Annotated in this window: 191 protein-coding genes, 2 tRNA genes, 1 rRNA gene, 3 pseudogenes and 1 riboswitch; of the genes and pseudogenes, 126 read left to right on the forward strand and 71 right to left on the reverse strand. The window is 67.0% G+C overall.

What is annotated here, in order from left to right; all coding sequences use genetic code 11:
- Positions 1-87 (reverse strand): annotated as a pseudogene (locus tag AB0L82_RS34170) (50S ribosomal protein L10); the annotation flags it as partial.
- A 26-nt stretch (positions 88-113) separates the two neighbouring features.
- Between AB0L82_RS34170 and AB0L82_RS34175 the strand changes: the two are divergent.
- The 5 genes from AB0L82_RS34175 (at position 114) to AB0L82_RS34195 (ending at position 5,033) form a co-directional block, all read left to right on the forward strand.
- Positions 114-848, forward strand: a complete 735-nt coding sequence (locus tag AB0L82_RS34175) for a hypothetical protein (RefSeq protein WP_364645995.1) — start codon at positions 114-116, stop codon at positions 846-848.
- A gap of 64 nt (positions 849-912) precedes the next feature.
- A complete protein-coding gene (locus AB0L82_RS34180; protein ID WP_364645998.1) occupies positions 913-2,541 on the forward strand; it encodes a DNA polymerase Y family protein in 1,629 nt (542 codons plus the stop codon).
- Between the two features lie 130 nt (positions 2,542-2,671).
- Positions 2,672-3,433, forward strand: a complete 762-nt coding sequence (locus tag AB0L82_RS34185) for an alpha/beta hydrolase (protein ID WP_364646510.1) — start codon at positions 2,672-2,674, stop codon at positions 3,431-3,433.
- 71 nt (positions 3,434-3,504) lie between these two features.
- Complete coding sequence (locus AB0L82_RS34190; RefSeq protein ID WP_364646001.1) at positions 3,505-4,065, forward strand: YdeI/OmpD-associated family protein; 561 nt, start codon at positions 3,505-3,507, stop codon at positions 4,063-4,065.
- An 11-nt stretch (positions 4,066-4,076) separates the two neighbouring features.
- Positions 4,077-5,033, forward strand: a complete 957-nt coding sequence (locus tag AB0L82_RS34195) for a sucrase ferredoxin (RefSeq protein ID WP_364646004.1) — start codon at positions 4,077-4,079, stop codon at positions 5,031-5,033.
- 9 nt (positions 5,034-5,042) lie between these two features.
- Here the strand turns inward: AB0L82_RS34195 and AB0L82_RS34200 are convergent, their stop codons facing one another.
- On the reverse strand, positions 5,043-6,572 hold the full coding sequence (locus AB0L82_RS34200) for an FAD-dependent monooxygenase (protein ID WP_364646007.1): 1,530 nt from the start codon (positions 6,570-6,572) through the stop codon (positions 5,043-5,045).
- A 141-nt stretch (positions 6,573-6,713) separates the two neighbouring features.
- Between AB0L82_RS34200 and AB0L82_RS34205 the strand changes: the two genes are divergently transcribed.
- The gene (locus AB0L82_RS34205; protein ID WP_364646010.1) at positions 6,714-8,750 is read left to right on the forward strand and encodes a CocE/NonD family hydrolase; all 2,037 of its coding nucleotides are present in this window, start codon (positions 6,714-6,716) and stop codon (positions 8,748-8,750) included.
- On the opposite strand, the gene AB0L82_RS34210 is transcribed toward AB0L82_RS34205, so the two are convergent.
- Complete coding sequence (locus tag AB0L82_RS34210) at positions 8,751-9,122, reverse strand: DUF4267 domain-containing protein (RefSeq protein ID WP_364646013.1); 372 nt, start codon at positions 9,120-9,122, stop codon at positions 8,751-8,753.
- A gap of 149 nt (positions 9,123-9,271) precedes the next feature.
- On the opposite strand from AB0L82_RS34210, the gene AB0L82_RS34215 reads away from it, so the two are divergent.
- Positions 9,272-10,201 carry a LysR substrate-binding domain-containing protein gene (locus AB0L82_RS34215; protein WP_364646016.1) on the forward strand — a complete coding sequence of 310 codons (930 nt, stop codon included), beginning with the start codon at positions 9,272-9,274 and terminating at the stop codon, positions 10,199-10,201.
- 43 nt (positions 10,202-10,244) lie between these two features.
- On the opposite strand, the gene AB0L82_RS34220 is transcribed toward AB0L82_RS34215, so the two are convergent.
- Positions 10,245-11,216: an SDR family NAD(P)-dependent oxidoreductase gene (locus tag AB0L82_RS34220; protein ID WP_364646018.1), complete on the reverse strand. Its 972-nt coding sequence runs from the start codon at positions 11,214-11,216 to the stop codon at positions 10,245-10,247.
- 192 nt (positions 11,217-11,408) lie between these two features.
- Here AB0L82_RS34220 and AB0L82_RS34225 point away from each other — a divergent pair, with 192 nt between their 5' ends.
- Together AB0L82_RS34225 and AB0L82_RS34230 are read left to right on the forward strand one after the other, a co-directional pair.
- Complete coding sequence (locus tag AB0L82_RS34225) at positions 11,409-14,855, forward strand: error-prone DNA polymerase (protein WP_364646020.1); 3,447 nt, start codon at positions 11,409-11,411, stop codon at positions 14,853-14,855.
- A gap of 190 nt (positions 14,856-15,045) precedes the next feature.
- A complete protein-coding gene (locus AB0L82_RS34230) occupies positions 15,046-15,276 on the forward strand; it encodes a DUF167 domain-containing protein (protein ID WP_364646021.1) in 231 nt (76 codons plus the stop codon).
- A gap of 37 nt (positions 15,277-15,313) precedes the next feature.
- Here AB0L82_RS34230 and AB0L82_RS34235 read toward each other — a convergent pair whose 3' ends face one another.
- Positions 15,314-15,778: a tRNA (cytidine(34)-2'-O)-methyltransferase gene (locus AB0L82_RS34235; protein WP_364646024.1), complete on the reverse strand. Its 465-nt coding sequence runs from the start codon at positions 15,776-15,778 to the stop codon at positions 15,314-15,316.
- 147 nt (positions 15,779-15,925) lie between these two features.
- Between AB0L82_RS34235 and AB0L82_RS34240 the strand changes: the two genes are divergently transcribed.
- Positions 15,926-16,171 carry a DUF3017 domain-containing protein gene (locus tag AB0L82_RS34240; protein WP_364646513.1) on the forward strand — a complete coding sequence of 82 codons (246 nt, stop codon included), beginning with the start codon at positions 15,926-15,928 and terminating at the stop codon, positions 16,169-16,171.
- A gap of 75 nt (positions 16,172-16,246) precedes the next feature.
- Here the strand turns inward: AB0L82_RS34240 and AB0L82_RS34245 are convergent, their stop codons facing one another.
- The 4 genes from AB0L82_RS34245 to AB0L82_RS34260 form a co-directional block, all read right to left on the reverse strand.
- Positions 16,247-16,408 (reverse strand): hypothetical protein, encoded by a 162-nt coding sequence (locus AB0L82_RS34245; protein WP_364646027.1) that lies wholly within the window; start codon positions 16,406-16,408, stop codon positions 16,247-16,249.
- A 189-nt stretch (positions 16,409-16,597) separates the two neighbouring features.
- Positions 16,598-17,752, reverse strand: a complete 1,155-nt coding sequence (locus tag AB0L82_RS34250; protein WP_364646030.1) for a homoserine O-acetyltransferase — start codon at positions 17,750-17,752, stop codon at positions 16,598-16,600.
- Positions 17,749-19,098 (reverse strand): bifunctional o-acetylhomoserine/o-acetylserine sulfhydrylase, encoded by a 1,350-nt coding sequence (locus tag AB0L82_RS34255; protein ID WP_364646033.1) that lies wholly within the window; start codon positions 19,096-19,098, stop codon positions 17,749-17,751. Before AB0L82_RS34255 ends, AB0L82_RS34250 begins: the two co-directional genes overlap by 4 nt.
- A gap of 95 nt (positions 19,099-19,193) precedes the next feature.
- A riboswitch (SAM riboswitch) is annotated at positions 19,194-19,304 on the reverse strand.
- Positions 19,305-19,316: 12 nt separating this feature from the next.
- Complete coding sequence (locus AB0L82_RS34260) at positions 19,317-20,036, reverse strand: helix-turn-helix domain-containing protein (protein WP_364646036.1); 720 nt, start codon at positions 20,034-20,036, stop codon at positions 19,317-19,319.
- 137 nt (positions 20,037-20,173) lie between these two features.
- On the opposite strand from AB0L82_RS34260, the gene AB0L82_RS34265 reads away from it, so the two are divergent.
- The 15 genes from AB0L82_RS34265 (at position 20,174) to AB0L82_RS34335 (ending at position 37,845) form a co-directional block, all read left to right on the forward strand.
- Positions 20,174-21,667, forward strand: a complete 1,494-nt coding sequence (locus tag AB0L82_RS34265) for an MFS transporter (protein ID WP_364646039.1) — start codon at positions 20,174-20,176, stop codon at positions 21,665-21,667.
- A 308-nt stretch (positions 21,668-21,975) separates the two neighbouring features.
- Complete coding sequence (locus AB0L82_RS34270; protein ID WP_364646042.1) at positions 21,976-23,193, forward strand: NADP-dependent isocitrate dehydrogenase; 1,218 nt, start codon at positions 21,976-21,978, stop codon at positions 23,191-23,193.
- A 293-nt stretch (positions 23,194-23,486) separates the two neighbouring features.
- Complete coding sequence (locus AB0L82_RS34275) at positions 23,487-24,860, forward strand: FAD-binding protein (protein WP_364646045.1); 1,374 nt, start codon at positions 23,487-23,489, stop codon at positions 24,858-24,860.
- 136 nt (positions 24,861-24,996) lie between these two features.
- A complete protein-coding gene (locus AB0L82_RS34280; RefSeq protein ID WP_364646516.1) occupies positions 24,997-26,199 on the forward strand; it encodes an MFS transporter in 1,203 nt (400 codons plus the stop codon).
- A 36-nt stretch (positions 26,200-26,235) separates the two neighbouring features.
- Positions 26,236-26,880: a TetR/AcrR family transcriptional regulator gene (locus AB0L82_RS34285; RefSeq protein WP_364646048.1), complete on the forward strand. Its 645-nt coding sequence runs from the start codon at positions 26,236-26,238 to the stop codon at positions 26,878-26,880.
- Between the two features lie 178 nt (positions 26,881-27,058).
- A complete protein-coding gene (locus tag AB0L82_RS34290; protein WP_364646051.1) occupies positions 27,059-28,264 on the forward strand; it encodes a lipid-transfer protein in 1,206 nt (401 codons plus the stop codon).
- Between the two features lie 54 nt (positions 28,265-28,318).
- A complete protein-coding gene (locus AB0L82_RS34295) occupies positions 28,319-28,756 on the forward strand; it encodes an SRPBCC family protein (protein WP_364646054.1) in 438 nt (145 codons plus the stop codon).
- Position 28,757: 1 nt separating this feature from the next.
- On the forward strand, positions 28,758-29,621 hold the full coding sequence (locus AB0L82_RS34300) for a MaoC/PaaZ C-terminal domain-containing protein (protein WP_364646057.1): 864 nt from the start codon (positions 28,758-28,760) through the stop codon (positions 29,619-29,621).
- A gap of 41 nt (positions 29,622-29,662) precedes the next feature.
- On the forward strand, positions 29,663-30,541 hold the full coding sequence (locus AB0L82_RS34305) for an SDR family oxidoreductase (protein WP_364646060.1): 879 nt from the start codon (positions 29,663-29,665) through the stop codon (positions 30,539-30,541).
- A 19-nt stretch (positions 30,542-30,560) separates the two neighbouring features.
- A complete protein-coding gene (locus AB0L82_RS34310) occupies positions 30,561-31,826 on the forward strand; it encodes an acyl-CoA dehydrogenase family protein (protein WP_364646063.1) in 1,266 nt (421 codons plus the stop codon).
- On the forward strand, positions 31,823-32,701 hold the full coding sequence (locus AB0L82_RS34315) for an alpha/beta hydrolase (RefSeq protein ID WP_364646065.1): 879 nt from the start codon (positions 31,823-31,825) through the stop codon (positions 32,699-32,701). Before AB0L82_RS34310 ends, AB0L82_RS34315 begins: the two co-directional genes overlap by 4 nt.
- Positions 32,702-32,732: 31 nt before the next feature.
- Entirely contained in the window at positions 32,733-33,572 is an 840-nt protein-coding gene (locus tag AB0L82_RS34320; protein WP_364646068.1) for an SDR family oxidoreductase, read from the forward strand.
- A gap of 35 nt (positions 33,573-33,607) precedes the next feature.
- Entirely contained in the window at positions 33,608-35,374 is a 1,767-nt protein-coding gene (locus tag AB0L82_RS34325; RefSeq protein WP_364646071.1) for a long-chain fatty acid--CoA ligase, read from the forward strand.
- Between the two features lie 59 nt (positions 35,375-35,433).
- Positions 35,434-36,282, forward strand: a complete 849-nt coding sequence (locus tag AB0L82_RS34330; protein ID WP_364646074.1) for a PTS sugar transporter subunit IIA — start codon at positions 35,434-35,436, stop codon at positions 36,280-36,282.
- Between the two features lie 15 nt (positions 36,283-36,297).
- Entirely contained in the window at positions 36,298-37,845 is a 1,548-nt protein-coding gene (locus AB0L82_RS34335; protein WP_364646077.1) for a PTS ascorbate transporter subunit IIC, read from the forward strand.
- A 4-nt stretch (positions 37,846-37,849) separates the two neighbouring features.
- Here AB0L82_RS34335 and AB0L82_RS34340 read toward each other — a convergent pair whose 3' ends face one another.
- Together AB0L82_RS34340 and AB0L82_RS34345 are read right to left on the reverse strand one after the other, a co-directional pair.
- Positions 37,850-38,668 (reverse strand): SAM-dependent methyltransferase, encoded by an 819-nt coding sequence (locus tag AB0L82_RS34340; protein ID WP_364646080.1) that lies wholly within the window; start codon positions 38,666-38,668, stop codon positions 37,850-37,852.
- A gap of 82 nt (positions 38,669-38,750) precedes the next feature.
- Entirely contained in the window at positions 38,751-39,611 is an 861-nt protein-coding gene (locus AB0L82_RS34345) for an alpha/beta hydrolase (RefSeq protein ID WP_364646083.1), read from the reverse strand.
- A gap of 62 nt (positions 39,612-39,673) precedes the next feature.
- Between AB0L82_RS34345 and AB0L82_RS34350 the strand changes: the two genes are divergently transcribed.
- The 3 genes from AB0L82_RS34350 to AB0L82_RS34360 all read left to right on the forward strand — a co-directional run bounded on the left by AB0L82_RS34350 (position 39,674) and on the right by AB0L82_RS34360 (position 41,621).
- Complete coding sequence (locus AB0L82_RS34350; protein WP_364646086.1) at positions 39,674-40,480, forward strand: exodeoxyribonuclease III; 807 nt, start codon at positions 39,674-39,676, stop codon at positions 40,478-40,480.
- A gap of 131 nt (positions 40,481-40,611) precedes the next feature.
- Positions 40,612-41,115 carry a ribonuclease domain-containing protein gene (locus AB0L82_RS34355; RefSeq protein ID WP_364646089.1) on the forward strand — a complete coding sequence of 168 codons (504 nt, stop codon included), beginning with the start codon at positions 40,612-40,614 and terminating at the stop codon, positions 41,113-41,115.
- Complete coding sequence (locus tag AB0L82_RS34360) at positions 41,115-41,621, forward strand: barstar family protein (RefSeq protein WP_364646092.1); 507 nt, start codon at positions 41,115-41,117, stop codon at positions 41,619-41,621. The genes AB0L82_RS34355 and AB0L82_RS34360 overlap by 1 nt, the downstream gene beginning before the upstream one ends.
- Before the next feature lie 12 nt (positions 41,622-41,633).
- Here AB0L82_RS34360 and AB0L82_RS34365 read toward each other — a convergent pair whose 3' ends face one another.
- The gene (locus AB0L82_RS34365; protein ID WP_364646094.1) at positions 41,634-42,275 is read right to left on the reverse strand and encodes a TetR/AcrR family transcriptional regulator; all 642 of its coding nucleotides are present in this window, start codon (positions 42,273-42,275) and stop codon (positions 41,634-41,636) included.
- 114 nt (positions 42,276-42,389) lie between these two features.
- Here AB0L82_RS34365 and AB0L82_RS34370 point away from each other — a divergent pair, with 114 nt between their 5' ends.
- The 3 genes from AB0L82_RS34370 to yhjD all read left to right on the forward strand — a co-directional run bounded on the left by AB0L82_RS34370 (position 42,390) and on the right by yhjD (position 45,638).
- A complete protein-coding gene (locus tag AB0L82_RS34370) occupies positions 42,390-43,322 on the forward strand; it encodes an oxygenase MpaB family protein (RefSeq protein ID WP_364646097.1) in 933 nt (310 codons plus the stop codon).
- 56 nt (positions 43,323-43,378) lie between these two features.
- Complete coding sequence (gene trpS / locus AB0L82_RS34375; protein ID WP_364646100.1) at positions 43,379-44,407, forward strand: tryptophan--tRNA ligase; 1,029 nt, start codon at positions 43,379-43,381, stop codon at positions 44,405-44,407.
- A gap of 217 nt (positions 44,408-44,624) precedes the next feature.
- Entirely contained in the window at positions 44,625-45,638 is a 1,014-nt protein-coding gene (gene yhjD / locus AB0L82_RS34380) for an inner membrane protein YhjD (RefSeq protein WP_364646103.1), read from the forward strand.
- 2 nt (positions 45,639-45,640) lie between these two features.
- Here yhjD and AB0L82_RS34385 read toward each other — a convergent pair whose 3' ends face one another.
- Positions 45,641-46,870 (reverse strand): serine hydrolase, encoded by a 1,230-nt coding sequence (locus tag AB0L82_RS34385; protein WP_364646519.1) that lies wholly within the window; start codon positions 46,868-46,870, stop codon positions 45,641-45,643.
- Between the two features lie 209 nt (positions 46,871-47,079).
- On the opposite strand from AB0L82_RS34385, the gene AB0L82_RS34390 reads away from it, so the two are divergent.
- Together AB0L82_RS34390 and AB0L82_RS34395 are read left to right on the forward strand one after the other, a co-directional pair.
- Positions 47,080-48,594, forward strand: a complete 1,515-nt coding sequence (locus tag AB0L82_RS34390; protein WP_364646106.1) for an MFS transporter — start codon at positions 47,080-47,082, stop codon at positions 48,592-48,594.
- Positions 48,584-49,201, forward strand: coding sequence for a TetR family transcriptional regulator (locus AB0L82_RS34395; protein ID WP_364646109.1), 618 nt, complete (start codon positions 48,584-48,586; stop codon positions 49,199-49,201). Before AB0L82_RS34390 ends, AB0L82_RS34395 begins: the two co-directional genes overlap by 11 nt.
- On the opposite strand, the gene AB0L82_RS34400 is transcribed toward AB0L82_RS34395, so the two are convergent.
- Together AB0L82_RS34400 and AB0L82_RS34405 are read right to left on the reverse strand one after the other, a co-directional pair.
- Positions 49,198-50,085, reverse strand: a complete 888-nt coding sequence (locus AB0L82_RS34400) for a phenylalanine 4-monooxygenase (RefSeq protein WP_364646112.1) — start codon at positions 50,083-50,085, stop codon at positions 49,198-49,200. The two genes, AB0L82_RS34395 and AB0L82_RS34400, sit on opposite strands and share 4 nt — an antisense overlap.
- 204 nt (positions 50,086-50,289) lie before the next feature.
- The gene (locus AB0L82_RS34405; protein ID WP_364646115.1) at positions 50,290-50,745 is read right to left on the reverse strand and encodes a hypothetical protein; all 456 of its coding nucleotides are present in this window, start codon (positions 50,743-50,745) and stop codon (positions 50,290-50,292) included.
- Positions 50,746-50,870: 125 nt separating this feature from the next.
- Here AB0L82_RS34405 and AB0L82_RS34410 point away from each other — a divergent pair, with 125 nt between their 5' ends.
- Together AB0L82_RS34410 and AB0L82_RS34415 are read left to right on the forward strand one after the other, a co-directional pair.
- Positions 50,871-51,473: a PadR family transcriptional regulator gene (locus AB0L82_RS34410; protein ID WP_364646118.1), complete on the forward strand. Its 603-nt coding sequence runs from the start codon at positions 50,871-50,873 to the stop codon at positions 51,471-51,473.
- Between the two features lie 112 nt (positions 51,474-51,585).
- Entirely contained in the window at positions 51,586-51,816 is a 231-nt protein-coding gene (locus AB0L82_RS34415; protein WP_364646121.1) for a hypothetical protein, read from the forward strand.
- A gap of 119 nt (positions 51,817-51,935) precedes the next feature.
- Here the strand turns inward: AB0L82_RS34415 and AB0L82_RS34420 are convergent, their stop codons facing one another.
- The 4 genes from AB0L82_RS34420 to sdhC are packed head-to-tail and all read right to left on the reverse strand — an operon-like array spanning position 51,936 to position 55,311.
- The gene (locus tag AB0L82_RS34420) at positions 51,936-52,703 is read right to left on the reverse strand and encodes a succinate dehydrogenase iron-sulfur subunit (RefSeq protein ID WP_364646124.1); all 768 of its coding nucleotides are present in this window, start codon (positions 52,701-52,703) and stop codon (positions 51,936-51,938) included.
- A complete protein-coding gene (sdhA, locus tag AB0L82_RS34425; RefSeq protein ID WP_364646127.1) occupies positions 52,703-54,460 on the reverse strand; it encodes a succinate dehydrogenase flavoprotein subunit in 1,758 nt (585 codons plus the stop codon). Before sdhA ends, AB0L82_RS34420 begins: the two co-directional genes overlap by 1 nt.
- A gap of 16 nt (positions 54,461-54,476) precedes the next feature.
- Entirely contained in the window at positions 54,477-54,908 is a 432-nt protein-coding gene (locus AB0L82_RS34430) for a succinate dehydrogenase hydrophobic membrane anchor subunit (RefSeq protein ID WP_364646130.1), read from the reverse strand.
- 10 nt (positions 54,909-54,918) lie between these two features.
- The gene (gene sdhC / locus AB0L82_RS34435; protein WP_364646132.1) at positions 54,919-55,311 is read right to left on the reverse strand and encodes a succinate dehydrogenase, cytochrome b556 subunit; all 393 of its coding nucleotides are present in this window, start codon (positions 55,309-55,311) and stop codon (positions 54,919-54,921) included.
- Positions 55,312-55,611: 300 nt separating this feature from the next.
- Here sdhC and AB0L82_RS34440 point away from each other — a divergent pair, with 300 nt between their 5' ends.
- The 4 genes from AB0L82_RS34440 (at position 55,612) to AB0L82_RS34455 (ending at position 58,939) form a co-directional block, all read left to right on the forward strand.
- Positions 55,612-56,013 (forward strand): cytidine deaminase, encoded by a 402-nt coding sequence (locus tag AB0L82_RS34440; RefSeq protein WP_364646522.1) that lies wholly within the window; start codon positions 55,612-55,614, stop codon positions 56,011-56,013.
- 43 nt (positions 56,014-56,056) lie between these two features.
- Positions 56,057-57,343 (forward strand): thymidine phosphorylase, encoded by a 1,287-nt coding sequence (locus AB0L82_RS34445; RefSeq protein WP_364646525.1) that lies wholly within the window; start codon positions 56,057-56,059, stop codon positions 57,341-57,343.
- A 64-nt stretch (positions 57,344-57,407) separates the two neighbouring features.
- Positions 57,408-57,671 carry an excalibur calcium-binding domain-containing protein gene (locus AB0L82_RS34450; RefSeq protein WP_364646135.1) on the forward strand — a complete coding sequence of 88 codons (264 nt, stop codon included), beginning with the start codon at positions 57,408-57,410 and terminating at the stop codon, positions 57,669-57,671.
- A gap of 176 nt (positions 57,672-57,847) precedes the next feature.
- The gene (locus tag AB0L82_RS34455; RefSeq protein WP_364646138.1) at positions 57,848-58,939 is read left to right on the forward strand and encodes an adenosine deaminase; all 1,092 of its coding nucleotides are present in this window, start codon (positions 57,848-57,850) and stop codon (positions 58,937-58,939) included.
- Between the two features lie 54 nt (positions 58,940-58,993).
- Here the strand turns inward: AB0L82_RS34455 and AB0L82_RS34460 are convergent, their stop codons facing one another.
- From AB0L82_RS34460 to AB0L82_RS34480, 5 genes are read right to left on the reverse strand one after another with little or no spacing between them, the layout of a single operon-like run.
- A complete protein-coding gene (locus AB0L82_RS34460) occupies positions 58,994-60,238 on the reverse strand; it encodes a primosomal protein (protein WP_364646141.1) in 1,245 nt (414 codons plus the stop codon).
- Between the two features lie 14 nt (positions 60,239-60,252).
- A complete protein-coding gene (locus AB0L82_RS34465; RefSeq protein WP_364646144.1) occupies positions 60,253-60,594 on the reverse strand; it encodes a YbaB/EbfC family nucleoid-associated protein in 342 nt (113 codons plus the stop codon).
- Positions 60,591-60,926, reverse strand: coding sequence for a hypothetical protein (locus AB0L82_RS34470; protein ID WP_364646147.1), 336 nt, complete (start codon positions 60,924-60,926; stop codon positions 60,591-60,593). The genes AB0L82_RS34465 and AB0L82_RS34470 overlap by 4 nt, the downstream gene beginning before the upstream one ends.
- Positions 60,923-62,092 carry an NlpC/P60 family protein gene (locus tag AB0L82_RS34475; RefSeq protein WP_364646150.1) on the reverse strand — a complete coding sequence of 390 codons (1,170 nt, stop codon included), beginning with the start codon at positions 62,090-62,092 and terminating at the stop codon, positions 60,923-60,925. Before AB0L82_RS34475 ends, AB0L82_RS34470 begins: the two co-directional genes overlap by 4 nt.
- 52 nt (positions 62,093-62,144) lie before the next feature.
- On the reverse strand, positions 62,145-62,468 hold the full coding sequence (locus AB0L82_RS34480; protein ID WP_364646153.1) for a type VII secretion target: 324 nt from the start codon (positions 62,466-62,468) through the stop codon (positions 62,145-62,147).
- 138 nt (positions 62,469-62,606) lie between these two features.
- Here AB0L82_RS34480 and upp point away from each other — a divergent pair, with 138 nt between their 5' ends.
- Positions 62,607-63,230 carry a uracil phosphoribosyltransferase gene (upp, locus tag AB0L82_RS34485; protein ID WP_364646156.1) on the forward strand — a complete coding sequence of 208 codons (624 nt, stop codon included), beginning with the start codon at positions 62,607-62,609 and terminating at the stop codon, positions 63,228-63,230.
- A gap of 43 nt (positions 63,231-63,273) precedes the next feature.
- Here the strand turns inward: upp and AB0L82_RS34490 are convergent, their stop codons facing one another.
- From AB0L82_RS34490 to AB0L82_RS34500, 3 genes are all read right to left on the reverse strand, one after another.
- A complete protein-coding gene (locus AB0L82_RS34490; RefSeq protein WP_364646158.1) occupies positions 63,274-63,627 on the reverse strand; it encodes a hypothetical protein in 354 nt (117 codons plus the stop codon).
- Between the two features lie 193 nt (positions 63,628-63,820).
- Positions 63,821-65,446 carry a phospho-sugar mutase gene (locus AB0L82_RS34495; protein WP_364646161.1) on the reverse strand — a complete coding sequence of 542 codons (1,626 nt, stop codon included), beginning with the start codon at positions 65,444-65,446 and terminating at the stop codon, positions 63,821-63,823.
- Positions 65,447-65,530: 84 nt separating this feature from the next.
- Positions 65,531-66,310, reverse strand: coding sequence for a purine-nucleoside phosphorylase (locus AB0L82_RS34500; RefSeq protein WP_364646163.1), 780 nt, complete (start codon positions 66,308-66,310; stop codon positions 65,531-65,533).
- Between the two features lie 161 nt (positions 66,311-66,471).
- On the opposite strand from AB0L82_RS34500, the gene AB0L82_RS34505 reads away from it, so the two are divergent.
- From AB0L82_RS34505 to AB0L82_RS34515, 3 genes are all read left to right on the forward strand, one after another.
- Positions 66,472-67,179, forward strand: a complete 708-nt coding sequence (locus AB0L82_RS34505; protein ID WP_364646165.1) for an enoyl-CoA hydratase/isomerase family protein — start codon at positions 66,472-66,474, stop codon at positions 67,177-67,179.
- Between the two features lie 219 nt (positions 67,180-67,398).
- Positions 67,399-68,619 carry a M20 family metallopeptidase gene (locus AB0L82_RS34510; protein WP_364646168.1) on the forward strand — a complete coding sequence of 407 codons (1,221 nt, stop codon included), beginning with the start codon at positions 67,399-67,401 and terminating at the stop codon, positions 68,617-68,619.
- A 191-nt stretch (positions 68,620-68,810) separates the two neighbouring features.
- On the forward strand, positions 68,811-69,971 hold the full coding sequence (locus AB0L82_RS34515) for a M20 family metallopeptidase (protein ID WP_364646527.1): 1,161 nt from the start codon (positions 68,811-68,813) through the stop codon (positions 69,969-69,971).
- A 181-nt stretch (positions 69,972-70,152) separates the two neighbouring features.
- On the opposite strand, the gene AB0L82_RS34520 is transcribed toward AB0L82_RS34515, so the two are convergent.
- The gene (locus AB0L82_RS34520; protein ID WP_364646172.1) at positions 70,153-70,632 is read right to left on the reverse strand and encodes a gamma-glutamylcyclotransferase; all 480 of its coding nucleotides are present in this window, start codon (positions 70,630-70,632) and stop codon (positions 70,153-70,155) included.
- Between the two features lie 226 nt (positions 70,633-70,858).
- Between AB0L82_RS34520 and AB0L82_RS34525 the strand changes: the two genes are divergently transcribed.
- From AB0L82_RS34525 to AB0L82_RS34540, 4 genes are all read left to right on the forward strand, one after another.
- On the forward strand, positions 70,859-72,262 hold the full coding sequence (locus AB0L82_RS34525; RefSeq protein ID WP_364646174.1) for an NAD(P)H-quinone dehydrogenase: 1,404 nt from the start codon (positions 70,859-70,861) through the stop codon (positions 72,260-72,262).
- A gap of 199 nt (positions 72,263-72,461) precedes the next feature.
- Positions 72,462-73,574 carry a hypothetical protein gene (locus AB0L82_RS34530; protein ID WP_364646177.1) on the forward strand — a complete coding sequence of 371 codons (1,113 nt, stop codon included), beginning with the start codon at positions 72,462-72,464 and terminating at the stop codon, positions 73,572-73,574.
- 96 nt (positions 73,575-73,670) lie between these two features.
- Positions 73,671-75,056, forward strand: a complete 1,386-nt coding sequence (locus AB0L82_RS34535) for a hypothetical protein (RefSeq protein ID WP_364646179.1) — start codon at positions 73,671-73,673, stop codon at positions 75,054-75,056.
- A gap of 114 nt (positions 75,057-75,170) precedes the next feature.
- Positions 75,171-76,352 (forward strand): PLP-dependent aminotransferase family protein, encoded by a 1,182-nt coding sequence (locus AB0L82_RS34540; protein ID WP_364646182.1) that lies wholly within the window; start codon positions 75,171-75,173, stop codon positions 76,350-76,352.
- Positions 76,353-76,400: 48 nt separating this feature from the next.
- Here AB0L82_RS34540 and glpK read toward each other — a convergent pair whose 3' ends face one another.
- Entirely contained in the window at positions 76,401-77,897 is a 1,497-nt protein-coding gene (gene glpK, locus AB0L82_RS34545; protein ID WP_364646185.1) for a glycerol kinase GlpK, read from the reverse strand.
- 185 nt (positions 77,898-78,082) lie between these two features.
- On the opposite strand from glpK, the gene glpD reads away from it, so the two are divergent.
- Positions 78,083-79,819 (forward strand): glycerol-3-phosphate dehydrogenase, encoded by a 1,737-nt coding sequence (gene glpD, locus AB0L82_RS34550; RefSeq protein ID WP_364646188.1) that lies wholly within the window; start codon positions 78,083-78,085, stop codon positions 79,817-79,819.
- A 232-nt stretch (positions 79,820-80,051) separates the two neighbouring features.
- On the opposite strand, the gene AB0L82_RS34555 is transcribed toward glpD, so the two are convergent.
- Both AB0L82_RS34555 and AB0L82_RS34560 read right to left on the reverse strand, forming a co-directional pair.
- Positions 80,052-80,825 (reverse strand): DNA-formamidopyrimidine glycosylase family protein, encoded by a 774-nt coding sequence (locus AB0L82_RS34555; RefSeq protein WP_364646191.1) that lies wholly within the window; start codon positions 80,823-80,825, stop codon positions 80,052-80,054.
- Between the two features lie 1,494 nt (positions 80,826-82,319).
- Positions 82,320-86,048 (reverse strand): annotated as a pseudogene (locus tag AB0L82_RS34560) (ATP-dependent helicase); the annotation flags it as partial.
- Positions 86,049-86,230: 182 nt separating this feature from the next.
- Between AB0L82_RS34560 and AB0L82_RS34565 the strand changes: the two are divergent.
- On the forward strand, positions 86,231-86,776 hold the full coding sequence (locus tag AB0L82_RS34565; RefSeq protein WP_364646194.1) for a histidine phosphatase family protein: 546 nt from the start codon (positions 86,231-86,233) through the stop codon (positions 86,774-86,776).
- A gap of 9 nt (positions 86,777-86,785) precedes the next feature.
- On the opposite strand, the gene AB0L82_RS34570 is transcribed toward AB0L82_RS34565, so the two are convergent.
- Entirely contained in the window at positions 86,786-87,385 is a 600-nt protein-coding gene (locus AB0L82_RS34570) for a TetR/AcrR family transcriptional regulator (RefSeq protein WP_364646197.1), read from the reverse strand.
- Positions 87,386-87,453: 68 nt separating this feature from the next.
- Between AB0L82_RS34570 and AB0L82_RS34575 the strand changes: the two genes are divergently transcribed.
- Both AB0L82_RS34575 and AB0L82_RS34580 read left to right on the forward strand, forming a co-directional pair.
- Positions 87,454-88,413, forward strand: a complete 960-nt coding sequence (locus tag AB0L82_RS34575; protein ID WP_364646200.1) for a patatin-like phospholipase family protein — start codon at positions 87,454-87,456, stop codon at positions 88,411-88,413.
- Complete coding sequence (locus AB0L82_RS34580; protein ID WP_364646203.1) at positions 88,410-89,261, forward strand: SDR family oxidoreductase; 852 nt, start codon at positions 88,410-88,412, stop codon at positions 89,259-89,261. Before AB0L82_RS34575 ends, AB0L82_RS34580 begins: the two co-directional genes overlap by 4 nt.
- A 66-nt stretch (positions 89,262-89,327) precedes the next feature.
- Here AB0L82_RS34580 and AB0L82_RS34585 read toward each other — a convergent pair whose 3' ends face one another.
- Positions 89,328-90,857, reverse strand: coding sequence for an aldehyde dehydrogenase family protein (locus AB0L82_RS34585; RefSeq protein WP_364646206.1), 1,530 nt, complete (start codon positions 90,855-90,857; stop codon positions 89,328-89,330).
- A 58-nt stretch (positions 90,858-90,915) separates the two neighbouring features.
- Here AB0L82_RS34585 and AB0L82_RS34590 point away from each other — a divergent pair, with 58 nt between their 5' ends.
- From AB0L82_RS34590 to AB0L82_RS34615, 6 genes are all read left to right on the forward strand, one after another.
- Positions 90,916-91,368, forward strand: a complete 453-nt coding sequence (locus AB0L82_RS34590; protein ID WP_067562135.1) for an Lrp/AsnC family transcriptional regulator — start codon at positions 90,916-90,918, stop codon at positions 91,366-91,368.
- Positions 91,369-91,432: 64 nt separating this feature from the next.
- On the forward strand, positions 91,433-92,773 hold the full coding sequence (gene lat / locus AB0L82_RS34595) for an L-lysine 6-transaminase (RefSeq protein WP_364646210.1): 1,341 nt from the start codon (positions 91,433-91,435) through the stop codon (positions 92,771-92,773).
- A gap of 162 nt (positions 92,774-92,935) precedes the next feature.
- A complete protein-coding gene (locus tag AB0L82_RS34600; RefSeq protein WP_364646213.1) occupies positions 92,936-94,147 on the forward strand; it encodes a beta-propeller fold lactonase family protein in 1,212 nt (403 codons plus the stop codon).
- Positions 94,148-94,307: 160 nt separating this feature from the next.
- A complete protein-coding gene (locus AB0L82_RS34605; protein WP_364646216.1) occupies positions 94,308-95,948 on the forward strand; it encodes an acyl-CoA carboxylase subunit beta in 1,641 nt (546 codons plus the stop codon).
- Between the two features lie 226 nt (positions 95,949-96,174).
- Positions 96,175-96,486: an acyl-CoA carboxylase epsilon subunit gene (locus AB0L82_RS34610; protein ID WP_364646529.1), complete on the forward strand. Its 312-nt coding sequence runs from the start codon at positions 96,175-96,177 to the stop codon at positions 96,484-96,486.
- Positions 96,487-96,570: 84 nt separating this feature from the next.
- Positions 96,571-97,260 (forward strand): nucleoside triphosphate pyrophosphatase, encoded by a 690-nt coding sequence (locus AB0L82_RS34615; protein WP_364646219.1) that lies wholly within the window; start codon positions 96,571-96,573, stop codon positions 97,258-97,260.
- On the opposite strand, the gene AB0L82_RS34620 is transcribed toward AB0L82_RS34615, so the two are convergent.
- The gene (locus AB0L82_RS34620) at positions 97,186-97,959 is read right to left on the reverse strand and encodes a transcriptional regulator (RefSeq protein ID WP_364646222.1); all 774 of its coding nucleotides are present in this window, start codon (positions 97,957-97,959) and stop codon (positions 97,186-97,188) included. The two genes, AB0L82_RS34615 and AB0L82_RS34620, sit on opposite strands and share 75 nt — an antisense overlap.
- Before the next feature lie 165 nt (positions 97,960-98,124).
- Here AB0L82_RS34620 and AB0L82_RS34625 point away from each other — a divergent pair, with 165 nt between their 5' ends.
- The 4 genes from AB0L82_RS34625 to AB0L82_RS34640 all read left to right on the forward strand — a co-directional run bounded on the left by AB0L82_RS34625 (position 98,125) and on the right by AB0L82_RS34640 (position 101,976).
- The gene (locus AB0L82_RS34625) at positions 98,125-99,024 is read left to right on the forward strand and encodes a sulfurtransferase (protein WP_364646225.1); all 900 of its coding nucleotides are present in this window, start codon (positions 98,125-98,127) and stop codon (positions 99,022-99,024) included.
- A gap of 309 nt (positions 99,025-99,333) precedes the next feature.
- Entirely contained in the window at positions 99,334-101,127 is a 1,794-nt protein-coding gene (locus AB0L82_RS34630; RefSeq protein WP_364646228.1) for a biotin carboxylase N-terminal domain-containing protein, read from the forward strand.
- A gap of 103 nt (positions 101,128-101,230) precedes the next feature.
- Positions 101,231-101,629: a DUF1707 domain-containing protein gene (locus AB0L82_RS34635; protein WP_364646231.1), complete on the forward strand. Its 399-nt coding sequence runs from the start codon at positions 101,231-101,233 to the stop codon at positions 101,627-101,629.
- Positions 101,629-101,976, forward strand: coding sequence for a hypothetical protein (locus AB0L82_RS34640; RefSeq protein ID WP_364646234.1), 348 nt, complete (start codon positions 101,629-101,631; stop codon positions 101,974-101,976). The genes AB0L82_RS34635 and AB0L82_RS34640 overlap by 1 nt, the downstream gene beginning before the upstream one ends.
- Before the next feature lie 189 nt (positions 101,977-102,165).
- Here the strand turns inward: AB0L82_RS34640 and AB0L82_RS34645 are convergent, their stop codons facing one another.
- Positions 102,166-102,315 (reverse strand): hypothetical protein, encoded by a 150-nt coding sequence (locus AB0L82_RS34645; RefSeq protein WP_364646237.1) that lies wholly within the window; start codon positions 102,313-102,315, stop codon positions 102,166-102,168.
- Positions 102,316-102,413: 98 nt separating this feature from the next.
- On the opposite strand from AB0L82_RS34645, the gene AB0L82_RS34650 reads away from it, so the two are divergent.
- On the forward strand, positions 102,414-103,214 hold the full coding sequence (locus AB0L82_RS34650; protein ID WP_364646240.1) for a biotin--[acetyl-CoA-carboxylase] ligase: 801 nt from the start codon (positions 102,414-102,416) through the stop codon (positions 103,212-103,214).
- Positions 103,215-103,287: 73 nt separating this feature from the next.
- On the opposite strand, the gene AB0L82_RS34655 is transcribed toward AB0L82_RS34650, so the two are convergent.
- The gene (locus AB0L82_RS34655; RefSeq protein ID WP_364646243.1) at positions 103,288-104,241 is read right to left on the reverse strand and encodes an acyl-ACP desaturase; all 954 of its coding nucleotides are present in this window, start codon (positions 104,239-104,241) and stop codon (positions 103,288-103,290) included.
- A 174-nt stretch (positions 104,242-104,415) separates the two neighbouring features.
- On the opposite strand from AB0L82_RS34655, the gene AB0L82_RS34660 reads away from it, so the two are divergent.
- The 6 genes from AB0L82_RS34660 to AB0L82_RS34685 all read left to right on the forward strand — a co-directional run bounded on the left by AB0L82_RS34660 (position 104,416) and on the right by AB0L82_RS34685 (position 110,027).
- On the forward strand, positions 104,416-104,952 hold the full coding sequence (locus AB0L82_RS34660; RefSeq protein ID WP_364646246.1) for a PH domain-containing protein: 537 nt from the start codon (positions 104,416-104,418) through the stop codon (positions 104,950-104,952).
- A 9-nt stretch (positions 104,953-104,961) separates the two neighbouring features.
- A complete protein-coding gene (locus AB0L82_RS34665; RefSeq protein ID WP_364646249.1) occupies positions 104,962-105,639 on the forward strand; it encodes a response regulator transcription factor in 678 nt (225 codons plus the stop codon).
- 153 nt (positions 105,640-105,792) lie between these two features.
- Entirely contained in the window at positions 105,793-107,112 is a 1,320-nt protein-coding gene (locus tag AB0L82_RS34670; protein WP_364646252.1) for a HAMP domain-containing sensor histidine kinase, read from the forward strand.
- Positions 107,113-107,303: 191 nt separating this feature from the next.
- The gene (locus AB0L82_RS34675) at positions 107,304-107,690 is read left to right on the forward strand and encodes a hypothetical protein (RefSeq protein WP_364646256.1); all 387 of its coding nucleotides are present in this window, start codon (positions 107,304-107,306) and stop codon (positions 107,688-107,690) included.
- A 239-nt stretch (positions 107,691-107,929) separates the two neighbouring features.
- Positions 107,930-108,619: a response regulator transcription factor gene (locus AB0L82_RS34680; RefSeq protein ID WP_364646259.1), complete on the forward strand. Its 690-nt coding sequence runs from the start codon at positions 107,930-107,932 to the stop codon at positions 108,617-108,619.
- Positions 108,620-108,713: 94 nt separating this feature from the next.
- On the forward strand, positions 108,714-110,027 hold the full coding sequence (locus AB0L82_RS34685) for a HAMP domain-containing sensor histidine kinase (protein WP_364646262.1): 1,314 nt from the start codon (positions 108,714-108,716) through the stop codon (positions 110,025-110,027).
- Positions 110,028-110,126: 99 nt separating this feature from the next.
- Here the strand turns inward: AB0L82_RS34685 and AB0L82_RS34690 are convergent, their stop codons facing one another.
- Positions 110,127-110,669 carry a GtrA family protein gene (locus AB0L82_RS34690; protein ID WP_364646265.1) on the reverse strand — a complete coding sequence of 181 codons (543 nt, stop codon included), beginning with the start codon at positions 110,667-110,669 and terminating at the stop codon, positions 110,127-110,129.
- 111 nt (positions 110,670-110,780) lie between these two features.
- On the opposite strand from AB0L82_RS34690, the gene AB0L82_RS34695 reads away from it, so the two are divergent.
- The 5 genes from AB0L82_RS34695 to AB0L82_RS34715 all read left to right on the forward strand — a co-directional run bounded on the left by AB0L82_RS34695 (position 110,781) and on the right by AB0L82_RS34715 (position 115,200).
- Positions 110,781-111,956 (forward strand): 5-(carboxyamino)imidazole ribonucleotide synthase, encoded by a 1,176-nt coding sequence (locus tag AB0L82_RS34695; RefSeq protein WP_364646531.1) that lies wholly within the window; start codon positions 110,781-110,783, stop codon positions 111,954-111,956.
- Entirely contained in the window at positions 111,949-112,452 is a 504-nt protein-coding gene (gene purE, locus AB0L82_RS34700) for a 5-(carboxyamino)imidazole ribonucleotide mutase (protein WP_364646268.1), read from the forward strand. Before AB0L82_RS34695 ends, purE begins: the two co-directional genes overlap by 8 nt.
- Positions 112,453-112,487: 35 nt before the next feature.
- Positions 112,488-113,156 carry a TetR family transcriptional regulator gene (locus AB0L82_RS34705; RefSeq protein ID WP_364646271.1) on the forward strand — a complete coding sequence of 223 codons (669 nt, stop codon included), beginning with the start codon at positions 112,488-112,490 and terminating at the stop codon, positions 113,154-113,156.
- Positions 113,157-113,328: 172 nt separating this feature from the next.
- On the forward strand, positions 113,329-114,486 hold the full coding sequence (locus tag AB0L82_RS34710) for an acyl-CoA dehydrogenase (RefSeq protein ID WP_364646274.1): 1,158 nt from the start codon (positions 113,329-113,331) through the stop codon (positions 114,484-114,486).
- Positions 114,487-114,870: 384 nt separating this feature from the next.
- A complete protein-coding gene (locus tag AB0L82_RS34715; RefSeq protein WP_364646277.1) occupies positions 114,871-115,200 on the forward strand; it encodes a hypothetical protein in 330 nt (109 codons plus the stop codon).
- Here the strand turns inward: AB0L82_RS34715 and AB0L82_RS34720 are convergent.
- Together AB0L82_RS34720 and AB0L82_RS34725 are read right to left on the reverse strand one after the other, a co-directional pair.
- Positions 115,197-115,487 (reverse strand): GNAT family N-acetyltransferase, encoded by a 291-nt coding sequence (locus tag AB0L82_RS34720; RefSeq protein ID WP_364646280.1) that lies wholly within the window; start codon positions 115,485-115,487, stop codon positions 115,197-115,199. The genes AB0L82_RS34715 and AB0L82_RS34720 overlap by 4 nt on opposite strands.
- A 46-nt stretch (positions 115,488-115,533) precedes the next feature.
- On the reverse strand, positions 115,534-116,853 hold the full coding sequence (locus tag AB0L82_RS34725) for an FAD-linked oxidase C-terminal domain-containing protein (protein WP_364646534.1): 1,320 nt from the start codon (positions 116,851-116,853) through the stop codon (positions 115,534-115,536).
- Positions 116,854-117,045: 192 nt separating this feature from the next.
- Here AB0L82_RS34725 and AB0L82_RS34730 point away from each other — a divergent pair, with 192 nt between their 5' ends.
- On the forward strand, positions 117,046-118,749 hold the full coding sequence (locus AB0L82_RS34730; RefSeq protein ID WP_364646283.1) for a metallophosphoesterase: 1,704 nt from the start codon (positions 117,046-117,048) through the stop codon (positions 118,747-118,749).
- 72 nt (positions 118,750-118,821) lie between these two features.
- Here AB0L82_RS34730 and AB0L82_RS34735 read toward each other — a convergent pair whose 3' ends face one another.
- The gene (locus AB0L82_RS34735; protein ID WP_364646287.1) at positions 118,822-120,273 is read right to left on the reverse strand and encodes an MFS transporter; all 1,452 of its coding nucleotides are present in this window, start codon (positions 120,271-120,273) and stop codon (positions 118,822-118,824) included.
- A 111-nt stretch (positions 120,274-120,384) separates the two neighbouring features.
- Here AB0L82_RS34735 and AB0L82_RS34740 point away from each other — a divergent pair, with 111 nt between their 5' ends.
- A complete protein-coding gene (locus AB0L82_RS34740; protein WP_364646290.1) occupies positions 120,385-120,996 on the forward strand; it encodes a TetR/AcrR family transcriptional regulator in 612 nt (203 codons plus the stop codon).
- Between the two features lie 45 nt (positions 120,997-121,041).
- Entirely contained in the window at positions 121,042-121,362 is a 321-nt protein-coding gene (locus tag AB0L82_RS34745) for a co-chaperone GroES (RefSeq protein ID WP_364646293.1), read from the forward strand.
- A 61-nt stretch (positions 121,363-121,423) separates the two neighbouring features.
- Here the strand turns inward: AB0L82_RS34745 and AB0L82_RS34750 are convergent, their stop codons facing one another.
- The 5 genes from AB0L82_RS34750 to AB0L82_RS34770 form a co-directional block, all read right to left on the reverse strand.
- Positions 121,424-122,212, reverse strand: a complete 789-nt coding sequence (locus tag AB0L82_RS34750; RefSeq protein ID WP_364646296.1) for an SDR family oxidoreductase — start codon at positions 122,210-122,212, stop codon at positions 121,424-121,426.
- Between the two features lie 80 nt (positions 122,213-122,292).
- Complete coding sequence (locus AB0L82_RS34755) at positions 122,293-122,868, reverse strand: TetR/AcrR family transcriptional regulator (RefSeq protein WP_364646299.1); 576 nt, start codon at positions 122,866-122,868, stop codon at positions 122,293-122,295.
- A 60-nt stretch (positions 122,869-122,928) separates the two neighbouring features.
- Positions 122,929-124,350: an NAD(P)(+) transhydrogenase (Re/Si-specific) subunit beta gene (locus tag AB0L82_RS34760; protein WP_364646302.1), complete on the reverse strand. Its 1,422-nt coding sequence runs from the start codon at positions 124,348-124,350 to the stop codon at positions 122,929-122,931.
- Positions 124,351-124,352: 2 nt separating this feature from the next.
- Positions 124,353-124,694 (reverse strand): NAD(P) transhydrogenase subunit alpha, encoded by a 342-nt coding sequence (locus AB0L82_RS34765; protein WP_364646305.1) that lies wholly within the window; start codon positions 124,692-124,694, stop codon positions 124,353-124,355.
- Positions 124,694-125,758 (reverse strand): Re/Si-specific NAD(P)(+) transhydrogenase subunit alpha, encoded by a 1,065-nt coding sequence (locus AB0L82_RS34770; RefSeq protein WP_364646537.1) that lies wholly within the window; start codon positions 125,756-125,758, stop codon positions 124,694-124,696. Before AB0L82_RS34770 ends, AB0L82_RS34765 begins: the two co-directional genes overlap by 1 nt.
- A 406-nt stretch (positions 125,759-126,164) precedes the next feature.
- Between AB0L82_RS34770 and AB0L82_RS34775 the strand changes: the two genes are divergently transcribed.
- The 3 genes from AB0L82_RS34775 to AB0L82_RS34785 are packed head-to-tail and all read left to right on the forward strand — an operon-like array spanning position 126,165 to position 128,074.
- A complete protein-coding gene (locus AB0L82_RS34775; protein WP_364646307.1) occupies positions 126,165-126,614 on the forward strand; it encodes an HIT family protein in 450 nt (149 codons plus the stop codon).
- Positions 126,611-127,429: a maleylpyruvate isomerase family mycothiol-dependent enzyme gene (locus AB0L82_RS34780; RefSeq protein ID WP_364646310.1), complete on the forward strand. Its 819-nt coding sequence runs from the start codon at positions 126,611-126,613 to the stop codon at positions 127,427-127,429. The genes AB0L82_RS34775 and AB0L82_RS34780 overlap by 4 nt, the downstream gene beginning before the upstream one ends.
- Before the next feature lie 6 nt (positions 127,430-127,435).
- Entirely contained in the window at positions 127,436-128,074 is a 639-nt protein-coding gene (locus AB0L82_RS34785; protein ID WP_364646313.1) for a Type 1 glutamine amidotransferase-like domain-containing protein, read from the forward strand.
- 63 nt (positions 128,075-128,137) lie between these two features.
- Here AB0L82_RS34785 and AB0L82_RS34790 read toward each other — a convergent pair whose 3' ends face one another.
- Positions 128,138-129,571: an MFS transporter gene (locus AB0L82_RS34790; RefSeq protein ID WP_364646316.1), complete on the reverse strand. Its 1,434-nt coding sequence runs from the start codon at positions 129,569-129,571 to the stop codon at positions 128,138-128,140.
- A 110-nt stretch (positions 129,572-129,681) separates the two neighbouring features.
- Here AB0L82_RS34790 and AB0L82_RS34795 point away from each other — a divergent pair, with 110 nt between their 5' ends.
- Positions 129,682-130,170 (forward strand): MarR family transcriptional regulator, encoded by a 489-nt coding sequence (locus tag AB0L82_RS34795; RefSeq protein ID WP_364646320.1) that lies wholly within the window; start codon positions 129,682-129,684, stop codon positions 130,168-130,170.
- Here the strand turns inward: AB0L82_RS34795 and AB0L82_RS34800 are convergent.
- Both AB0L82_RS34800 and AB0L82_RS34805 read right to left on the reverse strand, forming a co-directional pair.
- Positions 130,167-131,348, reverse strand: a complete 1,182-nt coding sequence (locus tag AB0L82_RS34800; protein ID WP_364646323.1) for an MFS transporter — start codon at positions 131,346-131,348, stop codon at positions 130,167-130,169. The two genes, AB0L82_RS34795 and AB0L82_RS34800, sit on opposite strands and share 4 nt — an antisense overlap.
- A 136-nt stretch (positions 131,349-131,484) precedes the next feature.
- Positions 131,485-132,342 (reverse strand): NAD(P)H-binding protein, encoded by an 858-nt coding sequence (locus AB0L82_RS34805; RefSeq protein WP_364646326.1) that lies wholly within the window; start codon positions 132,340-132,342, stop codon positions 131,485-131,487.
- 74 nt (positions 132,343-132,416) lie between these two features.
- On the opposite strand from AB0L82_RS34805, the gene AB0L82_RS34810 reads away from it, so the two are divergent.
- Positions 132,417-133,373 (forward strand): AraC family transcriptional regulator, encoded by a 957-nt coding sequence (locus AB0L82_RS34810; protein WP_364646329.1) that lies wholly within the window; start codon positions 132,417-132,419, stop codon positions 133,371-133,373.
- Between the two features lie 51 nt (positions 133,374-133,424).
- Positions 133,425-133,862 (forward strand): thioesterase family protein, encoded by a 438-nt coding sequence (locus tag AB0L82_RS34815; RefSeq protein WP_364646332.1) that lies wholly within the window; start codon positions 133,425-133,427, stop codon positions 133,860-133,862.
- A gap of 8 nt (positions 133,863-133,870) precedes the next feature.
- Here AB0L82_RS34815 and AB0L82_RS34820 read toward each other — a convergent pair whose 3' ends face one another.
- The 3 genes from AB0L82_RS34820 to pdhA are packed head-to-tail and all read right to left on the reverse strand — an operon-like array spanning position 133,871 to position 137,393.
- Positions 133,871-135,286 (reverse strand): dihydrolipoamide acetyltransferase family protein, encoded by a 1,416-nt coding sequence (locus tag AB0L82_RS34820; protein ID WP_364646335.1) that lies wholly within the window; start codon positions 135,284-135,286, stop codon positions 133,871-133,873.
- A gap of 47 nt (positions 135,287-135,333) precedes the next feature.
- Entirely contained in the window at positions 135,334-136,317 is a 984-nt protein-coding gene (locus AB0L82_RS34825; protein WP_364646338.1) for an alpha-ketoacid dehydrogenase subunit beta, read from the reverse strand.
- Positions 136,314-137,393, reverse strand: a complete 1,080-nt coding sequence (pdhA, locus tag AB0L82_RS34830) for a pyruvate dehydrogenase (acetyl-transferring) E1 component subunit alpha (RefSeq protein WP_364646341.1) — start codon at positions 137,391-137,393, stop codon at positions 136,314-136,316. The genes AB0L82_RS34825 and pdhA overlap by 4 nt, the downstream gene beginning before the upstream one ends.
- Before the next feature lie 180 nt (positions 137,394-137,573).
- On the opposite strand from pdhA, the gene AB0L82_RS34835 reads away from it, so the two are divergent.
- The 3 genes from AB0L82_RS34835 to AB0L82_RS34845 all read left to right on the forward strand — a co-directional run bounded on the left by AB0L82_RS34835 (position 137,574) and on the right by AB0L82_RS34845 (position 140,297).
- Positions 137,574-138,140 (forward strand): Lrp/AsnC family transcriptional regulator, encoded by a 567-nt coding sequence (locus tag AB0L82_RS34835; protein WP_364646344.1) that lies wholly within the window; start codon positions 137,574-137,576, stop codon positions 138,138-138,140.
- Between the two features lie 70 nt (positions 138,141-138,210).
- Entirely contained in the window at positions 138,211-139,425 is a 1,215-nt protein-coding gene (locus tag AB0L82_RS34840; RefSeq protein ID WP_364646347.1) for a benzoate/H(+) symporter BenE family transporter, read from the forward strand.
- Positions 139,426-139,484: 59 nt separating this feature from the next.
- A complete protein-coding gene (locus tag AB0L82_RS34845; RefSeq protein WP_364646539.1) occupies positions 139,485-140,297 on the forward strand; it encodes a sulfurtransferase in 813 nt (270 codons plus the stop codon).
- A gap of 118 nt (positions 140,298-140,415) precedes the next feature.
- Here AB0L82_RS34845 and AB0L82_RS34850 read toward each other — a convergent pair whose 3' ends face one another.
- Both AB0L82_RS34850 and AB0L82_RS34855 read right to left on the reverse strand, forming a co-directional pair.
- A complete protein-coding gene (locus tag AB0L82_RS34850; protein WP_364646541.1) occupies positions 140,416-141,081 on the reverse strand; it encodes an HNH endonuclease family protein in 666 nt (221 codons plus the stop codon).
- 132 nt (positions 141,082-141,213) lie between these two features.
- Entirely contained in the window at positions 141,214-141,576 is a 363-nt protein-coding gene (locus AB0L82_RS34855; RefSeq protein ID WP_364646350.1) for a hypothetical protein, read from the reverse strand.
- 308 nt (positions 141,577-141,884) lie between these two features.
- On the opposite strand from AB0L82_RS34855, the gene AB0L82_RS34860 reads away from it, so the two are divergent.
- Both AB0L82_RS34860 and AB0L82_RS34865 read left to right on the forward strand, forming a co-directional pair.
- A complete protein-coding gene (locus AB0L82_RS34860) occupies positions 141,885-144,869 on the forward strand; it encodes a DEAD/DEAH box helicase (protein ID WP_364646353.1) in 2,985 nt (994 codons plus the stop codon).
- Positions 144,866-145,636, forward strand: coding sequence for an SWIM zinc finger family protein (locus AB0L82_RS34865; RefSeq protein ID WP_364646356.1), 771 nt, complete (start codon positions 144,866-144,868; stop codon positions 145,634-145,636). The genes AB0L82_RS34860 and AB0L82_RS34865 overlap by 4 nt, the downstream gene beginning before the upstream one ends.
- 1 nt (position 145,637) lies before the next feature.
- On the opposite strand, the gene AB0L82_RS34870 is transcribed toward AB0L82_RS34865, so the two are convergent.
- From AB0L82_RS34870 to AB0L82_RS34885, 4 genes are read right to left on the reverse strand one after another with little or no spacing between them, the layout of a single operon-like run.
- On the reverse strand, positions 145,638-147,176 hold the full coding sequence (locus tag AB0L82_RS34870) for an NAD(P)/FAD-dependent oxidoreductase (RefSeq protein ID WP_364646359.1): 1,539 nt from the start codon (positions 147,174-147,176) through the stop codon (positions 145,638-145,640).
- Positions 147,173-147,811 (reverse strand): hypothetical protein, encoded by a 639-nt coding sequence (locus tag AB0L82_RS34875; protein ID WP_364646362.1) that lies wholly within the window; start codon positions 147,809-147,811, stop codon positions 147,173-147,175. Before AB0L82_RS34875 ends, AB0L82_RS34870 begins: the two co-directional genes overlap by 4 nt.
- On the reverse strand, positions 147,808-148,731 hold the full coding sequence (locus AB0L82_RS34880; protein WP_364646364.1) for a ferritin-like domain-containing protein: 924 nt from the start codon (positions 148,729-148,731) through the stop codon (positions 147,808-147,810). Before AB0L82_RS34880 ends, AB0L82_RS34875 begins: the two co-directional genes overlap by 4 nt.
- 31 nt (positions 148,732-148,762) lie before the next feature.
- Entirely contained in the window at positions 148,763-149,599 is an 837-nt protein-coding gene (locus AB0L82_RS34885; protein ID WP_364646367.1) for an SDR family NAD(P)-dependent oxidoreductase, read from the reverse strand.
- A 104-nt stretch (positions 149,600-149,703) separates the two neighbouring features.
- On the opposite strand from AB0L82_RS34885, the gene AB0L82_RS34890 reads away from it, so the two are divergent.
- A complete protein-coding gene (locus tag AB0L82_RS34890; RefSeq protein ID WP_364646370.1) occupies positions 149,704-150,339 on the forward strand; it encodes a TetR/AcrR family transcriptional regulator in 636 nt (211 codons plus the stop codon).
- 15 nt (positions 150,340-150,354) lie between these two features.
- Here AB0L82_RS34890 and AB0L82_RS34895 read toward each other — a convergent pair whose 3' ends face one another.
- Together AB0L82_RS34895 and AB0L82_RS34900 are read right to left on the reverse strand one after the other, a co-directional pair.
- The gene (locus AB0L82_RS34895) at positions 150,355-151,416 is read right to left on the reverse strand and encodes an amidohydrolase family protein (protein ID WP_364646373.1); all 1,062 of its coding nucleotides are present in this window, start codon (positions 151,414-151,416) and stop codon (positions 150,355-150,357) included.
- A 130-nt stretch (positions 151,417-151,546) separates the two neighbouring features.
- Positions 151,547-152,833 carry a Dyp-type peroxidase gene (locus AB0L82_RS34900; protein ID WP_364646376.1) on the reverse strand — a complete coding sequence of 429 codons (1,287 nt, stop codon included), beginning with the start codon at positions 152,831-152,833 and terminating at the stop codon, positions 151,547-151,549.
- 145 nt (positions 152,834-152,978) lie between these two features.
- Here AB0L82_RS34900 and AB0L82_RS34905 point away from each other — a divergent pair, with 145 nt between their 5' ends.
- On the forward strand, positions 152,979-153,422 hold the full coding sequence (locus tag AB0L82_RS34905; RefSeq protein ID WP_364646379.1) for a MarR family winged helix-turn-helix transcriptional regulator: 444 nt from the start codon (positions 152,979-152,981) through the stop codon (positions 153,420-153,422).
- A 10-nt stretch (positions 153,423-153,432) separates the two neighbouring features.
- Here AB0L82_RS34905 and AB0L82_RS34910 read toward each other — a convergent pair whose 3' ends face one another.
- Together AB0L82_RS34910 and icmF are read right to left on the reverse strand one after the other, a co-directional pair.
- A complete protein-coding gene (locus AB0L82_RS34910) occupies positions 153,433-153,840 on the reverse strand; it encodes a DUF3224 domain-containing protein (protein WP_364646382.1) in 408 nt (135 codons plus the stop codon).
- 66 nt (positions 153,841-153,906) lie between these two features.
- On the reverse strand, positions 153,907-157,116 hold the full coding sequence (gene icmF, locus AB0L82_RS34915) for a fused isobutyryl-CoA mutase/GTPase IcmF (RefSeq protein WP_364646385.1): 3,210 nt from the start codon (positions 157,114-157,116) through the stop codon (positions 153,907-153,909).
- 169 nt (positions 157,117-157,285) lie between these two features.
- On the opposite strand from icmF, the gene AB0L82_RS34920 reads away from it, so the two are divergent.
- From AB0L82_RS34920 to AB0L82_RS34940, 5 genes are read left to right on the forward strand one after another with little or no spacing between them, the layout of a single operon-like run.
- A complete protein-coding gene (locus AB0L82_RS34920) occupies positions 157,286-158,785 on the forward strand; it encodes a CoA-acylating methylmalonate-semialdehyde dehydrogenase (protein WP_364646388.1) in 1,500 nt (499 codons plus the stop codon).
- Positions 158,786-158,787: 2 nt separating this feature from the next.
- Positions 158,788-159,927: an acyl-CoA dehydrogenase family protein gene (locus tag AB0L82_RS34925; protein WP_364646391.1), complete on the forward strand. Its 1,140-nt coding sequence runs from the start codon at positions 158,788-158,790 to the stop codon at positions 159,925-159,927.
- The gene (locus tag AB0L82_RS34930) at positions 159,924-161,018 is read left to right on the forward strand and encodes an enoyl-CoA hydratase/isomerase family protein (protein WP_364646393.1); all 1,095 of its coding nucleotides are present in this window, start codon (positions 159,924-159,926) and stop codon (positions 161,016-161,018) included. The genes AB0L82_RS34925 and AB0L82_RS34930 overlap by 4 nt, the downstream gene beginning before the upstream one ends.
- Positions 161,018-161,926 (forward strand): 3-hydroxyisobutyrate dehydrogenase, encoded by a 909-nt coding sequence (gene mmsB, locus AB0L82_RS34935; protein ID WP_364646396.1) that lies wholly within the window; start codon positions 161,018-161,020, stop codon positions 161,924-161,926. Before AB0L82_RS34930 ends, mmsB begins: the two co-directional genes overlap by 1 nt.
- Positions 161,923-162,699, forward strand: a complete 777-nt coding sequence (locus AB0L82_RS34940; protein ID WP_364646399.1) for an enoyl-CoA hydratase — start codon at positions 161,923-161,925, stop codon at positions 162,697-162,699. The genes mmsB and AB0L82_RS34940 overlap by 4 nt, the downstream gene beginning before the upstream one ends.
- A gap of 92 nt (positions 162,700-162,791) precedes the next feature.
- Here the strand turns inward: AB0L82_RS34940 and AB0L82_RS34945 are convergent, their stop codons facing one another.
- Together AB0L82_RS34945 and AB0L82_RS34950 are read right to left on the reverse strand one after the other, a co-directional pair.
- A complete protein-coding gene (locus tag AB0L82_RS34945) occupies positions 162,792-163,829 on the reverse strand; it encodes a hypothetical protein (protein WP_364646402.1) in 1,038 nt (345 codons plus the stop codon).
- Positions 163,830-163,905: 76 nt separating this feature from the next.
- Positions 163,906-164,448, reverse strand: a complete 543-nt coding sequence (locus tag AB0L82_RS34950) for a MarR family transcriptional regulator (protein WP_364646404.1) — start codon at positions 164,446-164,448, stop codon at positions 163,906-163,908.
- An 89-nt stretch (positions 164,449-164,537) separates the two neighbouring features.
- On the opposite strand from AB0L82_RS34950, the gene AB0L82_RS34955 reads away from it, so the two are divergent.
- Both AB0L82_RS34955 and AB0L82_RS34960 read left to right on the forward strand, forming a co-directional pair.
- A complete protein-coding gene (locus tag AB0L82_RS34955; RefSeq protein WP_364646407.1) occupies positions 164,538-165,377 on the forward strand; it encodes a DUF3105 domain-containing protein in 840 nt (279 codons plus the stop codon).
- Positions 165,378-165,440: 63 nt separating this feature from the next.
- Positions 165,441-165,514 (forward strand) — tRNA-Cys (locus AB0L82_RS34960).
- A gap of 56 nt (positions 165,515-165,570) precedes the next feature.
- Here AB0L82_RS34960 and AB0L82_RS34965 read toward each other — a convergent pair.
- The 4 genes from AB0L82_RS34965 to AB0L82_RS34980 all read right to left on the reverse strand — a co-directional run bounded on the left by AB0L82_RS34965 (position 165,571) and on the right by AB0L82_RS34980 (position 169,859).
- Positions 165,571-165,930: a hypothetical protein gene (locus AB0L82_RS34965; protein WP_364646409.1), complete on the reverse strand. Its 360-nt coding sequence runs from the start codon at positions 165,928-165,930 to the stop codon at positions 165,571-165,573.
- A gap of 237 nt (positions 165,931-166,167) precedes the next feature.
- Positions 166,168-167,289 carry an ABC transporter ATP-binding protein gene (locus AB0L82_RS34970; protein WP_364646412.1) on the reverse strand — a complete coding sequence of 374 codons (1,122 nt, stop codon included), beginning with the start codon at positions 167,287-167,289 and terminating at the stop codon, positions 166,168-166,170.
- The gene (locus AB0L82_RS34975; protein WP_364646415.1) at positions 167,286-168,836 is read right to left on the reverse strand and encodes an iron ABC transporter permease; all 1,551 of its coding nucleotides are present in this window, start codon (positions 168,834-168,836) and stop codon (positions 167,286-167,288) included. The genes AB0L82_RS34970 and AB0L82_RS34975 overlap by 4 nt, the downstream gene beginning before the upstream one ends.
- Before the next feature lie 3 nt (positions 168,837-168,839).
- Entirely contained in the window at positions 168,840-169,859 is a 1,020-nt protein-coding gene (locus AB0L82_RS34980) for an iron ABC transporter substrate-binding protein (protein WP_364646418.1), read from the reverse strand.
- Between the two features lie 190 nt (positions 169,860-170,049).
- On the opposite strand from AB0L82_RS34980, the gene AB0L82_RS34985 reads away from it, so the two are divergent.
- From AB0L82_RS34985 to AB0L82_RS34995, 3 genes are all read left to right on the forward strand, one after another.
- Complete coding sequence (locus tag AB0L82_RS34985) at positions 170,050-170,517, forward strand: hypothetical protein (protein ID WP_364646421.1); 468 nt, start codon at positions 170,050-170,052, stop codon at positions 170,515-170,517.
- Between the two features lie 7 nt (positions 170,518-170,524).
- Entirely contained in the window at positions 170,525-171,931 is a 1,407-nt protein-coding gene (locus tag AB0L82_RS34990; RefSeq protein WP_364646424.1) for a metallophosphoesterase, read from the forward strand.
- Between the two features lie 202 nt (positions 171,932-172,133).
- Complete coding sequence (locus tag AB0L82_RS34995) at positions 172,134-173,465, forward strand: hypothetical protein (RefSeq protein ID WP_364646427.1); 1,332 nt, start codon at positions 172,134-172,136, stop codon at positions 173,463-173,465.
- Here the strand turns inward: AB0L82_RS34995 and AB0L82_RS35000 are convergent.
- The gene (locus AB0L82_RS35000) at positions 173,420-174,712 is read right to left on the reverse strand and encodes a lipase family protein (RefSeq protein ID WP_364646430.1); all 1,293 of its coding nucleotides are present in this window, start codon (positions 174,710-174,712) and stop codon (positions 173,420-173,422) included. The genes AB0L82_RS34995 and AB0L82_RS35000 overlap by 46 nt on opposite strands.
- Positions 174,713-174,907: 195 nt before the next feature.
- Here AB0L82_RS35000 and AB0L82_RS35005 point away from each other — a divergent pair.
- A pseudogene (locus tag AB0L82_RS35005) lies at positions 174,908-175,287 on the forward strand (carbonic anhydrase); the annotation flags it as partial.
- 68 nt (positions 175,288-175,355) lie between these two features.
- On the opposite strand, the gene AB0L82_RS35010 reads toward AB0L82_RS35005, so the two are convergent.
- The 3 genes from AB0L82_RS35010 to AB0L82_RS35020 form a co-directional block, all read right to left on the reverse strand.
- Positions 175,356-175,428: transfer RNA gene (locus AB0L82_RS35010), tRNA-Arg, on the reverse strand.
- Between the two features lie 119 nt (positions 175,429-175,547).
- Positions 175,548-176,264 (reverse strand): DUF305 domain-containing protein, encoded by a 717-nt coding sequence (locus tag AB0L82_RS35015; protein WP_364646434.1) that lies wholly within the window; start codon positions 176,262-176,264, stop codon positions 175,548-175,550.
- Positions 176,264-177,238: a DUF3105 domain-containing protein gene (locus AB0L82_RS35020; RefSeq protein ID WP_364646437.1), complete on the reverse strand. Its 975-nt coding sequence runs from the start codon at positions 177,236-177,238 to the stop codon at positions 176,264-176,266. The genes AB0L82_RS35015 and AB0L82_RS35020 overlap by 1 nt, the downstream gene beginning before the upstream one ends.
- A gap of 125 nt (positions 177,239-177,363) precedes the next feature.
- Between AB0L82_RS35020 and argS the strand changes: the two genes are divergently transcribed.
- From argS to AB0L82_RS35150, 26 genes are all read left to right on the forward strand, one after another.
- Positions 177,364-179,022 carry an arginine--tRNA ligase gene (argS, locus tag AB0L82_RS35025; RefSeq protein ID WP_364646440.1) on the forward strand — a complete coding sequence of 553 codons (1,659 nt, stop codon included), beginning with the start codon at positions 177,364-177,366 and terminating at the stop codon, positions 179,020-179,022.
- The gene (gene lysA / locus AB0L82_RS35030) at positions 179,023-180,444 is read left to right on the forward strand and encodes a diaminopimelate decarboxylase (RefSeq protein ID WP_364646443.1); all 1,422 of its coding nucleotides are present in this window, start codon (positions 179,023-179,025) and stop codon (positions 180,442-180,444) included.
- Positions 180,441-181,796 (forward strand): homoserine dehydrogenase, encoded by a 1,356-nt coding sequence (locus AB0L82_RS35035; RefSeq protein ID WP_364646446.1) that lies wholly within the window; start codon positions 180,441-180,443, stop codon positions 181,794-181,796. Before lysA ends, AB0L82_RS35035 begins: the two co-directional genes overlap by 4 nt.
- Entirely contained in the window at positions 181,793-182,878 is a 1,086-nt protein-coding gene (gene thrC / locus AB0L82_RS35040) for a threonine synthase (RefSeq protein ID WP_364646449.1), read from the forward strand. The genes AB0L82_RS35035 and thrC overlap by 4 nt, the downstream gene beginning before the upstream one ends.
- A gap of 26 nt (positions 182,879-182,904) precedes the next feature.
- On the forward strand, positions 182,905-183,855 hold the full coding sequence (gene thrB / locus AB0L82_RS35045) for a homoserine kinase (RefSeq protein WP_364646452.1): 951 nt from the start codon (positions 182,905-182,907) through the stop codon (positions 183,853-183,855).
- A gap of 325 nt (positions 183,856-184,180) precedes the next feature.
- Positions 184,181-186,235, forward strand: a complete 2,055-nt coding sequence (gene rho / locus AB0L82_RS35050; RefSeq protein WP_364646455.1) for a transcription termination factor Rho — start codon at positions 184,181-184,183, stop codon at positions 186,233-186,235.
- A 674-nt stretch (positions 186,236-186,909) separates the two neighbouring features.
- On the forward strand, positions 186,910-187,137 hold the full coding sequence (gene rpmE / locus AB0L82_RS35055; RefSeq protein ID WP_364646458.1) for a 50S ribosomal protein L31: 228 nt from the start codon (positions 186,910-186,912) through the stop codon (positions 187,135-187,137).
- A gap of 130 nt (positions 187,138-187,267) precedes the next feature.
- Positions 187,268-188,347 carry a peptide chain release factor 1 gene (gene prfA, locus AB0L82_RS35060; protein ID WP_364646461.1) on the forward strand — a complete coding sequence of 360 codons (1,080 nt, stop codon included), beginning with the start codon at positions 187,268-187,270 and terminating at the stop codon, positions 188,345-188,347.
- Between the two features lie 93 nt (positions 188,348-188,440).
- Positions 188,441-189,316, forward strand: coding sequence for a peptide chain release factor N(5)-glutamine methyltransferase (gene prmC / locus AB0L82_RS35065; protein ID WP_364646464.1), 876 nt, complete (start codon positions 188,441-188,443; stop codon positions 189,314-189,316).
- Positions 189,317-189,437: 121 nt separating this feature from the next.
- Positions 189,438-190,103: an L-threonylcarbamoyladenylate synthase gene (locus tag AB0L82_RS35070; RefSeq protein ID WP_364646466.1), complete on the forward strand. Its 666-nt coding sequence runs from the start codon at positions 189,438-189,440 to the stop codon at positions 190,101-190,103.
- Positions 190,104-190,114: 11 nt separating this feature from the next.
- Complete coding sequence (locus AB0L82_RS35075) at positions 190,115-191,308, forward strand: MraY family glycosyltransferase (RefSeq protein ID WP_364646470.1); 1,194 nt, start codon at positions 190,115-190,117, stop codon at positions 191,306-191,308.
- Between the two features lie 11 nt (positions 191,309-191,319).
- Positions 191,320-191,748 (forward strand): hypothetical protein, encoded by a 429-nt coding sequence (locus AB0L82_RS35080; protein ID WP_364646473.1) that lies wholly within the window; start codon positions 191,320-191,322, stop codon positions 191,746-191,748.
- A gap of 269 nt (positions 191,749-192,017) precedes the next feature.
- On the forward strand, positions 192,018-192,866 hold the full coding sequence (gene atpB / locus AB0L82_RS35085) for a F0F1 ATP synthase subunit A (RefSeq protein WP_364646476.1): 849 nt from the start codon (positions 192,018-192,020) through the stop codon (positions 192,864-192,866).
- 71 nt (positions 192,867-192,937) lie between these two features.
- Positions 192,938-193,183: an ATP synthase F0 subunit C gene (locus AB0L82_RS35090; RefSeq protein WP_067562316.1), complete on the forward strand. Its 246-nt coding sequence runs from the start codon at positions 192,938-192,940 to the stop codon at positions 193,181-193,183.
- Positions 193,184-193,209: 26 nt separating this feature from the next.
- Positions 193,210-193,761 carry a F0F1 ATP synthase subunit B gene (locus AB0L82_RS35095; protein WP_364646480.1) on the forward strand — a complete coding sequence of 184 codons (552 nt, stop codon included), beginning with the start codon at positions 193,210-193,212 and terminating at the stop codon, positions 193,759-193,761.
- 19 nt (positions 193,762-193,780) lie between these two features.
- Entirely contained in the window at positions 193,781-194,593 is an 813-nt protein-coding gene (locus tag AB0L82_RS35100; protein ID WP_364646483.1) for a F0F1 ATP synthase subunit delta, read from the forward strand.
- A gap of 88 nt (positions 194,594-194,681) precedes the next feature.
- The gene (gene atpA / locus AB0L82_RS35105) at positions 194,682-196,322 is read left to right on the forward strand and encodes a F0F1 ATP synthase subunit alpha (protein WP_364646486.1); all 1,641 of its coding nucleotides are present in this window, start codon (positions 194,682-194,684) and stop codon (positions 196,320-196,322) included.
- A gap of 58 nt (positions 196,323-196,380) precedes the next feature.
- Positions 196,381-197,349 carry a F0F1 ATP synthase subunit gamma gene (locus AB0L82_RS35110; RefSeq protein ID WP_364646489.1) on the forward strand — a complete coding sequence of 323 codons (969 nt, stop codon included), beginning with the start codon at positions 196,381-196,383 and terminating at the stop codon, positions 197,347-197,349.
- Between the two features lie 16 nt (positions 197,350-197,365).
- Positions 197,366-198,808: a F0F1 ATP synthase subunit beta gene (atpD, locus tag AB0L82_RS35115; RefSeq protein WP_067702204.1), complete on the forward strand. Its 1,443-nt coding sequence runs from the start codon at positions 197,366-197,368 to the stop codon at positions 198,806-198,808.
- 6 nt (positions 198,809-198,814) lie between these two features.
- On the forward strand, positions 198,815-199,192 hold the full coding sequence (locus AB0L82_RS35120) for a F0F1 ATP synthase subunit epsilon (RefSeq protein WP_364646492.1): 378 nt from the start codon (positions 198,815-198,817) through the stop codon (positions 199,190-199,192).
- Positions 199,193-199,450: 258 nt separating this feature from the next.
- Entirely contained in the window at positions 199,451-200,056 is a 606-nt protein-coding gene (locus tag AB0L82_RS35125) for an MspA family porin (RefSeq protein ID WP_364646495.1), read from the forward strand.
- 29 nt (positions 200,057-200,085) lie between these two features.
- Positions 200,086-200,778, forward strand: coding sequence for an MspA family porin (locus tag AB0L82_RS35130; protein WP_364646498.1), 693 nt, complete (start codon positions 200,086-200,088; stop codon positions 200,776-200,778).
- A 164-nt stretch (positions 200,779-200,942) separates the two neighbouring features.
- Positions 200,943-201,362, forward strand: coding sequence for a DUF2550 domain-containing protein (locus AB0L82_RS35135; RefSeq protein WP_364646501.1), 420 nt, complete (start codon positions 200,943-200,945; stop codon positions 201,360-201,362).
- A gap of 12 nt (positions 201,363-201,374) precedes the next feature.
- Complete coding sequence (locus AB0L82_RS35140; RefSeq protein WP_364646504.1) at positions 201,375-201,968, forward strand: cob(I)yrinic acid a,c-diamide adenosyltransferase; 594 nt, start codon at positions 201,375-201,377, stop codon at positions 201,966-201,968.
- A gap of 10 nt (positions 201,969-201,978) precedes the next feature.
- The gene (gene murA / locus AB0L82_RS35145) at positions 201,979-203,241 is read left to right on the forward strand and encodes a UDP-N-acetylglucosamine 1-carboxyvinyltransferase (protein ID WP_364646507.1); all 1,263 of its coding nucleotides are present in this window, start codon (positions 201,979-201,981) and stop codon (positions 203,239-203,241) included.
- Positions 203,242-203,706: 465 nt separating this feature from the next.
- Positions 203,707-203,790 (forward strand): 16S ribosomal RNA (locus tag AB0L82_RS35150); the annotation flags it as partial.

A 203,790-nucleotide genomic window follows, 5' to 3' on the forward strand; every position in this document is an offset into this window, starting at 1 on the left:
CATGGACGGCGTCGCGCTGTCCATGTAGCCGCCCTTGATGATCAGCGCCTTGTTGTCCTTGGCGAAGGCCTTGAGCGCCTTCGCTGCGGCCCGTCGGCGCTGATAGCGGGGTTGTGACCGGCGTATCGCCGATCACGCCGGAGCTCCCGGAGGCGAGTGCTCCGCCCGCGCGGGTGAGCCCGCAGGTGGCCGAGGAGAGGGGTGCGCGGGCCCTGGCCGAATCGCTGCGGCGGGATGCGCTGCCGGTGCCCGCGGCGCTCGAAAGCCTTTTGCCCGAGGGCGGTTTGGCCAAGGGATCGGTGGTGCGATACAGCGGCGGCAATGCGCTGCTGTCCGGTTTGCTGGCCGCGGTGACCGGTTCCGGCGGGCATGCCGCGGTGATCGGGCTGCCGCGTTTCGGCTTGCTGGCGGCGGCCGAAATGGGTGCGCGGCTGGATCGTTTGGCCGTTGTCGCGGATCCGGGCTCGGATCCGCTGGAGGTCGCCTCGGTGTTGCTGGACGGCCTGGATTTGGTGGTTCTGGGCTTGAACGGCGCTCGGGTGCCCATATCCCGCACCCGGGTGCTCACCGCGCGGGCGCGCAATCGGGGGTCGACGCTGGTGGTGACCGGTGGTTCCTGGGCGGGTTCGGTGCTGTGCATCGACACCCGGGTCGCCGCGTACTCCGGTCTCGGGCGCGGGCGCGGCCGGTTGCGCACTCTGCGGCTGGACGTCTCGGTGCAGGGGCGATCCGCCCAGCCCCGGACCGGGAATCTCGCGCTCTGCCCGAATAACGGCCGGGTCGAATGGGTGGATACGAATCATGTTGTGGCCGAACCGCTCACCGCCGTGCACCATGCCGTCTCCTGACCGCGATCGGCCCGGGCGTCATGCCGTGCTGTAGCGCTTTCGGCGCGTTCTCGCCGAGGCCGATGTGAAGGCGCGGCGGGTGGTGGCGCTGTGGTGCCTGGACTGGCCCGCCGTCGCGGCCGCCGCCGAGGCGGGCGCCGCGGTGACGCGGCCGGTGGCGGTGCTGTCGGCGAATCGGGTGATCGCGTGTTCGGCGACCGCGCGGGCGGCGGGGGTACGGCGCGGGCTGCGCAAACGCGACGCGCAGGGCCGCTGTCCGGAATTGCTGGTGGCGCAGGATGATCCGGATCGGGACGCGCGACTGTTCGAGCCGGTGGTGGCGGCGGTCGATGCGACGGTGCCCGGGGTGGAGGTGCTGCGGCCCGGACTGCTGGTGCTGTCGGCGCGCGGTGCGGCGCGGTTCTTCGGATCGGAGGAGATCGCGGCGGAACGACTGGTGGACGCGGTGGCGGCGGTCGGGGTGGAATGCCAGATCGGTATCGCCGACGAGATGTCCACGGCCGTGCTGGCGGCGCGCCGCGCGACCATCGTCGAGACCGGTAAGGGCGCGGAATTCCTTGCGCCGCTGCCGGTCTCCGAACTGTCGGCGGAACCGGCGCTGGCCGCCCCGGAGCGCGCCGACCTGGTGGATCTGCTGCACCGCCTGGGTTTGCGCCGCATCGGGGATTTCGCGGCCCTGACCCCGGCCGAGGTGTCCTCCCGTTTCGGCTCCGATGCCATTGCCGCGCACCGGTGTTCCCGTGCCGAACCCGAACGCCCGCCGTCGGCGCAGACTCCCGCCCCCGACCTCACCGTCGAATACCGTTGCGACCCACCGATAGACCGGGTGGACGCCGCCGCCTTCGCCGGTCGCCTGCTCGCCACCCGGCTGCACGAATCGCTCGCCGCCGCCGCGGTGGCCTGCACCCGCCTGGCCATTCACGCGGAAACCGAATCCGGCGAACAGTTCTCCCGCATCTGGCGCTGCGCCGAACCCCTCACCCCCGACAGCACCGCCGACCGCGTCCGCTGGCAACTCGACGGCTGGCTCACCCGCCGCTCCCTCGACCGCGCCCGACGCGCGCGCAGACCCGCTGGGACACACGAGGATTCGATACCGGAGTGGGATGACGCTCCGGCTGATCCGATCACCCTGCTGCGTTTGGAACCGATCGAGGTGGTCTCGGCGGGGGCGCTGCAATTGGGGTTGTGGGGTGGGGTCGGTGAGGACGAGGAGCGGGCGCGGCGGGCGTTGATCCGGGTGCAGGGGCTGCTCGGGGGTGATGCCGTGCGGTTGGGGGTGCTCAGTGGCGGGCGCGGTCCGGCTGAGCGGGTCACCCTGGTTCCGCTCGGTGAGGAGCCGGTTCCGGCGGCCGATCCGGCCCAGCCCTGGCCTGGCCGCCTGCCTGAACCCGCTCCCACCGTGGTGTGGGCGACCCGGCCCGAGGTGCGGCTGGAAGCCGCCGACGGCAGCCCGATCTGGGTCACCGACCGTGGCCTTTTCACCGCGGATCCGGCACAACTGCACTGGGGTAGTCGTTCCTGGAAGCTGACCGGCTGGGCTGGGCCCTGGCCGCTGGACGACCGCTGGTGGGTCCATGGGATCCAGCACGGGGTGGCGGCTCGCGCCCAGGTCCAGTTGGATTCCGACAATCGCGTCCTACTGTTGCTCGGCTACGACCGCACCTGGCACGTCGAGGGCCTCTACGAGTGAACACCGACCGGGCGATCCGCACGATCTTCCAACCGGCGGCCGTGTTGACACTTATGGCGGCCGTGACGATTCATCGGCTATGGCGATGCGCACAACCGGCGGCGGGCTTCAAGCCGGATCCGTAGGCTTGATGATCGTGGAGTTGACGGTTGCGCGCGAGGCGTTCGGGGACGTGCTGATCGCCTATCGGGATTCCGGTCCGGGGGATGCGGCCGAGCCGCCGATCATGCTGGTGCACGGTATGGGCGGGGATGGGCATACCTGGGATCGGTTCGCGGCGCGGCTGGTGCGGCAGGGCCGCCGGGTGATCATTCCGGATCTGCGCGGGCACGGCCGCAGCGCGCATACCGATTCCTATCTCTTCCCGGAGTTCGGGGCGGATGTGCTGGCGTTGTGCGAGCGGCTCGGGCTGGATCGGGTCGATCTGGTCGGGCATTCGCTGGGCGGGTACGCGGTGTCGTGGGTGGCCATGCGGCGACCGGAATTGGTGCGCCGCCTGGTGATCGAGGAGCAGCCGCTGCCATTGCGCTCGGGCGATGAGCAGGTGACGTTCACGCGCCGACTGCCATCGGTGCCGGAGCTGTGGCATGCCACCACCAGTGTGCTGCGGCATCCGCGGGCGGTGCTGGCGTTCGATCGGTCCATGACCGGGACCGCGCTGGAGCAGTTTCGCAAACCGTATCCGGAGTGGTGGGAGGGGCTGGGCGAGATCACCGCGCCGACTCTGTTCCTGCGCGGCGGGCCGGGCGGCATGGTGGATCCGGTGAAGCTGGAGTCGATGCGCGCCGCGGTGCCCGATTTCGCGGTGCGGGTGTTCGGTTCCGGGCACAGTATTCACCGCGATCGGTATCAGGAATTCGAGGCCGCGGTGCTGCCGTTCCTGCACCCCTGATCGGCAATCGGGCATATTGCGTTTTCCGGGCACCGAACACCGGCGGTTCGGGCGGAATCTACAGTTAGCGGGTGTCCGCACTCGAGCGTCCCACCCTGTTCTTCGCCGATGAGCAGTCGTTTCGGGAATGGCTGTCGGCCAATCACGCCGCGGTGGACGGCATTTGGATGAAACTCGCCAAAAAGGGCTCCGGCCACATCTCGCTCGAGCATGCCGCCGCCCTGCGCCAGGCGCTGTGCTTCGGCTGGATCGACGGTCAGGCCAAACCGGTGGACGAGGAGTTCTATCTCGTCGGCTTCACCCCGCGCCGCCGCCGCAGTCCCTGGTCGCAGCGCAATACCGAACTGGTGGCGGAACTGATCGAACAGGGGCTCATGCATCCCGCCGGACAGGCCGAGATCGATCGCGCCAAGGAAGACGGCCGCTGGGACAACGCCTCGGCCGATGATCTGCCGGAGGATTTCCTGGCGGCGCTGGCTCGGCATCCCGAGGCCGCGGCCTTCTTCGAAACCCTGCCCGTGCAATCCCGCATCGCCGTGGACTATCACCTGGGCAGTGCCGTGCGCCCGGAGGCGCGGGCACGCCGCCTCGAACAGCTCATTCGCAAACTGTCCGACGGGCAACCGCTATGACATTCGACGGTATGCCGTGCTCCGCTGCCGCACTGGAGATTCCGCTCCCCGGCAGCGCGACCCGCATCACCGGCTGGCTGTGTATCGAACAACCCGGGGCCTGGGGCCGCGATGTGATCGGCGATGAGGTGCTCGGACCGGAGATCACCGCGGATCTGGCCGCCCGCACCAAGGCCGCCCATGTGCGCCCGACCCTCATCCGCCGTCCCGGGCGCAATGAATTCACCGGTGTGCGAACGGTTCTCATCGCCAGTTCGCGCCCGCGGGGATCCTGGTGCGAGCGGTTCGAGATCACCGATCTGAAGGAACTGCTGGATCTGGACCTGCATCTGCTGAACGGCCCGGCTCCGGGCATCGGGGTATCCGTGCCGGAGCCGCCGATCCTGGTCTGCGCGCACGGTAAACGCGATCAGTGTTGCGCACGGCTCGGGCGCCCGATCGCCGCGAGTCTGATCGAGGAGTATCCCGCTCGGGTGTGGGAGTGCTCGCATACCGGCGGTCACCGCTTCGCCCCCGCGGTGATCCAGCTCCCCTCGGGCCTGACCTACGGTCGCCTGGACGCGGATTCGGCGCGCGCCATGGTCGCCGCCGCCGATCGCGGTGAGGTCAGCCTGACCGGTTTCCGCGGCCGCAGCTGCTACACCCCGGTCGAGCAGGTCGCGGAAGTCGCTGTGCGCCAACTGATCAGCGATGAGAGCTATACCTCCGGCGCGGGGCAGCCCGCCGCCGGGGATGCCGATGCCGGGGCGCTGATCGACGATCTGGTCGTGACGGCCACCGATATCGACAGCGCCACCGCGCGCGATCCGGCCACCTGTGCGGGCGCGGCCACCGTGACGCATCGGGACGGCCGCCGCTGGCTGGTCACCGCCCGCACCGTCGCCTACGCTCCGCGCCAGGCCAGTTGCGGGGCCGGGCCCAAACCCGCGACCGCGGTGGTGGCGGATCGGATTCGATTGCTGCCCTGAGGTATTCGCCTAGTGTGTGACGGCGGAGAGTGCCTCGCGCAGATCCGCGTCACCGCGCGGGCCCGCATCCCAGCGGGCGGCGATATGGCCGTCGGGGCGGACGAGCAGGGCTCCGTCCGCGCCGAGTCCGCAGCAGTAGGCGTGCTCGCGCAGGATGGGTTCCAGGCGCAGCGGCCAGCGGCCGGTGCGCTGTCCCCAGCGGGCCGGGTTCGAGGTGAACAGGGTGAACCATTCGCCGAGCGCGTCGAGGGTGGAGCGTTCGGGGGTGAGCCACAGATGTGGCATGCGATGTCCGGGCAGCGGTGTCGGCACGTAATCGGTTCCGGTGCTTATCGATGCACTGCCGCCCAGGACGGCGTTCGAATGGTAGGCGGCACCGAGCACCAGCCCCAGTTGTGCGAAATACTGTTCCGACCAAGGTAGTTCGATTTCGGCCGATCCGATGCCGCCGTGTGAGACCTGCTCCTGCCGTCGGCGCTGCACCTGGAGGGTGAGCTGGGCATTGGCCACCGCCTGCCCCAGGGTGCGCTGCGCGACGGGTTGTCGTTCCGCCGCATAGCTTTCCAGCAGTCCCGGTCCGGCCCAGCCGTGCAGTAGTCCGGCCAGTTTCCAGCAGAGGTTGTGCACATCGGCGATACCGGTATTCATACCGAGCCCGCCGACGATGGGCAGGGCGTGCGCGGCATCACCGGCCAGCAGTACGCGACCTCGCTGAAAGTGTTCGGCCACAATGGCATTCATCGACCAGCGCTGGACCCGCACCACCTCGATGGGAACATCGCGGTCCGGTCCGAGCGCCAGCGCGACGAGTTCATGCCAATCGGAACGGTATTCGGGGGTGCGTGCGAACCAGGCCCAGCCGCCCTCGGGATAGAGCGGCGCGAACAATCCGTCCATGGTGAAGTACACCCCGGCGGGCCGGTCCGCACACCAGCGCCGCAGGTCGGCGTCGAAGACCACCGTGGTGAAATCCGCCATCACCCCCGGCCCGGTGACGCCGATGCCGAGCCCCTGTCGCACGGTGGAATTCGCGCCGTCGGCGGCGATCACGTAGTGCGCGCGCACCCGCTGCGCCACACCGTGATCATCGAGCACCGCTTCGACGCCGTCGCCGTGCTCGCGCAGTTCGACGAGTTCGGCCCCGAACCACAGCGGTGTGCGCGCCGCCGCGAGCAGGGTGGGTTCGAGCCGGTCCTGGGAGGTGACGATGCCGATCTCCGGACTCTGCGCGATCGGCGCGTCGACCCCGACCATGGCGGCGCTGGCGAAATCCGGGTGTTGCAGATTGTCCCGGAATCGAATGCGCCCGTATTTCGCCGCGAAGGCGCGGGCGGTCATGGCCGCGCTCAGTCCGAGTCCGCGGAAGATCTCCATGGATCGCACATTCACCAGCCGGGAGCGCGGGAACGGGGAAAGTTCCCGGCGCTTCTCGATGAGCAGCGCTCGAACGCCCCAGCGTTGCAGCAGTGCTCGCGCGGTGAGCCCGACCGGCCCACCTCCCACGATCAGTACATCCACCTCGGTATCCGCCCCCGGCATTTCCCCAGTGTGGCACCGGCGGGGTGGGGTGGATACGGCATCGGGGAATGTGGCGTGCGGCATCATTGCGCCCGAGCGTGTCGCTGGTTACAGTCACGACCCGTTGGGTACGTAAATGTTTCTCAGAGTTCGCGGGGATGAATGAAACTCAGAAAGCTCGGGGGACGTGCCATCGGTGTTCTCGCGCTACTCACCGCGGCGGTCACCGTCGGCGCGCTCGCCACACCGGTCGCCGCCACCGCGCCGGATGGCGGGGAGCTCGGCGTCGCGTGGACCGCCGCGCAGGACGCGCCGCCGTATCCGAATGTGCACATCGACTGGGATGTGCCGATCACCATGAGTGACGGAACGGTGTTGAAGGCCAATGTCTATCGGCCGATGGACGCGCAGGGCCGGATCGTGGACACCCCGCTGCCCACCATCGTGAACCTCACCCCGTACACGAAACTCGTGTCCAACATCGTGGATTCGGCGCTGTCGATTCCGGTGCTGCCGGATATCCTCACCAATTTCCTTGCCGGGTTCGATCTTTCGAGTGCGGGCCTGGGCGGGCTCACCGAACTCACCAAGGTCCTCCCCGGTGGCGGGGCGCGGTTGTTCGCCGCCGATCGCAAACTGGTGCAGAGCGGATACACCCAGGTCGTCGCCGATGTGCGCGGCACCGGTTTCTCCGAGGGCGTCTGGCAGGTCTTCCAGGAGCGCGAACAGCTCGACAGCGTCGAGGTGATCGATTGGGCGAGTAGGCAATCCTGGTCGGACGGCAAGGTCGGGATGAGCGGCATCTCGTACTCCGCCATCAATCAGGTGCATGCCGCCGAACACCATCCCGACGCGCTGAAGGCGATCTTCCCGGTGGAACCGGGTAGTGATCTGGTGCGCGATGTGCTGGCCACCGGCGGCGCGCTCGGCTTCGGTTTCATTCCGCCGTGGTTGCTGGGCGTGAACTTCCTCAAACTCATGCCGGATCTGACCGCGTTGTTCAGCGGGAACTTCGACTGGAAGTGGCTGGCGGATCGTTCGCAGAGCCCGATGACGTTCTTCGACTACATCATTCAGGCGTTGACGGTGCAGAGCGTCCCGGAGATCCCGGACAATCTGAAGAGCCTGCTGGAGACGAACAGCTCACTGCGTCAGGGCTGGCTGGGGCATCCGGATCAGGTGCGGGTGCCGACCATGATCTACGGCGGCTGGCATGACATCTTCACCTATTCCGAACCGCGCATCTACAACGCGATTCCCTTGCCGCCCGGGCAGAAACAGCTCGTCATGGGCGACACCTACCATGCGAACCCGGGTAGCGGTTTCGGTGCGCCGGGCGCACCGCCGCGCCTGGATGTGTTGCAGCGCACCTGGTTCGACAAGTGGCTCAAGGGCATCGACAACGGCATCGACGGCTACGGCCCGGTGACGCTGTTCCAGCAGGGCGGCTCCTGGACCACCGCGGGCGAATTCCCGCGCCCCGAAGCCGATTACCGCCGCCTGTATCTCTCGGGCGCGCCCAGCGGCACCACCAACGCCAGCCTGCACGACGGCAGCCTCACCACCGAACCCGGTGCGGCCCAGCGGCTTACCGTCGGCCCGGGCCTGATGAGCCTGTGCTCCCGCGATTCCGCGCAGAGCACCGCCGGTATCACCGCCATCCTCGATATCTGCGCCAAGGACGCGCGCCCGATGGAGCTCAACGGGCTGACCTTCACCAGTCCGCCGGTGGCGGAGCCGACCATCGTCTCCGGTCCGGTGAGCGTGCACCTGAACACGGTGCTGGACGCCACCGACGGCTACTGGTCCGCGACGCTCAACGATGTCGGCCCGGACGGCAGCTCGAAGGTGCTGACCTCCGGCCAGCTCACCGCCTCGCTGCGAAAAGTGGATGACACCAGGTCCTCCCGCTCGGCCAACGGCGACTACACCGACCCGTATCCCTATCTGACCCTGGACACGCGCGAACCGCTCGTCCCCGGCCAGCCCACCCAGCTCGATCTGGGCCTGACCGCGACCGATGCCGTCCTGCAACCGGGCCACCGCCTGCGCGTGGACGTCTTCGCCTTCAACTTCCCGCGTGGTCTCCCGCTGCGTCCACTGCTCAACGAGAGCCAGCTCCGCCCGCAGCACATCGAACTCGACCCGGCCAACCCCAGCTGGGTCAATGTCCCGATCGGCGGCCGGCCGGGCTGGTGATCAGGCGGCGAAAAGCAGTGCGGCGCTGATGAGTACGACGACAGCGGTGGCGAAATGGATGCCGAAGGCGGCGGCCTTGGTGCCGCCGTTGCGCAGCACGATGGCGCAGTCGCCGAACGGGGTCAGCGCGACGGCCAGCATGAACCAGGCTTCGGCCGAAGCGCCCGCGAAGGCGAGGATCGCCAAACCGATTACGCCCGAGGTGATGTCGCGCAGACCCTTGACGGTCAGATAGGGGCCCGCGTCACCGTCGGCGCGCGCCGGAACGCCGAAGGCCGTCGCCGCCGTCTCGGGGATGAGCAGGAACCGCACCCCGATGAAGATGATCGTCAGATCGAGCACGATGGCCAACCCGTAGGCGAGGACTGTCACTGTTTTCTCCCGGTTCCGCGGTCGTGCGACCGCGCCTCCAAGGATTCGGAAAGCGGGTTCCGGGAACAATGGCGGGTTGATCAATCATCAATTAGCCACGCTGAACGATCGACCGGAACAAAACCCGTGCCCACGGCGTAGTCACTGCGATGGAACGGTACGAGATAGAAGCCTTTCTGGCGTTGGCCGATGAGCTGCACTTCGGCAGAACCGCACAGCGGCTGCGGGTTTCGACCGGCCGGGTCAGTCAGACGATTCAGGCGCTGGAACGACGGTTCGGCGCACCGCTTTTCGAGCGCACCAGTCGCCGGGTGGCGCTGACCCCGGTCGGGAAACAGCTACTGGACGACCTGCGCCCGGGGCACGATCTGATCCAGCGCGCCATCGAACGCGCGACCACGGCGGGCCGGGGTATGCCCGGTGTGGTCGAGGTCGGCTTCGGCAGCGCGGGCGCGGGCGTCTTCCTGATGGAGGCCGCGGACCGGCTCACCGCCGCGAATCCGGGTGTGCAGGTTCGGATTCGGGAATTGCCGCTCTACGGGGGAGCGGCGGCACTGCACGACGATCTGGTCGAGATGGTGCTGGCCTGCCATCCCATGGTGGAGCCGGGGCTCGTCGCCGGGCCGGTATTGCGGACCCTGCCCCGGCTGCTCGCACTGCCGCGCGCGCATCCGCTGGCCGCGCGTGATTCGGTTTCGCTGAACGATCTGGCCGATATCCCGTTGATCGGCGTACCCGATTCGACGCCGTCGGAGGTCGCCGCCGATCGGACGCCGACCCGCACCCCCGATGGCAGGCCGATCCGGCATGTCATGTCCGCCAGCACATTTCAGGAGGCGATCAGCCTGGTCGGCGGTGGTGCGGGGGCATTCGTGCTGGGCGACGAGGGTTCCTGCTACCGTGCCTACCCCCGCGTCACCTACCTGCCCATCGATGACGCGCCACCCCTGCAGGGCCGTCTGGTCTGGCGTGAATCCCGGGAGAACGCCCGCATCCGGGCGTTCAACGAGGCGGCGCTGGCCACCAGCCGGGGCGATTGCCGCCGACCGCGGGGGACGGACATGGTCACCGCCTGCTGATATTCCCGCGGATATCGACGCCGTCGGCGCGAAGGGCCACCGCTCACCAGTGCGTGCCGGGCACCAATCGCGCGGCTCGGCGCAGGGCCGTTCCGGTGACCCGGATGGCGGGCGGCACCGTGCGACGGCGACGCTGCGGCACCACGATCTCCACCTCGGTGGTCTCCGGTTCGACGACCGTTTCGCCCTTGGCCGCGGGGGAATCCGGGATGGCGCGGTAGTACCGGTGCAGGGCCCGCTCCTTGATCGCGGGCGCGACCAGATTGCCGTATTCGGCGAGTGTTCCCAGCGGGACGTCGATGCGCCGCGGCCGTTCGCTGAGCGCGCGCACGATGGTCGCCGCGGCCCACTCGGGTGACTGGGTGGAGGTGCCCTGATCGCCGCTCGGGGTGATCATCGGGGTGCGCACCAGCGGCATGTGGATGGTGGTGAAAGTGATGTTGTCGGCGAGCATTTCGGCCGCGGTCACCTCCGCGAACTTGTCCAGTGCCGCCTTGCTGGCGAGGTAGGCGGCGAAGCGCGGTGTCGCCACCTGCACGCCCGCGCTGGAGATATTCACGATGTGCCCGAACTTGCGCTCGCGCATCTGCGGCAGCAGCGCCAGGGTCATGCGCACCGCGCCGAAGTAGTTGACCGCCATGGTCCGTTCGAAATCGTGCATGCGATCGGTGGACCGGTGCACGGCGCGCCGGATGGACCGGCCCGCATTGTTGACCAGCATGTCGACGTGACCGTGCTGGGCCAGGATGAGCGTGATCGCGGCATCCACCGAATCGGCGTCGGTGACATCGCACTGATAGCCGTGTGCCTCACCGCCGTTCGCCTTGATCTCGTCGACCAGGGTGGCGAGTTCATCGCCGCGCCGGGCCAAGAGCAGGACGACCGCGCCCTTCTCGGCGACGGCCAGGGCCGCCGAGCGGCCGATTCCGGAGGACGCGCCGGTAATGACAATGTGCTTGCCGGTCAGGTCGCGGCGGGCGCGCCGACGGGCCAGGTAACCCGAGGTATCGGTCATCACTGCTCCCTTGCAGATCGAATTGCCTAGAACTTACTCCAAAGTAAGTTCCGGTGCCAGAAGAAGGCGGCGGGTGTCTCGGACACGCCGTAGCGGGCGCTATATAGACCGTTCGGTCGGGTCTCCTATACTGCCTGAATGGATCGAATGTATGTTCGATCAACACTGGTGATCAAGTGGTGAGGAGGGGCCGTGGGCTGGCATAACGGTCCGCCTACCTGGGCGGAACTGGAGCGCGTGCTCTCCGGCCGCCCCGATCCGGCCCGCCGCGTCGAAGGCGACGGCGGCGACAGCCCGGCCTGGTCCCGCAAACGCGAGAAATACGAAGCCGGAACCCTGGCCCGCACCGCCGGACCCACCGTCCCGTACGCCGAACTGCACACCCACTCCGCCTACAGCTTCCTCGATGGCGCCTGCCCGCCCGAGGAACTCGTGGAGGAGGCGGTACGGCTCGGCCTGGAAGCGCTCGCCCTCACCGATCACGACGGCTTCTACGGCGTGGTGCGCTTCGCCGAAGCGGCCCGCGAATGGGGTATGCCCACCGTCTTCGGTGCGGAACTCTCGCTCGGCACCGCCGCCCGTGCCGGAGCGCATCTGGCTCCGCGGGGGCGGCGTGCGCGGGGCGCGGCCGCCAACCCCGAAGCTGTGAGCGGCGATGGCGCACCGGTCAAGCGCGGTCCGGGGCGTGCGGGCCGCAGCCGCGAAAGTGGCGGAGGCGCAGGGGAATCCGTATGGGCCGATTCCGCGCCGCGCACCGGTGCGCCCGATCCGGTCGGACCGCATCTGCTGATCCTGGCGCGCGGGCAGGAGGGGTATCGGCGCTTGTCACGGGAGATGGCGGCGGCGCATATGGCGGCGGGGGAGAAGGGCATGCTGCGGTACGACCTGGACCGGCTCACCGAGGCGGCGGGCGGGCACTGGCATGTGCTCACCGGCTGCCGCAAAGGGACTGTGCGACAGGCACTCACGCAGAGCGATGCCGCCGCCGAGGGCGCGCTGCGGGAACTGATCGAGCGATTCGGGGCCGAACATGTGAGCGTGGAGCTCACCCACCACGGGATTCCGGAGGACGATGAGCGCAATGCCCGGCTCATCGCGCTCGCGGATCGGCTCGGGCTGCCCGTATTGGCAACCACCGGAGCGCATTTCGCCGCACCGCCGCAGCGCCGCCGAGCCATGGCGCTGGCCGCCATTCGCGCCCGCTCCTCGCTGGACGAGATGGCGGGCTGGCTGCCGCCCACCGGCGGCGCGCACCTGCGCTCCGGGGCGGAGATGGCGCGCCTGTTCGCCGACCATCCGCGCGCGATCGCCAATGCCGTTGCGCTGGCCCGGGAATGCGCCTTCGATCTGCGTTTGATCGCACCGCAGCTGCCGCCGTTCGACGTACCCGAGGGGCACGATGAGGACTCCTGGCTGCGCGAGCTCACCATGCGGGGCGCGGGGCGCCGCTATGGGCCGCGCGCGAGCAATCCGAAGGCGTATCAGCAGCTCGACCATGAGCTGGAAGTGATCGCGCGGCTGAAGTTTCCGGGCTACTTCCTGGTGGTGCACGATATCGTCGACTTCTGCCACACCAATGACATCCTCTGTCAGGGGCGGGGATCGGCCGCGAATTCCGCCGTCTGCTACGCCATCGGCATCACCAATGTGGATCCGGTCGCCAATAAGCTGCTGTTCGAACGCTTCCTGGCGCCGGAGCGGGACGGGCCGCCCGATATCGACGTCGATATCGAATCGGATCGGCGCGAGGAGGCGATCCAGCACGTTTACGCCAAATACGGGCGTGAGTACGCGGCGCAGGTCGCCAATGTGATCACCTATCGCGGCCGCTCCGCCGTGCGCGATGCCGCGCGCGCACTGGGTTTCGCGCCCGGACAGCAGGACGCCTGGAGCAAACAGGTGAGCCGCTGGACCGGCGTCGCCAAGGAGGAGCACACCGACATACCGCCGGACGTGCTCGGGCTGGCCGGTGAATTGGAGGGTCTGCCAAGGCATTTGGGCATTCACTCGGGCGGTATGGTGATCTGCGATCGCCCCATCGCCGATGTCTGCCCGACCGAATGGGCGCGCATGCCCGGACGCAGCGTGCTGCAATGGGATAAAGACGATTGCGCCGCAGCGGGTTTGGTGAAATTCGATCTGCTCGGGCTCGGCATGCTCTCGGCGCTGCACTACATGATCGACCTGGTGCGCGAGCACAAGGGCGAGAGCGTGGAACTGCATCGCCTGGATCTGACCGAGGCCGCGGTGTACGACATGCTGTGCCGCGCCGACTCGGTCGGCGTCTTTCAGGTGGAATCCCGCGCGCAGATGGCGACGCTGCCGCGCTTGAAACCGCGCAACTTCTACGACCTGGTGGTGGAGGTGGCGCTGATCCGGCCCGGGCCCATTCAGGGCGGTTCGGTGCACCCGTACATCCGCCGCCGCAACGGCCGCGAAGCGGTCGTCTATGACCATCCGGCACTGGAGAATTCGCTCGAACGCACGCTCGGCATCCCGCTGTTCCAGGAACAGCTCATGCAGATGGCCGTGGACATCGCCGGTTTCACCGCCGCCGAGGCCGATCAGCTGCGTCGCGCCATGGGCTCCAAACGCTCACCGGAGAAGATGGAACGCCTGCGCGAACGCTTCTACGCCGGTATGCGCGAGTTGCACGGCATCACCGGGGAGAAGGCCGACCGCATCTACGAGAAGGTGTACGCCTTCGCGAATTTCGGCTTCCCGGAAAGCCATTCGCAGAGTTTCGCCTCCCTGGTCTTCTACTCCTCCTGGTTCAAACTGCATCATCCGGCGGCGTTCTGCGCAGGTCTGCTGCGCGCCCAGCCGATGGGTTTCTACTCACCGCAATCGCTGGTGGCCGATGCTCGGCGGCACGGGGTGGTGGTGCACGGCCCGGATATCAACCACTCTCTGGCCGAGGCGACCCTGGAGGAACGGGGTATGCGGATCCGGCTCGGGCTGGCATCGGTGCGCGGTATCGGCACGGAATTGGCGGAACAGATCGTGGCGGCCCGCGAGACCGGTCCGTACGCGTCCTTCCTGGATCTCACCGGCCGGGTGGAATTGACTGTGCCGCAGGCGGAATCGCTGGCGACGGCGGGTGCGCTGGACAGTCTCGGCGGCACCCGGCGCGAGGCGCTCTGGGCGGCGGGGGCCGCGGCGGGTGAGCGACCCGACCGTCTGCCGGGTATGGGCGCGGCCGTCGACGCTCCAGCCCTGCCCGGTATGAGTGCCCTGGAGCTGGCCGCCGCCGACGTCTGGGCCACCGGGGTCTCCCCGGGCAGCTATCCGACCGAATTCCTGCGCTCCCAGCTCGATGCGCTGGGAGTCATCCCCGCCGATCAACTGCTCGGAATCCGCGACGGCACAAGGGTTCTGGTCGGCGGCGCGGTCACCCACCGCCAACGCCCCGCCACCGCCGCGGGCGTCACCTTCATCAACCTGGAAGACGAGACCGGCATGGTCAACGTCGTCTGCTCGGTCGGCCTATGGGCCCGCTACCGCCGCCTGGCCCAATCCGCCCCCGCCCTGCTGATCCGCGGCCGCGTCCAGAACGCCGAGGGCGCGGTCACCGTCGTGGCGGATCACCTCCAGCGCATGAACCTGCGCATCGAGGGCCGCTCCCGCGATTTCCGCTGACGGCGAACGCTGCCCAACTCCGCACCCACATCGTCGACCACAACCTGGATAAACTGGCCATCCTGGGCAAGAAGATCGCCGAACTCCGGGGTGATCGCCCACCCGCCCAAACCCTCACCGGCGTAGCCTCGCTGGCCCTGCCGGGCATGCTCTTCGAGGTCGACGCCATAGCCGTCCAGTAAGGAGCGTCATGCCCACGGTGGTCCGGGCGACAATCAAACCGAACAGCAAGAAGGGCCCCCTCGTGGAAACCCTCGACGACGGCACCCTCCAGCTCTACGTCCGAGCCCCCGCCGTCGAGGGCAAAGCGAACAAAGCCGCCATCGCCCTCCTCGCCACCCACTACGGCGTCCCCAAATCCGCCGTAACCCTCACCGCCGGAACAACTTCCCGCTTCAAACGCTTCGAAATAGCCGATTGACCGCCTCGGAATGGTCGCGTGTCCCGGCGGTATGGCACTACACCGCGCCCGGGAAGCCCTGTTGGCGCCAGGCTTCGTAGACCGCGACGGCGGCGGCGTTGGAGAGGTTCATGGAGCGGCGGCCGGGGAGCATCGGGATGCGGAGTTGCTCGGTGACCTTGGGGTCGGTGAGCACTTCTTCCGGGAGACCGGTGGGTTCGGGGCCGAAGAGCAGGACATCGCCGTCGCGATAGGCGATATCGGTATTGCGGGTGGTGGCGGCCGCGGTGAAGGCGAAGACGCGTTCGGGTTTGATGGATTCCCATGCGGCACTGAGATTCTGATGCACGGTCACCGAGGCGAGGTCGTGATAGTCCAACCCCGCCCGGCGTAGCTTGGGCTCCGATAGGTCGAACCCCAGCGGCTCGATCAGGTGCAGCTCACACCCCGTCCCCGCGGCCAGCCGAATGGCATTGCCGGTATTGGGCGGGATGCGCGGTTCGAAGAACACCAAATGAAACACGCCCACCAGCATCCCAGAGCCCGACAACCGCACTGTTCGCAGCCCGTTCGGCGCGGGCTGGTTAAGCTCTGACGCGTGAGTCCAGCCCATGCCGCTCCCTCAGGTCCCAGCAGCCGATTCGGTCAGGCCGTGCGTGATCATCTGCCGATGGTGGTGATCGGGGCGGTGCTGGTGGTGGCGGTGGTGTTTCTGGCGTGGGATCGGTGGCGCAGGGGGACGTTCTTCTTCGGTGGGGCGGCGTTGCTGGCGGCGGGGTTTCGGTTGATGCTGCCTACCGAGCGGGTGGGGGTGTTGGCGGTGCGGAGTAAGCCGTTCGATGTGGCGTGGCTGACGGTGATGGGGAGTGTGATCATCGTGTTGGCGGCGACGATCAACAGTCTCGGGGTCACCTAGGCCGTGACGAAAGATTCCCCGGCAGCGGCGAACGCTCCGGGGAATTGCGGTGTACGGGGGAACGTCGTAGGAGCGTCAGGCGGGGGTGAGGCGGCGGCCGAGTTCGCGGCGCAGGATTTCCTGGTCCGGTAAACGGTGTAATACGCGCAGCACGGCGGGACGTAACTCGTGCTGTTCCTCGTCGGAGAGCAACGCGACCAGATCGCGCAGATCCATGTCATCGAAGGCTGCTGTCATGTTGCATACCTTACGACGACGCACCGATTCAGTCACGAAATCGGCGTGTCGGTTACCGAGGTGTCATCGGTGCGAAACCGACAGTGCGTCAAGATAATTCAGACGAAACAGGTATGACTCATGGGAGAACCCGCGGTCATTGCACCGCGGGAATTCCGTAAAGACCCGTCAGCCCCGTGCGTCACACCGTCAGCCGCGCGCCGCGCGGGCCAGCTCCATGGTCTCCGCCATGAGCTTGCTGACCGCCTCGGTCTCGGTCAGGAAGCCGTCGTGCCCATCGCGCGAATGCACGATCTCCAGGCCCTTGCAGCCCGGCAGCAGATCCGCCAGCTCCTGCTGATTGCGCAGCGGGTACAGCCGATCCGAATCCACGCCGCCGACCACGACCGGCACCGGCGTACTCTGCAACGCCGCCTCGACGCCGCCGCGCCCGCGACCCACGTCATATCGGTTCAGCGCCTCGGTGAGATAGACGTAGGTTGCCGGATCGAAGCGCGAGATGAGCTTGTCCGACTGGTACTCCAGATAACTCTGCACCGCGTAACGCCCACCCTCCCAAGGGTTTTCATCACCCTGGGCATGGTTCTCGAAACGGTGGTCGAGTTCGGCCTCGGCCCGGTAGGTCAGATGCGCCATGCGCCGGGCCAGACCCATACCGGTCATCGGGGCGCGCCCGGTGCCGTAGTAGTTACCGCCCTGCCAGTCCGGATCGGCCTTGATGATGGCGATCTGCGTGGTCTGCTGTCCCAGCTGATCCGCGGTGGCGCGGGCGCTGGCCGCGAGCACCAGCGCCGCCCCGACCCGTTCCGGATAGCCGATCATCCACTCCAGCACCCGCATACCGCCCATGGATCCGCCGACCACGGCGGCCAATCGGTCGATGCCGATCAGATCGAAGAACTGTGCTTCGGCGGTCACCTGATCGCGAATGGTGTACTCGGGAAACCTTCCGCCCCAAGCCTTTCCATCCGGCGCGAGCGAGGATGGCCCGGTGCTGCCCTTACAGCCGCCGAGCACGTTGATCGCGATGACACACCATTCCCGGGTGTCGACGGACTTGCCGGGACCGATGGTCCCGTCCCACCAACCGGGGGAGTCGTGATGCACATCCGCCGGGCCGATCACATGCGAGTCGCCGGTCAGCGCGTGCTCGACGAGCACCACGTTATCGGCGGTCGGGGATAGTTCGCCCCAGCGTTGCACGGCAAGCGTCACATCGGGAATGACCGCGCCGCTCTCCAGTGCGACATCCCCGATGGAGAAGCTGCCGAGCGTCCCGTCCGGCGGCGGTAGTAGGGCCGCCGCGGTCGGGACGGTGGTCTTCGAATCCGTATCGGCGGTCAACTCGCGGCCGCCGTCAGTCCGTTGCGCAGATCCGCCAGAATGTCGTCGATTCCCTCGATGCCCACGGCCAACCGCACCAGACCTGGGGTGACGCCGGAAGCGAGCTGCTCCTCGGGTGTCAGCTGGGAGTGAGTGGTGGAGGCGGGGTGGATCACGAGCGAACGCACATCCCCGATGTTAGCGACATGGCTGTGCAGCACCAGAGCGTCCACGAACTTCTTGCCCGCATCGATTCCGCCGGCCAGCTCGAACGACACGATCGCACCGACGCCCTTGGGTGCCAGTTGTTTGCCACGCTCGAACCAGGGTGAGTCGGAAAGCCCCGCGTAGTAGACCTTCTCGACGCCCGGCTGCTGCGTCAGGAACTCCGCGACCGCCTGCGCGTTGGACACGTGCCGCTCCACCCGCAGGCTCAGCGTCTCGATGCCCTGGGCGATCAGGAACGCGTTGAACGGCGCCACGGCCGCACCCAGATCGCGCAGCAGCTGTACACGCGCCTTGAGCGCGTACGCCGGTGCGCCCAGATCCGCGAAGACCACACCGTGGTAGCTGGGATCGGCGGTGGTGAAGCCCGGGAAACGCGGGTTGCCGTCGGCGTCGGTGACGGTCCAGTCGAAGGTGCCGCCGTCCACGATCACGCCCGCGACGGCCGAACCGTGCCCGCCCAGGTACTTGGTCGCCGAATGCACCACGATGTCCGCGCCGTGTGCGAGCGGCTGGATCAGGTACGGCGTGGCGACCGTGTTGTCCACGATCAGCGGCACACCGGCGGCGTGCGCGACGCCCGCGATGCCCGGGATATCCAGGATCGAGCTGCTCGGGTTCGCGACGGTCTCGCCGTAGAACGCCTTGGTATTGGGCCGCACGGCCGCTTCCCACTGCGCCAGATCATCGGGATCGTCCACGAAGCTGACCTCGATGCCCAGCTTGGGCAGCGAGTAGTGGAAGAGGTTGTAGGTGCCGCCGTACAGGTGCGGGCTGGACACGATGTGATCGCCCGCCTGCGCGAGGTTCAGGATCGCGTAGGTCTCCGCGGCCTGTCCGGAGGCCAGCAGCAGGGCCGCCACACCGCCCTCCAGCGCCGCGATGCGCTGCTCCACCACGTCCTGGGTGGGGTTCATGATGCGGGTGTAGATATTGCCCGGTTCGGCGAGCCCGAACAGCGCGGCGGCGTGATCGGTATCGCGGAACGCGTACGAGGTGGTCTGGTAGATCGGCAGGGCGCGCGCGCCGGTGGCGGCGTCGGGGGCTTGGCCGGAATGGACCTGCCTGGTCTCGAAGGACCAGTTGCTGGGATCCGTATCGCCGTTCGCGGGGGAGGCGGAGGGCGCGGTCGAGTCACTCATGTCGTGCTCCAGGTGGAAAAGTCGCCGGAATCGGCGGAGGCGGACGTTATCGGAAGGCGAATTGGCTTCGACAACAACACATCTCGGGTCCTCCTACAGTGCGCTTGCGCTCGGCCTTCGAGCGCCTGGTCTTCACCCGGAGCACCCCGCCGCTGCTGGAGGGTTGCCGATCAGCGAGCCGGGGCTTGGCGCTGATGCTCTTGACCTTGGCGCAGATTCTAACGGGGCGGCGCAATAGCCTCGGCGACGGGGAGGGCGCAGCTGCGAATGAACTCGTTGTAGGCGGCCATCACATTGGTGATGAGGTCGCGGGCCGACGCGGGGGTGGAGCAGTCCGGGAAATTCGAGTCCGCGTCGAATTCGCATTCCATGCCCACGCGCACGATGCCGTGCCAGGTGGTCGAAATGAGCCGCACCGGCATGGAATTGGGGTCCAGGCGCAGGCGTTCGGCCAGCACCGTGGTCATGGACAGGGTTTTGGTGTCGGCGGCGGCCAGGCTCTCGGCGCGGACGGTGGCATTGCTCAGTGAGATGCGCTGCATCTGCTGGAACCAGCGGAAGGGTGCGGGATTATCGCCCTCGATGACCTGCTCGACGGTGGCCCGGAAGGCGTTGAGCAGGGCTTGCAGTTCATTGCCGGTGATCGGCTGCGCGCGTAGTTGTTCGGCCAGGGCCTTGCCCATGTCCTCGACGGGGGCGATGACGATCGCCTCTTTGCTGTCGAAGTAGCGGTTGATGGTGCGCGGTGAGACATCGGCCTCATCGGCGATCTGTTCCACGGTCGTCGCGTCGAACCCCTGTGTATCGCACAGCCGCAGTGCCACATCGATGATCCGCGTCCGGGTCTGCTGCTTCTTGCGCTCGCGCAGGCCCGGGCGATGCCGCTCCAGGGTGTGCTGCTGCTGCGGGGAATCAGCGATCGTCGACGACTCGGCCATGCCGTCATTGTATAGCCGTCCGGTGTGATTGTGACGTTAACGGCCAACTGTCTGATTGCGACACTTTTCTCTTGACGCCAAATGTCGGCCGGTGCCACGATGGAGCGAGCTGTTCGAACCACTCCCGAGGAGACGGCATGACCACTGGGACCGCGATCGACGCGCCCAACGAAACATCAAGTCAGGCAGGCGCTTCCAAGCGCTGGCTGGCGCTGGGCGTGATCGCCATGGCCCAGCTGATGGTGGTGCTGGACGCGACCATCGTCACCATCTCCCTGCCCTTCGCCCAGCAGGACCTGGGCATCAGCGATGGCAACCGGCAGTGGGTGCTCACCGCGTACACCCTGATCTTCGGCGGCCTGCTGCTGCTCGGCGGCCGGCTCGCGGATTACCTCGGCCGCCGCCGCATCTTCCTGATCGGCCTGATCGGCTTCGCCGCGGCCTCCGCGCTGGCCGGTCTGGCGCAGAACACCGCGGAGCTGTTCGCGGGACGCGGTTTGCAGGGCGCGTTCGGCGCGCTGCTGGCCCCGGCGGCGCTGTCGCTGGTGTCGGTGACCTTCACCGAAGCCAAGGAGCGTGCGCGCGCGTTCGGCGTGTTCGCGGGCGTGTCGGCGGGTGGCGCGGCCATCGGCCTGATCGTCGGCGGTGCGCTCACCGAATACGCCAGCTGGCGCTGGTGCCTGCTGGTGAACACCCCCATCGCGCTGCTGGCGTTCGCCGGCGCCATCGCGTTCGTCATCAAGGACGTTCCGGCCCCGCGCACCGGCGGCTACGACCTGCCCGGCGCGATCACCGCGACGCTCGGCCTGGTCTCGGTGGTCTACGGTTTCAGCCGCGCGGCCGATGACGGCTGGGGCGCGGCCAGCACCCTGTCACTGCTGGGCGTGGGTGTGGCGCTGCTGATCGCATTCGTCGCCATCGAGCGGCGTACCGCGAATCCGCTGCTGCCGCTTCGTATTCCGGGTGAGATCAATCGCGGCGGATCGTTCCTGGTCGCGCTCATCACCCCGATCGCCATGTTCGCCATGTTCCTGAACCTGAGCTTCTACCTGCAGATCACCCTCGGGTACTCCGCGCTCAAGGCGGGTGCGGCGTTCCTGCCCTTCCCGCTCGGCATCGTCATCTCGGCCGGTATCGCCAGCGCGGTGCTGCCGAAGCTCGGACCGCGGCCGGTGATGCTGGTCGGTGCGCTGTTCGGCACCGCCGGGCTGCTGTACCTCGCGCAGCTCGAGCTCGGGGATAGCTATGCCACGCATGTGCTGCCCGCGATCCTGTTGATCGCGCTCGGTATGGGCGGATTGTTCGTGGCCATGCAGACCACCGCGCTGCATCAGGTCGATGACAAGGATTCCGGTGTGGCCTCGGCGCTGCTGAACGCGGCGCAGCAGGTCGGCGGTTCCATCGGCACCGCGCTGTTGATGACGCTGTCGGTGCAGGCGACCGAACGGTATGCCCGCAATCACCCGACCATCGACAATGTGGTGGCACGCGCCTCGATCCACGGTTACGACATCGCGTTCTACGCGGGTGCGGGCTTCTTCCTGCTGACCATTCCGATCATCGCGTTCATGATTCGGGATAAGCCGGAGAATCTGCTCGAAGGTTCCGAGCACGTGCACGTCGGAGTCTGATCCGCCCGAATTCGCACCCCCGTCGAGCTATGCGCGGCGGGGGTGTTTCGTGCCCTGGGTCACGCGGTACCTACCTGTGAGTAACTCGGTGTGCGGTCCCGCACAGCGGGGGCTGCCCGCGCGGTGAGGTCGGCACCAGCAGTACGCTCGTCTTGTTTGGCGCGCACCGCGCGGACCTGGTACCAGAGGTCCCGAGGAAAACGCCGGGCATATACGTTGTTTGTTGAACAGCCGGGGTTCCCGCTCACAAGCGTGCTCACCTGGCCGTGCAATGGGAGCACCACCTTCCTAGGAGGACACGAAGTCCAATGTCCAAGATTAAGGTTGAAGGGACCGTCGTCGAACTCGATGGCGACGAGATGACCCGGATCATCTGGCAGTTCATCAAGGACAAGCTGATCAACCCGTACCTCGATGTGAACCTCGAGTACTACGACCTCGGCATCGAATACCGCGACAAGACCGATGATCAGGTCACCGTCGACGCGGCCAACGCCATCAAGAAGCACGGCGTCGGCGTCAAGTGCGCGACCATCACTCCGGACGAGGCCCGGGTGAAGGAATTCGATCTCAAGAAGATGTGGCGGTCGCCGAACGGCACCATCCGCAATATCTTGGGCGGCACCATTTTCCGCGCGCCGATCATCATCTCGAATGTGCCGCGTCTGGTTCCGGGTTGGACCAAGCCGATCATCATCGGCCGCCATGCCTTCGGTGATCAGTACCGCGCCACCGATTTCAAGGTGCATCAGGCGGGCACGGTCACCCTGACCTTCACGCCGGAGGACGGCTCCGAGCCGATCCAGCACGAGGTCGTGCGCATGCCGGAAGACGGCGGCGTGATCATGGGCATGTACAACTTCCAGGAGTCCATCCGCGATTTCGCGCGTGCCTCGCTGAATTACGGCCTGCAGCAGAACTACCCGGTGTACCTCTCCACGAAGAACACCATTCTCAAGGCCTACGACGGCATGTTCAAGGACACCTTCGAAGAGGTGTACCAGACCGAATTCAAGAAGGAATTCGACGCCGCCGGCCTGACCTATGAGCACCGCCTCATCGATGACATGGTCGCCTCCGCGCTCAAGTGGGAGGGCGGCTACGTCTGGGCCTGCAAGAACTACGACGGCGACGTCCAGTCCGACACCGTCGCACAGGGTTTCGGCTCGCTCGGCCTGATGACCTCGGTCCTGCTCACCCCGGACGGCCGCACCTGTGAGGCCGAGGCCGCGCACGGCACGGTCACCCGGCACTACCGCCAGTACCAGCAGGGCAAGCCCACCTCCACCAACCCGATCGCCTCGATCTTCGCGTGGACCCGTGGCCTGGCGCATCGCGGCAAGCTGGACAACACCCCCGAGGTGATCGGCTTCGCGCAGACCCTCGAAGAGGTGGTCATCAAGACCGTCGAGGACGGCCAGATGACCAAGGACCTCGCCCTGCTCGTGGGCGGCGACCAGGGTTACCTCACCACCGAGGAATTCCTCGGCGTGCTCGACGCCAACCTGGCGCGCACACTGCGTTGATTCAACTCTCGGAGTCTCACCTTCGAGAGCACAGGACGTTTCGGCGTCCGAACTTCGCGCTGATGCAACGTGAACAGCGCCGCAGCGGCGAACCGATGGCGGCCGGGACCGATCGTCCCGGCCGAGCCCATCCCTTCGCCCCCTACGCATTCCGGGCACCTGTCCCGCCATTCGGCGGCGCGGGTGCCCGAACTGTTTTCCGGGGCATTCTCCCGACCACTCCTTTTGGGGTCATGAAACTCTCATGAATGGCGGGGGAGGATGGGGCGGTTGGCGGGCGAGTAGGAGTTGTGGTGGGTATCGGGAACGATTTGCGGCGGGTGGTGCGCGGGCGGGTGCTCGTGGCGGGGGACGAGGGGTTCGACGGGGCGCGGACGCCGTGGAATGTGGCTGTGGAGCAGCGGGTTTCGGCGGTGGTCGAGGTCGTGGACGCCGCGGACGTGGCGGCCGTGGTGGAGTACGCGGCCAAGTTCGGGGTGGCGGTCAGCGTGCAGGGGACGGGGCATGGGGCCTCGGCGGCGGCGGATGGGACGGTGCTGGTGCGGACCGGCGGACTCGCCGATATCGCGGTCGATGCCGGGGCTCGGACGGCTCGGGTGGGGGCCGGGGTGCAGTGGGGTGCGCTGTCGGAGCGGACCGCGCCGTACGGGCTGGCGGGTGCGGTGGGAAGCTCGCCGGTGGTGGGGGTTACCGGGTACACGCTCGGGGGCGGGCTCGGATGGTTCGCGCGCAGTAGGGGATTCGCGGCGAACGCGGTGCGCGCGGCGGAGGTCGTGCTGGCGGACGGCACCCGGATGCGGGTGACCGCCGAATCGGATCCGGAGCTGTTCTGGGCGCTGCGCGGTGGCGGTGGGGACTTCGCGGTGGTGACGGGGCTGGAGTTCGAGCTCTTCGAGACCGGGCCGCTGTACGGCGGGCGCATGCTGTGGGATGCCGAGCGGGCAGCGGAGGTGTTCGCGGCGTTTCGCGAAGCGACGGCGGAAGCCGATGAGCGACTGAGCATCTGGGTGACGCTGGTGCGCTTCCCGCCCTTCCCCCAGGTGCCCGAACCGCTGCGGGGCCGGATCATGATCGCGGTGGATGTGGTTGGTGTGGAAGGGATTACCGGACCGCTACACCGGTTCGAGGCGATTCCCGGTGCGGTGCTGGACAATCGGCGACCCCTGGAGGTGACCGAGCTGGGCGGTATCTGCATGGAGCCGACCGCGCCGAGTCCGGCCCGGGTGCGCGCGGAACTGCTCACCGATTTCTCCCCGCATGTCACCGATGTGCTGCTCGGCACGGCCATGGCGGGTGCGGCGGACGCGCCCGGCCCGGAACGCTCGATCGCGCCGCTCGCACTCGTGCAGGTCCGCCAGCTGGGTGGTGCGCTGTATCGCCCGCGTGCCGATGCGGGTGCCGCCGGTGGGATTCGCGAACCTTATCTGCTGTCCATGCTCGGCCCGGCCCCGACGCCCGACCATGCGGCCGCGGTCGCCGAACGGCAGCGGTCGATAACCGCGGCGCTGCATTCGCACGTCTCGGGTCGTAAGCCGCTGACCTATCTGGACGCGGGTGATTCGGCGGCGCAGGCCTTTTCCCCGGACACCCTGACCCGCCTGCGGTCGATCAAGCGCCGCTACAACGAGCAGGGCACCGTGCGGAGCAGCTTCCCCTTCGCGATCTGACCCCGATATTCCGCCTCGGAGGTGGGTGAGGGGAGTCACCGTGAAATGGGGATGGGGTATGCCCCGCCCGGTGTTGCGCAATTTCATGGCGAATTCTGTACCCGGCGTGGACACGACCGTCGAGGCACCCGCAACGGTGGGCTCGGTGGTCGCGCAGCGGCGCTGGCCGGTGGCGGCGATACTGGCGCTGGCGCTGGGCGGATTCGGTATCGGCACCACCGAATTCGTGACCATGGGTTTGCTGCCCAATATCGCGGACGATATGAGCGTCTCGGAACCCACTGCGGGACATATTGTTTCGGCGTACGCGCTGGGCGTGGTGGTGGGTGCGCCGGTGATCGCGGCCATGGCGGCGCGGGTCGGCCGCAAGAAGTTGCTGATCGCGCTGATGGTGGCGTTCAGCGTGGGTAACGCGGCGAGCGTGATCGCGCCGACCTTCGCGACGCTGACCGCGGCGCGCTTCGTCTCCGGTCTGCCGCACGGTGCGTATTTCGGTGTCGCCTCGCTGGCGGCGGCCTCGCTGGCTCCGGTGGGTCAGCGGGCCAAGGCGGTTGCCGCGGTTATGCTGGGATTGAGCGCCGCCAATGTCGTCGGCGTTCCCGCAGCCACCTGGCTGGGCCAGCATCTGGGCTGGCGGGACGCCTTCGTGGTGGTGACGATTATCGGATTGGCCACCATCGCCGCGATTTTCAAGTTCGTGCCGGAGTTGCACGGAATTCGCCTCACCGATCCCCGGACCGAGCTCGGCGCGCTACGCCGCTCGCAGGTACTGCTGACGCTGGTCGTCGGCGCGGTCGGCTTCGGCGGCATGTTCGCCGTCTACACCTACATCACCACCACCCTCACCGATGTCGCCGGAATGCAGGTGGGCTTCGTCCCGATCGTGCTGATGCTCTTCGGCCTCGGCATGGTGGCGGGCAATATCCTCGGCGGCATCCTCGCCGACCGCGGCGTGGACCGCTCGATCTTCCTGGCCCTGCTGTCCATGGTCGTCATCCTCGCGGCCTTCGTCGCAGCCGCGCACAATCCGTTCACCGCCGCCATCGGAGCCTTCTTCATCGGCGCGTCGGGTGCGGCCCTGGGCCCGGGCCTGCAGACCCGCCTGATGGACGTCGCCCACGACGCCCAAACTCTGGCCGCCGCACTGAATCACGCGGCCCTGAATATCGCCAATGCCGCGGGTGCCTGGCTCGGCGGCCTGGTCATCGCCGCGGGTCTCGGCTATACCGCGCCCGCCGTGGTGGGCGCGGGGCTCGCGGTGCTGGGCACGCTACTGTTCACCGCGACGGTCGCGATCGCGCGCAGGTCCGGATCCAGGGCCGCCGCAATCGGGCAGTGAACATACACGGATGTATGTAAGTGTAATATCCGTGGTATGACCAGGTCCGATGTCTCGAAGCCGCCGCGCCGCACGCAGGAGCAGCGGAGCACCGAGACGCGGGTGCGGTTGCTGGACGCCACCATCGAATGCCTCGTCGAATTCGGTTATGCCGGAACCACGACGCCGCGGGTGGCCGAGCGGGCGGGCGTGACCCGGGGTGCGCAGGTGCATCATTTCGGGTCGAAGACCGATCTGGTGGTGGCGGCCATCAGTCATCTGGCGCAGCGCCGGACCGAGGCCGCCATGCAGGAGATCGGGCGGGTGCGGGCGGGCGGGGATCCGCTGGGTACGGCGCTCGAGTTCATGTGGGAGCTGCATCAGGGGCCGCTGTTCATCGCCGCCATCGAATTGTGGGTGGCCAGCCGCACCGATCCGGTGCTGGCGGTGGAGATGGAGAAGGTCGAGCCGTACGTCAACAACGCGGTGCTGCTGGCGGTGGCACAGCTGGTGCCGAATGAGATGCACCGCAAGAGCGTTCGCGATTTCGCGTACACGGCCATGGACACCCTGCGCGGGATCCTGGTCACGAACTTCATCTCCCCGGATCCGGCCCGCGCGCATCGGCGCTGGCTGCGCGCGTCGGCGCAGCTGCACCTGGTAGCCAAGTCCGTCATGCCGGACCTGTATATCGCCGACTGATCCCTCCGGATTCAGCGGCTTTTCACCATCTCACCTGTATGTTCCGCGCCATGCGCGTGAACTGGTGATCTTGTGCGCACATCTGTCGATTCGCCATGCCCTCTTGCCTACTTACATACAGCTTTGTATGTTTGTTTCTAACCGGCCCGATGGCGGGCGGCCTGATGTGAGGAGTTCGATGGCGAACAAGGTCTACGTCGTCGGCGTCGGCATGACGAAGTTCGAGAAGCCGGGGCGACGCAAGAACGAGGACGGCAGCAGCTGGGATTACCCGGATATGGCTCGCGAGTCCGGCACCAAGGCGCTGGCGGACGCGGGCATCGACTACCGGGAGATCGAGCAGGCGTACGTCGGATACGTGTACGGCGAATCCACCTCGGGCCAGCGCGCGGTCTACGAACTCGGCATGACCGGCATCCCGGTGGTGAACGTCAACAACAACTGCTCCACCGGTTCCACCGCGCTTTACCTTGCCGCACAGGCGATTCGGGGCGGGCTTGCGGACTGCACGCTGGCGCTGGGCTTCGAGAAGATGCAGCCGGGCTCACTGGGCTCCAGCTATGACGACCGCGAACAGCCGATGGCCAAGCATGTGATGGCGCTCGCGGAGATCTCCGAGGTGCTGTTCCCGGTGGCCCCGTGGATGTTCGGCGCGGCCGGCCGCGAGCATATGGAGAAGTACGGCACCACGCTCGAGCATTTCGCCAAGATCGGCTACAAGAACCACAAGCATTCGGTGAACAACCCGTACGCGCAGTTCCAGGAGGAGTACTCGCTCGAGGACATCCTGAACTCGCGGATGATCTACAACCCGCTCACCAAACTGCAGTGCTCGCCCACCTCGGACGGTTCCGGCGCGGCCATCCTGGCCAGCGAGGAATTCGTGGAGCGGCACGATCTGGCGGGGCAGGCGGTGGAGATCGTCGGGCAGACCATGACCACCGATTTCCAGTCCACCTTCGACGGCAGCGCCAAGAACCTCATCGGCTACGACATGAATGTGCAAGCGGCCGAGAAGGTTTACGCGCAGGCGGGCCTGGGCCCGGAGGACTTCCAGGTCATCGAGCTGCACGACTGCTTCTCCGCCAATGAACTGCTGCTGTACGAGGCCCTGGGCCTGGCCAAGGAGGGCGAGGCCGGTCAGCTCATCGACGCGGGTCAGACCACCTACGGCGGCAAGTGGGTGGTGAACCCGTCCGGCGGGCTCATCTCCAAGGGACATCCTTTGGGCGCAACGGGTTTGGCGCAGTGCAGTGAACTCACCTGGCAACTGCGCGGCACCGCCGACAAGCGGCAGGTGGACAACGTCACCGCCGCCCTCCAGCACAACATCGGCCTGGGCGGCGCGGCGGTCATCACCGCCTACCAGCGCGCCGACCGCTGAATCACGCAGTACCCGAACAGCTTTCATCACAAGACTCGACGAGGAGCACCTCTCATGGGACATATCGAAGCCAGCAAGGACCTGACCGCCTCCCCGGACGCCCTGTGGGCCGTCGTCTCCGATCCGCAGACCTGGGACAAGTGGTTCTCCATTCACGAGCGCTGGCTGGAGGAGCCCCCGGCCGTGCTGGCCCCCGGCTCCAAACTGGTCGCCAAGATCCTCATGCTGGGCATGGCGAACAAGATCGAATGGGTGGTGGAGAGCGTCGACACCCCGAATCGCCTGGTACTCAGCGGAACCGGCATGGCGGGTGTGAAGGTGCAGTTCGCCTTCGACATCACCCCCGAGGGCACCGGCAGCAAATTCTCCGTCTCCGGTGACTTCGAGGGCGCGCTCATCAAGGGCGCACTCGGCAAGGCGGTCGAGAAGGACGGCCTGAACCAGCTCGACAAGACGCTGACCGCGCTCGACGCGCTGGCGACGGCGGCCTGAGATGGGCGGCAGCGCAGTCGAATTCAACGCATCCGGGCTCAATGTCTGGAGCGATGAGGAACCCTTCGAGGTCACCGGCGAGCGCATCGCCGAATACGCGGCCGCCACCAACGATCCCATCGAAGCGCACCTCAAAGGCGCTGTCGCACCGCCGATCTTCGGCATCGTCCCGGTCTTCGAGGCCATGATGATGCCGGTGCTCGAGGTGGTGCCGATGGATATCTTCGGCCGGGTCGTGCACGGCGAGCAGGACTTCCACTTCCACCGGCCGATCCGCCCCGGCGATCAGTTGGTATCGCGGGCCAAGGCCATCGGCTACGAGGGGAAGGACAATGGCTCGACCATCACCATCCTCATCGAATGCCGGGCGCAGGACGGTGAACTCGTCAACGAGCAGTATCTGACGGCGTTCTTCCGCAATGTGAACGCGGGCCCCAAGGTCGGTGACGGCGCGCCCTCGCACCGCTTCGACGCGGCACTGGCCGAACAGCCCGCGCTGTTCACCGTGCCCGCGCACGTGGATCTGGATCAGACGTACCGGTATTCGCCCGCCTCGGGCGATCCGGTGCCGCTGCACCTGGACGAGCAGGTCGCCAAGGACGCGGGCCTGCCCGGCATCATCGCGCACGGCCTGTGCACCATGGCCATGTCCTCCTGGGCGGTGCTCACCGAAACGGCGGGCTTCGATGTCGGCCGCCTGCGCCGCTTCGCGGTGCGCTTCTCCAAGATGGTCTTCCCCGGTGACGACCTGGAGACCCGCATCTGGCGCAAGGGCGCCGAGAACGGGGAAACCACCTACGCCTTCGAAACCGGCCGCGGTGCAGACCTGGTATTGACCGACGGCCTCGCCGTCATCGCCGACTGAGTTCGGGCACAAGACTTTTCGAATCCGTAAGGGAGCAGGACATGGGAGCACTGGAAGGACGGGTCGCCGTCATCACCGGCGCGGGCCGCGGTATCGGCCGCGAGCACGCGCTGCTGTTCGCGCGGGAGGGCGCGGCCGTCGTGGTGAACGATCTGGGCGGCAGCAATTCCGGTGAGGGCGCGGATGCCGGGCCCGCGCAGGAGGTGGTGAACGAGATCGTCGCCGCAGGGGGGCGCGCGATCGCGAACACCAGTAGTGTGGCGGACTGGGCGGGTGCGAAAGAGCTTGTCGAGCAGGCCATCTCGGAATTCGGGCGGCTCGACGTGGTGGTCAACAACGCGGGCATCCTGCGCGACGCCTTCCTCGCGGGTATGGATGAGTCGCAGTGGGATTCGGTGGTCGCGGTGCATCTGAAGGGGCATGCGGCGGTACTGCATCACGCCGCCGCGTACTGGAAGGATCAGTCCAAGGCGGGCAATCAGCCCAATGCCGCGGTCATCAATACCGCCTCGGCCTCGGGCACCACGGTGCCCAATGCCGGACAGGCCAATTACGGTGCGGCCAAGGCCGGTATCGCCGCGCTCACCCTGGTGGCCGCCGATGAGCTGGCCCGCTACGGCGTGCGCGTGAATGCCATTGCGCCCATTGCCCGTACGCGGCTCACCCTGGCCACCCCGGGTATGGGCGCGATGATGGCCGCCGAGGCCGAAGCCGTGGAAGAAGGCGATTTCGACGCCTTCAGCCCGGCCAATATCTCCCCGCTGGTGGCGTACCTGGCCACCGAGAAGTGCCCGATCAACGGCAAGGTGTTCGCCGTGCAGGGCGGTGCGATCTCCGAACTCGCGGGCTGGCATGACGTGAAGACCATCGAAACCGAAGGGCCGTGGCTGGTCGACGATATCGCCGCCCGCCTGCCCTGAGACCAATTGGAGAACAACGATGTTCGAATGGTCCGAGACCGATGAACTGATCCGCTCGGCGGTGCGCGGTTTCATCGACAAGGAGATCCGCCCGCAGCTGGACGGTCTGGACAGCGGTGAGGTGTCGCCGTACCCGATCATCCGGAAATTGTTCAGCGAGTTCGGAATCGACGTATTGGGTGCGGAGTCGATCGAGAAACTGCTGGCCAAGCAGCGTAAGCGGGAGGAAGCGCTCGCCGCGGGAGAACCGCTGCCGGAGAAGAAGGAACGCAAGTCCGGCGACGGCGGCCCGTTCGCCGGGCAGGAATCGATGATGGCGGTGCTGATCGCCGAACTCTCCGGCGTCTGCATGGGTTTGGTCACCGCCATGGGTGTCAGCATCGGTCTCGGCGCGACCACCATCATGTCGCGCGGCACGCTGGCTCAGAAGGAACGCTGGCTCGGCGATATCGTGACCATGAAAAAGGTTGCGGCATGGGCGATCACGGAACCGGATTCGGGCTCGGACGCCTTCGGCGGTATGAAGACCTACGTCCGCCGCGACGGTGAGGACTACATCCTCAACGGCCAGAAGACCTTCATCACCAATGGCCCGTTCGCCGATGTGGTGGTCGTCTACGCCAAGCTCGACGAGGGCGACGGTGCGGACAAGCGCGATCGCAAGGTGCTGACCTTCGTACTCGACAAGGGTATGGAGGGTTTCGCGCAGGGCAAGCCGTTCAAGAAGATGGGGCTGCACGCCTCGCCGACCGGTGAGCTCTTCTTCGACAATGTGCGGCTGTCCAAGGATCGCCTGCTCGGCGAGACCGAGGAGCACAAGGGCGGTGACGGACGCGACAGCGCCCGAACGAGTTTCACCGCCGAGCGCGTCGGCGTCGCCTTCATGGCGCTGGGCATCGTGAACGAATGCCACCGGCTCTGTCTGGATTACGCCAAGAATCGCAAGCTGTGGGGCCAGGAGATCGGGCGTTTCCAGCTGGTGCAGTTGAAGCTGGCGAAGATGGAGATCGCCCGCATCAATATCCAGAACATGGTGTTCAGCGTGCTGGAACGCGGTCGCGCGGGTAAGCAGCCCTCGCTCGCGGAGGCCTCGGCCATGAAGCTGTACTGCTCGGAGACCGCCACCGAGGTCGCCATGGAGGCGGTGCAGCTCTTCGGCGGCAACGGCTACATGTCCGAGTATCACGTGGAGCAGCTGGCGCGCGACGCCAAATCGCTCATGATCTACGCGGGCAGCAATGAAATCCAGGTCACCCATGTGGCGAAGGGATTACTCGGGCGATGACCGGCTCCGATCACAGCGTGGTGATCGAGGCCGCGCGGGAGTACGCCGGGGTGCGGACGCGGGAACTGTCGGTCGCGGGGACGGGACCGACAGTTGTTCTCCTGCACGGATATTGCGATAGCGCCGACACCTGGCGCGGTGTGCTGACCCGGCTGGCGGCGGCCGGGCGGCGCGCCGTCGCCGTGGATCTGCCGGGCTTCGGCCTGGCCGATGCGCGGCGGCCCGGGGCGCTGACGCCGCAGTTCGACGGCTTCGCGGACGCGCTCATCGCGGCGCACGGACCCGTTGTGCTGGTGGGCAATTCGCTGGGAGCCGCCACCGCGCTGCATGCGGCGGCGCGCGATCGGGAGGGGCGCGTACGCGGGCTCGTCACCCTGGACGAACCGCTGCTGGCGCGACATCTGCCCGCGCGGGTGGTGCGGCTCGGTGAGTTCCGGCGGCTGTTCGACCTCGCCGGTCGGCTGCCGGTGCCGGATCGCCTGGTGCACTGGACGGTTCGACACGGCGTGCAGCGGTTCGTCTACGGCCCGGGATATCGTGCCGATCCCGAATTCGTCGCCACCGCGCTGCGGTCGGTGCCGAATATGGCGGCGGCGGCCGAACGCGGGCGGGACGCTGTCCGATACGCCCGCGAACATCCGAGCGGGCACGGTGCTCGCACCGTCTCCTGTCCGGTGTCGGTGGTGCACGGCGCGAAGGATCGCATCATCCCGGTGCGGGCGAGCCGCGAACTGCACGCCCTGCTGCCGGGCAGTGAGCTCACGGTGCTACCGAAAGCCGGGCACTGCCCACAGCTGGACGAGCCGGAAAACGTGACCGCACTCGTGCTCGGCATTCTGGCCCGCGCGGACGGGCATCGGGAGCACGCTGGATGACATATCCCCGCTCCGGCATCGAGGAGACGAAATGACGCTGGCAACTGTGATTTCCGGAAAAGTAGTGGTCATCACCGGCGGCGCGCGCGGTATCGGTTTCGCGACCGCCCGCCGCCTGCGCGACCTCGGCGCGCAGGTCGCCATCGGCGATGTCGACGAGGCCAAGGTCAAGGAGTCCGGCGCGGATCTCGGGCTGGAGGTGTACGGGAAACTCGACGTCACCGATCCGGACGGATTCTCCGCCTTCCTCGATGAGGTGGAGCGGCGGCTGGGGCCGGTCGACGTGCTGGTCAACAATGCCGGGATCATGCCGGTCGGGGCCTTCGATCAGGAGCCGGAGCGGGTCACCCGGCGCATTCTGGATATCAATGTCTACGGGGTGGCGGTGGGCAGCAAGCTGGCCGCGCAGCGAATGTTGCCGCGCGGCAGGGGAACCGTCATCAATATCGCCTCGCTGGCGGGGGAGGCGACCACGCCCGGGCTGGCCACCTACTGCGCGAGCAAGGCGGCGGTGCTGGCGCTCACCGATACGCTGCGGCTCGAATATCACGAGTCCGGGGTGAATTTCTGTTCGGTGCTGCCGACCTTCACCAATACCGAACTCATCGCGGGTACGCAGGGGGCCAAGGGCCTCAAGAACGCCGAACCGGGGGATATCGCCGAGGCGGTCGCCAAACTCATCGCGCAGCCGCGGCGGCGGGTGGCGGTCACCCGGCTCGCCGGACTGCTGGTGGCCTCGCAGCACTACATGCCGCGCCGGGCGAGTGAGGCGCTGGGCCGGGCCTTCGGCCTCGAACACGTCTTTCTCGACGAAGTCGATCAGGACGCGCGCCGCGCCTACGAACAGCGCGCTCGGGGCCTGGACGACTGAATCACGTTGTCGAAAAACCTGAATGGGGATCCACGTTGACCGAAAAGCCAATCAGCCTGTGCGCGGCTTTTCAAGCCACCGCCGCCCGCCATCCGGATCGGGTGGCGCTGCGCGGTCCGGGCGGGACGCCGAGCTATACCTGGCGCGAGTATGCCGACAGAGTGCGCGAACTGGCGACCGGACTGACCGCGCTCGGCGTGCGGGCCGGGGACACGGTGGCGATCATGCTCACCAATGTGCCGGAATTCCATCTGGCCGATACGGCCGTACTGCACACCGGCGCGACGCCGTTCTCCATCTACAACACCTTTACGGCGGAACAGGTTTCGCATCTGTTCGGCAATGCGGGCAACAAGGTGGTGGTGACCGAGTCCCAGTTCGTGGATAAGCTGCGGGCCGCGAATATCGACGGGCGGGTGCGGCATTTCATCTGTGTCGACGGGCCGGTCGAGGGTGGGTACACGCTCGACGAGGTGGCCGGGCTGTCCGCGCCCGACTTCGATTTCGACGCGGCTTGGCGTGCGGTGCGGGCGGATTCGCTGCTGACGCTGGTCTACACCTCCGGCACCACCGGGCCGCCCAAGGGCGTCGAGCTGACGCACGCCAATATGCTGGCCGAATTCTCCGCCGTCGACGGGGTTTTCGACGTGCGTCCGCAGGATCGGGTGATCTCGTATCTGCCCGACGCGCATTTGGCGAACCGTGCCTTCTGCCATTACAACAATCTCATCGAGGGCGTGCAGGTCACCACGGTGGCCGATCCCAAACAGCTGGTCGCCACGCTTGCGGAGGTGCGGCCGACGCTGTTCCTCGCGGTGCCCGCCATTTGGTACCGGCTCAAGGCCGGTATCGAAAACATCGTGGCGCAGGAGAGTTCGGTCAAGCGCGCGCTGGTCGGCTGGGCCATCGGAGTGGGAATCGAAGTGGCGCGGCGCGATTCGGATAGGCGGCCGATTCCGCTCACACTGCGCTGGCAGCACGAGGCGGCGGAACGGCTCGTATTGCGCACGCTGCGCGCGAAAATGGGCTTGGATCAGGTGCGCGCCGCCGTCACCGGAGCCTCGCCCATCGCACCGGACGCCATGGCTTTCATTCTGGGACTCGGCATTCCGGTGTACGAGGGCTGGGGAATGACCGAGACCTCGGCCGCCGCCACCCTGAATCGGCCCGGCGGCATTCGGATCGGCACCGTGGGCCCGGCGCTGCCCGGTACCGAGGTCACCGTCGCCGACGACGGGGAACTGCTGGTGCGCGGACCGCTCATCATGCGCGGGTACCGGCATGATCCGGAGCAGACCGCCGCGGCCATCGACGCCGACGGCTGGATGCACACCGGCGATATCGGGACCATCGACGCGGACGGCTATATCCGCATCGTCGATCGCAAGAAGGAACTCATCATCAACGCGGCGGGCAAGAATATGTCGCCGTCGAATATCGAAGGGGCGGTGAAGGTCAGCTGTGCGCTGGTGGGCGCGGCCATCGCCATCGGCGACAATCGCAAGTTCGTGACCGCGCTGTTCACCCTCGATCCGGACGCCTGTGCCGCCTATGCCGCACAGCACGGGCTGTCCGACGTGTCGCCCGCGGTGCTCGCCGCCGATCCGGGCGTGCTGGCGGTCATCGAAGCGGGGGTCCGAGCCGCCAATGAGCGGCTCGCGCGCGTCGAGCAGATCAAGAAGTACACGGTGCTCCCCGTGACATGGGAGCCGGGCGGTGATGAGCTGACCCCGAAGATGTCACTCAAGCGCAAGCCGATCGCCGCGAAGTACGCCGCCGAGATCGAGGCGCTGTACGAGTGATTCCGGCCGTACGGTGTGCCAAAAGATAACTGACGGTCGGTTCGTGCGACTATCGCGGCATGACATCGCTGTCGGATCTGCTCCCCGAAGACGCGATCGAACTGGATGTGCCCGCCGAGGACTGGCGTTCGGCCATTGCCGCCGCCGGTAGCCTGCTGACCGCCACGGGCGTGGCCACGGCCGACTACACCGACGAGATGATCCGCAATGTCGAGGACAACGGGCCGTACATCGTCATCGCCCCCGGGTTCGCGTTCGCGCACGCCCGGCCCTCACCGGCGGTGCAGCGCACCGGAATGTCGTGGGTGCGATTGCGCGAGCCGGTCGCGTTCGGGAGCCCGAATGATCCGGTGGATCTGGTGGTCGCGCTGGCGGCCACCGACTCCGGGGTGCACACCGATGCCATGGCCGCGCTGGCCCGGCTGCTGCTGGAAGCGGGTGCGGATGAACGCTTGCGGGCGGTGGCGACACCGCGCGAACTGCGGGCGCTGATCGCGGGGGAGGATGCGGCGGAAGGGACCATGCCGTCCGTCGTGGCCACCCCCGTCGCGGAGCCCGAGCCCGAGCCGGTTACTGAAACCGATACGGCGGCAACGACTTCCCGAGCAGCGCGCGGCAGCGGACCGGTCACCATCCTCACCGTGTGCGGGAACGGCGTCGGCACCAGCCTGTTCCTCAAGAGCACCCTGGAGAAGGTGCTGACCCGCTGGAAATGGTCGCCGTACGTGAATGTCGAAGCCACCGACACCATTTCGGCCAAGGGCAAGGCGAGCGAGGCGGTCGCCATCCTCACCTCGGGGGAGATCGCGAAAACACTGGGGGATGTCGGTATTCCGGTGGAGGTCGTGGAGAACTTCACCAGCACAGCCGAAGTCGACCGCAGGCTGCGCGAACTCTTCGACGTGTAGGAAGGCGAGCCCGCAGTGAACGTCGTACTGGCCATTGCCAAGTTCATCGTCAACGAGATCCTCAGCCAGCCCGCCTATCTCATCGGCATCATCACCGCGGTCGGGCTGATCGCGCTGCGCAAATCCGCCGGGCAGGTGGTCGGCGGGGCGATCAAGGCGACGCTGGGATTCCTGCTCATCGGTGCGGGCGCGGGACTGGTGGTGCTGTCGCTGAAACCACTCGGCATCATGATCCAGGGGGCGCTGGGCGCGCACGGGGTCATCCCCACCAATGAGGCGATCGTGGCCATCGCGCAGGCCGAATACGGTGCGCAGGTCACCTGGTTGATGATTCTCGGCTTCGCCATCAGCCTCGCGCTGGCGCGGTTCACACCGCTGCACTATGTCTTCCTCACCGGGCATCACATGCTGTTCATGGCGACCATGCTGACCATGGTGCTCGCGGTGGCGGGGTTCTCCACACCGGTGGTCGTGGTCATCGGCGGCGTTCTGCTCGGCATTGTGATGGTCTCGTTGCCCGCACTGTCGCAGGCGTATACGCGGCGGGTGACCGGCGGTGACGATGTGGCGATCGGGCATTTCGGCACCGCCGGATATATCGCGGCGGGCGCGACCGGGCAGCTGGTCGGCAAGCGCAGTCGCAGCACCGAGGAGATGAATCTGCCGGAAGGGCTGCGCTTCCTGCGGGATTCGATGGTCGCGACCGCGCTGTCCATGGTGATCCTGTATTTGACGCTGGCGATCGTCTACCTGGTGCGGGTGGGTGAGGACACCGCGTTCCAGGCGTTCGAGACCGGGGCGACCGATGTCGGCAACTACCTCATGAAAGCGGTGAGCCAGGGTCTGCAATTCGGAATCGCCGTCGCCGTCATCCTTTTCGGTGTGCGCACCATTCTGGGTGAGCTGGTTCCGGCGTTCCAGGGCATCGCCGCGCGCGTGGTGCCCGGTGCGATTCCCGCGCTGGACGCGCCGATCGTGTTCCCGTACGCGCAGAACGCGGTGCTGCTCGGCTTCATCAGCAGTTTCGTCGGCGGTCTCGTCATGCTTGGCGTGCTGACCTGGATTCTCAATCCCGCGTTCGGGCTGGCGCTGGTGCTGCCCGGACTGGTGCCGCACTTCTTCACCGGCGGTGCGGCGGGGGTGTACGGCAACGCCACCGGCGGTCGTCGCGGCGCGGTGCTGGGCGCTTTCGTGAACGGCCTGCTCATCACCATTCTGCCCGCGCTGCTGTTGAAAGTGCTGGGGCCCTTCGGCGATGAGAACACCACCTTCGGTGACGCCGACTTCGGCTGGTTCGGCACGGCCATCGGCACCGCCGCCAAACTGGGCGGCTGGGGCGCGATCGCGCTGTCGCTGCTCATCGGCGTGGTGATTCTGCTGGCCGCCATGCTGGTGCAGGTGAAAGTCGTTGCCACCGGCTGGGATCCGGGTGCGCGGCGCGATGCCATCCTCGGAATCATCCCGCCCGCGGCGCATTACGAGGTGCCGCCGGAGGTGGGTGTGCGGCGGTACGCGAAGATACCGCCGCCGCAGGGCGCACCCGTGCCGCCCCCGCCGGAATGACCGGCTACCGCTTGCGCGCCATACCGCAGGCGATGAGTTGCTCCCAGACGGTCAACTCCATTGGGCCGGAACCGATTCGCGGCACATCGGCGGTGTCGGTACCGGTCTTCCAGCGGGCGCACGGCACCAGGCCGGGTTCGAGCACCTCGAGTTCGCCGAACAGGTCCTCGATCTCCTCCTCGGTGCGCCAGCGGCCGCGCCCGAAGGTGGCCTGCAGCATCTGCTCGGCCGCCTGGGTCTCCGCATTGTGGCCGGAACGGAAATGCGAGATGTAGAACAGGCTGTCCGGCACCGCCTGCTCGGCCCAGAAGCGCACCACCTCTGCGGGTTTCTCCTCATCCTGCAGGTGATGCAGTGTGGCGCTGAAGATCACGCCGATCGGCCGGTCGAAATCGATGAGCCGCTTGACCTCCCGATGCTGCCGGATATCCGCCGGATCATGCAGATCGGCCTGGATGACCTGGGTGCTGGCATCGGTGGCCAGCAGTGCCCGGCCGTGCGTCAGCACGATCGGATCGTTGTCCACATAGACCACCCGGGCATCGGGGACCAGCCGTTTGGCCACCTGATGCACATTGTCGGCGGTCGGCAGCCCACTGCCCATATCCAGGAACTGGGTGATCCCCAGCCTGGTCATCTCGTGCACGGCGCGAATCAGCGCCTGCCGGTTGGAGAACGCTATCGCGACCGAGCCCGGCAGATCGTTCTTGAAATAGTCGCCGACCGCCCGATCGGCGGCATAGTTGTCCTTGCCACCGAGCAGGTAGTCGTAGACCCGCGCGATACTCGGCTTGGACTGGTCCACCGGTATGCCATCAGCCATCTGAACACTCCCCTCTCAGGGCCCCCTTCACCCCGACAATCGTAGTCGAGTGTCCGAGTGTTCCGTTCCGGCCGAATCGATTTCAGACCGCGCGCAGGCGGGTGCGGCTGGCGTAGACGTGCTCGGCGATGAGGGTGGCGATGCGGTCCGGCGCCTCCAGCATGGGCACGTGGCCCACATCGTGCATGACGATGCGATCCGCCGACTCGGGGAGTTCGCGCAGGAATCGTTTGGCGTACGCGCGGTACGGGATGATCCGGTCGTTCTCGCACATGAGCAGGCGGACAGGGGTTTTCAGCGTGGACATATCCTCCAGATCCGGTGCGCGCAGCGCGCCCGCGATCATCGGCAGCATGGCTCGGCAGTGCAGGGCCGAGGTGATGGCCGCCTCGATGGCGCGGCGCGGGGCCGCGGCGGTGTTCTTGCTCAACACCATCGCCACCGCCTGCCGCACCGGCGCGCTGAACGCGATCGCGTCCGGCAGATGTTTGCCGATCTCCACCACCGGCACCAGCGACAGGAACTTCAAACCCACCCGAACCTGCAGCGCGGACGGGGTTTGCCAGCCGCCCGCCGGGGCGATAGCGGTGAGGGTGCGGGCCCGGCCGCGGCGCGCCAATTCGAAACCCACCCAGCCGCCGAGCGAATTGCCCGCGATATGGCAGGTGCGCCAGCCCAATTCGTCCAGCTGGTTCTCCACCCGATCGGCAAGGGCACTGACATCGAGGTACCAGCCCTCGAGATCCGGTCCGCCCCAATGCCCGGTGAAGGCCGGAGCGAACACCTCGCAATGACTGGCCATCCGGTTCGCCACCTGCTCCCAGCAGTGCGGCGACATCATGAATCCGTGCAACAGCAGCAGCGGGTCCCCCGAGCCCGTATGGATGGCGCGCATGGGAGCGAGCGGGGCGGTGGGCTTGGCGGTGCCTGACGTCATCGTCATCACCCCTTCCTGGACCTCGATGTCCATGGAGAAGGTTCGGTATCGGCATTGTACGTTTGGGGGTGCCCAAAATCCTCAGCACGGTAAACGTCAATGGAGTGCGCGCCGCTGCCCCCAAGGGACTGCTCGCCTGGCTAGCGGTCACCGAGGCCGACATCATCTGCCTCCAGGAGACCCGAGCCACCGACGAGCAAACCCGTAGCGTGCTGGCTCCCGCGCTGGATGCGGGCTGGTTCCTGTCCCATGCCGAACCCGGCGTGAAAGGCCGTGCGGGCGTAGCCATCCTCTCCCGCCGCGCTCCCGACGCCGTCCGCATCGGCGTCGGTGCGTTCGAGGGCGAAACCTGGACTCCGGTGAGCGAATTCGCCGCGCTCGGCCGCTATATCGAAGCCGACTTCGACGACCTCACCGTGGCTTCGGTCTACGTCCATACCGGCGAGGCCGATACCCCCATGCAGGACGAGAAGTACCGCTTCCTCGATGCCATCGGCGCTCGCATGACCACCATCGACCGCGATTTCGTCATCAGCGGCGACTGGAATATCGGCCACACCGAACTCGACATCAAGAACTGGAAGGGCAATATCAAGAACTCCGGCTTCCTCCCCGAGGAACGAGCCTGGGTCTCCTCCATGCTCGCCGCCGGCTACCGCGACGTAGTCCGGGATTTGAACCCCGGCGTCCCCGGCCCCTACAGCTGGCACTCCTACCGAGGCCGCGCCTTCGACAACGACGCAGGCTGGCGCATCGACTACCAGTTGGCCCGAGGCGATATCGCCACGCGCGCCAAGCAGGCGGTAGTGGAAAAGGCGGCCACCTACGCCGAACGCTGGTCCGACCACGCCCCCGTGACGGTCCAATACCGCTGACCGTTTTCTCCGCGCCCGTCTCGGCTTCGATCCGGACCGGGCGCGGATCTGTCGGCGGATAGCGGGGATGTGGGTGACGTAGATTCCTCAGTTATGACTGACGGCCGCGTGATCAGTGGGGTGCAGTGCCGGTGAATATCTCGTCCAAGACGCGTGCGTGGCTGGTGCTCGGCGGGGCGCTGGTGATGGTGCTGGTGGCCGTCCTGGTGTCGCGCGGTGGCGGTCATGACACCAATACCGGGAGCAAGACCTCGGTTACCGCGAGTGTGGCCGCAAAGACGACCACCGCGCCCAAACCCGGGCCGCGCACCACTGTGCCTGGGGCGGCGGAGGTTACGGGCACCCGCGCGCCGGGTGTGCCGGATCGCGCGTACGCCACATTGGTGGAGATCGATGCGGGGCGGTGGCCGGGGTCGGCCAATGCGCCGGGGACGCACGGCGGGGATACCTGGATGAATCGGGGCGGGGATTTGCCCGCCAAGGATTCCGGGGGGAAGAAGATCACGTATCAGGAATGGGATGTGAATCCCAAGAAGGCGGGACAGGGGCGCGATGCCGAGCGGATCGTCACCGGGAGTGACGGTTCGGCCTATTACACCGGGGACCACTACAACACTTTCACGAGGATGCGCTGATGACCGAGGCGATATCGCTTTCGCAGTTCCTCTCCACCGCACCGGTTTCCGGTGCGAGCGCGAGTGTGGCGACTCCGGTGCTGGGGGTGCTGCCGGTCGGTGCGGCCGAGTTCTCCGGTGTGCGAAGCCAATTGCCGGACAGCTATATCGCGCGGGAGCTGCGGGCTCGCAAGATGCGGACTGTCGCTGAGGTTTTCGATGAGTTCGCGGCCGCGTTCCAGTTCCCCTATTACTTCGGGCAGAACAAGGACGCGTTCGATGAATGCCTGCGTGACCTCGATGAATTCGTCGGCCCGGCACAGGGATACGTCGTGGTCGTCCGCAATGCGGCGCTGCTGTTGGCCGATCAGCCCGCCGAACGGGAGTGGTTCGCCGAGGCCATGACCGATGCCGCCGCCGTCTGGTCGGCCAAGGGTGTGGCGCTGCGGGTGGTGCTTCAGGACGCCGTTCCCGGGGGTATCGACGCGGTGCCGCTGACCTGGTCGGAGAACGCCACGCGCGGTTGAGGTCTCCCGGAGCTACTCGGCGCGGAGCCGGGTGGCCAGATCCTCGCCGAGTAGGACGAACACGTCGGTGGTGTGCTCGATGAGTTCGGCTCGGGTGAGCGGGAGGTCGCCGTGCAGCCAGGAGGTGAGGGTCTGGATGAGGCCGCCCACCAGATACGTTGCGCGGAAGGTGATTACGGGGTCGGGGTCGGCTTCGGTGAGGCCGTAGAAGTCGATGCCCTCCGCCGCTACGAGGTTGGCGAACACCTTGGTGGTGTGGATGGTGCGGGTGCGGAGTTCGGGGGTGGCTGAGCTGACTATCAAGGCCACGTGGGCTTTTCGAGGGTCCTCGGTGAGGAGTTCGATCCCGGCGGTGATGGCGGCGTGGGCTTTGGCGCGGGGCGCGGCGGGGGCCGTGTGCACCGCCGTGATCAGCGCCGTCGCCAGCTCTTCGGCGATGGTGTCGAACAGCGCGGACAGGACCGCTTCGCGGCTGTCGAAATTCTCGTAGTAGTAGCGCTCGTTCAGGCCCGCGGCGGAGCAGAGCGCGGAGACGGTGAGCTTGTCCAGGCCCTGGGTGCCGAGGATATCGAGGGCGGCGTCGAGCAGGGCGGCGCGGCGCTGGGTGCGGCGTTCCGCCGCCGATATGCCGCCGTAGGTCCGTTGCCCGGTCACGGGTTGATTCTGGCATGGCCGCGATTCTGGTAGTAGGTCTTGCCAGAATTGTGATTCTGGGGGACTCTATTTCCAGATGGCGTGGCCTGCGCCACAGCGCACCAGGAGGCAACGATGCCTGCACAGACCGGGTACTTCTCCGATGACTCGATGATCAGGCGGGTCATGCGCAAGCGCGCGGTGGGGCTCACCTACGGGCAGCGCGCACTGGTCATCGGGGCGGTGCACCCGCTGCTCTACGTCGGCACCGCGGAGAACACCCAGCATCGGACCACGCCGTACACGCGACTCGCCTTGACCGGCAAGCTCTTCGAGGCCGTCTCCCTCGGCACCCGCGAGGAAGCCGATCGGGCCCGCGCCTTCACCCGCAAGCGGCACAGCACCGTCAGCGGCGCACTGCCCGAGGACGCGGGGGAGCGCAATCCGGCGGGCACCCGGTACTCCGCGCACGATCCACAGCTCATGTTCATGACCATGGCCTTCACCTTCGACTCCGCCGAGGTCATGCACGATCTGCTGGTCCGCAAACTCACCCCGAACGAGCGCGAGGGTCTCTATCAGGACTATTGCCGCTGGGGTGAACTCTTCGGCATGCCGCGTGAGGCCGCGCCCGCGACCTACGCCGACTTCCGCCGCGTCTACGACGGCTACCTGGCCTCGGACGAGGTCTTCCTCACCGACGAAGCCAAACTGGTCGGCTCCTATCTGATGGGCCAGCGCGTCGCCTACCCCATGCCGATGCCGGTGCAGCAGGCCCTCGGCGGCTTCAACCTGCTCGTCCAGGGCAGCCTCCCGCCGCGCATTCGCGATATGTACGAGCTGAACTGGGGCATTCGCGAGGAAGTCGCCTGCCGCACCCTCGCCCAGGCCCTCCGCACCGCGCACTACTCACCGCCCCTGGCCCCCAAATTGCTGCGCGCCCAACTCACCGGCCCCAGCTACCCCCTCTACCGTCTCGCGACACGCCGAGAACAGCGACTCGTCGCCTCGGGGCGTCCGAGCATGCCGGGCGTGGATCCGCTATCGCTGGCGGCCAGAGCGGGCTGAGAACGCCCGTTGGCACCGCGCGGAATTCGGCTCGACCGGCGTGCGAAGATCTGAACATGTCGAGTCCTGCACCTTCCGCCGAACGCAAGCAGCGGGTCCTGTCCGGGATCCAGCCGACCAGCGATTCCTTCCACTTGGGGAACTACCTTGGCGCGCTGCAGTATTGGGTGCCGCTGCAGGACGAATTCGATGCCTTCTACTTCATTCCGGACCTGCACGCCATCACGGTGAATCCGCCGGACCCCAAGGTGCTGCGCCACCGCACCAAGGTCGCGGCCGCCCAGCTGCTGGCCCTGGGCGTCGACCCCAAACGGGCGACCATGTTCGTGCAGAGCCAGGTACCCGAGCACGCCGAACTGACCTGGGTGCTGAGCTGCATCACCGGTTTCGGCGAGGCCAGCCGGATGACCCAGTTCAAGGACAAGTCGGTCAAACAGGGTTCGGAGAACGCGACCGTCGGCCTGTTCACCTACCCGATCCTGATGGCCGCCGACATCCTGCTGTACCGCCCGCACCTGGTGCCGGTCGGCGAGGATCAGCGCCAGCATATGGAGCTGACCCGAAACCTGGCGCAGCGCTTCAACACTCGCTACAAGAAGACCTTCGTGGTGCCCGAGGGACATATCGTCACCGGCACCGCCAAGATCTACGACCTGCAGGATCCCACCGCCAAGATGAGCAAATCGGCCCAGACCGATGCGGGCCTGCTCAATCTGCTGGACGATCCCAAGGTCTCGGCCAAGAAGATCCGCTCCGCTGTCACCGATACCGAACGCGAGATCCGCTACGACCCGGAGACCAAGCCGGGCGTCAGCAATCTGCTGGTCATCCTGAGCTCGCTCAGCGGCACCCCGATCGTCACGCTGGAGGAGAACTACCAGGGCAAGGGGTACGGCGACCTCAAATCCGATACCGCCGACGCCCTGGTCGAATTCGTCACCCCGCTGCGCGCGAAGGTCGACGAATACATGTCCGATCAGACCGAACTGGACCGCATCCTCATCGAGGGCTCACAGCGCGCCCGCGAGGTCGCCGGCCAGACCCTGGCCCAGGTGTACGAGCGGGTCGGCTTCCTGCCGCGCTGAGCGATAGCTGTGGCGAAGGTCGCGATTCGGCCGACGCGCACCGCATTTGCCCCGCTCATCCGCCGGGAGATGGAAGAGTAGAGGCCTGACCAGGGCGAACATGTTTACCTCCGTGTGAAAGAGGTAGTTCGCCGGTAGAACTCACGCGCGGGTGCCCGACCGACGGCCAGTGGCCTTCCGGTCCGGCACCGTGCGCCGGGGCATTGCGGAGGTGGCGGTGTTCGGCAAGATACAGGCCAGAATCGAGCGCGAGATCCAGCGCAGGCATTGGCTGGATCATCTGGTGCGCGCCGGTGGCCGCTATCAGCGCCAGCGCGGCGACTACTACGCCGCGGGCATCACGTATTTCACCGTGCTGTCGCTGTTTCCGCTGCTCATGGTCGGATTCGCGGTCGCGGGTTTCGTACTGTCCCGAAATCCGGAGTGGCTGAAGGAAATTCAGGACAAGATCGTCGAGAACATTCCGGGCGCGGCGGGCGACCAGATCAATGACCTGATCACCCAGGCGGTGCGCTCGCGCGCGGGCGTCGGCGTGATCGGCCTGGCCACCGGTGCGTACGCCGGGCTCGGCTGGATCGCGAACCTGCGGGCGGCGCTCACCGAGCAGTGGGACCAGCCCAGCAAGGATCGCAATTGGGCGGTCACCAAGCTCTCGGATCTGCTCGCGCTCATCGGATTGTTCCTGGCCATCGGGATATCCCTGGGCCTGTCGATATTGGCGTCGAGTGGATTGATCAGCAAACTGCTGGAGCGCTGGCATATCAGCGAATCGGCCTGGATCACAGTGCTGCTGACCGTGCTGTCGCTACTGCTCGCCGTCCTCGCGAACTGGGCCGTATTCGTCTGGGTCATCGCGCGCATGCCCCGGCATCCGGTGACCTTCCGCAGCGCCGCCCGGGCCGCGCTGATCGCGGCGGTGGTATTCGAGGCGTTCAAACAGCTCGCCTCGATCATCCTGCGCTCGGTGGTGAACGGCCCGGCCGGTGTGGCCTTCGGACCCATTATCGGCCTGATGGTGTTCAGCTACTTCACCGCGCGCATCATCCTGTTCGCCACCGCCTGGGCGGCCACCGCGACGGAAAACGAAGTCCCGGCGGATATTCCGGCGCCCGCCCCGGCCGTCATCGAACCCCGGATCGCGGGTCCGGGGCTCACGGCCGGAACGGGCGCGGCGCTGTTCGGTGCGGGAGCGCTTGCCGGAGCGGCGATTTCAGCCCTGCGCAGGCGTTGAGGTCAGCGCCGGGGGCGGTTCATCCGGCGCGCACCGGCCAGTAAAACCAGCACCAGGATGACGCCGCCGACAATGAGCGTATTGCGCAGCCCGCGATGGTCGGACGCGGTGTCATCGGCGGGCTCGGTGGACGCGATCACCGGCGGACTCGCCACCACCACGGTCGAATCCGTGGATTTGGCAGAGGCATTCGGCAACTGACCCACACTCGCGCCGGACGGCAGCGCGAACGCGTAATCCAGCAGTTTCGCCGCCTGCTCCCACGGGCGGAACGGCAGCACATCCGCCTTCAACAGCGTCACCGCGAGCCGATGCCCATTGCGCTGCGCGCCCGCCACGAAGGTCTGCCGGGCGTCATCGGTGTATCCGGTCTTACCGCCGAGCGCACCGTCGTATTCGAACAGCAGGTGATTGTCGTTGCCGATCGGATAGCCCGGATGATCCTTGTCATCGGTGTTCTTCGGATCGGCCGGATAGCCGGGGAAATCCACCTGTTCGGTGTGAATCAACTCCGCGAACAGCGGCAGCGTCATGGCATCGCGGAACAGCAGCGACAGATCGTAGGCCGAGGTGCTCATCCCCGGACCGTCCAGCCCGGACGGCGTGGCCGCGCGAGTGTCCTTGGCCTGCAACCGATCCGCCATGCTGTTCATCTTCGCGACGGTCGCCTCGTCGCCGCCCAGCTGGGCCGAGATGGCATGCGCCGCATCATTACCCGATGCCATGATGAGCGCCTGGAACAGCTGCCGATTGGTGTATCGCCCACCCGGTCCGATACCCACCCGGGTGCCGTCGGCGTTGGCGTCCTCCTGGGTGCCGATCACCACCTTGTTCAAATCCAGTACGCGCAGCGCCACATCCGCCAGCAGCACCTTGATGGTGGAGGCGGGCCGGTAGCGCCCGTGCGGATCCTTGGCCACCAGCACCTTGCCGGTATCGAGGTCCGACACCACGAACGCCGTCGCGGAAATACCCTCCGGCAGCCCGGGCGCGCCCGAGGGCAGCACCACACCGCAGCCGCCGAGCCGGTCCCCGCCGATGGGCGGATTCGGAATCGGCAGCGGTTTGGGTGCGCTCTCACCGGGTGCGGGCACCTCGGAGGTGTCGATGGGCGGCGGCGGAGTGGTCTTGTTCGGGCAATTGTCGGTATTCGGCGTGGTGAACGGGGTCGGCGAAGTGGTCGGCGGTTGTGCCGTGGCCAGGGGTAGGGGCGCGTAGGTCACGCCCGTCATCGCGGTCAGTCCGGCCGCCAATGCGGCTGCGGCCATGAGGGATACGCGTCGCCGGGGTGTTCCGGCGGAACTGGGGTCTCGGCGCGAATGCCTGCGGATGATCATCGCCACCGAGCTTAGAGGCGAGCATGACACGACAAGTTTTGACAGACACTAGCAAATGAGAGACGCTCTCATTATCTAGTTGGCATCAAATGATTGGAACTGTCATGAAAGAGCCAGGAGTGCGCCGCTGGCTGGCCCTGGGCGCCCTAGCGGTCGCCATGCTGACCATCGGCCTCGACGTCACCGTGTTGACCGTCGCGCTGCCCACCCTGTCCGTCGACCTGCACGCCGACACCGGCGCGCTGCAGTGGTTCAGCAGCGCGTACACCCTCGCCCTCGCCGCCGTCATGCTCCCCGCGGGCGCGCTCGGCGACCGCTACGGCCGCAAGAAGCTACTGCTCGCCGCCCTACTGCTGTTCGGCGCGGCCTCCATCGCCTGCGCCTTCGCGGCATCCTCCGGACAACTCATCGCCGCCCGTGTGGTGCTCGGCGTGGCCGCGGCCGCCATGATGCCGCTGTCCATGGCGGTGCTGCCCGGACTGTTCCCCGATCCGACGGAACGGCAACGCGCACTGACCATCTGGATCACCTCCACCGCCATCGGGCTCCCGCTCGGCCCCATCCTCGGCGGCTGGCTGCTGCAGCACTTCTGGTGGGGATCGGTCTTCCTGATCAATGTGCCGCTGGTCATCGTCGGCGCCACCGCCGTCGCCCTGCTGGTTCCGGAATCCAAGAGCGGCAGCGTCTTCCGCATCGATCTGCCCGGCATCGCACTGTCCGTGGCCGGAATGCTCGGGCTCACCTACGGTTTCATCCGACTCGGGCAGGAAGGATGGAGCAACGGTCCGGGCTGGGCGGCAGTGGCCGCCGGAACCCTGCTGCTCGGCGCGTTCGTACTGTGGCAGCGGCGCACCGAACATCCGCTGATCGACCTCGGACTCTTCGCCGCACCCGGATTCCGCTGGGGCACCGTCTATATGGTCATCGTCAACTTCGCCATGTTCGGCCTGTTCTTCACCATGCCGCAGTACTTCCAGTCCGTACTCGGCACCGACACCCTCGGCAGCGGCGTGCGCCTGCTCCCGCTCATCGGCGGCCTGCTGGTCGGCAGCCGGACCGTGGACAAACTGCTGCCCAGGATCGGCCTGCGTATGGTGCTCTCGCTCGGATTCGCCTTCCTCACAGTGGGACTCGGCGCCGCCGCCCGCATCACCATCGACAGCGGATACGGGCTCGCGGCGGGCGCGCTGGCCCTGGTCGGCCTCGGTATGGGCTTCATCATGCCCGCCTCCATGGGCCTGGCCATGAGCGATCTCAGCGCCGAACGCGCGGGGTCCGGCTCCGCACTGTTGCAGGCGCTGCGCCAGGCGGCGGGCACCATCGGCGTCGCCATCCTCGGCACGGTGCTCGCCACGCAGTACCGATCCAGCCTGGGCGAATTGAATCGCGATCCCATCTCCGACGGCGTCAACGCCGGTGTCGGCGTGGCTCGCAAACTCGGCGATCCGGCCGTGCTCACCCACGTCCAGACCGCGTTCGTCGACGGTATGAGCGTCATGCTGTGGGTGTGCGCCGGGATCACCCTGGCGGCCACCGCACTCGCCCTGTTGCTCACCCGGTCCCAGCCGGTCGCACCGGAGCCCGAGAACGATGCGGCACAATCGGTTCATGCCGGCTGAGTCCACCCACGCACTGATCTCCGAGGAACCCGCGAGTCGGCCCCGGCCGACCCTGCGGGAACGGAAGAAGGAACGCACTCGGCGCACCATTCGCTCCGAGGCGTTCCGGCTTTTCCGGGAACAGGGCTACACCGAGACCACCATCGAGCAGATCGCCGAAGCCGCCGACGTCTCGCCGAGCACCTTCTTCCGGTACTTCCCGTCCAAAGAGCAATTGGTGCTGGCCGACGACCTGGACCCGGTGATGATCGAGGCCATCGACCGGCAGCCCAAGGACAAACCGATCCTGGCCGCCATCCGCGACGCCACCATCGACGCGTTCGGCGCGATGGACCCGGAGATCTTCGAATTCGAGAAGAACCGGGTGGCGCTGGTGTACTCGGTACCGGAGTTACGCGGTGCGGTGGCACGGGAATTCGAGCGCAATATCACCCTCATGTCCGGCATCGTGGCGCGGCGGTTGGGGCGACCCGATACCGATTTCGAGGTGCGGGCGCTGGTCGGCGCGCTCACCGGGGCCATGTTCGCGCTGGTCGGGGACGAACCGTTCAGTCAGGAACAGATCATCCGGGTGATCACCTTCCTGGAGTCGGGGATGCGCATCTAGACCGGTTGCCGGGTCAGCGCCGCCACCGCCTCGTCATCGACGGTGGCGAAGAAGCCGCCCACCACATCCTCGAGCTCGGTGATCGATCGCGCGCAGTACAGGATCGGCTGATAGTGCGTGATGTCGTAGACGGCGGTGCCCATCTCGGCAATGTTCAACGGCCGCAGCCGCGCACCGCGGAACTCCTCGATCTCACCGAACGAGGACAGCAGACCCGCTCCGTAACAACGGACTTCGTTGTCCTCCCGGACGACGCCGAATTCCAGCGAGAACCAGAACACATCCGCCAGGAACTTGAGCGCGCGCTCGGTTTCGAGCCGCTGCACCGCCGCGCCCACCGTTTCGTACAGCGCGGCGAAGCGCGGACTCGCCAATTGATTGGCATGGCCGAGGATTTCGTGCACGGCATCCGGTTCCGGGGTGTACAGCGGCGCGGAATGATGCCGAATGTACTGGGTGGAGTGGAAGATCCGATCCGCGAAGGAACCGAAGAACTCCCGCAGCGGCACCAGCCCGGCGGCGGGCGCGTAACGGAATCCGGTGCGCGGGAACAGTTTCGCGGACACCTCGTCCAGCTGCGGAATGTGATCGGTGGGCAGATTCAGCCGATCGGCCGCCTCCACCACCTCGGTGCAGGCGTACTTCGCGCGCTTGAACGCCAATTCGGCGGAGACGATCCGCCACACCCGCTGTTCTTCCTCGGTGTACTGGACCTGCGGCACCGGCTCGCCCGCCCGGTAATTCAACGCCATCGCGGCGATCGCATTGCGGCGCGCGCGGTACTCGGGATCGTGCACGCCGGGATGCTCATCGCTCAGATGCACCAGCACATTGCCGTCATCGCCCTGCGTGACCGGCGAGTACAGCTGACCCTCGGTGAACATATCCTGATGCAATCACCACCGTGTGATTCAGACAACAAATGCCCGCTCAGCTGAGCAAATTGCCAAGCTGAACGGGCCGCGTGGGTGAGTCGACGGCTGCCTTACCGCTGGCCGGTGTGCAGCGCGCCCAATGGCCCGAATTGCACCCGGCACGGCGAAGGCCGCCCGCATTGCAGTGCGGGCGGCCTTCGATCGGGTTATCGCTCAGCGGGGCGCGTTGGCCGGATCGACCAGGGTCGGGGTGCGGCCCTCGCGATTGGCCTTGCGGGCGTCCTCGATGAACTCGCGGCTGAACAGTGCCGACAGCACGGCGATACCGCCGCGATGCACGCGGAACTCACCGCTGCGGACCGCACCGGTCAGCCGGATGACGCGGCCGGAAGCGGTTGCGGGACGGGTGAAGTCCTTGACCCGGCCGCGACCGGTCCACTCCAGTTCGGACTGGTCGATGACCGCGTCGTCCGGAACCAGCAGCTTGACCATGGCGTGGTCCAGATCGGCGTGCACCACGATCTCGTCCTCGCCCTCGATGAGCGGCGAGCGCAGATCGATCACGACGCTGCCGTAGCGGGCCTTGACCTCGAAATGCTTCTCGGCGGTCCAATCGCCGAGGCGCTTGGTGGTGCCGTGATCGGTGTGGATGCGGGTGGTGGTGTTCATTGCGCTGCCTTTCGGGGCGGTGGAGCGGGTCGGGTTCGCCTGCTCCTCGATAGTTGCACAGACACTAGTTGCTTGGCAACTAGTAGTTGGAAATCTAGTTGTCCGGAACCCAGTAGGATGCGGGTATGACAGCATCGCCGCAGTTCAAACGCTCGCCCCTGGCGCTGGCGCTGCTCGGCATCCTGCATATGGAGCCGATGCACCCCTATGCCATCCAGCGCCGCATCAAGGAGTGGGGCAAGGACAAGGTCGTGAACGTGGGACAGCGGGCGGGGCTGTACAAGACCATCGCGCGATTGCAGGACGCCGGACTGGTGGCGGTGCGCGAGACCGGGCGCGACCAGCAGTATCCCGAGCGCACCGTCTACGAGATCACCGACGCGGGCCGCGAGGCGTTCATGACCTGGTTGACCGAGATGGTCGCGCAACCGCGCAATGAATTCCCGGAATTCCCCGCGGCACTGTCGTTCCTGATGCTCATGGGGCCGGAGCAGGCTCAGGTCGAACTGTCGAACCGGGCCGCCGCGATTCGCACCCGGATCGCCGAAATCGATTCCGACGCAGCACAATCCGCACAGTTCGGGCTACCCCGCATCGTCACCCTGGAAGACGAATACCAGCGCGCCATCGCGGACGCCGAACTCCGTTGGCTGGAAGGCGTTATCGCGGATCTGGCGGCGGGCACGCTCACCTGGTCGTGGGAATCGCTGGCGGCGTTCCAGACGTAACAGCCGGGGCCACATCGTCTTTAAGAATTTACCCCGATGGCCGTTAAGGTCCGCCGGTGATGATCTTTTCAACGAACTCCCAAGGGGGAGTGGGAATGAAAGGTTATCCACCATGACGATCTCGGTGCGTCGCGCAGGTCTGTTCATCGTCGGTGCGGCTGCGGTCGCCATGCTCTCGCCCATCGGCGCGGGTTCCGCCATGGCCGAAGGCATTCCGCTGGATCAGCCCACCCAGGTCGCGCAGACCGATGACACCCAGTCGGTCGCCCCCACCGCCACCGCCGACGAGATCTGCCTGCTGCACTGCCGCCCCACCGGCTCGGGCTACGCCCGCTGCCACTGAGCGACACCCGGGGGATAAACGAAGAACGCCCGCATCCAATGATGCGGGCGTTCTTCATGTTTCGAGCGTCCACGGGGTTTCAGGGGTTTACCCCTGAGGGCCCCGGGAGTGGGCTACTCCTAGCGCGCGAAGAGCAACGCGCGCTTGACTTCCTGGATCGCCTTGGTGACCTCGATGCCACGGGGGCACGCGTCGGTGCAGTTGAAGGTGGTGCGGCAGCGCCACACACCCTCGACATCGTTCAGGATGTCCAGACGCTCACGAGCGCCCTCGTCCCGGCTGTCGAAGATGAAGCGGTGCGCGTTCACGATCGCGGCCGGACCGAAGTAGCTGCCGTCACTCCAGTACACGGGGCACGAGGTGGTGCAGCAGGCGCACAGGATGCACTTGGTGGTGTCATCGAAGCGAGCCCGGTCGTGCTGGGACTGGATGCGCTCGTAGGTGGGCTCGTTACCCGAGGTGATCAGGTACGGCTTCACCGCCTTGAACGCGTCGAAGAACGGCTCCATGTTCACCACGAGATCCTTCTCCACGGGCAGGCCGCGGATGGGTTCGACGGTGACGGTGATGTCCTTGCCGTTCTTGGGCAGCATGTCCTTCATGAGGATCTTGCACGCCAGGCGGTTGACGCCGTTGATGCGCATGGCATCGGAGCCACACACGCCGTGCGCGCAGGAGCGCCGGAAGGTGAGTGTGCCGTCCAGGTAGGACTTGATGTAGATGAGCACGTTCAGGAACCGGTCGGTGGGGAGCACCGGCACCTTGAACTCGTCCCAGTGCTGGCCCTGACCGTCCTCGGGGTTGAACCGCGCGACCTTGACATTGATCAGCACGGAGCCTTCCGGCACCGGAGCGGCCTTCTGCGGCGTTTCAGCGACAGCAGTCATCAGTACTTACGCTCCATCGGCTCGTAACGGGTCTGCACCACCGGCTTGTAGTCCAGCCGGATGTCCGAGATCAGCTCCGGGCCGGTCTTGTAGGCCATGGTGTGGCGCATGTAGTTGGTGTCGTCGCGGTCCGGGTAGTCGTCGCGGGCGTGGCCGCCGCGCGATTCCTTGCGGTTGAGCGCGCCGACGACCGTGACCTCGGCAAGCTCCAGCAGGAAGCCGAGCTCGACGGCCTCGAGCAGATCGCTGTTGTAGCGCTTGCCCTTGTCCTGCACGGTGATTCGGGTGTACCGCTCCTTGAGCGCGTGAATATCGGTCAGCGCCTGCTTGAGGGTGTCCTCGGTGCGGAACACGGCGGCGTTCATATCCATCGTGTACTGCAGTTCGGTGCGGATATCGGCCACGCGCTCATTGCCGTGGTCGGACAGGATCAGCGCCAGCCAGTCCTGCACCATCTGCGCCGGGCTCTCCGGGAGCTCGACGAATTCGGTGCGGGCGGCGTACTCGGCGGCGGCGATGCCCGCGCGGCGGCCGAACACGTTGATGTCGAGCAGCGAGTTGGTGCCCAGACGGTTCGAGCCGTGCACGGACACGCACGCGCACTCACCGGCGGCGTACAGGCCGGGGACCACGTCGGTGTTGTTGCGCAGCACCTCACCGCGAATGCGGGTCGGGATGCCGCCCATGACGTAGTGGCAGGTCGGCATGACGGGGACCAGTTCGGTCACCGGGTCCACACCCAGGTAGGTGCGCGCGAATTCGGTGATGTCGGGGAGCTTCTCCTCGAGCACGTCCTCGCCGAGGTGGGTCACGTCGATGTAGACGTAATCCTTGTTCGGCCCGGCGCCGCGGCCTTCCAGCACCTCGAGCACCATCGAGCGCGCGACGATGTCACGCGGTGCGAGGTCCTTGATGGTGGGGGCGTAGCGCTCCATGAACCGCTCACCCGACGCGTTGCGCAGGATGCCGCCCTCGCCACGGACCGCCTCGGAGATGAGGATGCCCAGACCCGCGAGACCTGTCGGATGGAACTGGTGGAACTCCATGTCCTCCAGCGGGAGTCCCTTGCGGAACACAATCGCCATACCGTCACCGGTGAGGGTGTGGGCATTGGAGGTGGTCTTGTACATGCGGCCCGAACCACCGGTGGCGAAGATGATCGACTTCGCGTGGAAGACGTGGATCTCGCCGGTGGCCAGCTCGTAGGCGACCACGCCGGTCGCGACGGTGCCGGACATGATCAGGTCGAGCACGTAGAACTCGTTGTAGAACTCCACGTCGTGCTTGACGCAGTTCTGGTACAGCGTCTGCAGGATCATGTGACCGGTGCGGTCGGCGGCGTAGCAGGCCCGGCGCACGGGCGCCTTGCCGTGGTCACGGGTGTGACCGCCGAAGCGACGCTGATCGATCTTGCCCTCGGGCGTGCGGTTGAACGGCAGGCCCATCTTCTCCAGGTCGAGCACGGCGTCGATGGCTTCCTTGGCCATGATCTCCGCGGCGTCCTGGTCGACCAGGTAGTCACCACCCTTGACGGTATCGAAGGTGTGCCACTCCCAGTTGTCCTCTTCCACGTTCGCGAGGGCGGCGCACATACCGCCCTGCGCCGCGCCGGTGTGGCTGCGGGTCGGGTAGAGCTTGGTCAGGACAGCGGTCCGGACGCGGGGCCCGGCCTCGATGGCCGCGCGCATGCCCGCGCCACCGGCACCGACGATCACGACGTCGTAGCGGTGCTCCTGAATCGGTCGAGATTCACTCATCGGAGGCTGCCTGTTCCTAACTGATGTTGGGGTCGAAGGTGAAGATCACGTACGTGCCGGTCACCACGACGAGAATCATGGAGATGACCAGCGCGGTCTTCAGCCAGAAGCGGGTGGAGTCCTTGCGCGCGTAATCGTCGATGACGGTGCGCAGGCCGTTGCCGCCGTGCAGCTGCGCGAGCCACAGCATGGTCAGATCCCAGACCTGCCAGAACGGCGAGGCCCAGCGGCCGGCGACGAACGCGAAGTTGAGCCGGTGCACGCCGCCGTCCAGCATCAGCATGATCGTCATATGGCCGATGACCAGGATGATGAGCAGCAGGCCGGAGAAGCGCATGAACAGCCACGCGTACTTCTCGAAGTTATTGCCACCGGCGCGGCGCGGGGCGCGCGGGGCGTCCAGGCTGGCGGGGCGGTCGTAGGACTTACCGAGAACAGGTGCGGTCATGGTCAGTGGCTCAATTCGTCAGCAGGTAGAAGAGCTGGCGGCCGATCCCGGCGCCCGCGACGAGGATCCAGATCGCGAGCACGATCCAGAGCATCTGGCGCTGGTAGCGGGGGCCCTTCGACCAGAAGTCGACAAGGATGACCCGGACGCCGTTGAACGCGTGGAACAGCACGCAGACAACGAGGCCCATCTCCATGAGGGCGACGACGGGGTTCTTGTAGGTCTCGATCGCCTGGTCGTAGGTGTCCGGGCTGACGCGCACCAGGGCGGTATCGAGCACGTGGACGAACAGGAAGAAGAAGATGGTTACGCCGGTGATGCGGTGCAGAGCCCAGGACCACATGCCGGGGTCGCCTCGGTACAGGGTCCGCTTCGGCTTGGCCGGAGCTTCTAGCGTGGTCATAGAGTGCGGTGCCTCCAACGTCGTTGATGGACCCGGTCAGATCCGGCGCGGAGCCATTGGACTGTCGAATAACACCAGCTCACGGCCGGAAGGACGTCCGGTGGCAGTGCTGCAGGCCCGCAGTCGGGAACCTGAACCGATCTGTTCTGAACTCTAATCCCAGCCATCTTCCGGAACTAATTCGGCGTGCCGCTCGTTGGCCTTGAAATTGCTGAGTTAGGTTTGCCTTTCCTGATTTTCGGGGTGTCGTCCGGGGCGTTTCAGGCGGGCTCCCGCACGGGCATGGAAGGATGGTCCGATATGTCGGATATTGACTGGAACGCCTTGCGCCGCAACGCATTCGAAGTAATGCAGAACGCCTATGCGCCCTACTCCAGATTCCCCGTCGGCGCCGCTGCTCTCACCGTTGACGGGCGCGTGGTGAGCGGCTGCAATGTGGAAAATATCTCATACGGTTTGGGCCTCTGCGCCGAATGTGTACTGGTCGGTAACTTGATTTCGTCCGGTGGCGGACGCCTCGCGGCGGTCTCGGTCTGCGATTCCAGGGGCGAAATCCTGATGCCCTGCGGACGCTGCCGGCAGCTGCTGTTCGAGCACGGCGGCGGCGAAGTCGTCATCGATCATCGCGGCGCACCGGTACCGCTGAGCAACCTGCTGCCCGATGCCTTCGGCCCCGACGACCTGGAAGCCGGACAGCAATAACGCGCCGCGCGCCGATCGCCATGGAAGATTTGACGCCATGAGTGTGCACTCGGCGGTAGCGGTGATCCGGACCAAGCGCGACGGCGGCGAACTCGGCGACGCGCAAATCGATTGGGTGGTGGACGCGTTCACCCGCGGCGAGATCGCGGACGAACAGATGTCCGCGCTGGCCATGGCGATCGTGTGGCGCGGCATGAACCGCCGCGAGACCGCGCGCTGGACCGCCGCCATGATCGACTCCGGAAAACGCCTGGACTTCAGCGATCTGGCGCGGCCCACCGTGGACAAGCACTCCACCGGCGGGGTGGGGGACAAGATCACCCTGCCGCTGTCGCCACTGGTCGCGGCCTGCGGTGCGGCCGTACCGCAGCTGTCCGGGCGTGGATTGGGCCACACCGGCGGCACTTTGGACAAGCTCGAGGCCATTCCCGGCTGGCGCGCCGATATCTCGGTGGAGCGAATGCGGGAGATGCTGGCAGACCCGGCCATCGGAGCGGTGGTCTGCGCGGCGGGCGCGGATCTCGCTCCGGCCGACAAACGGCTCTACGCACTGCGCGATGTCACCGGGACCGTCGAATCCATTCCGCTGATCGCCAGCTCCATCATGAGCAAGAAGATCGCCGAGGGCACCGGTGCGCTGGTGCTCGATGTGAAGGTCGGGCGCGGGGCGTTCCTGAAGGAGCTCGATCAGGCGCGCGAATTGGCCACCGCCATGGTCGAACTCGGCACCGATGCGGGTGTGCGCACGGTGGCATTGCTCACGGCCATGGACACCCCGCTCGGGCGTACCGCCGGAAACGCCCTGGAAGTGGCCGAATCCCTCGAGGTACTGGCCGGTGGCGGGCCCGCCGACGTGGTCGAACTCACGCTCGTGCTGGCCCGGGAAATGCTGGCGCAGGCCGGAATCGACGGCATCGACCCGGCCGACGCGCTCGCGGACGGTCGCGCCATGGATCACTGGCGCGCCATGATCGCGGCCCAGGGCGGCGATCCGGACGCACCCCTGCCCACCGCCGAGCACACCGAAATCCTGCGAGCCCCGGTGTCCGGCACCCTGATTCGGCTCGACGCCCTCGACGTCGGCATCGCCGCCTGGCAACTCGGCGCGGGCCGAGCCCGCCAGGGCGATGCGGTGCAGCCCGGCGCGGGCATCGAAATGCACGCCAAAGAAGGTGATCCCGTCACCGCGGGCGCACCCCTGCTCACCCTGCACACCGACACCCCGGAAGCGATCCCGGTCGCCCTGGAGACCCTGCGCGACGCCTACGACATCGGCGAGACCGACGAACCCTTCGGCCCCCTCGTACTGGGCCGCATCACCGCGTCGTGAGATCGGTAGTGGGCGCTTGACCTGGAACGCGGCGGGTGCCGGAAGATCGGCCTAGCCTGGGATCGTGAAGCATAGAAGCGATTTCCGATTACGCGTTTCGATGGCTTGTCTGGGGGCGATCGCCTGCACCGCGGTGCTGCCCGCGGTCGCCTCCGCCGAACCTCGGATCAACAACACCCCACCGTCCTCCGCACCGGCCGCGCCGTACCCGTACTACGTGAACTGTGAACAGGTGCGGGCGCAGGGCAAGGCCCCGCTGCTGGCCGGACAACCCGGGTATACGCGTCAGCTCGATCCGGACGGGAACGGCGTCGCCTGCGGGTACTGATCCGCCCCGCCGCTCGCCGTCGCGCAATCACGCGGGGCGGTGCGGACATTCGCGTGCGTCTCCCGGGTGAAGATCGCCACCGCACCTAGCAACGGGTGGGCAACGACACGCCTACGAGAGGGTGCACACAGGCGAACTACCATGCCGCAGAACGGGAATGCGGCTACCGTTTCTACATGACTGGACCGACGCCCCTCACCCTCGCTTCCATCCGCCAGGCGCCGAAGGCGGTCCTGCACGATCACCTCGACGGCGGGCTGCGTCCCGCGACCGTGCTCGAGCTCGCCCGCGACTGCGGATACGACCAGCTACCGGCTGGTGACGCCGAAACGCTCGGCAATTGGTTCCGCGACGCCGCCAACAGCGGCTCGCTGGAACGCTATCTGGAAACCTTCGCGCACACCGTCGCCGTCATGCAGACGCCCGAGGGTCTGCGCCGCGTCGCCCGCGAATGCGCCGTGGACCTCGCCGCGGACGGGGTGGTGTACGCCGAATCGCGATTCGCGCCCGAACAGCATCTGGAGAACGGGCTCACCCTCGACGAGGTGGTGCAGTACACCATCGAGGGCTTCCGGGAAGGCGAGGCTTTGGCCGCGGCCGCCGGAACACCGATTCGGGTGGTCTGTCTGCTCACCGCCATGCGCCATGCCGCGCGCTCCCGCGAGATCGCCGAACTGACCGTGCGCTGGCGCGATCGCGGCGTCGGCGGCTTCGATATCGCGGGCGCGGAAGCCGGGTACCCTCCCACCCGGCACCTGGACGCGTTCGAATACATGCGAGCCAATAGCGCGCACTTCACCATTCACGCGGGTGAGGCGTTCGGGCTGCCGAGTATCCATGAGGCGCTTGCCTTTTGCGGATGCGATCGGCTCGGGCACGGGGTGCGCATCACCGATGACATCACCGATTCACCCGAAGGCCCGAAACTCGGGCTGGTCGCGAATTATGTGCGGGACATGCGAATTCCGCTCGAACTGTGCCCGTCCTCGAATGTGCAGACCGGCGCGGTGCCCTCGCTCGACAAGCATCCGTTCGATCTGCTTGCGCGCCTGCGCTTCCGGGTCACCGTCAACACCGACAACCGATTGATGAGCGACACCAGCATGAGCGAGGAGATGCACAAGCTGGTGCAGACCTTCGGCTACGGCTGGAGCGATCTGGAGCGGTTCACCATCAATGCCATGAAGTCCGCGTTCATCCCGTTCCCCGAGCGGCTGCGCATCATCGACGAGGTCATCAAGCCGGGCTACGCCGTACTGCTCGGCTGAAAACGGCCGCAGGCCCCTCCTATGCGGAAGGGCCTGCGGTCGTTGGTCTTTCGATCAAGCCTTGCTGAGGCGGTTCTCGAAGGCCTCTTCGAGCGCGCGCCAGGCATCGGCCTCGGCCTTGAACGGCGGGTTCGGGGCCATCCGGCTCGGGTCCGGGTTCAGCAGGTAGGACACGTACCAGCCGAGCGGCGAGGACACCGCGAGCGCGGTTTCGACATTGTTCTCATCGGCGTAATCGGCTGCGTCGGTGAACAATTCGACCGCGAGATCGAGCTGATCGGTATCCACCGCCTGCGGGCCCTCGGCCAGATCGTCGGCCAGGCCGGGCAGCACGTAGACGTTCTCCTCGTCGACCTCGACCTCGAGGCCGCCGTCGACCGCCGCGGTCTGGATATCGCCGTAGGTGCTCACCCGCACCAGATCGTGCTCATGATCGTCGGCGAGGTAGCGGGCCAGCGCGCGCTCGGAACCGAACACCGTGATGGACCCGTCCTTACCGAGGAAGATCGGCTCATCGTCCACATAGCATCGCAGCGTGAACCAGGTGCCCTCGGAGGTGACGATCTTGACCGGGTCGATGCCGACCTCATGCCAGAACGAGAGCTCCTCGTCCTCGTCCTCATCCTCTTCGTCCAGATCGACCGGCTCGATATCCTCATCGGTATCGGCGGCGTCCTCGGCATCGACGATGTTCTCTTCCGCCGCAAGCAGTTCCGCCTCCGCGACGGCCACCGCGTCCGCGTCCACGTCCGGGATCTCCACCACCGAGTCGATGGCGTCCAGCACCGCGTCCCAGTCCTTGTTGATCGCCGAGCCGATGGAATCCCACAGCTCCTCGCCTTCCTTACCGGCGAAGGTGCCCACGCCGGTGGCGAGCGCGCCCAGCACCGGATGCGAACCGAAGAACTTGTTGACCACGTCGAGTTCGCAGACGTCGCCGATATTGCGGACCATCTCGAGGGTCTCCTCGAGCTCGGACAGGATCTCCGGATCCGGATCGTCGGCGGCCAGTTCGGGCACGCCGACCAGATCGAAGACGTACTGCTCCTCCGGCTCCAATTCGGCGGCCGACAGACCGGCGATGATCTTCCACGCGGGATGGTCGACGAGATCGTTCTCGGCATTGGTCCGGATGAACGCGGCCAGCTCCGCTACGGAGTCGAAACCGTAGAGATCCTCCTCGTGGCCGAGGAATGCCTGCCACTCATCGTCGCCGTCTCGCCAGCGCGGTGCCCACAGGGTGACGAGATCGCCTTTGGTCAGGCCGAGCGCGATCGGGACGATGTCTCCAGAAGCCATGACCGGAAGCCTATCTAGTGGTCGCTCTTGGCACTATCCGGGTCGCCCCCAACATTTCCCGGGGCGAGAGACCGGTTCAGTCCGGCGAGGATTTCGGCGCGTTGTTCGGTCGCGAGAGCGGCGGCCCGGCGGCTCGCCCACAGCACCAATCGGGACACTTCCGCGGGTGGGCGAGAGGTCACCGATTCGGCCAGCCAGAGGCCCGTCAGTGCGCCGTCACCGTCCACTTCGGCGGTGACCGAACGGTCCTCGCTGGTGAATTCGGCGCGTACGCCGCGCAATCCGGCGAGTGCGGATTCGAGCGCTTCGAGCTGGTTGGTGACGCCGTTGACCAGCGCGTCCATCTCGGCGCTCATGAGTTCCGCAGCCAGTTCGCGGGGCCGGTATCGGCATCGTCGAGCCGGTCCAGCGCGTCGACGGCGGCCTGCCGGGTGGGCAGGCCGAGCCGGTCCAATGTCTCGGCCGGGAGTCCGGCCTCGGCGAGTAGTTCGCGGCGGCGGGATTTGGCGGCGATGGCCGAGCGCTTGGTCAGGCGCAGGATCTCGTCCGCCAGAGCCTGTGCGCCGTAACGGTATTCACTCCGCTCGAAGCGGATCTCCACCGGCAGGCCCTGATCGGTGGCGTGCACGGTGACGGTGCCCGCCCGATTGGCGCTGGCCGCCACGGTGACCTTCGGAATCTCGCTCATGCGGTGGGCCTGTAGAAGCCGAGGAAATTCATTCCGCTGTTCTCCGTTCGAATCGGACCCGTCTGCACCGGGTCACCCGCCTCCACCAATTGACCGTTGCCGATCACCATCGCCACATGTCCGTCCCATACCGCCAGATCGCCGGGCATCAAGTCCCCTGGACCGATCTGGGTGTGGCCGTAACCCTGTTCCTGCGCCAAGCGCGGCAGCGGAACCCCGGCTTGCGCGTACGCCCATTGCGTCAAACCACTGCAATCCAGACCCGAACCGGGCGTGGTGCCGCCCCATACGTAGGGCGTCCCGACCGCGCTCAGCGCATTGCGCACCGCGTCGGCGGCCTGCTGGTTCGGGGCCTCCACGGTACTGCCGTCGGGGAGGGTGAGCTTCACCCCGGTCCCGGTGGGCCGGATATCGGGGGTGGGGCGCCGGGTGCGATTCGAGCTGGTCGGCGGTGAATCACCCACGGACGCGGCGGTTGTGGACAGGCCGCTGAGCATCGAGGCCCCGGACTCGATTGTCTTCCCGCCCGAGGACAGCACCGCCGACCCGATCTGCCCGCCGCCGACCGCCGACTCCGTGCTCGCGGGCACGACCGTCGCGGCGGGAGAGATCTGCGGCGGATCGGTCTTCTCGGGCGCGATCACCGCCGGGGCCGGAGTCTTTGGCGGCGTGACCAATTCGCGCATGGCGGCGTCATCGGCCTCGAGTTCGGCCCGCACCCGCTCCACCACGCGAAGCGCCTGCCCGACATGATCGATGGCCGCGCCGACGAGCACGGCCAGCGCCGTGGGACTGAATCCGGCCGCCGATACCGCGTCGACCTTCGCGAGGAACGACCGCAGAATCTCCGCGACCTCGCGCCGCCCCGACGCCACCTCCGTCTCCGCCCGATCCAGTACGGTCGCCATCTGCTCGCCGCGATCGGAGACGGTCGCGACGCCCGTCTGCACCTGGAGCGCCTTGTCCATCGCCGCGTCCCCGCCGCGGCCGTTCCAGCTCGGGTACATCGTGTTGATCGCGGTGCGTCCCGTCGCATGGGTCTCGTCCGCGGTCCCCGAGGCTTCGCGCAGTGCCGCGCCCGCGGAGGTTGCTTCACCGGATCCGAAACCGGCCAGCAACTCCACGATCGGCTGCGCCAGCCCCGATACGTCCGGCCCGGGGCTCATGACCTCGGCCCTGTTCGGACCGCGCCGGTCGGCCGTGCGGAGGCTGCGGCGATCATGCGTCCACCTCTCGGCTGTTCGCGCGCAGCGCTGTCGCGTAGGCGGTGTCGGTCGCCGAGTACGCGGTCTCCGCGCCGATCGTCGCCGCGCCGAGGCTCGCCAGGACGGTGGTGAGATCCGCCAGCGCGGTCAGGTGCGTGGCGTGCGCGGCCCGATATGTGGTGAGGAAATCCGCCCCGATGGGACCGAGGGCGGGGGCGAGTAGGAGGGGGTCGGCGGCGGTGGCGCGCAGGGTCGCGCCGGCGAGGGTCGCGGCCATGGCGGCGGCCGTCGTCGCGTACTCGGTGAGACCTGCTGGATCGATCGTGATCCGGTGCATGGATACCCCCATCGTGCCGGTCGCTGGCTGATTACGTCCTGCATGAGATTGGACGGGGCCGGGGCGAATTCGGTTCCGCCGAGGACCGAAATCGGGCGGCCGTATCCTCGAATCGCCGCACTGACCTATCGTTTTCCTATGCGCACTGACATCGTGGATCACCCGCTCGCTGCCGCATTGCTGACCACCATGCGCGATGCGCGCACCACCAACCCCACCTTCCGAGCGGCACTGCGCGACCTGACGGGTCTGCTGGTCTACGAGGCCATGCGCGACGCCCCCATCACCCGCTTCCCCATCGCGACCCCGGTCGCCGCCGCCGAGGGCACCTGCCTGGCCTCCCCGCCCCTGCTCGTCCCGGTTCTGCGCGCCGGGCTGGGCATGGTCGAAACCGCCGAGAACCTCATCCCCGACGCCCGCATCGGCTTCGTCGGCGTGGCCCGCGATGAGGAGACCCACCAGCCCACCCCGTATATGGAATCGCTGCCCGAGGACTTATCCACCACCCCGGTGATCGTGCTCGATCCCATGCTCGCCACCGGCGGCTCCATGGTCTTCACCCTGGACCTGCTCGCCACCCGCAATGCCCGCGATATCACCGTCATCTGCGTCGTCGCGGCTCCCGAAGGCATTGCCGCCCTGGAGAAGTCGGGTCACCCGGTGCGCCTGGTCACCGCGTCGATCGACCGCGGCCTCAACTCCGACGCCTATATCGTCCCCGGTCTGGGCGATGCGGGGGACCGCCAATTCGGCCCCCGCTGAACCCGATTCGGCCGCACCGAATCGAGCGTCCCGCCCGTCGAACTCAGAATCCGAGCGATCCGGTTCCGGGTCCGGTGGGCTGACGCGAACCGCCCTCGATCTGCCAGGTCCCGCAGTGCGAGGTGGCGAATGTGGTGTCGGTGGCCGGAACACGCACCGTCACCGTGCCGTTCCCGCCATCACCGCGTTCGATGATGACCCCGTCCACCCCGAGCCGCGCCCACTGGCAGTCCGGCGCGGCATTGTGCGTCGTGTAGTACCCCGCCGAGATATCGGTGTTCACCGCGTACGGCCCATCCTGTTCGATGACGGACGCCGCGGCCGAGGCCACCCCCGAACTGCCGATCGCCGCCACCGCCGCGATCCCGAATCCGGTGAGCCACAGGGAATTACGCATGCGCAAAAAATCCTTTCGTAAGGCTAACAATCACACCTCACGCTAGCGCCGAACCCGCGACCTGAAAACCCCCGAACCCCACCGGCCCCGGAAATCACCGGTGCACAGCACCTCGGTTCCAGATCCGCACTGCCGCAGTGTGTTCAGCGCGGATCTCGGCTCAGGTGAGGTGCTTCTTCGGGGAGACCCGCGCTCACAGCTTCTCGCAGAAGGCGCGGATCTCGGAGAGTTGCTGTGCGGCGGCGGCTTTCGCGGTGGGCAGATCCTCCGGGGTGGGGACCGGGTGGACCACTTCGGCGTAGCACTTGAGTTTCGGCTCGGTGCCGGAGGGGCGGATCACCACGCGGAGCGAGTCGCCTTCGAAAACGAGTGCGTCGGTGCGCATTTGGCCGCGGAGTTGGGACATGTCCGTGCAGGTCACCTTTTCGCCCGCGATTTCGGCGGGTGGTGTTTCGCGCAGGCGTTCCACCACCTTGGCGGCTTCGGCGGCGTCGGCCAGGCGCAGTGAGATCTGGTCGCCCGCGTGGACGCCGAATTCGATCGCGAGGTCGTCGAGGGCGTCATCGACGGTGCGGCCCTGGGCTTTCAGCTGGGCGACCAGGTCCGCGGCCAGGACCGCCGCCGAGATGCCGTCCTTGTCCCGGACGGTCGACGGGTCGACGCAGTGGCCGATGGCTTCCTCGTAGGCGTAGACCAGGCCGTCACCCGCGCGCGCCAGCCATTTGAAGCCGGTGAGGGTTTCGGCATAGCGGGCTCCGCGCGCCGGGGCCAGCTTGCTCAGCAGGCGTGAGGACACGATCGTGGTGGCCACCAGGGATTCCGGTGCGGCGGTGCGCAATACGAAATCGCCGAGCAGGACGCCGGTCTCATCGCCGCGCAGCATGCGCCAGCCGTTCGCACCGCGCACGCCCACCGCGCAGCGATCGGCGTCCGGGTCCAATGCGATGGCGATATCCACGTCGAGTCGTTCGGCCAAGTCCAGCAACCGATCCGAGGCCCCCGGCTCCTCCGGATTCGGGAACGACACGGTGGGGAAGTCGGGGTCGGGCGCGAATTGCTCGGCTACGACGAACACCGCACCGAACCCGGCCGCTCGCAGCGCCGCTGCCGCGAGCTCGCCACCGACCCCGTGCATGGCGGTCAGCGCGATGCGAATATCCGCGCGCGGCACCGGGACTCGCTCCGCATCGGCAGCGGTGGCGGTAGACGCCGCCGTGTCCTCGGGGCCGACGGGTTGCGCGGACTCACGCGGCCCGCCGATGCGGTCCGGGAGTTCGGCGACGCGGGCGAGGTAGCGGTGGACGATTTCCTCGCCCATGGCGGTGATGGTCGCCGCGGCCGGGAGGTCGAGGATCGACGGGTCCGGGGCGGTGGCGGCGGCGTCCTTGCGGGGGATGGCGCCCGTGACCGCGTCTATGCGGGCTTCGATTTCGGCGTCGGCGGGCGGGACGAGCTGCGAGCCGCCGTCGAGGTAGAGCTTGTAGCCGTTATCGGTGGCCGGGTTGTGCGAGGCGGTGATCTGTACACCCGCGACGGCTTTCAGGGCGCGCACGGCGTAGGCGACCACGGGGGTGGGGAGCGGGCGGGGGAGTTCGAGCACCGTGAATCCGGCGGCCGCGAAGACCTCGGCCGTGACGAGCGCGAATTCGGCGGAGCCGTGCCGGGCGTCGCGGCCGACGATCACCAATCCGCCACCGAGGCAGCGGTTTCGAAGCCAGTCGGCGATGCCCGCGGTGGCCAGCGCCACGGTGTCGGCGTTCATGCCGTCGGGTCCGTCTTGCAGTGGGCCGCGTAGTCCAGCGGTACCGAATCGCAGCATGTGCGCCTCCCGATATCGTTCCGGCGCTCGGCCCGGCGGATATCACCGGGCCATTCGCTCGCTTACAGGCGTCCGGTTACCCGGTTACAGGCGTTCCAGTACTCCGCGCAGCAGTTTGCCCAGTCGCGGTGCGGCGGCATGGCCTTCGGCGAGCACCTCGGCGTGCGAGAGGTGCGCTCCGGTGACGCCCGCGGCCAGATTGGTGACCAGGGAGATGCCCAGCACCTTGGCCCCGCCCTCGCGGGCGGCGATGGCCTCCAGCACCGTGGACATGCCGACCAGATCCGCGCCGATGGTGCGCAGCCAGCGGATCTCGGCGGGCGTCTCGTACTGCGGACCGGTCAGGCCCGCGTACACGCCCTCGGTCAGGCTGGGGTCGACTTCCCTTGCGAGGGCGCGCAATTCGGGATCCCAGGCATCGACCAGATCGACGAAGTTGGCCCCGGCGATGGGGGTGCGCATGGTGAGGTTGATGTGATCGCTGATCAGCACCGGTTCCCCGACGTGCAGATCGTCGCGGATGCCACCGGCGGCATTGGTGAGCAGCACGGTCTCCGCGCCCGCCGCCAGCGCGGTGCGGACGTTGTGCACCACCTGCGCGGGCTCATGGCCCTCGTAGAGATGCTGGCGGCCCATGAGCAGCAGCACCGGCGAATCGTTCACCGGGACCGAGTGAATGGTCCCCTGATGACCCTGCGCGGTGGGTGATCCGAAGCCCGGCACCTCACCCATGGGGATGGTGCTCGCCGGTTCACCGATTTCGAGGGCGGCTTCCTGCCAGCCCGATCCGAGAATCACCGCGACCCGGTGACGCTCGATACCCGTTCGTTCCGCAATGGCCTGAGCGGCCTGCTCGGCTAGCATGTCTGCCACCCTAGTCCCAGGCGATCACGGATGCTCGGTCACGCCGCCCACCTGCCGTATTCGCCCCAATTTCGCAGACCCCGCCGGGCTTCGCACGGTATGCGAACGACACTTGCTACCCGTCAGTAGGAGCCCGTGCGTGCCCCCGCTAATCTGCACCCATGCCGTATTTGAAGCGTGACGGGGACGTGTTCGTGCTGTACCTCGGAGCCGAGGGACAGAACATCGACAGCGAGAACCGCTTCCACCCGGACTGGATCACCGAGGTGCACGCCCTGCTCGACGAGGTCGAGGCGTCCGAGGGCCCGGCCGCGCTGGTGGTCACCGCGAACGGCAAGTTCTTCAGCAATGGCCTCGACACCGATTGGCTGTTCGGCAATTTCGATCAGAACTGCTGGTATCTGGACCGCGTGCATTCGCTGTACACCCGCCTGCTGGCCTTCCAGATGCCGACCATCGCCGCGGTGAACGGTCACGCCTTCGGCGCCGGCGCCATGCTCGCCACCTCCTGCGATTTCCGCCTGATGCGCGCGGATCGCGGTTTCTGGTGCCTGCCCGAGGTGCACCTGGGCATGCCGTTCACGGTCGCGATGAACGCGCTCGTCACCGGCCGCCTCACCAATCAGGTCGCCGTCGAGGCCATGACCACCGGTCGCCGCTACGGCGCGGATGACGCCATCGCCGCGGGCATCGTGGACGGCAAACTGGCCGCCGAGGCATTGCTGGCCGGCGCGGTCGCCCAGGCCGACGCCCTCAAGGGCAACCGCAAGCCGAACCTGCCGGTCATCAAGCGCGCCCTGCACCAGCACATCCTGGCGGGCCTGGCCGTCGAGACCACCCCGGAGAACCTGGGCTTCAGCCCCAGCTGAGCCGTATCGAGAATGTGCGACCGCCCCGCTTACCAGACCGGATAAGCGGGGCGGTCGGTTTTTATCGGCGGCACGCTGTCCGCTGGTCCAGAGGTTGCGGAGTGGCGGAAGAGTGTAAGACTGTGGTTTATGCCACCATCGCGCAACGGCGATGACCGGAATTCCTTTCCCCCGATAAGTCGGTACGGTTCGCCCCTGCCGTCATGGCATGCTGCGTCGATGAACGCGTCCGTGGCACCCGGGGATCCGTCGCTGTTCGCCACCGCCGACTCGGCCATAGCGAACGCGCGGGAAGAGTTGCTGGCGCTGTCGCATTCGATTCACGCCGAGCCCGAGTTGGCTTTCGAGGAATTTCGCAGCGTCGCCAAGACGATCGAGCCGTTGCGCGAGCGCGGTTTTCATATCGAGTCCGGTATCGCCGATCTGCCGACGGCCTTTTCCGCGACCTACGGCCATGGCGACCTGGTGGTCGGTATTTGCGCGGAGTACGACGCGCTCCCGGAAATCGGACATGCCTGCGGCCACAACATCATTGCCGCGTCCGCGGTCGGCGCGGCGCTGGGTCTGGCCGCGGTCGCGGACGCCTGCGGTATCACCGTGAAACTGCTCGGCACCCCGGCCGAGGAGAGCGGCGGCGGCAAAGTCCTCATGCTCGAGCGCGGCGCTTTCGACGGAATCGCCATGGCGCTCATGGTGCATCCGGGCCCGGACGATATCTCCGGTGCGCATTCCCTGGCACTCGCGGATTTGTCGGTGACCTATCTGGGCCGGGAATCGCATGCCAGCGCCGCGCCGCAATACGGGCGAAACGCCCTGGACGCGGTCACCGTCGCCCAAGTTGCCCTGGGTTTGCTCCGCCAACATCTCCTCCCCGGGCAACAGCTGCACGGTATAGTCGGCTCGGGCGGTGTGGCCCCGAATATCGTGCCCGGACACGCGGAACTGCTGTATTACCTACGCGCAGTCGACTCCGCGACCCTCGATGATCTGATGCAACGCGCATCGGCCTGTTTCGAGGCAGGCGCCCTGGCAACCGGATGTACCCATGAAATCCGGAAGCTCGCGCCGACATATACCGAGCTGACTCCCGACAGCGCACTACTGTGTGCCTATCGCGAGCAGATCCGCGATCTCGGACGCGAGCCGATAGCCCCGGAACTCGAGGCCGCACGCCCACTGGGCAGCACGGATATGGGCAACATCACCAATGTCATCCCCGGCATCCACCCGGTCATCGGGATCGATGCGGGAGGCGCGGTGACGCATCAGCCCGCGTTCGCTGCTGCCGCGGTGAACGCCTCCGCCGACCGGGCTGTGATCGACGGGGCAACGGCTTTGGCCCGCACCGCGATACAACTCGCAGGCGACAAATTTCATAGGGACAGGTTGTCGGAACGAGTCATGCAACGGCAGTTTCTTCGACAGGAGGACATTCGGTGAGCACAACCGGCCGGTCCACGGGCCACGCGAGCGCAGCGTTCGACACTGCGCGGGCCACGGGGCATTCGGCTGCTACGCGTGCGACGCAGGCTGCGAGCATCGCGGCAGGCGGCTCGGTGGGGGTCGATATGGGCTTGGAAATGGGCACGGTGGGTGTTGACATGGATATGGCTGGATTACCGGACGACATCATGCGCGGCCGGGACGTGGTGGACGCGTGGCTCGCCGAGCACGCCGACGACCTGGTGTCCTGGCGACGGCACATCCACGCCAATCCGGAGCTCTCCCGTACCGAGTTCGGCACCACCGAATTCATCGAATCCTGGCTGGTGAAGGCCGGTCTGGAACCGCGCAAACTACCCGGCGGCACCGGACTGATCTGCGATATCGGCCCGGACACCCCGCGCATCGGATTGCGCGCGGATATGGACGCCCTGCCGCTGCAGGAGTACACGGGCCTGCCGTTCGCCTCCACGGTTCCCGGTGTGTCGCACGCCTGCGGGCATGACGCGCACACCACGATCCTGCTCGGCACCGCGCTCGCGCTCGCCGAGGTTCCGGACCTGCCGGTCGGTGTGCGGCTGGTGTTCCAGCCCGCCGAGGAGGTCATGCCCGGCGGCGCCATCGATATGGTCGCCGCGGGCGCCATGGAGGACGTGTCGCGCATGTTCGCGCTGCACTGCGATCCGCGCCTGGAGGTCGGCCGCGTCGGAATTCGCGTGGGGGCCATCACCTCCGCCGCGGACACCGTCGAACTGGTGCTGGACTCGCCCGGCGGGCACACCTCGCGCCCGCATCTCACCAGTGATCTGGTGTACGCCATCGGCACCGTCATCACCGGTCTGCCGGGTCTGCTGAGCCGTCGCATCGATCCGCGCACCAGCACCGTCATGGTGTGGGGTGCGGTGTCGGCGGGCAAGGCGCCCAACGCGATTCCGCAGACCGGCATGCTCACCGGCACCGTCCGCACCGGCGATCACGCCACCTGGTCGCTGCTCGAGCCCATGGTGCGCGAGATCGTCGAGGGTTTGCTCGCGCCGACCGGCGTGCGCTGGCAACTCAACTACAAGCGCGGTGTGCCGCCGGTCGTGAATGACGAACTGGCCGTGCGCATGTTCGAGGACGCCATCCGCGAGGTCGGTCCGGACGCGCTGGCCGATACCCAGCAGTCCGGCGGCGGTGAGGACTTCTCCTGGTACCTGGAAGAGGTTCCGGGCGCGATGGCGCGCCTGGGCGTCTGGTCCGGTCAGGGCGAACAGCTCGACCTGCACCAGCCCACCTTCGATATCGACGAGCGCGCGCTCGAGGTCGGCGTCCGAGTCATGACGAATATCGTCCTGAACGGCTACTGACCGGCGGTTGCCGCCGAGAACCGAACGCCGGGCCGCACCTTCGGGGTGCGGCCCGGCGGCATATCTCGGCCGGGGTGGTGGCTCGGCCCACGCGGGCGCACCTGGTCCGGCAAGGGGATCACATGGCGAAGGCCCGCACTGCGTGTGCGGGCCTTCGGGAATGGTCGGGTGGGGCGGCGGCTCAGAGGCCGAAGGTGCCCGGGCCTACGTTCTTGCTGTTGCGGGTGCGTAGGGCGTGCACGTATTCGCTTGGGGCGCCTGCTTTTTCGGCCCCTTCGGCGATGACGCCGATGTAGCGGGCCGAGGGTAGGCCACCCTCGTAGGCGTCCAGCACGTAGAGCCAGGCCAGGACGGGCTGGGTGGCGGCGCCCTGGTTCAGGGTGACGCGGAGGCGGATCTTCTTGTGAATGCCGAAGTCCGAGCCCTCCCAGCGGTCCAGGCTCGCTTCGTCCTCACCCGGGACGTCGTAGAGGACGACGAAAACCCGGGATCCGGGCTCCTCGACCACGGTCGCGAGCGGTCCCTCCCAGCCGATGTCGTCCCCGGCGAAGGTCAGGCGCCAACCCTCCAGCCAGCCGGTTCCGTACACGGGGGAGTGCGGACAGCGCTTGAGCATCTGCTCGGGATCCATGTTGGATCCGTAGGCGGCGTAAATCGGCACCGTTAGAGCGTATCGAACAATCCCGAGCAACCGCCCCTGATCCCGATCCTCAGCGGTTCGTGTGCAACCCGACCGGTCACCCCGGAGCAGCCCTTATCTCATTTACGGCACTCGCCAATTGTGACGAAGCTGTCTTCAGACGCGGTCGGAGCTGTGGGGATACCGCCCGTTAGGGTTTTAGTGCGGCGCCGGAGATCCCGGTTGCCCACCAGAAGCGAGGGAAACAATGACCCGCATTGCGATCATCGGAGGCGGACCCGCCGGATACGAAGCGGCGCTGGTGGCCGCACAGCACGGCGCGCCCGTCACGCTGATCGACAGCGATGGGATCGGCGGCGCCTGCGTGCTCTGGGACTGCGTGCCCTCCAAGACCTTCATCGCCTCCACCGGCGTGCGCACCGATCTGCGCCGCGCCCGCGATCTCGGCATCACCGTGCATCCCTCGCAGGCGCAGGTGCGCCTGGCCGAGGTGAACTCGCGGGTGAAGGCCCTCGCGCAGGCGCAGTCCGCCGATATCAAGGTGAAGTTGCAGACCGCCGGGGTGACGGTGCTGTCCGGATACGGCGAACTGATCGATCAGGCCCCCGGTCTGGCCACGCACCTGGTGAAGGCGACCCTCGCCGATGGTCAGCAGCAGGTGATCGAGGCCGAGGTGGTGCTCATCGCCACCGGTGCGAGCCCGCGCGTGCTCGAGGGCGCGGAGCCCGACGGTGAGCGAATCCTGAACTGGCGTCAGCTGTATGACCTCAAGGAGCTGCCCGAAACCCTGGTGGTGGTCGGTTCCGGTGTCACCGGTGCGGAATTCGTCTCGGCCTACACCGAGATGGGTGTGAAGGTGAAGCTGGTCTCCAGCCGTGACCGCGTACTGCCCGGTGAGGACGCCGACGCCGCGCTGGTACTGGAGGACGCGCTCGCCGAACGCGGTGTGGAACTGGTCAAGCACGCCCGCGCCGATGCGGTGGAGCGCACCGCCGACGGCATCGTGGTGAAGCTGTCCGACGGTCGCACCGTGACCGGTTCGCACGCGCTCATGACGGTCGGCTCCATCCCCAATACCCAGAACCTGGGTCTGGCCCGGCTGGGCATCGAACTCGACAAGGGCGGTTACCTTCGCGTCGACCGGGTCTCGCGCACCACCGCCACCGGTGTCTACGCGGCGGGCGACTGCACCGGACTGCTGCCTTTGGCCTCTGTGGCGGCCATGCAGGGCCGAATCGCCATGTACCACGCACTGGGTGAGGGTGTGCAGCCGATTCGCCTGAAAACCGTTGCCTCGGCGGTGTTCACGCGTCCGGAGATCGCGACCGTCGGTGTCAGCCAGACCGCGATCGACAATGGCGAGGTGCCCGCCCGCACGGTCATGCTGCCGTTGAACACCAATCCGCGGGCCAAGATGTCGGGCCTGCGACGGGGTTTCGTGAAGATCTTCTGCCGTCCCGCCACCGGTGTGGTGATCGGCGGTGTCGTGGTCGCGCCGATCGCCTCGGAGCTGATTCTGCCTATCGCCCTTGCGGTGCAGAACAATCTGACGGTGAACGATCTCGCGCAGACGTTCTCGGTGTACCCGTCGCTGACCGGTTCGGTCACCGAGGCGGCGCGTCAGCTGATGCGGCACGACGACCTGGACTGACGGGTTAACTTCCGGTGTAATGACACTCGCCGCCTTGCCTGGAATACGCTGGTGTGATTCACTTCGCGACGGGAAGCGATCGGCAGGGCGGTCGCGAGAACGCCGGGGGGTCAACCCTTTCCGAGGCGGCCGCTGTGCAGCTCGTACTCGCCCCGCTTGCTCGATCGCGGCGATGAGGTACGAACGAATAGGGCGAAAAGTGAAGCACCGCAAGCCGAATCGGATAAAGGCCAGTACCTCCCTGTCGCTGGCCGGCGCGGTCGCCGTGGTCAGCCTGCTGGGCGCACCCGCGAACGCGGCCCCCAATGACCCGGGCGCGGTCCCGGCGCAGCCCGGCCAACAGCCGGGCGATACCCAGCAGCCGCCGACCACCGATCCCACCCCTGAAAACCCGCAGGCCGCAGTCGTTCCCGCGCCCAAGCCGGAGAATGTGCAGCCGGGCACCACCAAACCGCAGCAGAGCCAGCCGGGTGTCACCACGCCGGGCTCGCCCAAGCCCGACACCACCCAGCCCGGCACCACGGTGCCCTCGGGTGAGACCCCCAAGGCCGATGACACCACCCCGGCCCAGCCCGCCGGTGTGGCCCCGCAGGCGAATCCGAAGGATTCCAAGCCGACCCAGCCCGGTGTGACCGTGCCGCGCGTCGCACCGCTGCCGGTGCCCGGTCAGACCGCGCCCGCCATCCCCGTGCAGAACCCGCCCGCGGGCACCCAGACCAAGCCCGATACCCAGGCGACCAATCCGGGTACGGTGCAGCCCGCCGTCACCACCGATCAGGATCAGCCGGACACCACGCTGAACACCCTGACCGGTGAGCAGACCAAGCCGAAGCCGCAGTGGCAGGCCCCGGCCGTGGAGACCGCCCCCGCGGCTCCCGTGGTCGCCATGCAGGGTCCGCACACCGAGATCGGCGCGAATATCGACGGCGGCGCGGCGCTACCCGGTTTCGCCGCGAACACGCACCACTTCAGCAACCTGGACGGTTACGTCGGCACCATCGGCTACACCACCCCGGGCGGCACCGGTGAGGCCGGTATGTCGCTGGACTTCACCCAGGTCAATCAGATCAAGGTGACGGCCTTCGCGAGCGCCGGTCCGGGCGATGATCGCAAGCTGGAGTTCGTGCTCGATTCCACCGTGGCCAATCAGGCCAAGGCGGACACCGAGAATTTCATTCGCCTGCTCCCCGGTGGCGGCACCATCCTGGACGCGGCCGCTCAGATTGGTAAGCTCCCGCAGGGCGATATCCCCGGGCAGACCACCGACCTCGGCGGCGTGACCACGCAGGTGGGCGGTTCGGTCCAGTACTGAGAACTGCGGGCGCCCGGGAGGCGCCCGGCAAGCACTGAGTTGTCGCGTGGGGCGGTCGTGAGACCGCCCCACGCGTGTGTGGCGAAAGGACGTGTGATGGATTCCGGCAAGGACACCTCGGCCGACCGCCCCGCATCGGGTGCCGGCGCCGGAGCGCCGGATCCGGGGACCGAGCACGACGCGCTCACCGAAGCGCACCGGCGGCCCCCCGCGGAGCAGCCGGATGACGATTCCGGGTTCGGGCCGCCGGTGTCGGAGTTCGGGCCGTCGCTCAATGACTTCGGACCGCCGATCTCCGTATTCGGTTCCGCCGGTGAGGGTTTCGGTGCGCCGAGTACCGAATTCGGGGCGCCTGCGGCGGATTTCGGTGCGGGTGATTTCGGTCCACCGACCGGTGAGTACCCGGTGGCGCCCGACGCGGCCGCGTCCGGTTGGACGCCCGCACCGGCACCGGCCAGTCCCGAATTGGCCTGGCGGCCCGCAGATGACGGCGCGGTGACGCCGGGCGTCGCGCCGGAGTACCTCGCGCCGGATTCCGGGACGCCCTATTCGGGTGACCCGAATGCGTTGTACGGCAACGATTTCGACGGCTCCGAGCAGACGGTGCGGCATGCGACCACGCCCGAGCCGCCCAAGCGTTCCTCGGGCTGGGCCACCGGCGGCGGCATAAAGACCTCGCAGATCGGCCGGGAATCGGCCTGGCTGCGCTCCGCCGAGAACGGTATGCCGCCCGCGGACTCCGCTGCGCCGCAGCAGGAATCGCTGTCCTGGGCGGACGATCCGCTCACCAAGATGCTGATGCCGAAGAAGGCCGAGCCCGGTAAGGGCGGGGCCAAGAAGGAATCGCTGTCCTGGGGCGATGATGAGATCGCCAAGCGGCTCGCGCCGAAAGCCGCTGCGCCGCAACGCAAATCGAAGAAGCCGTGGATGCCGATCGCGGTCGGCGCGGGCGCGGTGGTGCTGATCGCCGTGGTCGCGCTGGTGGTGGTATCGCTGACCGGCGGCCAGGACGAGGCCCCGGAGCCGGAGGCCGTATTCGGTCCGGGTGGCACTGTCACCACCGCCGCGCCGACCTCGGTGGCCGCGCTGAGCTGCCCCGCCAAGCGCGAGGGACCGCTGACGATCGGGAACGGAGCCGGTGGCACCGATACCGGTGCGAACGCCATTCTGGGTTTCCAGCACGCGTTCTACGCCGATCGGGATGGCAACAAGGCGCGGTCCTTCGTTGCCCCGGACGCGTTGAACGTCTCGCCCGCCGACACCATCCAGAAGGCCATCAACGATGTGATCCCCAAGGGCACCAGCTACTGCCTGCGGATCACCGATGTCAGCACCGAGGACGGTATCCGGGACGGCAACAACGCCTATGACGCCGATCTCACCGAACATCGCACCGACGGCACCACGACGGTCTATCGCCAGCGCATCGGCACGGTGACCCGGGACGGCAAGCACCTCATCTTCGCCATCGACGAGCGCTGATCGCTCGGGGACGCCGGAGTCGCATCTCACAATGCGGGATCGGAATTTCATATTCTGGTAGCGCTGTGAAACAGTGGGTTTTGGCGTACCCCGGCGTTCCCTCGGAGGTGTTTCATGTCCGCGATCACTCCACCGCTGTCCCGGCGGCTCGATGGCCTGCAGAGTTCCGCGATTCGCGATCTGCTCAAGCTCACCGCGCGTGCCGAGATCATCAGCCTGGCAGGTGGATTGCCCGATGCGCAGCTCATGCCCCGGGACCGGATCGCGGTAGCCGCCGACGCCGCCCTGCGTGATCGCTCGGTATTGCAGTACACCGAATCCCCGGGCTGGGGTCCGCTGCGCGAGGTGCTCGCCGCCCGCGAGTCCACCCGGATGGGCCGCACTATTCCGGTGGACGAGGTGTTCGTCACGCACGGCTCCCAGCAGGCGCTGTCCCTGCTCGCCGAGGTACTGCTCGATCCGGGCGCGCTCGTGGTGGTCGAGGATCCCGCGTATGTCGGTGCGCTGCAAGTCTTCCGGGCCGCCGGAGCTCGTATCGTCGCTGTCCCGCTGGACGCCGATGGAATGCGCGTGGACGTGTTGCGCGAACTACTCGCGCAGGGTGAGCGCCCGGCATTCGTGCACACCGTCAGCAACTTCCACAATCCGGGCGGTGTCACCATGAGCCCGCAGCGCCGCCTGGAATTGGCGGAACTGGCCACGGCACACGGCTTCTGGGTCATCGAGGACGATCCGTACGGTGAACTCTGGTTCGACCGCCCGTCCCCGGCTCCCGTGGCGACCTACTCGCCCAACGTGATTCGCCTGTCCAGCGCCTCCAAGATCCTGGCCCCTTCGCTGCGGGTCGGCTGGATGGTCGCTCCCACGCGGGTGTGCCGCGCGGTGGAACTGCTGAAGCAGGGCGCGGATCTGTGCGGTTCGGCGCTCACCCAGCAGATCGCCACCACCCTGCTCTCGGACACCGATTGGCTTGCCGCCCATGTGGATTCGGTCCGCCAGGTGTACGGCGAACGCGCCCGCGCCCTGGTGAACGCGGTCCGCTCGGCCTTCGGCGACCGCATCGTCACCACCGACGCGGCGGGCGGCATGTTCGTCTGGGCGGACTTCCAGGACGGCACCGACACCGCCGCCCTGCTGCCCCGCGCCCTGGACGCGGGCGTCGCCTACGTCCCCGGCGCGGCCTTCGCCGTCTCCACCGATTACACCCACTCCATGCGCCTGTGCTTCACCACCTCGGACACGGCGGTGCTGGAGGACGCGGTCGCGCGCCTGGCCAAGGCACACGCCGCGCAGTAGACGACGGGTAGCGACGGGAGCGTGCACGAGCGCCCGGCGAACCCGCGGCTACGCCCAGTTGTAGGTGCGCTCGACCGCCTTGTTCCATTCATGGACGAGGTGGTCGCGGTCCGCGTCGGCCATGGTGGGGTTCCAGCGCTTGTCCTCGGCCCAGTTGGCGCGGATCTCATCGGTGGAGGACCAGTAGTCGACGGCGAGGCCCGCCGCGTACGCCGCGCCCAGGGCGGTGGTCTCGGTGACCACCGGGCGCACCACGGTGGCCTCGAGGATGTCGGACTGGAACTGCATGAGCAGTTCGTTGACGACCATGCCGCCGTCCACCTTGAGCGTCACCTTCTCCACGTCCAGATGCTGTGCGGCCGCATCGGCGCGCATGGCCTCGATGACCTCGCGGGACTGGAATGCGGTGGCCTCCAACACCGCTCGCGCGATATGGCCGCGATTGACGAACCGTGTGAGTCCGGCGAACACGCCGCGCGCGTCCGGCCGCCAGCGCGGTGCGAACAGGCCGGAGAACGCGGGCACGATGTAGCAGCCGCCATTGTCGGCGACGGTGCGGGCCAGCGGTTCGATCTCATCGGCGCTGGAGATCATGCCCAGGTTGTCGCGCAACCACTGCACCAGTGATCCGGTGACGGCGATGGAACCCTCGAGCGCGTACACGGCGGGCTGATCGGCGAGCCGGTAGCAGACGGTGGTGAGCAGTCCGTGCTCACTGAAAACCGGTGTCTCGCCGGTGTTCATGAGCATGAAATTGCCGGTGCCGTAGGTGTTCTTGGTATCGCCGGGCGACAGGCACGCCTGCCCGAAGGTGGCGGCCTGCTGATCGCCGAGAATGCCCGCGATCGGGGTGCCAGCCAGCGCGGTGCTCGTGATCTCGCCGTACACCTCCGAGGAGCTGCGAATGGTCGGCAGCATGGCCATCGGAATGCCGAAGTCGGCGCAGATGCCCGAATCCCATTGCAGCGTGCGCAGATCCATCAGCATGGTGCGCGAGGCATTGGTGACGTCGGTGATGTGCTGGCCGGTGAGATTCCACAGAATCCAGCTGTCGATGGTGCCGAAGCAGAGTTCCCCGGCCTCGGCGCGCTGGCGGGCCCCGGGCACCCGATCCAGGATCCAGCGCACCTTGGGTCCGGCGAAATAGGTGGACAGCGGCAGTCCGGTGCGGTCGGCGTAGCGGTTCGCGCCCTCGGAACCGGCGAGTTCGACGGTCAGATCCGCGGTGCGGGTGTCCTGCCAGACGATGGCGTTGTGGATCGGCTTACCGGTGGCGCGCTCCCACACCACGGTGGTCTCGCGCTGATTGGTGACGCCCGCCGCGGCGATATCGCCCGCCCCGATGCCGACGTTCTCCAGCGCCTCGGCGATGACGAGTTCGGTATTGCGCCAAATGGTTTCGGCATCGTGCTCGACCCAGCCGGGTTGCGGGAATATCTGCTCGTGCTCGCGTTGTGCGACCCCCACGATGAGGCCCTGGTGATCGAACACGATGCACCGGCTGGAGGTCGTACCGGAATCGATGGCAGCCACATATCGACGCATTCGGGACAGGCTACCCGCCGGGTATGCCCGCGCACCGCCATGACGCGCACCCCGTCCGGACACCACACCGCCGGGTCGTACACCGAACGATTAGTGTGGACTACGGTTGCTTGCGAGTAGCTGAGCGTCGACATCGATACGAACGCCGCGCCGGACATCCGCGGCGAAAGCCGGAGGAGTCGAGCATGACGAAGAACCCGCGATCGCAGTTTCTCGGCCCCGAACAGCGCGAAGAAGCCTGGGCGCGCTTGGGTAAGGACAACTTCGATGTGGTGGTGATCGGCGGTGGCGTGGTCGGCGCCGGTATCGCACTCGATGCCGCGACCCGTGGCCTCGAGGTTGCTCTGGTGGAGGCCCGCGATCTCGCCTCGGGCACCTCCAGTCGCTCCTCGAAGATGTTCCACGGCGGTCTGCGCTATCTGGAGATGATGGAATTCGGGTTGGTGCGCGAGGCGCTGCACGAGCGTGAACTCTCGCTCTCCAAGCTCGCGCCGCATCTGGTGAAGCCGCTGCGCTTTCTGTACCCGCTCACCCACTACGGCTGGGAGCGGCCCTACGTCGCCGCCGGGCTCACCCTGTACGACACCATGGGTGGTGCGAAATCCGTTCCGGGACAGCATCATCTGACCAAGTCGGGGGCGCTGCGACTGGCTCCCGGACTCAAGAACAACGTGCTCACCGGTGGACTCACCTACTACGACACGGTGGTCGACGACGCCCGGCACACCATGACGCTGGCGCGCACCGCCGCGCACTACGGCGCGGTCATCCGCACCTCCACCCAGGTGGTCGGCTTCCTGCGCGAGGCCGATCGGGTGGTGGGCGTGAAGGTGCAGGACAGTGAGGACGGCCGCCGCACCGAGGTGCGGGGCAGCGTCGTCATCAATGCCACCGGCGTCTGGACCGATGAACTGCAGGCTCTCGCGCATCAGCGCGGACGATTCCATGTGCGAGCGTCCAAGGGTGTGCATATCGTGGTCCCGCGCGATCGCATCGCCAGCGATACCTCGATCATTCTGCGCACCCCCACCTCGGTGCTGTTCGTGATCATGTGGGGCACCGATCACTGGCTCATCGGCACCACCGACACCGATTGGAATCTCGACCTCGCGCATCCCGCGGCGACCAAGAACGACATCGACTATCTGCTCGAACACGTGAATTCGGTGCTGGTCACCCCGCTCACGCACGCCGATATCACCGGCGTGTACGCGGGCCTGCGCCCACTGCTCGCGGGGGAGAGCGATCAGACCTCCAAACTCTCGCGCGAGCATGCCGTCGCCCGCATCGCCCCCGGTCTGGTGGCCATCGCGGGCGGTAAGTACACCACCTACCGCGTGATGGCCTACGACGCGGTCGACGAAGCGGCACAGGACATTCCGCGCCGCGTGCCGCCGACCATCACCGATAAGGTCCCGCTGCTCGGCGCGGACGGCTATCACGCGCTGCTGAACCAGACGCCGCATCTGGCCGAGAAGTACGGCATCCACCCGTACCGAATCCAGCACCTGCTCAACAGGTACGGCTCGCTCATCGACGAGGTGCTCGGCCTCGCCGACGGCAAACCCGAACTGCTGCAACCGATCGAGGCGTCCCCCGGCTACCTCCAGGTCGAAGCGGTCTACGCCGCGGCCGCCGAAGCCGCCCTGCACCTGGAGGACATCCTCGCTCGCCGCACCCGCATCTCCATCGAATACGCGCATCGCGGCGTCGACTGCGCCGAGCAGGTGGCCCGTCTGGTGGCGCCGGTGCTCGGCTGGGACGAAGCCGAGATCACCCGTGAGATAGCCACTTACGTGGCTCGCGTACAAGCCGAAATCGAATCCCAGACCCAGCCCGACGACGCCTCGGCCGATGCCCTGCGCGTGGCCGCGCCGGAACCCCGCCCGCAGATTCTGGAGCCGGTTCCCGTCGAAAAGTAGTGCGCTGAAAGGGATCCGACGGCGGCCGCCCGCACCGGGGTGTGCACGCACGGGCTCGGGGCGGCGATGGCATCGCTATCGCGCGGCCCGAGCGCGTGCTCGATCTGCGGTTCGATGCCGATCCGCTCGGCCGCAGTCCCTTGCTCAGGTGCGTCGCCGGGTTCGGTATCGGCGTGGGACACACCGATGAGCGGCAACTCCGGGACGCAGCGGTTCGCGATGATCGCGCGGTCTACGGACCGGGCGGCTCGGGCTGGCAGCGTGGGCAGAAGTAGATGCCTCGATCCGCGCGGGCCAGGGCCGGATCATCGGCCAGCAGGTGCACAACCAGGTTGGTGCCGCAGCGGCGGCAGGGGCGGCGCTGGCGGCCGTAGGCCAGTTCGCGCCACGGGGGATGGTGGGCGGCGCGGGTCAGGACGCGGTGCGCCTCATCGACCAGGGCGGGGAGATCCGCTACCCGGGCGACCGGGGTGGCCGGATGCACGCGGCGCAGGAAACAGATTTCGCTGCGGTACTTGTTGCCGATACCGGCCAGGTTGCGCTGATCCAGCAGCGCCACGCCGATCGGCTGGTCCGGATGTTCGGATATGCGTCTGATCGCTTCCGCCGCATCCCAATTCGGCCCGAGCAGATCCGGGCCGAGATGAGCAGTCGCGGTGTGCTCGGCAGTGCGCGGCAGCACCTCCACCAGACCCAGGGAGAATCCGACGGCTTCGGCGTCATCGGTGGCGAGGATCAAGCGGGCGGTGAATGCCGGTTTGGTCCAGCGCTGGCCGGGGGTGTACACCCGGTATACGCCTTCCATTTTCAGGTGGGTGTGAATGCTCAGCTCGGGCGTGCGCACGAACAGATGCTTGCCGTAGCTGCCCACGCTCTCCACCCGCTGTCCACGCAGGTCCAAGGTGGCATACCTGGGTACCCGGAAGTCGCTGCGTGTGAGCACCTTGCCCGCCAGCGCCCTACGCAGCCGGGCGGCGGCGAAGAATACGGTATCGCCCTCAGGCACGGTGGCATCCGTTCACGGGCGACTCCGCAATCGGAACCCCTTGGGCGTGGCCGCGAACCCCGCCTGCGTCAGAAACTCGGCGAAGGTGTTGCCGTGCACCGACTCCCCGTCCACCCGATCGATGACCAGCGAATCCACTCGGCGTTCGCGCACCAGCCCGGCCAGTGCCTCGGCTCCCGCGCCCCGTGCCGCCGAATCCTCGGTGAAGGTCAGCAGGGTCTTGCCGCCCCGCTCCAGATACAGCGTCAGCTCCCCGTCCACCAGCACCACCAGCGCACCCGCCTTGCGGCCCGGCCGATGCCCGGCCCCCTCCACCGCCGATTTCGGCCAAGGTAGCGCCGCCCCATAGGCATTCGCCGGATCACACGCCGCCAGCACCAGCGCCGTCGCCCGAGCGCTGCCGCCGGTCATTGCCGGCGAGCCCGAACCACGACCGCCCGCATCCGGCCCGCTGTTCTCGTATGCGCGCGGCCTATCCGTTTCGAACGAACGCAGTCGATCCACCACGTCGGTGGTCGAGAACTGTGCTCCGCCCAGCGAATCCACGAAATAGCCGCGGCGGCACCGTCCCCGATCCTCGAATTCGGTGAGCACCCGGTACATGAGCGCGAACCCGCCCCGAATGCCCTCGCTCTGCACCGACCCGCGCGTCAGCACCCCGTACCGTTCCAGCAGCACATCCGCCGTAGCGTGCGCCCGGATCGTATTGTCGGCCACCCGCTCCGGCAGCAGCGACCATCGCCCGGCCGCGCTGGGCGGACTGGTCCGCACCGGAACCCCGGTGCGCGGCAGATACATTCGCCCGCGCGGCGCTCGCCGTGGCGTGCGATGTGCGGTGGTCGTCCGCGCGGTCCCGGCCAGCAGCGCCCGCACCGGCGCGAACGTATCCCCGGCGACATATCCGGCCCACACCAACTCCCACAGCGCGCCGAGCACCGCCCCCTCATCCTCCAGCCCGCTGGCATCGGCCAACTGCCGGAAGAAATACGCCCCGCCACCGGACATATCCACAACCTGGTAACCGGTTCCCCGCGCAGCCGATTCGGGCGGTTCCGGTTCGAGGTAGCTCGCGTCCATATCAGCGGGCGCACCGATTTCGGACTTCGCGGTGCCCGGGGATGGCGCGGTGCCCGGGGATGGCGCTGTGCCTGGGGATGGCGCTGTGCCTGGGGACTGCGCTGTGTCTGGGGACTTCGCGGTACCAGGGGACTTCGTGGTGCCCGGGGACTTCGTGGAGGCCGGGGATATGGCTTTCGCTGTGGACTTGGCGGTGGCCCGGGGCTCCGAGTCAGCCACGGGGCCCGTGATTGCCCCGGGTTCTGCGGTGTGCTCCGGCAACCCGTCGGGTGAGATCGCGCCACTCGGGCGCGAGGTCTCGGGTGCCGCGCCGACCGGAGCGGTCGCCGTGCGGTCCGATCGAGGTGTGCGCCCGTTCGTGCCCGGGCCGCCGATCACGGTGGCGCCCAAGGCCATCAGCAGGCTGATGTGGGTTTCGGTGAGGTCGAGGTCGTCGGGTGGTGGGAGGGACAGGCCCGCTTGGTCGGCGGGGTGCAGGGCTATCCAGCCGTCCTTGGCGGTGATGGAGCCGTGGCCGGACCAGAGGACCTCGCCGGTGGCCATGAGTTCGTCCAGCATGGCGGGGGAGTAGTCGCGGACGCGGGCGGGCAGGATGAGCGATTCCCAGGCCGAGGCCGGGATCGGTACGCCCGCAAGCTGTTCCACCACGGCCGCGACGCCGTCGACGCCACGCAGTTCACCGGTGCCGATGTGCTGCCAGGACGGCAGGAAGCGCGCCAGGGCGGCGGTGGCCACCGGCTCCACCTCCTTGCGGGCCGCAGCGAGCGAGCGGCGGCGCAGGCGGCGCAGCACTTCGCTGTCGCACCATTCGGATCCGGCCGCACCCGGTGTGAATTCGCCTTCCACGACGCGCTTTTCGGCGGCCAGGCGATGCAGGGCGGTGGCCGCGACCGCCGTGCCGAGACCGAAACGGTGCGCGACCCGGGTGAGGGTGAACGGTCCGTGGGTGCGGGCGTAGCGTCCGACCAGATCGCCCAGCGGATCGGTGACCGGTTCGATGAAGGCGGCCGGAACCCCGATGGGCAGCGGCACCCCGAGCGCGTCACGCAATCTGGCCGCGTCCTCGACCGCGACCCACCATCGCGAGCCCGCGAAGGAAACCTCCAGGGCGCGATGGCTTTTCACCAGTTCGGCATGCCAGGGCCGAGGATCCTCGAGGCAGCGTTCGGCGGCCTCCTCGGCCGTGATCGGCCCGAGCAGGCGCAGCAGATCGGCCAGCCCCTCCATATCGCGCGCCTGCCGCTCCGGGGTGAGCCGCTGCAATTCCCGCTCGGTCTGTTCGAGCACTTCGGCATCGAGTAGTTCCCGCAGCTCCACCCGGCCCAGCAGTTCCGCCAGCAGACTGGAATCCAGTGACAGCGCCGCCGCCCGGCGTTCGGCCAGTGGACTGTCGCCCTCGTACATGAACTGCCCGATGTAATCGAACAGCAGTGAATTGGCGAATGGTGACGGCGTGGCCGTCTCCACCTCGACCAGGCGCACCTGCCGTCGCGCCACCCGCCCCAGCAGTTCCCGCAGCGAAGGCAGGTCGTACACGTCCTGCAGGCATTCCCGCACCGTCTCCAACAGGATCGGGAACTCCGGGAATTTGCGTGCCACATCCAGTAGTTGGGCCGCCCGCTGCCGCTGCTGCCACAGCGGCGCGCGCTTTCCGGGATCGCGCCGGGGCAGTAGCAGCGCCCGCGCCGCACACTCCCGGAACCTCGACGCGAACAGCGCCGACCCGCCCACCTGTTCGGTCACCAGATCATCGATCTCATCCGGTTCGAATACGAACAACTCCGCGCCCGGCGGATCATCGGTGGTGTCCGGCAGCCGCACCACGATCCCGTCATCGGACGGCGTCGGCGCGGCATCCACCCCGAACCGCTCCCGCAACCGCGCCCCCACCGCGAGCGCCCACGGCGCGTGCACCGGCAGCCCATACGGCGAATGCAGCACCACCCGCCAGTCCCCGAGCTCATCCCGGAACCGCTCCACCAGCATGGTCCGATCGGTCGGCAACTGCCCCGTCGCCACCCGCTGCTCCTCCAGCAGCGCAACCAGATTCGCCGTCGCATTGGCATCCAGCCCCGCGGCGGAGGTCACTCGCTCCAACTCGGTCGTAACCGGCCCGGCGGATGCGGATGTGCCCCGCCCGGACCTGTTCTTGCCAGCGGTGTCGGCGGTTACCGTGCCGGATGACTGCTCTACCGCCTTGCCCGTCGTGCGGACGAATTCGCCCAGGGCCGCGCCCAATTCGGCGGGGCGGCCGAGGGAATCGCCGTGCCAGAAGGGGAGTCGGCCGGGCAGGCCGAAGGCGGGGGTGACCAGGACGCGGTCGAAGGTGATCTCCTCGATGCGCCAGCTGGTCGCGCCGAGGGCGAAGACGTCGCCGACGCGGGATTCGTAGACCATCTCCTCGTCGAGTTCGCCCACGCGGGAGGCTTTCTCGCCGACCATGAAGACCGGGAAGAGGCCGCGATCAGGGATTGCGCCGCCGGAGGTGACCGCGAGGCGCTGTGCGCCCGGGCGACCGGTGAGGGTGCCCGCATCGCGATCCCAGACGATGCGCGGGCGCAGTTCAGCGAACTCGTCGGAGGGGTAGCGGCCGGACAGCAGATCCAGCACCGAGTCGTAGGCCGAACGGGGCAGGGACGCATAGCTTCCCGTACCGCGCACGGTCTCGAACCACACCTCGGCGTCGAGCGGTTCCAGCGCGCACGCCGCCACGGTCTGCTGGGCGAGGATATCCAGCGGGTGCAGCGGAACCTTGAGTTCCTCGATCTGCCCGGCCGTCATGCGCTGCGATGCCACCGCGCAGTGGATGACATCGGTGCGATGCTTGGGGAAGATCACGCCGCGCGAGATCTCCCCGACCTGATGCCCGGCGCGCCCGACGCGTTGTAGCCCGCTGGCCACCGAGGGCGGGGCCTCCACCTGCACCACCAATTCGACCGCGCCCATATCGATTCCGAGTTCCAGGCTGCTGGTGGCGACCACGCAGCGCAATCGCCCGCTCTTGAGATCGTCCTCGATGATGGCGCGCTGTTCCTTGCTCACCGACCCGTGATGGGCGCGCGCGAGCAGCGGAGCCGCACCGTGAATCACCTCGGTGGAGGCCCCCAGCTGCGCGGGCGGCGCATGCTCGGTATCGACCTTCTCACCGATCCGCCCCGCGTACTCCTCGTTCAATCGGGCCGTGAGCCGCTCGGCCAGCCGCCGCGAATTCGCGAACACGATCGACGACCGATGTTCGAGCACCAGATCCACGATCGCCTCGTCCACATGCGGCCAGATCGATCCGGGCTGATCCGAATCCTCCACTCCCGCATCGGGTTCGGTCATATCCGCGACCGGCACCCGCACCGACAGGTCGAACGTCTTGGGCGCGGGCGGCTTCACAATGGTGATGGGCGCACTCCCCACCAGGAATCGCCCCACCTCCTCGGGCGGCCGTACCGTGGCCGACAGTCCGATCCGCTGCGCCGGGCGTTCGGTCAGAGCATCCAGCCGCGCCAGCGAAAGCGCCAGGTGCGCACCTCGTTTGGACCCCGCGATGGCATGCACCTCGTCCACGATCACGGTGTGCACCTCGCTGAGGCTCTCCCGCGCCGCCGAGGTGAGCATCAGGAACAGCGACTCCGGCGTGGTGATGAGAATGTCCGGCGGCGTCCGCAACAGCCCGCGCCGATCCGCCGGACTGGTATCCCCGGACCGCACTCCCACCCGAATCTCGGGCGCGTCCAATCCGAGTCGCTTCGCCGTCTGCGTGACCCCCACCAGCGGGGCCCGCAGATTCCGCTCCACATCCACCGCGAGAGCCTTCAGCGGGGAGATATAGAGCACCGACGTCTTACGTTTCTCGGCGGCAGCCTTCGCGCCGCCATCGGCGCTCACGCTTTTCGCGCTTTTCGCGCTGCTCGTCGCTTTTCGCGCGCGAGTGGTGCGCTTCACAGCGGCAGGTTCGGCCGTCGCCATCTCCCGAGTCGCCAGCCGATCGATCGCCCACAGGAACGCCGACAGCGTTTTACCCGACCCGGTCGGCGCGATGACGAGCGTGTGTTCCCCCGCCGCGATGGCCTCCCACGCCCCCAACTGCGCGGCCGTCGGCGCCGGGAACGCGCCGTCGAACCACTCCCGGGTAGCTGGTGAGAACCGATCCATCGCCCCAGTCTGCACCCGACCACCGACACCCGGCGCTCATGCGCCGGTCGGACCCGGGATCGTCCGCGTTTCGGAGGAGCGGGTGATCGCTCGCATGCGATCAAGATCGACCGGGTGCGGGTCGGGAGCGAAGGACGGGCAATCGGATTACGGCTGCGGAGCCCGCGCGTAGGCTGCGAATCGTGCAGAAGGTGCTCCGGCTCGACCTGGTCAGTCACGGGATGACCGAGGCGATGCGCAAGGCACGATTCCCGGTGGACGAACCCTTGACCGAAGCCGGGCGGCGCGCGGTGTCGGCGTGCGGGCGATTACAGGCGGCGCGGGTGCTGACCGCGCCGGAACGCCGGACCGTGGAGACCGCGGCGCTCATGGGTCTCATGGGCAATGAGGATGATCGATTACGCGATCTCGACGCCGGCGCGTGGCGGGGCGGGGAGCTCATGTCGGTGCCCAAGGAAGACCTGTATCTCTGGCTCACCGATCCCGGCTATCGCGGACACGGCGGTGAATCGGTGGTGGATGTGGTCGAGCGCACGGGGGAATGGCTGGCCGATATCGCGGTCGAAGGTGAGCCCACCATCGCCATCACGCATCCCTCGGTCATTCGCGCCGCACTCCTGGTGACCCTCGACGCACCCGCGAAGTCGTTCTGGCGCATAGACGTTCCGCCGGTGAGCGTCACCCGCCTGCACTATCGCGGCGAATGGACCCTGCACTTCCGCCCCTGAGCGGACCGGTCAGCTGGTCAGCGCACCGCCGAGCATCGCCCGCACCGCATCGGTGATGAGCTGAGCGGACAGCGTCGGATCGATGGCACGCAGAATGCCCAGCCCCAACCCGAGACTCAGCACCGAGGTGGCCGCGTCCTCGGCGGGCATCGGCAGGCTCAGCCCGGTCGAATCGGCGAGGGATTGCAGGCTCGCGGCAATGGTCCCGCGCACCACGCCGAGACTCGACACCATGGCGGCCTGCAGCGCCGGATCGTCCCGGGCCACGATGGCGAATTCGAATTCCAGCATGGTCCAGCCGACATCGCCGAGCGTGCGCTCGGCCCAGCCCTGAAACCGCGCCAGCCGTTCCTCGAGCGTGCCCTCGGTGCCGAGCACCTCGGTGACCTCCGTGAATTTGGACTCGTGAATGAGCCCGAGCACCTCCAGGCACAGCGCCGATTTGGTGCGGAAGTTCGAGTACACCGCGCCCTTGGAGTAACCGGCCTCCTCGGCGACGCGTTCCAGGCTGGTTTTGGCGTACCCGTCGGTGAGGAACATGTCGCGTGCCGTCGCGAGCAGGTCGGCGCGGGTGCGGGCCTGGCTCTCGGTGCGGGTCAGTCGTGCCATGCGGACATTCTATGTACTCGAAGATTTGGGATACCCTCGGTATTCGAATTCTGCTAGTGTTCGAAACTATGAGTAACAGGAACGGGTCACATCGACGTGGCCTGGCCATCGGATGCGGCGGCACGGTCGGCGCGGCGTGGATCGTGGCCGCGCTGGCGGCGGCCCGCGATGTACTGGACTGGGATCCCCGCACCGCCGACGTCATGATCGGCACCTCCGCCGGCGCGGAAATGCTGACCATGCTGGGCAGCGGCATCGGCGTCGACGAGCTGATCGATATGCAGCGCGGCACCTCGACGAATCCGATCCTCACCGCCCATATGCGTTGTGAGCCACCGCGATTCCCGCCGCTGCCGCGCCCGCGCCTGAACGCCCCCGCCCGCGCCGCGCGAGAGTTGCTGGCGCGCCCCGGCAATGGTCACGCCCTGCTCACCGCCGGTAGCGGCCTGCTCCCGCAGGGCAGTGGCGACGCGAGCTGGTTGCAGCGCCTCGCGGACCGCCTAAACCCCGGCCGCACCTGGGTCGAACACCCCGCCACCTGGCTGGTCGCCATGGACGACGCCACCGGCGAACGCGTCGCCTTCGGTTCCCCGCATGCCCCGCGAGCGAGTCTCGGTGCGGCACTTCGTGCTTCCTGGGGCGTTCCCGGCTGGTTCCCGGCCGTGCCCATCGACGGCCGGAATTTCATCGACGGCGGCGCGGCCTCCACCGCCTCGGCCGATCTGCTCATCCCGGCGAAGCTCGACGAGGTCGTGGTCATCGCCCCGATGGCCTCCACCGGCCGCATTCCGGCCACCGGCGCGGGCCACTTCCTGGAGCGGCAACTGCGAAATCGCATGAGCGAGAAGCTCGATACCGAGATCGCCCAGCTGCGCGCCAGCGGCACCAAGGTGCTGCGCCTGGACGCCACCGCCGAGGACCTCGCCGTCATGGGCCCCAACTTCATGGACGGCCGCCGCCGCCTCGCCACCTTCGAACACAGCCTGATCAGCACCCGCAAAGCCATGGAACAGGGAGTTTTCGCATGAGCGTCCTCGGAAAGAACTATCCGGCAATCGATCTCGCCGGAGCACGGGTCCTGATCACCGGCGCGGGCCGCGGTATCGGCCAGTGCACGGCGGAACTGTTCGCGAGCAAGGGCGCGGAGGTCGCCATCGCCGATGTGGACACCGCCGCCGCACACGCCGTGGCAGGCGCCCTGGACGCCAAGGCTTTCGAACTCGACGTCCGCCACCGCGATCAGTGGGACAAGGTCGTCGCCGACTTCGGCCGCATCGACATCCTGGTCAACAATGCCGGCGTCATGCCCGCCGGAGCCTTCCTCGACGAACCGGATGCGGTGGGCCACACCACCATCGACGTGAACGTGTGGGGACTCATCCACGGTATGCGCGCCGTCGCACCCGGCATGGTGGACCGGGGTAAGGGCCACATCATCAATGTCGCGTCGCTGGCGGGCAAGATCCCGATCGCGGGCCTGGCCGTCTACAACGCCAGCAAGTTCGCCGCGGTCGGCCTGTCCGCCGCGACCCGCCTGGAATTCGAACCCTACGGTGTCAGCGTCAGCACGGTCATGCCGTCCGCGGTGCGCACCCGCCTGTCGTCCGGCCTGACACTGGGTGCGGGCATGCCCACCGTCGACCCGGAAGACGTTGCCGCGGCGGTGGTTCAGACCGTGCGCACCCGCCGGGCCGAGGTCGCCGTCCCCAACTATCTCGGCCCCATCGACGCGGTGTTCGCCGCCGCGCCGGAGCCCGCCGTGCGCCTGGTCCGCCGCCTGTTCAACGGAGACCGCGCCCTGCACCCGTCCGACGAATCCACCCGTGCCGCCTACGAACAGCAGATTCGCGCCATCAGCGCCGACGAACAGAGCTGATCCGAATGCTCGACGGCCCGAACCGCATGGGGGTTCGGGCCGTTGCCTTTCGGTCAACCAGGCAGGTCAGCCGAACTGAATGCCCTGCGCCAGTGGCAGTTCCGTGGAGTAGTTGACGGTGTTCGTGGCCCGCCGCATATACGCCTGCCACGAATCCGAACCGGATTCGCGGCCGCCGCCGGTCTGCTTCTCGCCGCCGAACGCGCCGCCGATCTCCGCACCCGAGGTGCCGATATTGACATTGGCGATACCGCAATCGGATCCGTCCGCGGCCAGGAACCGCTCCGCCTCGCGCTGGTTCTGCGTGAAGATGGACGACGAAAGCCCCTGCGGCACCCCATTGTGCAGTTCGATCGCGGTATCGAGATCGTGATAGGTGAGCACGTAGAGAATGGGCGCGAAGGTCTCCTCGCGCACCACCGCGGTCTGCGCGGGCATGCGCACGATGGCGGGCCGGACGTAGTACGCGTCCTCGCCGAAACCGTCGACTCGCTCACCCCCGCACAGCAATTCACCGCCGTCGGCCTGTGCCCGCGCCAGCGCGTCCCGCATCGCGTCATAGGAGCGGCCGTTGATCAGAGGTCCGACCAGCACCCCCTCCTCGAGCGGATTGCCGACGCGCAGTTGCCGATACGCCGAGGAGATGCGATCCAGCAGCGGCCCGGCCACATCCGCGTGCACGATCAGCCGCCGCAGCGAGGTGCAGCGCTGCCCGGCCGTCCCCGCCGCCGCGAAGACGATGCCGCGCGCCGCCAGATCCAGATCCGCCGACGGCGTCACCACCGCCGCGTTATTGCCACCCAATTCCAGCAGGCAGCGCCCGAACCGCTCGGCCACCCGCGGGGCCACCATCCGCCCCATCCGCACCGATCCGGTGGCGCTCACCAGTGCGACGCGCGGATCGTCGACCAGCTGTGCGCCGACCTCGCCCGTGCCCTGAATCAACTGGTGCACTTCGGGATTGACGCCGACATCGGCCGCCGCCCGCCGCAGCAGCGAATGGCACGCCAGCGCCGTCAACGGCGTCATCTCCGACGGCTTCCACACCACGGTATCCCCGCACACCAGCGCGAGCGCGGTATTCCACGCCCACACCGCGACCGGGAAATTGAACGCCGAGATCACCCCGACCACGCCCAGCGGATGCCAGGTCTCCAGCAGTCGGTGCCCGGGCCGCTCGGACGGCATGGTCTTGCCGTACAACTGCCGCGAGAGCCCGATGGCGAACTCGCAGATGTCGATCATCTCCTGGACCTCGCCGCGCGCCTCGGCGCCGATCTTGCCGGCCTCCAGGGTCACCAGTTCGCCCAGCTCGTTCTGGTGCTCCACCAGCAGCTGTGCCAAGCGCCGCACCACGGCGGCGCGCTGCGGCGCGGGCACGGTGCGCCAGTCCCGGAACGCCTCGGCCGCACGCCCGATCGCGGCGTCCACCTCGGCCGCCGAACTGGGTCGCAGGGTGAGCAATTCGCCGCCGGTGATCGGCGTGCGCACCGAGAGCTCGCCCGGTTCGGGGGTTTTCGCGCCGAGCGCGCGTAGTAGCGACTCGGTGCGAGCGCGGGGCTCGCCGGTCAATTCATCGATCATTACAGGGTTCATCGGCAGCTCCAGTATGGGTTCCGGCCACGAGTTCGGTTCGCTGAGTTAGCCTTCGCTGATGGCGGATACACCGGCGAAACCACAACTCGACGACATCGATCGATTGCTGATCCGTGAGCTGATAGCCGATGGTCGCGCCACACTCTCCAATCTTGCCGAGAAGGCGAACCTTTCGGTGTCAGCGGTGCAGTCGCGTGTCCGGCGGCTGGAGGCGCGCGGCGTGATCCGCGGCTACACGGCGAACGTCGATCCGGAGGCTCTGGGGCAGATGCTGTCGGCATTTGTCGCCATCACTCCTCTCGACCCGTCGCAGCCCGATGACGCACCCGCACTGCTACAGCACATTCCGGGCATCGAGGCCTGCCATTCGGTGGCCGGAGACGAGAGCTACATGCTGCTCGTGCGAGTGGCCTCACCCCGGCACCTGGAGCAGCTGCTGCAGGAAATTCGCGCGACCGCCAACGTCCGGACTCGAAGCACCATCATTCTGCAGACATTCTATGACAAGTAGGTTGCTTTCGTAATTAGTTCGGAACTTACGGACAAAACCGTAAAAGTTCGTTTACGCTGGGGTGGTGACCCTAGAACTCGATCGGCTCGGGGCGGTTGCCGACACGACCCTGGTCACCCCCGCCCGGGTGCATGAAATCCTGTCCGAGAACATCCTCGCGGACGGCTTCGATCTAGTGCTGGACCTGCGAAAGTCTCGCGGCCGCCGACTGGTCGACGCCCGCGACGGCACGGCTTACCTGGATATGTTCGGCTTCTTCGCCTCCTCGGCGCTGGGCATGAACCATCCGGCCCTGGTCGGTGACCGCCGCTTCCTGTCGAACCTGACCGCGGCGGCCCTGAACAAGCCGAGCAACTCCGACGTCTACACCGTCGAAATGGCCGGATTCGTGGACACTTTCGCGCGTGTCCTCGGCGACCCCCGGCTACCGCATCTGTTCTTCATCGACGGCGGCGGGCTCGCGGTCGAGAACGCCCTCAAGGCGGCGTTCGACTGGAAGTCCCGGCACAATGAAATGCACGGGCGCGCACCGGAACTCGGCACCAGGGTGCTGCATCTGACCGGCGCCTTCCACGGCCGCACCGGGTACACGCTCTCGCTCACCAACACCGATCCGGTGAAGACCGCGCGCTTCCCCAAGTTCGACTGGCCGCGCATCGACACCCCGTACATCGGCGACGCGCATCCCGATATCGAGGCCGCGGAACGGCACGCCCTCGATCAGATCATTCGCGCCTTCGCCGAAAACCCGGACGACATAGCGTGTTTCATCGCCGAACCCATCCAGGGCGAAGGCGGCGACCGGCATCTGCGACCGGAATTCCTGCGCGCCGTACAGGAGCTCTGCCACGCCAACGACGCGCTGTTCATCCTCGACGAGGTGCAGACCGGCGTCGGCATGACCGGCAGCATGTGGGCCTACCAGCAGCTCGGCCTGGAACCCGATGTGGTGGCCTTCGGCAAGAAGACCCAGGTCTGCGGAATCATGGCGGGCGGGCGCATCGACGAGGTGCCCGACAACGTCTTCCACGTCAGCTCCCGGCTCAACTCCACCTGGGGCGGCAACCTCGCCGATATGGTGCGGGCGCGCCGCATCCTCGAGGTGATCGAACAGGAGGCCCTGCACGAGCGCGCCCGCGAACTCGGTGCGCATCTGCTGCGCCGACTGACCGAATTGTCCACCGCCCATGCGGAAGTCACCGAACCGCGCGGACGCGGCCTCATGTGCGCCATCACCCTCGACACCGCCCAACTGCGCGATGACGTGGTGACCCGGCTGCGCGAGGAGGAACACATCCTCATCCTCGGCACGGGGGAGCGCGGTATCCGCTTCCGGCCCCCGCTCACCGTCACCGTCGCCGAACTGGACGAGGCCGTCGACGCGCTCGGGCGCATCCTCGGCTGAGCCTTCACTCGGCGGATAGGGCATTCGGGCGCGGCTGACCGCCGCGCCCGAATTGTGCGTGCCGCGCGACACCCGGCAGGAACTCCGCGAAACCCCGTGTGGCCTCCTAGCATTCGGCCACATGTCAGCTCGCCGCCATGCCGGTATGACACGGTGCATCGCGTGATCGCGCGCGGTACTCGACCCGTTCTGCTCATCGCCCTGACCCTGTTGGCCGGATGTTCGGGCGGCCAAGGGGCGACCGACGCCAAGGTGACCGGGACCTCCGCGGCATCGACGCCCGCCCCATCCTCGACTGCGATCGCGCCCACAACCGTTGCGCCGCAGGCGAATCTGCTGCCCGGCATGCCGCCGCCGTTATCGCCCGCCGATGTGTACGCGGGCACCCGCGAGCTCAGTCCGGCCGTCGCAGACCATTTGCCGCGGGTCTACGTGCCCAATAGCGAATCGCACACCATCACGGTGATCGATCCCGCCACCTTCCAGATCGTCGACAGCTATTCGGCGGGCGGGTCGGAGCCGCAGCACGTGGTGCCCTCGTACGATCTGCAAACCCTCTACGCCAACAATGATCTGCCGATCGGCGGCGGCAGTCTGCTGCCCATCGATCCGCGCACCGGTAAGGCGGGCGAGCCGATACCGGTGCGCGATCCGTACAACATGTATTTCACCCCCGACGGCAAATACGCCCTCGTGGTCGCCGAAGCCGACCGGTCGCTCGATTTCTACGATCCGCACACCTGGGAGAAGTCGCACGCGGTCGCCGTCCCCGACTGCGGCGGCGTCAACCATATGGATTTCACCGCCGACGGCCGCACCGCATTGGTCAGCTGTGAATTCAGCGGCCGCATGGCCGTGGTCGATATCGCGGAGCTGCGCCTGATTCGCATGGTCGACCTGCCGCAGGGCCGCGGGGCCATGCCGCAGGATGTGAAGCTGTCCCCGGACGGCCGCGCCTTCTACGTCGCCGATATGGCCACCAACGGCATCCACGTCTTCGACGCGAACACCTTCGAGAACACCGGCTTCGTCCCCACCGGCGACGGTACGCACGGGCTCTACATCACCCGCGATTCCACCGCGATGCTCATCACCAATCGCCATGACGGGACCATCTCGGTATGGGACTTCGCCACGAATCAGCTGGTTCGCAAGTGGCAGATTCCGGGCGGCGGCAGTCCCGATATGGGCAATCTCTCGGCGGACGGTCGCGTCTTCTGGGTCTCCGGCCGTCATCACGGCGAGGTCTACGCCATCGACATCGTGGAATGGAAGCTGTTGGCCCGCATCCCCGTTGGCCGGGGCGCGCACGGACTCACCATCTGGCCGCAGCCCGGACGCTATTCCACAGGCCACACCGGGGTGATGCGGTGACCATTCACAAGCGAGATATTTTTCCCGGGCCACAGCTCGCCTGCGGCGTCAAAACGAGTCTCGACCTGCGGGTTTCTACTGGCAGCCAGTCAATAACCATACTGACGAGTAGGCAAGACGGGATTACCAGAGGGCACTGGTACTGGTTACACTCCCGGGCATGACGAGTGTCCAGCAGCAGCCTTCGCCGGGGTCGGCGGGCGCCCCCGATATCCACACCACCGCCGGCAAGCTGGCTGACCTGCGTAACAGGCTGGATGAAGCCAAGCACCCGATGGGTGAAGCCGCCGTCGACAAGGTCCACGCCAAGGGCAAGATGACCGCGCGCGAGCGCATCCTCGCTCTGCTGGACGAAGGTTCGTTCGTGGAGCTCGACGCGCTCGCCCGGCATCGCAGCGTGAATTTCGGCCTGGAGAACCAGCGTCCGCTCGGCGACGGCGTGGTGACCGGTTACGGCACCATCGACGGCCGTGACGTGTGCATCTTCTCCCAGGACGTCACCGTGTTCGGCGGCTCGCTCGGCGAGGTGTACGGCGAGAAGATCGTCAAGGTCATGGATCTGGCGCTCAAGACCGGCCGCCCGCTGGTCGGCATCAACGAGGGCGCGGGCGCGCGCATCCAGGAAGGCGTTGTCTCCCTGGGCCTTTACGGTGAGATCTTCCACCGCAATATCCAGGCGTCCGGCGTGATCCCGCAGATCTCGCTCATCATGGGCCCGGCCGCGGGTGGCCACGTCTACTCGCCCGCCCTCACCGACTTCGTCGTCATGGTCGATCAGACCTCGCAGATGTTCGTCACCGGTCCCGACGTGATCAAGACCGTCACCGGTGAAGAGGTCACCATGGAGGAGCTGGGCGGCGCCCACACCCACATGGTGAAGTCCGGTGTCGCGCACTACGTCGCCTCCGGCGAGCAGGACGCCCTGGACTACGTCAAGGACCTGCTGAGCTACCTGCCGAGCAACAACCGCGCCGAGGCCCCGCGCTTCCCGGCCACCGATCCGATCTCGGGCGCCATCGAGGAGAACCTCACCGAGGACGACATCGCGCTGGACACGATCATCCCGGATTCGCCGAACCAGCCGTACGACATGCACGAGGTCATCAAGGCCCTGGTGGATGACGACGAATTCCTCGAGGTGCAGGCCGAGCGCGCGATGAACATCATCGTCGGCTTCGCCCGCATCGACGGCCGCAGCGTCGGCTTCGTGGCCAACCAGCCCTCCCAGTTCGCGGGCTGCCTGGATATCGACGCCTCGGAGAAGGCCGCGCGCTTCGTGCGCACCTGTGACGCCTTCAATATCCCGATCATCACCCTGGTGGACGTTCCGGGCTTCCTGCCGGGCACCGGCCAGGAGTACAACGGCATCATCCGCCGCGGCGCGAAGCTGCTCTATGCCTACGGTGAGGCCACTGTGGGCAAGATCACAATCATCACCCGCAAGGCCTACGGCGGCGCCTACGACGTCATGGGATCCAAGCATATGGGCGCCGATGTGAACCTGGCGTGGCCGACCGCTCAGATCGCCGTCATGGGCGCGTCGGGCGCGGTCGGATTCGTCTACCGCAAGCAGCTCAAGGATGCCGCCGCCGAGGGCGCCGACGTCGACGCGCTGCGCCTCGAACTCCAGAACGAGTACGAGGACACGCTGGTCAACCCGTATGTGGCCGCCGAGCGGGGTTATGTCGACGCGGTCATCCCGCCGTCGCACACCCGCGGTCAGATCGTCTCGGCGCTGCGGCTGCTGGAGCGCAAGATGGTGACCCTGCCGCCCAAGAAGCACGGCAACATTCCGCTCTGATCGGACGATAAGCGCTTCATGGGGCGCACACTGAGGTTGGGACTCCGGTACCACTCGTACCGGGACCCGCACACCGCGCAAGAACGCCCCATCCGAGCAAAGATGGTAGGAACGGGCCTTCGATGTTGAGGGCCCACAAATTACCGTTCGCGGATTCGAACCCATTTCCGCGAACAGCCGCGCCACCCGCGCGGAATTGGACAGGAGGACTGGCGCTGTGACGACCATGGCTGACGAAGAAGTACTGCGCGCCGCCGAACTGGATCTAGCCGTCGATGGATTGACGGAAACGGTCGAAACGGCTGTTGCCGAAGCTGACCCGTCGAGCGCCGGTCCGCTCATCCAGGTAATCAAGGGAAATCCCAGCGATCTCGAATTGGCCGCCCTGGTGGCCGTATTCGCGGCCGCCGCGAGCGTCCCGAGTGCCGCGCCCGATAACGGCCCGGCCGATATGTGGGGTCGGCCGACCCTGCTGCACCGCGGCTCCGCGCCGTTCTCGCCCTACGCCTTCCCGGCCCTGTCCCATCTGAAGGACTGACCGAACGCCGAAAGGCGACCGACCGCGCCGGTGCGTGACCACCGGCCCGACCGGTCGTGGCACGGCTCCAAATAGGCTGTGCCCATGACCGCTGTGACCGAGACGAACGCTGTGCCCGGGACGACTTTCGTCCTGGCCTCCCAATCTCCGGCCCGGCTCGGCGTACTCCGCAATGCGGGAGTCGAACCGGTGGTCCGGGTGTCCCACGTCGATGAGGACGCGGTGGCCGCGGCCCTACCCGCGGACACCACACCCGATCGCGTGGTGATCGAACTGGCCCGAGCGAAGGCGCGCGAAATCGCCGCCGTGATCGCCGCCGAGGCCGATCCCGCCGCCGGTGAATTCACCGATTCCGTTGTGGTGGGCTGTGATTCGATGCTGCTCGTGGACGGGCGGCTACAGGGCAAACCACTCACTCCCGAGGTGGCGCGGGCGCGCTGGGCCGAAATGGCCGGGCGCAGTGCCGATCTGCTCACCGGGCACTGCGTACTGCGCCTGCGCGCGGGCGAGATCGTCGGCGAGGCGGCCGATTGCAGTTCCACCACGGTGCATTTCGCCAAACCCGAACCCGAGGAGCTGGACGCCTACATCGCGACGGGCGAGCCGTTGCAGGTGGCCGGATCCTTCACCCTGGACGGCCTCGGCGGCTGGTTCGTGGAGCGCATCGAGGGTGATCCGTCCAGCGTGATCGGGATCGGGCTACCGCTGGTTCGTCGACTGCTTGCCCAGGTGGACGTCGGGGCTACGCAGCTGTGGCGCGACCCGGCTCGTTGAGGTCGCCAGGCGCGGTTCCTCGGTGTCGTTCGCGACGCCGGGGATGCCATCGGTGGTCCGGGCCGCCGCGAGCAATTCCAGTCGCGCCACACATAATTCGGGTTCCACGAAGGGATGCAGCCGCACCGTGACGGTGTCGCGTGCGCCATTGTGGTCCAGCACCTCGCGCATGAGTCCCAAATGCACGCCGCAGACGACTTCGGAGTGGGTGCGCGCGAGTTCGCGCAGCGGGCACGCGGTGAGCCGAATGAGCGAATGCTCCTCGGTCTCCCCGGCGGGATCGCGTTCGGGTGCGAAACCGAGTTCGGAGGCGACGGTGACGGTGAGATCCCGTGCGTCCTCCAGTGTTTCGACCGGTTGGTCCACCGATTCCAGTTTGGAACCCCAGACCCGGCCCGCGGCAATGGCGGCGTCCGAGCGGCGGCGCGGATCGCTGCCGAGTTGATCGGCGAGCACCTGTGCCAATTCCTGATAGCCCACCGATCGCTGTACGGCGGTATATCCGATTCGCGGACGGCCGCGGCCGCGCGGGGGCTGTTGGAATTGGCGTACCAGTGATTCCCGGGTGAGCACATCCAAATGGAAACGCACCGTAGTCACATGTTGGCCGGTGACGCGGGCCAGTTCCTGTGCGTCGAGAGGCTCGCTGGCGCCACGTAGGATCGCGAGCAGACGTCGTCGCGGCCAAGAATCGGACATAGCTCACCCCTCCTCTCGAGAGACTTTATCGGATGAAGCTGCGCTTAATTCGCTCAATCATCCGATTCGTGATCTGAAACGAGTTTCGTTACCGCCACTTGCCTACGATCGGTGCTGAGATTCGAACTGCCGATACCCAACCCACCACGCGTGAAGGACCACACTGTGCCCGTTGCCCCGGATCCGCATCACTCGTTCGGTTCCTACGCACATCCTCACCGACTAGTAACCACAGAATGGCTGTCGGCAAACATCGGCGCGCCGGGACTCAAGATCATCGAGTCCAACGAGGACATATTGCTATACGACATCGGCCATGTCCCAGGGGCCATCAAGATCGATTGGCGAAACGAGTTGATCGATCCCCGAACTCGCGATGTCGTCGACGGTGAAACCTTTGCCGCGCTCATGCGTGCCAAAGGTATAGGCCGCGACGACACCGTGGTGCTCTACGGTGATCGCGCCAATGGCACCGCGGCCGCCGCCCTGTGGGTGATGGACCTCTTCGGACACGAGGATGTGCGCCTGTTGGACGGTGGCCGGGATGCCTGGATCTCCGAGGCCCGCGACACCACCTTCGAGGTCCCGTACCCGCTCGCGAGCGAATACCCGGTCCCCGCACGCGATGACAAGACCGCCCGCGCCTTCCGCTCCGACGTCATCGCGCACCTGGGCGCACCGCTGATCGACGCCCGCGTCTTCGAGGAGTACACCGGCGAACTCGTCGTACTGGACCGCCCCGAGGAGCAGGCGCTGCGCGCGGGGCACATCCCCACGGCCGTCAGCATCCCGTGGAGCGCTTCGGTCGCCCCGGACTCGCGTTTCCGGCCGCGCGCCGAACTCGACGTGATCTACGGCGCGGTGTCCGACGGCGTCGCCCCGATGGTCTACTCCCGCATCGGCCGCTGGTCGGCCCTCACCTGGTTCGTCCTGACCTACCTCGTCGGTGTGCAGGGCGTCCGCAATTACGACGGCTCCTGGACCGAATGGTCGAACGCGGTCGGCGCGCCCATCGTGACCGGCGAGGAGCCCGGCGCGCTGCCGGAGATCATCCGGCGCGACTGACAGTCCGGTGATCCCGCGCGGGCCGAACGGGCCGGTCGTGCGCGATCCGGGTGGAGGTAACCCCGGCCGCCCTATGCGCGAATAGTGATGCGAAGGTAGGTTCTTCCCCGAACATCCCGCGCAGATGTTCCGGCGGAAGCCCGGTGGCCCCGCGAGTACGGGGTTTCGGGGGCGAAACCCTGGAGCGTCACGAAAGTTGTGATTCTCACCCTTCGGGCCTACCCATGGGTAGCCCTAGCCCGGTTCGGCTGTTGTTGGCAGACTGCCTACACTGCCCAAGACGAAGTTATCTCCAGCACAGGAGGCTCAGTGCCCAACCATGCCAACGCGCAGATCACGAAGGTCCTCGTAGCCAATCGAGGCGAGATCGCCGTGCGCGTGATCAGGGCTGCCAAGGACGCGGGCATCGCCAGCGTCGCGGTGTACGCGGAACCGGACGCAGACGCGCCTTTCGTGAAGCTCGCCGATGAAGCTTTCGCGCTCGGTGGGCAGACCTCCGCCGAGTCGTACCTGGTCTTCGACAAGATCCTCGACGCCGCCGCCAAGGCCGGCGCGGACGCGATCCACCCCGGTTACGGCTTCCTCTCCGAGAACGCCGACTTCGCGCAGGCCGTGATCGATGCCGGTCTGATCTGGATCGGCCCGTCGCCGCAGTCCATTCGCGATCTGGGTGACAAGGTCACCGCCCGTCATATCGCGCAGCGCGCCGAGGCCCCCATGGCCGCGGGTACCAAGGATCCGGTCAAGAACGCCGACGAGGTCGTCGCGTTCGCCAAGGAGTACGGCGTTCCGGTCGCGATCAAGGCCGCCTTCGGTGGTGGCGGTCGCGGTATGAAGGTCGCCCAGACCATCGAGGAGATCCCGGAGCTGTTCGACTCCGCCACCCGTGAGGCCATCGCCGCCTTCGGTCGCGGTGAATGCTTCGTGGAGCAGTACCTGGACAAGGCCCGCCACGTCGAGGCGCAGGTGCTCGCCGACAAGCACGGCAATGTGATCGTGGTCGGCACCCGTGACTGCTCGCTGCAGCGTCGTTTCCAGAAGCTGGTCGAGGAAGCCCCCGCCCCGTTCCTGTCCGATGCCGTGCGCGAGAAGATCCATTCCTCCGCCAAGCGGATCTGCAAGGAAGCCGAGTACTACGGCGCCGGCACCGTGGAATATCTGGTGCAGGGCGAGACCGTGTCCTTCCTCGAGGTGAACACCCGCCTGCAGGTCGAGCACCCGGTCACCGAGGAGACCGCGGGCATCGACCTGGTGCGTCAGCAGTTCCGCATCGCCGAAGGCCATGAGCTGGAACTGAAGTCGGATCCGATCCCGCGCGGGCATTCGTTCGAATTCCGCATCAACGGTGAGGACGCGGGCCGCGGTTTCATGCCCGCCCCCGGCCCGGTCGTGGTCTACAAGGAGCCCGCGGGCCCCGGCGTGCGCGTGGATTCCGGTGTGGTCGAGGGTTCGGTCATCGGCGGTCAGTTCGACTCCATGCTGGCCAAGCTGATCGTCACCGGCGAGAACCGCGAGCAGGCGCTGCAGCGTGCCGCCCGCGCCCTGGCCGAGTACGAGATCGAGGGCCTGGCAACGGTGCTGCCGTTCCACCGCCACATTGTCGAGAACCCGGCGTTCATCGGCGACGGCACCAAGTTCGACGTCTACACCAAGTGGATCGAGAACGACTGGACCAACACCATCGAGCCGTACACCGGTGGCGTGCCGATCGAGGACGAGGACGAGGCTCCCCGTCAGAAGGTCGTCGTCGAGGTCGGCGGTCGTCGCCTCGAAGTGTCGCTGCCGGGCCAGTTCTCGGTCGGCGCGGCGCCTTCCACGAACGGCGCGGGCGTCATTCGCAAGAAGCCGAAGCCGCGCAAGCGTGGCGGCGCGGCCGGTGCGGGTGCTTCCGGTGATTCGGTTACCGCTCCGATGCAGGGCACCGTCGTCAAGGTCGCGGTCGAAGAGGGTCAGACCGTCGAGATCGGCGATCTGGTCGTGGTGCTCGAGGCCATGAAGATGGAGAACCCGGTCACCGCGCACAAGGCCGGTGTCATCACGGGCCTGTCGGTGGAGGCCGGTGCGGCTATCACCCAGGGCACCGTGCTCGCCGAGATCAAGTGATCTCCCGCCGGAACTGACCGTCCGGCAACAGCTTTCCCGTCCGGGCCGCTCACAGCTGTGAGCGGCCCGGACGTTTCTCCAGGTGTCGCGCTAAGGTCTTTGCATGGCTGAACCACCGGACATTCGTATCGGCACCGCGGAGCGGGAAGAGGCCATGAAGCGGCTGTCCGACAATTTCGCGGCGGGGCGGCTGAGCGTGGCCGAATTCGATGAGCGCAGCAGGATTGTCGCGGCCGCCATGACGCGTGGCGATCTGGAGCCGGTGTTCTCGGATCTGCCCGCGGTGGTGCTGGATAAGCCGGTTCCGGCCACGCGGGGATTGCGGTTCGGCGGGAATCTGCCGCAGCGGATCATGCCGGTGGTGCCGATTCTGGCGGTGATCCTGTTCTTCGTCACGCATCAGTGGTGGGTGTTCCTGTTGATTCCGGTCGCGGGTGCGCTGTTGTTCGGCGGTGGCAATCATGAGCGGCGCGGGCGCCGGGAGCGGAGGCGGGAGCGCTGATGGAACCCATCGAAATCAATGCGGGCAGTTGGTATTTGCGCGCACTGCGGGCCGATGAGCGCATCGACGATCGCCCCGCACTGGCCGACGGCGGCATCACCGATCCCGGCTACGTCGCCACGCGGACCGCGCAGTGGGCCGATGAGACGCACTACTCGTGGGCGGTATGCGTGCCGACCACCGCCGAGATGGTCGCCGAGATCGGCGTGACCCCGGGAGCCGACGGCACCGCCGCGATCACCGGCTGGGTGCGCGAGGGCTATCGCGAGGCCCTCGATGACGGTCTGGTCGCCGTGCACCGATTCACCTCCGGATTCCTCGGCCTGGAACCGGTCGCCGCGTCCTGAGATCCCGGCTCCGGACCGGCGATCGTGTCCGGTCCGGACAAATCCAGCACCCCTGAATCGCCAGCTCAGAGCCCTGTTACGGCGCTATCCGGGCCATAAATCATTGGTGCGCAGCCCTTTTCCACGAGACCCTGGAGTGGCATCCGAAGCCGACTACAGGGGAGCGGTTATGTGGGGCTGGAGTACACATCAGGCAGAACGCGCGGCGGTCTCGGCGGTCACGAGCTGGACCATCACCGAGCCGCGGCCGACCATCACCGAACACGAGATCCGGACCGAGACCCGGGGGATCGAGGACAGCGCACCCGCCGCGAACGGCGGGTGCGCTGCCGCGCTCACCGATGCCGAAATGCGCGTGGCGGACGCCCCGGCCGCCGGCCCGCGCATGCCGGTCGGGGGCTCGGGGGCCGTCGCACCCGGTGGAGTAGCCTCGCGGCATGGACAGGCCAGCCTTGGATATCGACCGACTGCGGAGCAGTCTCGCCGCCTCGCCGGAGGGGTCGTTCTTCACCGGGATCGACGTGGTCACCTCGACCGGGTCGACGAATGCGGACCTGGTTGCGCGTGCGGCCGATTCGACCATCGACCGGGTGGTGCTGATCGCCGAGGCGCAGGAGCGCGGCCGCGGCAGGCACGAACGGCAGTGGGTGAGCCCGCCGCGCGCGCAGATCGCCATGTCGGTCCTGGTGCGGGCACGCGGTATCGACCCTGAGGTCTTGGGCTGGCTGCCCCTGCTGACCGGGGTGGCCGTGGTGGACGCGGTGCGCGCGTCCACCGGGGTCAAGGCAATTCTGAAGTGGCCCAACGACATTCTGGTCGACGGCCGCAAACTGTCCGGCATTCTCGCCGAGATCGCCGCGGCGGGAACCGATCCCGCCATCGTGATCGGCGTCGGGTTGAACGTCAGCCTGACCGAGGCGGAATTGCCGGTGCCGCACGCGACTTCGCTACTGCTGTCCGGTGCGGGCGACGCCGACCGCACCGAACTGGCGGCGGCCATGCTGCGCGAGTTCGCGCGTCGCTTCACCGCTTGGGAGGCGGCAGGCTGGAACACCGCCGAACTTTCCGCCGAGTACCGGGATCGCTGCTCCACCATCGGATCTCAGGTCAAGGCCGAGATTCCGGGTGGTGAGGTGCTCACCGGCATCGCCACCGGTGTCGACGCGCACGGCCGCCTGTTGATCGGCGATCGCGCCGTCTCCGCCGGTGACGTCACTCACCTGCGCGCCGAATACTGAGCGCACCCCGTCATCGTGCGATGACGGGGTGTACGGGTATTCCGATGGGTGCTAGACGATTTCGGTGTTCGGCCTAGACGGTTTGGAGTTCGGCGCGGGCCGCTTCGCGGGCCAGCAGGCGGTCGCGCTGTTCCTCGAATTTGACCGTATCGGCTTCCAGTTTCCGCACGTACGCCGCCAGGATCTCCCGTGCTTTGTCGCCGCGCGGCCCGAAGTCGTTGCGCTCGAAGATATTCCAGTTCTTGAGCACCGGCTGCACTACCTCTTCCAGGTGCTGGCGCAGATCGTAGATGCCGTGCTTGGCCATCAGTACGCCGTTGCGCCGGAAGTTCGGCATGCCCGCGCCGGGCATGACGAAGTTGGTGAGCACCTTGGTGATCGCCTCCATGGCCTGATCGGGCGCCAGGTCCAGGCCCGCGCCGCAGAGGGTGCGGTAGAAGATCATGTGCAGGTTCTCGTCCGCGGCGATGCGCTGCAGCATGCGGTCGGCGATGGCGTCGTTGCATACGCGTCCGGTATTGCGATGCGAGATGCGGGTGGCCAATTCCTGGAACGTCACATACGCGACGTTCTCCAGGAACCCGCCCCAATCATCGGGTGACTGTGCGCCATTGGTCATGTGGATCATCCGGGCCTCTTCGAGCGCGACCGGATCGACGCCGCGGGTGACGATCAGATAGTCGCGGATGACGATGCCGTGCCGGTTCTCCTCGGCGGTCCAGCGGCCGACCCAGGTGCCCCACGCGCCGTCCTGGGAGAAGTTCTCGGCGATCTCGCGGTGGTAGGAGGGCAGGTTGTCCTCGGTGAGCAGGTTGGTGACCATGGCGATCTTGGCGACCTCGCTGAGTGAGGATTGCGAAGGGTCCCAGTCCTGTCCGCCCATGGCGGCGAAATTTCGGCCCTGATCCCACGGCACGTAGTCGTGCGGGTGCCAGTCCTTCGCCATGGACAGGTGGCGGTTCAGATTCTGCTCTGCCACCGGTTCGAGTTCTCGCAAGATTTGCAGCTGGGTCAACTCTCGGGTCACACACGCCTCCTGTGTCATGCGCCGGTTTTGAATGCGGCCGGAATGGTGTTGCGCGGGACAGCTCGACGAAAGGCAGATCTGAGTCGCCGATGCTACGCGGATGCCGCACGATTGTGCGCCAGACCGGTGTTCGGCGTGAGGCATTCTGTCATCTCCGCGGGATAGGGTGCTTACATGGGTTATCCAGAGGAAGCATTGGCGCCGGAGGAGCAGCTGGTGCTACATCGTCATCCGCATTGGAAGATGTTGTTCTGGCCCGCTGTAACTTTCATCCTGATCACCGCATTGGCCGGATTCGGGTTGGGCGTTGCCGCGCGCAATACCAATGACAACGTGGCGACCGGTCTGTTGATCGGCATCGGGGTGCTATGGCTGGTGATTGTGTTGTGGCGCAGCGTCATCCCGTTGATTCGCTGGAAGTCCACGCATTTCATCATCACCGACCGGCGGGTGCTGATCCGGCAGGGCGTGCTGACCCACACCGGTATCGACATTCCGATGAACCGCATCTCGAATGTGCAGTTCCGGCATAGGTTGTTCGATCGACTTCTGGGCACCGGCACGCTCATCATCGGGTCCGCGTCGGAGGATCCGCTGGAGTACGACGACATTCCGCATGTGCAGCAGGTGCACGCGCTGCTGTATCACCAAGTCTTCGATGTGGTGCAAAACGATCCGCGCAATCACGGTTCCCCGCCTGCCTACCCGTAGGCTTGCTCCGTGACCGCTGTACTGCTGGCCGAAGACGACGAGGCCATTGCCGCGCCGCTGTCGCGAGCGCTGGGGCGTGAGGGCTATGCGGTGACCGTGGAGAGCTACGGTCCCGCCGTATTGGAGCGCGCCCTCGAGGGCGGCCATGACCTGCTGATTCTCGATCTCGGACTACCCGGTATGGATGGTCTGGAGGTGTGCCGCCAGGTGCGGGCGCGCGGGGCGGATCTCGCGGTGCTGATGCTCACCGCGCGTACCGACGAGGTCGATTTCGTGGTCGGGCTGGACGCCGGCGCGGACGACTATGTCGGCAAACCCTTCCGGCTCGCCGAACTGCTCGCCCGGGTGCGAGCGCTGTTGCGGCGCAGCGGAATCGGGGACGAAACGGTCGAGGTGGGTGGAATCCGGCTCGAACCCGCCGCCCGCCGCGTACTCGTGAACGGCCTCGAGGTGAATCTGGCCAATAAGGAGTACGAACTGCTCAAGGTGCTCATCGACCGCGCCGGACAGGTGGTTTCGCGCGAGACCATTCTGCGTGAGGTGTGGGGTGACGCCGATCTGCGCGGCTCCAAAACCCTGGATATGCACATGTCCTGGTTGCGCCGCAAGATCGGTGACGAGGGACCGGTGGCGGAGCGCCGGATCGTGACGGTGCGCGGCGTAGGCTTCCGCTTCAACACCGATTAGCGGTTCCCGCGACCGGTTTTTCGTATGCTCCCCCCTGCGCCAGAGCGCGCGAGTCAGGTCGCGCCCAGGCGTACCCGCAGGTCCGTGCTGTGGCGTCGGCCGACGCCGTGGCGTATCCGTATCGAACGCCGAGCGAAGCGAGGCATCTCGACGATGAGACGCAGAATCCTGCTGTCGATGGTGGCCGCGCTCACCCTCACCACACTGGTTCTCGGTGTGCCACTGGCCTTCACGGCGTGGCAGTGGGTGGAGGACATCTCGCGCAATGAACTGCGCAATCGCCTCGATCGGATCGCGGTGGAGGTGGTGGCGCAGGAGCGCGATGACGGCCTGGTGCACGGGGAGCTGGATCTGCGGTCGGTGCGGCCGTTGATTCCGCCGGACGGGCGGCTCACCATCGTGTATCCGACGCCGCAGGACAATGCCTCGCGCATCGATGTGGGGGCGGATCAGGTGCGGGATCCGCTGGCCGAATCCCTGGCCATGGGCACCTCCGGATCGCTGCGGCTGGAAACCCCTGCCGCGCCGATGCATTCGATGCAGCGGCAGGCACTGGGCGCGGTCGCGGCGCTGGTGCTGATCTCGCTCGGCGCGGGCATCGCGGTGGCGGTGGTGACCGCGCGCCGGGTGGCGGATCCGCTGCGCGATGTGGCGGCGCGGGCCGCGCGCCTCGCGATGGGCGATTTCCGCGCGGATTCGCGGCGGCACGGGATTACCGAACTCGATCGCGTATCGGACGTATTGGACTCCGCGACAGTCGAAATCGCGGGGCGGCTGCAACGTGAGCACGCGCTCGTCGCCGATGTGTCGCATCAGCTGCGCAGTCGCCTCACCGCCGTGCGGCTGCGGCTGGACGAACTCTCCACCCATGACGATCCCGCCGTCGTGCACGAGGCGGAAGAGGCCATGGCACAGGTGGATCGGCTCACCGACGCCATCGACGAGTTGGTGCGCGCCTCCCGGGACGAAGGCGCGGCGGATCGCGATCCGGTGCCGGTCGTCGCGGAACTCCGTGGGGTGGTGGCGGAATGGCGGCACCCCTTCGCGGAAGCGGGCCGCAAACTGGTGCTGCTCGGCGACCCCACCCTGCGCGCCCCCGTCACCGGTTCCCGCCTGCGTGAAGCGGTCGCGGTGCTGGTCGACAACGCCCTCATGCACGGCGGGGGGACCTGCACGGTCTCGGTCCGCACGGTTACCGGCGGTCTGGCCTCCCGTGAACCCCTCGTCGTGGTCGAGGTGGCCGACGAAGGCGACGGCGTCCGAGATGAATTGGCCCCGCACATCTTCGACCGCGGCTTCTCGGCCGCGGGCTCCACCGGTGTCGGCCTGGCCCTCGCCCGTGCCCTCATCGAGGCCGACGGCGGACGCATGGAACTCCAGCGCCGCCGCCCGGCCCTGTTCGCCGTATTCCTCGGCTCCAGCGGCGGTTCCCCCCGCCCGGCCCCGAACGGTCCTGTCACCGAACCACGTTGATGACGCTCGTTTCCGGCTCGCCTCGGCGACGTCCACCCCGTCATTCCGGCGCGCCAACACCGTGCCGGGATGATGTCGCGTTCTCTATCGATTCCCTAACCATTCGCTAGCCGGGGCTGAGAACTTGCTCCATACCTTCGGATTCGTCAGACAGACCGGCGAGAGATCGTCGACGAACCGAAGGAGTTGCCATGCAGAAGACCACAGTTCGCCGCGGCGCGATCGCGGGCGGAATCGCGGGTGTCGCCGTGCTCGCTGCCCTGTTGGCCCCGGCGGTCGCCAATGCCGCCGAGCCGGACGCGACCGGTGGCGAGGTGGCTCGCCCCAGCGTGGTGATCCCGGTGGATCCGAATGTGCAGTACCCGTCCGACCCGTCCGAGACCGTCCTGGTGACCAAGGACGAGGACGGCAATGTCACCGTGCAGCGCGGCCGTCCGGGCCAGCTGCCGCCCGGCGCGATTCCGGCGACCCCGCTGGAGCCCGGTCAGCACGGCGTCACCATCGTCCCGCGCGATACCTATCCCGCCGCGCCGGTCGTCCCGGCGCTGCCCGCTCCGTCCACCGGCAGCGCGGGCTGATCCGTTCCCGGCGCGCGGCCGAGCTGTCCGCGCGCCGGACCCATGGCGCTGCCGCATGGCGTGCGCGGCGGAGATATCCACCGATCAATGGGAGATTCGGCCGAATTGTCGTACGGAAGCGCGGGGAGTGACCACTGGTCCGGGGCGATTCGCCCGGTGAGCGAAGAGCGTGAATTGGTGGCGCGGCTCGGCGGTTCGCTCACAGTTTCCGCACGGGTGGCGTCAGTAGGGTCTGGGCTGTGAGTGGTCCGCTGATTCTGGTTGTGGACGATGACGCGCGGGTGCTGGCGTCGGTGGCGCGGGGGCTGCGGCTGTCCGGGTTCGAGGTCGAGACCGCCGCGGACGGGGCCGCCGCGCTGGCGCGCATCACCGCGAGCGCGCCGCAGGGGATGGTGCTGGATCTGAATATGCCGCTGCTGGACGGCGTGCAGGTGGTGACGGCGCTGCGGTCGTTCGGGAACGATATTCCGATCTGCGTGCTGAGTGCGCGGGCGGAGGTGACCGATCGGATCGGTGCGCTGGAGGCCGGGGCCGACGACTATCTGACCAAGCCGTTCGACCTCGGCGAACTGGTCGCCCGGTTGCGGGCCATGCTGCGCCGCGCCCCCGCGCCCGCGCCCGAGGCGGATCGAATCACGGTGGGCCCCCTCAGTATTCAGCCGAGCGCCCGCCGCGCGTACGCCAATGACGCCCGCCTGGATCTCACCAAACGTGAATTCGATCTGCTCGCCGCCCTGGCCGCCGCCCCCGGCCAGGTCTTCACCCGCGCCCAGCTGCTGGATCGCGTCTGGGGCTACGACTTCGAAACCCAGACGAAAGTGGTCGACGTGTTCGTCTCCTACCTGCGCCGCAAAATCGAATCCACCGGCAGCCCGCGCCTCATCCACACCGTCCGCGGCGTCGGCTTCGTCCTGCGAGACGACGCATGAGGCAGGCAGGTCGTGATTCGGGCGCGGCATTGCTTCCGGGGTGCGCGGGTGGGGATCGGACCCCACGGCTCGCGGTGCGCCTCGGCGGTGCGGCATGAGGTGGGGATCGCCGCTGCGCCGACCGTTATCGCTGCGCACTCGCGTCGCACTGGCCAGCGCCGCGACGGCGGCCGTGGTGGTGGCGGTGATGAGCACGGTGTTGTTCGCGGTGGCGAGCAGTGATGCCAAGACGCAGGTGGGATCGGTGGTGGATGCGATCGCGCTGTCTCCGGCGCAGCCGCTGCCCGCGTTGCCGACGGATCCGAGCGCACCGCTGGTCACGACCGATGTGCCGGGCGCGCATGCGCTGCCGCAGCCCGCGACGCCCGGTCCGGAGCTGTATCTGCAACGCGGCCCCGATGCGGATTCCTCGACCGCGGTGGAGTTCGCGCGCACCTTCCCGGTGGCGGGCAAGACCGTCGTCGTGGCCGTACCCCGCACCGTCGCAACGGATTCCGCGACCAAGCAGCGCACCCGGATCATCGGTATCGGGGTGGCGGCGACCGCGCTGGCCGCCCTGCTCGGCTGGTATTTCGCCTCGCGCGCGGTGGCCCCGCTGCGCCGTCTCACCGCCGAGACGGCCGGGCTGGGGGATCGGCTGGCATTGGAGCCGCCCAAGCGCCCGGTGGCAAGTGAGACAAGGGAATTGGCCGATGCCATGAACACCATGCTGGACCGGATCGCGGTCGAGCGGCGGCACACCAGCGAAGCCCTGGTCACCGCAAGGGATTTCGCGGCGACGGCCGCGCATGAACTGCGCACCCCGTTGACCGCCATGCGCACCGATCTGCAGGTGCTGCGCACCATATCGCTCTCGGAGGCCGAGCGCACCGAGATCCTGGATGAGGTGCTCGCCGGTCAAACCGCGATCGAGGCGACCCTGCATGCCTTGGAGCGCTTGGCCGTCGGCGATCTGACCACCGAATCCGATTGGGAGGACGTGGATCTGGGCCAGCTCATCGATCAGGTGGTCGATGACGCCGTGCACATGCATCCGGGCGTCGCCATCGAAACCGAAGGCGTGGAACCCATTCGCCTGCGCGGGCTGGCGGCGGGTCTGCGCTCGGTGCTCGAGAACGCCATCACCAATGCCGTCCGGCACGGCTCCGCCACCAGAATCGACATAGCCGCTCGCGGCAGTGACGGCATCGCCACCCTCACCATCGATGATGACGGCACCGGTGTCCCCGAGTCCGAACGCGAGCGGGTCTTCGAGCGTTTCCAGCGTGCCAGCCCCAACTCCGGAAGCGGCCTGGGCCTGGCCCTGGTGGCCCAGCAGGCCCGCTTGCACGGTGGCGCAGCCACTCTCGCCGACAGCCCGCTGGGCGGTGCCCGCCTGACCGTCACGCTGGTCGTGGATCGAGGTTGACGCGGGCCGGGCATGGCTCTCGGCGCGGCGGGCCCCGACACCCCCGAATATGACGGCGGCCCACAACCGAAAGGTTGTGGGCCGCTATCTTTTCAGGCTCTAACTATGTCCGAGTTGTTCCTCGTTGACCAGATCCTCGAACTCTTCCTCGAGTTCTTTCATTTCATCCGGAAATACCCAGCGCCGCATGGCCCAGAATCGGAATGCCATCTGCAGCAGATTTCCGATGATGAACGCGCTGAAGAAGTCGGCGATGTTCTCGACGGTGAAGCTGACGTTCGGCTGGCGCAGGTCGAACACGTAGCTGGAGATGTACAGCGGCAGGCTGGCCAGCAGCACCCCGATGCCGCTGACCGCGAAGAACAGCAGCGCCTCGTGGTGCTTCTCGCGCCCGCCGCGCTTGTCGAAGGTCCATTCGCGGTTGAGGATGTACGACACGATGACCGCGATGGTGCCCGACAGGATGCGGGCGATCGTCGGCTTGGTGTCCAGTACGGTCCACTTCAGCAGGTAGAAAATCCCGATATCGATAACGAAGGTCGTCGCCCCGACAATCGCGAACTTCAGCAGTTCGGAATGGCGGTCGGCGAGGTCCCGCAGCGGTGTGGGCAGGACGTTTATGACCTTGTCGACAAATGACACCAGCCGAGTCTACGTCGCTTACCGACTCGGAGAGCAACCCGCGGGTTGTAGGGGGTCGGTGCCATGACAACATTGACGAACGTGAGCGCACGTTCCTTCGATTCCTCCGCGATGCCCACCGTCACCATGATCGGTGGCGGTCAGCTCGCGCGCATGACCCATCAGGCGGCCATCGCGCTCGGGCAGCGGCTGCGCGTGCTGGCCGAGCGGCCGGATGATCCGGCGGCGCAGGTCACCCCCGATGTGGTGTTCGGCAGCCATCAGGATCTGGCGGCGCTGCGTAAGGCGGCCGTCGGCTCGAACGCGGTGACCTTCGATCACGAGGGTGTGCCGACCGAGCATCTTCAGGCGCTGATCGCCGAGGGCGTGAATGTGCAGCCGCCGCCGAGCGCGCTGATCTTCGCGCAGGACAAGCTGATCATGCGCCGCAAGCTGGCCGAGCTGGGTCTGCCGATTCCGGCGTTCACCGAGGTGAGATCGGTCACGGACGCGGTCGAGTTCGGTGACGCGAACGGCTGGCCGTTCGTGCTCAAGGCGGTGCGCGGCGGTTATGACGGCCGCGGCGTGTGGATGCCCGCCGATGCCGCAGAGACCGAGCGCATTGTCAACGATCAACTGGCGCATGGTGTTTCGTTGCTGGCCGAGGCCAAGGTGGATCTCGCCCGCGAACTGTCGGCCATGGTGGCGCGGTCCCCGTTCGGTCAGGCGGCGGCCTGGCCGGTGGTGGAGACCGTGCAGCGCAATGGCCAGTGCGCCGTGGTGATCGCCCCCGCGCCCGCCCTGCCCGAACAGCGCGCGACCGAAGCCGGTGCCCTGGCGCTGCGCCTGGCGGCCGAACTCGGCGTCACCGGGGTGATGGCCGTGGAGCTGTTCGAAACGCACTCCGGTGAGCTGCTGGTGAACGAGCTGGCGATGCGCCCGCACAATTCCGGCCACTGGGGTATGGACGGCGCGTGCACCGGTCAGTTCGAACAGCATTTGCGCGCGGTGCTGGATTACCCGCTGGGTTCCACCGCGCCGCTGGCTCCGGTGACTGTGATGGCGAATATTCTCGGCGCGGCCGAATCCCCGGCGATGTCCATGGACGAGCGCCTGCATCATCTGGCCGCGCGCCTGCCGGAGGCGAAGGTGCACCTGTACGGCAAGGGTGAGCGCCCCGATCGCAAGATCGGCCACATCAATATCCTCGGCGACGATGTCGCCGTCACCCGCGAGAAAGCGGAGCGCGCGGCGCATTGGATGTCGCACGCGATTTGGACCGACGGATGGGATCCGCATCATGACTGAGACCGCACAGGTTGGCCTGATCATGGGCAGCGACTCCGACTGGCCCACCATGGTCGCCGCCGCGGAAGCCTTGGCGGAGTTCGGTATTCGCTTCGAGGTCGGCGTGGTCTCGGCGCACCGCACCCCGCAGCGCATGCTCGACTACGCCAGGGAGGCCGCCGGTCGCGGTCTCCAGGTGATCATCGCGGGCGCGGGCGGCGCGGCGCATCTGCCGGGCATGGTCGCCTCGGCGACCCCGCTTCCGGTGATCGGCGTCCCGGTTCCGCTCAAGCACCTCGACGGTATGGATTCGCTGCTCTCGATCGTGCAGATGCCCGGCGGCGTCCCGGTCGCGACGGTCTCCATCGGCGGCGCGCGCAATGCGGGCCTGCTGGCCGTGCGCATTCTGGCCGCCTCGAATCCCGAACTCCGCGGGCGGATGGAGCGGTTCCAGGCCGATCTGGAGAAGATGGTCCTGGAAAAGGATCAGGCCCTGCGAACCCAGCTGCTGGGCTGACCGAATCCGTGCGCCCACCCGGCTACGGTGGGCAGGTGGCCCCCGACGACGCTACTGCCAGACGCCTGACGGTTGTCGATCATGCCCTGCGGTTGTTCGCCGAAAAGGGTTATGAGGCAACCACTGTCGATGAGATAGCGGATGCGGCCGGTATTTCGCGGCGCACCTTCTTCCGGCAGTTCCGGTCGAAGGAGGATGTGGTCTTCGCGGACCACGAATCGCAGCTGGCGCAGGCCCGGGCGTATCTGGATGCCGCGCACGGCGATCCGTGGGACGCGGTGCTCGAAGCCGTGATCGCGGTGTTCGAAAGGTTCACGCAGTGGCGGGAATTGGCGGCGCGGCGGTATCGGGTGGTGCGGCAGGTGCCGACACTGCGCGAGCGCGAGATCGTCACCGTTTTCCGCTATGAGCGATTGTTCACCGACTATCTGCGCGCGCGGTTGCGCGGCGAGTCGGATCTGGCCCTGGTGCAGTTCACGGCGGCGGTGACCGCCACGCACAACTATCTGCTGCGGCGCATGGTGCGCGGCGAGTCCGATGCGAGTCCGGCGGATCTGCGCGCGGCGCTGGCCACGGTGCCGCGCGGTGATGCCGTGCGTCCGGCGGGTGTGGAATCGGATCAACTGGTGGTCGCGGTGTTCCCGCGCGATATGCCGTCCCGGCAGGTCGCCGATCTTCTGCGGCGTCGTCTCGATACGCTGTGACCGGTGCGCAGTGGCGTAAATGACACTGCGTGCCAGGGTTTGGTAGGGAACTAAGCGCACGTGGCCGCGATATCGCGGCGTATACTTTGCTTTGAATGGCACTGAGTGCCGAGACGCTGGGAAGGTTGGGCTTCCAGCGGCGATCCGATCCGAACGACCAGGAGACGAATCCATGGCGGGCAATCCCGATTTCGATCTGTTCAAGCTCGAGGACTTCCACGATGAGCTGCGCGGCGCGATCCGCGCGCTGTCGGAGAAGGAGATCGCCCCGTACGCGAAGGACGTCGACGGCAACTCCCGCTTCCCGGAGGAGGCGCTGACCGCGCTCAACGCCGCCGGGTTCAACGCGGTGCACGTGCCGGACGCCTACGGCGGCCAGGGCGCGGACTCCGTGGCCACCTGCATCGTGATCGAAGAGGTCGCCCGCGTCTGCGGTTCCTCCTCGCTCATCCCCGCGGTCAACAAGCTCGGCACCATGGGCCTGATCCTGCAGGGCTCGGAGGAGCTCAAGCAGCAGGTGCTGCCGACCATCGTGAACGGCGGCATGGCCTCCTACGCGCTGTCCGAGCGTGAGGCCGGCTCCGACGCCGCCTCCATGCGCACCCGCGCCAAGGCGGACGGCGACGGCTGGATCATCAACGGCTCCAAGTGCTGGATCACCAACGGCGGCAAGTCCGATTGGTACACCGTCATGGCCGTCACCGATGCCGATAAGGGCGCCAACGGCATCTCCGCGTTCATGGTGCACAAGGATGACGAGGGCTTCGTCGTCGGCCCGCTGGAGCACAAGCTGGGCATCAAGGGTTCGCCCACCGCCGAGCTGTACTTCGAGAACTGCAAGGTTCCGGGCGATCGCATCATCGGCGAGCCCGGCACCGGTTTCAAGACCGCGCTGCAGACCCTGGATCACACCCGCCCGACCATCGGCGCGCAGGCCGTCGGCCTGGCCCAGGGCGCGCTGGACGCGGCCATCGCGTACACCAAGGACCGCAAGCAGTTCGGCAAGGCCATCGCGGACTTCCAGAACACCCAGTTCATGCTCGCCGATATGGCGATGAAGGTCGAGGCCGCGCGCCTGATGGTCTACACCTCGGCCGCGCGCGCCGAGCGTGGCGAGAAGAACCTCGGTTTCATCTCCGCCGCCGCCAAGTGCTTCGCCTCCGATGTGGCCATGGAGGTCACCACCAATGCCGTGCAGCTGTTCGGCGGTGCGGGCTACACCACCGATTTCCCGGTGGAGCGCATGATGCGTGATGCCAAGATCACCCAGATCTACGAGGGCACCAACCAGATTCAGCGTCTGGTGATGTCGCGTCAGATCCTGCGCTGATCGCGGCGTCGCTCACCACCTTCCGGAGGCGGTACCGAGTGCTACTCGGTACCGCCTCCGGTTTTCCGGACTGCGGTTCGGCGCGCCGCGGAAATACGAAACCTGTTCCGGCCGTTCATGATCACTCCGGCGGTTTCCTGGCACAGTCCGATTGGCAGATCGAGGTCGAGGTGATTGCCATGGTGCATTCGAACTGAAAGAGACTGGTCTTTCGTCTTTCTCGCGGCAGCGGTGGGACATCGGCGCGTTTGCGCGTGTCCGATGTCCGGGTTGCCCCCAATTCCCGGGTGTCACAAGGGTTTGGCCTCGAACGTTGTGTGTTGGTTTGGGAAATAAGAGGTTTCAAGACTGTTCGAAGTGGGAAAGCGGGGGCACTATGGAGCCATGGCCGGAGTCGAAATCACCGACACCTTCGTCCGGCGGACCCTCGCGGACGGACGGGTGGAGGAAGTCGCGTGGCGGGAGCTGGCGGAGGTGCGCATTATCACCACGGCCGATGGGCCGTTCGCCGAAGATGTTTTCTTCGTGCTGATCGGGGCCACCGGTAAGGGATGCGTGGTACCGCATTCCGCCGCCGACACCGCGTTCCTGGCGCGATTGCAGCGGCTACCCGGCTTCGACAACGAGAAGGTCGTCGAAGCCATGGTGAGCACCGGGGATCGGCAGTTCCTGGTGTGGCGGGCGCAGCGACCCGAGGGTAATCGGTCGAATTAGCCGACCAGATCGGCGTATTCGGGGTGCGAGCCGATGTACTTCTCCACGTACCAGCAGGTCGGGATGATCGAGAACCCCTGGGCGCGTGCGTCGTTCAACGCGAACTCGACCACCTGCGCGGCCACGCCGCGGCCCCGGAACTCCGGGAAGGTGAGGGTGTGCTGGATGTCGAGGGTCTTCTTGTCGCCGTCCACGCGCTCGGCGTAGTCGGCGTAGCCCGCGAGGGTGTCATCGAGGTAGATCTCGTAGCGGGTGTCGTCGACATTGTGTTCCAGCCGGGTACTCATGGTCGGTGAAAACTCCCTCGCGCGGCGGATTGTTCCGGGCGGCAGGTCAGATGACCGCGCCCGGATTCAGTATCCCGTGCGGATCCAGGGCGTCCTTGACCCGGCGCGTGAGCGCCATCACATCCGGGCCGAGCTGATCGGGCAGCCACGCCTTCTTCAGCCGTCCCACCCCGTGTTCCCCGGTGATGGTGCCGCCCAGTCCGATCGCCAGATCCATGATCTCGCCGAACGCCAGGTGCGCGCGCTCGGACTCGGCCGGATCATTCGGATCGTGCACGATCAGCGGGTGGGTGTTGCCGTCGCCCGCGTGCGCGATCACCGAGATGAGCACCCGGCGTTCGCGCGCGATATCGGCGATGCCGTGCACCAGATCGCCGAGCCGGGGCAGCGGCACCCCGACATCCTCGAGCAGTAGCGGGCCCTTGCGCTCCACCGCGGGAATCGCGAATCGCCGTGCGGCGCAGAAGGCTTCGCCCTCATCGGGATCATCGGTGCGGAAAGCCTCGCTCGCCCCGGCCTTTTCGCAGGCGGCGAGCATGATGTCGGCCTCGTGCCCGGCGTATTCGCCCGGCGCGTCCGACCGCGCCACCAGCAGCCCGGCGGCGGTGCGATCGAGGCCCATGCGCAATTCGTCCTCGACCGCGTTGATGGCGACCGAATCCATGAACTCCAGCATGGAAGGCCGCAGCGCCCCGGTGATGGCGAGAATCGCCTCCATCGCCCCGCCGAGCGTCGGGAAGCTCGCGACCACCGTCGACTGCGGCGGCTGTGCGGGCAGCAGCCGCAATGTGAGTTCGGTGATGATGCCGAGCGTCCCCTCACTGCCCACGAACAGTTTGGTGAGCGAGAGCCCCGCCGAATCCTTGAGCCGCGGCCCGCCCAGCCGCACCGCGGTGCCGTCCGCGAGCACGACCTCCATACCGAGCACGTAATCGGTGGTGACGCCGTACTTCACGCAGCAGAGCCCGCCCGCGTTGGTGGCCGCGTTACCGCCGATGGAACAGATCTCGAACGACGACGGATCCGGCGGATACCACAGCCCCTGTTCCGCGACAGCCCTTTTCACCTCGGCGTTCAACAGCCCCGGCTGTACGACAGCGGTGCGGGTGACCGGGTCGACGCTGATCTCGCGCATCTTCTCGGTGCTCAGCACCAGCGCCCCGGCCTGTGCGGTAGCACCGCCGGAGAGTCCGGTGCCCGCGCCGCGCGGCACGATCGGCACCCGATGCTCATGCGCCCAGCGCACCACCGCCGAGACCTGTGCGGTGGTGGTGGGCCGCACCAGGGCGAGCGCGAGCGCGGCGTCCGGATCCAGGGCTCGATCCTGGCGATAGGCCCCGAGTACATCGGGATCGGTGACGAGCATGCCGTCCGGCAGTTGGGCGCGCAGGGTGTCGAGAGCTGTGTGCTGATCCACAGTTGAAAACTACGTGATATGCCCATAAATCGGGCGCGTGTCCGATTGGTCGCAATTCCTGGCATTGTTTACCGAGTGTTCTCCGTGTCGGGGTGCCCCGGTGATTGCCGCGCACACTCTGATCGGCCAGCATGCGAACTCATGCCGTCCACACCGCTCAATCCCGCCGGTGACGTTCCAGATACCGGTATCCCCGCGCGGCTCGCCGCCCAGATGACCATGGCCGAGCAGCATGACTGGCATCGCGCCTATCTGCGCCGCCATGCGGTCTCGCGCCGGAACTTCCTGCTCGGCTCCGCGGCGGCCGCGGCGGTGGCCGGGGTGGGCGCCTCACCGTTCGCCGCCCGCGCCTACGCCGATGACGCCCCGCTGGGCGTGGCCGGTCGCCACGTCGGCTTCGGCGCGGATTCGGCGTCGCAGCTGCGCTTTTCGGCCCAGCTGTCCCGAAATCCGGGTTCTGCCAGGGTATTCCTGGATCACGGCCCCACGCCCGCGCTGGGCGGCACCGTCGAGGCCGAGGTGCGCAACCTGGTGACCCAGATCCCCAGCGCCGACGGGGGAGTCCTTGCGGCGGAACAGTTCTACGTGCACGCTCCGCTGGACGGCCTGCCCGGCCGGCTGCCGCGGTTCTACCGCTGGCGCAGCTCCGACGGTTTCGCGGGCGATGTCCGCTCGGCGTCCACCGCCATGCCGACCGCGCGCGCGGCGGTGCTGCCCTTCCGTTTCACCATGATGGGCGATCAGGGTGCGGACGACACCCCGGGCCGGCCCGCGGGTCTGGCTCCGGGCGACTACGACGATATGTACTACAAGCCGGACAATGAGCCGGGCGTCCGGCACACCGAGAACGTCATGCGCCAAATCGTCGCCGCCCGACCGGATTTCCATGTGCTGGCCGGTGATATCGCCTACGCCGATCCCTCGGGCGCGGGTAAGAGCCCGCAGTACGTGGCTTCCGGCGGCACCCCGGCGAACGGTTTCGACAAGTTCAATCCCTACGTCTGGGATGTGTATTTCGGCGCGATCGAATCCAGCGCCTCGACCACCCCGTGGATGTTCGCCACCGGCAACCACGATATGGAAGCCGCGTACAACACCCATGGCTACGGCGGACACCTTGCGCGCCTTGACTTCCCGGGCAATGGCCCGGCGGGCTGCCCGTCCGCGTACTCCTTCACCTACGGCAATGTCGCGGTGCTGTCGCTGGACGCCAATGACGTCTCCTACGAGATCGGCGCGAACACCGGCTACTCCGGCGGAGCCCAGAACAGCTGGGTGGAAAGCACTCTCGCGCGTTACCGCTCGAATCCGGATATCGATTTCATCGTCTGCTTCTTCCATCACTGCGCCTACTCCACCACCGATTCACACGCCAGCGACGGCGGTGTGCGCGCCGCCTGGTGCGCGCTGTTCGACCGCTATCAGGTGGATCTCGTTCTCCAGGGCCACAATCACGTCTTCGAGCGCACCGACCCGATCCGCGGCGGTGTGCCCGGCAAGGCGGCGGGTGACAACTCGATCGTCTACCCGGACACCGACGGCACCGTCTACTACACCGTCGGTGGCGGCGGCCGCCCGCGCTACGGCTTCCAGCCCGGCTCGCAGGAGAGCTACCGCGGCCACGAGCTGCCCGACACCGCCGTCCCGAACAGCTACGTCTGGAACTCCGGCGGCGCCAAGACCGACGAAGCCGCCCCCTGGTCGCGGGTGCGCTTCCGCAACTACTCCTTCATCCGAGTCGACGTCCGCCCCGGCTTCTTCTCCAGCGAAATGGACGTGATCGCCGTCGACGAATACGGCCGCGAATTCGACAAGGTCACCTACCGCCGCCAGGTCCGCGGCTAGATCGCGGGACGAGAAATAAAGCAGGGCACGGCATTCGAGCGAATGCCGTGCCCTTATCCTCGTGCGGACGATTCAGCGTGTGGCCGTACGCGGCAGTGTGAATGCCGCCGCCAGCACCACCGCCACGATTCCCAGTGCGGCCAGCGCCGCGATCTCCATGGCGTGCACGAAGCTGCCGAGATCATGTGCCCCGCCGAGCGCGCTGAAGAAGATGGTGCCCAGAACCGTTGCGCCGATGGCGTTTCCGAACTGCTGCGCGGTGGTGAGCACCCCCGCCGCCATTCCGGCCTGATGCGCCGGAATCCCTGCGGACAGCACCGCGCCGATGGCCGATGGAATGGTCATCCCATTGCCGATGCCGACCAGCACCATGCCCGGAATCAAAGTCGGTGCGGTGATGGACGATCCGTACCAGCCCAGCACGCCGACGGTGATCGCCAGCCCGGTGAAGCTGATGCCCGTGCCCAGCACCATCACCCGATTGCCGATTCGCTCGGCCACCTTGCGGGCGAATAGCGAACTGGTGGCGAAGGCGATTCCCAGGGGTGCGAAGGTGAGTCCGGCCGCGAGCGGTGACATGCCGAGCCCGTTCTGCAGCAGCAGCGTCAGGCAGAGCATGAATCCCGCGAAGAACGCCAGGTAGCCGCCGGAGATCACCATGCCCGCCGCGAACACCCGCTCCCGGATGAGCGCGGTGTCGAGCACCGGCTGTCCGCCGCGCCGTGTGAGCGCCGCCTCGTACCGCAGGGTCAGCAGCAGTACCGGCAGGGCCGCCGCCATGGACACCCAGGTCCACACCGGCCACCCTTCGGGCCGTCCCAGTGTGACCGGCACCAGCACCAGTGCGAGCGCCGCCGAGATCCCCAGTGCGCCAACCGGATCCAGCCGCGGGCGATGGGTCTGCTCATGCCGGGGCAGCCACCGCGCCGCCAGCAGCGCCGCGATCACCCCGATCGGCAGGTTGATGAAGAAGATGGTCCGCCACCCCCACCCGAACAGGTCGAGGTCGAGCAGCACCCCGCCCAGCACCTGCCCGGACACCGCGCCCAGTCCGACGGTCGCCCCGAACGCCGCCATCGCCTTGGCGCGTTCGGCGGGCGGGAACATGGTGTTGATCAGCGCCAGCATCTGCGGCACCATCGCGGCGGCCGTAATCCCCTGCAGCACCCGGAATCCCACCAGGGACCAGGCGCTCCAGGCGAGTCCGCACAGCAGCGAGGCGGCGGCGAACGCGAGCATCCCGATGACGAACATGCGCCGATGCCCGTACAGATCACCGAACCGCCCGCCGGTGATGAGCCCGCTGGCGTAGGCGAACCCGTAACCGCCCACCACCAGTTCGAGCGCGGCCTCCCCCGCGTGCAGATCGTGCTGCAGCGATGACGCCGCCACATTGATGACGAAGTAGTCGAACATGGCCATGAACATGGCCGTGAGGATCACCGGCAGCACCCGCCACCGCTTCGGGAACGGCCCGGGCGGTGCGGAAATGGCTGCGGTGGAACGGCTTTCGAGAATAGTCACGTCGTTCTCCCGAACGTGGAGCAAGGACCGGATCTGATAACCAACTGGTTAGTTGAAAGTAATCCCTCGCCCGCGACCCTGTCAACTACTTAGTTGGTTACCATTGATGCCATGGCAGCTGTCAGGGATCCCGAGGCGACGAAGGCGCGGATCTTCGCTGCCGCCACCGATGAGTTCGCCGCGCACGGCATCGCCGGGGCCCGGGTCGATCGGATCGCCCGCAATGCCAAGGCCAATAAACAGCTCATCTACGCCTACTTCGGCGACAAGGAACTGCTGTTCCGGCAGGTGCTGGAGAAGACCATGCTGGATGTCGCGGCCTCGGTCACCACCGATATCGAGGATCTGGACACCTGGATCGATCAGCATCTGGACTATCACCGCGAGCATCCCGAACTGCTGCGCCTGCTCATGTGGGAGGCGCTGGAGCTGGGCGCGGAGAACGCCTCGGCGGGTGAGCTGCGCTGCGGCCGCTATCTGGAGAAGCGCACCAAGGTCGAAGTGGCGCAGGAGAAGGGGCTGATCCGCAAGGATATGCCGTCCGGTCACGTCATCATGCTGTTGATGAGCATGATCAACTATCCGCTCGCGGTCCCGCAGGTCGCCGAGTTCTCGCTCGGCGAGCACAGCGATCCGGAGTTGGTGCGCAAGTGGACCAAGGACGCGATTCGCCGCGTGGTCGCCCCGCAACCGGATGCCGCCGCCCCCGACGCGAGCTCCTGACCGGTCGGTCCCGGCGCGGTCACCGCACCGCAGTACAGTGTCGCCGTGCCCGATCCCAAGCTCGAAATCCAAATGCTGCACGACCGCGTCATGGTCAAGCTCAACCAGGACGCGGGCGAGCGTCGCAGCAGCGGGGGCATTCTCATTCCGGCGACCGCCCAGGTGGCCAAGCGGCTGTCCTGGGGTGAGGTGTGCGGTGTCGGCTCACACGTGCGCGCCATCAAGGTCGGCGATCAGGTGCTCTTCAGCGCCGACGACCAGTACGAGGTCGAGATCCAGGCGCAGGCGTATTACGTACTGCGCGAACGCGATATCCACGCGGTCGCGAACGAGCAGGCCGAACACGGCACCGGCCTGTACCTCTGATCCAAGGCCGGGCCCGGAAACGGCAACGGCCCGTGCCGTTTAGGGACACGGGCCGGTGAGCTCAGAGCGTCTTCACCGTGCCGCCGTCGATGACGAAGTCCGCGCCCATGATGTTCCCGGCCTGTTCCGAGGCCAGGAACGTCACCAGCGCCGCCACCTCGCCGGGTTCGGAGATGCGCCCGGAGGCGATACCGAACTGTGCGGGGATCGCGTCCAGGAACTGTTCCTGGGCAACGCCGTTGGCCGCCGCGAGCTTGGCTCCGACATGTCCCGGTCCGCGCCAGATCGCGGTGCCGACCACACCCGGTGACACCGTATTGACCCGGACGCCCTGCGGTCCGAACTCCTCGCTGAGTCGTTTGCCGAAGGAGGTCAGTGCCGATTTGGCCTCGCTGTAGCCCACCGGCCCCGCCGCGGGCACCCGCGAGTTGATCGAGGATACGGTCACGATGGCCCCGCGCCGTTCGACCAGGCTCGGCAGCGCGGCGCGGGTGGTGGCGACCACCCCGAACAGGTTGAGGTCGAACAGATTTCGCCACTGCTCATCGGAAATATCGAGCACGCCGCCGAGTTCGAGCCGATCTCCGTCACCGCCGCCGACGTTGTTGATCAGGATGTCGATCCCACCGAGTTCGGCGAGTGCCGCGTCCACCGCGGCGGTCGCGCCCGCCGGGGTGCTGAGGTCGGCGGAAATGGTTGTGGCCGCGATTTTTTCGAGTTCGGGCGTAGCGTTTCGCGCCACACCCGCCACTCGCACCCCCTCCTCGGCCAGGGCTTCGGCGATGGCGAGTCCGATGCCGCGGCTGGCGCCGGTGACGAGTGCGGTCTTGCCGTGCAATCCGAGATCCATGAGATGCCTTTCTTGAACTTCAGGTCAAAAACTGGGGCAGAAAAATACGGGTCGCTCGCGCGGCCCGTGATTCGGGTGGTTCAGAGGGTGCGGAGTGCGGTATCGATAATGCGATACAGCGTCGCGGCATCCGCCGTCATGGCTGTAATGCGCAGTCCCGCAACGGTGTTCTGGATGAACTCCGCGTACTCGCGCGGATCGATATCGGCCCGGACATCGCCATCGCGCCGCCCCTGGTCGATGCGTGCGGTGAGGGCCTCGACCATATGCCGCTGGGCGGCGTCGACCGCGCGCGCGGCGCGCTCGTCTTGCCCGGCCAGCTCCAGGGTGGTGTTCGCGACCAGGCAACCGCGCCGATGCTGCTGCGCGAGATCGGAATCCACCACGAACCGCAGCCAGGCGGTGATCCGGTCCCGGGTGTTCCCGGGCCGGTCGAGAATTTCGGTGATGAGCGCGGTTCCCCGACGGGTGTAAAGCTCCAGCGCCCGATCGAACAGCTCGCGCTTACTGCCGAAGGCGTTGTAGAGACTGCCTTTTCCGAGCCCGGTGGCCTCGGCGAGCTGTGCCGGTGAGGTATTGGCATAGCCGTTGGTCCAGAACGTCTCCATCGCGCGCTCCACCACGGTGTCCGCTTCGAAGTTGCGTGGCCGTCCCATGGCATGAAAATACCCCGTTCTGTACCTTGAGGTCAAGAACGGGGTATTTCAGCGAAAACCCTAGAGCGCCTTCAGTTCCTCGGTGACCGCACCGACGGACTTCTTGGCATCGCCGAACAGCATGGAGGTGGTGTCGGCGTAGAACAGCGGGTTGTCGATACCGGCGAAACCGGAGTTCATCGAGCGCTTGAGCACGATGACAGACTTGGCCTGATCGACGTTCAGCACCGGCATGCCGTAGATCGGCGAGGAGGCGTCCTCACGGGCGGCCGGGTTGGTGACATCGTTCGCGCCGATGACCAGGGCGACATCGGTACGGCCGAATTCGCCGTTGATATCGTCCATTTCCTTCATGGCGTCGTAGGAGACCTCGGCCTCGGCCAGCAGCACGTTCATATGGCCCGGCATACGACCGGCGACCGGGTGAATCGCGTACTTGACCTCGACGCCCTTGGCCTCGAGCAGCGCCGCCATCTCCTTGACCGCGTGCTGGGCCTGGGCGACGGCCATACCGTAGCCGGGCACCACGATGACCTGGTTGGCGTACGCCATCTGGATCGCGGCGTCCGCGGCGGAGGTGGCCTTGGCCTGCTTCTGCTCACCGTCGCCCGAAGCGCCGGGAGCCGTTCCGCCGCCGCCGAATCCGCCCGCGACAATGGCCGGGATGGACCGGTTCATGGCCTTGGCCATCAGGTTGGTCAGAATGGTGCCGGACGCGCCGACGATCATGCCCGCCACGATCATGGCGGTGTTGTTCAGCGCCAAACCCGCTGCGGCGGCGGACAAACCGGTGAGCGCGTTGAGCAGCGAGATGACGACCGGCATATCCGCGCCGCCGATGGGCAGCACGACCATCAGGCCGAGAATGCCCGCGAGCACCAGCACCAGGATCATCCAGTACTGCGGCACACCGTCTTTGGTCGCACCGATACCGATGACCACCGCGGCCGCGATGGCGCCCGCGAGCAGCAATAGGTTCAGCGGCTGCTGTAGCTTGCCGACGCTGATCGGCTTGCCGGACAACAGTTCCTGCAGTTTGGCGAACGCGATGACCGAGCCCCAGAACGACACCGAGCCGATGACCGCCGCGAACAGCGAGGCGATCACGATGTGCGCGGTCGGCTGCTCCCCGGCCGGGAAGTCCGAGAAGCCCTTGGTCTCCAGGAATTCCGCCCACGCGATGAGCGCCACGGTGCCACCGCCGACGCCGTTGAACGCGGCGACCAGCTGCGGCATGGCGGTCATCTTGGTGAAGCGGGCCGGGGGCACGCCCAGGCCGATGCCGACCACCAGACCGGCGATGATGATGATCCAGTTATTGGTGTCGCGAATGGAGATGAACGTCGCGATGACGGCGATGAGCATGCCGACCGCCGCGATCTGGTTACCGCGCACCGCGGTCTTCGGGCCGGTGAGGCCCATCAGACCGTAGATGAACATCGCAAACGCGACGATGTAGAGAATATTGACCAGATTGTCCATGATCAGCGGTCCGCCTTCGCAGTATCATCGCTTCGCTTCGCTTCGCCCGCAGCAGGCTTCTTGGCCTTGAACATGCCCAGCATGCGATCGGTCACGACGAACCCGCCGATGACGTTCAGCGTGCCGAATACGACCGCGACGAACAGGATGATCTGCATGAGCACCGACGGGTGCTCTATCTTGCCGAACACCACCAGCGCGCCCAGCACGACGATGCCGTGAATGGCATTGGTGCCGGACATGAGCGGGGTGTGCAGGGTGTTGGGCACCTTGGAGATGACGGCGAAGCCCACGAACCCGGACAGCACCAGGATCGCGATATTCGCGAGAAGTTCGGTGTACATCAGGCTTCCACCTCACGGGTGACGCAGGAATCGGCCAGCACCTGATCGGAGAAGTCGGGCGCGAGCGCACCCTCCTTCAACATCAGTTCCAGCAGCGCCGAGATGTTCTTGGAGTACAGCTCGGACGCGTGCTCGGGCATGGTGGCCGGGAGGTTCAGCGGCGAGGCGATGGTGACGCCGTGGCGCACAACGGTTTTGCCGGGCTCGGTGAGCTCGCAGTTACCGCCGGTCTCACCCGCCATATCGATGATGACGCTGCCGGGCTTCATACCCTCGACCGCGGCGGCGGTGACCAGTCGCGGTGCGGGACGCCCGGGCACCAGCGCGGTGGTGACCACCACGTCGAAGCCCTTGATGGCGTTCTCCAGCGCGGTCTGCTGCTGTGCGCGTTCCGCATCGGAAAGCTCACGGGCGTAACCGCCTTCACCGGCGGCGTCGATACCCAGATCGAGCCACTGCGCGCCGACCGAGCGCACCTGATCGGCGACCTCGGGCCGCACGTCGTAACCGGTGGTCCGGCCGCCGAGACGCTTGGCCGTGGCCAGCGCCTGCAGACCGGCGACGCCGACGCCGAGCACCAGCACGGTCGCGGGCTTCACGGTGCCCGCGGCGGTGGTCAGCATGGGGAAGAAGCGGGTGGACTCGGAGGCCGCCAGCAGCACGGCCTTATAACCGGCGACATTGGCCTGCGAGGAGAGCGCGTCCATCACCTGGGCGCGGGAGATGCGCGGAATCGCTTCCACCGCAAAGGCTTGCACACCGGCGGCCTTGAGCGCGCCGATCTTGGTGTCGGCATTGCGGGGTGCGAGGAAGCCGATGAGCGTCTGACCACTCGAAAGCTTGGCGATCTCGGCGTCATTGGGGGGCGCGACCTTGACGACCACATCGGTGTTCCACGGATCGCCGATGGTGGCGCCCGCGTCGACGTAGGCTTCGTCAGGAATGAGCGCGCCCAGGCCGGCACCGGACTCGACGATCACTTCCACCCCCTGCTTCAGCAGGGACGGAATGATCTTCGGCACCAATGCGACACGTCGTTCGTCCGCGTTGGTCTCGCGAACCACGCCGACGCGCGCGCCGTGCGTAGCGCGAGAATCAACACTGCGGGGCGCTCCGCCTGGATCGCTCTGCGTTGTGTCCACTTGTCAAACTTCCTTCTCGTGGTGAGCCCGGGCCACCCGGTACTTCCTGATGGGCCGTGTCACCGGTCCAAACGGTGGGCCGAACTTACTTGTGAGTAAGTTCGTGAGAATTCTCGCAACTGTACCTGCTTCGCGGTGAGCGTAGCGGAGATAGGCATCACATGGGGTCGCGGGAAAACTGGACAACTCCATGGTCGGCGGCGCTGCTACCGGCCACAAGAGCGCACGGCCCGGTGCGCTACCTACTGGTAGGTGTGTATCCAGGTGAACCGGCACGCGCCGCTCGCAGGGGTGTCGCGCATCACTTTTACGCCGTAATGTCTGCGAGGTGAGCGGCTGCGTATTCTGTCGGATCGTGTCGGGCGACGCGCCCGCGACCAAGATCTTCGAGGACGACATCCTCCTGGCGTTTCTCGATATCCGGCCGATCACCCGCGGCCATACGCTGGTGATCCCGAAAAACCACGCCACCGACCTGGACGAGCTGAATCCGGCGCTCGGCGCGCAACTCTTCGCGGGCGGGCACCGGCTCGCCAAAGCCATGCGGCGCAGCGATTTTCCGGCCGACGGCGCGAACCTGCTGATCAATGACGGCAAGGCCGCCTTCCAGACCGTGCATCACGTACACCTGCACGTGATCCCACGCCAGATCGGCGACACCTTCAGCTTCGCGAAGGGGTTCATGCTGCGCCGCCCGCACGATATGGAACATACGGCCGCCGCCATTCGCATCGGACTGGACCGGCTCGCCGCCGAGGAAAGGGAAACCCACGCATGACCGACACGGTGCCGGACCAGCGCGCGATCATCGCCGCCCTGTCCGACCAGTGGGACCGGCTCACCCGGCTAGTGGACGGACTCCCCGAAGACCGCTGGCGGACGGCCTCGCCGCTGCCCGGCTGGACCGTGTTCGATGTGCTCGCGCATATCACCGGCACCGAATCGCTGCTGGCGGGGGAGCCGACCCCGGAACTGGAGGTCGGCGGCGACCACATTCACAATGCGATCGGCGCGCTCAACGAGAAGTGGATCGCCTCGCTGCGACCGCTGTCCGGAGCCGAACTGCTGACGCGCTTCCACGACGTGACGGCCGGAAGACTCAAGACGCTCGCGGGACTCAGCACGCAGGCGTGGGCCGAGCCCGGGCCGTCCCCGGTGGGCATGACGCCCTACGGCCGGTTCATGCGCATCCGGGTCTTCGACTGCTGGATGCACACGCTGGATATCGCCGACGCGCTGGGTGTTTCGATCGACGAGGGCGGGACGCAGGCCGAAACCGCTTTCCCCGAAGTGATTTTCGGCCTCGGGCGCGCGGTGGTGAAGGGCGGCGGCGCTCCCGAGGGCGCACGCGTCACCTTCGAACTCACCGGACCGGTGGCGCGCACCCTGCACGTCGCGGTGGTGGGCGGGCGCGCGAACCTCGTCGAAACCCTGGACGGTCCCGCCGATGTCGTGCTCACCCTGGATTCGGGACTGTTCGCGCGCCTGCGCGGCGGGCGCACGACGGCGGACGCGCACCTCGGCGAATTCACCATCGCCGGTGACACCGAACTCGGCAACCGCCTGGTTCGCGGCCTCACGTTCACCATCTGAGTTCCGGTGCGACTGTTCCTGTCCAGCTACCGATTCGGGGCGCACGCGAATCGGCTCCTCGACCTGACCGGCGAACCCGGCCGGGTCGCGGTGATAGCCAATGCCTGTGACGCCTGGCCCTCGGCCTGGCAGAGCGCGGTCACCAGTGATCTGGTTCCGCTGCGCCGCATGGGTTTCCAGCCCGAGGTGGTGGATCTGCGCGAATACATCGGCCGGGCCGAGGCACTGGCGGACACCCTGTCCGGCTTCCCCGCGGTGTGGGTGCGCGGCGGCAACACCTTCGTCCTGCGCGCCCAATTCGCCCGCAGCGGAGCCGATCTCATCCTCACCCGGCTGCTCGAGGCCGACGCCCTGGTCTACGCGGGCTACAGTGCGGGCGCCTGTGTCATGACACCTGACCTGCACGGACTCGAATCCACCGACGACCCGGCCGAGGTGCGCACCGCCTGCGGTATCGAACCGCTCTGGGACGGTTTGGGTTTGGTCCCGCGCCGAATCGTCCCGCACCTGGATTCGCCCACCGACCCCGAGGGGCACTCCCGCAAACTCGTCCGCGACTTCCTGGCTTCCGGCACCCCGCACTGGGCGCTGACCGATGACCACGTGGTGGTCGTCGACGGTGACCGCACCGAGGTGCTGACCTAGTCCCGATACGCCGAAGGCCGGTCGATGGTTCGACCGGCCTTCGAATGTTCCTGCGGTAGTTGTCTACTCGCCGCCGTGGCGAATGCCGTGCACCACGGCGATGATCGCGGCCAGCGCGGCGGCGATACCGAGAATGGTGAAGCACAGCACGTACGCGCCCAGTGTCGGCACATGCGTATGCGCGATGACCTGCGAGGTCAGAATGGATCCGGTGATCGCGCCCGCCACGCTGCCGCCCGCGGTGCGCACCAGCGAGTTGATACCGCTGGCGATACCGCTCTCACTCATCGGCACGTGCATCACCGCGAGGGTGCCCAGCGCCGCGTAACCGATACCGAATCCGGTGCCCTGCAGGATATTCGAGATCACCATCTGCCAGCCGTGATCATGGAACGCCGCGGTCCACAGCAGCGCCGCCGCCGCGAATCCCGAACCGATGGCGAGGGTGTACGCCGCGCCGATGCGGGCCGCGATGCGCCCGGTGCGGAAGGAGAACAGCGTCATCAGCAGTGCGCTGGGCACACCGTAGAGACCCACGGCCAGCACCGATCCGGACAGGCCGTAGCCGACCTTGTCGGCCGGGGTCTGCACGAAATTCGAGACCAGCGTGAAGGATCCGAACAGCGCCGCACCGAGCAGCAGCGAAATCAGGTTGGCGGTCAGCGATTTCGGCCCGACCAGCAGCGGCAGCCGTACCAGCGGCTGACTCACCTTGAGCTCCACGAACACCCACGCCACGGTCAGCGCGATGGCCGCGCCGAAGAGTCCGAGCACGCTGCCCGAGGTCCAGCCCCAGCGCGGGCCCTCGCTGATGGCGAGCAGCAGTGTGACGAGCAATCCGGCCAGCAGTGCCGCGCCCGCGTAATCGGGGGAGCCGCCGTGCCGCACGCCGGTGTCCTTGGCGCTGAACTGAATCAGGATGGCCGCGACCACGCCGAGCGCCGCGGTGACCCAGAAGACCGGATGCGGGTTGGTGGTGTGGTCGGCGATGACGCCGGTCATCAGCATGCCGACGGTGCCGCCGACGCCCATGGTGCCGGACACGATGCCGATGGCGGTGACCATCTTCTCCGGCGGGAAGGTATCGCGCAGAATGCCGATGGCCAGCGGGATCATGGCCGAGGCGGTGCCCTGCAAGGCGCGGCCGATGATGTAGACGCCGAGCGAGGTGGCGAAGGCGCAGACCACCGAACCGATGATCAGCAGCCCCATGGCGATCAGCACCATGCGCTTCTTGCCGTACATATCGCCGAAACGGGACAGCAGGGGAGTGGCGACCGCACCGGACAGCAGGGCGGCGGTGAACAACCACTGGATGCCGGCGGCATTGGTGCCGAGCTGCACCATCATGTGCGGCAGCAGCGGGATGACCACCGTCTGCTGGAGCGAGACGACCAGACCGGCGGCGCCGAGCGCGAGCAAGGTGAGCCCGAGATGGGCCTTGGGGCGGTCGTCGGTGGTGGTTCCGGCGACCTGACCGACAGCGGTCGTAGTCATGCGGCAATCCTTCAGATTACTTACCAAAATTAAGTAAATGGGTTACGTAAGATAACCACATGCCGCCGCCGGAAGCCACATCCGTCCACCAAGTTGACGCAGCTCACATCGTGGAACTGGAAGGCGCGCTCGCTCGTGTCGCCTACCTGCTCACACGCGTCCGCCGCCACGATTACGCCATGATCAAATGCGGTGTCACCATGGATCGGGCCAGCGTCCCGCTGCTGCGCGTGCTGGCCGACGCCGACGAACCCATGCGCCTCGGCGAACTCGCCACCCGCCTCGACGTCGAGGCCCCGCACGTGAGCCGCCAGATCCAGCGCCTGGAAAAAGCGGGCTACGTGGAACGCACCCCCGATCCGGCCGACGGCCGCGCCCAGCGCGTCCGCCCCACCCCCGAAGGCCGCCGCGCGGTCGACGCCGTCCGAGACGTGCTGCGCAACTGGATGGCCGAAGCTCTCGCCGACTGGTCCACCGAAGATCTCAAAGCCCTCGCGGTTCTGAACCACCGCATGGTCGACGGCTTCCTCTCCCACGCCGAGCAGATCGGCGACCTCGGCGCCACCGCCCGCGAAGCCAAACCCGCCCGCGCCGATTAATTCTCTGCCCGCGTACCCACGGCCCCGGCGGCCCACGCGCACAACAGCAATGCCACCAGCGGCACCACCATCGCGGTCGTCAGCGGCACCAACTTCGTGAGCCAGCCGATGATCGCGGGCCCGGCGAGCAAGCCCATATAGCCGAGACCGAATACCCGGGACATATCCGTGGCGGCGGTCGCCGAGCCCAAATTGCCCGCGGCGGTGAAGACCTGCGGCACCGCGCCCGAGAGGCCGATGCCCACCAGCGCCCAGCCGAACAGGGTGAGCGGCAGCCAGCCGGACAGGGCGATCAGGCCGAATCCGAAGGCCCCCAATACGGTTCCCCAGCGCACCACCGCGACGCGGCCGATCCTGCCGCTCACTCGATCGGCCACGAGACGGCCCGCGGTCATGGTGGTGGAGAACGCGCCATAGGCCAGTGCGGCCGTCCCGACGTCCACGCCGAGGCGATCGCGCAATTGCAGTGCGCTCCAATCCGCCGCCACGCCTTCGGCCATCAGCACGGCGAAGGCGATTATCCCGAGTACCAGCACTTTTCGAGAAATGGCGGTGAGCGTGCCGATGCTTTTCGGAAGGGGTTCGGGGGTGGGGGCCGGCACCGGTTCGTGGGGGAGCAGGCGCGGGGTGCAGAGTGCCACGGCGGCCAGGCCGAGCGCGGCCGAGACCAGCAGGGTGGTGTGCACCGGCCAGTCCGCGCGCTGGGCGGCGGCTCCGGCCAGCGAGCCGAGCAGTCCGCCGAGGGAGAAGAAGGCGTGGAAGGCGGACATGATCGGGCGGGGGTAGGCGCGTTCGATATGAACGGCCTGGGCGTTCATCGAGACGTCCAGCATGCCCATGCCGATGCCGAAGAACGCCAGGGCGGCCGCGAGGGTGGCCGGGTTGGTGGCCAGTCCGGGTCCGATGAGGGCGAGTGAGAGCAGGGTGGCGGCGGTGGCGGTGAGGGTGCGGCTGCCGAAGCGGTCGGCCAGCGGTCCGGCGGCCTGCATACCGATGATGGCGCAGCCCGCCATCAACAGGATGAGCATGCCCAGCAGACTGTGCGACACCCCGGTCCGTTCGGTGACGGCCGGGATATGCACGATCCACAGTGCCGAGAGCATGCCGTTCAGGCCGAAGACCACGAACAGGGCGATACGGGCGTTCCGGATCGGAGGAGCGGGCGTCGCGGCGGCCATCGGCACGACGCTACCTCTCAGGGCAGCTCCTCGTCAGCCACTGCCCTTCGCGGCTTCCTCGACGCTCCGGGCGGTGCTCCGAATTCGGTGTACTACAAGCTCTTTCACACCAATTGTAGGCCCCGGCACCGACAGATCAGGCATCCGCCGTGACCGACCACACACCGGAAAGCGCGACGTCACGCGCGTAGTCCGCGAAATCGCGGGGTGCGCGCCCGAGTGCCCGGAACACCCCGTCGGTGGTCGCCGAATTGCGCCCGTCCAGCACCGTGCCGAACAGGTAGTCCAGCAGGCTCACCTCATCGCCCGGCACCCCGTAAGAGGTCAGGGACGCAACGAATTCCGCGCGGGACAGTGGGATGAACGCGATCTCGCGCCCGGTGGCCCGGGCGATCTCGGCGGTCGCCTCGGCGAAGGTCAGCGCGCGCGGACCGGTCAGCTCGTACACCTGCCCGGTATGCCCGTCCGAGGTCAATGCCGCCACCGCCACCTCGGCGATATCCTCCGCGTCCACGAACGGTTCGGGCACATCCCCCGACGGCAGCGCCACCTCGCCGGCCAGAATGTAGTCCGCGAAGGCGCCCTCGCTGAAGTTCTGCGCGAAGAACGCGCACCGCACCACGGTCCATTCGAGTCCCGAATCCCGCACGATCGCTTCGCATTCCAGGGCTTCGGGCTCACCGCGTCCGGACAGCAGCACGATGCGCCGCACGCCCGCCGCGACCGCCCGCACGGTCAGCGCCTTGATATCGGCGGGTGCGCCGGGCACCGCCAGATCCGGTTGATAGGACAGGTACACCGTGCCGATTCCGGCCAGTGCGGGCGTCCAGGTGGCCCGGTCGGTCCAGTCGAACGGGATTGCGGCGGTGCGGGAGCCGAGACGCACCGGCACCCCCGATGCTGTCAAGCGGGCTGCCACCCGGCCGCCGGTCTTTCCGGTGCCGCCGAGGACCAGGATGGTGTTTGCGCTGTTCGCGGTGTCTTTGTTCGTCATGAGACAAGTACACCGAGAAACCGTGAGAGCGAACATGGTTGAGAAGCGCGCGAGCATTTGCCATCGTCTTAACCATGGATGCTCTGGCCAGCCTGCTCGAAGGACCACGCGCGCGGGCGGCTTTCGTCATGCGCACCTCATTCGACCCACCGTGGTCCCTGCGCATTCGCGACGAGTCCCCGCTGACGCTGGTGGCCATGGTGCGCGGCGGCGGCTGGATCGTGCCGGATCCCAAGGGCGGCAAGCCGACTCCGCCGCGGCAATTGCGCGCCGGCGATATCGCGCTGTTCCGCGGACCGGATCACTACACGCTGGCCGATGATCCCGGCACCGAACCGCAGGTGATCATCCACCCCGGCCAGACCACCACCACGCTCGGCGGTGAGGTGCTGTGCGAGACCCTGAGCCTGGGCGTGCGCAACTGGGGCAGCAGCGCCGACGCGCAAACCGTCATGATCACCGGCAGCTACGAGCAGGAGTCCGCCGCCAGCCGCCGACTACTGCGCGCGCTGCCGCCCATCGCCGTACTCGGTCGCGGCGAAGTGGATTCGCGGGTGCTGGATCTGCTGGTGGAGGAATCGGCGAAGGATCTGCCCGCCCAGGGCGCCATGCTCGACCGCCTGCTGGATCTGCTGCTGATCGCCACCCTGCGCGCCTGGTTCGCCCGCGCCGACGCCCCCGCCTGGTACCACGCCTACGGCGATCCCCTGGTCGGCAAGGCGCTGCGCCTCATGCAGCACAATCCCGCGCACGCCTGGACCGTGGCCTCCCTGGCCGCCGAGGTGGGCGTCTCCCGCGCCGCCCTGGCCCGCCGCTTCACCGAACTGGTCGGCGAACCCCCGATGGCCTTCCTCACCGACTGGCGACTGGCCCTGGCCGCGGACCTGCTGCACGAATCCGACGCCACCCTGGAATCCATCGCCCGCCGCGTCGGCTACGGCAGCGCCTTCGCCCTCAGCACCGCCTTCAAACGCCACCACGGCATCAGCCCCCGCGACCACCGCAACGCCCTCGACCAGCGCACGGCCTGACCCGCCAACCCCGCGCGTAACGCCGCTCACCTCGGATTGGACACTGTGAGCGTGAGTGATCTGGATTATCCGGTGTTGTGGCCGGTGCCGACCCGCTGGGCGGACAACGACCACTACGGCCACGTCAACAACGTGACGTATTACAGCTACTTCGATACGGCCGTGAACGCGTGGCTCATCCATGCCACCGGCACCGATATCCGCGACCTACCCGCCATCGGCGTGGTGGCGCAGACCTCCTGCACGTTCATCGGGTCGATCAGCTTCCCCGATCAACTGCTGGTCGGCATTCGCATTGCCCGCCTGGGCAATTCGAGCATCAACTACGACCTGGCCATCTTCCGCGACAACGGCGACTCCCTGGACCTGGCCGCCACCGGCACCTTCGTCCACGTCTACGTCGACGACGCGACGCGCAAACCGGTCCCGATCCCGCCGGTCATCCGCGCGGCGGCCGAACCCCTGGTGGTCACGGCCGCCGAACCCTGATCCGCCGGTCAGACGCGGCCGAGCAGGGTGAGCGGGTCCTCCAGCAGTGCGGCGATGCTGCTCAGGAATCGTGAGCCCTGTTCACCGTCGATGAGGCGGTGATCGAAGCTCAATCCCAGCGTGGTCACCCAGCGCACCGCGAGTTCATCGCGGTGCACCCACGGGCGTTTGCGGATCGAGCCCAGGCACAGGATGGCGGCCTCGCCCGGATTCACCAGGGGCACACCGGTATCCACGCCGAACACACCGACATTGGTGATGGTGAACGTGCCCGAGGTGAGATCGGCCGGGGTGGCCGAACCGTCCCGGGCGGCGTGCGCGATATCGCCGATCTCCTGGCACAGATCCCGAAGGCTGTGCGAATGCGCGTCTTTCAGGTTCGGCACCAGTAGCCCGCGCTCGGTGGCGACCGCGATACCGAGATTCACGTAGTGCTTGGTGACGATCTCCTGGTTCTCCTCGTCCCACGACGAGTTCAGCTCCGGGAACTCGCTGAGCGCCACCAGCAGCGCCTTCGCCACCAGCGCCAGCGGGGTCAGGCTCAGCCCGGCGAAGGTGGGGGTGGCGCGCAGATGATCCAGCAGTTCCATGGATCCGGTGAAATCGGTGGTGACGAAGGTGCTCGCCTGCGGAATATGCTGCGCGCTGGCCACCATGGCGGCGGCCGTGCGCTTGCGGACTCCGGCTATGGGCGTGCGGGTTTCGCGCTCACCGGCGATGCGCGGGGTCGCGGCTCCGGTGTGCATGGGCGGCACCGGCGGGGCGGTGTGAATCGGAATGTGTTCGCCCACACGACTGTCCGGCCGCGCACCGCGCAGATCGTCAACGGTGACAGCGCCTTCCGGCCCGCTGCCGGTGATCGCGCGCAGATCGGCTCCGATCTCGCGGGCGAGTTTCCGGGCCCCGGGTGTGGCGGCGGGTCGCCCGAGGTCGGTCCCGAAGGCGGAGCCCGCCGTCGAATCACCGGCGGGCGCAGCGAGTTTCGCGGCGGCACTGCGCGCCCGCCGGGACACCGTCTCATTGTCCGGGCCGTAGCCGACCAGGACCGACTGTCGTTCGGCGGGTGCGGCCGAGTCCCGGGACGGCTCCTGGGTCATGGCATTGGCGTCCATCGCGGGCTGTGCGGTGGTCGCCGGGCTCCGGTAGAGCCGTTCGGCTCCGGCGTCCGCGTGCACCTGCTGTGCGGTGGCCGCGGCGGTGCCGATGCGGATGAGCGGTGCGCCCACCAGCACGGTGTCGCCGGGGTCCGCGAGCAGTTCCAGCACCGTCCCGGCGTATGGACTGGGCAGTGCCACCTGAGCTTTCGCGGTTTCCACCTCGGCGATGACCTGGTTCAATTCCACCGCATCGCCGATTCGCACCGACCAGGACACCAATTCGGCGTCGGCCAATCCCTCACCGAGATCCGGCAAAGCGAATTCCATTACTTGACGCTGTTCTTCCACCGAGCTTCCTCCGAAGGCATGGACCGTTAGGCGGCGAGCGTGCGATCGACCGCGGCGAGAATGCGGTCGGGGTCGGGCAGGTGGTGCCGTTCGAGCTTAGCCGGGGGATAGGGGATGTCGAAGCCGCCGACCCGCAGGACGGGCGCTTCCAATTGATAGAAGCACTTTTCGGTGATGCGCGCGGCGATCTCGGCGCCGAGTCCGCCGAATACCGGTGCCTCATGGGCGATAATCAACCGACCGGTTTTACGCACCGACGTTTCAATGGTGTCGAAGTCGATCGGCGACAGACTGCGCAGATCGATCACCTCCAGTGAATGTCCTTCCGCCGCCGCGATATCGGCGGCCGTCAGCGCGGTGGCGACGGTGCCGCCGTAGGCGACCACGGTGGCGTCTTCGCCCTGCGTACAAACCCGCGCCCGATCCAGCGCGAGCCCGCCGCCCTGATCGAGCAGGTCGAAATCCACCTCGGCCCTATCCCAATACCGCCGCTTCGGTTCGAAGAAGATGATCGGATCGTCGAGCGCGACCGCCTGCCGCATCATGAGATACGCGTCCGCCGGATTACTCGGCGATACCACACGCAACCCCGCGGTATGCGTGAAATACGCTTCCGGCGATTCCGAATGATGCTCCACCGCGCCGATCCCGCCGCCGAACGGAATGCGAATGGTGATGGGCGCGACCACTTTCCCCTTGGTCCGATAGTGGATCTTCGCGACCTGGCAGACGATTTGATCGAACGCCGGATACACGAATCCGTCGAACTGAATTTCACACACCGGCCGCAGCCCGCGCAGCGCCATTCCGAAAGCCGTTCCGATGATGCCGGATTCGGCCAGCGGGGTATCGATCACGCGATTGTTCCCGAAATCCTTCTGCAGTGTGTCGGTCACCCGGAACACCCCGCCGAGGCGTCCGATGTCCTCACCCATCAGGATCACCTTGGGATCGTCCTCCAGCGCCCGGCGCAGTCCGAGATTGATGGCGCCCGCGAATGTCGTCTTCATGGCCGGACTCCCTCCAGATAGGCGGCGTACTCGCCGCGTTCGGCCTCGATCAGGCGGTGCGGGGTGGCGTAGACGTGATCGAAGAGTTCCATCGGATCCGGATCGGCCATGGCCAGGGTCGCGCTGCGCAGCCGGGCGGCGACCTCGTCGGATTTGACCGCCGCCTCCTGTTCGAAATCGCTGTCCCACAGGCCCTCCCGCTCCAGCAGCCGCCGCAGCCGGTCGATCGGATCGCGCTGCCGCCACAGTTCGAGTTCGGCGGCGGTGCGATACCGGGTGGGATCGTCGGAGGTGGTGTGCGGTCCCATGCGATAGGTGATGGCCTCGATGAACGACGGCCCGCCCCCGCTGCGGGCGCGGGCCAGCGCCTGCCGGGTCACCGCCAGCACGGCGAGCGCGTCATTGCCATCCACCTGCACGCTGGGAATCCCGTATCCGACCGCGCGCTGTGCGATCGGCGTCGCGCTCTGCACCCGCACCGGCGCGCTGATGGCCCAGTGATTGTTCTGGCAGAAGAACACGACGGGCGCACTCCAGGAGGCGGCGAAACCGAGCGCCTCGGCGATATCGCCCTGACTGGTGGCCCCGTCGCCGAAATAGGCGATGGTCGCGATCTCCGCGCCCTCCAGATGGGCGGCGTAGGCGTAACCGGTGGCGTGCAGGCCCTGCGCGCCGACCACGATCGCCGGATTGGTCATCTTGTATTCGTCGGCGTCCCAGCAGGAATGCGCGATACCGCGCCACAGCGGGGTGATCTGTTCGGGCGGTACACCACGGCAGTACGCGACCCCGGCCTCGCGATAGGAGCAGAACACGTAATCGTCGGGGAGCAGCGCGTGCGCCGAACCGATCTGCGCGGCCTCCTGGCCGAGCAGCGGCGGCCACAGGCCGAGCTGGCCCTGCCGCTGCAATGCCGTCGCCTCGGTGTCGATCCGGCGGGCCACGACCATATCGAGGTACATGGCGCGCAATCGGTCGCGACCGACGTCCTCGACCAGCGCGGAGTGCGCGCGATCGAATACGCGGCGGCCGTCGGGCTGGACGAGCTGCACCGGGTAGGTGTTCTTGTCGGGCATGGGTATCGCCTCCTCGAAACACCGGGTACACCGTTATCGCCGTGGGATTGTGTCCCGTGAGCAACGATGTGTGTCCTGTATCACCCAGCATCCTCCATCGAGCTTTCTGCGCAAGTATTGCGGGCGAAACTGTGCAGAATGCTCGGTCAACGCGGTATCCGGCGTGTCATACTGCCTTGCATGTCCAGTAGGGAGCCGTTGACCGGGTCATTGGACGCCACCGACGCCCGGCTATTGCTGGAACTGGTGGCCAACCCGCGCGCCACCGGCGTGGAATTGGCTGCGCGACTGGGGCTTTCCCGCAATACCGTGCAGGCCAGACTGGCGCGCTGGGAGGCGAACGGGGTGCTGGCAAGCGTCGAGCGGCGGGTACAGCCCCGCGCCCTCGGCTATCCGCTGGCAGCCTTCGTCGCGGTGGTGGTGGATCAACATCGACTCGATGACGTGGTGGCCGAATTATCGGAGATTCCCGAGGTCACCGAGGTGTGCGGAATGACCGGTGCGACCGATCTGACCGTGCGGGTGGTGGCGCGTGATGCCGACGATCTGTACCGAATCGCCGGGCGCATTCTGAAGATTCCCGGGGTGGAGCGCACCAATATGGCTCTGATCATGCGGTCGCTGGTCGGCCCGCGCACCGCGCCGCTGCTCGATCGCCTCGCGGGCGGCGGTGACGACGGCGGTGCGGGCGAGGACGCCGGAGTTGTCGGCGGGGCGGTGGCCGAGGACGGTCCCGCCACACGCTGACGCGAATTTCAGTCCAGTTTCGGTGAATTGGCTGGTGACCGGAGGTCCACTGGACCGGGACCATGAGCCGATGAGTACCACCGCCGCCACCGAGCCGCCAGTTGTCGACAATGCGCCCGAAGCGAGTCTCGCGCAGCCGATCGGCGCGGGCGTTGTCACTGCGCTGGTCGGGTTCACCAGCTCGTTCGCGGTGGTGCTGGCAGGGCTCAATGCCATGGGAGCGACTGCGGCACAGGCGGCTTCGGGGCTGCTGGCGGTATCGGTGACCATGGCCGTCGGCATTCTGGTGCTCAGCCTGCGCTATCGGATGCCGATCACACTGGCCTGGTCCACGCCCGGCGCGGCATTGCTCGCCAGCACGGGCGCGGTGTCCGGCGGGTGGGCGGCGGCGGTGGGTGCGTTCGCGGTGGCCGGCCTGCTCATTGTGCTGACCGGATTCTGGCAGCGGCTCGGTGCGCTGATCGCGGCCATTCCGGTGGAGATCGCACAGGCCATGCTGGCCGGGGTGCTGCTGCCGCTGTGCCTGGCGCCGGTGAAGGCGCTGCCCGTCAGCCCGGCCGTGGTGGTGCCGGTCATCGCCACCTGGCTGATTCTGCAGAAGTTCGCGGCGCGCTGGGCGGTGCTCGCCGCCTTCGCGGTGGCGGCGATCGGCGCGAGCATCGATATCGCGGTCACGCATCGCAGTCTGGCGTGGTCGCAGATGGCCCCGCGCATCGAATTGACCATGCCGCACTGGAGTTTTCCCGCGCTGATCGGTGTGGCGATCCCGTTGTACGTGGTCACCATGGCCGCGCAGAACATTCCCGGCACCGCCGTGATGAGCTCGTTCGGCTACCGGGTGCCGTGGCGTTCGGCCATGACGGTCACCGGACTGGGCACCATGCTCGGCGCGGTGGCGGGCGGGCACGCCATCAACCTGGCCGCCATAAGTGCCGCCCTGGCCGCCGCCCCCTCGGCCCATCCGGACCCCAAGCGCCGCTGGATCGCCGCGACCACCGCGGGTATCACCTACCTACTGCTGGCCCTGGCCTCCAGCGCCCTGGTGATCTTCATCGCCGCCGCCCCGAAGGGCGTGCTGGAAACCGTTGCGGGCCTTGCCCTCATCGCCACCCTGGCCGCCGCCCTCACCGCCGCCCTGACCTCCGCCGAACACCGCACCTCCTCCACCCTCACCTTCCTGGTAGCCGCCTCCGGCGTCACCCTGCTCGGCATCGGCGCGGCCTTCTGGGCCCTGGTGGCCGGACTCCTGGTCCGCTGGCTCCTGCGCCCCCGCCCCGCGCAGTAAGGTGGGGCCGTCTGGTTCCGGCGTGAATTCTGCGAAGAGGAGTTGGGTTGAGCGCGGTGCTGATTTCGGCCGAGGAGCTGCGGGAGCGGCTCGCCGACGGGGATTCGACGGTGCGACTGCTGGATGTGCGGTGGGCACTGGGTGATCCCGATGGGCCGCAGCACTATTTGGACGGGCATATTCCGGGCGCGGTCTTCGTCGACCTGGAAACCGAACTCGCCGATCCCCCCTCGCCCGCCAAGGGCCGCCACCCCATGCCGGAACTCGCGCACCTGCAGAAATGCGCCCGCAGTTGGGGTCTGCGCACCGGTGACACGGTCATCGCCTACGACGCGACCGGCGGTATGGCGGCCGCGCGCGCCTGGTGGCTGCTGCGCTGGGCCGGGCTCGCCGACGTCCGCATTCTCGACGGCGGCCTGCCCGCGTGGGAGCGCGCCGGCGGCAAGGTGGTCGCGGGCGAGGAAGCCGCTCCCGAACCCGGCGATGTGGCCTTGACCCCGGGCGGTATGCCGGTCATCGACGCCGATGCCGCGGCCGACTGGTCCGGCCTGCTGCTCGATGCCCGCGCTGGTGAGCGCTACCGCGGTGAGGTCGAGCCCATCGATCCGCGCGCGGGCCATATTCCGGGCGCGGTCAGCGGCCCCACCGCCGAAAACCTCACCGCCGACGGCACTTTCAAATCCGCCGGCGAATTGCGTTCGCGTTTCACCGAACTCGGCTCCGGCCCGGTCGCGGTCTACTGCGGTTCCGGCGTCACCGCCGCCCACCAGGTCGCCGCCCTCGCGGTGGCGGGCATCGACGCCGCCCTCTACCCCGGCTCCTGGTCGCAATGGTCCAACGACCCCAAACGCCCCGTCGCCACCGGCAGCTGATCCGGCATGTGAAGGTCAGCCGCCCAGCACGACGGGCGACCTCCGCCGCCGCAGGGGTGGATGCGGCTCGCGATGTCCGAAAACCGCTTGGCGGCAAAGATATTCGCCACCGCGGGGTTCAGGGGCAGTTCTTCGCGATACGGCGCAGGGCCTTCTGATCGGCGTTGGTGAGGGGTAGGTCGTATTCCAGCGCGACGGTGAGGTATTTGCCCGCGTAGAAGCAGTGGTTGGCGCGCGCGGGCGGGAGCCAGTCGGCGGGGGTGCGATCGCCCTTGTCCTGGTTGGCTTTTCCGTCAACGGCGAGCAGTTCCAGGTCGAGATCGTTGGCGAAGCGCATGCGGCGCTCCAGGGTCCAGCCGGAGGCCCCCAGATCCCAGGCCGCGGCCAGCGGGAAGACATGGTCGATCTGCACGGCCTTGGCATCGCCCTTGTCGAAGACGATGTGCGTGCCCGTATACGGATCGTCGAGGGTGCCGCCCACCACCACACACGATTTGCCGCCGGGGCGGAAGGCCGCGCCCGAGAGCTGGCGGGCGAGCACGTTATTGCGGGTATCGCAGCCGTCGCGTCCGCCGGGACCGTCCTGCGCATCGCTCCACGCGGGCCCGAACACACAGCGTTGCCCGGATTTACAGCCCCGGTCGTAACCGCCCGGGCGCACCCGCTTGGGCACGGTGCGCACCCGATCCAGCAGGTGTTCGAGGTAGGCGCGCGCGGGACTGCCCGGCGCGGGTGCGACCGGCGGGCTGATCACCTCGCACCCGGTGGTGCTCAGCACGACGATCGCGGCGCCGAGCGTCGCGAGCACTATCCGAAATGCCGACCCGATGGACCGCACATCCCAGATTTACCGCAGCGCGCCGGGGCAGTCGCGCAACCACGCGACTTCGCACCCCGGCGCGCCGGAGAAATCGGGTTACAACCAGGCGTGCGCGAGCAGATCGTCCGCCGCGGTCTCGGTCAATTGGGGTGGGAACCGCATGGCGGCAATGGATTCGGCATTGATCCCGTCATGGCCGATGAGCCAGGAGCCGCCGCGCTCTTCGCATTCGGCGATCTTGGCGAAGGTGGTGAGTAGAAATGTGATGGCGTCGCGCGCCTCGGGTGTGCGCGCCAGCCGCTGGGATTCTCCCGGCCGGGACAGATCGAGCCACACCCCCGCCTGTCCGTCCAGGCGCATGTCCACGATTTTGGTCGTGTCCACGAACGTGAATTTGCGTCGTTCCCACGGCGTTGTCGGCGTGAAGGACTGCTCTAGCACTTGGAGCAGAATCGTCATCTTCACGGCCTCCCTCGGTGTCGAAAGTGCCACGGCTCCGGATTGAGTCGCGGTTATCAGGGTGCGTCCCCGCCCGGCTGTGAAGCGCGCATGGCAAACGTCGCCGCCATTGCGCACAGCCGACCCCGCCATATGCGGTGACCAGGGGTTATTCCAGTATGTCCCGGTTCGCGGCAGAAATAAAGACCCGGTAGGGTTCGTGATTCGCGAGATTACGAATCGAACCCTCGGTAACCGCTCCGTGCCCCGGATCACGGTCTCGAGCAGGGCGGCACGGATCTGTCGGCCGGGGCTGGTTGGATGGTCGGATGCTGCACGGACTGTGGACGCCGGGATCGGGCTTGGTGCTGTGGCACGACCCCGATCGGGATGCCGTCGACGCCGCTGCGCTGCCCGATCCGCTGGGCCGGATCGTGGGGGCCGCGAAATTCCGGCATCGGGCAACGGTGCTGGTGCGGGGTGCGTACGGACAGGAGAAGGCACAGGTCAAAGCGCATGCGCTGGCTCCCGAGGCGGCCGCGAGCGTGCTGTTGCAGCACCTCCCGGACGGGCTGATCTCGGCCGAACTGCGCTATCTCGGCCATATCGCGCGCGGTATCGACCGCTGGGTGCGGGCGGGCCGGATCGTGCCCGAGGTGCGCCGCGACGACGGTGAGTGGTGGGTGCGCTGGCGGCTGGTCGGGGGTCAGCGGCAGCGCGCCTGGCTGGCCGAACTGGCCGTCGCCATGCCCCCGGCCCTCCAGGTCGCGGGCCGCCCGGCCGAACTGCTGGACAACCTCACCGCCGAGCTCACCGACCCGATCACCCGGCTGCACCTGATGCCGAAGGTGCCCGATGGATTCGGTGAAATCGATACGCGCGGTGCGGAAATGGACGCGGCGGCCCGGGCGCGGCAGACGCTGCCGGAAGCGTGGGCGGAGCTGGCGACCGCCGATCGGCAGCCGGGGTTCACCATCGCTGATGACAATGAGTTTCCCGAACCGCGATCGCATGAGCTGGTGACTGCGCTGCTGAAAGCCGTTCCGCTGGAAAGCGGTTCGCATCGGGTGGCGGCGGTGCTGGAGGATTGGCGCACGAGTCTGACGGCGGGGGAGCCGGAGCTGGTGCTGCGCCTGCTCGAGCCCGATGGCGAGGACGCGGCCGAGCCGGGGGCGCTGTGGCGGCTCGAGGTATGCCTGCGCGAGGAGGGGGAAGCGCCGCAGCCGGTATTGCTGCCCGGCGATCCGCATCTGGTGCGGCTGGCCGGGGAGAAGCTGGCGGCGGCCAAGGCGGCGTATCCGCGGCTGCGGGATCTGCCCGGCGACGGCCGCAGCATGGATATGTTCCTGCCCACCGAGGTGGTCATGGATCTGGTCGCGCACGGGGCGAATGTATTGCAGGGCACCGGGATTCGACTGATGCTGCCGCGCTCGTGGCGGATCGCCGCGCCCACCCTGCGGTTGCGGGTGCAGAGTCCGCCCGCCTCGGAGAGCGCGGTCGGATTGAACGGCCTGGTGTCGTTCCGCTGGGAACTGGCGCTGGGCGACACCACGCTCTCACCGGCCGAGATGGCGCGCCTGGTGCAGGCCAAATCGGATCTGGTGCAGCTGCGCGGGGAGTGGGTGCAGGCCGATCACCGCATGCTGGCGGCGGCCGCGGACTATGTCTCGGGCCGCACCGACGCCACCGAGACAACGGCGGGTGCGCTCTTCGCTGAACTCGCCGCGCATCCGGCCATCGGCGTCCCGATCGAACCGGTGTCTGCGACCGGTTGGGCCGCACAGCTTTTCGACGCCGAACGAAGTGACGAACCGGTCCCGGATCCGATCGGGCTGAAAGCTCAGTTGCGCCCGTATCAGCAGCGCGGCCTGGCCTGGCTCGCCACCATGAGCCGCCTCGGCTGCGGTGCGATCCTGGCTGACGATATGGGCCTCGGAAAGACCGTTCAGGTGCTCGCGCTACTCGTGCATGAACGCGAAATGGCGACGGCCACAACAGATTCCGGAGATCCATCGCTCGTCGGTCCGACATTGCTGGTGTGCCCGATGTCCGTGGTGGGCAACTGGCAGCGAGAGGCGGAGCGGTTCGCGCCCGATCTGCGGGTGCTGGTGCACCACGGCCCGGGGCGGCGCTCCGGAGCGGAATTCGATGCGGCGGTGGCGGATTCGGATCTGGTGGTGACCACGTACGCGCTGCTGGCGCGGGATGTGGAGGAATTGAAGCGGCAGCCGTGGGCGCGCACGGTGCTCGATGAGGCGCAGCACATCAAGAACGCCGGGACCAGACAGGCGCGCGCGGCGCGGCTGGTGCCCGCGCGACATCGGCTGGCGCTCACCGGAACCCCGGTGGAGAACCGGCTCGAAGAGCTGCGCTCGATCATGGATTTCGTGAATCCGAAGCTGCTGGGCAAGCCCGCGGACTTCCACGCCCGCTTCGCGGTGCCGATCGAGCGGGAGCGCGATGAGCTGGCGGTGAGCCGATTGCGTGCGCTCACTTCACCTTTCGTGCTGCGCCGGGTGAAGACCGATCCGGCGGTCATCTCGGATCTGCCCGATAAGATCGAGATCACCATGCGCGCCAACCTCACCGTGGAGCAGGCGGCGCTGTATCAGGCGGTGCTGGACGATATGTCCGCGAAACTGAAGGCCGCCAAGGGTATGGAGCGCAAGGGCGCGGTGCTGGCCGCGCTGACCCGGCTCAAACAGGTCTGCAATCATCCTGCCCACTATCTGCGCGACGGCTCGGCGGTGCTGCGCCGCGGCCATCACCGTTCCGGGAAGCTGGCACTGGTGGAGGACATTCTGGAATCGGTCATCGCGGACGGTGAGAAGGCGCTGCTGTTCACCCAATTCGCCGAATACGGTGATCTGGTCGGCCCCTATCTGTCCGAGCGGTTCGGCGTGCAGGTCCCGTTCCTGCACGGCGGGGTGAGCAAACAGCGCCGCGACGATATGGTCACCCGCTTCCAGGAGGATCCGGACGGCTCGCCGCTCATGCTGCTCTCGCTCAAGGCGGGCGGCACCGGACTGAACCTGACCGCCGCCAATCACGTTGTGCACCTGGACCGCTGGTGGAATCCGGCGGTGGAGAACCAGGCCACCGACCGTGCCTTCCGGATCGGCCAGCGCCGGGATGTGCAGGTGCGCAAGCTGGTCTGCGTGGACACCATCGAGGAGCGGGTCGACGATATGTTGCAGGGCAAACGCCAGCTCGCCGATCTGACCGTCGGCGCGGGCGAGAAGTGGATCACCGAGCTCGGCGATGACGAATTGCGCGCGCTGTTCGCGCTCGGCGCGGAGGCGGTGGGCGAATGAATACCTATATCGATGTCGGTGAGTTCGGCGAGCGCCGCCCCGTCGACGGCGGCGTCTCCTCGCGCAGCCGCCGCGGCGCGGCCTTCGCCCGGACCTGGTGGGGCCGTTCGTTCCTGCAGGCCATCGAGGATGTCGCCGATCCCGGCCGGCTCACCCGGGGCCGCTCGTACGCGCGCACCGGCCAGGTGATCAGCTATCACCTGGAGCCCGGTGCGGTCGCCGCCGAGGTGCAGGGCAGTCAGCCGCGCCCGTTCATCTCGGTGCTGACCCTGCGCCAGCTCCGCGATGAGCGCCTGCGTGAACTCGTCGACCTGGTGCGTGCCACCCCCGGCATGCTCGGTGAGATCGCCTCCGGCTCCCTGCCCAAATCCCTTGGCCCGCTGCTGCTTCCGAACACCGCGCCGGAATTGGATTTCTCCTGCACCTGCCCCGATGTGGGCTGGCCGTGCAAGCATGTGGCGGCCATCTGCTACGTCATCGCTGAACGCCTCGACGAGACGCCGCGGGATCTGCTCACCCTGCGCGGCGTCGAACTCGACGAGCTCATCGGCAGCGTGCAGCAGGACGGCAATCCGGCCGATGCGGCCGACCTGTACGGCGAGGACATTCGCCTGCCCGCCCTCCCGACACCCGAATTCCACCCGGCCCCGGCGGATCTGGATGCGGTCCTGCTCCGCCGCGCCCTGCGCATGACGGCGGAGGATGAGCGCAGCGCCGAGATCGGCTACCGGCACCTGCGCACGCTGTACTCCCTGCTGGAGCCCTGAGCTATCGGACCGTCGTTCTCGCGGCCGCCTTGACCGTGCTGCCGGAACGTGTGCCCAGCGCGGTGAAACGGTAGTCCGCGAAGTCGAAATGGCCTGCGCGCCAGAAGCCTTCGGGTGTGGTCATGGCGCGGAGCGGAACATCGCCGTTCTTGTCGAAGTAGTAGCTGTTGGCGCGGGTGCAGGAGTTCTGCCAGAACACCTGGGTGCCGCGGCGATTCAGCATCTCCTCGAAGAAGCGTTCGTTCGCCTCCTCGGTGACTTCGATCCGGGTGGCATGGCTCCCGCGTGCCTTGCGGAGCAGCCGCAGGATATGCCGGGTCTGCATTTCGATCAGCGCGAAATACGAGGATCCGTTGTAGCCGTATGGGCCGATGATGGTGAAGAAGTTCGGGAAGCCCGGCACGCTGACGCCCTCGTAGGCTTGCAGCCGGTGTTCATCCCACCAATCCTCCAGCCGGACGCCGCCGCTGCCGTGCAGATCGAAGGTGGGCATATTGCCCGATTCCATCACCTTGAACCCGGTGGCCATGATCAGCACATCGACCTGATGGTGTCCGGCGGCGGTGCGCACGCCGGTCGCGGTGATCTCGGCGATGGGCTCGGTGTCGAGCCGCACATTCGAGCGATTGAACGTCTTCAGATAGTCATTGGAGAAGGACGGCCGCTTACAGCCGAGCGCGTAGTCGGGCGTGAGCTTCGCGCGCACCTGCGGATCGTCGACCTGATCCCGCAGATGCGCCAGCCCGGTCCGCTCGCCCAGCTTGGACATGGGCAGCACCCCGTAATAGTGCGCCGCCAGCGGGAAGGTGAGCTCCACGAACGCCTGGGAGAGCCAGCGCGTCACCAGCTTTCCACCGGGCAGTCCGAGCAGCCGGTGCACCACCGGGGGCAGTGCGGTATCGGGTCGCGGCAGGCACCAGATCGGGGTGCGCTGGAAGACGACGAGTTCCGCGACCTCGGGCGCGATCTCCGGAATCACCTGTACCGCCGAGGCCCCGGTGCCGATGACGCCGACCCGCTTACCGCGCAGATCCTGATCGTGATCCCAGCGCGAGGTGTGCATGGTGACGCCGGTGAACCGTTCCACCCCTGCGATTTCGGGCAGTTTGGGCCGGGTGAGCACCCCGGTCGCGCCGATCACATAGCGCGCGGTGAGTTCCTCCCCGTCACCGGTGCGCAATCGCCACAGGTGCAGCGCGTCATCGAAATCCGCCCGGACGATGCTGGTGGAGAAGCGAATTCGCGGCCGCAACCCGTACTTGTTCACGCAGTGCTCGGCGTACGCCTTCAATTCCCTTCCGGGCGCGTACACCCGGGACCAGGTGCGCTGCTGTTCGAATGAGTACTGATAGCTGAACGACGGAATGTCCACGCCGATACCGGGATAGGTGTTCCAGTGCCAGGTGCCGCCCACCCCGTCGGCGTCGTCGACCATGAGGAAATCGTCGAAGCCCGCCTTGCGCAACGCTATCGCCGTCCCGATCCCGGCGAATCCCGCTCCGACGATAATGATCTCGTGATCGACCACGGTGCTGTTCACAATGCGTCCTCCGCGTAGATGATGCAGTCCACCCGATGTTCGACACCGTCGACGGTGCGAATCCCGAGCGGGGCGAGCCGGGCGATCGGCCAGGTGACGAGCTCGCAATGGGGCTGGTTCAGCGCCCGGTAGTACCCGCCGTGCAGGCGGACACCGGTGGCGGTATCGGGGGTGAGCTGCCGTCGCACCCAGGAATCGCGCACCGAGACGAATAGATTCGCGGTGGCGGCCAGCCGCAACAGGGTCGCGGCGATACCGTGCGGTGGCTGTGCCGTGCCCGGCAATGGCTGGGAAGCGGGGTCGCCGGGCAATGGTCGCGCACTGTCGCTGGGCAGCAGACCGAGCAGATCATCCGGTAGTCGGCGCAGTAGCTTGCGCCCGGGAATGGGCGGTGCGGGCAGTATCCACACCGGGTCCCGCTGGAAGACAGTGACCCGGCGGGCCTGCGCGGTGATACCCGGCAGCACCCGCGCGATCGCCGTTCCGGAGCCGATCACCGCAGCATGCCTATCCCGCAGTTCGAGTTGCCCCCGCCAGCGCCCGCAGTGCACCTGGGGTCCGGTGTAGCTGTCCGCGCCGCGTGGTCCGGCGGCTCGAACTCTGCCCGAATCACCCTGCCTGGCAGTGGCATTCATTTCGCCACCGGATCGTAGGTCAGCCCCTGCGACCAGGTCGGCGGCTTGCCGAGCACCCGCACCGGGAAATAGTCGATGGCCTTGTTCAGCACATCATTGATGCCCTGGATCGGCTGCCACCTGTTGATGGTGGCTTTCCCGTGCATCCGCACCACGTGGAAGAGCGGTACGCGTTTGATGCTGGGCGCGCGATCACCGGCTTTCTCATACCGCCGTACCGCATTCCAGAGCTTCTCCTCATCCAGGCCCATCGCCATGATGTTGGTGGACATGCGGGACAGCAGCGGTGTGTACAGCAGTGCTCCCATTAGCAGTGTCGGCCGCAGCGCGAAACCCGCCGTCTCGATGGCGATGCGCCGCATCGGCCCGGCCCCGAGCTGTTCGAGCACCTGGAATCCGACCGCCAGGTGCCGGGACTCGTCGCTGTTGATATGCCGGAAAACCTCGTGGCACAGCGGATCCCGCACCTCGTCCAGCAGGAATTTCACCAGCGCGCCGTCGAGCGCGCACTCCAGCGACGGAATCACCGTGCCGAGCACCGGCAGCGTCAGATCGTCGCCATACCGGTCCACCCACTGGATGACCATGCGAATGTTCTTGTTGGGCAACGGCATCTGATCGCCCTCGAGCATGCCCCAGCGCCGCATGAGCGCCAGTTCGGCATTGGCGTGCTTCTGCTCCTCGGCGTGGAAGTACCGGTAGATCTCCTTGAGCGGCCCCTCCGGCGCGCGTTTGGTGAGCGCCGCGAAACCGCGCGCGCCCACATGTTCTATCCACACGAGATCGGCCATGAACGCGGTGAGCGCGGGTCGCTGTTCCTCGGTGATGAGGTCGGCTCCCGGTGCGTCCCAGTCGATATCGACCAGCGACCACTGCCGGTCCTTGATGACCGTGAGCATGTCGGAATACGCGAACGCCATTGTTCACTCCTTCTCGTGAATGGCCGTCGTGCTACCGCACCAGTCGCTCCAGCAGACCGGCGGCACGGGTGTAGGGCTCCGGCAGTAGTCGTTTGGACTGCCAGATCAATTTGGCTTCGATTTGCGGGACGACATAGAGCTGACCGCGGTCAACGGCGTCCAGGGTGGTGCGGGCGATCGAGGCGGGCGGGCGGCCGGTCCAGCGCAGCAGCCGGTCACCCCATTCCGAGATGTTCTCGTCGCCGATCGAAACGTCTTGGAGGATATTGGTTTTCACTGCCGTCGGGCAGAGCGCGGTGACGCTGACGCCGGTGCCGGAGAGTTCCGCGGCGAGGGTTTCCGAGAGTGCCAGCACGCCCGCCTTGCTCACGTTGTAGGCGGCCATGCGCGGTGCGACGCCGAACGCCGCGGCGGAGGCCACATTCACGATCGCACCGGATCCGGCGGCGCGCAGGCGGGGCGCGAAGACGTGGCAGCCGTGGATGACGCCCCACAGGTTGATATCGAGCACCTGATGCCATTCGTCCAGGGGCGCATCGCCGATGACCTCGCCGCCGCGGCCGATTCCGGCATTGTTGACCACCACGTCGGCGGTCTTGCCGAACCACTGCTCGGCGGTGGCGGCGAGCGCCTGCACCTGGTCGATCCTGCTCACATCGCATACCGCGTCGAAGCCCTTGCCGCCGGTGGCGCTCACCAATTCGACTGTCGCGCGGGCCCGTTCGGCATCGATATCGGAGCAGATCACCCGCCCGCCGCGGCGGCCGAGTTCGACCGCGAAGGCGCGGCCGATACCGCTGCCCGCGCCGGTCACCACCGCGTCCGCCTGCTGTGTGCGGCGGGAACCGCCGAAGGGGTTGAGTCGCATGGGAACTCCCGGAGCCGAAGTGTCCGGTGCGGCAACTGGTGGCATCTGCCACCATTGGCCGCGCCTGCCCCCAATTAGGCGCGCGATAGGGCAAAATGTCAATGATGAACGTGCGCGCACCCGCCCGGACCTGGGGTGGGCGAACCCAGGAGGAACGCCGTACCGAACGCCGTGCCCGGCTCATCGCCGAGGCGCTCGCGATCTGGCTCGAAAACGGCTGGGCCGCAGTCACGATGCGCGGGGTGTGCACCCGCGCGGCGCTGAACGATCGCTACTTCTACGAGCACTTCGCAGATCGCGACGAGCTGCTGGCCGCGGTCTGGGACGAGGTCTGCCTGGAGGTCTTCGGCGAATTGTCCGGTGTGGTCGCGGAACACCTGCACCTGCCACCGCTGGAGATCCTGCATCGCGCGATCGCCCGGGCCGTCGCCCTGCAATTGGACAGTCCGGCCCGCATTCTCTTCGGTGATCACGCCGGGTCCCGCGTGCTCGAGGAGCGGCGCAAGGCCATGCTCACCGAGGCGACCGATCTGCTCATCGCCACCGGGCGGCCCTATCTGCGGCCGGGTTTCGACGAAGCCGATCTGCGCATGGGAACCCTCATGGGCATAGGCGGTTTCGTGGAACTGCTCACCGCCTGGCGCACCGGGGCCATCGAATCCGATACCGACCGCATCGTCGAACACGTCAGCCGCACGGCGCGACTATTGGGCACGCAGTATCTGGCCGTGCCGGACTGAATCGCACCCGTCCGGTCAGAGGTTGTCGATGCGGTAGACCCGCTGGGCGTTGCCGCGGAACACCTGTTCCAGCGCCTTCTCATCCGCCCCGTGCGCGGTGAGCGCGGTCGCCACCGCCTCGGCCGCATTGCCGATGCTCGTAATCGGTTTGTCCACCGGGAAATTCGAGCCCCAGATGAGCCGATCCGCGCCGAAGACGTCGAGGGCGTGCTCGAGCAGCGGTGAAATGCGCTCCAGCAGTACCGGTACCGGCGTCGGATTACCGCGCGGCGGCACCGGATGCCCGAGGATCGGCATCATCAGCCCGCTCACCTTGGCCACCACATTCGGGTGCGTGGCCAGTGCGCTGAGATCATCGCGCCAGCGCACGAACAACTCCCGCCGCTGGCCCGGATTGTGCCCGGTCTCCTTGCCGACGGGGCCGAAAATGCCCGCGGGCGTGCCCAAATGGTTCAGCACGATGGTGGCGTCGGGATAGTGCCCGGCCAGTGCGGTGACCTCGGGCAACTGGTTCGAGAACACCCACGCCTCGAAGCCGAGCCCGCGTTCGGCGAGCGCGCCGAAGCCATCGAGGAACGCGGGCGCGGTGAGCGCGCCCGGAGCTCTGTTGTGCGCGCGCACCTTCGGATCCGGGTGATACTCCACCCGGGTGCGAATGCCCCGGAACAGCGGTGACGCCGCGAGATGCGCGTCCAGCAGCTCCGCGAAACCCGGTGCGGCCGGATCGCCCGCGCCGATGATCGCCCCCAGCGCGGGCGTGTCCACGCCGAACGGCAGACTCGCCACCCAGCGCGTCTCCCCGACGGGCGCGAGCGGACCCTTACCGCTCCACTCCACCTCGATGTGCACGATGCCCTCGACCGGAACATCCCCGGCATCGGTGCGGTAGTCGGCGGGCAGATACGGATGGACGAACGGTTCCGGATCGCCCACGAATTCGCGGTCCCGCTTGGGAGCCAGTCGTTTGGCCCAATCGATGGGAACGGGCACGTAGTGGAACAGTTTGGCGAGCCCACTGAATTCGCGCGGTGTGGTCAGCGGATCCCACTGGTGGATATGCGCATCGACGACTGTCATGCCCGCAAGGTCCATGATGTCCCTTCCGTCCGGATCGACCTGCAGCGGATTGTTTCACGCGCCGCATTCGGAAACGCCGAAATCGGGTAGCGGCACCGGAAACAGCCGGGGGCGTCCGGGTGCCGGGCGGTCACAGTCGCAGCCCGGCTCCGATCGATTCGCCGAGCGCGATTCCGGGCGGCATGGCGAATATCGCGCTACCGGTGTGCTGCACCACGGTATTGAGCCGATCGCTCGCCGCCAGCAGGCGCTGTGCCCGGATGAACTGCTCCGGCGGATTGTTCATATACGCCGCGAACAGCAGTCCGGCATCGAGCTGGGCATGGCCGCCGTGTGTGTGATTCGGGGCGGTGCCCTCGGGATGATCGTGTGCGGGAACGGCTTCCGGGACCGGTGCGGCGGTCGTCGCACTGGTCGCCACCAGCGTGCCGTAGTCGTAGCTGTAGCCGCGCCGCAGCATGGGTATGCCGTGCACCAGCCGCACATGCGCGTCCGCCGGAATGATCGGCTCCCCGTTCGCGGCGCGGGCGTTCAGATCCACCGGATCGAATTCGGCACCGCCGGTCAATGGCGATCCGTCATCGCGCCGCCGCCCGATGATCCGATCCTGCTCCGGCCGCGACAGCATGTCCCATTCGGCGGTGCTCATCCGGATCTTGCGGAACACCAGATACGTTCCGCCCCGGAACCATTCGGGTTCCTCGGGCGCGTGCGCCCAGACGGCCGCGTCGAATTCGGCGGTACCGACCACCGGGTTGGCGGTGCCGTCCTTGTGCCCGAACATATTTCGCGGGGTGCCGCCGCCCGCGGGCCGACTCAGGAAACCGTGCTGGGTCCAGCGCAGATTGCCGAGACCGGGCATGCGGGCGCGCAGCGCGCGAAAGGCGTGGCTGACGATCTGCGGATCATCGGCGCAGATCTGCGCCATGATTTCGCCGCCGGTCCAGCTGGGGCGCAATTGATCTCCCGCGAATTCCGGCAGGGTCGCCAGGTGCCGGGGCCGTCGATCCGCCAGCCCCGACCAGTCCTCGAAGACCGCCGGGCCCAGTCCGAAGGTGATGGTGAGCCGGGCCGGATCGAGTCCGGTGGCGAAATCGGTGTGATCGCTGAATCCCGGTGCGCTGTCCGGCTTATCGGGCACCCGGGCGCCCGCCGTCAGCGCGGCCGCGGTCTCGGTCCAGGCGGCGAGCAGATCTCGCAACACCCCGCGATCCCGGCTTGCGAGATCGCAGGACAGGAACAGTGCGTGCGATTGTGCCGTGGTCGCGATGCCCGCCTGTCGCGCGCCGTGGAAAGCCACTGTGCGGGAATCGTTTTCGGCAGGTGCGGTAATGCGCCCGGCTACCGCGCCCGCTGTGGCCGCACCCGCGGCCACCAGGGCCGATCCGAAAAGTCCGCGCCGGGAGACCCGGGGCATGCCCGTAGAATTACTACGATCTGTAGTAGATCCGCTCATGATCACGAAGGATAGCCCGCTTCCGGCTTACCTTCAACCATACTGAAGGTCGGTGAAAAGTGCACGGCTCCCGGGCTATTGCGGGTCCATAGGCGAGACTGGAGCCGTGACCACCGAGAACGGCCGCCCCCGCCCGCGAATAACCAGCGCGGGCATCGTCCTGCTCACCCTGGCCAAACGCGTCGAGACCGAACTCAATACCGCGCTCACCCCGCTGGGTCTCACCGTCGCCAGATTCGGACTGCTCGCGCATATTTCCGCGCGGCCCGGAGCGTCGTTCAGCGACCTCGCCCGCATGTCCGGCGTCAGCGTGCAGAGCGTGCACACCGGCGTGAAAACCCTGGTGGCACACGGCCTGGTGCACGATCGCACCGCGCGCGCCGGATCCGCCTCGATCATCGAACTCACCGCGGAGGGCACCCGCGTACTGCGCCGGGCCGAACAGGTGGCCGTCGAGGTCGACGCGCAGATGTTCGGCCCGGAGGCGGATCCGATTCAGCGGCGGATCGGGCAGAGCGTGCTCGCCGCCTTCGCCGAACCGGAGTCCTGACCCGCCGCGATCAGGGGAGTTCGTACTCGAAGCCGATGTGATGGGTGCCGTCCGCGTCGACGGTGATGCTGCCGGTGCCGGTGATGCCCGCCAGCTCACCGGTGCCGCTGCCCGGCACGATGATGAAGTACTCATTGCTGCGATCGGTGCCCGAGGTGGTCGCCGAATGCGCGAAATTGAACGCGCCCGCCCGGCCCGCCAGCGCGCCCTCGAACGATTCCATGGCCACGTAGGTCCCGACTCCGGCGGCCTGATCGAAGGCCGAGGTGAACAGGGTCGCCGCGCGGCCCGCCACCTCGCCCTCGAACTGCTTCTCCATCAGGACGACGCCCACGGGCACGGCGGTGGCGATGGCCGGGTCCGGGACGACCTCGGTGGGTACGAATGACTTGACGCTGAAAGTTCCTGTTACCTGCACGAATCCGAGCGTATCGGCGGCGGCCGACACGCTCTTGTAAATACGCGTCAGGCCGGTCGCCGCACCTCAGACATTGCGCCGATACTGGCCGCCGACCATGAAGAAGGCATCGGTGACCTGACCCAATGTGCATACCCGCGCGGCATCCATGAGCGCGTCGAAGACATTCGCGTCCGAACTCGCCGCCTCGGCCAGCCGGGCCAGCGCGGCGGGGGCCTGCTCGCGATGGCGGTCGGTGAATTCGCGCACCCGCCGCAACTGCGACTGCTTCTCCTGTTCGGTGCCGCGCGCCAATTCCAATACGCGGTGCTCCGCCTCGTGCGGATTGCGGAAGGTGTTCACCCCGATCAGGGGCAGGCTGCCGTCATGCTTGCGCCGCTCGTACAGCATCGACTCATCCTGGATGCGGCCGCGCTGATAGCCGGTCTCCATGGCCCCGAGTACGCCGCCGCGCTCACTGATCCGATCGAATTCGCGCAGTACCGCCTCCTCCACCAGATCGGTCAGCTCATCGATGATGAAACTGCCCTGCAGCGGATTCTCATTCATCGCCAGTCCCCACTCGCGATTGATGATGAGCTGAATGGCCAGCGCCCGTCGCACCGATTCCTCGGTCGGTGTGGTGACGGCCTCGTCATAGGCATTGGTGTGCAGGCTGTTGCAATTGTCGTAGACCGCGATCAGCGCCTGCAAGGTGGTGCGAATATCGTTGAAGCTCATCTCCTGTGCGTGCAGTGAGCGGCCCGAGGTCTGCACGTGATACTTCAATTTCTGCGACCGTTCGTTCGCCCCGTACCGATCCCGCATGGCCACCGCCCAGATGCGGCGGGCGACCCGGCCGATCACCGAATACTCCGCGTCCATGCCATTGGAGAAGAAGAACGACAGATTCGGCGCGAAATCGTCGATATCCATACCGCGCGCCAGATACGCCTCCACGTAGGTGAATCCGTTGGCCAGGGTGAAGGCCAGCTGGCTGATCGGATTAGCCCCGGCCTCGGCGATGTGATAGCCGGAGATGGACACCGAGTAGAAATTGCGAACGCTGTTGCGCACGAACCATTCCTGGATATCGGCCATCATGCGCAGGCTGAATTCGGTGGAGAAGATGCAGGTGTTCTGGCCCTGATCCTCCTTGAGAATGTCCGCCTGCACGGTGCCGCGCACGGTGGACAGGGTCCGCGCGCGCAGGTCCGCTGCCTCCTCTGCGGTCGGCTCGCGACCCTGCGCGGCCGAGAACTGTTCCAGCGCTTGATCGATCGCGGCATTGAGGTAGAACGCCAGAATCGTCGGCGCGGGACCGTTGATGGTCATCGATACCGACGTGCTCGGCGCGTCCAGATCGAAACCGTCGTACAGCGCCTTCATATCGTCCAGCGTGGCGATGGAAACACCGGACGTGCCGACCTTGCCGTAGATATCCGGGCGTTCCGCCGGATCGTGCCCGTACAGCGTCACCGAATCGAAGGCCGTCGAAAGTCGTTTGGCGTCAGCGTGTTCGGACAGCACCTTGAATCGACGATTGGTGCGGAAGGCATCGCCCTCGCCCGCGAACATGCGCGCGGGATCCTCATTGTCCCGCTTGAACGGGAACACCCCGGCCGTGAACGGGAACCGGCCCGGCAGATTCTCCGACCGCAGGAACCGCAGCAGCTCACCGTGATCGGTGAACCGGGGGAGTGCGACGCGGGGAATCGAACTGCCGGACAAGGTTTCCCGCCGCAGCCGCGTGCGCAACTCCTTATCCCTGATCCGCACGACCTGCTCATCGCCCCGATAGGACTCGGCGACCGCGGGCCAGGCAGCCAGCAGTTCGGCATTCTCCGGGGACAGCGCTTTTTTGGAATCCGTGAGCAGTTCCGCGACGGCGGCATCCCCGGGCAGTTCCGCGAGCACCTGCTCCACCCGCTGAACCCGTTGCGCCGCAACGATCTGCCGCTCCGTCGCGGCGTGATAGTCGCGGATGGTCTCGGCTATCTCGGCCAGGTACCGCACGCGCGCGGGTGGGATGATCTGCGCGAACCGGGTCGAGGACCGGGTGTCGACGCGGGGCAGCACGCCCGGTTCCAGGGGCAGGCCCTTTTCGCCGAGCAGACCGCTCAGATGCTGGTAGAGCGCTGTCACGCCGTCATCGTTGAAGGTCGCGGCGCTGGTGCCGAATACCGGCATATCCTCCGGCAGGGCGTGGAACGCCTCCCGGTTGCGCACCAGCTGCCGCGACACATCGCGCAACGCGTCCTCCGCGCCGCGCCGCTCGAACTTGTTGACCGCCACCACATCCGCGTAATCCAGCATGTCGATCTTCTCCAGCTGGGAGGCCGCGCCGAACTCGGGCGTCATCACGTAGAGCGAGACGTCCACGTGTTCGGCGACCGCCGCGTCACCCTGTCCGATACCCGGCGTCTCCAGCACGATCAGATCGAAACCCGCTGCCTTGCAGGCGATCACCATCTGATCGATATTCCGCGGCAGCTCCCGCTCACCCCGGGTGGCGAGGGAACGGAAGTACACCCGCTCCCCGTCGAGGGCGTTCATGCGAATGCGATCACCGAGCAGCGCACCACCGCCGCGCCGCCGCGTCGGATCGACCGCGAGCACCGCCACCCGCAGCTTGTCCTGCTGATCGGTGCGCAACCGTCGAATGAGTTCATCGGTGAGAGAAGACTTTCCGGACCCGCCGGTGCCGGTGATGCCGAGGACCGGCACCCGCCGCGCACTCGCCGCCGCGGTCAACTCGGCCATATCCGCCGACGGCAGCGTGTCCTGCTGCAAACAGGTGAGCGCCCGTGCCAGCGCCGCCCGATCCCCGCTGAGCACCGCCTCCACCGGCGCGGGCGTGGTGGACAGATCCACATCGCAGCCCGCGATCAGTTGATTGATCATGCCGGGCAAGCCGAGTCGCTGTCCGTCCTCCGGGGAGAAGATGGTGACCCCGGCGGCCGCGAGCCGTTCGATCTCCGCCGGAATGATCACCCCGCCGCCCCCGCCGAAGATGCGCACGTGCCCGGCCCCGGCCTCGCGCAGCGCGGTCGCCAGGTACTCGAAGTACTCGATATGCCCGCCCTGATACGAGCTGACCGCGACGCCCTGCACATCCTCGCTGACCGCCGCGTCCACCACCTCACGCACGGCGCGGTTATGTCCGAGGTGAATCACCTCGGCCCCCTGCCCCTGCAGGATTCTGCGCATGATGTTGATGGCCGCGTCATGGCCGTCGAACAGCGCCGCCGAGGTCACGAACCGCACCGGGTTCGCTGGAACATGCAGATCGGCCATGGGAATCCTCCGCGTCTACGGCCGCACAGTTGATACCCCAATAGTAGGACGTCAAATCAAATTGGGCGTGAGATCCGCCACAGCAACATCTCTGGAAATAGATGGATGTCCAACTATATGGTGACCTAAGACCGCGTGGACCACGCGGTGACATCGAGACAGGACTGGCATGGTTCGCGAACTCACGCACTTCATCGGCGGTCAGCACGTGACCGGGACCTCCGGCAAATTCGGAGACGTCTTCAATCCCAGCACCGGACAGGTGCAGGCGCGGGTGCCGCTGGCGACCAAGAGCGAGGTCGAGGCCGTCATCGCCAACGCCGCCGAGGCGCAGCAGGTGTGGGCCGCGTACAACCCGCAGAAGCGCGCCCGCGTGCTGATGAAGTTCCTGACCCTGGTGCAGGACGAGATGGATTCGCTCGCCGCACTGCTGTCCAGCGAACACGGCAAGACCATCCCGGACGCCAAGGGCGATATCCAGCGCGGCCTCGAGGTCATCGAATTCGCGACCGGCATACCGCATCTGCTCAAGGGCGAGTACACCGAGAGCGCGGGCACCGGCATCGATGTCTACTCCATGCGCCAGCCGCTCGGCGTGGTCGCGGGCATCACCCCGTTCAACTTCCCGGCCATGATCCCGCTCTGGAAGGCCGGACCGGCACTGGCGTGCGGTAACGCCTTCGTGCTCAAGCCGTCCGAGCGCGACCCCTCGGTACCGCTGCGACTGGCCGAACTGTTCCTCGAGGCCGGACTGCCCCCGGGCGTGTTCAACGTGGTCAACGGCGGTAAGGAAGCCGTCGACACACTGCTGAACGACGATCGCATCAAGGCTGTCGGCTTCGTCGGGTCCACCCCGATCGCGCAGTACATCTACGAGACCGCGACCGCCAACGGTAAGCGCGCGCAGTGCTTCGGCGGGGCCAAGAACCACGCCATCGTCATGCCGGACGCCGATCTGGACGATGTCGCCGATCAGCTCATCGGTGCGGGCTACGGCTCCGCGGGCGAGCGCTGCATGGCCATCTCCATCGCGGTGCCGGTCGGTGAGGAGACCGCGGATCGCCTGCGCGACAAGCTGATCGAACGCATCGCCAAACTCAATGTCGGCCTCTCCGATGATCCCGGCGCGGACTTCGGTCCCCTGGTCGGACAGGACGGTGTCGACCGCGTCAACGACTACGTGCAGATCGGCGTCGACGAGGGCGCGGAACTGGTCATCGACGGGCGCGGCCTGGTGGTCGAGGGCGGCGAAGAGGGATTCTTCGCGGGTGCGACGCTTTTCGATCGCGCCACCCCGGATATGCGGATCTACAAGGAAGAGATCTTCGGTCCGGTGCTCACCATCGTGCGCGCCAAGGATTACGAAGAGGCGCTGCGCCTGCCGAACGAACACGAATACGGCAATGGCGTAGCGATTTTCACCCGCGACGGTGACACCGCGCGTGACTTCGCCGCCCGGGTGCAGGTCGGCATGGTCGGCATCAACGTGCCGATCCCGGTGCCGATCGCGTACCACACCTTCGGCGGCTGGAAGCGTTCCGGCTTCGGCGATCTCAACCAGCACGGCCCGGACTCGATCCGCTTCTACACCAAGACCAAGACGGTGACCCAGCGCTGGCCCTCCGGACTCAAGGAGAGCAACGCCTTCGTCATCCCGACCATGGACTGACGATGTTCACACTCGACGAAGACGAAAAGGCGATCACCGCGACCGCCCGCTCCTTTGCCGACGAGCTGCTCGCGCCCAATGCGCTGGAATGGGATGAGCGCAAGCACTTCCCGGTGGATGTACTGCGCAAGGCCGGGCAGCTCGGCCTCGGCGGCATCTACGTCCGGGAGGATGTGGGCGGATCGGAACTGCGCCGGCTCGATGCCGTGCGCATCTTCGAACAGCTCTCCACCGGCTGCCCCGCCATCGCCGCCTACATCTCCATCCACAACATGGCCTCGTGGATGATCGATAGTTACGGCGATGCGGCGCAGCGCAATCGGTGGCTGCCGGGTTTGACCTCGATGGATCTGCTGGCCAGCTACGCGCTCACCGAACCGGGCGTCGGCTCGGACGCGGCGGCCCTGAGCACCAAGGCCGTTCGCGACGGTGACGACTATCTGCTCACGGGCGTCAAGCAATTCATCTCCGGTGCGGGCAGCAGCGATGTCTACGTGATCATGGCGCGCACCGGAGACAATGGGGCGCGCGGGATTTCGGCCTTCATCGTGCCCGCCGACACCCCCGGACTGTCCTTCGGCGCGAACGAGCGCAAGATGGGCTGGAACGCACAGCCCACCCGGCAGGTCATCCTCGACAATGCCCGGGTGCCCGCGGCCAACCTGCTCGGCTCCGAGGGCAATGGCTTCCGCATCGCCATGAACGGGCTCAATGGCGGACGGCTCAATATCGCCGCTTGCTCGCTCGGCGGCGCACAGGCGGCCATGGATCAGACCGTCAGCTATCTGGCACAGCGTAAGGCGTTCGGGGCGCGGCTGCTCGACAACACCGCGCTGCAATTCGAACTCGCCGATATGCGCACCTCGCTGGAGGCCGCCCGCACCCTGCTGTGGCGGGCCGCCGCCGCCCTGGACGCCGACGCCGACGACAAGGTCGAACTCTGCGCCATGGCCAAGCGGTTCACCACCGACGCCGGATTCGAGGTGGCCAACAAGGCCCTGCAACTCCACGGTGGCTACGGTTACCTGGCCGAATACGGGATCGAGAAGATCGTCCGCGACCTGCGGGTGCATCAGATTCTGGAAGGCACGAACGAGATCATGCGGGTGGTCGTCGCCCGCTCGGTGGTAGGAGCAGCATGAGTGACAACGCAGAACCCGAGGTGCTGATCGGCAAGCGCGACGGCCTCGGCCTGATCACGCTCAACCGGCCCCGGGCGATCAACGCGCTGAATCACCCGATGGCGCTGGCCATTCTGGACGCGCTGCGCGCCTGGGAGACCGATGACGAGGTGCGCACCGTGGTGCTCACCGGCGCGGGGGAGCGCGGGCTGTGCGCGGGCGGCGATATCGTCGCCATCCACACCGATGCCGAGAACGCTGTGGCCCAGCATGATTCACCGTGGACCGCCGCCGATTCGCCCAGCGGGCGGTTCTGGCGGGACGAATACATCCTGAACGCGCTCATCGGCGGCTACGCCAAGCCGTACGTCGCGATCATGGACGGCATCGTCATGGGCGGCGGCGTCGGCCTGTCCGGGCATGCCTCACACCGCATCGTCACCGAACGCTCCAAGATCGGCATGCCCGAGACGGGTATCGGCTTCATCCCGGATGTGGGCGGCACCTACCTGCTCGCGCACGCACCCGGCGAGATCGGCACGCACGTCGCGCTCACCACCGCGCGCATGACCGCCGGTGACGCCATCGCCGCCGGATTCGCCGACGCCTTCGTACCGTCCGAACACCTTCCGGCACTGTTGGAAGCGCTCGGCACCCTGAGCGCGGATGACGCCATCGCGAAATTCGCACAGCCCGCACCTGTTTCGGAATTCATCGCCCAGCGCGACTGGATCGACTACTGCTACGGCGCGGACACCGTCGAGGAGATCGTGCACCGGTTGCAGACCGACGGGCGCGCCGAGGCCGCCCAGGCCGCCGCCGATGTGCTGTCGAAATCGCCTGTGGCGCTGAAAGTCACGCTGCGGTCGCTGCGCGAGGCGCGCAAGGCCGACAGCCTCGAGGCGGTGCTGAACCGGGAGTACCGGGTCTCGGCCGCCTCGCTGAACACCCATGACCTGGTGGAGGGCATTCGCGCCCAGGTCATCGACAAGGATCGCAACCCGCAGTGGCAGCCCGCGACGCTCGCGGATGTCACCGACGCCGATGTGGACGCCTACTTCGGCGCGCTCGGCGATCGCGAATTGGGTTTGGCCACACCGAAGGATCAATAGTGAGCTCTGAAAAGATCAGCAGGGTAGGGTTTCTCGGCCTCGGCCATATGGGCGGCCCGATGGCGGCCAACCTGGTGAAAGCCGGATACGAGGTCCTCGCATACGATCCGGTGCCCGCCGCACAGGATCAGGCGCGGGCCGACGGCGCCACCGTCGTCGCGACACCCGTTGCGGCCGTGGCCGAATCGGAGATCGTCATCACCATGCTGCCCAATGGCCGCATCGTGCTCGACCTCTACAACGATGTGCTGTCCGCCGCCAAGCCGGGCACGCTGTTCGTCGACTGCTCCACCATCGATGTCGGTGATGCCAAGGCCGCCGCGGAACTCGCTGTGGCAGCGGGACATCGGGCACTGGACGCACCCGTCTCCGGTGGCGTCGCGGGCGCGGCGGCGGGCACCCTCACCTTCATGGTGGGCGGCGCGGACGCCGATTTCGCCGCCGCCCTGCCGCTTTTGGACGTCATGGGCGGCAAGGTCGTGCACTGCGGCGGCGCGGGCGTCGGCCAGGCCGCCAAGATCTGCAACAACATGATCCTGGGCATCTCCATGATCGGGCTCTCCGAGGCCATCGTGCTCGGTGAGAAGCTGGGGCTGACGCACGACAAGTTCTTCGATGTGGTGTCCACCGCCTCGGGGCAGTCGTGGGCGCTCACCTCGTACTGTCCCGTGCCCGGTCCGGTGCCGACCAGCCCGGCCAATAACGATTACCAGCCCGGTTTCGCCACGGCGCTGATGAGCAAGGATCTGGGCCTCGCGGCTAATGCCTTGCAGGCCAACGGGGTTGACGGACAGATCGGTTTGCTTGCCGCAGAGATCTACCAGCGCTTCAACCAGGACGAAGCGGGCAAGGATTTCTCGGCTATCGTCACCGATATTCGTACCCGATCTGGAGGAGAACAGGCGTGAGTGACTTCGAGACGATTCTGCTGGAGCGCAAAGGCCGCGTCGCCCTCATCACGCTGAACCGGCCGAAGGCTCTGAACGCGCTGAACTCGCAGGTCCTGACCGATATCTCGGCTGCCCTCGACGAGCTCGAGAACGACAACGAGATCGGCGCGGTCGTGCTCACCGGCTCCGAGCGGGCGTTCGCGGCCGGTGCGGACATCAAGGAGATGTCCGAGAAGTCGTACATGGACATGTTCCTCACCGACCACTTCGCCGGATGGGACCGCCTCGTCGCCTTCCGCAAGCCCATCATCGCCGCGGTCGCCGGATACGCCCTCGGCGGCGGCTGCGAACTCGCCATGATGTGCGACATCCTGCTTGCCGCCGACACCGCCAAATTCGGCCAGCCCGAGATCAAACTCGGCGTCATCCCCGGTATGGGCGGCTCGCAGCGCCTCACCCGCGCCGTGGGCAAGGCCAAGGCCATGGATCTCATCCTCACCGGCCGCAATATGGACGCCGAGGAAGCCGAGCGAGCGGGCCTGGTCTCGCGCATCGTCCCGGCCGCCGACCTGGTCGCGACCGCCCTCGAGGTAGCCGAGACCATCGCGTCCATGTCGCTGCCCTCGGTCATGATCGCCAAGGAAGCGGTCGACCGCGCCTTCGAAACCACCCTCACCGAGGGCCTGCGCTTCGAACGCCGCGTCTTCCACTCCCTGTTCGCCACCGAGGATCAGAAGGAAGGCATGGCCGCCTTCGTCGAGAAGCGGCCCGCCAACTTCAGCAACAAGTAGCGGAACGGTTGGGGCACAGCCCCACCCGGGACATGGCCGGGGGTTTGGGGGCCGAGCCCCCAAACCCCCTATCATTCACGCCTCGGGCGTGGTCAGTGCCGCGTTGGCCCGACCACTTCCACGGTCGGCTGCTTACCGTCGGTGTGCTCGCCTTCGTGATTCATGGCGAGCGCACCGGCGATGGTCCCGCCGAGGGTTGCCGTAACCGCAATGGCCGCAACGAGTTTGCGGCGTGAGGGGATATCCTCGCCGCGCAGTCTCGGGACCGGGTTGAAGCGCACACTGCGCACCCGGCGCGCGGAGGGGCGCTCGGCGGCCAGCAGCACCGCGCCGCGGGTGGAGACGAATTCGGGTTCCGGATCGTAGATCAACGGCAGATCGAGCTGCTGCTTCAGCTCATCGCGAATGCTCTTGTTGCGGGTGCAACCCCCGAGCAGCGCCATCGCGGAGGGGTGCACGCCGGTCTCATCGATCATCTGCCGCACGAACGACACCGAATGATGCACCCCCGCCGACACCAGATCGGCGAAGTCGCTGCGGGTGATGACGGCGCGATGCCCGTTGATCGGATCGCACACCGTGATCACGCGATCACTGGCCAGGGCTTCCTTATGGCGACGGCTGGTGGCCAGATCCACACTCACGCCGCCACGGGCCAATAGCCAGCGTAGTAGTGAATCGTGCCCGTCGCCGCCGAGCACGGTACTGCGCTTACTGGCCAGAATCGCCTCGGTGCGGCAATCGATCTGGGTCAGCGTCAAACCGGAAGCGCCCAGGTCATAGAGCAGGATCGAGCCCTCGGCGGGCAGTCTGCCGGTGAACCGCAGATATCTGAGCTGTGCGACCTGCTCGTCGATCAGGGTCAGGCGATTGCGCCCCGCCGTGGTGCGAATGGCGTCCGCGTGTGTCGAACACCGGCAGGTGACCGCGATACCGGTAATGAATTCATCGCGCCGAGCAGCGGATTTGCGCATCAGCCGGACGGCTTCGAAAACACCTTCCTCGATACCGCCGCCGGTTCTGCGCGCCACTTTGCAGCGGTCGATGGGAGGCAGATGCGGCTGGTCGGAATGGGTGAGCATGGCGCGCGCACCCGCCGCGCCAGCTGACACCCCGAGGACCAGCACCATGGCCTCAATGGTGAACCTTTTGCGGGCCGATTCCAAGACTATGACGCAGGAAATTGGCTGACCGGATGCTGGACGGTTACTGGGCGGCCCATCTGGTCGGCGAGCCACCGCTGTCGAAGTCGCCCGCGGTCTGCCGGAATTCCGCCAGCAATCGCAGCAGCAGCTGTAAACGATCCGGCGGCAGGCCGGTATTCGCGAACACCTGCCGGTTCAGCTCGGTGGTGGCCTTGGACACCAATTCCCTTCCGGCATCGGTGATTTCGATCAAGGTCGCCCGCCGGTCACTCGGATGCGGCACCCGCTTCACCAAATGCGCGGTCTCCAGCCGATCCACGGTGTTGGTGACACTCGTCGGATGCACCTGCAAACGCGCGCTGGCGACCGCCATCGGCAGCGCACCCGTTTTGCTGAAGCTCAACAGCATCAGTAGCTCGTACCGGGAGAAGGTGAGCCCGGAGGGCTTGAGCGCCTCGTCGACCCGGGCCATGACGATCTGCTGCGCCCGCACCAGTGAGGTGACCGCGGCCATCCCGTCCGCGACCTCGCCCCAGCCGTGCTCGGTCCACTGGCGGTGCGCCTCTTCGATCGGATCGAGCGGCAGGGGACGTGGCCGAGACATGTCCACGATCATCGCATGCGAAGCACTCGTATTCCGCCGCACCGAGCCCTATTTCGGTGTCGTACTCTTTGCGGACAAGGAGGCAGTACGTGACCAACCCGCTCGGCCCGAAGTTCGACCCGGCATCAACCGCACCCCGGGGCCCGTACAGTGTGCCCTTCCCCGAATTCACACCGCGCAAGCCCGATCGCAAACCCCTCTTCATGGGCGTGGCCATCGCCGTGATCGCCGCCGGCGTCGCCGGAATTCTCCTGTGGCCGCAGAACGCCGGCGGCGACTCCGCAGCCGCCGCCGACGAATTCGTGCCCACCGCGACCGACCACGATCCCTCGACCCGGATCGACGGCGTAGTGCGCAAGGACTATCCGGCCGGCGTGCACGTTGCCGCGAACCTGCGCGTCGCCTACACCCAGAGCCCGCCCTTCGGCGGCGCGCACGACAGTTCGTGGCTGCCGTGCACCGGCGTCAACTACACCGTGCCGATCCGCAACGAGAACGCCGTGCACGCGCTCGAACACGGCGCGGTCTGGATCACCTACAACCCGACCACACTCGGCGTCGACGGCGTCTCGGTGCTGACCGGACAGGTCGGCGCGAAACCGTACATGCTGCTGTCGCCGTATCCGGGGCTGGACACACCGATCTCGCTGCAATCGTGGGGCCACCAGCTCAAACTCAGTGATGCCCGCGATCCGCGCGTCGGCCAGTTCATCACCGCGCTGCGGCTGAACCCGTACACCTATCCGGAGCCGGGCGCGAGCTGCTCCAACCCCACCATCGACACCAATAACCCGCCGCCGTACGACCCGACACCGCCGGGACCGTACGCGGTCACCGAAGCCGGAGTCACCCCGCCGCCGCCGCCGCCACCGGCCCCGGAGCCCGCGCCCGAGCCGCCGCCCGGCCCGGAACCGGCGCCCGAAGGCTGATTGGAATCAGGCTGATTCGAACACTGGTCCCGAATGCGCACGCGCGGCATCATTTACAGCGATGCGGGTGTGACCGAGGGGCTAGGTAGCGGTCTGCAAAGCCGTATACGCGGGTTCGACTCCCGCCGCTCGCTCCAAAGGAAATGTCCCCCATGGAAATCCATGGGGGACATTTTCCGTATGCCGCGGGGGTCTAGGCGCAGCGGAAGCGGAACGTGGCCGTCGGGATGATGCCGGGCACCGTGCTGACCTGCTGTGCCGCATCACCATCGAGGGAGCAGCCCATCGGCGTCGAGACCTGTACCCGATAGCAGCCCGAGCCGCCGATATAGGTGGCGCTGCCGTCCCGGCCCGTGGTGACGGTGCCCGCGACCGGGCCGCCCGCGCACGGGGTGACATCGGCGGTCACGCCCGCGATCGGGAACTGCTCCACGCCGTACACCGCCTGCACCTGCACCGCGGAGTCCCCGGCGGGCGGCGGTTCGGCGGCCGCGAGCGGGGCCAGGGCGACGGCCGCGCCTACGACGGACAGGGCGAACAGCATGCTGCGCAACGAGACTCCTCAGGTAGTACCCGGGGCAATTCGCCCCCGCGCCAATATAGGTGCTGGGCGACGTGTCCGGTGGGAGCACGCCGAGTAGTCCGGCGGCGCTGTCACATTCACGCCGTGCGGGTCCGGGTCGGGCCAACCGATTCCCGCCGGGCGGCGGCACCGCTCGGCCTGCGGGCGCGGCCCAGCGGCGGGCGGGCACCTTTCCGTCGCGCACCATGCTCGCGTCACCCGTTGGTGTCAGACAGCCAGGGCATCCCGGGCGGCCGGGGCGCTGGACAGACCGTTGGTCAGCCGGGCGGCGGATGCGCATTGCTCGGCGGTGAATGCGACTGCCGCGCCGAGGACTTCGAGGTCCACGCGGTCTCCGACGGTGGGGGCGGCGACGCTGACCCGGCGCACCTGGATGGGGTCGGCGCGGCCGTCCAGGTCGAGGGTGAGCATGACGTCCGCACCGCGGAATTCGACGCCGCGCACCGTGGCGCGGCCCGGATCGCCGTTCGAAACCACGTGGGCGACAAGCTGTTCCGGCCGCATCATGACGGTCGCGGCACCTGCGGGGGCATCCGGCTGGACCGGAATCCGGCCCAGGGCGGTCTCGGCGGTATCGGATCGCAGGGTCGCGTCCAGCAGCACGGTGTCGCCGAGGAATCCGGCCGTGAACAGATCGGCCGGGGCGGCATACACCTGTTCGGGCGTGCCGACCTGGGTGAAGCGGCCGGTGCACATGACCGCGACCTGATCGGCGAAGGAGAGCGCCTCCTCCTGATCGTGGGTGACCAGAATGCTGGTCATGCCCGCCGCGCGCAGCGTATCGGCCACCGCCTGCCGAGTGGCGGCGCGCAGGCCGGTATCGAGCGCGCTGAACGGTTCGTCCAGCAGCATGAGATCGGGTTTGCGCGCCATGGCGCGGGCCAGCGCCACGCGCTGCTGCTGCCCGCCCGAGAGCTGATGCGGTCGCCGATCCGCGTAATCCGCTCCCAGCGAGACCATATCGAGCAACTCGCGCACCCGGGCCGCATGCCGCCGCCGTCCCGCCAGGCCGCCATTGAGACCGTAGGCGATGTTCTGCCCCACCGTGAGATGCGGGAAGAGCGCGCCGTCCTGCGCCACGTAGCCGATTCGGCGGCGATGCGGCGGCAGCGAGAACCCTTCCCGGGTAACCACTTCCGAGCCGACCGTGACCGAGCCCGAGTCCGGGTTCTCGAATCCGGCGATCACCCGTAGCAGCGTGGTCTTACCGCAGCCGGACGAGCCGACCACCGCCGTGGCGCTGCCGTCGGGCACCTCGAGCCGGATACCGTCCAGCACCCGGGCGGGCCCGAAGTTCTTGCAGACATTCTCGACGACAAGACGACTCATAGCCCGGCCGCCTTCCTGGATTGAGTGAACAGCAGATACGTGACCGGCACCGCCGCGATGATCATGATCAGCGCATAGGGCGCGGCCGCCGCGTAGTCCAGTTCGCCGGACAGCGACCAGAAGCGCATGGCCAGGGTGCGAGTCCCATTGGGGGCCAACAGCAGTGTGGCGGTCAGCTCGGTGGCCACCGCCACGAACACCATCGCGGCCGCCGAGGCCGCGGCGGGTGCGGTGAGCCGTAAGGTGATGCGCAGGAACGTCATCGGCCGCGAGGTCCCCAATGCCTGCGACACCTCCTCCAGGCCGACCGGCACCTGCGCCAGGCCCGCGCGCACACCGACCAGCGCGCGCGGCAGGAACATGAGCGTGTAGGCGGCGAGCACGGTGGCGGCGGTCTGATACAGCGCGGGCAGCCAGCGAATGCTCACCGTCACCAGCGCCAGCGCGATCACGATGCCCGGCAGCGAACTGGTGATGTAGTTGGCGCCCTCGATGATTCGCGCGAAACGAGAGGTGGAGCGCACCGCGATCCAGGCCACCGGGAAGGCGCACAGCGTGGTGATGACCGCGGCCGTGGCGGCCAATCCGATGGTCTGGCCCAGGGATTCGCCGATATCGGCCATATCCCAGACCTTCGAACCACCCAGCCGCAACCAGCGGATGATGGTCCACAACGGCACACCCAGCGAGAACGCCAGCGCGGCGGCCAACAGCAGGAATACCGGAAACTTGTTGACGCCCAGCCGGACTCGGATGGCGGCCCGCGGAACACCGCTGCCGATGCGGGCGTAGCGGGCATTACCGCGCGCCGCGGCCTCACCGGCCAGCAGCACCAGGCACAGCACCACCAGCACCCCGGCCAGCGTATTGCCCGCCGCCCCGGCGAAACTGGATTGGTACTGCTCGAAAATCGCGGTGGTGAAGGTGGAGAACCGGATCATGGCGAACGCGCCGTACTCGGCGAGCAGATGCAGCGCGATCAGCAGTCCGCCGCCGAGAATGGCCAGGCGCAACTGCGGCAGCACGATTCGCGCGAACACCGCGACCGGACCCGAGCCCAGCGCCCGCGCGGATTCCTCCACCGCCGGATCCAGCCTGCGCAGCGTCGCCGCGGCGGGCAGGTACACCAGCGGGAAATACGACACGGTCGCGATGAGCACGCCCGCCCACAGCCCGTGCAGGGACGGGAAGGCGCTCACCCAGCCGTAGCTGTTGACGAAGGCGGGAACGGCCAGCGGAGCCGCGAAGATCGGCCCCCACCAGGCCGCACCCGGTACGTCGGTGCGCTCCACGATCCAGGCCAGCCCGATGCCGAGCACCAGGCAGATCGGCACCGTGATGACCACCAAACCCACCGTATTGCGCAGTAGTTCACCGACTCGCGGCCGGAAGATCAAATGCGCGGTCTCGGTGAATCCGGTGCTGAACAGCGTGGACACGATATAGCCGAGCGGTACGAACGTCGCGGCCACCAGCAGCAGCGCGAGGATCGTGACGAGCAGCCCGGGCCGGGCGGCCCGGGTGGCGACAGCGGTCCGGACGGCCATGGGTTAGAGCAGACCCGCGTCGGTCATCAACTGGGTGACCTTCTTGGCGTCCAGCTTGCTGGGGTCGACCTTCGGCGCGTCCAGCGAAGCCAGCGGCGGCAGCGCCGGATTGGCGGCGACGGTGGCCGAGACCGGGTACTCCATCGAATCGCCGTCGCGCAGCACCTCCTGGCCCTTCTGCGAGGCGATGAAGGCGAGGAACTTCTGCGCGTTCTCCGACTTCTTGCTCGACTTCAGCACGCCGCCACCGGAAATGGAGACGAAGGCGCCCGGATCCTGGTTCTTGAAGTAGTACAGCTTGGTGTTGTTGCTGTTCTCCTTGGTATTGGCCTGATCGCGGTACCAGTAGTAGTGGTAGATCACGCCGCCGTCGAACTGCCCCGCATTGACGCCCTTCATGGTCGTCACATTGTTCTGCGAGGCGATCGCGTTGTCCTTCATACCCTTGAGCCACGCCTTGGTGACGTCCTCACCCTTCAGGGCGAGCAGGGCGGCCACGATGGCCTGGAAGTCCGCGCCGGACACGCCCGCGCTCCAGCGGCCCTTCCACTGCGGCTGCTGCAGATCCAGCAGCGAATGCGGCAGTTGATCGGCCTGCAGCTTGCCGGTGTTGTAGACGAAAACGGTTGAGCGGGCCGCGATTCCGGTCCACTTGCCGGTGGACGGGCGGAACTGCTCGGGCACCTGCGCGAGCGTGTTGGGATCCACATCGGCGAACAGCCCGGCGTTCTCGACCAGCGCCATGGCGGGGGAGTTCTCGGTGAGGAAGACATCGGCGGGCGAGTTCTTGCCCTCGGCGACGAGCTGGTTGCCCAGATCGGTGTCACCGCCCTGGCGCAGCGTCACCTTGATGCCGGTCTCCTTGGTGAAGGCCTCGGCCCACTCCTTGGTCAGCGATTCGTGCTGGGCGTTGTAGACCAGGATCTCGTTATCGTCCTTGGACGAATTGGAGCATCCGGTTGCCGCCAGCAGGGTGATCGCGGCGACCACGCCGGACACCAGTTTCCATCGAGCCGCTGCCATGACCGTCCTTTCGACATGCCAATCCTCATTCCTGAGGTTTGGCTAACCAACGTACCGTCTCTCGGGGCGGACAGATCCGGCACCCCACCGAATCGCAACCTATTTGCCGTAGTCTGCGGACATTCAGTGGTGGACCGATCGAAGGAAATCGATGACCCTGCCGCCCGGCGGACAACCGTACAATCCGGCAATGGACGTTCAGCGATCTGCTGGCAAACGCGGCGGGGGAGGTCGTAAACCACTGTTCGTCGGATTGGCCGTGGCGGCCGTCGTCGTGGTCGGCGGTGGCGTCGCCGCCGCGGTCTCGCTGTCCGGCAAGGATTCCCCGAGCGACAGCCAGCGCATCGACTCCGCCATTCGCGATTTCTACGGCACGTTGTCGGCCAAAGGTCCGGGCGTCGCGGTCGCCAAGGCGTGCGCGGCGGATCGCGCCGAATACGATGCGCTGTCCACCGCGCAGAAGAGCGCGTCCGAACAGGGCCGGATGGATATCCGCATCGTGAGCATCGACCAGATCGCCGTCACCGGCGATCGCGCGACCGCGAAAATGGTTGGCGCGCTCTCGGTTTCGGGAGCCGACGACAAGTCGACCACCGCGTCGGAGCATCTCCGCAAGGAGGAGGGCACGTGGAAGGTGTGCTCGACCGACGGCAGGTAGTGCGGTCGTGAACTGCTGCGGGCCGAACCGGCGCACCGTCCTGGGTGCGCTCGCGGCGGCGACCCTGCTCCCGCTCGCCCGTCCGGGAGTGGTTCGCGCACAGCCGGGTTCGGTGATCGCGACCGATCTGGAAGTCGTCACGATCACCGCGGAGTCGGCGATCCTCACCTGGACGACCCTGGGGCCCAACGCGAATGGCGATCCGGTGCCGGTGGAGACCGACGCCGAGGTGTGGCTGGGCCCCGCCGACGGGACGGGCCTGCGGCAGGTGTTCGCCGATCCCGGGCCGACCGCGTACCACTACGCCGAGATCACCGGCCTGGAACCCGGCCGCCGCTACCGATTCGAGGCGCGCTCGGTGGGTGTGACCGCCGTGCCCGCGCTGAATGTGGCCACCCGGCTGCCGAATACGCCGGAGGCGAGCGGTGAGTTCAGCACGCCGGTGCCGCCGCCGGGCCGACTGCTGCGCACCATCGCGCTCTGCAACGATGTGCACTACGGCGAGGAGATCAGCGGCCTGATCGCCGCCGGACTGCCGCCCGGCGTGCGCCAGGATCCCGGTCTCGCACCGTATCCCGAGGTCATGCTGGCCGCGATCCTCGATGATCTGCGCCGCCCCGACCGCGCCGCCGATCAACTGCTGCTCGCGGGTGATCTGACCGCGGAGGCGACGCCCGATCAGGTGCGCGGGGTGCATCGCGCACTCGCGGAATGGGGTGCGGCGGAACGGGATTGGTTCGCCTGCCGGGGCAATCACGACCGCCCGCATCTGGGCGGCGACTACGCGGGCTGCGCACCGTATGCGGACCACTTCGACTGCTGGGGCGAATCCTTCGGTCCCCGGCAGCAATTGGGGGAGTTCGAGGTGGGCGAGTTGCGCCTGCTGGCCCTGGACACCACCGAACTCGACGGGTCCGGCGGCAGTATCGACCGGCCGCAGCTGGATCGGCTGCGCGAGGTGCTGCTGGCCGATCCGGACCGCCCGACGCTGGTCTTCAGCCATCATCCGGTTACCGCCGAATCCGGCTGGACCAATATCGCGGGGCCGGGTTTTGTGCTCAACAGCGCCAATTCGGCTGAGCTGCAATCGCTCTACCGCTCCGCGCCCGGGGTATTCCTGCACCATTCCGGCCATACCCATCGAAATCGCCTTACCCGCCCCGACTTTCCCATTCCGGTCGAATTTCTCGAGGTGGGCGCGGCCAAGGAGTATCCCGGCGGCTACTCGCTGGTGCGCCTCTACGAGGGCGGCTACACCGTCAACTTCTACAAGACCCGCACGCCGGGCGCGCGTCGCTGGAGCGCTCGGTCGCGCGGTGAGTACTTCGGTCTGCTGCCCGAGTACACCCTGGGCTCCACCGCCGACCGCAATCACACCGTGCCGCGTGACCTGTCGGGTCTGGTTCGTGCCTGAGGCGGTGGGCGCCTCGTGTCCGCGGCGGCGGGCCGCGTGCCTGCAGCAATGGGCTGAATCACTGGTTCGGGCACCCATGCTCATTTGCTGTTAATCTCGCAAACAGTTAGCTGTTCGTTCGGCTGTAGCGCGAGAAGCGTTCGATCACCGGTGAGAGGGTGACGAGATGGGCGCGAAGTTCGCGTTGGTGCAACCTGTGAGCGTGACTGCGATGCCTGATATTCGCCGGTACACAGGGGCCATCGAGGCCGCCTCGGCATTTCTCGGTGCCGTGGTCGCCGGGTTGTTGCTCATGGCTCCCCTCGATCTGAATTGGGCCAATGAGGGGCCGATGGAAGTCGATCTGCTCATTCTGAATATGCCCCGTGCCGCCGCCGCGGGCGCGATGTTCGCGGTCATCGCCGCAGCGCTGGCGGTGGCCCTGGGGCAGCGCACCGCCTGGCTCGCCGCTTTCGGCAGCGCCGCTGTCCTGCTGACCGATCACCTCTGGAATCTGAACAGCTCACTCACCGGCACGCTCATCACCGTCAACTACGTCGATTCCATCTTCGGCGGCATCCTGCTGGGCGCCTTGACCGTCGCGGTATTCGGCAGACCGATCGCGACCACCGCGTTTCTCATCGGTGCGCTGTCCAGCATTCTGATCGGTGATCTCACCTCGCTACCCGAATCCGGCGGACCACAGCGCACATTCATCGAATGGGCGGCCAGCGGAACCCCGCCGCTGTGGCTGGTGCTGATCGCGGTGCTCGCCCTGGCCGCGGCGGTGGCGATGCGGCGGACCGAACCGAAACCGGATGAAGCGGATGGAGGCGAACTGCCCATCGCTCCCATCCTGTCGGCGCTGCTGCTGGTCGGCACCACCGCGGTGACGACGGAATGGCTGGTCAAACACGCCGGGACGCCGCCGCAGGTCACCGCGATCGCAGCCACAATCCTGGTCGCCGCGATCGTGGGAGCGCTATTGCTGCCGGGCCGGGACGGTGTCGTGGTACTGCTGGCCTTGGCGGTCGCCAATTCGGGCAGCGCGATCATCGCCGTTCCACGGCCGGACTGGAGTGCGCCACTGCCGTTGATCGCGGTGGTACTGGGTTTCTATGCCGGGCGGCGATGGCATTCCCCGTCGGCGGGGCTGCTCGGCAGCGCGGCCATCGGCGTATTCGCGGCGGCCACCGCCGGTCAGGCGCGCACCGAAGCGATCATCCCGCTGATCGGAATCACCGCCGTCGGCCTGCTGCTGGGCTATTGCTTCGCCGGTGCGGTCGCACAGCGCTCGGCTGCGAGCAATGCCGTGGCGTTCGCGGTCCTACTGGTGCCCTGCCTCGTTGTCGCCCTGCGCGGCAGTGATTTCGAACGTGTCGCGTATTCGCCGCGCTGGTATCGGGATCCGACGGGTTCGGCGTCCGCGGCGCCCGGCTGGGTGGCCGTAGCCATCAGTCTCGGATGTCTGGCAGGGCTTGCGCTGCTGTACCGTGTCCGACCCGTCGATCACCTGCCGAAGCGGCCGTCGACCCAGCTCAGCGCGTCCGCGTAGGACGCCTCCAGTACACCCCGGTGATCGACACCCGGATATCCGCGATACTGCACCGGCTGGCCCGCGGCGCGCTGGCGCACCACCATGACATCGGTGGCGGCCGCGGGCACCGTGGCATCGGCCCGGCCCTGCAAAACCAGCAGCGGCTGCGCGAAAGTCAGTGTGCTGGGATCGTTTTCATTCAGCACCCGGGTGAGCGCGTGAATATCGCCGTCGGGTGCGAACACCTCGCTCGCGGTCAGCCCGCCCCACTGCTGCGGACTCCGCAGCTGCGCGATGCATCCCACGTCCGCCAGGGTGACCATGGCCGCCGCGTCCGGGGTCAGGAAGCGCGCCGGATCGATATCGGCGACCGTCTGCGCGCCCCGAATGATCAAGGGCAGGAACGCGGTCGCTCCACCCGTGAGCGGACCGAGCGTGGTGGACGCGCCCACCGCCGTGGCCAACTGCGATGCCTGGATACCGATGCCCTGATGCGATGCGGGAGCCAGCGCGACCGCACCCAGCAGTTGGAGCTCCGGCGCCCACTGCTGCGCCTGCGCATCGGCGAAAACGGCCGCCTGCCCACCCTGTGAATGCCCCATCGCCACCCAGCGGGTGCCGATCTCCGGTTCGATTTGCCTTGCGGCCCTTGCCATATCGGTGACCGCGCGCTGTTCGGCGGTACCGATCAGATAGCCGTGCGGGCCGGGCGTGCCCAGGCCCTGATAGTCGGTCTGCGCCACCGCGTAACCCGCGGATATCCACTGCGCCTGCACTTTTCGAACCAGGGAGGTGTAATCGTGCGCGGGGAAGGCATCGGAGGTGTCGTGCGAGGGCGCGCAGGAATCATCGACCCCGGTGGTGCCGTGCGCCCACGAGATCAGCGGCCAGCCGCCCGGGGGCGGGGTGCCCTCGGGCACCGCCACGGTGCCCGATACCGCCGTCGAATTCCCCTGCATATCGACGGATCGGTACAGCACCAGATAGTTCCGTGCCCCCGGAATTCCCGGATCACCGTCGATGGGCCGCAACTGGATCACCGATCCGTGCGGACCGGCGACCCGATCCTCGGGCGCGGTGTAGAACGCCGCGACATCGGTGGTCTCATCCACGATCGCAATGGGGGTGACGGGGGTGGCATGGCCCGGTGCGACGGCGATGCAGGTTCCCGCGATGCCGGCCAGAGCCGCGCTGGCTATCGATCCGGTCCGTCGCGCATGTCGCCGCCGTGGTAGGTCCGCGCACCTCTCCTCGATGTCCGACATGCCCAAAAGATACCGGTCTGTTGGCAAATTAGGGGGCAAGGCAACACGCCCTGGTGAGTGTCAGCCCTCACCCCCGCGCGCCCGCCACCTGCCCGGACGAGTCCGGATACGCCCAGCGCAAGCGTTTATTTCACGGTGCGCGCATCCCTCGCGCGACACCCGCCACTGCGCCACGGTCGATGCGGAGATTCGCACGCCCGGCTCGACGTGTATCGCATTCTCGGCCTGGGGGACGGGGAGGCGCATGTCATCCGCAATGCGGGCGGCGTGGTCACCGATGACGAGATCCGCTCGCTCGCCATCAGTCAGCGCCTGCTGGGCACCACCGAGATCATCCTCATCCACCACACCGACTGCGGCATGCTCACCTTCACCGACGACGACTTCAACGCACCATCCAGGACGACACCGGCATCAAGCCCGCCTGGTCCGCCGAAGCCTTCCCGGATCTGGACGATGATGTGCGGCAATCGATTCGGCGCATCGAGGCCAGCCCGTTCATCACCGCGACAACGTCCTTGCGCGGCTTCGTATTCGACGTGGCCACCGGCAAACTCAACGAGGTCGTCGGCTGAGGTCGCATCGCCCCGAGACGAGAAAAAGGCCCCGATCGGCGAATGCCGTTCGGGGCCTTGCTCTTCGGTGCCCTCGGCAGGATTCGAACCTGCGGCCTTCTGCTCCGGAGGCAGACGCTCTATCCCCTGAGCTACGAGGGCGGGGGTGGACCCGCTCGGACTTCTCGACTTTCCGAGTGGGCTGGGAAAGCGTATCGCATTGCCTGCGCTGCGCCAAAAACCCGGGTGGACCGGGCGTTTTGCGACGCCCGGCACCGAACTCAGTTGAGCGGGAGCGGTGGGGCTTTGCGCTCGGCGAGCATCTGGGTCATCAAATCGGCTTCGCTGGACTGGGTTTTGGCCATGCTCTGCGCCAGTGAACGCACCACATCGATATCGGCGCGCTGCTCGGCGTATTCGATCATGGGCATACCGCCCTGATGATGCCGCAGCATCAACTGCAGGAACATGGTGTCCAGTGCCGGACCGGTGGCCGCGCGCAGCGCCGTGATCTCCTCGGTGGAGGCCATACCGGGCATGACCGCCACCGGACCCGAATGCTCGGCGGTGCCCATGTGGTGATGGGCCGACATATCGGTCATCCAGCCCATGTAGCCGCCCGTGGGCAGCAGCGGTTCGCCCCAGGATTGCAGCCACGCCTGCATGCGGCCCGCCTGATTGCCCTGGGTGGTGAGGATGTCATAGGACAGCCGCTTCACCGCCGGATCGGTGGTGCCGCTGAACGCGATCGCGGCCATCTCCACCGCCTGTGCGTGATGCACCGACATGTCCTGGCTGAAGCCGATATCCACCGCGCTGGGCTCCGGATCCGAGGCACGCAGATTGCCGACCATCAGGCCCGCGGCGAAACCGGCCAGCAGCACCGCGATCACACCGAGGATCAGCAGCGCGGGCCGCTGACTACGGCCCGTCGCCTCCACGGGTTCGGCCGCCTCGGAATCGCCGGGCTCGTTCGCGTGCGACAAGAACGGCGGCATTACTGCGCCGGAGCCGGCTGCTCCGGCTGCGGGTCGCCGGTGGGCACGGGAATGCTGGGGATGCCGCCGGGCAGCGTGCCGTCGCCGCCGGGCGCGGTCGCGTCACCACCGGGCAGGGTGCCGCCGGGGATGGTGCCGCCGGGCAGGCCCGGAATGCCACCGGGGATATTCGGCATGCCGCCGGGAATCTGGCTGCCGCCGGCACCGCCCAGCTCGGTGGTGTCCTTGGTCAGGCCCTTACCGTCCAGCGGCACCGCGTCCGGACCCGGCTTGGACGGATCGAACGGCGGCGGGTTGTTGGTGTCGAAGGTCGGGTTCGCGCAGCTCGCGCCGACCTCGGGGTAGGTGTTCGAGTTCAGGCGCAGATCCTTGATGAACCGGTCCACCCGCGAATCGTCGGCCTTCTGCAGCTTGAGCTGATGACCCCACGCCTGCAACGAGATCGGGGTGTCCATGCCGGGGTACGGCGACATCAGCATGTACTGCTGGCCTTCGACCTTCTTCTTCAGCGTGTCGATGGTCGCCTGATCCACCTTGTCAGGGTTGTAGGTGATCCACACCGCACCGTGCTCCAGCGAATGCACGGCATTCTCCGTGCGGATCGCCTTGGCGTACACATTGCCCATGCACGCCGCCCACGAACCGTCGTGCGGGCCACCGAACGGCGGTGCCTGGTCGTATGCCACGCGCTGCGTCGAGGACACGTGCAGACCGGCCGGATAGTCCTTTTTGACCACGCCGTCGATATACGCGGAAGGGTTCTTGATCTCTTCCTTGGCGTTGTACTTGGGCACCAGGAATGCGGCGATTCCGCCGATCAGCGCCAGCACGGCCACCACCGCGGCAATGGTCATCCACGGGATGTTCCGTTTCACGGGCAGTTTGCCCCCGGACCCGCCTTTACGGCCCGATCCCGACGATTTGCCCGCGGCCTTAATAGCCTTGGCCGACTTGGCACTGGTGCTGCTCGGCATAACTAGTTGTGCTCTCTTCGACGTGTTCGGACAATCAAGCGATGCGGCCGCATCGTTTGCTGGGCGCCTGCCCGTGCGATGCCCGCGCGCGGCGTGCACCTGCTCAGACCATAGGATAGTGACTCGTGACTCCAGCTGACCTTGCAGATCTCCTTCGCGCAACCGCGGCGAAGGTACTTGTCGAACGTGGATCCGACCCTGCGGTCCTGCCCGACGAGGTCAAGGTGGAGCGTCCCCGTAACCCCGAGCACGGTGACTATGCCACGAATGTGGCCATGCAGGTAGGCAAGCGGGCCGGAATGAACCCGCGCGACTTTGCGAATCTGCTCGCCGAGGCGCTGGGCCAGACCCCCAATATCGAGGTCGCCGAGGTCGCCGGACCGGGCTTCCTGAACATCCGCCTGGCCAAGGCCGCGCAGGGCGCGATCGTGGAGAACATCCTCGCGGCGGGCGCGAAGTACGGCAGCGGCGACGCGCTCGCCGGGACCAAAATCAACTTGGAATTCGTCTCCGCCAACCCGACCGGACCCATCCACCTCGGCGGCACCCGCTGGGCCGCGGTCGGCGACGCGCTCGGCCGCATCCTGTCCGCGCAGGGCGCGGACGTCACCCGCGAGTACTACTTCAACGATCACGGCGCGCAGATCGACCGCTTCGCCAACTCCCTCGTCGCCTCCGCGAACGGGCAGCCCACCCCGGAGGACGGGTACGGCGGCGCGTACATCAAGGAGATCGCCGACACCATCGTCGCCGCGCATCCGGATGCGCCGGGTTTGCCCGCGGCCGAACAGCACGAGCTGTTCCGCCGCGAGGGCGTCGAGCTGATGTTCGCGCAGATCAAACAGAACCTGCACGAATTCGGCGTCGACTTCGACGTGTACTTCAACGAGAGCTCGCTGTTCGCCTCCGGCGCGGTCGAGAAAGCCATTCAGACGCTCAAGGATTCGGGCAAGCTCTACGAGAAGGACGGCGCCTGGTGGATCGCGTCCACCGAATACGGCGATGACAAGGACCGCGTCGTCATCAAGAGCGATGGCAAGTCCGCGTACATCGGCGGCGATATCGCCTACTTCCAGAACAAGCGCGCACGCGGCTTCGACCTGTGCATCTACATGCTGGGCGCGGACCATCACGGCTACATCGGCCGTCTGAAGGCCGCCGCCGCCGCGTTCGGCGATGATCCGGACACCGTCGAGGTGCTCATCGGCCAGATGGTGAATCTGCTCGAAGGCGATGTGGCGGTGCGCATGTCGAAGCGCGCGGGCACCGTGGTCACCCTGGACGACCTGGTCGAGGCCATCGGCGTGGACGCCGCGCGGTACTCCCTGGTGCGCTCGTCGGTGAACTCCAGCATCGATATCGATCTGGACCTGTGGACCAAGCAGGACACCGAGAACCCGCTGTACTACGTGCAATACGCGCACGCCCGCACCAACAACATCATCGGCAATTCCGCCGCGTTCGACTTCGCCTCGGTCGCACCGGATTTCAGCCTGATGACCGCAGACCGCGAGGGTGAGCTGATTCGCACCCTCGGTGAATACCCGCGCGTGCTCGCCACCGCCGCCGAGATGCGTGAACCGCACCGGGTAGTCCGCTACCTGGAGGAGCTGGCCGGGGCCTACCACCCCTTCCAGTCCGATAAGGAAATGCGCGTCATCCCCATGGGTGACGAGCCTGTCACCCCCCGAAACGCCGCTCGCCTCGAGCTGGTCAAAGCCACCCGCCAGGTGCTGGCCAACGGCCTCGGCCTGCTAGGCGTCACTGCCCCGGAGCGTATGTAGATGAGTGCACATCCCGCCGGTCCCCGCCACGCGGACATTCCGCCCGCTCAGAACCTTCCCGAGCGGCCGGAGAACTCCCAGCAGATGATCACGCTGCCCGCGAATGTGTGGCCGCGCAACGCTTCTCGCGATGCTGACGGCGTCGTGCGGCTCGCCGGGGTGCCGGTGCACGAGCTGGCGGCCGAGTATGGCACGCCGCTGTTCGTGATCGACGAGGACGACTTCCGTTCGCGCTGCCGCGATATGGTCCGTGCCTTCGGCGCGGACGCGCGAGTGCACTACGCCTCCAAGGCTTTCCTGTCCGCGGAGATCGCCCGCTGGATTCGCGACGAGGGCCTGCACCTGGACGTGTGTTCCGGCGGCGAACTCGCGGTGGCGTTGCACGCCGGTTTCCCGGCCGAGCGAATCGCGTTGCACGGCAACAATAAATCGGTTCCCGAGCTGGAAATGGCGGTCGCCGCCGGCGTCGGCCACGTGGTTCTGGACTCGCTCATCGAGATCGAACGGCTGGAAGCCGTCGCCAAGCGCGCGGACAAGGTTGTCGAGGTGCTGGTCCGCGTCACCGTCGGCGTGGAAGCCCATACGCACGAATACATTTCGACCGCACACGAGGACCAGAAGTTCGGTTTCTCGATCGCCAGCGGCGATGCCATGGAGGCCATCGCCCGAGTCTTCGAGTCCGACAATCTGAAGCTGGTCGGCCTGCACAGCCATATCGGCTCGCAGATCTTCGAGATCGACGGCTTCGAGGTCGCCGCACGACGCATGCTGCGCCTGCTGCACGATGTCATCGACAAGTTCGGCGTGGAACGCACCGCGCAGATCGCGACGCTGGATCTCGGTGGCGGACTGGGTATTTCGTACCTGGCGAGCGATGATCCGCCGCCGCTGGACGATTTCGCCGCGAAGGTGTGCGATCTGGTCGCCGCGGAAGCGGCCCAGATCGGCCTGCCGCGTCCGCAGATCGCGGTCGAGCCGGGTCGCGCCATCGCCGGACCGGGCACGGTCACCCTGTACGAGGTCGGCACCACCAAGGATGTGGTGCTCGACGCGGGCGCGCGTCGCCGTTACGTCAGCATCGACGGCGGAATGAGCGACAATATCCGGCCCGCGCTGTACCAGGCCGAATACGATTGCCGTCTGGTCTCGCGCTCCAGCGAGGCCGCGCCGGTGGTCGCTCGGGTGGTCGGAAAGCATTGCGAGAGTGGGGATATCGTCATTCGTGATACCTGGCTCCCGGCCGATGTCGGCCCGGGTGACCTGGTCGCGGTGGCGGCTACCGGCGCGTACTGCTACTCGATGTCGAGCCGTTACAACATGCTCACCCGGCCCGCCGTGGTCGCGGTGCGAGACGGCAAGGCGCGCTTGATTCTTCGCCGCGAAACGGTGGAGGACCTACTCAGCTTGGAGGTGAATGCATGACCGCCACGGCGAGCCGTGTAAAAGACAACGGTGCTAAGACCGGCGTGTGGGGATCGGATCATCCCATCGGTATCGCGGTCCTGGGTATGGGCACGGTCGGCACCGAAGTGGTTCGCATCATTCGCAACCAGGCTGAGGACCTCTGCAATCGCGTCGGCGCGCCGGTCGTGCTGCGCGGGGTCTCCGTGCGCGATCTGAGCAAGGATCGCGGTATCCCCGCCGAGCTGCTCACCACCGACGCCGAGGCGCTCGTGGCCCGCGACGATGTGGACATCGTGGTCGAGGTCATGGGCGGTATCGATCCGGCCCGCGCGCTCATCCGCACCGCGCTCGAGCACGGCAAGTCCGTGGTCACCGCCAATAAGGCGCTGCTCGCCGATCACACCGGCGAGTTGTCCGCCGCCGCCGAATCACACCGCGCCGACCTGTATTTCGAGGCCGCGGTCGCCGGTGCGATCCCGGTGCTGCGCCCGCTCATCCAGTCGCTGTCCGGTGACCGGGTGAACCGCGTGGTCGGCATCGTGAACGGCACCACCAACTTCATCCTCTCGGCCATGGCCGAAACCGGCGCGGCGTATGCCGATGTGCTGGCCGAGGCCACCCGCCTGGGTTACGCCGAGGCCGATCCGACCGCCGACGTCGAGGGTTATGACGCCGCCGCCAAGGCCGCCATCCTGGCCTCGGTCGCCTTCCACACCCGCGTGACCGCGGCCGATGTCTACCGCGAGGGCATCTCCAAGATCACCGCCGAGGATCTGGAGACCGCCGCGGCTGTCGGCTGCACGGTGAAACTGCTGGCCATGGCCGAGCGCGTCACCGATGACGGCGGCAAGGAGTCCATCTCCGTGCGCGTCTACCCGGCGCTCATCCCGCGCAAGCACCCCCTGGCCTCGGTCAGCGGCGCGTTCAACGCGGTCGTGGTGGAGGCCGAGAACGCCGGCCGCCTGATGTTCTACGGACAGGGCGCGGGCGGCGCGCCGACCGCCTCGGCCGTGATGGGCGATCTGGTTATGGCGGCGCGCAACAAGTTCTACGGTGGCCGCGCTCCGGGCGAGTCGGTTTATGCTGAGCTGCCGATCGCCTCGATCGGTGAAACCCCGACCCGCTACCACGTGAATATGCAGGTCGCCGACCGCACCGGTGTACTCCAGGCGGTCGCGGGCGAATTCGCCAAGCATGGGGTCAGCATTTCGACGGTCCGCCAGGAAGGTCATGACGCGGGCGCCCGCCTGGTCGTGGTGACCCACCACGCGCAGGAATCGGCCCTTGCCGATACCGTGGCCGCGTTGGCCGAACTGGATTCCGTCACATCCGTGACCAGCGTTCTGAGATTGGAAGGCACCGAGGAATGAGTACGACTGCGCGGTCTGCCGTGCATACCCCGTGGCCCGGTTTGATCACCGCGTACCGGGATCGTCTGCCCGTGCCCGCCGACTGGGAGCCGGTGACGCTGTTCGAGGGCGGCACCCCGCTGGTGCCCGCCACGCATCTGTCCGAGCTGACCGGCTGTGAGGTGTACCTCAAGGTCGAGGGCGCGAATCCGACGGGTTCGTTCAAGGACCGCGGCATGACCATGGCCATGACCGATGCCAAGTACAGCGGTAAGACCGCGGTGCTGTGCGCCTCCACCGGCAACACCTCGGCCTCGGCCGCCGCGTACGCGACCCGCGCGGGTCTGCACTGCGCGGTGCTGATTCCGCAGGGCAAGATCGCCATGGGCAAGCTGGCCCAGGCGGTCATGCTGGGTGCGAAGATCATTCAGGTCGAGGGCAATTTCGACGATTGCCTCGAACTGGCGCGCAAGGTCACCGCGGACTTCCCCGAGGTCGGCCTGGTGAACTCGGTGAACCCGGCCCGCATCGAGGGCCAGAAGACCGCCGCGTTCGAAATCGTGGACGCGCTCGGCAAGGCCCCCGATGTGCACGTGCTTCCGGTCGGCAACGCCGGAAACATCACCGCGTACTGGAAGGGTTACGGCGAGTACTACGCCGACGGCACCTCCAGCTCGCGCCCGCGCATGCTGGGCGTACAGGCCGCCGGTGCGGCTCCGCTGGTCAACGGCGCGCCGGTGAGCGATCCGGAGACCATCGCCACCGCCATCCGGATCGGCGCCCCGGCGTCGTGGAATGCCGCGATGGCCGCGAAAGAGGAGTCCGGCGGCGCGTTCCGGGCCGCCACCGATGAGAAGATCCTCGAGGCGTACCGCCTGGTCGCCGCCACCGAGGGTGTTTTCGTGGAGCCCGCGTCGGCCGCCTCGGTCGCCGGTCTGCTCGCGGCACGCCAGGAGGGCTGGCTCGATTCCGGTCTGACCGTGGTCTGCACCGTGACCGGCAACGGTCTCAAGGATCCGGACAACGCGCTGGCCGGTATGCCCGAGGTCAAGCCGATCGCGGTCGATCCGGTCGCCGTGGCGCACGCACTCGAGCTGGCCTGACAGTGAATTCGCGCGAAGGTCAGTTGATGACCAGGACGCTGCCCGCTGGAATCACCGTCACCGTGCGGGTTCCGGCGTCCAGCGCCAATCTGGGGCCGGGTTTCGACACCCTCGGCATCGCGCTGGGGGTGTACGACGAGATCGTGGTCACCACCACCGATTCCGGTTTGAACATCCGGGTCGAGGGTGAGGGCGCGGACGATGTGCCCTGGGGCCCTTCACATCTCGTGGTGCGCGCCATCGAACGCGGCCTGCAGGCCGCGGGCGTCTGGGCCGATGGCCTGGACGTGCTGTGCCGCAACGTGATTCCGCATTCGCGGGGGCTGGGCTCCTCGGCCTCCGCGGTGGTCGGCGGGCTGGCCGCCGGTCGCGGTCTCGCCGCGAAATTCGATGCCGCACTGGCCTATGACCAGGACGTCATGGTGCAGCTGGCGGCCGAATTCGAAGGCCACCCGGATAATTCCTCGGCCAGTGTGCTCGGCGGAATCGTGGTGTCCTGGACCGAAACCGACCGTCCCGACGCAAATGGCCTGGCGGACCACCACGTTCGCGCCTACCGCGCGGTCCGTCTGGAACCGCATCCGTCGCTGCGCCCGGTCGTGCTCATTCCCGAAGAGCGGTCCTCGACCGCGCACACCCGGGGACTGCTGCCGGACAATGTCCCGCACGCCGACGCGGCCTTCAATGCCAGCCGCGCCGCACTCGCCGTCGTAGCCTTGACGCAACGTCCTGACCTGCTGCTCCCCGCCACCGCGGACCGGCTACACCAGGGTTACCGCGCGTCCGCGCTGCCGCTCACCACGAAATGGATCGAACGCCTGCGCGCCGCGGGTATCGCCGCCACCGTTTCCGGCGCCGGACCGACCATTCTGGCCCTCGGGACCAGCGAATTCCCTGCGGAACTGCGCGAACTCGCCATTGCCGACGGACTGCGAGTTCTCGAACCCGGTATTGCCGGTGGGGTATCGGTGGATTGACAGCGCGCCTGCCTTGCCGATGTAAAGGCCGGGAGCTATCCTGAGCGAGTCCGTACATCGTGCGCGTCAGACGCCGGTGCTTCATCAGGGCAAATCGCTCCAGAGGCTCCTTGCTCAGGCTCGAGGCTTGAGGCTCGAAACTTGGGGGTAGCCAGTTCACTGGAATGATCTCTCCCACCTTTTCACTCGGTGGCGAAGCCCACGCGGTGGTAAAACCACCAATCCGGCGCAGCACGCGATACGGCATCCGAGTCCGGCATACGACCGGACTGCAGGAGGAACCCTCGAACAGGCACACGGCAGTCGAGGGAAGGAAAGGATTTCCGTGACAGATACGGACCTGCTCGCGACACCCGGGGTGGAAAGTGATTCAACCTCCTCGGATCGCGAAAGTGAATCCGGACAGATTTCGAAGATGAGCGAACACACTGACATCGCACGATCGGGGCTGACTGGAATGTTGTTGCCGCAGTTGCGTGCGCTTGCGGGGGAACTCGGAATTCGAGGCACCTCCGGGATGCGTAAGGGTGATCTCATCGCCGCCATCAAGGAGAATCAGTCCGGCGGCGCCGCGAAGGAGACCGGTGGCAAGGCCACCTCCGCGCGGAATGCCAAGGGCAAGAGCGATTCTGCGCCGACCGGCGGGGAGTCCGCGTCGGCTGCGCCCGCTCCCGCGAAGGCCGAAACCGCTGCCGTGAAGGCCGAAACCGCCCCCGCGAAGGTCGTGGAAACCCGGGTCAAGACCGAGGTTCCGACGTACAACTCCGCCGAGAAGACCGCCGAGCCGCGTGAGGCGAAGCGGGAAGAGGCCGAGGGCACTCGCGCCGAGAGCGGTGACGACAACCGCGATGGCGGCCAGCGTGGCCGCGGTCGCCAGCGCCGGGGTCGCGATCAGCGTCCCGCCGGCGGAAATGCCAATGCCGAGGCCGCTGCCTCGGAATCCGCCCCTGCCGCTGAGAAGCCGGAGCAGGAGGGTGGTGAGCGTCGCCGCGAGCGCAATAACAATCAGCAGTCCGGCGGCCAGAACCAGAACAGCAATCAGAACGGCACCGCGCGCGGCGGCAATAACAACGACCGCGACCGCAATCGTGCCGCCGCCGATGACGACGAGGAAGGCGGCCGCGGTCGCCGGGGTCGTCGCTTCCGTGAGCGTCGCCGCGGGCGTGACCGCGACGGCGTGCCCGGCGAGGTCGGCAACAGCCGCGAGAGCCGTGAACTCGAGATCCGCGAGGACGACGTCCTGCAGCCGGTCGCGGGCATTCTCGACGTGCTCGACAACTACGCGTTCGTGCGCACCTCCGGCTACCTGGCCGGTCCGAACGACGTGTACGTGTCGATGAACCTGGTCCGCAAGAACGGCCTGCGCCGCGGTGACGCCATCACCGGCGCGGTGCGCGCTCCGCGTGACGGCGATCAGAGCAATCAGCGGCAGAAGTTCGATCCGCTGGTGCGCCTGGACACGGTCAACGGCTCGGATATCGAAAGCGCCAAGCGCCGGCCGGAATTCCAGAAGCTGACCCCGCTGTACCCGAATCAGCGACTGCGGCTGGAGACCCAGCCGAACAAGCTGACCACGCGCATCATCGATCTGATCATGCCGATCGGTAAGGGTCAGCGCGCGCTGATCGTGTCCCCGCCCAAGGCGGGTAAGACCACGATCATGCAGGACATCGCGAACGCGATCGCCGTCAACAATCCGGAGTGCTACCTCATGGTGGTGCTGGTGGACGAGCGTCCCGAGGAAGTGACCGATATGCAGCGCTCCGTGCGCGGCGAGGTCATCGCCTCCACGTTCGACCGCCCGCCGGGCGATCACACCTCGGTCGCGGAACTCGCGATCGAGCGTGCGAAGCGTCTGGTCGAGATGGGTCAGGACGTCGTGGTGCTGCTCGACTCGATCACCCGATTGGGCCGCGCGTACAACAACTCGTCCCCGGCCTCGGGCCGAATCCTTTCCGGTGGTGTGGATTCCACCGCGCTGTACCCGCCCAAGCGGTTCCTCGGCGCGGCCCGCAATATCGAGAACGGCGGCTCGCTCACCATTATCGCGACCGCGATGGTGGAGACCGGTTCCACCGGTGACACGGTCATCTTCGAGGAGTTCAAGGGCACGGGTAACGCCGAGCTCAAGCTCGATCGCAAGATCGCCGAGCGCCGCGTGTTCCCCGCGGTCGACGTCAACCCGTCCGGCACCCGCCGCGACGATCTGCTGATGTCACCCGATGAGGCCGGGGTGCTGCACAAGCTGCGCCGCGTGCTGTCGGGTCTGGATTCGCATCAGGCCATCGACCTGCTCGTGGATCGACTCAAGAAGACCAAGAGCAATGCCGAGTTCCTGATGACGGTCTCCAAGACCGCGCCGAACGCCATCGACGAATAAGCTTCGCGCACAGGCGATTCCATCTGGAACGATGCGGCGGCAGCCCCACTTCGGTGGGGCTGTCGCCGTTTCACGGGTAGGTAGGTCGGCAGGTGTCGCGGTTCGGGTTTCGGGCTGTAGAACGCCATTCCGATGACCGCCGCTCCCGCGATCATGACCGCGAGAATGGTCGCGGTCACGGCGCCGGACGCGCTGTCCGGCGTCGTGACCGCTGTGTAGGTGAGCGTGCCGTCCCCGTGCGGCGGGGTAGGGGCCAGGGTCTGGTTTCCCGCCGCGCGACCGGACTCGTCCGGAACGGCACACCACCCCGCGATCACGATCAGCGTCAGCACTCCCAGGACCACCCCTGCGGCGATCTCCGCATCCTTCCTGGTCACAGCTGCCCTTCCCGTAGTCGCGAGGCTTTCACCTGCGATTACTTTATGAACACCAGTGTTCGCATTCACGAGTAGCGAACTACTCGTTCTTCAGCCTCGCTCGAGGACCGCGAACCCGCGTGCCCACAGTTTCTTGGGGGTACACGAAACCGACCCATCGGTTGGTTCAGTGCCCGCCCGGATCGGCCCGGAATTTTTCGGGCCCGGGCATTGTCTATACTTTCCGTTTGGCAACCATGCCTAGTCGGTTCCGGTTCACGCCTCGCGAGGCGACCCGGCGCCATTCGAAAGGACACCATGAAGGCAGGAATTCACCCCACGTACGTCGATACGACGGTCGTGTGCGGCTGCGGCAACACCTTCCAGACCAAGAGCACCAAGGAGTCCGGCCAGATCTCGGTCGAAGTTTGCTCCCAGTGCCACCCGTTCTACACGGGCAAGCAGAAGATCCTGGACACCGGTGGCCGCGTGGCTCGCTTCGAGGCTCGCTACGGCAAGCGTGCGAAGGCCAGCGAAGCCAACTAGCTACTCTGACGACGCCCGTCCTGTGCACAAAGCAGGGCGGGCGTCGCGGTGTTTCCAGGGTCGGCCGCGGACAGCAGCGGAAAGACCCGCAAACTATCTGTGAGCACGACCGACCCGAGGAGCAACCGCGATGGCTGACAAGACAGCCCCCAACGCGATCGACGACATTCTGGCCGAATACGGCGCGCTGGAAGCCCAGCTGGCCGATCCGGACCTGCACAACAATCCGGGCGCGGCGCGCCGGGTCGGCAAGCGCTTCGCCGAACTCGGCCCGATCATGGCCGCCTACAACAAACTCACCACCACGCGTGACGATCTGGCGGCGGCCGAAGAACTCGCCGCCGACGATTCCTCCTTCGCCGCCGAAATCCCGGGATTGCGCGCGCAGGTCGAGGAATTGGAGAAGACGCTCACCGATCTGCTCGCCCCGCGCGATCCGCATGACGCGGATGACGTTGTGCTGGAAGTGAAATCGGGTGAAGGCGGTGAGGAATCCGCGCTCTTCGCCTCCGATCTGGCGCGCATGTACATCCGGTACGCCGAACGGCACGGGTGGAAGGTCGAGGTGCTCGACGCCAACATCACCGATATGGGTGGCTACAAAGAGGCGACCATCTCCATCAAGGCCAAGGAGCCGTCCCTGGACGGCGTCTGGTCCAAGCTGAAATTCGAGGGCGGCGTGCACCGCGTACAGCGCGTACCCGTCACCGAATCGCAGGGCCGCATCCACACCTCGGCCGCCGGCGTCCTGGTGTACCCCGAGCCCGACGAGGTGGAAGAGGTGCAGATCGACGATAAGGATCTGCGCGTCGACGTGTACCGCTCCTCCGGTAAGGGCGGACAGGGCGTCAACACCACCGACTCCGCCGTCCGCATCACCCACCTACCCACCGGCATCGTCGTGACCTGCCAGAACGAGCGTTCGCAGCTGCAGAACAAGATGCGCGCCATGCAGGTGCTGGCCGCCCGGTTGCAGGCGCTGGCCGAGGAGCAGGCCGATCAGGAAGCCGCCGCGGGCCGCGCCTCGCAGATTCGCACCGTCGACCGCTCCGAGCGCATCCGCACCTACAACTTCCCCGAGAACCGGATCGCCGATCACCGCATCGGCTTCAAGGCGCACAACCTCGATTCGGTGCTCGACGGCAATCTGGAAGACCTCTTCCAGGCCCTCGGCGAGGCCGACCGCGCCGCCCGCCTCGCCGCCGAATAAACCCCTCAGCTAACCGAATCCTGCCGGTCGGAACGGCTTTCGTGGGAATATGAATCGCTTGTCGGGACCGTCCACCGGAGAGGTCGGCACATCATGAACCGCGCGCCGTTGCGCCCTGCGATCCGCGAGGCCGCGGAAGTGTTGGCGGCCGCCGGGGTGCACAGCCCCGGCACGGACGCGGAATTGCTCGCGGCACACGTGCTGGGCGTGGACCGCATGCGCCTGGCCCTGGTGCCGATGGTCACCGCCGACCAGTTGGAGGAATTCCGCAAACTGGTGGCCCGTCGCGCCGAACGCGTTCCGCTGCAACACCTTACGGGTACGGCGGCGATGGGGGAGATCGATCTCGCGGTGGGACCGGGCGTGTTCATCCCTCGTCCGGAGACCGAGTTGCTCTTCGCCTGGGCCCTGGCTCAATTGGAAGCGGTCGGCCACGAACACCAGCCGATCGTGGTGGATCTCTGCACCGGTTCGGGCGCGCTCGCGCTGGCGATCGCGCACGCTCGCCCCGATGTCCAGATGCACGCGGTCGAACTCGACTCCGAGGCCATCGCCTGGGCGCGCCGCAATGCCCTGCAACTCGCGGACGAGGGCGACACCCCCATCGATCTGCACGCCGCCGATGTCACCGATCCGGAGCTGCTCAGCCAACTCACCGGCACCGTCGACATCGTCGTATCCAACCCGCCGTATATCCCCGCGGCCGCCGAACTGGATCCCGAAGTCGCGGACCACGATCCACACCGCGCCCTCTTCGGCGGCCCCGACGGCCTGGATGTCATCCGCCCCATGGTTCCGAATATCGCGCGACTGCTGCGCCCCGGCGGTGCGGTGGCCATCGAACACGATGACACCAACGGTTCCGGAGTGGCGGCGCTGCTCACCGCCGCGGGGTTCACCGCGGTCGTCGAACACCCCGATCTCGCGGGTAAACCCCGCTTCGTGGTCGCTCGGTTCGCCGCCGAATAGGCGTCCGCGCGCACCGTCATCGGCGGACTTTCCGTCCGGGTGGTCGTGGAATTCGAGTCCGCGCCGCCCGCGACCCACCGCGACGAATGACTCTCGAGGTATCCGTGCCAAGATGTTGCGCGTGAGTACCGTCTACGACTGTGCCGATTCCGATTCGCGGGCCGCTGGTTTGATCGCGGCCCGGAGTGCGCTGAAATCGGGACGGCTGGCAGTGATTCCGACCGACACCCTCTACGGCCTGGCCGCCGACGCCTTCGACAGCCAGGCTGTCAGCGCGCTGCTGGCCGCCAAGCGGCGTGGCCGGGATATGCCGGTGCCGGTGCTCGTCGGATCGTGGAACACGATCGACGGCTTGGTGTTCTCGGTCCGCCCGCAGGCGCGCGAACTCATCCGCGCGTTCTGGCCCGGTGGCCTGAGTCTCGTTGTGCAGCAAGCCCCTTCGCTCGCCTGGGACCTGGGGGACACCCGCGGCACGGTGATGCTGCGGATGCCGTTGCATCCGGTCGCGCTCGAGGTGCTGCGTGAGGTCGGCCCGCTCGCGGTGTCGAGTGCGAACGTGTCCGGGCAGCCGCCCGCCAAGACCGCCGCGGAGGCCAAGGCGCAACTGGGCGATCTGGTCGGGGTGTACCTCGACGGCGGTCCCGCCGATCACGCGATCGCCTCCACCATCGTGGATCTGACGTCCGATGCCCCGCGCATTCTGCGCGAGGGCGCCGTCCCGACCGAGAAGGTGGCGGAGGTCCTCGGCATGTCGCCGGAGGAGCTGCTGTCCCCAGGCGAGCGGTGACGGCCCGATAAATGCTGTTGAGTCAGGGCGTTTTCAGCCAGGGCGCGGTCGTCCCGCTGCGGGAGCTGCTGCTGGTGCTGTTCGTCGCGTCGGTGGTGACCTTTCTCTGCACCGGCGGAATCCGGGTGGGGGCCATTGCCTTCGGCGCCGTGGCGGTACCGCGTGAGCGCGATGTCCATGTGAAGCCGATTCCCCGCATGGGCGGGCTCGGCATCTATCTGGGTGTCATCGGCGCCGTGCTGTTCGCGCATCAGCTGCCCGCGTTGCGCCGCGGCTTCGACTATCCGAAGGACATTCCGGCGGTGCTCGCGGCGGGCACGCTGATCGTGCTGGTCGGAATCATCGACGACCGCTGGGGTTTGGACGCGCTCACCAAATTCGTCGGTCAGGTGACCGCGGCCGGGGTGATGGCGGTGATGGGCCTGTCCTGGGTGGCCATCTACAACCCCTTCACCAATGAGACCGTGGTGCTGGATCCGCTGCAGGGCGGTCTGGTGACGGTCGGCATCACGGTGACGCTCATCAATGCCATGAATTTCGTCGACGGTCTGGACGGTTTGGCCGCGGGTCTGGGTTTCATCGCCTCGGTCGCGGTTTTCGTGTTCAGCGTCGGCCTGCTCTACGAAGTCGGCGGTTCGACCGATACCTATCCGCCCGCGCTGCTGGCCGCCGCGCTTGCCGGTGGTTGTCTGGGATTTCTGCCGCACAATTTTCAACCGGCCCGAATATTCATGGGCGACACCGGCTCCATGCTCATCGGATTGATGCTGGCCGCGGTGTCGACGGGTGCGTCGGGCCGAATTCCGCTGCAGGGTTACGGCCCGCGCGACATCGTGGGTCTGTTGTCGCCGCTGTTGCTGGTGGGCGCGGTGATGTTCATTCCGGTACTCGATCTTGTTTTGGCGATCGTGCGCCGAGTTCGCGCGGGTGTGAGTTTCTCCACTCCCGACAAAATGCATCTGCATCACCGTTTGCTGCAGATCGGGCATTCGCATCGCCGCGTCGTGCTGTTGATCTACTTGTGGGTGAGCGTGCTCGCTTTCGGCGCGGTCGGCACGTCATTGATGGATCGGCGCGTGGTGGTGCTGCTGTTCGCGGCGGGCCTGGTATTCGCGCTGATCGTGACCTCGGTGCCGTCGTGGCGCGAGCTCACCGCGCGTGCGGGACGCAAACCACCGCGCGGCCCGGACGCGACCGCCCGGTAGAGTTTGCTGACGTGAGCACGCCTTCCACCCCCGATCCCGACGCCCCGCTGCGGGCGGCCCTGCGCTACGGCCTGATGGGTTTGGCTGTGCTGGTGGTGGTTTCGGCAATTCTGTCGTCGATCATCGCCGGTGTGCCCGGCCTCTGGGGCGCACTGATCGGTTCGGCCATCGGCGGCGGATTCATTCTGACGACCGCCGCCTCGGTGCTCTTCAGCGCGAAGATCGAATCCGGTTTGCAGGGCATCGTGATTCTGGGCAGCTGGGTCGGAAAGCTGGTGCTGGCGCTCGTCGTAGTCGCGATTCTTCGCAAATTCGACTTCTACAGCCCGACCGCGCTGTTCCTGACCGTGGTCGGCGCGCTCCTGATCGTGCTCGGCGCGGAGACGTATGGCCTTCTGCGGCAACGGGTTCCGACGGTTCAGACCGAACGCGAGCTGTAATCGCGGCGCAGTTCACCGGCTGTTTATGCCACCCCCTACACGTTGTCGTAGATAACTTGATAAACTCTTTACTTGTAGCCGACCGAAGCACAAGGGGGGGTCACCTGAGACCCGCCTGAGAGCAGGTTATGCTTACTGCCGTACCGGACCCTTCGGGTCTTGGTTCTGCACCGTCGACGATGTCGCCGACGCGCGTACAGACGCCCGGGCGCAAGCCCCTCAGCTGCTGACGAACTTCGAGCCGACCTGAGTCGACCACCAGATCGTCAATGTCCGATCGAACCGCAGGCAAACCATTGCCTGCGGCCCGACCACGGGAGAGAACGCTGAGCGTCACCATTTTGGCGGGCGAGTTCCACGCGCCGTCGCTTAACGACTTCTTCCCTCCAGCAGTGCTGTTCGAGGGGACGCCTTTCGAGCTCGACCGTTTGATGCTCATTCGCATCATCATGGCGGCCGTTCTTGTGATCGTGATGCTCGCGGCTTTCCGTCGTCCGCAGCTGGTTCCGCGCGGTCTGCAGAATGTCGCCGAATCCGGTCTGGTGTTCGTCAAGGAACAGATCTGCGATGAGGTCCTGGGCAAGGAATCCGGTAAGAAGTTCTTCCCGCTTATCGCGTCGATCTTCTTCACCGTCCTGTTCCTGAACATCTCCGGTGTCATTCCGGGCCTGAACATCTCATCCAATGCGCGCATCGGCATGCCGCTGGTGCTGGCCGTCGTCGCCTACGTCACCTTCAACTACGTGGGCATCAAGAAGTACGGCTTCCTGAAATACATGCGCTCGAGCATCGTCGTGCCGAATGTGCCGCCCGCGCTGCACATCCTGCTGATCCCGATCGAGTTCCTCTCGACCTTCGTGCTCCGCCCGTTCACGCTCACCGTTCGTCTTCTGGCGAATATGCTGGCCGGCCACATCATGCTGGTGCTGTTCTTCAGCGCCACCCAGTTCTTCCTGTTCGATGCCGTCTCCTGGATGAAGGTGTTCTCGCCGTTCTCGCTGCTCGCGGGCTTCGGCTTCACACTCTTCGAACTCCTGGTGGTCTTCCTGCAGGCGTACGTGTTCGCACTGTTGACCGCTGTGTACATCGGTCTTGCGCAGCACGCCGACTCTCACTGACCGACCGCACTACCAAAACCTGCCTTACACGCCGCCCGGCGGGTGGGCGACAGAAAGGGAATGGAACACACATGAGCACCCTCTCGTACCTGGCTGCTGAAGTTGCCGAGTCCAAGTCCAAGGGCTTCGGCGCCATCGGTTACGGCCTCGCTGCGATCGGCCCCGGCATCGGTGTAGGCATCGTGGTCGGTAAGGCCATCGAGGGCATCGCCCGTCAGCCCGAGCTGCAGGGCACCATCCGGACCACCATGTTCCTGGGTATCGCGTTCACCGAGGCCCTGGCGCTGATCGGTCTCGTCGCCGGCTTCATTTTCTGATTCCGGCATAAGACTAGGAATCAACGATGAACAGCATTTATTTGCTCGCGGCCGAGGAGGATATCAACCCCCTCGTCCCGAAGACCTATGACATTGTCTGGTCCGCGATCGTCTTCATCGTTATCGCCTTTGTCTTCGCCAAGTACGTCGTCCCGCGCCTGACCAAGGTGCTGGACGAGCGCACGGAGAAGATCGAGGGCGGTATCGCCAAGGCGGAGGCCGTGCAGGCCGAGGCCCAGGCCACCCTGCAGCAGTACCAGGAGCAGCTGGCCGAGGCTCGCCTCGAGGCCGCGCGCATTCGTGAGGAAGCGCGCACTCAGGGCCAGACCATCCTGGCGCAGTTGCGTGCCGACGCGCAGGCCGAGGCCGACCGCATCGTGGCTTCGGGCCACACCCAGCTGGAAGCCCAGCGCCTGCAGATCGTGACCGAACTGCGTTCCGAGCTCGGCCGCACCGCGGTCGATCTGGCCGAGAAGATCATCGGTCAGTCGGTGGCCGACGAGGCCAAGCAGGCCGCGTCGATCGACCGGTTCCTCGCGGAGCTGGATGCGAACGCCGGCATCGGGGTCGGAAGGTAACGAACCGAAAGTGGGAAGCATGTACGCAGCGAGCCGTGAGGCGAGCTCCCGTGCGCGGGAAGCTCTTCGGGCCGCTCTGACCGGAAGCGACACCGTCGCGGCCACGACGGGCTCCGAACTGTTCGCCGTTGTCGCCGTCCTCGACGACCAGCGCTCGCTGCGTGTGGCGCTCGCGGATAAGTCGGTGTCCAGCTCGGCCCGCGCCGAACTGGCCGAACGCCTCTTCGGCGGCAAGGTCAGTGGAGCCACCCAGACGGTGCTGACCACCGCGGTGGCGCAGGACTGGTCCCGCGCCCGCGACCTGGTCGACAGCCTGGTGCTGCTCGGCAACGAAGCGCTGTTGCGTGCCGCGGAAGACCGCGGCCGTCTCGGCGCCGTTGAGGACGAGCTGTTCCGGCTGGGCCGGATCGTCGAAGACAACCCCGCGCTGGAGCAGGCGCTGACCGATCACGGCAAGCCGCTCGCGGCCAAGCGTGAACTGGTGCAGCGCTTGCTCGCGGACAAGGTCGAGGAGATCACCCTCGAACTGGTCCAGCAGGCGGTCGCCCGCAGCAAGAAGGGCGATATCGGCGAGGCCTTCGACCACCTGTCCGACCTGGCCGCGTCGCTCCGGGATCAGATCGTGGCGCATGTGCGCTCCGCGTCGGCCCTGACGACGCAGCAGCGTGAGCACCTTGCGGCCTCGCTGCAGCGCATCTACGACAAGCCCGTCACGGTGCACGTGCAGGAAGACCCGAGCCTGCTGGCCGGTGTCGTCGTGCGCGTGGGCGACGACCTGATCGACGGCAGCGCCGTCGGCCGACTGCAGCGCTTGCGACAGTCTCTCGCGTGAGACCACCGGCTTCGGCCGGTAGTCCGCAGAGACGCGAAAAGCGCACCAACACACCGACATTCGAGACCACAGCGAGAGCAGGAAGAACATGGCGGAGCTGACGATCTCCCCCGATGAGATCCGTAGCGCGATCGAGAGCTACACCCAGAGCTACACCCCGGAAACCTCCATCGAGGAAGTGGGCGTCGTCACCGACACCGGCGACGGCATCGCCCACATCAGCGGCCTCCCCGGCGCGATGGCGAACGAGCTGCTGGAATTCCCCGGCGGCGTGCTCGGCGTCGCGCTGAACCTGGAGGACACCGAAATCGGTGCCGTCGTCCTGGGTGAGTTCGACACCATCGAGGAGGGCCAGCAGGTCCGCCGTACCGGCGACGTGCTCTCGGTCCCGGTGGGCGACAACTTCCTGGGCCGCGTGGTGAACCCGCTGGGCGCCCCCATCGACGGCCTGGGCGAGATCGAGTCCGACGAGCGTCGCGTTCTCGAACTGCAGGCCGCCACCGTGCTGGAGCGCCAGCCCGTCGGTGAGCCGCTGGCCACCGGCATCACCGCGATCGACGCCCTGACCGCCATCGGCCGCGGCCAGCGTCAGCTCGTCATCGGTGACCGCAAGACCGGTAAGACCGCGGTCTGCATCGACGCGATCATCAACCAGAAGGCCAACTGGGCCACCGGCGATCCGACCAAGCAGGTGCGCTGCATCTACGTCGCGATCGGCCAGAAGGGTTCCACCATCGCGGGCGTCAAGGCCGCGCTGGAGGCCCACGGTGCGATGGAGTACACCACCATCGTCGCGGCCCCCGCTTCTGACTCCGCCGGCTTCAAATGGCTTGCGCCGTACACCGGTTCGGCCATCGGCCAGCACTGGATGTACCAGGGCAAGCACGTCCTGATCGTGTTCGACGACCTGTCCAAGCAGGCCGAGGCGTACCGCGCCATCTCGCTGCTGCTGCGCCGCCCGCCGGGCCGCGAGGCGTACCCGGGTGACGTGTTCTACCTGCACTCCCGTCTGCTGGAGCGTTGCGCGAAGCTGTCCGATGAGCTCGGTGCCGGTTCCATGACCGCGCTGCCGATCATCGAGACCAAGGCCAACGACGTGTCGGCGTTCATCCCGACCAACGTCATCTCCATCACCGACGGCCAGGTCTTCCTGGAGTCGGACCTGTTCAACAAGGGTGTCCGCCCGGCCATCAACGTCGGTATCTCGGTATCCCGCGTCGGTGGCGCCGCGCAGACCAAGGCCATGAAGCAGGTCGCCGGTTCGCTGCGTCTGGAGCTCGCCTCCTACCGTGAGCTGGAAGCCTTCTCCGCGTTCGCCTCCGATCTGGATGCCGCCTCGCTGGCGCAGCTGGAACGTGGCGCCCGCTGGGTCGAGCTGCTCAAGCAGGACCAGTACGCCCCGGTTTCGGTTGAGGATCAGGTTGTTTCGCTGTTCCTGGTCGACGCCGGCTACTACGACTCGGTGCCGGTCGGCGATGTGCGCCGCTTCAACTCCGAGCTGCTGGAGAACCTGCACGCCACCGTGCAGCCTTCCTTCGACGCCCTGCAGGGCGGCGCGAAGAAGCTCGAGGGTGAGACCGCCGATTCGTTCAAGACCGCGACCGACAAGTTCAAGCAGGGCTTCCTTGCTTCGGACGGCAGCCGCGTCGTGAACGAGGCCGAGGCCGGCAAGCTCGATCACGAAGAGGTCGAGTCGCTTTCCGTCACTCGCAAGCACGTCGAGAAGTAAGAACGGCGAAGCTGATGCGACTGTCTGACTCGAGGAATGAAGGGAGTGTGAACCGCTAATGCCAAGCGTGCGCGAACTGCGCTCCCGAATTCGTTCCGTGAGCTCGATCAAGAAGATCACCAAAGCGCAAGAGCTGATCGCGACCTCGCGAATCAGCAAGGCGCAGGCCCGGGTCGCGGCGGCCAAGCCGTACGCGGAGGAGATCACCAAGGTGCTTGCCGAATTGGCAAGCGCCAGTGGGAATCTCACCCACCCGCTGCTCACCGAGCGGCCGAACGCGCGCCGTGCCGCGGTACTGGTGATCACCAGTGACCGCGGTATGTGCGGTGGCTACAACTCCAACGTGCTCAAGCGCACCGAGGAGCTGCTGACCACGCTGCGGTCCGAGGGCAAAGAGCCGGTGCTGTACGTCATGGGCGCCAAGGGCCTGACGTTCTACACCTTCCGTAAGCGTGATGTGAACGGCGCGTGGACCGGCTTCTCGCAGTCGCCGAACTATGTGGACGCCTCCGCGGCGTGCAACCACCTGGTCGAGGCGTTCATGGCGGGCGCCGACGGCGAAGTGGCCGCACCCAACGGCGAAGGCACCATGGCCGGCGTCGATGAGCTGCACATCGTCTACACGCGTTTCGTGTCGATGCTGTCGCAGGTCCCCGAGGTCCGTCGCCTGGCTCCCATTCAGGTGAGCTACGTCGACGAGAACTTCGATCTGGGTGAGGACAGCTTCTCCGACGGGAACTCCGAGCCCACGGCTCAGTACGAGTTCGAGCCGGATGCGGACGTCCTGCTGGGCGCGCTGCTGCCGAAGTACATCAACACTCGGATTTATTCGTCGCTGCTCGACGCGGCGGCATCGGAGTCGGCTGCGCGCCGCACCGCGATGAAGGCGGCCACCGATAACGCTACGGATCTGGTGAATTCACTGACCCGTACCGCGAATTCGCTGCGCCAGGCCGGAATCACGCAGGAAATCACGGAAATCGTCGGTGGCGCCAACGCGCTGGCGTCGAGCTCGGACCGCGACTAGACACGGAAGAGAACCAATGACCGCAGCTGTCACTAAAGAAACCCGGGTGGGCGCTGGCACCGGCCGCGTCTCCCGTGTCATCGGCCCCGTCGTGGACGTCGAGTTCCCGCGCGGCTCCATCCCCGAGCTGTACAACGCGCTGAACGTCGACATCGCGCTCGCGTCCGTTGCGAAGACCCTGACCCTCGAGGTCGCACAGCACCTGGGCGACAACATCGTTCGCACCATCTCCATGCAGCCGACCGACGGTCTGGTGCGTGGGGTCGAGGTGCGCGACACCGGTAAGCCGATCTCGGTTCCGGTCGGCGATGTCGTCAAGGGCCACGTCTTCAACGCGCTGGGCGACTGCCTGGACACCCCCGGCCTGGGCCGCGACGGCGAGCAGTGGGGCATCCACCGCCAGCCGCCCGCCTTCGACCAGCTCGAGGGTAAGACCGAGATCCTGGAAACGGGCGTCAAGGTCATCGACCTGCTGACTCCGTACGTCAAGGGCGGCAAGATCGGTCTGTTCGGTGGTGCCGGTGTCGGCAAGACCGTTCTGATCCAGGAGATGATCACCCGTATCGCTCGCGAGTTCTCCGGCACCTCGGTGTTCGCGGGCGTCGGTGAGCGCACCCGTGAGGGCACCGACCTCCACCTGGAAATGGAAGAGATGGGCGTCCTTCAGGACACCGCCCTCGTCTTCGGCCAGATGGACGAGCCGCCGGGCACGCGTATGCGCGTCGCCCTGTCGGCCCTGACCATGGCGGAGTACTTCCGCGATGTGCAGAACCAGGACGTGTTGCTCTTCATCGACAACATCTTCCGGTTCACCCAGGCCGGCTCCGAGGTCTCGACCCTGCTGGGTCGTATGCCCTCGGCCGTGGGTTACCAGCCCACCCTGGCGGACGAGATGGGTCAGCTCCAGGAGCGGATCACCTCGACCCGTGGTCGCTCGATCACCTCGATGCAGGCGATCTACGTCCCCGCCGACGACTACACCGACCCGGCGCCGGCGACCACCTTCGCCCACCTGGACGCGACGACCGAGCTTTCCCGCCCGATCTCGCAGAAGGGCATCTACCCGGCCGTCGACCCGCTGACCTCGACCTCTCGTATCCTCGAGGCGTCCATCGTCGGCGACCGTCACTTCCAGGTGGCCAACGAGGTCAAGCGGATCCTGCAGAAGTACAAGGAACTGCAGGACATCATCGCCATCCTCGGTATGGACGAGCTCTCCGAAGGCGACAAGGTCCTCGTCGGCCGTGCGCGTCGTCTGGAGAAGTTCCTGGGTCAGAACTTCATCGTCGCCGAGAAGTTCACCGGCCAGGAAGGTTCCGTCGTTCCGCTGGAGCAGACGATCGACGACTTCGATCGCGTCTGCAAGGGCGAGTTCGATCACCTGCCCGAGCAGGCGTTCAACTCCTGCGGTGGCCTGGACGACGTCGAGGCGGCCGCGAAGAAGATCGCCGGGAAGTAGTCCACCATGGCGGATATGTCAGTTGATCTGGTCGCCGTAGAGCGACTGCTGTGGTCGGGGCGGGCGAAGTTCGTCTCCGCCCAGACCACGGAGGGCGAGATCGGCATCCTGGCCGGCCACGAACCGCTGCTCGGTCAGCTGGTCGAAGCCGGCACGGTGACCATCGTGTCCGACAGCGATGAGCGCATCGTCGCGGCCGTGCACGGCGGATTCTTCTCGGTGACCGCCACTTCGGTGCGCGTCCTCGCCGAATCCGCTGATTTCGCAGGCGATATCGACGAGGCGGCCGCCAAGGCCGTCCTCGCCGACGCCGATGCGAGCGCGGATGCGCAGGCCAAGGCCCAGGGCCGCCTGCGCGCGCTGGAGAAGGCCGCACAGGGCTGATCCGAGTTTCCATTCGGCAAAAGAGCGGCGGCTCTGGGAAATATCCCAGGGCCGCCGCTCTTTTCGTTTACACTCAGCACCGGCCGCGGATGTGATCTGACCCATTCCGCAATGCCTCGGCTATTTCAGCACTTTCAGCTTTACCTCAAATGAGTTGGCGCAGCGCGGTCTCGCCCGGGTATGAGCGGGTGTGGCCGCGCCTCGATGAGCGAGGGGTGAATGAACGGGCTTCGAATCAGCAGGTGGACCATCGCGGCAATGGCTGTCGCGGTAGGCATCGGTTTCTTTTCACCGGGTGCGGCGAACGCGGACGTCATCGTCCCGCTGCCCAACGGGCATATCGAGGGACCGGGCGTGAAAATCACGAGTGTCGGTGAGCGAGCGGTCATTTCGCCGTCGCTGGCGTCCAATGGCGCGGGCCGCACCTCGTGGGTGAGCGGCAATGTGATCGCCGATGTGGAGACGCCCGACGGTGAGGTCGGTCCCAATAACGGGCCCAAGAATTTTCCGGGTACCAATAATTCGGGTACACACGGTTCCTCCAACCTGACTGTGGGATATGTGGTCGGCTGTCAGGTTTCGCTCGGTGCGCTGAGCGCGAATGCGGCGGTGACGATCAGTACCACCCCCACGCTCGCCGCCGGATTCAGTTTTCCGCTGTCACCCGGACAGGTGGTGTGGCTGGCGATCAACAACATCGAATTGATCAAGAGCGGCAGCTATCAGATTCAGTATCAGGATCTGCCGATGGAGATTCAGGGCTGCGCGGGATACGCCCAGGCGCGCCAGTTCTCGGTCGTCGAGATCATCGGCGTGGACTACGCCAAGGTCACCCTCTACGGCCAGCCGTTCAGCCTCGGCTGACGTCTCGCACTCCGACGCGAAAGGATCGCATGTTCGGCTCGAATCGAAATCCATTGAGCGGCAAGCTTTTCGGGGTCGCGCTGGCCGCGGCGGTGCTGTTCGGGCTGCACGCGCCGGGCACGGCGGTGGCCGACACCTTCATTCCGCTGCCCGGCGGGGTGATCTCGCGGACACTGGCGGACGGCACCGTCGTCACGCTCCGCATCGACAATGAATCGGCCAAGATCAATCCGTCCATGGGCGATACGCCGGTGCATCGCAATGTGTGGGTCAGCGGACGCGGCAGCATCGATCTGGTCGGGCCGAGCGCCTCCGATGCCACCATCAAGATCTCACCCGGCTACGTCGTCGGCTGCCAGGTGGACATCAGTCAGTTCTCGCCGAGCGAGAATGCCAGCGAATCCGCCACCTTGGGGTCGGGCGGGCTGACCAACCTGCAGCCTTCGGAAGCGCTCGGCGGCGGTATCACGGTCGCTCCGGGCCAGGCGGTGGCGCAATTGCTGCTGGATCTGGAGAAGCCCGACGACTACGGCCAGGAATCGCATAAGCGCTACAACAAGGTCCCGGGTCCGCACGCCAGCGTCTCCTGGGTCGACGAGACCTTCGCGGTGAACGGTTGCGGCGGGTATGCCCAAGCCCGTTCCTTCCTGCTCGCCGAGATCGACACCACCACCTTCATCGGCAACCTGGCGCTGTGGGGCGAGCCCTTCAGCATGGGTTGATCGATAGGTGAGCTGAACAGGGCATACGTCACATTCGGTGGATGGTGGAACCTCGTGTTCACACGGTCGCTACTATCGACCGAACACGGGGTCCCGCCGATGGCGGGTGTGTGAATCGACAGCCGAGGCTGATGTGAAGGGACGGAGCAACATTGCGGACCGGGATGGTGGTTCTGATCATTCTGGTGCTGTTGCTTGTCGGATTGGCCCTGGCTTCCACATATCGCCTGATCATGCTGCGTCGCGGCGGAACCGCAGCGCTGCTGCGGGTGCTCCCGGCGCGTGGTCACGGCGGCGGCTGGCGGCACGGATTGATCCGCTACGGCGAGGACACCCTCGTCTTCTACAAGCTCTCCAGCCTCAAACTGGGCCCGGACTCCACGATTCGCCGCCTCGGCATCGAGGTCGGCACCGGTCGGCGCGCGCCCGAGGGTGACGAGTTCGACATCATGAACGACGAGGCCATCGTCGAGGTCTCCGACGAGAGCGGTAGCTACGAGCTGGCTTTGGACCGCGGCGCGCTCGCGGCCTTCCTGTCCTGGGTGGAGTCCCGCCCGTCGGAGCGCATTCGCCGCCGGCGGTAATAGTGTGAACGCGTGAGTGTGCATCTGACGCGGATCTATACCCGGACCGGAGACGACGGGACCACGGGGCTCAGCGATTTCTCGCGGGTGGCCAAGACCGATCCCCGGCTCATCGCCTACGCCGACTGTGACGAGGCCAATGCCGCGCTCGGCGTCGCCATCGCGCTCGGGAATCCCGATGAGCGCATCCGCCGGGTGCTGCTCGCCATCCAGAACGATCTGTTCGACGCGGGCGCGGATCTGTCCACCCCCGTTGTCGAAGATCCCAAATATCCGCCGCTGCGCATCACGCAGCCGTACATCGACCGCTTGGAGAAGTGGTGCGATGAGTTCAATGAGCCTCTGGCAGCACTGAATTCGTTCATTCTGCCCGGCGGCACGCCGCTCGCCGCGCTGTTGCACGTGGCGCGCACGGTTGCGCGACGCGCCGAGCGTTCCGCCTGGGCCGCGGTCGACGCGCATCCGGATGACACCGGCGTGCTGCCCGCGAAATACCTGAACCGACTGTCCGACCTGCTGTTCATTCTCGGTCGCGTGGCCAACCCCGAAGGCGACATCCTCTGGCGGCCGGGCGGAGAGGCCACGGGGGAGGGACAGGACCACTAGGCTGACCGTCGTGAGTGAACGGTTTCTGGTGACCGGGGGCAGCAGGCTCGTCGGTGAGGTCGCGGTAGGCGGCGCGAAGAACAGCGTCCTCAAGCTGATGGCCGCCGCGCTGCTGGCCGAGGGTACGACCACCATCACGAACTGCCCGGACATCCTGGATGTCCCGCTGATGGCGGACGTGCTGCGCGGTCTCGGCTGTGATGTCACGGTCGACGGCGGGACGGTCACCATCGTGACCCCGCCGGAACCCAAGTACCACGCGGACTTTCCCGCCGTGACCCAGTTCCGCGCCTCGGTGTGCGTACTGGGTCCGCTGATGGCGCGCTGTAAGCGCGCGGTGGTCGCGCTGCCCGGCGGTGACGCCATCGGTTCGCGCCCGCTCGATATGCATCAGCAGGGTCTACGCCTACTCGGCGCGACCAGCGAGATCGAACACGGCTGCCTGGTGGCGCGCGCCGACGAATTGCAGGGCGCGCGGATTCGCCTGGACTTCCCGTCCGTCGGCGCGACCGAGAACATCCTCATGGCAGCGGTGCTCGCCGAGGGGGAGACGGTCATCGACAATGCCGCGCGCGAACCCGAGATCGTGGACCTGTGCAACATGCTGGCGCGCATGGGAGCTCGGGTCGCGGGTGCGGGTACCTCGGTATTGACCATCGAGGGCGTGGACAAGCTGTCCCCGACGACCCACCGCGTGATCGGTGACCGCATCGTCGCCGCCACCTGGGGTATCGCCGCGGCGATGACGCAGGGCGATGTCCGCGTGACGGGGATCAATCCCAAGCATCTGTCCCTCGTGCTGGACAAGCTGCGTTCCGCGGGTGCGCGAATCTCGTTCGAGCCGGACGGTTTCCGCGTCGTGCAGTCGGATCGTCCGCGCGCGGTGAACTTCTCGACGCTGCCGTTCCCGGGTTTCCCGACCGATCTGCAGCCGATGGCCATCGGCCTGGCCGCCATCGCGGATGGCACCTCGATGATCACCGAGAACATCTTCGAAGCGCGTTTCCGCTTCGTGGAGGAGATGATTCGGCTGGGCGCCGATGCCCGCACCGACGGTCATCACGCTGTGGTGCGCGGGATTCCGCGGTTGTCGAGCGCTCCGGTCTGGTCCTCGGACATTCGCGCCGGCGCGGGCTTGGTGCTCGCGGGTCTGGTCGCGGACGGTGTCACCGAAGTCCACGATGTCTTCCACATCGACAGGGGCTACCCGGATTTCGTGGAGAACCTGCGCTCGCTCGGAGCCGAGATCGAGCGGGTCGGCACCGGCGAATGAACGGCCGGTGACGGGAAGGGTTCGCGAAAACCCCTCCTGAACAGCCGATTTGACATGCGAATGACCAACACGTAACTTTATTCGAGTCAGAGCGACACGGACACCAACCCGGACCGAGAGGTCAGGGAAACGAGGTTGGACGGCGAGCGCCTGACTGATCACATTGGCTCCTCCGAACAGCGGATTTGGTTCTGCTGCGCGGGTCGAGCTAAGCTTTGAAAGCAGCCGCAGAGATCAACCGGGACAAAGAGCCCGCGAGATTCTGCGTGCGTGTGTTCTTTGAGAACTCAATAGTGTGTCGATGAATGTCAGTGCCAATATTTTATTGGTTCCGGCCTTCCACACCCCCGTGTGAGAAGGTTGGACATTTAGTCAGCAAATACTTTTGCTGGCGTTTGATTTTGCCAAGGTTTTCGGACTCTGGTTAATTCTTCCAATTAGCTCTTCGGAGCGAGTTGAGAGTCTTCAACGGAGAGTTTGATCCTGGCTCAGGACGAACGCTGGCGGCGTGCTTAACACATGCAAGTCGAGCGGTAAGGCCCTTCGGGG

It is taken from the genome of Nocardia sp. NPDC052001 (assembly GCF_040680615.1).
GTDB lineage: Bacteria > Actinomycetota > Actinomycetes > Mycobacteriales > Mycobacteriaceae > Nocardia.

Coding starts and splice junctions, on each gene's coding strand:
- AB0L82_RS34185 (WP_364646510.1), top strand. CDS start 2,672: ATGATCGTGGAGTTGACGGTTGCGCGCGAGGCGTTCGGGGACGTGCTG.
- AB0L82_RS34195 (WP_364646004.1), top strand. CDS start 4,077: ATGCCGTGCTCCGCTGCCGCACTGGAGATTCCGCTCCCCGGCAGCGCG.
- AB0L82_RS34200 (WP_364646007.1), bottom strand. CDS start 6,572: ATGCCGGGGGCGGATACCGAGGTGGATGTACTGATCGTGGGAGGTGGG.
- AB0L82_RS34205 (WP_364646010.1), top strand. CDS start 6,714: ATGAAACTCAGAAAGCTCGGGGGACGTGCCATCGGTGTTCTCGCGCTA.
- AB0L82_RS34215 (WP_364646016.1), top strand. CDS start 9,272: ATGGAACGGTACGAGATAGAAGCCTTTCTGGCGTTGGCCGATGAGCTG.
- AB0L82_RS34220 (WP_364646018.1), bottom strand. CDS start 11,216: ATGACCGATACCTCGGGTTACCTGGCCCGTCGGCGCGCCCGCCGCGAC.
- AB0L82_RS34230 (WP_364646021.1), top strand. CDS start 15,046: ATGCCCACGGTGGTCCGGGCGACAATCAAACCGAACAGCAAGAAGGGC.
- AB0L82_RS34240 (WP_364646513.1), top strand. CDS start 15,926: ATGGTGGTGATCGGGGCGGTGCTGGTGGTGGCGGTGGTGTTTCTGGCG.
- AB0L82_RS34245 (WP_364646027.1), bottom strand. CDS start 16,408: ATGACAGCAGCCTTCGATGACATGGATCTGCGCGATCTGGTCGCGTTG.
- AB0L82_RS34255 (WP_364646033.1), bottom strand. CDS start 19,098: ATGAGTGACTCGACCGCGCCCTCCGCCTCCCCCGCGAACGGCGATACG.
- AB0L82_RS34260 (WP_364646036.1), bottom strand. CDS start 20,036: ATGGCCGAGTCGTCGACGATCGCTGATTCCCCGCAGCAGCAGCACACC.
- AB0L82_RS34265 (WP_364646039.1), top strand. CDS start 20,174: ATGACCACTGGGACCGCGATCGACGCGCCCAACGAAACATCAAGTCAG.
- AB0L82_RS34270 (WP_364646042.1), top strand. CDS start 21,976: ATGTCCAAGATTAAGGTTGAAGGGACCGTCGTCGAACTCGATGGCGAC.
- AB0L82_RS34285 (WP_364646048.1), top strand. CDS start 26,236: ATGACCAGGTCCGATGTCTCGAAGCCGCCGCGCCGCACGCAGGAGCAG.
- AB0L82_RS34290 (WP_364646051.1), top strand. CDS start 27,059: ATGGCGAACAAGGTCTACGTCGTCGGCGTCGGCATGACGAAGTTCGAG.
- AB0L82_RS34295 (WP_364646054.1), top strand. CDS start 28,319: ATGGGACATATCGAAGCCAGCAAGGACCTGACCGCCTCCCCGGACGCC.
- AB0L82_RS34300 (WP_364646057.1), top strand. CDS start 28,758: ATGGGCGGCAGCGCAGTCGAATTCAACGCATCCGGGCTCAATGTCTGG.
- AB0L82_RS34305 (WP_364646060.1), top strand. CDS start 29,663: ATGGGAGCACTGGAAGGACGGGTCGCCGTCATCACCGGCGCGGGCCGC.
- AB0L82_RS34310 (WP_364646063.1), top strand. CDS start 30,561: ATGTTCGAATGGTCCGAGACCGATGAACTGATCCGCTCGGCGGTGCGC.
- AB0L82_RS34315 (WP_364646065.1), top strand. CDS start 31,823: ATGACCGGCTCCGATCACAGCGTGGTGATCGAGGCCGCGCGGGAGTAC.
- AB0L82_RS34320 (WP_364646068.1), top strand. CDS start 32,733: ATGACGCTGGCAACTGTGATTTCCGGAAAAGTAGTGGTCATCACCGGC.
- AB0L82_RS34330 (WP_364646074.1), top strand. CDS start 35,434: ATGACATCGCTGTCGGATCTGCTCCCCGAAGACGCGATCGAACTGGAT.
- AB0L82_RS34340 (WP_364646080.1), bottom strand. CDS start 38,668: ATGGCTGATGGCATACCGGTGGACCAGTCCAAGCCGAGTATCGCGCGG.
- AB0L82_RS34345 (WP_364646083.1), bottom strand. CDS start 39,611: ATGACGATGACGTCAGGCACCGCCAAGCCCACCGCCCCGCTCGCTCCC.
- AB0L82_RS34360 (WP_364646092.1), top strand. CDS start 41,115: ATGACCGAGGCGATATCGCTTTCGCAGTTCCTCTCCACCGCACCGGTT.
- AB0L82_RS34370 (WP_364646097.1), top strand. CDS start 42,390: ATGCCTGCACAGACCGGGTACTTCTCCGATGACTCGATGATCAGGCGG.
- trpS (WP_364646100.1), top strand. CDS start 43,379: ATGTCGAGTCCTGCACCTTCCGCCGAACGCAAGCAGCGGGTCCTGTCC.
- AB0L82_RS34385 (WP_364646519.1), bottom strand. CDS start 46,870: ATGACGGGCGTGACCTACGCGCCCCTACCCCTGGCCACGGCACAACCG.
- AB0L82_RS34390 (WP_364646106.1), top strand. CDS start 47,080: ATGAAAGAGCCAGGAGTGCGCCGCTGGCTGGCCCTGGGCGCCCTAGCG.
- AB0L82_RS34395 (WP_364646109.1), top strand. CDS start 48,584: ATGCCGGCTGAGTCCACCCACGCACTGATCTCCGAGGAACCCGCGAGT.
- AB0L82_RS34400 (WP_364646112.1), bottom strand. CDS start 50,085: ATGTTCACCGAGGGTCAGCTGTACTCGCCGGTCACGCAGGGCGATGAC.
- AB0L82_RS34405 (WP_364646115.1), bottom strand. CDS start 50,745: ATGAACACCACCACCCGCATCCACACCGATCACGGCACCACCAAGCGC.
- AB0L82_RS34410 (WP_364646118.1), top strand. CDS start 50,871: ATGACAGCATCGCCGCAGTTCAAACGCTCGCCCCTGGCGCTGGCGCTG.
- AB0L82_RS34415 (WP_364646121.1), top strand. CDS start 51,586: ATGACGATCTCGGTGCGTCGCGCAGGTCTGTTCATCGTCGGTGCGGCT.
- AB0L82_RS34420 (WP_364646124.1), bottom strand. CDS start 52,703: ATGACTGCTGTCGCTGAAACGCCGCAGAAGGCCGCTCCGGTGCCGGAA.
- sdhA (WP_364646127.1), bottom strand. CDS start 54,460: ATGAGTGAATCTCGACCGATTCAGGAGCACCGCTACGACGTCGTGATC.
- AB0L82_RS34430 (WP_364646130.1), bottom strand. CDS start 54,908: ATGACCGCACCTGTTCTCGGTAAGTCCTACGACCGCCCCGCCAGCCTG.
- sdhC (WP_364646132.1), bottom strand. CDS start 55,311: ATGACCACGCTAGAAGCTCCGGCCAAGCCGAAGCGGACCCTGTACCGA.
- AB0L82_RS34440 (WP_364646522.1), top strand. CDS start 55,612: ATGTCGGATATTGACTGGAACGCCTTGCGCCGCAACGCATTCGAAGTA.
- AB0L82_RS34455 (WP_364646138.1), top strand. CDS start 57,848: ATGACTGGACCGACGCCCCTCACCCTCGCTTCCATCCGCCAGGCGCCG.
- AB0L82_RS34460 (WP_364646141.1), bottom strand. CDS start 60,238: ATGGCTTCTGGAGACATCGTCCCGATCGCGCTCGGCCTGACCAAAGGC.
- AB0L82_RS34465 (WP_364646144.1), bottom strand. CDS start 60,594: ATGAGCGCCGAGATGGACGCGCTGGTCAACGGCGTCACCAACCAGCTC.
- AB0L82_RS34470 (WP_364646147.1), bottom strand. CDS start 60,926: ATGAGCGAGATTCCGAAGGTCACCGTGGCGGCCAGCGCCAATCGGGCG.
- AB0L82_RS34475 (WP_364646150.1), bottom strand. CDS start 62,092: ATGAGCCCCGGGCCGGACGTATCGGGGCTGGCGCAGCCGATCGTGGAG.
- AB0L82_RS34480 (WP_364646153.1), bottom strand. CDS start 62,468: ATGCACCGGATCACGATCGATCCAGCAGGTCTCACCGAGTACGCGACG.
- upp (WP_364646156.1), top strand. CDS start 62,607: ATGCGCACTGACATCGTGGATCACCCGCTCGCTGCCGCATTGCTGACC.
- AB0L82_RS34490 (WP_364646158.1), bottom strand. CDS start 63,627: ATGCGTAATTCCCTGTGGCTCACCGGATTCGGGATCGCGGCGGTGGCG.
- AB0L82_RS34495 (WP_364646161.1), bottom strand. CDS start 65,446: ATGCTGCGATTCGGTACCGCTGGACTACGCGGCCCACTGCAAGACGGA.
- AB0L82_RS34500 (WP_364646163.1), bottom strand. CDS start 66,310: ATGCTAGCCGAGCAGGCCGCTCAGGCCATTGCGGAACGAACGGGTATC.
- AB0L82_RS34505 (WP_364646165.1), top strand. CDS start 66,472: ATGCCGTATTTGAAGCGTGACGGGGACGTGTTCGTGCTGTACCTCGGA.
- AB0L82_RS34510 (WP_364646168.1), top strand. CDS start 67,399: ATGAACGCGTCCGTGGCACCCGGGGATCCGTCGCTGTTCGCCACCGCC.
- AB0L82_RS34515 (WP_364646527.1), top strand. CDS start 68,811: ATGCGCGGCCGGGACGTGGTGGACGCGTGGCTCGCCGAGCACGCCGAC.
- AB0L82_RS34525 (WP_364646174.1), top strand. CDS start 70,859: ATGACCCGCATTGCGATCATCGGAGGCGGACCCGCCGGATACGAAGCG.
- AB0L82_RS34535 (WP_364646179.1), top strand. CDS start 73,671: ATGGATTCCGGCAAGGACACCTCGGCCGACCGCCCCGCATCGGGTGCC.
- AB0L82_RS34540 (WP_364646182.1), top strand. CDS start 75,171: ATGTCCGCGATCACTCCACCGCTGTCCCGGCGGCTCGATGGCCTGCAG.
- glpK (WP_364646185.1), bottom strand. CDS start 77,897: ATGCGTCGATATGTGGCTGCCATCGATTCCGGTACGACCTCCAGCCGG.
- glpD (WP_364646188.1), top strand. CDS start 78,083: ATGACGAAGAACCCGCGATCGCAGTTTCTCGGCCCCGAACAGCGCGAA.
- AB0L82_RS34570 (WP_364646197.1), bottom strand. CDS start 87,385: ATGGCACGACTGACCCGCACCGAGAGCCAGGCCCGCACCCGCGCCGAC.
- AB0L82_RS34575 (WP_364646200.1), top strand. CDS start 87,454: ATGAGTAACAGGAACGGGTCACATCGACGTGGCCTGGCCATCGGATGC.
- AB0L82_RS34580 (WP_364646203.1), top strand. CDS start 88,410: ATGAGCGTCCTCGGAAAGAACTATCCGGCAATCGATCTCGCCGGAGCA.
- AB0L82_RS34585 (WP_364646206.1), bottom strand. CDS start 90,857: ATGAACCCTGTAATGATCGATGAATTGACCGGCGAGCCCCGCGCTCGC.
- AB0L82_RS34590 (WP_067562135.1), top strand. CDS start 90,916: ATGGCGGATACACCGGCGAAACCACAACTCGACGACATCGATCGATTG.
- AB0L82_RS34605 (WP_364646216.1), top strand. CDS start 94,308: ATGACGAGTGTCCAGCAGCAGCCTTCGCCGGGGTCGGCGGGCGCCCCC.
- AB0L82_RS34610 (WP_364646529.1), top strand. CDS start 96,175: ATGGCTGACGAAGAAGTACTGCGCGCCGCCGAACTGGATCTAGCCGTC.
- AB0L82_RS34615 (WP_364646219.1), top strand. CDS start 96,571: ATGACCGCTGTGACCGAGACGAACGCTGTGCCCGGGACGACTTTCGTC.
- AB0L82_RS34620 (WP_364646222.1), bottom strand. CDS start 97,959: ATGTCCGATTCTTGGCCGCGACGACGTCTGCTCGCGATCCTACGTGGC.
- AB0L82_RS34635 (WP_364646231.1), top strand. CDS start 101,231: ATGGCTGAACCACCGGACATTCGTATCGGCACCGCGGAGCGGGAAGAG.
- AB0L82_RS34640 (WP_364646234.1), top strand. CDS start 101,629: ATGGAACCCATCGAAATCAATGCGGGCAGTTGGTATTTGCGCGCACTG.
- AB0L82_RS34650 (WP_364646240.1), top strand. CDS start 102,414: ATGGACAGGCCAGCCTTGGATATCGACCGACTGCGGAGCAGTCTCGCC.
- AB0L82_RS34660 (WP_364646246.1), top strand. CDS start 104,416: ATGGGTTATCCAGAGGAAGCATTGGCGCCGGAGGAGCAGCTGGTGCTA.
- AB0L82_RS34670 (WP_364646252.1), top strand. CDS start 105,793: ATGAGACGCAGAATCCTGCTGTCGATGGTGGCCGCGCTCACCCTCACC.
- AB0L82_RS34675 (WP_364646256.1), top strand. CDS start 107,304: ATGCAGAAGACCACAGTTCGCCGCGGCGCGATCGCGGGCGGAATCGCG.
- AB0L82_RS34685 (WP_364646262.1), top strand. CDS start 108,714: ATGAGGTGGGGATCGCCGCTGCGCCGACCGTTATCGCTGCGCACTCGC.
- AB0L82_RS34695 (WP_364646531.1), top strand. CDS start 110,781: ATGCCCACCGTCACCATGATCGGTGGCGGTCAGCTCGCGCGCATGACC.
- purE (WP_364646268.1), top strand. CDS start 111,949: ATGACTGAGACCGCACAGGTTGGCCTGATCATGGGCAGCGACTCCGAC.
- AB0L82_RS34710 (WP_364646274.1), top strand. CDS start 113,329: ATGGCGGGCAATCCCGATTTCGATCTGTTCAAGCTCGAGGACTTCCAC.
- AB0L82_RS34715 (WP_364646277.1), top strand. CDS start 114,871: ATGGCCGGAGTCGAAATCACCGACACCTTCGTCCGGCGGACCCTCGCG.
- AB0L82_RS34720 (WP_364646280.1), bottom strand. CDS start 115,487: ATGAGTACCCGGCTGGAACACAATGTCGACGACACCCGCTACGAGATC.
- AB0L82_RS34725 (WP_364646534.1), bottom strand. CDS start 116,853: ATGCTCGTCACCGATCCCGATGTACTCGGGGCCTATCGCCAGGATCGA.
- AB0L82_RS34730 (WP_364646283.1), top strand. CDS start 117,046: ATGCCGTCCACACCGCTCAATCCCGCCGGTGACGTTCCAGATACCGGT.
- AB0L82_RS34740 (WP_364646290.1), top strand. CDS start 120,385: ATGGCAGCTGTCAGGGATCCCGAGGCGACGAAGGCGCGGATCTTCGCT.
- AB0L82_RS34750 (WP_364646296.1), bottom strand. CDS start 122,212: ATGGATCTCGGATTGCACGGCAAGACCGCACTCGTCACCGGCGCCAGC.
- AB0L82_RS34755 (WP_364646299.1), bottom strand. CDS start 122,868: ATGGGACGGCCACGCAACTTCGAAGCGGACACCGTGGTGGAGCGCGCG.
- AB0L82_RS34760 (WP_364646302.1), bottom strand. CDS start 124,350: ATGGACAATCTGGTCAATATTCTCTACATCGTCGCGTTTGCGATGTTC.
- AB0L82_RS34765 (WP_364646305.1), bottom strand. CDS start 124,694: ATGTACACCGAACTTCTCGCGAATATCGCGATCCTGGTGCTGTCCGGG.
- AB0L82_RS34780 (WP_364646310.1), top strand. CDS start 126,611: ATGACCGACACGGTGCCGGACCAGCGCGCGATCATCGCCGCCCTGTCC.
- AB0L82_RS34790 (WP_364646316.1), bottom strand. CDS start 129,571: ATGACTACGACCGCTGTCGGTCAGGTCGCCGGAACCACCACCGACGAC.
- AB0L82_RS34800 (WP_364646323.1), bottom strand. CDS start 131,348: ATGGCCGCCGCGACGCCCGCTCCTCCGATCCGGAACGCCCGTATCGCC.
- AB0L82_RS34805 (WP_364646326.1), bottom strand. CDS start 132,342: ATGACGAACAAAGACACCGCGAACAGCGCAAACACCATCCTGGTCCTC.
- AB0L82_RS34810 (WP_364646329.1), top strand. CDS start 132,417: ATGGATGCTCTGGCCAGCCTGCTCGAAGGACCACGCGCGCGGGCGGCT.
- AB0L82_RS34820 (WP_364646335.1), bottom strand. CDS start 135,286: ATGGAATTCGCTTTGCCGGATCTCGGTGAGGGATTGGCCGACGCCGAA.
- AB0L82_RS34825 (WP_364646338.1), bottom strand. CDS start 136,317: ATGAAGACGACATTCGCGGGCGCCATCAATCTCGGACTGCGCCGGGCG.
- pdhA (WP_364646341.1), bottom strand. CDS start 137,393: ATGCCCGACAAGAACACCTACCCGGTGCAGCTCGTCCAGCCCGACGGC.
- AB0L82_RS34835 (WP_364646344.1), top strand. CDS start 137,574: ATGTCCAGTAGGGAGCCGTTGACCGGGTCATTGGACGCCACCGACGCC.
- AB0L82_RS34840 (WP_364646347.1), top strand. CDS start 138,211: ATGAGTACCACCGCCGCCACCGAGCCGCCAGTTGTCGACAATGCGCCC.
- AB0L82_RS34855 (WP_364646350.1), bottom strand. CDS start 141,576: ATGACGATTCTGCTCCAAGTGCTAGAGCAGTCCTTCACGCCGACAACG.
- AB0L82_RS34860 (WP_364646353.1), top strand. CDS start 141,885: ATGCTGCACGGACTGTGGACGCCGGGATCGGGCTTGGTGCTGTGGCAC.
- AB0L82_RS34865 (WP_364646356.1), top strand. CDS start 144,866: ATGAATACCTATATCGATGTCGGTGAGTTCGGCGAGCGCCGCCCCGTC.
- AB0L82_RS34875 (WP_364646362.1), bottom strand. CDS start 147,811: ATGAATGCCACTGCCAGGCAGGGTGATTCGGGCAGAGTTCGAGCCGCC.
- AB0L82_RS34880 (WP_364646364.1), bottom strand. CDS start 148,731: ATGGCGTTCGCGTATTCCGACATGCTCACGGTCATCAAGGACCGGCAG.
- AB0L82_RS34885 (WP_364646367.1), bottom strand. CDS start 149,599: ATGCGACTCAACCCCTTCGGCGGTTCCCGCCGCACACAGCAGGCGGAC.
- AB0L82_RS34890 (WP_364646370.1), top strand. CDS start 149,704: ATGAACGTGCGCGCACCCGCCCGGACCTGGGGTGGGCGAACCCAGGAG.
- AB0L82_RS34895 (WP_364646373.1), bottom strand. CDS start 151,416: ATGACAGTCGTCGATGCGCATATCCACCAGTGGGATCCGCTGACCACA.
- AB0L82_RS34900 (WP_364646376.1), bottom strand. CDS start 152,833: ATGCCCCGGGTCTCCCGGCGCGGACTTTTCGGATCGGCCCTGGTGGCC.
- icmF (WP_364646385.1), bottom strand. CDS start 157,116: ATGGCCGATCTGCATGTTCCAGCGAACCCGGTGCGGTTCGTGACCTCG.
- AB0L82_RS34920 (WP_364646388.1), top strand. CDS start 157,286: ATGGTTCGCGAACTCACGCACTTCATCGGCGGTCAGCACGTGACCGGG.
- AB0L82_RS34925 (WP_364646391.1), top strand. CDS start 158,788: ATGTTCACACTCGACGAAGACGAAAAGGCGATCACCGCGACCGCCCGC.
- AB0L82_RS34930 (WP_364646393.1), top strand. CDS start 159,924: ATGAGTGACAACGCAGAACCCGAGGTGCTGATCGGCAAGCGCGACGGC.
- AB0L82_RS34945 (WP_364646402.1), bottom strand. CDS start 163,829: ATGGTGCTGGTCCTCGGGGTGTCAGCTGGCGCGGCGGGTGCGCGCGCC.
- AB0L82_RS34950 (WP_364646404.1), bottom strand. CDS start 164,448: ATGTCTCGGCCACGTCCCCTGCCGCTCGATCCGATCGAAGAGGCGCAC.
- AB0L82_RS34970 (WP_364646412.1), bottom strand. CDS start 167,289: ATGAGTCGTCTTGTCGTCGAGAATGTCTGCAAGAACTTCGGGCCCGCC.
- AB0L82_RS34975 (WP_364646415.1), bottom strand. CDS start 168,836: ATGGCCGTCCGGACCGCTGTCGCCACCCGGGCCGCCCGGCCCGGGCTG.
- AB0L82_RS34980 (WP_364646418.1), bottom strand. CDS start 169,859: ATGGCAGCGGCTCGATGGAAACTGGTGTCCGGCGTGGTCGCCGCGATC.
- AB0L82_RS34985 (WP_364646421.1), top strand. CDS start 170,050: ATGGACGTTCAGCGATCTGCTGGCAAACGCGGCGGGGGAGGTCGTAAA.
- AB0L82_RS35000 (WP_364646430.1), bottom strand. CDS start 174,712: ATGTCGGACATCGAGGAGAGGTGCGCGGACCTACCACGGCGGCGACAT.
- AB0L82_RS35015 (WP_364646434.1), bottom strand. CDS start 176,264: ATGCCGCCGTTCTTGTCGCACGCGAACGAGCCCGGCGATTCCGAGGCG.
- AB0L82_RS35020 (WP_364646437.1), bottom strand. CDS start 177,238: ATGCCGAGCAGCACCAGTGCCAAGTCGGCCAAGGCTATTAAGGCCGCG.
- lysA (WP_364646443.1), top strand. CDS start 179,023: ATGAGTGCACATCCCGCCGGTCCCCGCCACGCGGACATTCCGCCCGCT.
- AB0L82_RS35035 (WP_364646446.1), top strand. CDS start 180,441: ATGACCGCCACGGCGAGCCGTGTAAAAGACAACGGTGCTAAGACCGGC.
- thrC (WP_364646449.1), top strand. CDS start 181,793: ATGAGTACGACTGCGCGGTCTGCCGTGCATACCCCGTGGCCCGGTTTG.
- thrB (WP_364646452.1), top strand. CDS start 182,905: ATGACCAGGACGCTGCCCGCTGGAATCACCGTCACCGTGCGGGTTCCG.
- rpmE (WP_364646458.1), top strand. CDS start 186,910: ATGAAGGCAGGAATTCACCCCACGTACGTCGATACGACGGTCGTGTGC.
- prfA (WP_364646461.1), top strand. CDS start 187,268: ATGGCTGACAAGACAGCCCCCAACGCGATCGACGACATTCTGGCCGAA.
- prmC (WP_364646464.1), top strand. CDS start 188,441: ATGAACCGCGCGCCGTTGCGCCCTGCGATCCGCGAGGCCGCGGAAGTG.
- AB0L82_RS35075 (WP_364646470.1), top strand. CDS start 190,115: ATGCTGTTGAGTCAGGGCGTTTTCAGCCAGGGCGCGGTCGTCCCGCTG.
- atpB (WP_364646476.1), top strand. CDS start 192,018: ATGTCCGATCGAACCGCAGGCAAACCATTGCCTGCGGCCCGACCACGG.
- AB0L82_RS35090 (WP_067562316.1), top strand. CDS start 192,938: ATGAGCACCCTCTCGTACCTGGCTGCTGAAGTTGCCGAGTCCAAGTCC.
- AB0L82_RS35095 (WP_364646480.1), top strand. CDS start 193,210: ATGAACAGCATTTATTTGCTCGCGGCCGAGGAGGATATCAACCCCCTC.
- AB0L82_RS35100 (WP_364646483.1), top strand. CDS start 193,781: ATGTACGCAGCGAGCCGTGAGGCGAGCTCCCGTGCGCGGGAAGCTCTT.
- atpA (WP_364646486.1), top strand. CDS start 194,682: ATGGCGGAGCTGACGATCTCCCCCGATGAGATCCGTAGCGCGATCGAG.
- AB0L82_RS35110 (WP_364646489.1), top strand. CDS start 196,381: ATGCCAAGCGTGCGCGAACTGCGCTCCCGAATTCGTTCCGTGAGCTCG.
- atpD (WP_067702204.1), top strand. CDS start 197,366: ATGACCGCAGCTGTCACTAAAGAAACCCGGGTGGGCGCTGGCACCGGC.
- AB0L82_RS35120 (WP_364646492.1), top strand. CDS start 198,815: ATGGCGGATATGTCAGTTGATCTGGTCGCCGTAGAGCGACTGCTGTGG.
- AB0L82_RS35125 (WP_364646495.1), top strand. CDS start 199,451: ATGGCTGTCGCGGTAGGCATCGGTTTCTTTTCACCGGGTGCGGCGAAC.
- AB0L82_RS35130 (WP_364646498.1), top strand. CDS start 200,086: ATGTTCGGCTCGAATCGAAATCCATTGAGCGGCAAGCTTTTCGGGGTC.
- AB0L82_RS35135 (WP_364646501.1), top strand. CDS start 200,943: ATGGTGGTTCTGATCATTCTGGTGCTGTTGCTTGTCGGATTGGCCCTG.